The sequence below is a fragment of the Aestuariibius sp. HNIBRBA575 genome (assembly GCF_040932005.1).
Taxonomy (GTDB): Bacteria; Pseudomonadota; Alphaproteobacteria; order Rhodobacterales; family Rhodobacteraceae; genus CANLNM01.
This window is the reverse complement of the sequence record NZ_CP162414.1, coordinates 2,159,706-2,387,529: the sequence shown is the minus strand read 5'-3', so window position 1 is coordinate 2,387,529 and position 227,824 is coordinate 2,159,706. Positions and strand designations below refer to the sequence as shown.

The following is a 227,824-nucleotide window of genomic DNA, read 5'->3' as shown; positions in this document are numbered from 1 at the left end:
CGCCTGTCCAATCGCCAAAATCACAAAACAATGTTGCATCCGTGACGGCGCATCTGTCGTCCAAATCCACCGGTTCTAACCCGGCAGGCCATGTATCCGTCAGCGTGACACCTGTAATCGCCTGATCCTGACTGGAATTGCGCAATCGATAGCGCAGGGTTCCAATGTCGCCCGCTATTTCGGGATTGCCGCGCAAATCTTCGCGCACAATCGGCACAGGGGGACGCAGATCCGCCAATTCGACCGGTTTGAAGCTGATCCAGAAAATTGCCAGCAATGGCAGGATCACAACAAGTGAGACGGCAATCACTGTGGGTGCCAAGAGCCCCCAAGCCAAACGCGCTTCGCGTCGGGCAAGTGGCCCCGTGCCCCGTGGCGGGGTTTGGGCGGTCATGAAACTACTCCGAATGGTCAACCAAAAAGGGCTGAAAAGTCGAGGCGGACGGGAAGGCCGCCCCGACAGGTTTGGCTGCTTAGTCGATCGCAGCCAAGGCTTCGTTCATGGCGGCAACGGTTGCAGACGCGTCGCGCGCGCCATCAACATATTCCCGGACCAGACGGTTGATCACCTGCGAATTGATCATTTTCGATGCCAAGGACAATTGCCCCTCTGACACGCCCCAACGTTGTGCAACGTCCAGACCACCAACGATTTCGTCGATCATCGCTTGGTCATAGAGATCCCCCAGAGGCGCTTTGCGATCGACCCCCACCGGCAATGTTGCCCAAGCTTCGGCAAATTCGGTTGGGTTGTCGGCTGTGCCGCGGCGCACAGGGAATTTGCCTTCAGGTGCGATCGACAAGGTCTGGGTATAGCCTTCGTCCATGGAATATTGCACGAATTCCATCGCTGCATCTGTGGACGCATCCGTGGTCACACCGAAATAGCGGATGTCCCCCCATGCGGCGCCATCTGGGTTGGATGGACCAGAAAAGTTGGTCACGATCCCAGTGCGCGATGCCAATTCAGAGGATGTAGGATCATCGGTGATGGTGGGCGGGGCGCTGTCTCGCAGGCCGGCCAGTTCATCCAAAATGAACGGTGACCAGATGATCATCGCCGCATTGCCCGAGAAATAAAGCGACCGCGACTGATCCCAGTACAGCTCACCCGGAGGCGAAGCTTCGACGATGGCTTTGTAGAAATCCAGAACCTCGATGGTTTTGGCTTCGTCCAGCGCGGTGAAACCGTCGCGCCCAACCGGGGTCACGCCATTGGCCAAAAACACATGTTCCAGCACTTGGCTCATAAAATTTTCGTCAATCTTTGTGGGCGCAACAAAGCCGTACACCTCAGGTGGGTTATGCAGCGCTTCCAGCGCGGCTTGTACATTGGCGTAGGATGTCGGGGGTTGCAGGCCCTTTTCTTCGAACAGATCAGCGCGGTAAACCACCATCTGCGTCCAGCCATCCACCGGCACAGAGGCAAACCCATCCGCCGTGGCGGCCATGGTCAATGCACCGGGGGCAAATGTGTCTTCGCCCAGCATTTCAACCACATCGGTGGCCGCGTCTATGTCCAGAATCCCGGCTTCGGCCCATGGCAGCGCATATTGCAGCGGATGGTAAATCACATCCGGCAAATCCCCTGCCGCATAGGCGGCCGTGGCGCGGGTGCCCAGATCGGTTTCAGACACTGGGATCACTTCGACATTGTGACCGGACGCCGCTGCAAATGCCGCCGCCATTTCCTGCTGTTTTGCCAACCGTTCTGGCTGTTCTTCGGTTGTCCAGAACCGCAGATCGTCTGCGCTCGCGGCAAATGCCGACAACACAAGCGCCATCGCAGCGGTTCCTAAGGTCTGCGCCTTTAGGGTCATCATTTTGGTATCCTCCCGTTGGATATTTGATCGTCCGAATGGTTTCGGATTTTTCTGGCCAGTTCATTTGACGTCAGGGCGGGCGGAGCCGCCGATCCGCGATCCAGAAAATCGGCCAGTGCGGTTTCCTGCGCGGTATCTGGTATGTTTTTGGATGTGTTGCCCCGGATGATTTCGATCAACATGTGACCCAGCCGTTCCCCGGCTTCGCGGTGGCGCACGGAATAGGTGGACAGGGGCGGGGTTTGATAGGCGCCTTCGGGGATGCCATCATAGGCGATCACCGAAAAATCGCGCCCCAATGTCAGCCCCAGTTCCTGCGCGGCGTGATAGGCCCCCAAGGCAGCGCGATCCACGCTGAACACGATGGCGGTCGGCGGGCTGGGACGGCTGAGCAGCGATAGGGTGGCCAGACGGCCTGCATCGGGTGTGACGGCGTTTTCGATGATCAGATCAGGATCGATATCCAAACCTGTGACGTTCAATCCGTGCAAATACCCTTCGCGGCGTAATTTTGCATAAGTGTAATCCAAGCCCCCGTTTACAAAGGCAATTTGGCGATGCCCCATGGCCGACAAACGTACAACAGCCCGTTCCATCGCCCGTTCCCCGAGGATGTCATACCATGCACAATCCTGACTGGTTTCGGTGCGCCCAAACAGCACAAAAGGTGTGTTGGTGGCCTGTAACAGATCCACCCGCGGATCGAGCAACATCGTGCGTGGCAGGATAAATCCATCCGCTTTGCGGTCCCGCTGCAATTCTTGGATTTTTTCCAGCGTATCCTGCATGTCGGTGGATGTGGCGACCGACAATGTCCACCCTTCTGATGATGCAGCAAAAGAAATCCCCGCGAGGAAATCCGCCAAAAATGGGCTGGCTCCGTCGTGATCGCCGGTTTGAACAACAAGTCCCAAGGAACGTGTGCGCCCGGTTTTAATGGCCTGTGCATGGGACAGGGGGCGATAGCCCAATTTGGTTGCCATATTGGCGACGCGCAATCGTGTGGCATCGGCGATGTCTGGGTATCCGTTCAGGGCTCTGGACACGGTGCTTTTGGTTAAGCCAAGCGCGTCGGACACATCCGCAATCGTCACGCGACGCGTGGTGATTTTGTGGTCAGCGCGGTTGCGATGCTCAGACATATTTTCCTCCCTGATGTCAGGTTTTGCTCCGAAACCGGTTTCGGCAACGAATTTCTTTGAAAAGGGCTGAGTTTTTTAGCAATTCGTTGGAAATGCTGTGAAAAAAGTGGCGAAAGCGCGTATTTTTAGGACGAAATATGACACCGAAACGGGTTTCGGATTGGCGCAGGGACGATGAAAACGACTCGGTTCGCTTTGGCCTTGGGTGGTGGTACCATCAATGGTGTGGGCTATTTTGCGCCGCGATCACGGATCAAATGGGACAAGGTCGCACCGGTTTCGTAAAAGGCTTCGCACAGGCCCGAAAAGGCCACTGAGTGATCACGTTCTGGCGGTACAGGCAGGTGCGTTAGGTCCCCTGAAACCAAAGCGGACCCCATTTGGGTACCAAAAAACGTTCCCGGCCCAATACCCCGCCCAGAATAGCCAAAAATTGCAAAGGCATTGGGGCCGAATTGCAGGATTTTTGGGATGTGTTTTGGGGTCATGGCGATCCGTCCAAACCACGAATGGGCCAGGGGGGTATCACGCAACATTGGAAACATTTTTGACAATTTCCGCCTTAGCCAAGCGGAATGCACATTGCCGGCAATATGATCAAGTCGCCCCATCCCTCCAATGATCAACCGGCCTGACACGTCCATCCGCCATGATGACATTATCAAAGCCGTGTCCCAGCAACCCTCTTGGTTTGGCAGGATTTGGGCGCGCTGTTGGTCGTTCAAAGGGGGTGTTGCGGCCTGAAAATAGTGGATTGGAATTGTTTTCATTGGGATTTGCGGGGAAAATAGAGTTTCAAACGGGATTGTATATCCATTGGTCGCAACCAAGATTGACGTTGCGCGGATTTGGCCGTCAGGCGTTTTTATGCGCCAGAATTGCGCTTCTTTTTGCACCGATAATGCGGGGGAATGTTCAAATAACATGGCCCCATTTTTATGTGCCGCGCGCGCCAATCCTTTGGCATAAGCAAGGGGCTGGATCGTCCCGGCACGCGGATCAAAGAGCGCGCCACATAACCCCGACGTACCAACGCGTCGGGCCGTTTCACCTTCTGAGATCATCGCGACAGGGGCATCGCGGGCGCGTAGCTGCGCAAAACGGTTTTGCAGATCGCGCAATCCGCTGGGGGAATGGGCGCAATGCAATGTACCGTTGCGGACTGGGTCACATGCGATACCGTGCTGATTTATCAAATCAAACACCAGATCCGGCGCACGAGCCAAATGTGTGGTCAGCCGCTGCGCAATGTCGGCCCCCAGTTTTGAAGCGATGTCGTCAGGTGGCAACCACAGGCCTGCATTGACCAATCCAACATTGCGGCCAGACCCGCCTTGGCCAATTGTGCCCGCTTCGATCAAACAGACCTTTGCGCCTAGATTTGCGGCCTGTAACGCAGCAGAAAGGCCAGTATAACCCCCGCCGATTATTGCGATATCGCAGGTTATATAATCGCTCAAACTTGGGGCAGAAAACCTATCGCGGCACGTTTCGTACCACAATGTATCAGAGAGTTCAGACGTCATTCCACAATGCCCGCGCCGCCGCAGCAATGGAGCTGCGCGACGGCATGGTGGCCGCATATGCCGGGCCGGTGGCCACAAAGCTGTCCAGGGCTGCGATCCGCGCATGCGCAAGCGAGGTTTGTTCCTGCAGCATCGCCATCAAGGCCTCAGATTGGCTTCCTGTTGTGCGACATTCATCCACGATCAGCACCTTTTTAGCCCCTTGCAATGCCTCAAGAATACCGTTGATCGGCAATGGTGCAAGCCAGCGCATATCAATGACTCGGGCGCTGATCCCGTCGGCGGCCAGATCTGTGACCGCTTGGGTCGATAGATACCGACCATTGCCATAGGTCAAAATCGCCAGTGGTCCATCGCCATCAACCCCGACGTGACCCAGCCCAATACGCTGGTCCGGGGCGGGGTATTGTGCCATCCAACCGCCGTCTTTGTCGGTGATCAAATCGCGCATCGGATAAAGCGCGATAGGTTCCACAAACACCACCACGCGCTGTTCCTCGTGGGCCAAACGGACACATTCGCGCAGCATCATTGCCGCATCATCCCCGCGTGACGGGCAGGCGATGATGATCCCCGGAATGTCACGTAACACAGCCAATGAATTGTCGTTATGAAAATGCCCACCAAAGCCTTTTTGGTATCCAAGCCCGGCAATGCGCAGCACCATCGGATTGCTGAATTGCCCATTTGAAAAGAACGGCAAAGTGGCCGCTTCTCCTCTGAGCTGATCCTCGGCATTGTGCAAATACGCCAGAAACTGGATTTCCGGCATTGGGACAAAACCGTTATGCGCCAGCCCGATTGCCAGCCCGAGGATGCTTTGTTCGTCCAGTAGGGTGTCAATTATGCGATCGGCGCCAAACCGGTCCTGTAATTTCTGCGTGACGCCATAAACGCCCCCTTTGCGTCCGACATCTTCGCCCATCAAAATGATTTCGCGGTGCTGCAACATCAGGTCGGTTAACGCCCAGTTCAGCAATCGCGACATGGGTTGGGGGCTGGCCATCAGTTTGAAATCCGACCCAAACGCGGCTTGGCGAGCGTCGGGGTGAATTGGGTTTATCTCAGCGCAAGCGCGCGTTGGGGGGATCAGCGATGCCATCACCTGTTCGCCGGTTTGCAAATGAGGGCGGGTCACGACCTGTTGGGCGATGGTGGTGCAATGATCCTCGGCGTGTTGATACATCGCCAGAATATCATCCGGGCGAGCCGCCCCATATTCGATCAGCAAACGTGCGGAATGCAGCAATGGATCATCCGCTTCCCAGTCTTCGAACACCTGTTTTTGCAAGTAAGATTGCTGAACATCTGATCCGGCATGACCATAAAGCCGCACCAATGACAGATGCAGGAAAGCGGGCTTTTTCTGGTGGCGTACATAATCTGCCGCCGCCTGCGTTACGCGGAATGTTTCAAATAGATCCAGCCCATTGGCGCTAAAATAGGCCAAGCCGGGTTTATGGGCATAATTGGCGGCAACCCAGCCTTTGGGAGTGCGGGTGGAAATGCCTATGCCGTTGTCTTCGCAAACAAAAAGCAGAGGAAGGGGCGCGGATTGATAGGATGTCCAGCAGGCCGAATTGATTGCGCCCTGAGCGGTCGAATGGTTTGATGACGCATCCCCAAAGGAACACATGACGATGCCATCATTGGCCAGTGTCTGATGCTGCGGGGCATGGCGTTTGGCCAGCCCGATGGAATAGGCCGCCCCCACCGCTTTGGGTAAGTGGGACGCAATGGTCGAGGTTTGGGGCGGTATGTTCAAAGGCTTTGATCCCAGCACTTTGTGCCGTCCGCCTGAGATTGGATCATCCATCGCCGTCGCAAAGCTGAGCAGCATATCGCGAACCGGATCAATGCCAGACACCTGCGCCGACCGCATGGTTTGAAACGCCCCGTCACGGTAATGCAAAAACGCCATATCATCGGGCCGCAGGGCAGCGGCCACGGCGGCCATGCCTTCGTGCCCAGACGACCCGATCGTATAATAGCCTTGGCCGGCGGCCTGCATTTTGCGTGATCTGCGGTCTAAATTGCGGCTCTGGCACTGGGCTTTGAAAATCGCGAGGGCCTGTTTGCTGCTCAGCGGGCCAGAAGGCGCAGCGCCAATTGGGAAATCCCCCCTTGCGACCCGGTTGCGAAACGCCTGATCAACAATATCCGCACGATCCATGATCTAACCCTTTAGAAAAACGCCTGTAATCCAGTTTGTGCACGGCCCAAGATCAGAGCATGCACATCATGGGTGCCCTCATAGGTGTTCACGGTTTCCAGATTGATCATGTGGCGCATGATCTGGAATTCATCCGCGATGCCATTGCCCCCATGCATGTCACGGGAATGGCGGGCGATTTCCAGCGCTTTGCCGCAATTGTTTCGTTTGATCAGACTGATCATTTCGGGGGCGGCGCGGGCATCATCCATCAATCGTCCGACCTGCAACGCGGCCTGCAAACCCAGCGTGATTTCGGTCTGCATATTGGCCAGTTTTAGCTGAAACAGCTGCGTTTGCGCCAAAGGTTTGCCGAATTGTTTGCGATCCAGCCCATATTGACGTGCGCCGTGCCAGCACGCCTCGGCCGCGCCCATAACGCCCCACGCAATGCCGTACCGCGCCCGGTTCAGGCACCCAAACGGTCCTTTCAGGCCGCTTACATTCGGCAATAAGGCGTCTTCGCCGACTTGGACATCATCCATGACAATTTCGCCGGTAATCGATGCACGTAGCGACAATTTTCCGTCGATTTTTGGGGTCGTCAGGCCCGCCATGCCTTTTTCCAGAACAAAGCCTTTGATTTTGCCGTCATGGGCGTCGGATTTGGCCCAAACCACAAACACATCCGCGATTGGACTGTTGGAAATCCACATTTTGCTGCCAGTCAATGTGTACCCGGTGGCGGTTTTTGTGGCGCGGGTTTTCAGGCTGCCGGGATCCGATCCTGCATCTGGTTCCGTGAGGCCAAAACACCCGATCAACGTCCCCGCGGCCAAGCCGGGCAGATATTTCTGGCGCTGCTCTTGGGTGCCATAGGCATAGATCGGGTACATCACCAAAGAGGACTGGACCGACATCATCGACCGATAGCCGGAATCCACACGCTCAATTTCGCGGGCCACCAGACCATAAGACACGTAATTTGTCCCCAATCCGCCATATGTTTCCGGGATCGTTGTGCCAAGCAGGCCCATATCCCCCATTTCCCGAAAAATATCCGGGTCGGTGTGTTCCGTCGCATAGGCCTTGGTGACCCGAGGCTGCAATTTGTCCTGCGCAAATTCCCGCGCCGCATCCCGTAACATGCGTTCTTCTTGGGTTAATTGCGTGTCTAGCAGCAGGGGATCCTCCCAGGAAAAGGATGACAATTCCGGCTGGCTCTGGGCAGAAAGAGTATGGGGCATGAAAGGGTCCTGTCTTGCTATTTATTCATCAATACATCATGCAAAGCCGCCGAAAAACTGTTATTCGGGTATGAGAACATGCTAAATGGGAATGATATGACCGCATCACGCAGCCGCACCCCCGGATTGTCATGCCTGACGGCCTTTGAGGCGGTTGCGCGGCTTGGCTCTGTGACGGATGCTGCGTCTGAGCTGGATTTGACCCAAAGCGCGGTGAGCCGCCAAATCCAGCGACTAGAAACCCAATTGGGCACATCTTTGTTTGAAAGGGATCGCAAACGCCTGCGCCTGACGCAACCGGGGCGGCATTATGCGAGCGAAATTCGCGCAGGGTTGGCCCAGATTTCTGCCGCCACGATTGCCTTGCAGGCCAATCCGGATGGCGGCATTTTGAATTTGGCCATTTTGCCCAGCTTTGGCACCCATTGGCTGGCCCCCCGATTGCCGGATTTTCTGCGCAATCATCCAGGGATCACGTTGCATATGTCTACGCGGACAGTACCGTTTGATTTCACCGCAGCGCCGGGCGAAGCGGCGTTTCATGCGGCCATCCATCGTGGTCAAAACGACTGGCCGGGCACCAACGCGTTGAAATTGTGGGACGAACAAATTCTGGCCGTGGCAAGCGCGCAATTGCTGCAATCCGGCAAGGCCCAGTCGCTCCCACGTTTGCAGCTGGAAACCCGACCGCAGGCTTGGGCGCAATGGTCCACCGATCAGGGCTGGGCTGAGCACCGCCAACCCGTGATGGTGGTGGATCAATTTGGTACCATGTTGCGGGCGGCCCTTGCTGGGTTAGGGGTCGCTTTGATGCCGGATTATCTGGTGGCGCAGGAACTGGAAAACGGAACATTGGTGCAATTGCCAGATACCAAACCCACCAGCACGGGGGCGTATTATCTGGTTTGGCCAGAAAAGGGCGGCGAAAACCCGACATTGGTGGCGTTTCGCGATTGGCTATCCAGCCAGCCCGCGCCAGTTCCGATAGCGATCTCAGCGATGTAACGCGAAATTGTGATCCGCCAATTTGGCCGCTGCTCTGGCAACTGGTCCGGCGCATCCCTAGCTATTGTGCCAACCGCGCGATCACCGCGCATACCGTTTCAAATAGGACCTCTCGATGAAAAAGCCGCTCAGGATTGATGTTGTATCAGATGTGATGTGCCCGTGGTGCATCGTTGGCTATCAGCAACTGACCCGCGCCCTAGAGGCCGAGGGCACAGAGTACGAATTGCACTGGCATCCGTTTGAATTGAACCCAGACATGCCAGCCGAAGGGCAGAACCTGCGCGATCATCTGGTTGAGAAATACAACATCACGGTCGCGCAGTCAGAACAAAACCGCGCGCAGCTGACCGAATTGGGGGCAGGGCTGGGGTTTACGTTTCAGTTCAGTGACGCAACCCGGATGCATAACACGTTTAACACCCATCAATTGTTGCATTGGGCCGAGAGCTTGGATCGCAAGCACGATTTGAAACTGGCGCTGTTTGAGGCGTATTTCACCGATGGGCGCAACCTATCGGATGATTCTGTTTTGGCGGATATTGCGGGTGAAATTGGGTTGGATCGGGACGAAGCATTGGCCGTGTTGGCCGATCAACGGTACGCAAAAGCGGTGCGCGAGGCGCAAAGTTTTTGGGTCAACCAAGGCATCCGCGGCGTTCCGGCCGTGGTGTTTGACCAGAAACATCTGGTGACCGGTGCGCAAGGCGTTGAAAACTATTCCAACATCCTCAATCGGCTAGACAAAGCCCCTGCATAGGTCTGTCGGAATGTATGCGTTGGGCCAGTTTTTGGCCTGACGCGGATTGTCAAATGTATTGGCTGCTGAGTCAGCGATCATCCATGCCCCAACCAGCCCCAAAGGGCATCTGTCAGTATCAAAGCAAAGGAAAAAGTGGCAGCCCGTAGGGGAATCGAACCCCTCTTTCCAGGTTGAAAACCTGGCGTCCTAACCGATAGACGAACGGGCCACGCTTGCTGTGAGGGGGCTTTTAGATTGTGCGATGAAGGTCCGCAAGATGTTTTTTCAAACTTTTTCCAACTTCCTGAAAGAAAGTTAATTTGTCTGTCAAAACTTCATATTTTTAAGGCCTGTCAGGCCTCGGCGGCATCTTCTAATCGCAGCTGCACAGATTGACGCCCTTGCCACGTGTTCACATCCAGACGTCCCGCCAGATGGAATCGCCTGCCTTTGTGGTTCATCAACGCGCGCCCCATGTCGCTGTCCAGCGCGCCAAATGCGATTGCATCCATGCGCGCCGACAATCCATCGCCAAAACTCAGCTTTAGATGACCGCTGCCCACCTCTTTGGTGAACAGGATTTGGCAATCGGGCAGGGCGAATCGCGGCGCAGGAGAGGAGGCCCCGTAAGGCCCTGCCTCTTCGAGCCTGTTCACCAGTTCAACCGACGCGGCGCCGGGCATCAGGATACCGTCCAGTTTCAAATCTGACGGGCCCGCATCGCCGGCCCCCTGTTTGGCGAGCAATTCGCAAATGCGCGCCATGGCGGGTTCCAACTGGTCGCGTGCCACGGTCAGGCCCGCCGCCATTTTGTGCCCACCCCCCTTGAGCAACAGGCCATCGCTGACTGCGCGTTGGATCGACGCGCCCAGATCGACGCCATTGATCGAACGCCCGGATCCTTTGCCCTCATCGCCATCCAGCCCGATGACAATGGCGGGTCGGTTTGTGGCCTCTTTTAATCGGGACGCGACGATGCCAACCACGCCGGGATGCCAGCCTTCGCCTGCGGCCCAGACCAGCGGGCCGTCCAGGCCCCGTTCACGCGCCTGTTCCAATGCAGCGTCGCGTACAAAGGTTTCGATTTCGCGACGTTCGTGGTTCAGTTTGTCCAGCTTTTCGGCCAATGCGGCGGCTTCGTGCGGATCAGTTGTGGCCAACAGACGCGCGCCCAGATCAGCCGCCCCAATCCGTCCACCGGCATTCACACGTGGCCCCAACAGGAACCCAAGGTGATAGGACGTGGGCGTGGTATCCAACCCGGCCACATCCGCCAATGCTGTCAGACCGATGCGACGGCGCTGTGCTATCACCTTGAGCCCTTGGCGCACCAGGGCGCGGTTGACCCCAATCAGGGGTGCCACATCCGCCACAGTCGCCAGTGCCACCAGATCCAACATCGCCATCAGGTCAGGACCTTTGGCATTGTCTGCGCGCATTTGGCGGTTTGCCTCGACCAACATCAAAAACACGACCGCCGCAGCACAGAGATGCCCCAGATCGCCGGTTTCGTCCTGCCGGTTGGGGTTCACAACCGCATGGGCATCAGGCAGGGTTTCGCCGCCCAGATGGTGGTCCAGCACAATCACATCCGCCCCTTGGGCTGCCGCAATAGGATCATGGGACAGGGTCCCGCAATCCACACAAATGATCAGATCGTGCTTTGCGGCCAATTCGGCCATGGCTGGCTCATTTGGCCCGTATCCTTCGTCGATGCGATCCGGGATATACAATGTGGCCTGCAATCCCATCTGGCGCAGCCAATCGATCAACAGCGCGGCTGAGGTGCCGCCATCCACATCATAATCTGCAAATATTGCAATGCGTTGACGGTTTTTCACAGCCAACAGGAACCGCGTCGCCGCCTTTTCCATGTCGCGCAGTGATCGCGGGTCCGGCAGCAAATCCCGCAGGGCAGGGGCCAGATAGGTTTCGGCGTCTTGCGGGGCGATGCCGCGTTTCGCCAACACGCGGGCCAACGGCGCAGGCAGGCCGGTCTGCTGGATCAGCGTTTCGGCTTGGCGGTCTTCTTCGATGTTTGGACCTACCCATTTGCGCCCGGACAAAGACGTGCCAACGCCCAGAAAATCGGTTCCTTTGCCCGCAAGTGTATCATTCATGACTGCCCCCAAACGTTCCGCAAATGCCGTATTGATAGGGCACTTCTATCCGGCGCTGGTCGGGATAGAAAGCGGACACAGGGTTTTGCACTTAGTCGGCAAAAAACGACTGGGTTGGGCGGGCGATGACAAATTCACCATGCAAATGTGACACGGCGGAATTGTGGATGTCCGTGGCTGACATGGCTGGCAAATCGGACCAACCGGTGCTGGCATTGCCGGTGAAGGCTGCGCAGGCGTCGTGGGCCAAAGTGACGTTGAACCCCAGATTGGCGGCCATACGGCTGGTGGTGGACACGCAATGGGGCGTGGTCAATCCACAGATCACCAGATCGGTCACGCCAAGGGCGCGCAAATGAGGTTCCAGATCAGTGCCGATAAAGGCGGAATTGACGGATTTGTCGAAAATGACTTCGTCGGGCAGGGGGGTGACTTCGGGTTTGAAATCGGTGCCGCCTGTTTGTGGTCCAAGCGGCGATCCGGGTTCGACGCTGATATGGCGAATATGAACCACAGGGTGGTTCTGCGCACGCCATGCGGCCAGCAAACGACCGGCATTTTCTTCGGCCAGTGGGTTATTGCGATCGCCCCAGACCGGCGCATCAAAGCCGGTCTGGATGTCGATCAGGATCAGGGCAGGCCCAATCATTAGTCGCGCGGGTTGCGGTAAGACATGCGCCGCACCGACCCGGTTTTGGACCGCATCAACAATGTTTCTGTGGTCAGATAGCCGACTTCGCGTTTGATGCCGGGCAGCAACGAACCGTCTGTCACGCCTGTCGCGGCAAAGATCACGTCGCCTGTGACCATTTCATCGCGTGTATAAATACGGTCCAGATCGGTGATGCCTGCCTTGGCGGCGCGGCCCCGTTCGTCGTCATTGCGGAACAACAGCTGACCAAAGATTTGACCGCCCATACATTTCAATGCGGCTGCGGCCAGCACGCCTTCGGGGGCGCCACCGTCGCCCATATACATGTCGATGCCGGTTTGGTCGGGTTCCGCGCAATGCATAACGCCGGCCACATCCCCATCTGTGATCAGGCGGATCGCACAGCCCGTGGCGCGCAATTCAGCGATCATGTCTTCGTGGCGTGGACGTTCCAGAACGCAAACGGTGATGTTCCACGGCTCACAGCCTTTGGCTTTGGCCAGGGCCTGAACCCGTTCGGTTGGGGACATGGCCAGCGTCACAACGCCGTCCTCATAGCCCGGCCCAATGGCCAGTTTACGCATATAGGTGTCTGGCGCGTGCAGCATGGAACCGCGCGGGCCCATGGCAATCACAGCCAAGGCATTTGGCATGTCTTTGGCGGTCAATGTTGTGCCTTCCAGCGGGTCCAGCGCGATGTCTACCGCTGGGCCTTCGCCGCTGCCCACTTCTTCGCCGATATACAGCATTGGCGCTTCGTCGCGTTCGCCTTCGCCGATCACAACAACACCCTGAATTTCCAGCTGGTTCAGCTGGGTGCGCATCGCATCAACAGCCGCCTGATCCGCGGCTTTTTCGTCGCCACGACCGATCAGTTTGGCAGACGCAATCGCCGCTGCCTCTGATACGCGGGCCAAGCCCAAAGACAACATACGGTCGTGAAATTCGGGTGGCTTGTGCATTTCAAAGGTCCTTTGGGTCATTAGGTTGCCGCCATGTAGCGCAGGCAGAGGGCAATTTACAAGGTTTGGGTGCGTAAATACGCGGTTAAATACGTTGTTTTGCTGGGGTGGCGCGGATCAGCAATTGCAAAAGCAGCCCAACCATCAATCCGTTCAGAATGTGCCACATAAAATGGGTCCCGCCGGGAATCGCTTCGCATAGGGACATATCGACGGTGCGCGCCAACAGGGATGTGAAAAACACGGCCACCGCCCCCAAGGCCCAACCCCGTTGCGGATGCTTACGTCGCCACATCACAAAGGACAAAACCAACAGCGCAATCAAGGCGGGCGCGTATTGGCCAGATCCATTCAGCGGATCAACAGAATGCGTGTAATCATGCGCAAGCGTCGTGGTGTCGCCTTCGCCGATGGCAAAAAACACCGACGTGATAAAGCCACAAATTGCCCCGATCGCGACGATCTTGGCCAGTTTGCCGGGTTGGACACCCCCCAAACGGTTGACGCTGATCAGGACATACGCGGCGACAAATCCCCAGATCGGAATGACATCGGCCATCTCGCTCCAGCGGTTTGCATGGGTGTGAAACAGGTAGGATCCAACGCCGATCAACGCCGCCCAAGGGATCAGAACCCAGATTGCAGGCGACGTGATGCCACGGGATTTGGCGCTGAACCCCGCCCAGATTGCCGCCAAAACAAAGGCAATGTTGGACAGGGCGTTTACCGGCTCTGCCCAATAGGCCGGGCTTAGACGTTCACAATAGATGTCAACCGAGGCAAACCAATTCATCACTCATTACTCAACTAATACACGGCTTTTAAACGTTATTCTACGGTCTCGATCCGGATCACAACGGGCTTGGTCGCCACAACGCCGGTGCGATCAAACCCTTTCAGCGCGTCTTCGACGGCATTGCGAGTGGTTTTGTGGGTTACGATCAAAACAGGTGCCGCGCCGGCATTGTGGCCATATTGGCGCATCCGGTCGATGGAAATACCAGCCTCACCCAATTGGGTGGCGATTTTGGCCAAAGCGCCGGGTTTATCATGCAATTCCATGCGCAGATAATAAGGTGCGGCAATGGCGGCCCGTGCGGCGCGCGCCTTGGTCAGGCCAGCGGCCGGTTGGCCAAAGGTCGAAATGCGGATGCCACGGGCAATATCCATGATGTCGCCCAAAACCGCGCTGGCGGTTGGGCCTTCGCCGGCACCTGCGCCACGCAGCACAATCTGCCCCACATGATCGCCTTCCAGCACCACCATATTGGTGCCCCCTTCGAGCTGACCCAGCGGGGACGTGGCAGGCACAAGGCACGGCGACATGCGTTGTTCCAACCCCCGGCCGGTCATTTGCGCGACGCCTAACAGCTTGATTTTATAGCCCATATCGGCGGCTTGGCGGATATCTTCGATTGTGATCGATCCGATGCCTTCTAGTTCGACGGCGTCGAAATCGGGCTGTGTGCCATAGGCAATTGCCGCCAGCAGCGCCAGTTTGTGGCCCGCATCAATCCCGCCCACATCCAGATTGGGATCCGCTTCCAAATATCCAAGCCCATCTGCTTCGGCAAACGCCTCTTCGTAGGTCAGGCCAGCGTTTTCCATCCGGGTCAGGATGTAGTTGCAGGTGCCGTTCATCACGCCCATGACGCGGGTGATGTCATTGCCAGCCAAGCCTTCGGTCAGGGCTTTGATCACTGGGATACCGCCCGCAACCGCGGCTTCGAACCGGATGACATGGTTTGACGCTTCGGCAATTTCGGCCAGATTTTGGCCGTGATGGGCCAGCAGCGCTTTGTTGGCGGTGACGACATCTTTGCCACTGGCCAGCGCGGCTTCGGTTGCGTCCTTGGCGGGGCCGCTATCGCCGCCCATCAATTCGACAAATACATCAATGTCGTCGCGTTTGGCCAATGCAACTGGATCGTCTTCCCATGCATATCCATCCAGGGATACGCCGCGATCTTTGCCTTTGGACCGTGCAGAAACGGCGACGATTTCAATGGGCCGGCCGGTGCGTTCCGCCAGTAAATTGGCTTTTTGGTGCAGGATTTTAATCACCCCGACACCCACCGTGCCGAGACCTGCAATTCCGAGGCGAAGAGGAGTGGTCATGGCGTGCGTCTTTCGATCAGTTTCGGGTTCGACAGGGGGGATAGCGGGAAAGGCGGCTTACTGCAACGCAGAGGTGTCAATCCCACGTCGCATTCTGTTGCGCGTGGCCGTCGGGATCACGGGACCTTGCAGATTGGCAGCGCGGCTGCGCAATTGCGACAGCCGGGTTTGCAGATCCGCATTGATCGCGTCGAAATCGGTGGTTTGTCCGCCCAACCGATCGGCCTGTGCCAGAATCGGACCCAACGGAACAACACGCGGCGCGATTGCATTTTCAGCCGGCAAAGTGGCGTCAAGTTGCGGAAATTGCGTGCAACTGGCCAATAAAAATACAATCAACGCATACCGCATAACTTCTACCTGTCAGGTCGCCCGATGGTTCGGCGCGACCTTACCTGTGCCCGTCCGGTGATGCGAGGGGTTTTCAATTGAATGATTGTTCAGTTATCAAGGGCTATGGCACGAAAAACTGGATCACATTCCGATATCACTGGCCCCCGGGTGCGCGATGCCGCCTTGCGGCTGATTGCGCAACATGGCTATGCGGCGGTCTCAATGCGCCAGATTGCCAAAGAAGTGGGCGTGCAGGCTGGGGCGCTTTATAATTATACCAAAGACAAACAGGCCTTATTGTTTGATTTGTTGAACGCCCATATGGAATCGTTGTTGGCCGCCCTTGCTGGCGCAGACATCCAAGGTGACGCCGAACAGCAGCTCGAAGCGTTCACACGGTTCCACATTCAGTTCCACATTCCGCGCACGGATGAGGTGTTTTTGTCCTATATGGAGCTGCGCAATCTGACGCCGGACAACTTTGTCATGATCGAACAGATGCGTAAACAATATGAGGATGCCTTAGAAGCGATCCTTGTTCAGGGCGTAAATGAGGGTGTTTTTGCCATCGAGGACACCAAGGTCGCGACTTTGGCGCTGATTGCCCTTCTCACGGGCATGACCAACTGGTATCGGGCCGGGGGGCGCCTTTCGATCGAACGGATCGAAGAGATCTATCTGGATCTCGTGCGCAAATCGGTGGGGATGACCAATGATGATGGGACCAGATGAAAACGGTGTTTACGCAACCTTAAATGCCTCGGCCGGGCGCCGGTTGTTTGCGTTGATGGTTTTATACGCGCTCGGGGCGTTGTTGATTTATCTGGCCTTTACCAATCCCCCCGCTTTGATCTGGCAGGTGTTCCTGATTGCATTTGGGGCTGTGGTTCTGTTTGGGGCCGAACATTTGCGCCGGGCGACATTGTTGGTGTTGACCCTGACCGAAGAGGGATTGTCAGACAGCGCTGGGCGTGTTCTGGCGCGGATCGAAGACATCAAAGACGTTGAACGGGGCGTTTTTGCGTTTAAGCCGTCTAATGGATTTACACTTGTTTTGACCGAAAAACAGCCCCGCGCCTGGGCGCCGGGGCTGTATTGGGCATTGGGGCGCCGGGTTGGCGTTGGCGGGGTTACCTCTGCCGGGGCGTCCAAATTTATGGCCGAACAAATCGCGTTTCGGATTGCGTCCCGCTGATTAGCACACGGCCGCGACCGGATCATAATTGGGATCGTCGTTGAAACAAATCCGTTCGCTGAACCGAGGGCGGTAAAACACCAACGTATCCATTTGATACGGCTTGATATGCGGGCCAAATGTTTCTTGACCTGTTCCAAATGCGTCCCAAGCCAGATTAAAGGGCGGTTCATAGATGGCAAATGTTTCCACCAAGATAAGGCGTTCCGTGTGCAGCATCGTTGTCGGCAGTCGATCCGTGTATTCGGGGCTAATAAGCGCGGTGTTGGTCAACCGACCAACACCGCGCAGACCACCTGTGTCACGCGCCCGTCTGCCACGCCATTCAGACCAAACCCGGTAATACCGGCCCCGATTGGCATTCCAGCTGATAACCGAAATACGCACACCAGTGCGCAGGCGCGAATGGGTCAACAATCCATGCAATTCGTACATGGAATCAATGATTTCGGGGGTCACAACGTCTTCGATTTCGCGGTTGTCGATCCGGCCGATAAAGTCGGCAATGGTGAATGTTGCCTTTTCCGTCGCGGACTTTGCGCGGAATGCGTCAAAATAGACGAACATCCCCAGATAGCACCAAAACAACATCGGGACGACCAGAACCATTTCGATCGAAACAGATCCCCGTTCGTCGCTGCGAAACCGGTCGATCCGATCTCGCAACAAGATGCCGCAGCGGGTGAGAAAGGTAGGGGTGCGCATCATTGTACGAGCCTCAGTTCATTCACCTGACGTGCGATGGATTGGAACGCATCCATGATTTCTGGACCACCCACACGATAGAAGTGGGACGCCGAGGATGCGCAATCTGCCATCACAGCCGCGGATGGATCGTCAACCTCAAAGCCGATCGTGTAGACCACCATATTGTTTGGATCACTTTTGGCGACGTCACAAATGTCATCTAGACGACTGTTTTTGGTCCCTGCATTTACCGTTTCCAGGATGTTGTTGTACTGGGAATTGTAATCAGACGACCAGTCGTGCTGGCGACCATAGTGATAGTCTGCGTTATATTGCATCGTCACTTCGTTCATGAGTTCCGAATAGGGCAGTTGACGCAAGTTGGCAGGCACTTCCCAATCGCGACGCCATTGGTTGCCCCAGCCATACCGTTCCGCCCGCGGATAGAACCAACGTTCGTCGGGGATACCGTCGCCATCCCGGTGGCCTTCTTCGTCGGAATCCACAAAGTAGTGGCCAGAAACCGGATCTTCGTAAACGTCGGACATGGACCCGCGCAGGGTGTCATCCAGCATATATTGCGTGGTGTTTTTCCCATCCGTCATCACAATCACGATTTTCATCGATTGACCGCTGGCCACGGTATAGGGGCGACCAGAGAAGACAGAGTTTACTTCGTTATTGGCGATCAATGCGTTGATGGCAGGCTGTGCGGATGGATCCAACAGTGCCACGCCCCATTTCACCCCAATATCGATGGACGTGTTCCCACCTGGGGTCAACGCGTTGATATGGGCTTTCAGGACATCTGGGTCGCCGCTCATGGGCAGGATCGCAGACGCAGCTTCGGGGCGACATACATAAGACCGGTTATAATGGTCATAGCGCACCGGGCCATATTTCCCCCAAGGGGCAAAATGCTGTGTGTGTTCCAGCGCTTGGTTTGTTGGCAATGACACAGTGTTAAAGTCATCGTAGTCAAAGTTCACACAGCTGGAATAATTGTGCCCACGGGTCACGTTATACTGGTCCAGCAAATTGGGCGGCAAAGCCACCTGTGTGGAATAGGGGATGATGCTGATCGACACTTCGTCGGGATCAGAACGCTGATAAATCATATCCACAAACAGATTTGCGGCCGCTTGCAATTCCTCAAGCTTGGTTGTCGTTCCGGTGTTGGATGCCCACCCCATAGAGCCGGAAATATCCAGCACCAGCGAAATTTCAACTTCTGAAACGCTCTCTATTGCGGTGCCGGTCGAAGGCGCGTCCAATTGGGTGATGCCCATCATGTTCATAAACAAAGTGGGCAATTCAATGGTCGCATCCGCAGTGACGGACCGGTAATTGATGCCTTCGACAACCACGGGGCTGCCGGTTTGCACAAAGTCAGACATGCCACATTTGTCCATATAATCATTGAACACGGTGGCTGGGTCGTTTCCCTGATCCAAATCAGCCGCGGCCAGCAACGCCGTATCGGTGCAGCTTTGCAATTGGGCGCGGGCCGTTTCAAATCGCATCAGATCAACGGCCATACCTCCGATCGCCAGCATCATGACAAACAGATACAGTGAAAAAATGATCATGCCGCCATCTTCGTCTTTGCGAAAGCGCGTCAAAAAGTCTTTGGGATTGGAGTTGATAAACATGGCTTAACCTGGCTCCATGACAAATGCAGAGGTCGTAACGATGGCATATGCCCCGTTGGATTCCTTGGGCATACGGAACCCCAGACCTGTTGTGGGAAAGATGGGATCAAACAGCGCGCAGACGCGCAGGACCATCAGCTCATTCATGCCCCCGGTAGTAAAGCTGCGCGCCGGGGCGGCGGGATCATTCCGATCGACGCAATCCGCATCACGCGGAATATCAACCCATGCTGCTGTATCAATCCGAACCATTTCGATTTTAACGGCGCTCTGGCAATCCGGGATAATCCCGGCGCCATTGCAGACCATATCGCGCAGTTGATCGGCGTTGACCTGATTTGTGGTCCCCAATCGGACGGATCGCACCGCCAGATCCACACCCCGTTCCAGCATCACATTGCGGATCATCATCAGACCCATTTCAAAGGAACAAAGGAAAATAGTCATGATGAACGGAACGACCAACACGAATTCGATGGTGGAATTGCCGTCTTCGTCGCGACGGAATTTGCGAAGCCAAGATAACGTCGGGCGGGCAAACATCATGATTGTCCCCCCATAAATGGGCGGCAAGGAAACGCTGAAGCGCGCTTTGCTGCGATTTGGCCTGCGGTTTTCACAATTCACCTCTAATATTTGCCGTATCAGGATCGGTCCGGCTGGCGTAATACAGACTACACCGCAGCCTTTGTCGCATTCATTCTGGGCCAGAATGAGGCGAGGTTTGGGGCGAATTGGGTCAATTAACCATTTATTAAGACACAATCCCGGCGCAGGCCTGGGCATTGTTGCGCAACGAGAAATCAATCGCGATTATTTCCGTAAAAGTCGTCTGACCTGTGGAAAAGTCCAGATTGGGACAAATCACTGCCTAATATTGTCGCAGTTGTTAACCGAATCACGTCAGGATCATCCAGTGATTTGCCATTAACCGGAGCTCTACCCATGTCTCAGCGCGAACCAAGCTTTCGTGAATCCGTCGATATTATGTTTAACCGTGCCGTGGCCCTGATGGATCTGGCACCCGGTATCGAAGAAAAAATTCGCGTCTGTAACGCGACCTATACGGTGCGCTTTGGGGTGCGTCTGCGTGGTGAAATGAAGACGTTTACCGGCTATCGATCGGTTCATTCTGAACATATGGAACCGGTAAAAGGCGGCATTCGTTTCGCAACCTCGGTTAACCAAAACGAAGTCGAAGCGCTTGCCGCTTTGATGACCTACAAATGCGCCTTGGTCGAAACCCCGTTTGGGGGATCCAAAGGTGGGTTATGTGTTGATCCTCGCGAATGGGATGAACACGAAATGGAACAAATCACCCGGCGTTTTGCCTATGAATTGTGCAAACGTGACCTGATCCATCCCTCTCAGAACGTTCCTGCACCTGATATGGGCACGGGCGAACGGGAAATGGCGTGGATTGCGGATCAATATCGCCGCATGAACACCACCGACATCAACGCCAATGCCTGTGTGACCGGCAAACCGGCCCATGCAGGCGGCATTCAGGGCCGCGTCGAGGCGACAGGGCGCGGTGTCCAATATGCATTACGTGAATTTTTCCGCCATCCTGATGACGTGCGCGCCGCCGGGTTGGATGGCAGCTTGGACGGTAAAAAAGTCATCGTCCAGGGGCTGGGAAATGTGGGTTATCACGCCGCGAAATTCCTAAAAGAAGAAGATGGATCGCTGGTTACAGGCATCATTGAACGCGATGGCGGCGTGTTTGACCCCGATGGGATCGACGTCGAAGCCGTCCATCATTGGATTGTCAAACATGGCGGCGTCAAAGGCTATCCAACGGGCACCTATGTGGAAAACGGCACCTTGTTGCTGGAACAAGATTGCGACATTCTGATCCCCGCGGCCCTTGAGGGGGTGATTAACCTTGAAAATGCGGCACGCATTAAGGCCCCTTTGATCATTGAAGCAGCCAACGGCCCAGTCACCGCCGGAGCGGATGAAATTCTGCGCGAAAAAGGGGTGGTTATCATCCCAGATATGTATGCAAATGCGGGCGGTGTGACCGTTTCCTATTTTGAATGGGTCAAAAACCTGTCGCATATCCGATTTGGTCGGATGCAGCGCCGCCAGGAAGAGGCGCGTCATGAATTGATCGTGCGCGAACTGGAACGGCTGGATGAAAGCATGGGGGATCGCTGGTCTTTGAACGGCAATTTCAAAGAGCGGTATCTACGCGGCGCAGATGAGCTGGAATTGGTGCGGTCAGGTTTGGATGACACGATGCGAACAGCCTATCAGTCCATGAGCAATGTTTGGCATGAACGCAGCGATGTCGAAGATTTGCGCACGGCGGCCTATCTGGTTTCAATCGATCGCGTCGCGCAGAGCTATACAGCCAAAGGCCTATAACGCTTCACTTTTCCTCAAGAAATGGGCGCTACCTGCTCACATCAAATTTATCAGAGCTGCCGGCATCAATGTCGGCAGCTTTTGGGTTGCTGGCCAACGCCTTATCCCACACCAAATTAATTGCTGATAATGGTCGCGAACAGACCAACCCGGGTCGCAAAAGTCTTTTAAATGGGCTGACCAATGCGAATAGGATCAAACAAACACACCTATTCACACTTAACGACTGGCAGGTTTATGCGGTTTTCGGGCCTTAAATTACTGAAAGAGGGCTTAACAGGAAACAAAGGGTGGCGGCCGTTATGGCGCGATCCGACCCCCAAATCTGAATACGATATCATCGTGATCGGCGGCGGCGGCCATGGTTTGGCAACCGCCTATTATCTGGCCAAAGAACACAATCTGAGCAATATCGCCGTCTTAGAAAAAGGATATCTGGGCGGGGGAAATGTTGGGCGCAACACAACAATTGTGCGGGCCAATTATGGGCTTCCGGGTAATTCAGAGTTTTATTCGCATTCCCTGAAACTGTGGGAAGGGATGGAGCAAGAGCTGAATTTCAATATGATGATGTCTCAGCGTGGCGTGTTGAATATCTTTCATTCTGATGGGCAGCGGGATGCCTTTGTGCGTCGTGGAAATGCGATGGTAAATCAAGGGGATGATGCGATTTTACTGGATCGCGAAGCCGTCAGAAAACGCGTGCCGGGGTTGGATTTTGACAATGCGCGTTTTCCGATCATGGGCGGGCTATTGCATCCTCGGGGTGGCACGGCACGCCATGACGCGGTTGCCTGGGGTTATGCGCGCGGGGCAGATAGGCGGGGCGTTGATTTGATCCAAAACTGCGAAGTCACTGGCATCGATGTCGAAAATGGCACTGTGCGCGGTGTTCAAACCAGCCACGGTCAGATCAAAGCCAAAAAAGTGGCCATTGTCGTGGCAGGCAGGTCCAGTCAGGTTGCCGCAATGGCTGGCATGCGGCTCCCAATTGAAAGTCACATCTTACAAGCCTTTGTCACAGAAGGGTTAAAACCGATCTTGGATCAAGTTGTGACCTTTGCCGAAGGGCATCTGTATATTAGTCAATCAGACAAAGGTGGATTGGTGTTTGGGTCCTTTTTGGATTTTTACGCCTCTTATGCGGCGCGGGGGAATTTGCCCATGGCCGAACATACGATGGAATCCTGCATGTCGGTTTTGCCCGGCATCGCCAAGGCACGAGTTTTGCGGTCTTGGGGGGGGATCATGGATATGTCGCCGGACGGATCGCCGATAATCGACAAAACCGAGATTGGCGGGCTCTATCTGAATTGCGGTTGGTGTTACGGCGGTTTCAAAGCCGTGCCGGGATCTGGGTTCAGCTTTGCGCATTTAATCGCCAAAGATGAGCATCACGCACCAGCGGCCAAATTCCGACTGGACCGGTTTCGAACAGGGCAAAATTTGATGGATGAGGAGGCAACAGGTGCACAACACAATTTGCATTGACGATCGCCTACTTGCAGTCGGGGGCCACACATGAGGCTAACCTGTCCTTATTGTGGCGAACGTGACCTCCGGGAATTCACCTATCAAGGTGCGGAATTGGCCTTGGATCGACCCGCTGCGGATGCAGGGCCGGATATGTGGGATGACTATTTGCACAATCGGGATAACCCCGCAGGATCACACAAGGATTTGTGGTATCACGGCCCTTGCGGCACCTGGATTGTTGTGCATCGTAACACCGTCACACATGCAATTAATGCCACGCAAACGGCGACGGATGCCCGATCATGAGAATTCCGGGAAAAGGCATCTATTCGGATCAATCGGACATTCGATTTCAATTTGACGGACGGCAGTTGACAGGCCGGACCGGGGACACGCTGGCATCGGCATTGATGGCGAATGACGTGCATTTGTTGGGGCGATCGTTCAAATATCATCGCCCACGCGGCGTGTTGACGGCGGGCAGCGAAGAGCCAAACGCTTTGATGACAATTGGCCGCGGCGCACAGGCCGACCCAAACACGCGCGCCACAACTCAGGAATTATACGAAGGATTGGAGGCCACAAGCCAAAACCGTTGGCCGTCATTGGGGTTTGATCTGATGTCGATCACCAATTTGGCGGCCTCTTTTTTGGGCGCTGGATTTTATTATAAAACCTTTATGTGGCCCAAATCATTCTGGGAAAAACTCTATGAACCAGTGATCCGTCGGGCGGCAGGATTGGGCGCATTAAGCGGCTTGGCCAACACGGACAGGTACGAAAAAGCCTATGCATTTTGCGATGTTCTGGTCATCGGCGCTGGGCCATCGGGGTTGATGGCGGCATGGTCCGCTGCGCGTTCGGGGGCCGATGTCATTTTGGCTGACGAAGATTTTCAAATGGGCGGGCGGCTTTTGTCTGAGACCCAAGAGGTCGATGGAAAACCATCTGCGATCTGGGCGCAGGACATGATTATCCAATTGTCACATATGGATAATGTGCGGCTGATGCCCCGGACGACCATCACCGGGGTTTACGATCAGGGGACGTTTGGCGCGCTGGAAAAGGTTGGCCATCATCATCCGCGCCAAGCTGATAAATCGCTAGAGTGTTTTTGGCGGATCGCAGCAAAACGCACTGTTTTGGCCGCGGGCGCATTGGAACGGCCCATTGCGTTTGCAAATAATGACCGACCGGGGATTATGACCGCTGGGGCAATGCGGTCGTATTTAAATCGCTGGGGGGTGGTTCCGGGGCAAAGGATCGCGGTTTTTGGCAACAATGATGATGCGCATCAAACGGCGCATGATTTATCGGATGCCGGAATAGACGTGGTTGCATTGATTGATCCACGGCCTGACATTGCGGCGTCCGACGCATTTCCAGTACTGGCAGGTGGCCAGATTTCATCGGCGCAGGGGCGACACAAAATCAATGGTATCCGGGTCTGTCAGGGGGCAAAGGTCACTGATTTGCAGGTGGATGGACTGGCCGTTTCGGGGGGGTGGAACCCTTCGGTACATTTGACCTGTCATCTGAACAATCGACCTGTTTGGAACCCGGATTTGGCGGCGTTTGTTCCTAGGCCAGACACTGTTCCGGGTCTGATCACCTGCGGGGCGGCAAACGGAATAATGTCCACCGCCGCATGTTTAAAGGACGGGGTGAGTGCCGCAGAGGCAATCTGTAACGACCTGAACTTTAAGGTGAAAAACGTCACAATACCTGATGCCCAGGATGATCCCTATCGTATTTCCCCTTTGTGGGAAACCGTCGGTAAGGGGCGGAAATGGCTGGATTTTCAAAACGACGTCACCACCAAAGATGTCCGACAGGCAGCACAGGAAAACATGCGGTCTGTTGAACATATGAAGCGCTACACAACCCAAGGTATGGCCACCGATCAGGGCAAAAATTCAAATGTTGTGGCCTTGGCAATTTTGGCGGATGCAACCGGGCGCGGCATTCCTGAAACTGGAACCACCACATTTCGCCCGCCCTATACGCCCGTCTCAATTGGTGCGATGGGGGCAGGGGCCCAAGGTCAGGGTTTTGCGCCGCATCGGTTGCTGACTTCACACGCAATGTCGAAAAAGCTCGGCGCGCCACAAATCGAGGCCGGGTTGTGGCACCGGGCCAGCTATTATCCAATTCACGGTGAAACCCACTGGCGTCAAAGCTGCGATAGAGAAGTGAAAATGGTTCGCGAACATGTCGGGATTTGCGATGTCTCGACGCTGGGCAAAATTGACGTCCAAGGTCCTGACGCTGCTGCGTTTTTAGACTTTGCCTATGCCAATACGTTTTCAACGCTAAAGCCGGGTCGGGTGCGCTATGGGATTATGCTGCGCGAAGATGGCCATGTCATGGATGACGGAACCACGGCGTGTTTGGCGCCCGATCACTATGTAATGACCACCACCACTGCCGCTGCGGGGCAGGTGATGATGCATCTGGATTTCTTGCGTCAGTCCCATTGCAAACACATGGATGTTCACACGATTTCGGTGACCGAACAATGGGCGCAATTTGCCGTCGCGGGTCCTAAATCACGGGATTTGCTGAATAAAATATTGGATACGCCTTTGGGGCGTGACCAGTTTCCGTTCATGAGTTGTGGGGATGTGTCGATCGCGGGCACATCTGCGCGGCTGTTCCGTATCTCTTTTTCGGGGGAACATGCCTACGAAATCGCGGTTCCTACCCAATATGGGGCGGCGTTGTTTTCAACATTGCTGCACCATACCCAATCGCTTGGCGGTGGGCCCTATGGGATGGAAGCGTTAAATGTGTTGCGGATTGAAAAAGGGTTTTTGACCCATGCAGAAATTCACGGACGCATCACGATGGATGACATCGGCATGGATCGCATGGTGTCACGCAAAAAGGATTGTGTTGGCTTTTCTGCCTCTCGTCGGCCGGGTCTGCTGGGGGCATCTCGTGAACAAATGGTCGGCATTCGCACGATTGCATCGGATCAAATGCTGCATGCCGGGGCGCATTTGTTTGAATCCGACGTTCGGGCGCGCCGCGAAAATGATCTCGGATATCTGACATCGGTTGGATATTCGCCAACGTTATCCAGTTATTTGGGATTGGGATTTTTACGCAATGGGCGCGCGCGCATTGGCGACCATTTGCGCATGGTTGATCATTTGCATGGTGCTGATGTGACCGTTGAAATATGTGATCCCGTTTTCTTTGACCTAAGCGGAGATCGCCTACATGATTGAACTTAAACCAATTTCTGCGCTTTCCGATTGGAGTGCAAAAACAATTGGACAGGTCTCTTTGTCCGAAGTGGTCCCAAAACGCATCACATCACTTGCGCCCTTTCGGGGACAAGATACGGTGATTTCTGAATGGCTGATGGAAAAGATCGGTGTGCCGTTTCCCACCCCTAATACCGCGCCAAATCACGGGCGAGTACGCGCGATGTGGCTGGGGCCGGGGCAGGCGCTGATTTTTGAGGCGAAATTGCCCCCGACGCCGCTTGCCGCGATGACAGATCAGACCGGGGCATGGGCCGTCATCCGATTGCAGGGGGCACAGGTTGAACAGGTCCTCGCGCGGCTAATTCCCGTTGATCTGCGCCAATCGGCGATGCCGATAAACACCACAGCCCGCACATTGATTGGCCATATGACCGGGTCTGTTACGCGCGTCGATGTGGATACATTTGATGTCATGGTGATGCGGTCGATGGCCACAACGCTGTGCAAAGAGCTGGAACATGCGGCAACAGGAATTGCTGGGCGCGGGTAACTGGACTTTCTGGTTGGTTCGCAGATAATACACCCCATGAGCCTGCCCCCCGGATTCCTTGACGAACTACGAACACACCTTAGCCTGTCACAGGTTGTGGGTCGTAAAGTCATGTGGGACAACAAAAAATCCCAACCGGGCAAGGGTGATATGTGGTCGCCTTGTCCCTTTCATCAGGAAAAAACCGCGTCATTTCATGTGGATGACAAAAAGGGATTTTACTATTGTTTTGGCTGTCATGCCAAAGGGGACGCCATTTCATTTGTGCGCGAAACCGAAAATGTAAGCTTTATGGAAGCGGTGGAAATTCTGGCCGGAGAGGCCGGATTGACCATGCCCGCCAAAGATCCTCGCGCGCAGGAAAAGGCAGATCGCCGGACGCTTTTGTCGGATGTCATGGAACAGGCCGTGCAATGGTTCCGGCTGCAATTGAAAACCGGTGCCGCGCGGGATGCGCGGGATTATCTGGCGGGGCGCGGATTGGACGAACAGGCGCGGAACCGCTGGGAAATTGGTTTTGCACCGGACAATTGGCAGGGTCTTTGGGATCATTTGCGCGGTAAAAATATCGATGAAAATCTGATCCTTGGCGCTGGATTGGCCAAACCATCGACCAAAGGCGGCAAACCCTATGATACGTTTCGTGGGCGGATCATGTTCCCGATCCGGGATGCGCGCGGACGCGCCATTGCCTTTGGTGGGCGGGCCATGGACCCCAATGACAACGCCAAATATCTGAATTCGCCCGAAACAGAATTGTTCGACAAAGGCCGCAGTCTTTATAATCACGCCCCCGCCCGCGAAGCTGCCGGCAAAGGCCAGCCATTGATCGTCGCCGAAGGCTATATGGACGTGATCGCGCTGTCGGAATTTGGGTTTCACAGCACCGTCGCCCCGTTGGGTACGGCCATCACCGAAAACCAGCTTCGGCTGATGTGGCGGATGTCTGATGAACCGATCATTGCGCTGGATGGTGACACGGCCGGTCTGCGCGCGGCGATGCGGTTGATCGACAATGCGCTGCCCTTGCTTGAGGCTGGAAAATCCTTGCGATTTGCCATGATGCCCCAAGGCCAAGACCCCGATGATGTGTTGCGCAAAAACGGGGCCGCTGCGGTGCAGACGCTGATCGATCAGGCCCAGCCCATGGTTCGATTATTGTGGTCGCGCGAAACCAGCGGCAAGGTGCTGGATAGCCCTGAACGCAAAGCTGCGTTGGATAAGGTGCTGAGAGAAAAGATAAAAACCATTCAGGACCCATCGATCCGAAGCCATTATGGCGAAGAGATAAAACGCCTGAGATGGGAATTGTTCAATCCCCGCCGATCTGCGCCAAATAAATTTGGTAAAAAATGGCAACCCAAAGCGGCGGCAACCGCTGGGGCCAGGTCGTCTATTTTGGCGCAGGGTGGCGATCAGGACGTGCTGCGCGAAGCGGTGATTTTGGCGACCTTGATCGCCAATCCAGATTGCTTGGCTGAGTTTGAGGCGCAGCTCGAAACTATGGATACATCCACACCGGATCACCGCGATTTGCGGGATGCGTTGCTGGATAATGCGCATCGTGACGACATTCGCGAAGCTCTGTTTGATCAATTGGGTCCAATCCCTCTTGAAAATCTGTTTGGACAGCCCCATGTTTCGATCGTCCCGGCCGTGCGCAGACCCGGAAACCAAGAGGTCGCGCAAATGTGCCTAGGCGAAGAATTCGCTAAATTAACCGCCCGTCGTGGCCATGAACGAGAGATCGAAGAAGCGATCGAAGAAATGCGTTCTGGCCCTGCTGGTGAATATGTGACTGCCCGTCTGGCCCAGTCCAGCGCGGCGCTGAATAATTCTGGGCATGCCGATGACGACGACAAAGCAGAGTTCGAAACCGGGGCCAATGGCGCCAAGATGAACAAAGAGGAACGCACTGCCTTGGATGACCTAATCCGCAGCCTAAAGATGAAGCGATAACAAGATCGTAATAGGTTAACGGCAACATTCGCCGGAAATCCCGCCCATTCCGCTTGCGAATCAGTCAAAGCAACGATTGATTCGTCCAAAGCGAATCACTTGCGAATCACGACCCGGCGTTCACACAACGCCCCACAGTTTAGGAGCCCTGAATGGCCGCCAAAGATAATGACGACCGCAAGGATCAGGATCAGGACGCTGATGTAGGTTTCGACCTGTCTCAGGCCGCGGTCAAAAAGATGATCGCAGAAGCACGTGAAAAAGGCTTCATTACCTATGATCAGTTGAATCAGGTTCTGCCGCCTGATCAAGTGAGTTCGGATCAGATCGAAGACGTCATGTCGATGTTGTCGGAAATGGGCATCCAAGTCACCGAAGAAGACGAAGACGCAGAAGAGGGCGATGCAAAATCGACCGACATCGTTGCGTCTGGTGGCACGCGCGAAGTTACGCTCGGCGGTGCCGAAGCTGAAAAACTGGATCGCACCGATGATCCGGTTCGGATGTATCTGCGTGAAATGGGGTCCGTCGAACTGCTGAGCCGTGAGGGCGAAATTGCCATCGCCAAGCGGATCGAAGCCGGTCGCAACACCATGATTTTGGGCCTGTGTGAAAGCCCGCTGACATTCCAAGCGATCACCATCTGGCGTGACGAATTGCTGTCTGAGGACATTTTGCTGCGCGATGTGATCGATCTGGAGGCCACGTTTGGCAATCAGATGGATGATGACGAGCAAGAGCCGGTCGTGGACACGGCCGCCGCCGCGACCACACCTGGCGAAAAGAAGGACGAAGGTCCAGAGCTTGACGCGGATGGCAACCCAATTGCCGCGGATGATGATGACGATGAGGACGAACAGGCCAACATGTCGCTGGCCGCGATGGAAGCAGCGCTAAAGCCGCAAGTTCTTGAAACGCTTGACCTTATTGCCAACGATTTTGCCAAATTGTCTGAAATGCAAGATGCCCGTATTTCGGCGCATCTGAACGAAGACAGCTCGTTTTCTTCGAAAGAAGAAGACACGTACCAAAAATTGCGGTCCGAGATCGTAGAATTGGTTAATTCGCTTCACCTGCATAACAACCGGATCGAAGCCCTGATCGACCAGCTTTATGGGATCAACCGGCGGATCATGTCGATTGACAGTTCTATGGTGAAATTGGCGGATCAGGCACGGATCAATCGCCGCGAATTCATTGATTCCTATCGCGGTCGCGAGCTTGACCCAACCTGGCTCGAAGAGATGGCGCAGAAAACCGGCCGTGCATGGCAGGGGTTCATCGAACGGTCCTCTGCCAAGGTTGAGGAACTGCGCGCTGATATGGCCCAAGTTGGTCAATATGTGGGTGTGGATATCGGCGAATTCCGTCGCATCGTTCAGCAGGTCCAAAAAGGTGAAAAAGAAGCGCGACAGGCCAAAAAAGAAATGGTCGAAGCCAACCTGCGTTTGGTGATTTCAATCGCGAAAAAATACACGAACCGTGGCCTGCAATTCCTTGATCTTATTCAAGAAGGTAACATTGGCCTGATGAAGGCCGTGGACAAGTTTGAATATCGTCGCGGTTACAAATTCTCGACCTACGCCACATGGTGGATCCGTCAGGCGATCACCCGGTCCATCGCGGATCAGGCGCGGACCATCCGTATTCCGGTGCATATGATCGAAACGATTAACAAACTTGTGCGCACCGGCCGCCAGATGCTGCATGAAATTGGCCGCGAACCAACACCCGAGGAATTGGCAGAAAAGCTGCAGATGCCTTTGGAAAAAGTCCGCAAGGTCATGAAAATCGCCAAAGAGCCAATCTCGCTTGAGACGCCAATTGGGGATGAAGAAGACAGCCAACTTGGTGATTTCATTGAGGATAAAAATGCCGTGCTGCCATTGGACAGCGCCATTCAAGAAAACCTCAAAGAAACCACAACGCGGGTTCTGGCCTCTCTTACGCCGCGCGAGGAACGTGTTCTGCGGATGCGGTTTGGGATCGGCATGAACACCGACCACACCCTAGAAGAGGTGGGGCAACAGTTTAGCGTGACGCGGGAACGTATCCGTCAAATTGAAGCCAAAGCACTGCGGAAACTAAAACATCCAAGCCGGTCGCGGAAGTTGCGTAGTTTCTTGGATCAATAAGACAACCTTTGTGCCGTCCTATACCTATTTGATAGCAGCGCTCCTTTGGGGGGCGCTGTTTTCGTTTTACGCGGTTTTTCTAATGTTTGTGGACAAACGCAGAGCTGTGAAACAGCAATGGCGCATTCCCGAAGCCACAATGCTGTTTGTGTTTTTCATCGGCGGGGCAATTGGTGGACGGTATGCACAGCGTAAGTTCCGTCACAAAACCCGAAAGCAACCGTTTGCGATATTGCTAAAAATCGCCGTTTTTTTGAATTTGGTATGCGTCCTAGGGGTCGTGTATTTGGTTCTGTCGGTTTGATGTGCGCTCACGGCGTTTCACACCTGCGCGAACGCAGATTGTAGCAGCAATTTTTTCACCCCATATGCCAAGTGTCTCCTAGAGGAGGGTGAAATGTTCAAACAAACTATGATCTTAGTGTCGACGCTTTTGTTGAGCGCAGCACAAGCAAGCGCCTATGCTATCGCCGAGGACGTTAACGTGCCATTTGCAACGTTAACCATTTCGGCTGTGGTTGATACTTCCGAGGCAGGTTCGCTGCCCGATGGCATTTCCAGTTGCTTTACTGGGTTGGCGCATCTGGTGGTGCTACCAGTGCCACCTTCGCATGCCCCAGATGCCGCTATGGCCATGGCTTGCGTCGCTAGATAAATCGCTGCAGAGTGTTGGAATGCAAACAGAATTTGTCATTTCAACACGCGGCGTCGGCCTGTATGAATTTACCACCGAGTTGCGTAACTGGGTTACGCAGCAACAGATTCACACTGGTTTGTTGACGCTGTTTGTGTGTCACACATCCTGTTCCCTGTTGATCCAGGAAAATGCAGACCCTGATGTTCAGACCGATTTGCGCCATTTTTTCCACCGGCTGGTCCCGCCCACGACCGATCCGTCTATGTCCTATCTGACCCACACTTATGAGGGGCCAGATGACATGCCAGCCCATATCAAGGCCGCGATGATGCCGGTCAGCTTGTCAATTCCTGTGGTGAATGGCGCAATGGCGCTTGGAACTTGGCAAGGAGTTTACATTTTCGAACATAGAGCTGCGCCGCATGCGCGACGGGTTGTTGCACATTTATCCCCATGATCGGCCGATCAAAGCTGTGTGAATGCCTAGACCCTGTAGGTGAAAATCACCTCTACCCAAAGTGTAGAGGACATCCTATAGTACCTGTGGATAAGTGGGATTAACCCACAGCAGGTGGAATTTAGGAAAGGGGACGCCGATGCGCTGCCCGTTTTGTGGAAATATCGATACCCAAGTTAAGGATTCTCGGCCCGCTGAGGATCATGTTGCCATTCGGCGCCGGCGGTTTTGCCCGGCTTGCGGGGGGCGTTTTACAACATATGAACGTGTTCAATTGCGCGATCTGGTGGTTATTAAAACCAATGGTCGCCGCGAAGAATTTGATCGCGACAAGCTGGAACGATCCATTCGGATTGCGCTGCAGAAACGACCGGTGGAACCTGAACGGATGGACCAGATGATTTCTGGCATCGTTCGCCGATTGGAAAGCATGGGCGAAACCGACATTCCGTCAGGCACCATTGGTGAAATTGTGATGGAAAGCCTCGCGCGTATCGACACGGTTGCATATGTGCGATTTGCCAGTGTTTACAAGAACTTCCAAGCCGCTGACGATTTCGATAAATTCGTAAGCGAACTTCGCCCCGATACAGCGCCGGACGAGTGAGCGCAGATATCGATCGAAGACACATGACCCACGCGCTGGCACTTGGTCGGCGCGGCATGGGGCATGTGTGGCCCAACCCAGCGGTTGGATGTGTGATTGTTCAATCGGGGCGGGTTGTCGGGCGTGGATGGACCGCCAAAGGCGGGCGTCCGCATGCTGAAACGCAGGCCTTGGCGCAGGCAGGGCCAATGGCGCATGGCGCAACGGCATATGTCACGCTGGAACCTTGTGCGCATCACGGGAAAACACCGCCTTGTGCAGAAGCGCTTGTTTCTGCGGGGATTTCTCGTGTTGTTGTTGCGTCGGATGATCCGGATGAACGGGTGGCCGGCCGGGGGATCGCCATCCTAGAGGCCGCCGGGATAGATGTGTGCCGAGGTGTAATGCAGGATCAGTCGGATCTGGATCACGCTGGATTTCTGCTGCGAGTGACGCAAAACAGGCCTTTTGTGACCTTAAAACTGGCCTGCAGTCTGGATGGACGGATCGCAACGGCCAGCGGTGAAAGCAAATGGATCACGGGGGCATTGGCCCGCCGACATGTTCACGCGATGCGCGCAACGCATGACGCGGTGATGGTTGGGGCCGGGACGGTGCGTGCGGATGATCCATCCCTGACGGTGCGCGACATGGGCGTGGCGGATCAGCCGGTTCGGGTCATTGTATCGCGGAAACTGGACCTACCCCGCCAGAGCAAATTGGCCAAAACAGCGCAGGACAGTCCGGTTTGGGTTCTGCATGGGGGCGAAGACAAATCAGGCCGTGCTGAAGACTGGATCAAAGCGGGTGCAACCTGTTTTGAAACACCCGTTTCGAATGGGCGTGTTTCCATGATCGGGGCCCTCAATACATTGGCAAATCAAGGGATTACGCGCGTTTATTGTGAGGGTGGTGGCACCTTGGCTGCGTCGTTATTGCAAGCCGATTTGGTGGACCAATTGGTGGTTTATAACGCCGGTATTATGATCGGGGCCGAAGGCATGCCCGCATTGGCCGCGATGGGGATCGACGCCTTGGCCCAAGCGCCGCGACTGGAATTGTCAGGCGTAACTCGCTTGGGCAATGATATTGAACATATCTGGCGTCGCGCCAATCGCTAGCGCCACAAATGTGCGTAACTGGCAAACAGGCCCTGTAGCTTTGACAAGGATCGGTTTAACCGTCCGGTTTTTGGCAATGTGCCATCGATCAACCGATCCACCACCACTTCGACGGGGCAGGGCCGCTGCGTGATCGGGTCATAATATCGAGGATAGGCAATCAGTACCGCATGCACCAACCCAGCCAAGGTTGGACGCGCACTGCGCCGTGGTAGAGAGGGGGCCTGATCATCGGTCAACCCCCAGCCTGCGTAAAACGGGGTGCCAAAACATGTGACCCGCTTGCCACGCAGTAATGCCTCAAACCCCATCAGGGATGTCATCGTCCATACCTCATCAACGCGATGAAGCGCAGCCATGGCATCGGTTTTGGTCAATATCGCATCGGCAAGTTGATCGGCGTCGTCTATGGCGCCTTTGCGCAGGCCTGCTTCGACATCGGGGTGGGGTTTGAACAGGATGATCGCGGCGGGATTGGCCTGACGTGTGGCCTGTAACAACGCGCGGTTGGTGTATATCTGTGTGGTGCCCAGTTGGATGGATGCATCATCCTCAACTTGGCCGGGCACAAGGATACAGCGCCCCGCAGGCAGCCCTGACGGTAAATCTGCGCCGTCCAGATTGTATTTGCTGAGGCCCGATTTTGTCAGTGTTTTGATCAGGGTTTCCGCGCGATCCAAAGCGTCCTGAGACAGGCCATCCGATTGATTTATCAGCCTTTCAAGACGACTTTCGCGGGTGGGGTCGTAGTAAATCCCCAGATCGTCACATACCAACGACAAAGGGGGCACCAGCTGAGCCCCCAAACCTTTGGAGCGTAAAAATCCATCTTCGACACGTACTGCACCAGATTGAGCAAGCTCAGGCGTTTCTTTGTTTGACCAAACCATCAATCGCCGTGATTGGTCTTGGGCTTTGCCGATGGCGCGGTTGGGGGGATCGACAAATCGCATCTTTTGATATTGCCCAAACACAGCCTGCATTGGCTTGCGTTTCCACATGCGCATTCCCGTGGCCACCCAGCCTTGGTGGTCTTCGCGCCAGGCCCGTGTTTCGGCTTCGAGCGTCGAAATCGCTTGTTCCAAACTGCACAAACGGTCGCAATAAGGATCGTACCACCGTGGATACAGGATCATTGCCGCTGCAAATAACTGGGCGCGACTTAGATTGCGTTGTCGGCGATCCAGAGGCATCCGATCATCTGTTAACCCCCAGCCCATGTAAAACGGCTGGCCAAAAACAACGGGTTTGTGGCCGGCGATTATGGCTTCGAACCCCATTTGCGACGACACCGTGTAAACCGCAATGGCCCCATCAAACAGCGCGTATGGAGACACTGCATCGGATGATAGTGACACGCGGCCTGACGCATCTTCGGGGCGATAATGCCCGGGCCGATGGCCGTTTTCTGATTCTGGATGGGTTTTGATAACAATGCGCGCGCCGGGATGTTCCTCTTGGGCGTAGTACAGCATTTCGTAGAAACTATCGCGGTTGGCCCGGCTGGCCTTAAGCGAAGCATCCCCACGCGTTTGATCGATCACCAACACATAGCCGGGGGCAGGGACGGGGGCCGCTGGGTCAAAGGCGTTGTATTTTGACAAATGTGCAGATTTTAACCGCTCCATCGCGGCGCGGGCGCGGTTGAGCAGGGCCGTGTCATCTAATGGGTCATGGGCGAGGATGTCTTCTAGGTCGCTGGGTTGGGCTGGATCGAAATGCACGCCTTTGCGATCCAAATGCAGCCCAATTGGCGGTTCGCCGGACCGGCCGGGATAAACCGACCGCAAAAAAGCGTCCTCAACACGCAAGATTTTACTACCGGTATGGGCGGCAACGGCTTCGCCACGGGGGGCGGTTGGGCTTTGCCCCCAAACACCGATGAGATCATCATCGCCGGGTTTTCCGAGCCGAATATCATAGCCCGACAGTTCCAATATCCGACGCATACGGCGTTGGGTCAGAAAGCCACCGTTATAAACGAAAAGCCGCTGCGCAGGAGGCTGCGCAGCGGGCATGTTGGCGTCTGGGCCCAACATAAAAGTCTTAGTTTCCGATCGCGGTATTGACGGCGCCAACCGCAGACAAAGATCCGGTCGCGGCGGCAATGACCTTGTTGAACTGGCTAAATGGCGCCTCTGTGACAAACACAGTGTCCTGATCGCGGATCGCAAAATCACGGGCCATAAACATGCCGTTTGGTTGGGTCAGGTCCAACACATAAATCATGCGTTGCGTGCCTGTCAGATCGTCACGGCCCAGCAATTGTTCTGCGATTTCTTCGGGTTCGTTGCGGAACACAAAAACACCCGTTGGATCCGCAAGTGAGGCGTTCAAGCCGCCAACCTGAGCCAAGGCTTCGATCGCGGAAATTGCCTGTGAATCAAATGGGATACGGTTCTGTGCACCGGTCGCGCCGAGGGCGGTAAAGGTGCGTGTGTCCTCTTCTACGATGATGCGGTCCCCACCGCGCAGGGCGATGTCGTGACCGGGATGATCATAGAGATCTTCGAACCAGATGGAGCCGGAATGATTGCCACGAACCACGGTCACCTGAGCAATTTCAGGGCGGATCGCAACGCCACCCGCTGCGGCCAGCATCGCGGCCAAGGTGCGTGTTGGGCGTTGGATCGGATAAACACCCTGACCGTTGACGGCCCCAACGATGGATACGGTTGCCCCATCCCCGGCCAAACGACGGACCTGAACCTGTGGGCCGGGTGTCTGTTCGTTCAGTTTCTCGGTGATGATCCGGCGGATTGCGTCAGGTGTGTTGCCCGCCGCACGGATACGGCCAGCATATGGGACAAAGATGAACCCAGACCCATCAACCTGCACTTCTTCTAGAACGGTGGCTTTTTGGCCCTCGGGGACCAGCAGACCGTCATCAACGTTTTCCCAAATGGTCAGGCCCAGCGTATCGCCGGGATTGATCACATCAGAGCCAAGCGTGTCGGCATTCTGGAAACCGGATGAAAACCCAAGCGCAGGGCTGACGCCCGCGATGGCATTCACGCGATCGGTGACCGTAAAGATAAAGGCGTCGCCCCCTTCGAGGACGGAACCAGCAAAAATTTCGGATTTGTTTGGCCCTGATCGCGGTAATCCGCAGGATGATATCAGACCCAATGCGGCGACAAGCGCCGCGCCCCGTGCAAGGCGCAAGCTGTAACGTTTCACTGCTCGGTCTCCTCGACCTATTATTATTTGCCTCAAGTTTTGCGTCTAACCTACGGGAATCTGTAGGCTAAAGCTAGCCATAGCTGAGTGGCGGGGCGTCACAGATCCAAATCTGTTGCCTTCTGGCACGGTTTGTATCGCTGGGAACTAAACCTAGTGTGGATTACTTTACGACCCGCAATTGCTGGCGTGGGGCGGCGCGGCCGTGACGCAGCGCATCATAGGGATCATCCGTCGCCAGCATCATATCCACGACCTGTCGCATCAATTGTCGGCGGCCACGGGCGGAATAAAAACCGCCCGGCATTTGGCTGGTTTCCAACAAATATCGACGGTAGTCTTTGTAAGCGCGGGAATCCGGACGTGCAGGGATGGCAAAGAAATCGCCCAGCGATTGTTCACTGACAAATTCAGGTTTCGCATAAACCGCTTTGCCAAACACCTTTAGCGGGATGCCGCGCCACAAAACCTGTTGGGCGGCGGTTGAATTCACCGTGACGGCGGTGCGCGTGTGGTTCAAAAGACGCGCCATTTTACCACCACGCACATAATGCACGCGGTTTTCAACGCCATTGCGCCGTGCGAGATCGCAAATGATTTTACGCAAAGGCGAGCGGCCATTTTCCAGCGGATGCGCCTTAAACACCAGATGGTGGTGACGCGGTGCGCCATCGGCGAACCCTTCGACCACCAATTCCAGAAATTCCTGCATGCGGTTGAACGGCGAATGTTTTTGAAACGAACTGTCATGTTCCAGCTGCAGCAGCACCAAATGATAGGGAAAACCGCCATATTTGATCCGCGCAGTCGCCAGCATGCGCCCCAAAGCGATAAACGGCATCAACAACAGGCGTCGAGTGTATAGTGCCGCTTCTTTGAACACGGGCAGTTCGCGGTGACGCTGGAAATTCCGGTAATCGCCGTTTCGAAACAGCACAAACCAATGATAAAGCGCGCCATAAAACATGTGGTGACGCATGTCGCCCCAATGGGCTGGGGGTTCGGGCACATCCAGATCCGACAGATCCAACGCCCGTTTCATATCATCGACATTCATGTCCATCAGGCGGGAATTGCCGTTTGAACCATCCCGTTCATAGGTCACCCAATAGGGACGCAGATAGCCTTCTTCGAAGACATGGACCGTTAGGCCCAGTTCCTTGGCCGCCAAAACCGCCTGAGCATGGATGGGGCGGGTATCGCCGTATAAAACGATGTCGGTGATGTTTTTGGACGCTACAATATCGCGAAACGTGGCGGCCCAGTCATCCTGTGTGCCGCGATAGGGGATATAGGTGGATGGTGTGAACCAAAACGCCCGATCCCCGGCATTAAACCCAACCCGCCAGACATCTGCACCAGCCGCACGTAACATATTGCCCAAACGATGAAAGAAGGGGCCATGCGGTCCTTGGAGGAACAAAAAGGTTCGACTACGTTTCACAATCACTGCTCTTGTTTGACACCGTATTGTTTCGAACGGCTTAACAATGCTCTCTGGCAGAAATATGGCATGGGCGCAAATCCGACGAAAGCGTATGTGTGGTTTCGGGTTAGACTTGCCCCGATGTCATGGGCGCGCTAGCAGGGTTGAAACAGGAGGAATGTGATGTTCACGGGTATTATCACGGATATTGGCACAATTCTGGAAGTCGAAGAGCGCGGCGATTTGCGCGCCCGGATTGGCACGTCTTATGACATCAATGGGATCGATATCGGGGCATCTATTGCCTGTGATGGGGTCTGTTTGACCGTGGTGGCGCTGGGATCAGAGCCGCAGAACTGGTTCGACGTTGATATTTCTGCCGAAAGTGTGAACGCCACCAATATTGGCCGCAACCGCTGGGCGGTCGGGCGCAAGTTGAACCTGGAACGCGCGTTAAAGGTCGGGGACGAATTGGGCGGGCATATCGTGTCGGGCCATGTGGACGGGGTGGCCGAATTGGTCAAATTGACCGACGAAGGCGACAGCACCCGCATGACATTCCGCGCCCCCACCGATCTGGCAAAGTTTATCGCCCCCAAAGGATCGGTAACATTGAACGGCACATCCCTGACGGTGAACGAAGTGAACGGCTGTGAATTTGGCGTCAACGTGATCCCGCATACCAAAGAGGTGACAACGTGGGGCGGCGTGGCCGAGGGCGATCCGATCAACATCGAGATCGACACAATGGCGCGATATGTGGCGCGTTTGCAGGATTGGGCGACCTAAACGCCCAATTATTAGGCAATGTGGCGGGAATTATGGGGCGCTTAGCTGACAACGCTTGCGTCCCACCCCGTGCGGCACGTTCATTCTATGAATGAAACAGACCTCAGACCCTTTTGGAATCGGCCATAACAATGGCCCCGCTCTGGATGCAGGCGTCAGCTGGCGCAAACACAGCTGGACCAAAGCGCGGGCGGATTTGCTGCCCAAACTGCCCATCGAAATTCTGCGCAACCGGGTCAAACGCGCGCGTGAGCTTGGGTTGCCCTACAAAACCTATGCCTCTGTGCGGGCCAGCACAGGGCGGGATGTGATCGGGTTCTTGTTTTCGACAAATGCATTGCGGTTGATCCGACAGGGCGACCGTTTGCCCACATTACATGCGGATAAATTGGCGGGCTTGGTTGATACGGATCGCGTGGCTCTGGTGCAGCATCCTCATTCCACCAAAGATGTCAGGACGTTGGCCAATCTGGACGCCGCCCATTCAGCACCGCGGGCCCATGCCGGTTGGGCGCAGTCACGTGACATGATCGTGGCCGCGCTGCGCGATCGGGGCGCCATTGGGGATGCGTATCTGATGATTGGCGACACGCATTTTGAACGGGAATGGGCCGTTGCGGGCAAAATGGCGGGCTTCTTTACGTCTGATCGTTACTTTGAATTGACCAAATAACATAAGGGTATTCGCGCGAAATCCTGCATCGCCCCCCTTTCCAACAGCGTCGCAAACGTCTATCTGCCAAGAGCCTCGTTGGTCGGGGTGCGATTGGGGCCTCTAGGGGATAGTCATGAACCAACAATACGAAACACCCGGTCCTGTCGAACAGGATTATTCAGATGCGATTTCTGCGATTGAGGATATCATCGAAGATGCGCGCAATGGTCGTATGTTTGTGCTGGTGGATCATGAATCCCGCGAAAACGAAGGCGATCTGGTGATCCCCGCCCAAATGGCGACGCCTGATGCGATCAATTTTATGGCCAAACATGGTCGTGGCCTGATTTGCTTGACGCTACCAAGTGCGCGGATTGATGCGCTGGGCCTGCCTTTGATGTCGACGATGAATTCATCGCGTCACGAAACCGCATTCACCGTATCCATCGAAGCACGCGAAGGCGTGTCCACCGGCATTTCCGCCCATGACCGCGCCCGCACCGTAGCCGTGGCCATTGATGCATCCAAAGATGCCGCTGACATTGCCACGCCCGGCCACGTTTTCCCGCTGCGTGCGCGTGATGGCGGCGTGTTGGTGCGCGCAGGTCATACCGAAGCGGCCACCGATATTTCCCGTCTTGCTGGCCTGAACCCATCCGGCGTGATCTGTGAAATCATGAAAGAAGACGGGTCCATGGCGCGTTTGCCGGACCTGATCAGCTTTGCGCAATTGCATGGGCTGAAAATTGGGACGATTTCTGATCTGATCGCCTATCGTCGTCGGCATGATAATCTGGTGAAAATTCAGTCGACTGAAACCATTCAATCCGAATTTGGTGGCGAATGGAACATGCGGATTTATGCGGATGAAACCCATGGCGACGAACATATCGTCCTGACCAAAGGCGACATTTCCGGCGATGAACCGGTTCTGGTGCGCATGCATTCAATGGACCCGATGCTGGACGTTGTGGGCACTGGCCCACGTGGGCGGGCTGCTGAATTTGGCCATGCGATGCAGGCTGTTGCCGATGCGGGGCGTGGCGTGGTCGTTTTGCTGCGTGACACCGCCATGAAGCTGGATGTCAGCGACGAAGTGTCCCCTAAAACGCTGCGCCAATATGGTCTGGGCGCGCAGATCCTGAGTTCGCTGAACCTGCACCAGATCACGTTGTTGACCAATTCGCCCAAACCCAAAATTGTGGGTCTGGATGCCTATGGGTTGGAAATTGTTGGCACTCAGAAAATTTCGGAGCTTGGATAATGGCTGGCGCATCACATTACATCATTCCCCGCCCAGAATTCGACAAACCGGTCAAAGTGCTGATCGTTGTGTCCCCCTATTACAAAGACATCGCCGACAATATGATCACCGGCGCCAAGGCCGAAATCGAAGCGGCGGGCGGTACCTATGAAGTGGTCGAAGTGCCCGGCGCGTTGGAAATCCCCACCGCCATTGGCATTGCCGAACGTATGTCCAACTTTGATGGCTATGTGGCGCTGGGCTGTGTCATCCGGGGCGAAACCACCCATTATGACACGGTGTGCAACGACAGTTCCCGCGCGATCCAGCTGCTGGGCTTGCAGGGGCTGTGCATCGGCAATGGCATCCTGACGGTTGAAAACCAGACCCAAGCAGAGGTGCGCGCGGACCCTGCTGATCAAAACAAAGGTGGCGGCGCGGCCGCTGCGGCCTTGCACCTGATCGCACTCTCTCGTAAATGGGGCGCTTCGCAAAAACGGGTGGGCTTTAACGCTGACATCCTGCTTGCTGGCAACACAGATGGCAAAACCACCGCATGACCCTATCTAACAACGACAAACGCAAAATGCGCAGCGCCGCCCGGCTTTATTCCGTTCAGGCGCTTTTTCAGATGGAGGCCTCGGGCCAGACCGTCGAACATATTCTGGTAGAATTTGAAAACCACCGTTTCGGCGCCATCTATGAAGGCGACGAAATGATCGAAGGCGATAGCAAACATTTCCGCAAAACCGTGGATGATGCTGTGAATTATCAGGCTGAAATTGACCAAATGACCGACCGTGCTTTGGTTGCGAAATGGCCGATTGCCCGGATTGATCCCACTTTGCGCGCCTTGTTTCGCGCGGCTGGTGCCGAACTGACCCATTCAACCACGCCACCCAAAGTGGTGATCGTTGAGTTTATGGATGTCTGCACGGCCTTTTTCCCCGATGGCAAAGAATCTAAGTTCGTCAATGCGGTGCTGGATCACATGGCCCGCGAAGCCCGCCCAGAAGCGTTTTAATCCGCTAAGGTGGCAGTCACTGCCAACTGCGCCCAAATGGGCAAATGATCTGATGCAATGCGGGCCAACCCGTGTTGCACCACACCCCCCTCTAAAACCTGCCAATCGTTTGAATAGGCGATTTTATCCAGCGCGGCGATGGGCCGGGATGCATGATAGGATCGCCCCGGTGACAGGATATCAAAATCCTGATCCAGAATTTCGAACCCTTTGTGATCTGACCATTCGTTAAAGTCCCCCGCAATCAACGTGGGGCAGGGTGGCAGGGTCGCCAATGCATCTAAAATATGGCGCAATTGTTGATGCCGATAGCGCCGCATCAGGCCCAGATGTGTTGCGACCAGCCTGAAATCCTGCCCATGCAGGTGCAAATCCAATATCGCCGCCCCCCGCGGCTCTAATCCCGGCAGGTCGAGCAATTGCACGTCTTGCATCGTGACAGCGTCTGCCATCAATACCGCGTTGCCATGCCAGCCCAGAGACACATCGTTGGCCGCCACAGACAAGGCGCGCAGCCCGGTTTGGGCTGTGATCCGCCCCATCGGAATGGCCGATGGACGCGCACCAAGCCGACGATCTGCTTCTTGCAAAATAACGATATCGGCGCTCAGGTCTTTGATCACCTCTAACACCCGCATCGGTCGTCTGCGCCGATCGGTGCCGATACATTTTCGAATGTTGTAACTGGCTATTTTCAAAGAAAAAGTCATGCTTTGATTCTAGCAAACCCTTGGGCCTGTGTCATTGTGACGATTGCGCCAGGGGGGCGTAAAACCTATGTTTCGGGCATGTTACGTTCACATCAACCCGTTCTGGTCTGGCTGATTTGGGCCGTGCTTGTCGCTGCGATATTGTTAAGCGTGACCCAGCAACGCTGGAGCGTCGCCTTTGTGTCTTTGGTCACGTTGGGCCTGTCAATTGCACCTTTGATATTGGTGCGGCGTTTGCATGTGCATCTGCCTGCCAGCTTCTTTGCTGCGATTGTTGTGTTCTTGTTCGCGTCGCTTTTTCTGGGCGAAGTCTTTGATTTTTATGAACGGTATCCGTGGTGGGACGTGCTGCTGCATGGTGGATCTGCGATGGGGTTCGGTCTGGCGGGGTTTCTGTTTGCCCTGCTCATTTTCGAAGGCGAAGACTACGCAGCCCCACCGATTGCCATGGGGTTTATCGGGTTTTGCATCGCCGTCAGCATCGGGGCCGTTTGGGAAATCTTTGAATTTTTGATGGATTTGGCGTTTGGCTTGAACATGCAGAAATCGGGCCTGATGGATACAATGTGGGACCTGATTGTCGACGTGATTGGGGCCAGTATCGGCGGCGGGTCGGGCTATTTATATCTAAAAGGCTGGCGATTTGGGACGGTTCTGGACGAAGCCGTGCGTGTAAACCGCCGTTTGATGCGTAAGGTGCGGCGAAAAGACTAGGCTTATCGAAAGATTAACCCTTTTGCTGCTGAATGGCTGAGATATGTTTCATGTCAAATGTATCTCGGAAAGGTTCGATTTCGATGCCAAAACTGATCCAGCTTTATATTCGCCAAGTGCTGACCGGATTTGCAATTTCCGCAGCGTTTGTTGGCGCGTTGATGTATCTGAATGTCGCCAATCTGTGGCATTTGGTCAGTCACACATCTGGCGGAACGATCGCGGTCATAATGTTGTGGGTGTTCAACGGGATTGTGTTTTCTGGGGTGCAATTTGCAATTGCAATTATGGGGATGGCGCAGAAATCGGATGATGATCGGGGCGGACGTGGCAAATCTATTCCAACCCATCTGGGCGCCCCTATCCCGGTGCCCGCGATGGCCAAACAAAATTCAAAGGTTGATCGCCAGCTGGGCAATCGACGCTAAAGGCTGGGGTAAGGTGGCGGGAACCGCAGCAGCCGTTGGTGTTTATATTCCCGAGGACCTGTATGTACAGGTGGGCGCCAGATAATCAGGCCTGGACCAGAACAGAGCCAGCTCCCTCGGATTTGCTTAAGGCCACTGGAACGTACACCATTGATACGAGAAGAGCAGAAGCCCGCCGTCTGTTGAGGTAGCGTTTGTCGCGCGCCGTTACAAGGGGCGACAAAAACTGCTGACGCAGATTTGTTTTGGATGATGTGATCAATTGCTTGAATTTTGTTCACCTTTCGTTCATGTCTTGGATATGGGTGAGCTAGAAACAGACATCAAACAAGACTTAATGCCGGGTCAATTGCTGGCGCGTGGTGTGTGCCGGCATTTGCTGGATCATAATTTTGTATCGGTCGAGGAATTGGTGCCCACATCCGGATTGCGCGTTGATGTTATGGGATTAGGTCCCAAAGGCGAAATTTGGGTGATCGAATGCAAATCCAGCCGCGCGGATTTTCAGTCTGACAATAAATGGCACAATTATTTGGAATGGTGTGACCGGTTTTTCTGGGCCGTGGATCAGGATTTTCCGGTGGAATTGCTGCCCGAAGGCACAGGATTGATCATTGGCGATCAATATGGTGCAGAGATTCTGCGCATGGCGCCAGAGGACAAACTGGCCCCCGCACGCCGTAAGGTCATGGTGCAGAAATTTGCGCGCCACGCCGCCCTTAGGGCCCATGCAGCGCGCGATCCGGGATTTAGCCGTTCTTCTTAGCGACGGCACCGGCGGCCATGGCCGCGGCTTTGATCTCTTCAGCGATTTCATCAGCCTCTTCGGGATCGAAATCCATCGGAATTTCGAGATCACCTGCCTGAATAAAGATTCGCACCATGCCCTGATCGGTCGGTCCGATTTGCATATTCGCTTCGATATCGCGTTCTGTATTGATGCTCATTTTGGCCCTCATGGTCTGATAAGGCGGTTCGATAGCGCGGCCAGGGGCCAATTGGCAAGACTTGTAACAAAGGAATGTCAGATCAGGTCTTGCAATTGGTGGAATCAGACGGTAATTCCGCGCCAGTGCCGCCTTAGCTCAGTTGGTTAGAGCACTGGTTTGTGGAACCAGGGGTCCCCCGTTCAAGCCGGGGAGGCGGTACCATTTCCCACTTGGGGACGGTTACCTGATATTTCGAACTGCGGATGGGGCGCCCTTATTGTGCGGGCGCAACCAAAACGTCTTGGCGCAGTTTACCAGTCAGGCGATCATAGATCAGGATGTGATCATCCGACGTGACCACGGCAAACCAATCCTCGCCCTGGGTGAATGCCACGGGGGAAATCCCGGCGGGCAGGGTGATTTGTTCTGGCAAAGGCAACGGATCGCGATTCAAACGGATGACAAGCGAGACAATCAAGACTAAGAACCCGGTGATCATCACAACCGACATCGCCGTCACAAGCCGCCTGAGATAGGTCAGTTGCGGCGGCAGGTCGATTTCTTCAGGAGCTTCGTTCATGGGCACTACTTTCGTGTCATTTACCATTCAGGCGGACCCGCCCAAACGTCTTGATAAGGCGCTTTCGCGGGATGTGCCAGAACAGGCATCCCTCAGCCGGTCCCGTTTGGCGAAATTGATCGAAGCCGGGGCGGTGACGGTGAATGGCGTTGTTGTGACCGATGCACGGGCCAAGTTGGACGAGGATGACGCGATCCAAGTGCAGGTGGATACCGCCGAAGAAAGCCATATCGGCCCCGAAGACATCCCACTGGATGTGGTGTTTGAGGATGACGATCTGATTGTGATCAATAAGCCGTCCGGCATGGTGGTGCATCCCGCACCCGGCACGCCCGGTGGCACGTTGGTAAACGCGCTGATCCATCATTGCGGTGACAGCCTGTCAGGGGTTGGTGGGTCCAAACGCCCCGGGATCGTGCATCGGATCGACAAAGAAACGACCGGGTTGCTGGTCTCGGCCAAATCGGATCGCGCCCATCATGGGCTGGCGGCCCAATTCGAAGCTCACACTGTGATCCGCCATTACCATGCCGTGTGTTATGGTGTGCCAGACGCCTATGATCCGCGCCTGCGCGGCATCCGAGGGACCAGCTTTGAATCGGCAAATATCCTGAAAATTCAGACCCATCTGGCGCGCCATAAACATGACCGCCAGAAACAGCAGGTTGTTTGGCACAATGGTCGTCACGCTGTCACACGCGCCCGTATCATGGAAGATTTCGGTGTGGCGGCTTTGATCGAATGTTGGCTGGAAACCGGCCGCACCCACCAAATTCGCGTACATATGGCCCATTGTGGGCACAGTTTGATTGGGGATCCGGTTTATGGTGGCAAACGTAAACTGAACGTCAAAGTGGCGGGCGAAGCCGGGGCTGTGGCCGCGCGCAATTTCCCGCGACAGGCTCTGCATGCGGCAACTTTGGGGTTTGAACACCCGGTTTCTGGCGACCATCTCAGCTTTGAGGCCCCCATGCCCCAAGATATGGCCGATCTGGTGGCCGCCCTGCAGGCGCGTCCGCAGGCCAAAACCTAATTCCAACACCGAATTTCTATTTCAAGAGGGGCAACTCTCTTTGTTTCAGCGCGTCGCATGTGCGTGAGCGCACGGAAACGTGGCTTTTCATTTCATCGCCGCGCATTCATAGATAATAAAGAAAAGTAAACTAAACGGTCTTGAAATAGTCGTTAGCGCCACCAAATAGATGTTAACCCGATAAACATAGGGAGGGACATAGAGATGAGTACATATAAGAATTTGCCAGCCCCGTCACCGGAACAGGGACTGAATCGTTATCTTCAGGAAATCCGCCGGTTTCCTATGTTGGAACCAGAACAGGAATACATGCTGGCCAAAGCATGGGTTGATCGCGAAGACAGTGATGCAGCCCACCAATTGGTCACATCGCACCTGCGTTTGGCTGCGAAAATCGCCATGGGCTATCGTGGTTACGGCTTGCCCCAAGCCGAGGTGATTTCTGAGGCGAATGTCGGCCTGATGCAGGCTGTGAAACGGTTCGACCCAGAAAAAGGGTTCCGTTTGGCGACCTATGCCATGTGGTGGATCCGTGCATCCATTCAGGAATATGTGCTGCGGTCCTGGAGCTTGGTGAAATTGGGCACGACATCAGCCCAGAAAAAGCTGTTCTTTAATCTGCGCAAAGCGAAAAACCGCCTTGGCGCCATGGAAGACGGCGATCTGCGCCCTGAAAACGTTGCAAAAATCGCGACAGATCTGGGTGTGACCGAAACCGAAGTTGTGTCGATGAACCGCCGTTTGTCTGGTGGGGATGCGTCACTGAACGCGATGGTTGGTTCGGACGGCGAAAGTGCGACGCAATGGCAGGATTGGCTCGAAGATGAGAGCGCGGATCAGGCCGGTGATTATGAAGCCAAAGACGAATTGGACACGCGCCGCGAATTGCTGGCGGAATCCATGTCGGTTCTGAATGACCGTGAAAAGGATATTCTGGTCCAACGTCGTTTGCAGGACGAAGTTGTGACATTGGAAGAATTGTCCAACCAATACAGCGTCAGCCGCGAACGCATTCGTCAGATCGAAGTGCGTGCATTTGAAAAACTGCAAAAACGCATGACCGAATTGGCACGTGAAAACGGAATGATGGCCAACGCCTAAAATCTGTATGTCCCGACAAGGGCCCCGTTTCCTCCCGACGGGGCTTTTGCTTGTTCTCGCTGAAGTTTGCGCTAACATCCCGCCAAATCAGGGAGAAACCAATGAGTGATACCATCCGCTGGGGCGTGCTTGGCGCATCGAACTTCGCGCGCAAACATATGGCACGCGCGATCCATTTTGCCGAAGGTGCAAGCCTGTCTGCATTGGCAACCTCCAACCCTGAAAAGGCCGAGCCATTTCAGGCATTTGCACCTGATTTACAAGTGTTTTCAGATTACGAAGCCCTGTTGAATTCTGACCAGATCGACGCGGTTTACATCCCTTTGCCCAACCATTTGCATGTGGAATGGACCCAAAAGGCGATGGATGCGGGCAAACATGTTCTTTGTGAAAAACCAATTGCGCTTAGGGCGGATCAAATCGATGCCTTGATCGCCAAACGCGAAGAAACAGGCCTGCAAGCCTGCGAAGCTTACATGATCGTGCATCATCCCCAATGGCAGCGTGTGCAGCAATTGGTGCAGGACGGGGCGATTGGCAAATTGGCGCATGTGGATGGGGCGTTTAGCTTTGATAACTCGGCCGATACGCAGAATATCCGGCACAACGCTGATATGGGGGGTGGCGGCATTCGGGACATCGGGGTGTACACCTACGGCGCGACGCGCTGGGTCACCGGCCAAGAGCCTGAGATCAGCCATGTTGACCTCACTTATGAAAATGGCGTCGACGTGATTGCGCGCGTTTCTGCGAAATTCCCAGATTTTTCAGCGCATTGGGTCAATTCCATGCGGATGCATGCCTATCAGCAAATGACGTTTCATGGCACAAATGGTGTCATCCGATTATCTGCTCCGTTTAATGCAAATGTGTATGGTGAGGCTCGGATTGAATTGCATCAGCCTGATCTTGGGCTGCGGGTCGAACGTTTCCCCGGGGTGGATCACTATGTGTTGCAAGTCGAAGCCTTTGGCCGGGCAATCCGTGGCGAAGCGGCATTTGCGTGGTCACTTGAACAGGCGAAAGGCACGCAGAAGGTGATAGATGCGGTTTTTGCGGCGGCCAGAGACGGGTAAAGTAAGGACAAATGAAAGGAATCACCCATGGCTGATCCAAACGAATTTGATGATGTGATGCCCGAAAATCCGAGCCGCAATACGGACGGTCCACGTGAGATTGAAGAAAACGTTTTTGGACGGGTTCTGCATATGATCGTGATTTGGATCATGATGGGGTTCGCCCAATCCGCGATCGGGGTTTTGGCGTTGCTACAGGTGGTTATCCTGCTGGTGAACAACAAACAGCCTAATGAACGTGTGGCTGATTTGGGGACGGATATCGGTATTTGGGTCGCCAAAGCCGCACGTTATTTAACCGCTGCATCCGATGTGAAACCTTGGCCATGGACGGAACTGGACTAATTCCCCCGTTGAGTTGACTGTGTTGCCACCAGAACGCTGGGTCATCAATTTTGATGGCCCTTTTTTATGGCGCCAGTCGGGCGCGCAGCACGCGCAACATGTTTTCCCCCATGACTTTGCGGATTTGCGCTTCGCTTAGACCTGCGCGCAGCAATGAATCCGTCAGGGCACTGAGTTCGGATGTATCCATTGCGGTTGGAACCGATCCGTCGAAATCCGATCCAAGTGAAATGTGGTCCTCACCTAACACGTCAATCGCGGATTTGATGACGTGTGCGATGCCATCTGGACTGTCATCGCATGTGACATTGGCCCAATACCCTATGCCGATGACGCCGCCCGTTGCGACGATACCTTGCATCAAATCATCTGGAAAATTGCGATGAACACGACAGGCTGAATGCAGGCCCGTATGGCTGACAATCAACGGAATGTCCGTGATTTCAAGCACATCGCGCACGACTTGGGGGCTGGAATGCGCAAGATCCAGGATCATATTTCGCTCCACAATTTGTGCAACGACTTCGCGGCCAAAATCGGTCAGGCCTTGATTGCCGATGCCGTGCAACGACCCACCAACATCATTGTCAAAAAAGTGCTGAAGCCCAATAAGCCGATACCCCGACGCCTCAAGCCGGTCTAGATTTGCGATGTCCCCTTCGAGGGGATGTGCGCCCTCAATTCCAAGAATGCCACCGACAATTTTTTGACCAGCGTCGCGGTCTATCAGCAATTGATCCAGCTCGGACCGGGTTGTGATCACACGCAGCTGTCCATTCGAACGCGCGGCAAAATTATGAAGCTTTTCAGCCTGATACAGCGCACGTTCTGCAAGACTGCTCCAGGTGCGGGGGGGCCACATTTGACCGATCGCAAGCAAGGTTATGTTGTCGCGCGTATCAGCTGAATTTGTTTGATAGTTTTGACCGGCGGGGCTCTTGGTGACGGCGGTGAACACCTGAATGGCGACGTTGCCTTCGATTAGACGTGGGATGTCCACGTGCCCGCGGGTTCCCCGTTCTGTCAGATCGCGTTTCCACAACAAGGGGTCCGCGTGCCAATCGCCGATGACCAATGAATTGTGCAAATCCTGCGCCGTGACCGACACCGTATAAGGGCTATGATCCGCAACGAGATTTCGCGATTTTTCGACGAATCCGGGCGCAAATGTCAAAAAGCCAGCAACCAAAATCGCCATGAAAACAATGAAACGGCCCAACCATTTTCCAAAAACCTGCATTCTGCAACTCCCATTCATTCGGCGATGCTAGGCAAGCTGACCGAACTAAAAAAGGGTGACGTTACGGAGCGGCGCAGTTTAGATGTTTTCGGCGCGTTGCCAGCCACATGTGGGCGCAGCGTCAGAATGCCATGTCAGGACATGCCCGCCGCTGGTTTGGTCGAAACGGCGGTCAATTTGGTTCTGGCTTAGATGGCAATAAAGCAATGTGCCAACCGCGCCATGGCCAACAAACAAGATCGTTTTCGCTTTGGGGAATTGGTCAATTGCATCCGTCACTTGCTGTACGATGCGGGTTTGCGCGTCACATGCGGTTTCCCAGCCTTTAAAACTGGTGTTTGGGTGCGCAAAGAAGGCGTCCGCTGCGGCTTCGAATGCCGGGCCGGGCAGGAAACCGGTACTGGAACGATCGTTTTCGTGCATTTTGGGATGGATGGTGATCGGGCAGTTGATCGACGCGGCCAAAATAGCAGCCGTTTCGATAGCCTTGGTTTCAGCGCTGGACAGGATTTGGTCCACTGCGGAAAACACCCCAGATTGTGTCAGGGCTTGGGCACGTCTGCGACCTGTTTCATTCAACCGCCACAGAGGGACAGGGCGATCTGGATCAATTTCTACATCGAAATGTGAGAGATAGTGAAACCTGCGTTTCATGCAGTATGCCTTTGATCCATGGGTGGAAATAGGGGGCGAAAGCGGTGATCGCCCCCCCGAATTTTTCTGCTATGCTTCCATCGCTTCGAGTTCATCGATCATGTCGGAAATCATCGTCAAACCTTTGTCCCAGAACGATGGGTCCGACGCATCCAGACCAAAGGGCGCGAGCAGCTCTTTGTGATGTTTTGATCCACCGGCACGCAGCATATCAAAATATTTGTCTTGGAAACCGTCGGGATTGTCCTGATAGGTCGCATAAAGCGCATTTACCAGACCGTCACCAAAGGCATAGGCATAGACGTAAAACGGCGAATGCACGAAGTGCGGGATATAGGCCCAGAAGGTTTCATACCCGTCGGTGAAGTCGAAGATCGGCCCCAAGCTTTCGGCTTGAACGGACATCCACAACGCGTTGATGTCGTCCGGGGTCAATTCGCCACCGGCGCGCGCTTCGTGCAATTTGCATTCAAAGTCATAGAATGCGATTTGGCGCACAACGGTGTTGATCATGTCCTCGACTTTGCCAGCCAGCATGATCTTGCGTTCGGCCTTATCTTTGGCACCGTCCAGCATTTTGCGGAAGGTCAGCATTTCGCCAAACACAGACGCCGTTTCGGCGAGTGTCAGGGGGGTCGAGCTGAGCAACTCGCCCTGATCGGCGGCCAGAACCTGATGTACGCCATGGCCCAACTCGTGCGCCAAGGTCATGACATCACGCGGTTTTCCCAGATAGTTCAGCATCACATAAGGGTGCACATCGCTGACGGTTGGATGGGCAAAGGCACCGGGGGCTTTGCCGGGTTTCACACCGGCATCGATCCAGCCTTTGGTGAAAAACGGCTCTGCGATGTCGGACATGCGTGGATCAAAGCTGCCATAGGCGTCCATCACTGTGTCTTTGGCTTCGTCCCATTTGACCAAGCGATCGCTTTCCATCGGAAGGGGGGCGTTGCGATCCCAAACCTGCATACGATCCAGCCCTAACCATTTGGCTTTCAACGCATAATAGCGATGCGACAGACGTGGATAGGCGGCGACAACGGCGTTGCGCAGCGCGTCGACCACTTCGGGTTCAACGTGGTTGGACAAGTGACGACCCAATTGCGGGGTCGGCATGCCGCGCCAGCGATCTTCGATCTCTTTCTCTTTGGTCAATGTGTTGTGCACACGGGCAAAGGTTTTGATGTTGTCGCGAAACACTCGGGTCAGTTCATGGGTCGCCGCCTCGCGTTTGTCGCGGTCCTGATCGGTCAACAGGTTCAGCGTGCCTTCGATGTTCAGCTCTTCGCCATCCACGGTGAATTCCAAACCAGCGATGGTTTCATCGAACAACTTGTTCCAGGCCGATGATCCGACAACGGATTGATCATGCAGGAACTTTTCCAACTCATCGGACAATTGATAGGGCCGCATCGCCCGCATGCGATCGAAAACAGGTTTGTAGCGCGCCAAATCGGCATTTGCCGCCAGCAGGTTTTCAACATGTTCGTCTTCTAGGCGGTTGAATTCCAGGCCGTAAAACACCATCGGTGTGGTGAAGGCCGTGATGCGATCCTGCGCGTCGGACATAAATTTGCCCCGCTCTGCATCCATCGTCATTTGGTAATATTGCAGACCCGCAAAAGACATGATCCGCCCGGCAATCATGTCGATTTTTTCGTATCGCTGCACGGCTTCTAGCAGTTGCGCGGCATCCAAGTCGGCCAATTTGCCTTCGTAATCATGGGCAAATTCACCACAGGCCTTTTCCAGCCAATCCAGATCGCGCTGCATTTCTGGTGCGTCCTGGCTTGTGTACAAATCGCTCAGATCCCATTCGGGCAGCGCGCCAATATCTTTGCCACCAGACAGGTTGGTGTCGAAAACGGGGGACTTGGTCATAAGAGCTCCTCAGGCTGTCTTTCCCCATACATATGGGGGATGTCAGCCCGTGGAAAGCCACCACATATGGGGATCAGTGAAACCGGTCGAAATGTGCCGCTGTTTGATCGAAAACCTGACTGCGGATTGATGGGGTTTCCATCATTACCTCATGGCGTCCTTTGTCGATCAGCACCAGTTCGCCGTTGTTCCAGTTTTGCATTCTGGATTGGATACGTCCGGTTTCGACGATGTCCTCGTCCGAGCCAAGGAACGTAATACAAGGCAGATCCGGGGCAGGGCGGGCGGCCAGATCACGGGTTTCAATCAGGGATTCATTCAGCCAATTCAATGTCGGCCCCCCAAGAGCGAGATCAGGATGCGCGGCCAGTTGCGATTGCATGTAATCATACATTTCACGATCCGATGTCAGAGAATTGGCATCAAATGGGGCGCGCATTACATAGGTTTGTTCGCTTTGCCCCGGGGCAATCGCGTTGGAAAACCCAAGTGGCTTGGACAGGCTGGAAACCGCCCATGCCAGAGGGCGCAGTGACGCGGACAGGCCAATGCCCCACATCGGCGCAGAAAAGGCCGCGGCTTTGACGGGCAAACCTTCCATGACGGCGCGCAAACCGATCGCACCCCCCATGGAATGGGCCAGTAGAAACAGGGGTTCCGGCAGGTTCAACGCACGTACATGGTCCAAAACGGCGGCGACATCATGCTGGTAATCCGTAAACTGCTGCACATGACCAAGCGCGGGGTTGTTATGCATCCGCGCAGCAATGCCTTGACCACGCCAGTCAATCGACACGGTGGCATAGCCGCGATCAGCCAATTCCTTGGCCGCGCGACCGTATTTTTCGACATATTCTGTCCGCCCCGGAAACAGCAGAACCGTTCCCTTGGCGTTGTCGACATGCCAATGGCCCACACGTATCCGCAGGCCATCAGCAGTGGTCAGCCAATGGGCTGCCCCCCCATTGGGTCCGTCAGCGACATCATCAAAAAGAGGTGCAGTTTCCATAGTTTACCCAAGTACGCCCGAAAGTTTCATTGCCAGACCCATGTCGCCATCTACGGTCAACTTTCCGGTCATAAAGGCGGCTGTCGGGTTCAGTTCGCCTTCGAGGATTGATTGAAATGTGTCGGCATCCGCCGTCAGGGTCACGTCCGCATCATCATCAGATGCGCGCACACCGTCGCTGTCAATCATGATCGCGCCTTCGCCGTCGATCACAAATTTCGCGCTTCCATCAAAGCTATCGCCGCCAATTTTGTCGCTTAGGGCCTCAACGGCCTTGGTGATCACGTCGCTCATGCGTATTTCCTTTCACGCTCTCGAGGTTTTGAATCGTATGCTCTGGTCTCTGGCACACAATGCGTTACACTCCGTTATATGGCGACCATTAAACATTCCGGCAAATGTATCGTTGCGGCAGGGCTGATGTCAGTCGGGTTTTCCCTACCTTTGTATGGGGAAAGTGTGGACGATATGTTTGCAGCGCTGCAATCCGCCAATTCTGAGGAGGCGGCGCGCATTCAAGAGCGAATCATAAACGACTGGGCCAAAAGCGGGTCTCCGTCCGTTGATTTGCTGTTGCAACGCGGCGAAGAGGCCATCGACAACGGTAATTTACCCGCAGCCGTTGAGCATTTAACCGCCGCCATTGACCACGCGCCACAATTTGCAGCCGCCTATAATGCACGGGCCACGGCCTATTATTTACAAGGGTATTATGGGCCAGCTCTGGATGATATTCGCCAGACTTTGGTGCTTAATCCACGGCATTTTTACGCCATGGCAGGGTTTGCCGTCATGCTCGAAGAATTTGGTCGCCAAGAAGAGGCGCTTGAACTCTATCGTCAGATTGATTCTATTCATCCGCATCTGCCAGAAGTGGATTCGTCAATTGTCAGGCTGGATCTGCTATTGGGCGGTGAACCTCTTTAGAGGCATCAAATTTGGCCCAGAGGCAGTCCATGAACTCTTCTCGAATCACAGCCGTTTTGGGCCCGACAAACACGGGTAAAACCCATTACGCCATTGAACGAATGCTCAGCTATCGTTCTGGAATCATTGGATTGCCGCTGCGTTTGCTGGCACGCGAAGTCTATGATCGCATCGTTGCGCAACGCGGCGCGCATGTGGTCGCTCTGATCACTGGCGAAGAACGTATTGTTCCCGACCGCGCCCAATATTGGGTCAGTACCGTCGAAGCCATGCCCCAGGGGTTGGCCCCAGAATTTCTGGCGATTGATGAAATCCAGCTTTGTGGCGACGCCGATCGCGGGCACGTGTTTACGGATCGATTGCTGAATGCACGTGGGTCGATGGAAACCCTGTTTATGGGGGCCGAAACCATGCGCAGCGCGATTGCGCAATTGGTGCCTCATGCACAGTTCATGTATCGCGATCGTTTTTCGAAATTAACCTATACAGGTTCGAAAAAGATAAGTCGCATGCCCGGACGCGCGGCAATTGTTGGGTTTTCGGTTGAAAATGTCTATGCGATTGCTGAATTGTTGCGCCGCCAAAAAGGCGGAGCGGCAGTGGTAATGGGCGCGCTTTCGCCGCGAACACGCAATGCGCAGGTTGAACTCTATCAAAATGGTGACGTGGATTATCTGGTGGCCACTGATGCGATTGGAATGGGGCTGAACCTTGATATCGACCATGTGGCGTTTTCAGGCCTGACCAAATTTGATGGCCGTCGGATGCGGGTCCTTTCGCCGCAGGAATTGGGACAGATTGCGGGTCGGGCCGGGCGGTATCTAAACGATGGCACCTTTGGCGTGACGGGCGAAGCGCCGATTTTAGACGACGAAATTGTGGATGCGATCACCGAACATCAATTTGAACCGGTCAAAAAACTGCAATGGCGCAATTCCCGGCTGAATTTCGGGTCGATCAACCGGTTGTTGGCGGATTTACAGCAGCAAACAAATGACCCGCTTCTGACGCGCGTGCGCGATTCAGATGATCTTATGGCGCTGAAAACGCTGGTCAAAGATCCCCTGATCACGGCCCGCGCCAAAGAAGGCCCAGCGATTCGTTTGCTGTGGGATGTGTGCCGAATTCCGGACTTTCGCGGCATTTCACACCATGAACATGCTCGGCTTTTGTCCGAAATCTTTGGTTTCCTTGTCGAAAACGGGCGGATTCCGGACGATTGGCTGGCCAAACACGTCAAACGACTTGACCGGACCGATGGGGATATCGACACATTATCGAAAAGATTGGCATATATCCGCACATGGACATATGTCGCGCAGCGTCGTGGGTGGATTTCAGACGAATTCCATTGGCGCGACGCAACCCGCGCGGTAGAAGACCGCTTGTCAGATGCGCTGCATGGCGCGCTGACCCAAAGATTTGTGGACCGGCGGACATCTGTCTTGCTTCGCCGGCTCAAACAGAAGGAGAGCCTTGTGGCTGACGTGAATGATAAAGGTGAAGTGACGGTTGAGGGCGAATTTGTCGGCCGTCTTGAAGGATTTCGGTTCCGCCAGGATAAATCGGACAGCTCCGATGAGGCAAAGACGCTGCGTACCGCATCGTTGCAAGCCTTGGCGCCGGAATTCCACCTGCGGGCGGATCGGTTTTACAACGCGCCAGATCCCGAAATTGATTTCACCGAACAGGGTGGCCTGATGTGGGGCAGCCAGTCGGTTGGGAAATTGGTTGCCGGGGCCGACCCGATGAAGCCGCTGGTCGAAGCCTTTGTCGATGACGAAGCTGGCGAAGACGTGGCCACCAAAGTGCAGCGCCGTTTGCAGCATTTCATCGATCGTAAAATTGCCGCCGCCTATGAGCCGATGTTCAACATGCTCAAAGACGAAGCGCTGGCGCCTTTAGCGCGTGGCTTTGCGTTCCGGCTGTCAGAAAATTTTGGCATTATTCCACGTCAGGATGTGGCCGATGAGGTCAAAGCGCTGGATCAAGAAACCCGTGGGCAATTGCGCAAACACGGCGTTCGCTTTGGCCAGTTCACCATCTTTATGCCGCTGTTGCTGAAACCCGCGCCGACGCGTCTGCGTCTGGTTTTGTGGTCCATTAACAAGGGTTTGCAAGAGTTCCCCGAAGCCCCACCAGCGGGTTTGGTGACCGTGCCATCCGTGGATGCGGAACCGGGGGTGTTTGCCATGTCCGGCTATCGTCGCGCAGGCGATCGCGCCATTCGCATCGATATGCTGGAACGCCTGGCGGATATGCTGCGCGATCAAAACACGCGTGCTGGTTTCGAAGGTACGGCCGACATGCTGTCGATCACCGGCATGACGCTGGATCAATTTGCAAACCTGATGTCAGGCCTTGGCTATAACGCCGAAAAAGGCGAGCGTGAAAAGGTCAAAGCCGCGGCAAAACCTGCTGAGATTTCCGCCGAAGACATCGCCGCAGAGGTGGAATCCAAGGTCGAAGAAGAAGTGGCCAAAGAAATCATCAAAGAAGATGCTGCCAAGGCGGAGACCGCTGAAGGCCCTGAAATGGAGGTGTTTTACACCTTCACTTGGGGTGGTCAGCGTCGTCAGGAACGCGCCCCGCGCCGTGAAGGGCAAGCAAGCAATCGCAAACCGCGTGACATGAAGGGTGGCCAGCGTCCGCAGGCTGCCAAGGGGGGAAAACGCGGCAAAGGTGGACCAAACAAAGGTGGCAACAAAGCCCAGAAGTTTGAATCCCGCCCACCACGCAAAGAGAAAAAGATCGACCCGGATAATCCGTTTGCAGCAGCCTTGGCTGGCTTCAAGGCGGATTAATCTGCTTTGCCTAAAAAGGGGGCAGATCCCGATCTAAACATCCAGCCGGAGGCCGAAACTGGGCCGCGCCCGGTGATTCGGCTGGATAAATACCTATGGCAGGCCCGGTTTTTCAAAACCCGCAGCCTGTCAGCCAAGCTCATTTCATCCGGAAAAGTGCGCGTCAACGGCGTACATGCGTCCAAACCGGCCCGATCTGTGGGGCCCGGCGATGTTTTGACGTTCCCACAGGCAAAAATCATCCGTGTGATCAAAATTTTAGCCATCGGGGAACGTCGCGGACCTGCCCCCGAAGCGCAGGCGCTATACGAAGATTTGACTCCCAAAGCCGAGCCAAGCGAGAACAGCAAACCTTTGAACCCGAAATTCGAAGGAAAAGGGCGCCCTACAGGCCGGGATCGGCGGAACGCGCGGTCTCAGTTACGTGATATTGATGCATCTGGACTTGCAGGTGCGCGCCGCTTGGACTAGCAAACGAGCGTTACACGAGCCGAAAGTACGCCCATGACCTATGTCGTCACCGAAAACTGCATTGCATGCAAATACACCGATTGCGTTGAAGTCTGTCCGGTGGATTGCTTCTATGAAGGGGAAAACTTCCTCGTGATCCATCCGGATGAATGTATTGATTGCGGTGTGTGCGAACCCGAATGCCCCGCCGATGCGATCCGTCCGGACACAGAACCAGACATGGAGAAATGGGTCGAATTTAATCGGAAATACTCCGAAAAATGGCCTGTTATCATTTCCAAGAAAGACCCAATGCCAACCGCAGAAGAAATGGATGGCAAAGAGGGCAAGATGGAGATGTTCTCAGAAGCGCCCGGCGAAGGCGGCTGAGCCCCCAATTTAGATCGCGGCAAAGTTGAATGAACTCTGCCGTGTAATAGGCCGAAAAACTTAGCGAAAAACGTCTACCATCCCTCGAAAATTTGGGGTGCCCTTTTCGGGGGGGCGTTTTTATGCTATGATTCCCTCAATGCTGCTGGAATATTGATCCCCTTTTTGACGCAACACACTGCCGGAGGCATCGCCCCCGACGGTTTTTTTGTCGTCTAAAGAGATCACGCCATAGGAAGGACTCTGATGAGCAAGAGTAAGAAAAACGAATTTTCGCCCGACGATTTTGTGGTCTATCCGGCCCATGGTGTTGGACAAGTTGTGTCAATTGAAACGCAAGAGGTCGCCGGTTTTGAGCTGGAGATGTTTGTGATTGCGTTCGAAAAAGACAAAATGACCCTGCGGGTTCCGACCCACAAAGCCGAAGAAGTTGGCATGCGTGGTCTGTCGTCGCCGGATGTCGTGGCCCATGCCATGAAAACGCTGAAAGGCAAGGCCAAGGTCAAAAAAGCCATGTGGTCGCGCCGTGCGCAAGAATACGAACAGAAAATTAACTCTGGTGATCTGATCGCGATTGCCGAAGTGGTGCGTGATTTGCACCGTGCAGATGATCAACGCGAGCAGAGCTATTCTGAGCGTCAGTTATACGAAGCCGCGCTGGAACGTCTGACGCGCGAAATTGCAGCGGTATCTGGCAATGACGAAGCCGCCGCGTCGAGTGAAATCACCGATGTTTTGGTCAGCCGGAACGCTGCTGCTGCTTAAGTGGCTTGATCAAATACGATCTTAAATTGGAAAATCCGGGGTTTAGGCCCCGGCTTTTTGCATTATTCGAACATTGACGGCGCGATCAGAGCGCGCGCCAGCCAATGTCGGTGCGGTTGAACCCTTCGGGCCACTCGATCTGATCAACCATTGCATAGGCATTGGCATGTGCCTCGGCCAAAGTTGCGCCACGTGCGGTCACGTTCAAAACCCGCCCACCAATCGCGGTGATATCTCCGTCCACCTCTTTGGTGCCCGCATGAAAACACATCTCAAAGCTGGTTTCGGGCAATGCATCCAGCCCGTTGATCACGCTGCCTTTTTCATATGATCCCGGATAGCCGTCAGCCGCCATCACAACGGTTAGGGCATGATCATCCGCCCAATTGACGGTTTTTTCTGACAGACGCCCATCTGCACAGGCCAGCATCAGATCCAGCGCCTGAGCACCTAGCCGCATCATCAGAACCTGGCATTCAGGATCGCCAAATCGCGCATTATATTCCACCAAACGGGGTTGGCCGTCTTTGATCATCAGGCCAGCATATAGCACACCTTGATAGGGCATGCCCTGCGCGGCCATGACGGCCATGGTCGGTTTGATGATTTCATTCAATGCCTTATCGGCGATTTCATCGGACAATACTGGCGCGGGCGAATAGGCCCCCATGCCGCCAGTATTCGGCCCTTTGTCGCCGTCAAAGGCGCGTTTGTGGTCTTGGGCTGTGCCGATGGGCAGAACGGTTTCCCCGTCGACCAAAAGGAAAAACGATGCTTCTTCGCCTTCCATAAACTCTTCGATCACAACTTCGGCGCCGGCATCGCCATATTCACCGTCAAACATGTCATCGATGGCCGCCAAGGCTGTGTCCATATCCATGGCCACAATCACGCCTTTACCAGCGGCCAGACCGTCCGCTTTGATTACAATCGGCGCGCCTTGGGCGGTGACATAGTCACGCGCGGGGGCGGCATCTGTAAACCGTGCATAGGCCGCGGTTGGGGCGTTTGCCGCATCACAGATTGCTTTGGTAAACGCCTTGGATGCTTCCAGCTGGGCGGCCTTTTGTGAGGGACCAAACACCGCCAGCCCTGCGGCACGCAGCGTATCCGCGACACCCGCGGCCAAGGGCGCTTCTGGTCCGACGATCACAAAATCAATCGCGTTTTCTTCGGCAAAGCTGGCGACAACATCGCCATCCAGAATGTCGATATCAGCCAATTCCGCGATTTGGGCGATCCCAGCATTGCCCGGCGCGACGATCAAACGATCACATTTCGGATTTTGTTTCACTGCCCAAGCGAGGCTATGTTCGCGCCCGCCGCTACCTAAGATCAGAATATTCATGATGTCCCCGCTTGGCCTTGGATTGCTGGCGTTCTAAGGTCTGCAACAGTGCTGCACAAGAGGCGACCAAAATTAGCTATGTCCGATCTGTTTGATGACCCCATTGCGGGGCAAAATACACCTGAATTTACTGTCTCTGAATTGTCCGGCGCGGTGAAACGCACGATTGAGGGCGAATTCAGCTATGTGCGGGTCAAAGCAGAAGTCGGGCGGGTCATGCATGCGCGATCGGGCCATTTGTATTTTGACCTAAAGGATGATCGATCCGTTTTGGCCTGCACCACATGGAAAGGTCAGGTATCCGGCCTGTCCGTCGTCCCCGAAGAGGGGATGGAAGTGGTCGTGTCGGGCAAAATGACGACATTTGGTAACCAATCCAAATATCAGTTGAACGCCGTAGAGGTGACTGTCGCCGGTGTCGGCGCGCTGATGGCGATGTTGGAAAAACGCAAAAAAGCATTGGCCGCTGAGGGATTGTTTGACGAAGATCGTAAGAAAAAACTGCCCTATCTGCCTGAAATTATTGGCGTTGTGACATCGCCCAGCGGTGCGGTGATCCGCGATATCCTGCATCGGTTGCGCGACCGGTTTCCACGCAAAGTGCTGGTTTGGCCCGTGGCTGTGCAGGGGCAGGCCTGTTCGGGCGATGTGGCCAATGCCATCAATGGCTTTAACAAAATGACACCCGGTGGGGCTTTGCCGCGTCCGGATTTGATCATTGTGGCCCGCGGCGGCGGATCGATTGAGGATTTGTGGGGCTTTAACGAAGAGGTGGTCGCTCGCGCCACGGCGGCCTCTGACATTCCGATCATTTCGGCCGTGGGGCATGAAACAGATACAACATTGATCGATTTTGTATCCGATCAACGTGCGCCAACCCCAACGGCGGCGGCGGAATTGGCGGTCCCGGTTCGACGTGAATTGATGGCTTGGGTCGACGAACAAGGCGCGCGACTAACGCGCGGGCTGAACGATGCATTGACCCGCCGGGAACAACGTCTGCGGGATGTGGCGCGGGCATTGCCCAAACCCGAAACATTGTTACAGACATCCCGGCAGAGATTGGATGTGATGGATCACAGGCTTCCTAACGCGTTGATGTCAACTACGGATCGAAAGCGATTGAAGTTGCAGGATAAATCCGGACCCTTGCGGCCCGGTATTCTGATGGCAAAGCTGCAGCAATCCCAGCGGGATTTGGCGGCCCGCGACCAGCGGCTTGCCCCCGCACTGAGCCGGATTGTTGAACGTCGCAATGATCGATTGGATCAATGGGCAAACCGGATGCGCCCCCAATTGGTGACGGATCGAATGACGCGGTTTGATGGGCAGATCAAGGATGTGGCGGGGCGATTGAAACGCCCCATGGATCAAACGTTGTCAGATCTATCAAATCGGCTGATGTCACTGGATCGACTGCGTGAAACATTGGGATATCGGGAAACGATTAAGCGGGGATATGCCGTGGTGCGCGGGGATGGGAACGTCATCACCGATACCAAAACCGCTAAGAAAGCCACCAATATTGAGGTTGAGTTTGCCGATGGCCGAATTGCGCTGGGGTCAACCGAGCCCGCGAAATCGCTGTCTAAAAAGCCAAATCCAAAACCACCCGCAGCGCCTAAACCGGACCAAGGCAGTTTGTTTTAGGCACCAAGTCCGTTGCAAATAAGGGGTTCTTGGTCCTCAGAGATTTGATACGTCGCGGTGGTTTGGGGATCGTTCATAAAAATCGTGCGAATGCCCGTCGCGGTTTCAAACATCTGCCAACATTGTGGTTCGGGTTCAAAGTTGTAGACAAAACAGATGCTTGTATTTTCTTCGTACCAATAACCTTGTTCGCATTGACCGTCCAAAAAGGACCAGATCACGCGGCGGCCGGGCAAATAACGTTCTACACCATAGTTTTCGCCGTCAATGCCAAAGGTTAACGTGCGGCCTTTTGAAAAGGCCTCAAATTCAGAGGCATTCATCGGGGTGTCTGCAATGGCCGGGCAAGCCAGCAGAATGAGAGCAAAACGTAACATGGGCATAAGATGTCACAAGTGCACGGCGGTTGCCTAGTCCACAATATCATGCCCGGCGGGGCGTTGCCGGATTTGCGCGTCTTGCTGGTGTTGAACCAATGGATCCATGACCCGTTTCCAGTGTTTTGGCCACAATGCCAAGGTCGCCATCACTGGCAATGAGCGCGGCAATTGTGGCATTTCCGATGTCAAACGGAGCTGCGGATAGGGACGGGCTGGATGCGCGTGATGGTCAGAATGACGGGGCGCATTCAGCATCAAAGATGAGGTAAACCAATGCCTTGCGTTCCAACTATGGCCATCTGAGACAGGTTCGGGTTTGCCGTTTGCCAGAATGGTTCGGCGCAGCCCGTAATGTTGAACATAGTCAGAGATCAGCAATTGGCTTTGGGCGAAGCCTGCCAACAAAAACAGGGAAATCAGCCCAGGAATGCCATGACCGAGATAGGCCAGTGCCATCATCAATCCGGCACCACTGAGGTATAAAATATAGGGGTGGTGCCATTTGCGCCGCTTGATCCGCGCCAACCGAACGGTTTCGGCCCGATATCCGGCAACAAAGGAACCAATCCAGGCGCGTTTGGCAAAGCGATAATAGGATTCGCCTTTGCGGGCGGAATTGGGGTCCTGGTCCGTGGCCACATGAATGTGATGGACCAAAGGATGCGCCGAGGTGTGATGGCCAAACAGCAACGTGATATAGACCCATTTCCCCAACCGATGCAGGGGGCGGGCACCACGATGAATAAGTTCATGAGCGTTGGAATTGCTCACCTGACCCAGAAACAGCCCCGAGGCTAGGAATAGCGGGATTTTTTCCCATAGAGTCAGGCCAGTATCCCCTGAAAGGGCAGCAATACAGATCGCAAGTATCCAGAAATGCGCGACGGCCAGAAACACTGATAGGGGATCCGCGGCTGGGAATTCCCGGTCGGGGTCTTCGGATAGGGTCAGTGCAACCAGTTCATCCAGCAAAGCCGCCAACGCGGTTTGATAGAAAAACGCCGCCAGCACCCACCATCCGCCCCAAATCGCGGCAATGCTGATGAGAAACACCGGCAGGGATGAAATCACGGCAAAAAGGGTCATGCGCAGGGTCATAAATTGCCCATAGCATAAATTCGTTTCCTCTCAAGCGTGATTTGGCTTCGTGGGGGCACGTAACATTGTCGTTTTTGCATGGTTGTGATCGGTTTGCGCACGCTAACCTGTCCAAAATATATCAAGAGGAGCGCCGCAATGGCCTTGGATAATCGCGAAGGGGTCTGGAAATCTGGCAAGGGAAAGGGTCGTAAAACGCCCAAAGGTCGTCAATTGGATGACCAATCCTGGTCTGAGGTTAAGACGTTGCTGGGCGATTCCCCACGCCGTCGCGACATGCTGATTGAATATTTGCATTTGATTCAGGATGCTTATGGGCATCTGTCGGCCGCGCATTTACGCGCATTGGCCGAAGAAATGCGCATTTCTCAGGCTGAAATTTACGAAGTCGCGACTTTTTATGCGCATTTTGATGTCGTCAAAGAAGACGCGCCTGTGCCACCTGCATTAACCATTCGGGTGTGCGATTCTCTGTCATGTGAACTGGCCGGGGCGCAGGCGTTACAACAGGCGCTTACAGACGGGCTTGATCCAACAGAGGTGCGGGTTTTGCGGGCACCATGCATGGGGCGTTGTGACACGGCGCCAACATTGGAATTGGGTCATAATCACATCGATCACGCCACATTTGACAAAGTTCTAGCGGCAATCCAAGCAGACGATACCCATCCGATTATCCCGGATTATCAGGACTTTGCGGCCTATTCTGCCGATGGGGGTTATCAAAAACTGGTCGATTTCCGTGCAAACGGGGATGTGGATGCGCTGCAGGATACTTTGCTTGAAGCCGGTCTGCGCGGGCTGGGCGGGGCCGGGTTTCCTTCTGGCCGCAAATGGAGCTTTGTGCGCGCAGAAGCCGGGCCTCGCTATTTGGCCGTCAACGGGGACGAAGGCGAACCGGGCACATTCAAAGACCGGTTTCATCTGGAACGCGAGCCTCACATGTTCCTTGAGGGCATGTTGATCGCGGCCCATGCGGTCGAAGCAGAAACATGTTTCATTTATATGCGCGACGAATATCCCGCCGTTCTTGAAATTTTGCGACGTGAAATCAAAGCGTTGGAACAGTCCGGTCTGGTGGAACCCGGATATATCGATCTGCGCCGCGGGGCTGGGGCATATATCTGTGGCGAAGAAAGCGCGATGATCGAATCCATCGAAGGTAAACGTGGATTGCCGCGTCATCGCCCACCTTTTGTCGCGCAAGTTGGGATTTTTAATCGCCCGACATTGGTGCACAATGTCGAGACGCTGTATTGGGTCGCGCAAATCACCCGCTCTGGCCCGCAAGTCTTTAACTCTGTTGAGAAAAACGGTCGCAAAGGTTTGCGCAGTTTCTCTGTTTCAGGGCGTGTCAAACAGCCCGGGATGCATTTGCTGCCGGCGGGATCCACAATCGTCGACATTATAGACGCCGCTGGTGGAATGCTGGATGGGCATCAGTTTAAGGCCTATCAACCCGGGGGGCCTTCGTCGGGATTGCTGCCCGCATCCTTAAACGATGTGCCGCTGGATTTTGACACATTGCAACCCCATGACACGTTTATTGGGTCCGCTGCCGTGGTGGTTTTGTCTGATCAAGACAGCGCCAAAGACGCCGCATTGAACATGCTTCGGTTCTTTGAAGATGAAAGCTGCGGTCAATGTACGCCCTGTCGCGCGGGCTGTGAAAAGGCGGTTAAATTGATGCAAGCTGACCGCTGGGACCAGGAATTGTTGGAAGAATTATGCACAACAATGAGTGACGCCAGCATTTGCGGATTGGGTCAGGCGGCCCCAAATCCGATCCGTCTGACCATGCGTCATTTCCCCGACGAGGTATAAGACATTCAGCGGTGAAAGGTCTAAGCTGTGGACATGGCTCAGATTTTTCACCCTGCAATATTGTTTTCGGTCGGATGCGTGATGGCAATTTTGTATTTGCCACGCACATCGCGAAAAATACGCTGGAACAGATCAATCCGTAAAACGCTGCCATTGGCATTGTTTGCGCTGGCCGCTTGGGCAGAAGGGAGCCCCCCTTTATTGGTTGCTGGTTTGGCTCTGTCAGCAGCTGGGGATTTTGCCTTATCCCGCGCGGGAAAAAACGCCTTTCTTTTGGGGATGCTGGCCTTTGCCGGGGCGCATCTCGCTTATCTCAGCATCATGATCCCGTTCACCGCCGCACCCAATTGGGGGCTGTTTGGCATCTTCATGATGTTGGGCGCCTCGACGGAAATATGGCTGATCCCCAAAACGGACGGGTTAAAATGGCCGGTGCGCATTTATATCGTGATCATTTTAGCGATGGGAATTGCGGCGTTGGGATTGCCGGGATCAATGATGTTGGCAACTTTGGGTGCGGTGATGTTCATTTTGTCCGATCTCATCCTATCAATCGAAATTTTTATCCTTCCTGACGGGCACAAAGTCCGCTGGGTCCTGTCAAAAATGGTTTGGATCACATATATCGCGGCGCAATGTGCACTTTTCTTGGCGCTAGGCGGGGGATAAGCTGTGCCGACTTGCGCCTGCTCTTTCAAATTTGGGTGCGCAGGATTAGGTGTAACAAAACCATATACCCACCCGAAACCGTAGGATTTGGGCATTTTCAGACGGACAGGCTAGATCGCGCATGGCATTTTTTAAGAAACTCAAAGATCGGTTGTTCCGCTCGTCTTCGAAACTCGAAGAGGGGTTGGATGCGATTGTCAGCGAAGGTGGTGAGACAGACCCGGTTTCCGACGTTGAGGTGCCCACACCACACATCGCAGAGAAACCCGCGCCCGAACCCGCGCCTGTTTCGCCTGCTGCTGCCGAGGATGACGTCAAAGACGTAGATACTGATGAGGTTTCCATCGCGCCACAGCCAACCGCGCCCGCTTTGACGCCCCCTTCGTTGGTGCAAGAGGATCCCGTTGAAACGCCCGTGAAACCCGGATTGATGAGCCGCATCATTGGGCGAACTGAACCTCAGGTTATGCGTCGGGTTCTGGACGATGACATGCTGGAACAACTCGAAGAGCTGCTGATCACGTCGGATATGGGCGTGGATACGGCCCTGCGTGTCACCGCCAATATGGCCGAAGGCAGAATGGGAAAACGACTGTCGTCCCAAGAGGTTAAACAATTGATGGCGCAAGAAGTGGCGCGCATCATGGAGCCTGTGGCCCGACCATTACCGATCTACCCGACCAAACCCCAAGTGGTGTTGGTTGTTGGGGTGAATGGATCCGGAAAAACCACGACGATCGGGAAATTGGCCAGTCAATTTAAGGCCGCAGGAAAACATGTGGTCATTGCCGCAGGGGATACGTTCCGGGCTGCGGCTGTCGAACAATTGCAGGTTTGGGGGGATCGCGCTGGCGTGCCGGTTTTGACCGCGCCAGAAGGGTCCGATCCTGCCAGCCTGGCCTTTGATGCATTGACCCAAGCCCAAGCAGATGGGGCCGATTTGTTGATGATCGACACTGCAGGGCGATTGCAAAACCGGGCAGACCTGATGGAAGAATTGTCCAAAATTGTCCGCGTCATTCAGAAAAAGGACCCGGATGCCCCGCATAACACGTTGTTGGTTTTGGATGCCACAACCGGCCAAAATGCGGTGAGCCAGGTCAAAACATTCCAAGAGTTGGCCGATGTGTCAGGGTTGGTCATGACCAAATTGGATGGAACGGCCAAGGGCGGGGTTTTGGTATCATTGGCGGATAAGTTCGGCCTGCCAATCCACGCGATTGGTGTGGGTGAGCAAATAGATGACCTGGCCCCATTTGATCCAGAAGATTTCGCCAAAGCTTTGACCGGATTGGAATAGATCCGCCAATCACAACGAAACGTGAATTGTCATTTTTCAACCTGGTTTGAGGTGAGCGAGTATCCATTGCCGATATTGCTTGCACTTTTGCAATCTCGCACAGGGGATTGTGTTTGTATGGATGGGTTGGGCTGCCACCCAGAAAATAAACGCACCAAACTGCAATAAGGGCTGTTTTCAAGCCGTATCACGGTTACATAAGGCACATGGCTGAAAAACAAATCAATCCCGTCCTCAAGCAAGTTCTTGAACTTGGTCCCACGATTTTGTTCTTTGTGATCTACCTTAAGATCAAAGACGAAAACTTTGTGATTTTGGGGACAGAATATTCCGGTTTCATTGTTGCGGCACTGATACTGGTCCCCATGCTATTGGCGGCAATGGGCGCGCTGTGGTTCCTCACAGGCAAGCTATCCAAAATGCAATTGTTCACCGCATTTATGGTCATTTTCTTTGGTGGATTGACCGCGTATTTTAATGATGAAAAATTCTTTAAGATGAAAACATCCATTGTTTATGGTGTTTTAGCCGCGCTTTTGGGTATCGGACTTTTGCGTGGCCGATCATATATGGAATATGTGATGGGGGAATTTCTGCCGCTGCAACGCGAGGGGTGGATGATCCTTACTCGGCGTTTATGCGCGATGTTCGCAGCGATGGCCGTCGCAAACGAAATCATTTGGCGCACCCAGAGCGATGATGTGTGGGTCACGTTGGAAACCTTTGCGTTTCCTGCGGTGTTGTTTGTATTTCTTTGGGTGCAGATCATGTCGCTGCAACGCTATCTGATCGAACCCGACGACGAACCCAGCTAATGGCGCGTTCCAAAGCTGCGCAAAGGGCGCTGGTTGGTTGATGGCCCGCTACGTTCCTGTCGCAAAAGCGAAACTTGTGACGGGGTGATCATTTTATCAAACCGGATACCCGCCATATTATCGCGTGCCCAGATGACCCAACATGGAAACATGAGGTCGTCCATTTCCATGGTCAATTTTTCCCCTGCTTCAAGCTCAACCCCGTGAACCCGGGCTCCGCCCTGAGAAATATTGCGCAAATCACCCAAAACCACGCCTGTTTCGCGGCGCAAGTTTACAAGAGTCTGAGACGGAAGTCGGTTAGATCGATATCGCATTTCGCACCAAAAAAGACGTTTTACAGAATCACTGTCTTTATTTTGGGGTACCGCGAGTTAACAGTTTCTAACTGCGCTCAAAAAAGGATGAACGTTGCTATCTCTGGCTTCAAAACACCCAGTTCTTTCGATGCTAAGTGCTTTGAATCGTTAAATTAACCCTGCTGCGATTTCTTTGATTGCAATTTTCCTGCCTTGGTACGAGGCAAAACCGGTAGCATGGCCTGATTTGTCAGAAAAACCCCAGTCATATTGGTCTGAAATACACAGGCCACAATTTGCACTCGGTATCAGAGCTGACATCAATTGGTTTTACGTTTGGGCATAAACGGCAGCGGTGCGACGGGAATGCCATCTTCGATCAGTTTTTTGGCCTCTTCGGGTTTGGCCTCTCCGTAAATGGCGCGTTCTGGTGCGTCGCCGTCATGCATTGCCCGTGCCTGTGACACGAATTCACCCCCGACATATTCTGAGTTTTCTTCGACCTTTTTACGCAGATCAGCCAGTTTTGCCTGATCGTGATCTGCCGGTTCAGAAAGTGAGGGTTGTGGGGGGGCAGCCGCACGTTCCTTTGGGGCGACGCGCGGGGTCATGAGGCTTTTCTCGACCTTGGTCGACCCACATACGGCACATGCCAAATGTCCTGCGCGATGCAGGCTGTCATAGGCCGCAGCAGATTGAAACCAGCTGTCAAAGCTGTGGCCATCATCGCATTTCAAGGAATAGCGGATCATGTTTGGTTGCGCGTGTTCATTGGTGCATCATTAAACGGGTTTGACAGGGGCGCAAGGTTATCAACGTAAATGTCGCGGGTCAAAATTACGGATAATGTGACGCAGTTCCGGGTCTGAAATCTTGGACGCGGCTTTGCGCGGGGTAAACCATTTGCGACGTCGTTGATGGGATTCAGGCCATGTCGAATGCGCCTTTTTGACCCGCATCGCATAAACAACCGCAATCACCGGAAGCTGCTCTCCTTCGTGTTCCTTATCATAGGAAAACAACCCCAATGGCTGAGGATGCACACGCCCTTCCAGGCCGGCTTCTTCCCAGGCTTCGGTGGCGGCGGCGTCCTGCGGGGTGATGCCGGGCATCGGCCAGCCTTTGGGCACAATCCAACGCCCCGTTCCGCGACTGGTGATCAGGCAAATTTCGGGTTTGTCTTTGCGGATGCGATACGCAATCGCCGCAAACTGGGTCCGCACGTCGCGCTTTTGAGCGCCAGGAAGCTTAAGAGGGCGTTGCGTCATGTTCACGATGGATCTGCTTTGGTCGTTCGCTCGATGGTCATGTTTGGTTTGTCTTGTTTTTCTAAACTTATCGTGAACCCACATTAATGAACAGAGCGCGCGCCCCGCTAAATATAGGGAAAATCCATACCTTTGCGGCGAAAGTACCAGTTTCATAGGGCAGGAATTGTAAAAATTGGTGTGTTCGCGACCAGATCAGGTCGTGAAAGGGCATTCGATCTGACGCTATTGCAAACAGGCTGAAGTTAAATCTCAAATTTTCGGAGGGCATCATGAATATTGGATTTATCGGCTTGGGGAATGTGGGGGGCAAGCTTGCCGGAAGTTTGCTGCGCAACAAACATCATTTGCGGGTCTTTGATGTGCAGAATGATCTGGTCGAGCGGTTTGTGGCCCTTGGCGCGCAAAACGGTGGGTCAGCCAAGGCGGTGATGCGCGATTGTGATGTGGTGATCACCTGTTTGCCGTCCCCAGAGATCAGCGAGGCGGTCATGGATCAGATGCTGCCGGAAATAACCAAGGGCAAGGTTTGGCTGGAAATGTCCACAACCGACGAAGCCGAGGTCAAACGGTTGGGCGCATTGGTGATGGCGCGCGGTGGTGCGGCGGTGGATTGCCCGGTATCGGGGGGCTGCCACCGGGCGGATACGGGTAACATTTCGATTTTTGCGGGCTGTGATCGTGCGACGTTTGAACGGATATTGCCATTGCTGACCACCATGGGGCGACGGGTGCTGCATACGGGTGATCTGGGATCCGCGTCGATCCTAAAGGTGATGACCAATTATCTGGCAACGGCCAATTTGTTGACCTGTTGCGAGGCATTGGTCACCGCAAAAGCCGCCGGAATGGACCTGAACACCACCTATGAGGCGATTAAAATTTCGTCGGGCACGTCCTTTGTGCATGAAACCGAAAGTCAGGTCATTTTGAATGGGTCACGTGATATTTCGTTTACGATGGATTTGGTGAAAAAGGATATTGGCCTGTTTCAGGATGTTGCCGATCGCGCTGGTGTGCCGCTGGATATCAATCCTCTGCTGATGGGCATCATCGATGATGGGATAGACCGTTTCGGCCGCGGGAATGGTCCCCTAATATTATCAGGCGGTTAGAGGATGCGACGGGGTTGGAGATTCGCGCGCCCGGTTTTCCAGCGCAAATGACAGACCAAGAGCCAGAAGAGCAGGGATACGAGGTTATCCCAAAGGGTTTGAAATAAATTGCGCGGTGGCAATTGAACTATTCAGTTCAGTATCTATGTTGCCCAGACCAGACTGCAAAACTGCGCCAGCTTGTAGTCCATTTGCCAAAAGGTCCTGACATGAAAATACTACCGACCCTCGCCGTTGTGTTCACATTTGTCCATGGGCCGCTATTGGCCCAAGACAGTACAGACCCGGTGATCCGCCCGGTCAAAACGCAAATGCTAGAAGCGAGCGAATTGTCATTTGAACGACAGTTTTTTGGTCAGGTTGTTGCCCGTCAGACGGTTGACTTCGCGTTTCAGGTCGGTGGCCAGATCGTCGATTTCCCGGTTTTAGAGGGTGAAACCGTCCCTAGGGGCGGGCTGATTGCACAGCTGGACCAAGAGACGTTTCAATTGTCGTTGGATCAGGCACGGTTGCAAAAGGAACAGGCGGATCGCACGGTGGCGCGGTTGGGGCAATTGTCAGGAAACTCTGTCAGTCAGGTGGCGCGCGACGATGCGGAAACCCAGGCCGCATTGACCGCGATTGCTGTGCGCAACGCAGAATATGCTATTGATCATGCGTCACTTTATGCTCCGTTTGATGCGTTGGTTGCCACGCGGAACGTTCCAAATTTTGCAACGATCAGCGCGGGAACCCCCGTTGTGCGGCTGCATGACATGTCTGAATTGCGGGTGGATATCGACGTGCCCGAAATCTTGTTTCAGCGGGCAGGGCGCGAACCAAATGTGGAAATCTGGGCGGATTTTCCCGTCACAGATCAGCTTTATCCGTTGGAAATCCGTGAATATAACGCCGAAAGCTCCGCAATCGGCCAAACCTTTCGCATCACATTTGGCATGGAACCCCCCAAAGATCTGGTGGTTTTGCCCGGCTCATCCGTGACCGTGCATGTGCGCATTCAGGGCGGACCCACGGGGATTATCGTTCCCACATCCGCGCTGGCCCCGCAATCGGACGGGACTGTCATGGCGTTTGTCTTTGTCGAGGATGCCAATGACCAAGGCCATGTAGAGGCCCGCAAGGTCACTGTTTCACCCACCCCTGATGGTCAATTTGCCGTTCAGGACGGACTAAATATCGGGGATGAAATCATCATCGCGGGTGTTCAACTGCTCAGCGACGGCGCAATTGTGCGTCGTTTCGCTGGCTTTGCAAATTAAGGCGCACCCAGATGAGCATTGCACGTTTCGCGATTGAGCGACCGCTATACACTTGGATGATCATGCTTTGGGCGCTGTTTGGCGGGCTTTGGGGATTTAACGATCTGGGCCGTCTAGAAGACCCGGCCTTTACGATCAAGGTTGCGGTGGTTTCAACGCAATATCCCGGCGCCACGGCAGAACAAGTCGCGCGCGAAGTGACCGAACCGCTAGAGGCGGCGATCCAGAAAATGGGGGAGGTCGACAAAATCACGTCGCTGAATCAGCCCGGATTTTCCCTGATTACGGTCGAAGTCAAACCCACCTTTGACGGATCCGAATTGCCGGATGTCTGGACGCGTTTGCGTGCCAAGGTGGATAATGCCGCGCGAAACCTACCCGAAGGCGCGCAGGTTCCGTTTGTGAATGATGGGTTTGGGGACGTGTTTGGCCTGTATTACGCGGTGACCGCCCAAGGCTATAGTGACCAGGAACAGCACCAAATGGCGACTTTCCTGCAACGGGAATTGCTGGCCGTTGACGGGGTTGCAGATGTGAATGTGTCCGGTCTGCCCGACGAAGCGATTTTTGTGGAACCTGATCTGTCATTGATGGTGAACCAACAAATCGCCCCCCAGACCATTCAGGCGGCCATTGCGAATTCCAACTCGGTTGTGGGGGCTGGCGCATCTGATACTGGCCGCACCCGCACCATTATCCAAGCTCCGGACGGATCAGAATCCGTGTCGGCCATTTCCGGGCTAAGTGTCGGAATCGGTGGCGAGATTTTGAACGTCGTGGATGTTGCCAATGTCAGCCGGGGGCGGGTGTCCAATCCATCGTTGATGATCCGGTTCGACGGCACAGAAGCCTTTGCCATCGGCATCGCCGGGCTGGGGGATGAAAACATCGTCGAAGTTGGCAATCGCGTGGATGCGCGGCTGGCGGAATTGCAGGCCGACATTCCCGTAGGGGTCGAATTGCACCCGATCTATCAACAGCACCTTGTCGTGGACGAAGCATCAAACGCATTTTTGGTCAATCTGGCCATGTCCGTTGCGATTGTGGTGGCCGTTTTGGCGTTGGCCATGGGCTGGCGTGCGGCGATTGTGGTGGGCGCGACATTGTTGCTGACTGTGGTTGGCACGCTGTTTTTCATGGCGATCTTTTCCATTGAAATGGAACGGATTTCGCTGGGCGCATTGATCATTGCGATGGGCATGTTGGTCGACAACGCCATTGTGGTCGCCGAAGGCATGCAAGTGGGCATGATGCGTGGCAAAACATCCCGCGAAGCCGCGGACGAAGCCACCCAGAAAACCCAAATCCCATTGCTTGGGGCAACGGTGATTGGGATCATGGCTTTTGCCGGGATCGGGCTTAGCCCGGATGCGACAGGTGAATTTTTGTTCTCGCTCTTTGCGGTGATCGGTATCTCGTTGATGCTGTCATGGGTGTTGGGCGTTTCGGTGACGCCTTTGTTGGGCCATTACTTCTTTAAGCAAGCCAAAGAAGGCGGCGGCGATGCCTATGGCGGGCCGTTGTTCCGGGCTTATGGTGCGGTGCTGCGTTTGGCATTGCGTCTGCGCTGGTTGGTGATCGCGGCCTTGCTGGGACTAACCGTGGTGTGTTTCATCGGCTTTGGTCAGGTCAAACAGCAGTTTTTCCCGGACAGCAACACGCCGCTGTTTTTTGCCCATTACAAACTGCCGCAAGGCACGTCGATCCATGCGGTGTCTGAGGATCTATCGCGCGTCGAAGACTGGTTGGCCACCCGAGAAGAAGTGGTGTCTGTGACGTCCTTTATGGGCAATGGCGCGACGCGGTTTATGCTGACATATCAATCCGCTGACGCGAACCAATCCTATGGTCATCTGATCATTCGCACAGAAAATCTGGACCAAATTCCCGCATTGCAGGCCGATTTAGAAGCGTTCAGCGCCCAATATCTGGCAGACGGAGAGTTCCGCACAGAACGTCTGGTCTTTGGTCCCGGTGGGGGCGCGCCCATTCAGGCGCGGTTCTCTGGATCGGACCCGGCGGTGCTGCGATCCTTGGCACGAGAGGCGATGGTTCGGATGCAATCGGCCAGTTCTGATCTGGAACATTTGCGGACCAATTGGCGGGAACAGGAATTGGTGATCAAACCGATTTATGCAACCGAACGGGCGCAAACTGCGGGGATTGATCGCGAAGACATTGCCGCAACGCTGGAATTTGCCACCGAAGGGACACGTGGCGGGACCTACCGCGAAGGGGATCGTCTGATCCCGATCATTTTCCGCCTGCCACAGGAGTCAAACCTGACCTTGCTGGACCAAGTTCTGGTGTCGCCGCAATCCGGTCGGGTGATCCCGATTGAACAGGTGGTCGATGGTCTAAGCGCAGAAGTTCAGAACACTTTGGTACATCGCCGGGACCGTCAATTGACGATTACGGTGAATGCTGGGGTGCGCGCCGGGGTCAATGCAGCCGCCGTGCAGACCCAAATCCAAAGCGCGGTCGAAGCGATGGAATTGCCCATCGGCTATAAGATGGAATGGGGGGGGGAATATGAAAATTCCCGCGAAGCTCAGGCCAGTCTTGGGGGGCAATTGCCAGTTTCGATCCTGATCATGGTGTTGATTTCTATCTTGTTGTTCAATGCGTTAAAGCAACCCATTATCATCTGGCTATTGGTGCCGATGTCGGTCAATGGCGTGGCAATTGGTCTGTTGGGGACCGGTTTGCCGTTCTCCTTTACAGCGCTCTTGGGCCTGCTGAGCCTGTCTGGGATGTTGATCAAAAACGGCATTGTTTTGGTTGAGGAAATCGATCTGGTCCGTGCGACCGGACTTCCTTTGCGCGACGCAATTGTTCAGGCCAGCACATCGCGTCTGCGCCCGGTTGTTTTGGCGGCGGCCACGACAATCCTTGGCATGGCTCCCTTGCTGAGCGATGCGTTTTTTGTGTCGATGTCTGTGACAATCATGGGGGGGCTTGCGTTTGCATCTGTCCTGACATTGGTCGCAGCGCCGGTGTTTTATGACGTGTTCTTTTCACGAGAAGAACGCCGACGTTTGGCCAAAGTTAACCCCGCCTAGGTCGATATAAAATGAACCTGACCGTCGGTGATTACGGCGGCGGTCAGGTGCCCGGTTGCATAGGCCCCGGTGTCGATGCTGATGCGACCCTGACGGATCAGGGGCTGGTCGACAATCGTATGGCCATGCACCACCCAAATGCCGTCTTTTCGAGGGGTCCGGTCAAAATTTGGATGCCCCCAAATCAGCGTCCCCGACGGCTGACTTTCGATGGACAGGGTGGGGTCCGCCCCTGCATGCAGGATACACACGTTTCCTGATTGAACCAAAACCGGTAGATTTGATAGCCAATCGATCATATCTGGACCGGCCCGTTCGCGAAGTTTGAACACAGCCTCGGCGATGTGTTCGGGTTTGGGGTTTGGGGTCAGCGGCACCCCAAAAGATGCAAGCGTTTGCAACCCGCCATGGCGCAGCCACGTCCCATGTCCCCGATCCGGCTCCATCATAAAGTTGAGCAGCATTTCATCGTGATTGCCAACCAAGCAGGTCACGTCTCTGTTGGGATCTGTGGTCAGCTGCATCAGGCGGCGCAGCACGGCTTCGCTTTGATCGCCGCGATCGGTGTAATCGCCGACAAAAATGGTTTTCATCTTGGGGTCGATTTTGCCCAGCAACGCATCCAAAAGATCAAGCCGCCCGTGAATATCCCCAATGACCTGCAATGGTTCATCCGGGGAAATGGTTGGAAAATCGACGTCCTGCCGCTGTGACAGTTTCTTAAGAAATGAAGCAAACATAGGTGTTTATGGCGTTGAGTGGGGCAAGAACACAATGTTCTTTTTGTGCAAATTGAAACCGGGCCATGCAAATTGATCCTGTTTTTCTTGGCCAGCTAGCGTTGGGCGATTGTCGCAGATCAACACAAATCCGTTAACAACCGATATAGTGCAGTAATCTAAGCCACCAAAAGGCAACTCTGTCGGTGACTACCTGCCCGAGGACCAATCAGATCGGGACGCAGGGGACGCTAATGCCCAGTGCGTTGCGCCAGCACCTTAAACGTTTGGAAAACCAGTTTCATATCGGTTCGAAACGACAGATTGCGGTAATATTCATTGTCAAAATCCGCCCGATCCGCAAAGCTGGTTTCGCCGCGCCCACTGACCTGCCATGGACCCGAAATTCCGGGGCGCAATTGGTAATAGCCGGTCCCGTTGGCCTGTCGGTACAGCGCCTCTTGGTTTAGCATAAACGGGCGCGGCCCGATAAAGCTCATCTCACCTTTGAGGATGTTGAAAACCTGTGGCAGCTCATCAAGACTGGTGGCGCGGATGAATTTCCCAAATGCCGTGATCCGTGGGTCGTGGCGTAGTTTCTGATTGATGTGCCACTCAGCGGCGGCGTCAGGGTTTTGGTCTAAATACTGGGTCAGTTTCCGGTCCGCATCATGCACCATGGACCGTATTTTAAGGCATTTAAAGGTTGTGCCGTTTAGCCCAACGCGATCCTGCACAAACAGGCCAGGGCCCCCATCACGCCGCGCCATCATCCACACACCCAAGATGATCGGCGTGATCAGCGGCAAAATGGCCAAAGCCAGCACAATGTCAAAGATACGTTTGCCAAATGATGCATAAAACGTGCGTGGCACTGGCTTGCGTTGTGACGTTGCGATCTGGGGGGGTGCGATCTGAGGCGCTGCAATCTGGAACCGTAATTCCGAGTATTCCGTTGGTTTCATCGCCCCATCCATCCTCATTTGCCGCCCACATGGACATTGACCCAACGTCGCAATCTAAGAGCGCTGAGTCTAGATAATGCCTAACGAAGGGTTAACGACCCATGCTGCACTTGCATAAAATTCAACCATCTTTGTCTGGTTTGCTTATGTTTCGCGTTGTTCAGAATCTCCGCACACCGACTGTGACATCTGAAAAGGCTTGTGACGCCACTGGGGCTGGGGCATATGATTTTGCGGGTTAGATCTGTTTTGCAGCCCGGTTTGATGCCCCGATGATTGACCCAGATGATTGACAAGGAACACTTTATGACCACGCCTGCACCCCAACCTGTTGCTTTTGTCACCGGTGCGGCCGGGTTTATCGGTTTTCACCTATGTACGCGGCTGCTTGCGGATGGGTTCCGCGTTGTTGGGATCGACAGTTTGAACGATTATTATGATGTTGCGCTTAAACAACGTCGCCAATCTATGCTGCTGCAAAACCCTTCTTTTACGGCGATCACGGCTAAAATCGAAGAGCCAAACCGCCTGATGGATCTGTTTGAGGAATATCGGTTTGATGTGGTTGTGCATTTGGCGGCGCAGGCCGGGGTGCGGTATTCGATCGACAATCCGCGCGCCTATGTCGAGGCAAATCTGGTCGGCACATTTGAACTGCTAGAGGCAATCCGTGCCTATCCGCCGCGCCACAGTTTGCTGGCATCCACATCGTCGGTTTACGGGGCCAATACGGACATGCCGTATCGTGAAACCGACAAAGTCGACACCCAAATGTCGTTTTATGCGGCGACCAAGAAATCCAATGAAATGATGGCGCATTCTTATGCGCATTTGTACGATTTGCCGATCACGATGTTCCGTTTCTTTACGGTTTATGGCCCGTGGGGGCGCCCGGATATGGCGCTGTTCAAATTCACCAAGGCGATCCTGAACGGCGACCCGATTGATATCTACAACAATGGTGAAATGCAGCGGGACTTTACCTATGTCACTGATTTGGTTCAGGGTATTCGGCTGTTGATCGACACACCGCCGGTGCGCCCTGATGATGGCGTTTCGCCTGATGGTGACAGTTTGTCGACGGTTGCGCCTTGGCGGGCGGTGAATGTGGGCAATTCCAATTCTGTGCCGTTGTTGGATTTTGTTGATGCCATCGAAAAGGCGCTGGGCCGCAAGGCGATCCGCAATATGATGCCGATGCAGGCGGGCGATGTGCCTGCCACCTGGGCCGATGCAGGGTTGCTAAACGAACTGACCGGATATGTCCCGACAACTGATATTCAGCACGGTGTGCAGGCCTTTGTGGACTGGTATCGCGACTATTACGAGATTTGACAAAGGGTTAGACCATGGCTGTGAAATTCGGAACGAGCGGGCTGCGTGGGTTGGTGGTCGACATGACACCCGATTTGATCGCGGATTATACGCGGGCTTTTTTGCGCAGTTGCGACGTGGGAACCGGGCTGTTTATTGGGCATGATTTGCGGGCATCGTCGCCAGATATGGCCGCAATCGTCGGGCAAACGGCGCGGGCGCTGGGCGTTGACATCTATGGATGCGGGGCATTGCCGACACCCGCATTGGCGTTGGCCGCGGGGGCCGCAGGGGCAGGGGCCATCATGGTGACCGGCAGCCACATTCCGGCGGATCGCAATGGGCTGAAATTCTATTCCACAGCGGGCGAAATCCTAAAGCAGGACGAACAGGCCATTCTCAATCATCTCGGGCAAAATGGCGACGCGCCCAATCCCGGCAAGGCAATTGCGCAATCCGATGCGGGCGCGCAATTTGTTGATCGATATGTGCGGGCCTTTGGTGTGGATGCGCTGATTGGGCGCCGGATCGGGGTTTACACCCATTCAGCGGTCGGGCGCGATCTGTTGATGACGCTGTTGTCATTGCTGGGGGCCGATGTGGTTGAACTGGGACGTTCTGAGGTTTTTATCCCCGTCGATACAGAGGCTTATGACCCAGAAATCGGGGCCATGCTGGCAGGCTGGACGCAGGAACACGGGTTGGATGCAATTGTGTCCACCGACGGGGACAGCGATCGGCCTATGGTGACGGATGAAACAGGTCAGGTGATTGCCGGGGATATTTTGGGGCAAATCACCAGCGTTGTTCTGGGTGCAGACCGGATTGTGACGCCAATATCATCCAATTCGGGTGTTTTGCAAAAGGCTTTCTCAGGCGTTTCGTTAACGAAAATCGGGTCACCTTATGTGATTGCAGGGATGCAGGAATTGGCGGATGCCAAAACCGCCGGCTATGAGGCCAATGGCGGATTTTTGCTCGGATATGAGGCCCAAGGCCCAGCCGGTGCGTTGATGCCGTTGATGACCCGCGACAGTTTTTTGCCAATCGTTTCGGTTTTACACGCGGCCAAGGGGCAGACATTATCCCAGTTGGTGGCGCAGGAACCAGCGGTGTTTACAGCCGCGGACAGATTGCAAAATATCGCGACGCAACGGTCCAACGCGTTGGTTGCGACATTGGTGAATGACGCAGCCGCCCGCGCGGAATTTGTGCGCTTTGCCGGATCAACAGAGGTTAAGCTGGACCTGACTGACGGGATGCGTGTGATCCTGAAAAACGGAGTGACACTGCATCTGCGACCCTCTGGGAATGCCCCGGAACTACGACTTTATGTCGAAGCATCCTCAAAAGAGAAAGCGCAGGATGTATTGCAGTTAGGTCTGGATAAGTTGCTGGAAACGCTGAGTTAAGTGGCGTTTTTCGAATACCATTTCTGCAGGTCATCAACGTTGTCATTCAGGCGATCGGCCATGCCGTCCGCATAGTCCAGAAAAGCCGCAAGGTTGGCGTCATTCACGCCTAAAACCACAGGAATACCGCGCAAAACTGCATCAGAAATAACAGCGCGGAATCCGTGACCTTCGGCTTCGCGTTTGCCAAATTTGTTGATCAACAACAATTGGGCATCATCGCTGAGGGATGCATTGGCGTGGCCCACGGCCTCTTCCAATACAGAGGCGTCCAACCGGCATCCTTTGGACCCAGCACCCAAAGATTGGGAAATACGCAAAACGGGCCCATCCGGCAAAACCCGCACGTCCATGTCACATAAATGGCTGGGCGCGCATTCCGTATTGGTCTGAACCACGCCGGCCAATTTCACGCCTTGCTGTTCGCAGAGCGCTGCAAATTCCCCCAAAACGCGATCCGTGCCACCGCGGCGGCTGCTCATGATATAGGCCAGTTTCATGACGGCTCCTTTGCTGATGCTGTGGTGGCATCAAATCACAACCGCCGCAAGGGGGACTCAGGTCACAGAGGCCCGCTGCGATCACAGATGCAGCGCAAACCCAAGGCGCTGAAATCGATCTTTGCTCAGCTCTTTGGCATGAAGCCAGTCGGCGTGTTTCCGGCACCCAGAAACAGATGCATATAAGGGTCGGGTTCGTGGGTGGATGGAACGTGGTCTTCGGCGATGGCCAGCACAAAATCCATGTTCAACATTTCCGTATAAAATGTGACTGTTTCTTTGGTGTCTTTGCAGCGATAAGCCACGTGGTGGATGTGATCGATTTTCAAATTCGGGGTCATCATTGGGCTTCTCCGGCTTATTGCGTTTGCAATGATTGCCAAATTGGGTGGGGATATGGTTTGATTTAGGTCAATTCGTTGCGCCTGCAACGATGTATTCTGCCTACCAAGTGGAGACGACATGCAGCTTGAGACTTACTTTCCTTACTTATTGGCGGTCACCGCTGAATCGTTTTCGCAAAAATTGGTGGACGTCTATGGGCGCACATATGGTTTATCCCGAGAGGAATGGCGGCTGTTATTTCTGCTGGCCGAAGCCAGAGAGTTAACGTCGTTGGAATTGTCCCGGCGTACGACATTGGACAAAGTCCAGGTCAGCCGGGCCGCGCAAAGGTTGGAAAACAAGGATCTGATCACCCGTTGCATTTCCGGGCAGGATCGTCGTTTGCGGCTTTATACGTGCACCGATGCCGGGCAGGCGCTGTTTGCAAAAGTGTTTCCAGAGGTTCAGGCGCAATCTCAGGACATTTTAGATGCGATCGAGCCTGACGACATGGTGGCGCTGAAACAGGGATTACACGCGTTGCTGGTTGCGGTTAAGGCCCATACGGGGCGCGAACGCGCGGATTAACTTGGGCCACTAGCGTCAGCAGTTTGGGTGCTGCGCATCAAACAATCCAACGCATCCTGAAGCGTTTCGGTCTGATCTCCCAGCGCGGTTTCCAGCTTATCTTGGTATTCTGTGGCGATTGGAATCAGTTTCGACAGCAGGTCGATCCCATCAGATGTTAGCGCCAATTTCAGCAATCTGCGATCCTGGGCGTCCACTTCTTTGGTCAAAAACCCCTTGGCTTCCAGCCGACTTGCGGCGCGGCTCACCTTTGATTTTTCCAGATTTACGCGCTTTTCTATATCGCGGATGGACACAAAACCCGAATATCCCAAATTCAGCAGAACCCGCCATTCTGGAATCGAAATGCCGAATTTCTCTTTATATTCCCGCGCCATATCATTGCTCAGCCGCGCGGCAATAACGGTCATGCGATAAGGTAAATACCGATCCAGATCAAAGTCGGGCAGCGTCTGTGGCATGGATTGTTACCTTCCTGTTGGGATTGGTGCATTTGGACGCAGTTTCGTTGCATATGCAATTAAAAAGTTGACTTCGTTGCGATTGCAACAAAGACTGGAGTCGAGATTTCCGCATGTGGCCTGTTCTGTTCATTTCTAGGGCGCGTTTCGGATAGGGGCCAATTCGGCGAGGACGGAATTGGCCCGGCTCACGGAAGACATCAAAAGGTCTGGGAGGACACTTGATCATGAAAATGACACTGAAAACGGCGGCACGCTCTGCCGCCGGAGCCGTGCTTGGGGCGTCAATGCTGACATCCTCATTTGCATTTGCAGACACAACTTTGGCAATGTCCAGCTGGCTGCCTGCGCGCCATCCGATTGTTGTCAACGCAATCAAACCCTGGGCAGAGCAGGTCGAAGAAGTAACAGAGGGGCGCGTGAATGTGCGGGTCCTGTCCAAATCACTGGGCGCGCCACCTGCGCATTTCGACATGGCCGTAGAAGGCATTGCAGACATCACCTATGGCCTGCATTCGTTTACAACGGATGATCGTTTTACCCGGTCGCGGATCGGCCAGTTTTCGTTCACAGGGGATGATGCCGTCGCTGGGTCGACCGCGTTCTGGAATGTTTATGCGGGTCAACTGGACGCGCAGGCCGAACATGAAGGTGTGAAGCTGCTGGGCCTGTTTGTCCATGGTCCGGGCGTGATGCATAACAATGTCCGCGAAATCCAATCAATGGCCGATATTGCCGGGCTGAAAATGCGTGTTCCCGGCGGCTATATCGCGGATTTGATGGGGGATCTGGGCGCAGAAACCTTGTTTATGTCATCTGGTGAGGTTTTTGAAAAACTGTCGCGCGGCGTCATTGATGGCGCGATGTTCACCTACGAAGCAGTCACCGCGTTCAAATTGACCGATGATCTGCAGTACACGACCCGTGTGCCGGGTGGATTATATAACACCACATGGTTCCTTGTGATGAACGAAGGAGCTTGGGACGGTATTTCGCCCGAGGATCAGGCCGCAATCGAAGCGATTTCCGGCGAAGCCTTTGCCCAATTGGTCGGCGCGGCATGGAACGCCGCGGACGAAGCTGCGTTGGTTGAGCTGGCAGAGGCCGGTATCGAAATCTCCGATGCGCCGGCAGAATTGCTTGAATCGATCAAATCCGCTGCATCTGTGCATGAAAATGCATGGGCCGAAGCGATTGCTGGTGATGGGTTTGATGGTCTGGCGGCCCTAGAGGCGCTGCGCACCCAAACCGGCGTGGAGTACTAAAGCATGGAGCGGCTTCGGCAAAGGTTCACAAAACGATCCTCAGGGGATGGGCCAGATGATGCCAGTTTAGATATTGGCAAGATTTTGCAAAATACCCTTGGGGTCGGGGCCGCTCTGATCCTGTTCAGTTTGATTTTGGTGACCTGTACGGATGTGGTGGGGCGGTATCTCTTTGATCGCCCCCTCAAAGGGGCCTTTGAAATCACCGAAATTCTATTGGCAGCACTGGTTTTCGCCGCGTTGCCCCTGACCACGGAACGCAAAGAACATATCGAAGTGGATTTGCTCAATGTGGTGCTCAGCGCGCGCATGACCCGGTTTATGTCGGCATTTGCAGGGCTGTTTTCCGCGGCATTGCTGGCCACTTTGGCATGGCGATTGGCGTCACATGCCCTAAAGGCCGCCCATGACGGGGCCACAACCAACGCCTTGGAAATCCCGTTGGCCCCGTTTGGTTTTTTGGCGGCATTTTCCTGTCTGATCAGCGCGTTCATTGCGTTTCTACGTGGGCTGCATGCTCCGTTTGATGCGCCATCCCAAACCAGCACCAACTAAGGCATCGACATGATTGAATCACTTATCGGATTTGCGGTCCTTTTGGGGCTGATCCTTGTACGCGTGCCGATCGCATTTGCGATGGCGGCTGTGGGCGGCATTGGGTTTGCGTTGTTGCGAGGCTGGCATCCCGCCTGGGCCATGACGGGGCAGGTCGCGTTTGATTCCGCGTTGTCCTATAGCCTGTCTGTCATTCCATTATTCATCTTTATGGGCAACGTTTTGGCCGCGTCAGGTGTCGCGCATGGCCTGTTTGCCGGTGCCAACCGATTGTTTGGACGCACACGGGGCGGGCTGGCCATGGCATCGGTGTTTTCATGTGGCGGGTTTTCAGCCGTTTGCGGATCATCGCTGGCCACAGCCGCCACAATGTCCAAAGTGGCCATGCCGTCGATGCGTAAATTTGGCTATGATGACCGACTGGCCACCGGGTCCATCGCAGCCGGGGGGACGTTGGGGATTTTGATCCCGCCTTCGGTGATCTTGATCATCTACGGTTTGTTGACGGAAACGGACATTTCCAAATTGTTTATCGCGGGTGTGATCCCGGGAATTCTGGGGGTGGTTCTGTATCTGCTGGCTGTGAAAGTCGCGGTCTGGATCAAACCAGAACTGGCCCCGGATGTCAGCGAAAGCGACCCCATGGATCGGTCTGATGTGATCGGTGTATTCTGCGTGGTCGGTCTGTTTTTGTTTATCATGGTGGGGATTTATGGCGGGTTCTTTACCCCGACTGAGGCGGCGGGAATGGGGGCTGGCGCATCGGTATTGATCGCCGTCACATTGCGGACGATGTCGTTTCGGGATTTCCTGACGGCCACGTTTGATAGCGTGCGGGCCACGGCGATGATTTTCGCGGTTGTGATCGGGGCCGAGCTGTTTTCAAACTTTGTCAATTTTGCCGGATTGCCGGATGGCTTGGCATCCCTCGTGCTGGATCTGGAAATGCCGGTTTGGGCCGTCATTTTGGTGATCGTGTTGATTTACATGATCTTGGGATGTGTGCTGGAAAGTTTGTCGATGGTGCTGCTGACGGTGCCGGTATTTTACCCGCTGATGTACGAACTGCCTTTTGCCAATGAATTGCTGCTGGACCCGGAATATGCGTTGATCTGGTTTGCAATTGTTGTGGTGGTGGTCACCGAAATTAGCCTGATCACACCGCCTGTGGGCATGAATGTTTTTGTATTGAAATCAGTCCTGCGCGATGTGCCATTGTCGACAATTTTTCGCGGGGTATTGCCGTTTTGGATCGCTGATATTGTTCGACTTTTCCTGTTGATCAGCGTTCCGTGGTTGTCCCTGTGGCTGGTCGCCGCGATGTGAATTGGCGCGTGTTTCAATAGGTTTTTAACGCATTTCGACACCGTTTTGCGGATTCAGGACTTGATTGTTGCAAATGCAACGATTAGGGTTTGCCTAAGTTGATGATGGAGAACAAGATGAGCAATTCGACCCCTCAGAGCCGCATGGTTCAAGCGCCGTCTTTGTCTGGCCCACACCAGGGATACATGCCTGGTTTTGGTAACGACTATGAATCAGAAGCGCTGCCAGATGCGTTGCCACAGGGCATGAACAGCCCCCAGAAATGCAATTATGGGCTTTATGGTGAACAGCTATCGGGCACGGCCTTTACGGCGCCCAGCCATCAAAACGAACGGACATGGTGCTATCGCATTCGCCCTTCGGTGAAACATTCGCTTCGCTACGAAAAAAACGACGTTCCGTATTGGAAATCAGCGCCGCATATTCCGCAGGATGTCACATCCTTGGGGCAATATCGCTGGGATCCGATCCCTCAGAATGGTGTGGCGACCAACTGGGTCAACGGCATGCACACCATGACGACGGCCGGGGATGTCAACACTCAGGTCGGCATGGCGACACATGTCTATCTGGTCACCGACAGCATGATCGATGACTACTTTTTCTCAGCCGACAGTGAATTGTTGGTTGTCCCCCAAGAGGGCAAATTACGGTTTTACACCGAACTTGGTATCATTGATCTGGAACCACAGGAAATCGCGATCATCCCGCGTGGCTTGGTTTATCGTGTCGAAGTGATTGACGGGCCTGCGCGCGGGTTTGTCTGTGAAAATTACGGCCAGAAATTTGAACTGCCGGGGCGGGGTCCGATTGGGGCCAATTGCATGGCCAATCCACGTGATTTCAAGGCGCCCGTTGCCGCCTATGAAGACCGTGAAGTGCCGTCCACCATCACCATCAAATGGTGTGGCCAGTTCCACAAAACCGAAATCGGCCATAGCCCCTTGGACGTGGTGGCGTGGCACGGGAATTACGCGCCGGTTAAATATGACCTGCGGACCTATTGCCCCGTGGGTGCGATCCTGTTTGATCACCCTGATCCGTCCATTTTCACCGTGTTAACAGCACCTTCTGGGCAGCCGGGCACGGCCAATATTGACTTTGTGCTGTTCCGTGAACGCTGGATGGTCGCCGAAAATACATTCCGCCCGCCTTGGTATCATAAAAACATCATGTCCGAATTGATGGGCAATATTTACGGGCAATATGACGCCAAACCTGATGGTTTTGCGCCGGGTGGGATTTCACTGCACAATATGATGCTGCCACATGGTCCGGACAAAAATGCCTTTAATGGGGCCTCTAACGCGGACCTAAAGGCCGAAAAACTGGACAACACCATGTCGTTCATGTTCGAAACCCGGTTCCCACAGCACCTGACCCGGTTCGCCGCCCAAGAGGCGCCATTGCAGGACAATTACATCGATTGCTGGAGCGACATCGAAAAGAAATTTGATGGCACGCCTGAGGGAACTTGGGACAAATGAAGCTCTATTCCTATTGGCGTTCGTCATCGGCCTATCGGGTTCGCATTGCGCTCAACATCAAAGAAATAGAGCATGAAATTTGCCCTATCCATCTGGTGCGCAATGGGGGCGAACAGCATTCTGACGCTTACAAGGCGAAAAACCCTCAGCAATTGGTACCCGCCTTAGAACTGCCCGATGGCACGATGTTGACCCAATCGCTTGCCATCATCGATTGGCTTGAAAACAAGTATCCGACGCCATCGCTGATATCAGACGATCCATTGTTGCGTGCACGCATATTGGCGGCGGCGCATTTGATTGCCATGGAAACACAGCCGATCACAAACCTCGGGACGGGGCAGCAGCTCAAACAGCGGTTTGGGGCCACACAAGACGACGTTGTGACATGGATGTGTGACTATATGACCAAGGCGTTTGATGTCTTGGAACCCATGATAGAGGGTGCCCCGTTTGCGTTTGGCGACGGGGTGACGCTCGTGGATCTGTGCATCGTGCCACAGCTTTATAATGCTCATCGTTGGGGACTGAACCTGACCCCTTATCCAAAACTTCGGGCGCTTGAAAACGCCTGTCTGGCCCTGCCTGCATTTGACGCAGCGCATCCGGATAATCAACCTGACGCGGAAGGATAACCATGTCTCGCTTGCTTCGTTCTTGGCTGGAATCGGCCAATGCCCCTGATTGCGAATTCCCGCTCAACAATTTGCCATATGGCGTATTTTCAACCGCTGGGTCGGACCCGCGTTGTGGGGTTGCCATTGGGGACCAAGTGGTTGATCTGCCAGCCCTGCAAGCCGCAGGTTTGATCGATTTTCCCGGCGCATTTGATGCCCCATCCTGGAATGCATTTATGGCGCTGGGCCGAGAGGCATGGGACGCATTGCGCGCCCGGTTGATCGCTTTGTTGGCCGCTGACAGCAATGACCAAGCCGCCGTCGCCGCAACAATGGTTGCAGCATCTGATGTGACGCTGCATATGCCAATGCAAGTGGGCGAATACACCGATTTTTACGCAGGCCGCAATCACGCCGTCAATGTGGGAACAATGTTTCGGGGCGCCGAAAATGCGTTGCCACCCAATTGGTTGCACATTCCGATCGGTTACAATGGCCGGGCGTCTTCGGTTGTCGTTTCGGGGACGGATGTGCGCCGCCCTTGGGGGCAATTAAAGGGGCCAAATGACGATCTGCCACGTTTTGCCCCCTGTGCGCGTTTTGACATCGAATTGGAAATGGGCGCCATTGTCGGCACGCCGTCGAATGGTCCGATCTCGGTTGATGAGGCAGACGCCAACATCTTTGGCTACGTTCTGTTGAACGACTGGTCCGCGCGTGACATCCAAGCGTGGGAATATCAGCCGCTGGGCCCATTTCAGGCCAAAGCGACCGCGACCACAATCAGCCCCTGGATTGTGACCCGTGCCGCGCTTGATCCGTTCCGGGTGGACACACCTGAGCGGGATTTTGAACTGCTCGATCACATCAAAGATACCGGCCCAATGCTGTATGACATTGATTTGTCAGTCACTTTGGCCCCCATGGGCGAGGCTGCCAGCACCATTGCTCGCACGAATTACAAAGAAATGTATTATTCTGCGGCGCAACAACTGGCGCATCACACCACATCCGGCTGCCCTATGCGGGTCGGTGATCTATTGGGGTCAGGGACCATTTCCGGCCCCGAAAAAGACAATCGCGGATCGCTGCTGGAACTCAGCTGGGGGGGCAAGGAACCCTTCACGTTAGACAGCGGTGAAGAGCGAAGCTTTATCCAGGATGGTGACACATTGGCCCTGCATGGCACCGCCCGTGGCGATGGATATTCCATCGGATTTGGCCCCTGCATTGGCACAGTGCTGCCTGCCTTGCCCAACCCTTATTCCCGCTAAACTGTCCGTTAGGAAATCCAATGAGCAAGGCATTTGCGTCCCAAGGGGACATGAGCGAAAAGAAAGTCACCTTTGATGAAATCGGCGAGGGTTTGTATGCCTTTACCGCCGAAGGCGACCCCAATTCGGGTGTGATTATCGGCGATGACAGCGTGATGATCGTTGAGGCCCAGGCCACCCCCCGTTTGGCCAATAAAGTGATCGAAAAAGTGCGGTCTGTAACCGACAAACCGATCAGCCATGTTGTGCTGACCCATTACCACGCGGTGCGGGTTCTGGGGGCATCTGCCTTTGGGGCGTCTCAGATTATCATGTCTGACAAGGCCCGCGCCATGGTCGTGGAACGCGGCCAAGAAGATTGGGACAGCGAATTTCAACGGTTTCCCCGTTTGTTTGAGGGCCACGAAAGCATCCCCGGCCTGACCTATCCCACAACCACATTCAGCGACAGCATGACGGTATATCTGGGCAATCGCCGCGTTGATATCAAACAGATCGGCCGGGCCCATACGGCTGGTGATGCTGTGATCCATGTGCCGGATCAGAACGTGATGTTCACAGGTGATATCGTAGAAGATCACTCTGCATGTTATTGTGGCGATGGACATTTTGCCGATTGGGGCAACACGCTTGATGCGATCAAGTCCTATGATGTGGATGCAATTGCGCCGGGGCGCGGTGGGGCGTTGATCGGCAAAGACGCCGTTGAACGGGCCATTGAATCCACCCGTGACTTTGTTAACAGCACCTATGCGCCCGCCGCCAAAGTGGCCGCACGGGGCGGCTCTTTGAAAGAGGCATGGGACGCCGTGCGCGCCTCTTGTGATCCTAAATTCAAGGATTACGCCATCTACGAACATTGCCTGCCGTTCAACGTGGCCCGCGCCTATGACGAGGCCCGCGGGATCGAACATCCACGCATCTGGACCGACAAACGTGATCTGGACATGTGGGCTCAGCTACAGGGCTGAATGCACAAAAGAGGAGAGCAAAATGGTCGACGTTCGTTACGACATCGCATTTAAGTTGTACCCATATGCAAAACACCCCGACCAAGACAGGCCAGCGATCCGTCACCCAGTGGTGATTGTTGGTGGAGGGCCTATTGGGATGGCTGCGGCATTGGATTTGGGGCGCAAAGGTACCCCTGTTCTGGTGCTGGATGACCACGAAGGCGTCGGCCAAGGCAGTCGCGCGATCTGTTTTGCCAAACGCACTTTGGAAATTGCCGACCGGCTTGGTGCTGGGCAGGCGATGGTGGACAAAGGTGTGGTTTGGAACGTCGGCAAGGTGTTCCATGGGGATGATCAGGTTTTTGAATTTAACCTGCAACCTGAGGCGGGCCATAAAATGCCTGCATTCATCAACCTTCAGCAGCCCTATTTTGAAAAATATCTGGTCGATGAAATTCGCGTCGCCCAAGCGGAAGGCGCGCCCATTGAAATTCGCGGTCAGAACCTTGTGACAGGGCTGACGCAAAAAGACGATCATGTGGTTCTGGACGTCGACACGCCAGATGGTTCCTATCAGATCGAAGCGGATTGGATGATCGCCTGTGACGGCGCACGTTCACCGGTGCGGGACATGATGGGGCTTAGCTTTGATGGGCGGGTGTTTGAGGATAACTTCTTGATCGCCGACGTAAAAATGAAGGCCGATTTCCCCACAGAGCGGTGGTTCTGGTTTGAGCCTTCGTTCAAAAATTCGGGCCAATCTGCATTGCTGCACAAACAGCCTGACGACATCTGGCGCATTGATTTCCAACTGGGTTGGGACATTGACCGTAAGGCGGAATTGGAACCGGCAAAAATCCGTGAACGGGTGGATGCGATGCTGGGCGGTGATGTGGATTATGAACTGGAATGGACCTCTATTTACACGTTCCAATGCCGCCGCATGAAAGAGTTCCGTCATGGCAACGTTCTGTTTGCGGGTGATGCCGCTCACCAAGTGTCGCCCTTTGGGGCACGCGGCGCCAATTCCGGTCTGCAGGATACGGATAACTTGGCGTGGAAACTGGATCTGGTTTTGCGCGGGTTAGCCCCTGAATCCCTGCTGGATACCTATTCTGCTGAACGGGTGCATGGCGCGGATGAAAACATCCTGAATTCAACCCGTGCGACCGATTTTCTGACACCAAAATCAGAGATCAGCAAAGTGTTCCGCAATGCTGTGTTAGATCTGGCACGTGAACATGCATTTGCCCGCCCTATGGTGAATTCAGGGCGCCTATCTGTGCCTTGTGTGTATGACGAACAGCCGCTGAATGGGCCAGATATGCTGGATGGTCCTGATCGCAGCCGGGTTGGCGCATCCTGCGTCGATGCACGTCTGGATAATGGGTTTTTGCTGGACATTTTGCCGGGCAATTTCACAGTTTTGGCCATCAATACACCGGTTCCGACGCTGCCTGAAATCGAAGGTCTCAAATTGGATGTTGTGTCCCTGGAAACGGGGAAAAACGATCCCCATTCAGACCTGAAATCCCGCTATTTGGGCCAACAGGAACGTGCGGTATATTTGATCCGCCCGGATCAACACGTCGCGGCGCGCTGGACTGATTTTGATATGGACGCTGTTGCGGGCGCTGTTGCGACGGCCATCGGAAAAGGAGCCTGAACATGGATTTGAAACTGACCCCAAATCTGGCGGACCCGGACGCGTTTTACGACGAATTGGTGGCCGCACATCAGGGCCTGGAAAAATCGGAAAGCGACGCATTGAATGCGCGGCTGATCTTGGTTTTATGCAATCATATCGGGGATCGATCCGTATTGTCGCAAGCGTTAAACGCGGCACGCCAGTCCAAAAACTAGGGGACCTTGGCAGGGCCACAAGAGTCGCGCACGATCAAATCCCCGTGCAGCTCAATCGCATCAAAGCTGGTATCGGCATTGGCAAGCCGGTCCAGCAAACACGTCATGGCATGTTCGCCAATCTGACTACGCGGTTGGCGGATTGTCGTGAGGGCAGGGGTGACATTGCTGGCAAAAGGAATGTCATCAAAACCCATCACCGACATGTCCTCTGGGACGGAATAGCCCCGGTCCTGCAGGGCGCGGATCACACCAATCGCCGTGTCGTCATTAAAGCAGAAAAACGCGGTCGGCAGCGTATCGCGAATGCACAATCGTTCAACGGCGGCGCGTCCCCCCAAACTGGTGCCATCCCCATCGATTTTCCAGATCGACATCTGTTCGGTTTTCTGGCTCAGCGCATCACAATAGCCGGTCAATCGCCGATCCGACAGAATATTGCCTTTGGGACCAGTGACATAGACGATCTCTTTGTGCCCCATGGACATCAAAAATTCGGTGGCAACCCGCGCGGCGGATTGATCATCCATACAGACGTAACTGACGTCGGAATGGCTGACCGGGGTGGCGGCCGCAACCGTGGGCGGAATGTGGGATTTTGAGTTTTCAGGCCATCCCGCCACCGGCAAATGGCCCGTTAACAGGATCAGTCCGTCGGCGATCCCGGTGGAAAGAAATCGCAGGTATTTTTCCTCCAGCGCGACATCGCCTTCGGTGTTGCCAATCAGAACGCCATAGCCACGTTCATTGGCAACTTTTTCCAACCCGGTCAGGATCCCAGGAAAGTTGGGGTCTGAAATGGATTGGGCCAAAACCAACACCATTTGTGACCGTTGCCGGCGCAAATTTTGGGCCATCGCATTGGCGGTATAGCCGGTGCGGGCAATCGCGGCGGACACTTTTTTGCGTGTGCTTTCGGCGACTTTATCGGGCTTAGAAATTGCGCGGCTGACCGTTGCGATCGACACTCCGGCCAATCGCGCGACATCCTCAATAGTTGCTGGTTTCGCTGGATTTTTCTGCACGTCGCCCGTTCGTCAATTGCCAATCCAAGACGTCTTTCAAACCGTCATCATCCCGGAATTCAGTGTGACATTACCAAATTTGGCCTGCGATGAAAACCTTTACATAGATTGATGTAAAGGTTTACATGGGATTCGCTGCAGGAGGGCAGCCATCCAAATTTGGATGACCTTGGGAGGGGTTCGAAACATGAGCGAAGAGGCCACAGCCGGACAAATTGTGCTAAGTGCGGATTGCGTCAGCAAGTCGTTTGGCGCGGTTCCGGTCCTGTTCAGCGTGAGTTTTGACATTCGATCCGGCGAAGTTCACGCGCTGATCGGCGAAAACGGTGCGGGCAAATCTACGTTGATGAAAATCCTGTCAGGCATCCATGCGCCCACGTCAGGGGGGCTGTATTTGGATGGTGAACGGGTCACATTGCCGCCAAACGGGCAGGCCGAAGACATGGGGATTGTCCTGATCCATCAGGAACTGAACCTGGCCGAGCAAATGACGATCACCGAAAATATTTTTCTGGGCCGCGAGATTGAAACTCGTGGCATCCTTAACCGGTCGGCTATGCATCAGGTGGTCCAGCAATTGTTGACCGAAGTTGGCATGAACGTGTCGCCCGATACCCGCATTTCACAGCTATCGATTGCCCAAAAGCAGATGGTCGAAATTGCCAAAGCGATGAACCGCGACGCGCGCGTTTTGATCATGGATGAACCGACAGCGGTTCTAACCGAGGCCGAAACCGAAATCCTGTTTTCGCAGGTGATGCGATTGCGCGCTCAGGGCGTGGCGATCATGTTTGTCAGTCACAAACTGCAAGAGGTCAAAAAGATCTCGGATCGGGTGACAATCCTGCGCGACGGGCAGTGGATTGCGACCCGTCCAACCCATGAAACCGTGGTCGAAGACATGGCCCGCATGATGGTCGGGCGTGAATTGTCGGACCTCTATCCACCGATGAACGAAGTGGATGTGGACGCTGAAATTGTCATGGATGTCAGGGGGTTGCGTACTCAGAACCTGCATGGTGTGAATTTCAACCTGCGCAAGGGTGAAATACTAGGATTTGCGGGATTGGTGGGGGCCGGCCGCACAGAAGTGTTTGAAACGATCTGTTCGCTGACCCCGGCTTTGGCGGGGAATGTCACCATTTTGGGCCACAAAGGCGTGTTCACTTCGGTGGCGCAGGCCCGCGATGTGGGGGTTGTTTATCTGACCAAAGATCGCAAAGGCAAAGGTCTGTTGCTGGATCAGGGGATGCGGGCAAATCTGACATTGCTGGCTTTGCGAAACTTTGCCAATCGGCTGGTGTTGAACCGCAGCGCCGAAGACGACGCATTGGCCCGCGCTATTCGTCGCTTTGATATTCGTGCGCGGGATCCAGATGTGCGGGCCGGGGACATGTCCGGTGGCAATCAGCAGAAATTGCTATTGGCCAAAGTGATGGAAGCCAACCCCAAGATTGTGATCATCGACGAACCCACCCGTGGCATCGATGTGGGCACAAAACAGCAGATTTATCATTTTATTGCGGCCCTTGCCGCCGAAGGTGTGTCCGTGGTGGTGATATCATCTGAAATGCCCGAAATCATTGGCGTTTCACACCGTGTTATCGTGATGCGGGATGGGCGGATCATGGGCGAATTGACAGGAAATGACATCAACGAAAATGAAATCGTTGGCTATGCCGCAGGGCTAAGAGAGGAAGTAAACCATGCCTGAGACCTCGGTAGAAGCGCCAAACGCTGAGCTGAAACGAAAGATCGACCTAAAGCTGTACGGCCCGGCGATCGCCTTGGTTTTGTTGTGTCTTATTGGGTTTTCACTGAATTCAGCGTTTCTGAGCGAAGGCAATATCACCAATTTGCTGACCCGGTCGGCATTTATCGGGATCATCGCTGTGGGCGCTACGTTTGTGATCACGTCGGGGGGGATCGACCTGTCGGTTGGGTCTATGGCCGCGGTGATCGCCGGGGTGATGATCATCCTGATGAACGCGTTGGTCGACACGCTGGGCACTGGCAGTTTGACAGTGATTGTTGGTGCGGTCTGCGCGATTTTACTGGGGCTGGGGGCTGGGTTCGCCAACGGGTTCCTGACCACCAAAGGTAAAATCGAAGCGTTCATCGTTACGCTGGGCACGATGGGGATTTTCCGGTCTTTGGTGACCTATTTTGCCGATGGCGGCACGTTGTCGCTGAATTTTGACATTCGCAACACCTATCGCCCGGTCTATTACGACACGATCCTTTGGGTTCCGATCCCGGTCTGGGTGTTCATCTTTGTGGCTGCTGGGGGGTGGTTTTTGATGAACCGCACTACGTTTGGGCGTTATTGCACCGCGATTGGATCAAACGAAAATGTCGCGCAATATTCAGCGATCAACGTCGACCGGATCAAGACCTGGACCTACATGATCCAAGGTGTCTGTGTGGCGTTGGCCACCGTGATCTATGTGCCGCGGTTGGGGTCCGCGTCATCGTCAACCGGCGTGTTGTGGGAACTCGAAGCGATCGCTGCGGTGATCATTGGCGGCACAGTCCTTAAGGGCGGTTATGGCCGCATCGGTGGCACCATTATCGGCGCGCTGATCCTGACAACAATCGGCAACATCCTAAACTTTACCGATCTGATTTCGAACTACCTGAACGGCACAATGCAAGGTCTGATCATCATTGTGGCCGTCTGGCTGCAACGGGGGGGCGCGGCCAAAGATTAACCCAAACCAAACAAAGATGTTTGGGCAAAACGTGACCGGAAATCCGGGACGTTAACAGCGCCACCACGTCTGGTGGGGCATTCATCGGCACCATTTCCAGGGAGGAAAACATGGCCTTATCGAAAACATTTATGGCGGGTCTGGTCGGCGGGGCGGTCACGCTGGCTGGCGCAGCGTTTGCTGACGAAACGATCAAAATTGGCGTATCTTATCCAACGCCGACCCATGCATGGGCGGCTGGGATGAACTGGCATGCCGAACAGGCCGAAGCACGGCTAGAGGCGCTGTATCCTGACGTTGATCTTGTCCTGATCAACTCACCCGATCCCGCATCTCAGGCCAGCGCATTGGAGGATCTGGTATCGATCCACAACATCGACGCTTTGGTTGTGCTGCCCTTTGAATCCGAGCCGCTGACCGATCCGGTTTTGAACGTCAAAAACACCGGCGCCTTGATCACGGTTGTAGATCGCGGGCTAAGCCAGCCGGGGATCGAAGACATCTATGTGGCGGGCAACAACCCGGAACTGGGGCGCGTATCTGCGGAATACATGATGGGCCGTCTGAACGAGGGCGACAATATTGTGATCCTGCGGGGCATCCCAACATTGATCGACAACGAACGGTTTGATGCGTTTATGGAAACCATCGAAGGGTCGGGCATTAATGTTCTGGATCATAAACATGCCAATTGGAACCGTGATGACGGGTTTGAGGTCATGCAGGATTTCCTGAGCCGTTTCCCGGATATTGACGCGGTTTGGGCGCAGGATGATGACATCGCGATTGGCGTTGTTGCGGCGCTGGAACAGGCGGATCGTGCAGGCGATGGCATGTTTGTTGTTGGCGGTGCTGGCATGAAAGAAACCATTCGCGGCATAATGGATGGCAACGAACTGGTTCCTGTTGACGTGCTGTATCCGCCGTCGATGATCGCCACGGCGATGGACGTCACGGTTGCGGCGTTTAAATCAAACGGCCCTGTTGCGGGTCGCTATATTCTGGGCGCGACCCTTATCACTCCCGAGAATGCTGCCTCTTTCTACTTCCCGGATTCCCCATTTTAAATCCAGGTTAGCGGCATTCTAAGGCGAGGGGGATTTTCTCAGTCCCCCTCGTTTTTTTGTGACCTGACCACATGTCACATCCCGTTTGGTAAACACCCTATGATAGAATTCCAATCACACAGTTTACCTAAGGGAAGCGTAAACTTTGTTTACGATCCGAAACTTTTCGGATTCGCCTAAAAAAACATCCCAAAGTGAAAACGGCTTCGGTTTATGACTTGGAAAGTGAATCGGACTGCAGTTTTGGTGCAAACTAGTGCAAAATGCGCATCTGGCGTATTGCGTCATTGTGATCTGCTGCTTACGCTCTGCGATAATACGTGCAGAAAACTGCCGAAATACCAGGGAGCGCCACATTGGCCACAACAACCTCCGATGATGCATTCGTCGAATTCGATCGCGTGCAAAAAAGCTATGACGGCGAAAATCTTGTCGTCAAAGATTTGAACCTTTCGCTGCCCAAAGGCGAATTTCTGACAATGCTTGGACCATCGGGGTCTGGCAAAACCACCTGTCTGATGATGCTGGCCGGGTTCGAAACCGCAACCCATGGTGACATTCGTTTGGCGGGCAGGCCCATCAACAATATCCCACCCCATAAACGGGGCATTGGCATGGTGTTTCAGAACTACGCGCTGTTTCCGCATATGACCGTGGCCGAAAACCTGTCTTTCCCATTAGAAGTCCGCAAAATGGGCAAGTCCGAGCGCGAGGCCAAAATCACCCGCGCGTTGGATATGGTCCAGATGGGCGATTTCGGTGGGCGACGTCCGGCGCAATTGTCCGGTGGCCAGCAACAGCGGATCGCCCTTGCGCGGGCATTGGTGTTTGAGCCGGAACTGGTTTTGATGGATGAACCGCTGGGCGCGCTCGACAAACAGCTGCGCGAAACGCTGCAATTTGAAATCACCCGGTTGGCCCATGATCTAGGCATCACCGTGGTTTATGTGACCCATGACCAAACCGAAGCGCTGACCATGTCAGACCGCGTCGCCGTGTTTGAGGATGGCCGCATTCAGCAACTGGCCCCACCCGACACGTTGTACGAAGAGCCTAAAAACAGCTTTGTTGCGCAGTTCATCGGTGAAAATAACACCCTCGCAGGGGTGGTGACCGAAATAAAGGGCGACCAATGTGTGGTGCGTTTGGATGGGGGCGGCGAAATCGATGCCAACCCTGTCAACGTCTCCAAAGTTGGGGAACGCACGCGTGTGTCGATCCGCCCGGAACGTGTTGAATTTAATAAGGAACGCCTGCACCCGGATGCGCATTTGCTCAAGGCTGAGGTGCTGGAATTTATCTATATGGGCGATGTGTTTCGCACACGTCTGCGGGTTGCTGGGAACGATGATTTTGTCATCAAATCCCGCAATGCGCCCGATCAGGTCCGCCTGACGCCCGGCCAACAGATCGAAATCGGTTGGCTGCCAAAGGATTGCCGCGCGCTGGATGCGTGAACGGGAATGTGACGGTGCCTGTCCGGTAGGCATGGTCCAACGAACGAACCGGAACCAAAACGGGAGACTTGGTATGAAACTTCACAATATTCTTATGACCACTTCGCTGCTGACATTTGCAGCAGGCGCGGTATCTGCGGATGGCCATATGGCTGGCGACATGACTGTTGTCAGCTGGGGCGGCGCCTATCAGGCCAGCCAGATCAACGCCTATGCGGATCCCTATTCGGCCGCAAATGACGGCGTATCGATCATCTGGGACGAAAGCTCTGGCGAGGCAGTTGCCAAATTGCGCGCAATGAACGAAGCGGGCAACATCACATGGGATCTGGTCGACGTCGAAGCCGGCGATGCGATCCGTCTGTGTGACGAAGGTCTGGCAATGGAAATCGACCACGACGATATGTTGGCCATGGGCGCCGACGGGTCGTCGGCATCTGACGATTTCGCGGATTCCATCGTTTCTGATTGCTTTATCCCTCAGATCGTTTTCTCAACAACGGTTGGCTATCGTCTTGATATGGTTGGGGATACTGCGCCAACGGATATCTGTGCATTGTTTGACACAGACACATATCCCGGCAAACGCGCGCTGAACCGTCGCCCATTGGCGAACATGGAATGGGCGCTGCTATGTGACGGCGTTGCCAAAGAAGACATCTATGACGTTCTGTCCACGGACGAAGGTCAGGACCAAGCGCTGGCCAAGCTTGACAGCATCAAGGACCAAGTTGTCTGGTGGACCGCTGCGGCTGAAACACCTCAGTTGCTGGCCGATGGCGAAGTTGTCATGGGCTCGACCTATAACGGTCGTCTGTTTGCCGCCATCGCCGAGCAAGATCAGCCAATTGGCATGCTGTGGGATGCACAGATGCTGGACTTTGACGGGTGGATCATTCCTGCCGGTCTGCCAGAGGATCGTCTGGCCCGGGTCATGGATTTCGTAAGCTACGCAACAGACACTCAGCGTCTGGCGGATCAGGCTGCGTATATTTCCTACGGTCCTGCACGTGCATCTTCGGCGCCACTGGTTGGCACACATGCCACGTTGGGCATCGAAATGGCGCCACATATGCCAACGGATCCTGCAAACGCGACCAACGTGTTTGTCACGCAGTACGAATTCTGGGCCGATTATCGTGATGATATCGACGCAAAATTCCAGGCATGGCTTGCTCAATAAGCTGTTGCTTTGACACAATAAATGGATGGGCCCGTTGGGGCCTGTCCACCTCTATCAAAACCGGAGCACGACATGCCCCAAGGCAAGCCTAAGGGCTATATTATCGGCCATATCACCGTCACTGATCCCGAGGCGTACAAAGAATACGTTGAACGGGATACCCCGATTTTGCTGGGGTTGGGCGGGCGATTTATAGTGCGCGGCGGGACGTCTGACACCAAAGAAGGGTCGTTCAAACAGCGCTGTGTCGTGATCGAATTTCCGTCATATGAGGCCGCCCAAGCCGCCTATAATGACCCCGCATACCAAGACGTGATGACCATCCGCCATCGCACCGCCGAAAGCGATATCCTGATCGTGGAAGGGGCCCCTTAAATGAGCGACGCAACCCAAACTGATCCGGGCGCACCTGTTCTGGCTGCAGATGGCACGCCATTGCGCAAATCCCTGCACCGCGCGCTAAGGCGTCAGAAAATTCGCGCATTATTGCTGATTGCACCGCTGCTGATTTTTATCTGTGTGACGTTTATTTATCCGATTGGCGTGATGCTGTTTCGGTCCGTCGAAAATGATCTGGTTTCGGCGACATTCCCACGCACGGTGATTGCGCTGGACGATTGGGACTACGACGCAGGCGACGCCCCGAATGAGGACGTGTTCACCGCCCTGTTGCTGGACATGAACGTCGCGGTTGAGTTGAAAAACCACACGCGTGTTGCCGGTCGGTTGAATTATGAATTGCCCGGTATTTCGTCCCTGTTCCGTCGGTCTGGCCGCAAGGTTGACGATATCGGCGAAGAGTTTACCGATCAGTTTGTCGCTCTTGATGCCGCCTGGGAAGCGCCAGAAACTTGGGTGGCTTTGATGGCGGACCCTGACTGGATTTCGGCGCAGTCAGACTGGTCCGCTGCAGGGGGCGACACGCCGGAACCTGCCTTTGTGATCAACGCAGATGTCGAAGCGCAATTGCCGCAAACCGCGGATGCCTATGCGTCTTTTGCCCGCATTATCCAGTCCGAAGACAACGATAGCCCCACCCAAGAAGAGCCTTGGCATGTGGTTTATCTGTCTCTTTATCAGGATCTTAGTGCGGGTGCGGACCTGACGGGCCTGCCGATGGGCAACCTGATTGGCGCCGCCGCCATTGCCGCCCGCAATTTCGAAGATCCCGGCGTCAGGGATGCGTTTTATGACATCGAAGACGGTTGGTCCGACCCCGAAGTTTGGGGCACAATCAAAGCGTTTTCATCGCCCTATACGGCGGGTTATTTCCTGGCGGCCATCGACTATGAGCTGAACCCAAACGGGGCGCAATCCGTTGATGATGATGAAAAAATCTATCTAAAGCTGTTTAAGCGCACGATGATTATGTCCATGGTCATCACGTTCAGCTGCATCCTGTTGGGCTATCCTGTGGCATGGCTGCTGGCCAATCTGCCAATGCGGACATCGTCCCTGTTGATGATCCTTGTATTGCTGCCGTTTTGGACATCCCTGCTGGTGCGCACCTCTGCTTGGAAGGTGCTGCTGCAAGACCAAGGCGTGATCAACGACATTCTGGTCTGGATTGGGATTGTGGCGGATGACAATCGTCTGGCGCTGATCAACAACGCCACAGGGACCATCATTGCGATGACACATATCCTGCTGCCGTTCATGATCTTGCCGCTCTATTCGGTGATGAAAACCATCCCCATTACCTATCTGCGGGCGGCCAAATCGCTGGGCGCAACCGACTGGACCGCGTTCTGGCGGGTCTATTTCCCGCAATCGGTGCCGGGCATCGGCGCGGGCTCGATCCTCGTGTTTATTCTGGCGATTGGCTATTACATCACGCCAGAAATCGTCGGCGGCACCAAAGGTGTGTTCATTTCCAACCGGATCGCGTTCCACATTTCCACCTCTCTCAACTGGGGGCTGGCAGCCGCACTTGGGGCCATTTTGCTGGCGCTCGTGCTGGCGCTTTACTGGCTCTATGACCGGATGGTGGGCATCGACAACGTAAAGCTAGGAGGCTGATATGTCACAAGGATTACCGCCATATGCCTCAACGCTACAACGGATTTGGTATTATTCATTTCGCTTAATTTGCGGGCTGATCTTCTTCTTTTTGATCGCGCCAATTGCCGTTGTGATCCCGCTCAGCTTTAACGCGGAAAACTTCTTTACGTTTACGCCGGAAATGCTGCGCCTTGACCCGGACGGCTATTCATTGCGCCATTATCAGGCGTTCTTTGCCAGCGAAGATTGGACTCGTGCGTTCGCCAATTCCCTGATCATCGCGCCGTTTGCGACGATCATTTCGGTCAGCTTGGGCACTTTGGCGGCCATCGGCCTTAGCCAGAGCTTTGTGCCGTTTCGCCGTTTGATCATGGCGTTGCTCATCTCTCCGATGATTGTGCCGCTGATCATTTCGGCGACCGGCATGTTCTTTTTCTACACCAAAATGGGCCTCTGGATGGAGGATGTCTTTGGATTTTCCCAAGACGTCACTGGCTATATCAAGGTCATTCTGGCCCATGCCGCATTGGGCATTCCGTTTGTAATCATCACCGTCACCGCCACGTTGGTTGGGTTTGACCAATCCCTGACGCGGGCGGCCGCCAATATGGGCGCGGGGTCTGTGACCACGTTTTTCCGCGTGCAAATGCCGCTGATCCTGCCGGGCGTGATTTCTGGCGGATTGTTCGCCTTTATCACATCCTTTGACGAAGTGGTGGTGGTGCTGTTTGTAGGATCGGCCAAGCAACAAACCCTGCCATGGCAGATGTTTACCGGCCTGCGCGAACAGATCAGCCCGGTCATTCTGGCAGTGGCCACGATCCTAGTGGCGTTCTCGATCCTGATGCTGCTCACGCTTGAATTGCTGCGGCGACGATCCGAACGCCTGCGCGGCATGAGCCCCTCTTAAAACAAAGGCCCCCAAGTGATTTGGGGGCCTTTTTAACATGAAAACGCGCGGCAAAGCCGGTGTTTAGCCGTCGATGCGTTGGGCAGATAATGCGATTGCCTGTTGGTAAACGGTCGCTGCATTCCATTCATTTAATACGCGGAAATTGTGGCTGCCCTCTTGGTAACCTTCGCCGGGCCGCCAGCCTTTTTCGCGCAAATAATTTGCTGTCGACGCAAGGCTATCTGACAAAGAATAAAGATCAACCCGACCGTTATTATCCGCGTCCACCCCATAGCGCAGCGCGTTGCCCGGCAGGAATTGCGTATGGCCCAACTCACCATGGGCTGCGCCGCGTTGATTGGCCGTCAACATGCCACGATCCACCATGGTCAGCGCCGCTAACGCATGGGGCGTAAAGAATTCAGACCGGCGGCAATCATAGGCCACGGTGGTGATGCTATCGATGACCGGCGTGTTGCCCATATTGCGGCCAAATCCGGTTTCCATGCCATGAATGGCCAGCAAAATCCCAGCCGGCACGCCAAAACGTTGCTCTAATCCGGCATAAAAATCCGGGTATTTTGCCTTTTCCCGGCGTGATTGTGCGGCAAAACTGTCCAAACTGCCCAACCGGATGCGGATAAAATCGTTCAATGCATACCGCACGCCCCGTTGGTTGCGATCTGCGTTGATTGTGGATTGCGAATATTGCGCACCCGCCAAGGCCTGAAGCCCGGCATTGCCAACACCCGCGCGCTGCGCTTCGGCGGCAAATTGTTGTTTCCAAGTGTTAAATCCAGAACTGTCATTGCCACAGGTTGCAGCCATTGCCGTGCTCGCCGATAGGGCAAACAAAGCAGCGGAGAAGATGGATTGGCGTGGGGAAAGGCGGGGCATATGTGACCTCAAAATCAGAATGAACCATAAATCGAAGAAAGGTTAACATGGGTTTGCAGAGAGGCCAATTAACGATTGCGCCGCAGATAAACCCCCGGCGCGGCCCCCGTCATCGCCTTAAATCGGTTGGAAAAATGTGCCTGATCCGTGAACCCCAAACGTGCGGCCAAATCTGCCAGATCCACGTTTGCGCCTTCTTCTAATGCGTCCAATGCATCATGCATGCGGAACCGATCGATGACCCATTTTGGCGACAGCCCCAAATGGGTTGCAAACAGCCGCTGTAATTGGCGCTCTGACAGGTCTGAGGCCTGTTCCAGATCGGTCATACGCCATAAATCAGGGCTCATTTGCACCCGTTTAATCAGGGATTGCACGTTTTGCGCAGCTTGTGACAATGGGCGTGCAACGGCATTTAGGACCCTTAGGATTTCAGAAATTGTGGGGATGTCTGGTCTTGTCGTTGCGCTGATTTCAGGCAGTTTTTCAACGGTTTGCGCAGAAAAAACCTGTTCGATGGGAATGGAGCTATCAACCAATTGTCGTGGATCCGTATCCGTAAACGCAGATTGCGCCGCTGGGGGCAGGCGCAGGCCCAGAACCACACCATGCCCACTGACATCATAGTCGAAACGTTTGGACGAACAGCCATGCAATGCCGCGCCACGATTGGTGTCAAAAACGATGTGGCAGGACGGAAAGGGAAGCGTTTGTTGGGGATGGATCACGCCGTCAGGTAGATCCCAACCCACCCGCCAGACATGGTCCAACCATGGGATATCATCGGGATTTTGCGGCCCGAACTGATCAATGGTGATGTGCTGCAAACTATTGGTGCGGTTCATTAATCCGCTAGCGTGCAGCGATTTATGTTCAATCAGCATACCAAACCCCTCGGCAGTCCCGATGGCGGTTTTTTACAAGACCGAGCAACAAAGACGCGGCAGAATATCGGGAATGAACACAGGATTACACGCATGTTAAAACTCTATCATTCTGCGCAAAGTCGTTCGAGCCGAATTGTTTGGCTGATCGATGAACTGGGGGCGGGCGATCACGTCGAAATCGTTCCGGTCACAATTATCCGCAGTCAGGGCCCGTCGGGGATTGATCCGCAAAACCCACATCCAGATGGCAAAGTTCCCGCCCTTGAACATAACGGGGTGGTCATCACAGAAAGCGGCGCGATCACCCAATATCTAACGGATATGTTTCCTGCCAATGGGTTAGCGCCTGTGGCTGGGGATGCAGATCGTGGGACCTATCTGTCATGGCTGCATTATTACGGCGGTGTGATTGAACCAGTTCTGGCAGCTAAAATCGCCGAAATGGATGGCAGCCCGATTTTCCAGAGCTTTTTCCGTGGCTTTGCTGAGATGTCGGAACGATTGGCAATCCCGCTGCGCCGCGGCCCCTATTTGATGGGGGATGATTTCAGCGCGGCGGATATTTTGATCGCATCGCCATTTGTGTGGTTCCGATCGCTGCTGCCTGAGGACCCGTTGATCCATGACTGGGTTGACCGATGCGCCGCACGGCCCGGGTTTGCGCAGATGACGGAATATGACGCCACCCTCATGGATCAACCAAACAAAGCTTAGTCGCGGGTGCCGGCAAATTTGGTTTGCCAGTCTTCGCGCTGTTCATCGGTGATTTTGTCAAACAGATTACCGGGCACGCTAAAGGCGTGGCCGCCGGGCAGGGCCGACAGGGCCGCGGTCACGTCGTCGGGCCAAGCGGTGTCCAACGTGTTCATCGCCGACAACAATTTACCCGTTGAGTCAGGGATGAACGGCGCGGACAGCACGGCATAAAGCCGGATTAGGTTCAGGGCCATGCGGATTTGCACTGCGGCCAAATCTGGGTCGGTTTTAAACGTGGACCAAGGCGCGGCGTTTTGCAGATATTCGTTGCCCGCCACCCAAATTGCGCGCAATTCACCGGCAGATTTGCGGACATCCATGGCATCCATATGGGTTTCATAAGCGCGGATTTTTGTGGTCAAATCGGCGATCAACGCGTTTTCGGCGTCACCATAGTCACCTGCGCTTGGGACTTCTTCGCCGAACTTGGAGCGGCAGAATTTGGTGACGCGGCTGACGAAATTGCCCAGCACGTCGGCCAAATCTTTGTTCACGCCTGCCTGGAAATTTTCCCAAGTGAATTCGCTGTCACTGCTTTCTGGCGCGTGGGATAGCAACCACCAGCGCCAGTAATCGGCAGGCAGGATTTCTAACGCCTGATCCATGAAAACACCGCGCCCGCGCGATGTGCTGAACTGGCCGCCATCATAGTTCAAGTAGTTGAAAGATTTGATATAATCGACCAGTTTCCAATCTTCGTCGGCGCCGAAGATGGTCGCTGGGAATGATAGGGTGTGGAACGGCACGTTATCTTTGCCCATAAACTGGGTATAGGTCACATCATCCGCGCCTTTGTCGGTGCGCCACCAACGTTCCCAATCATCCCCTTTGCCTGAATCGACCCATTCCTGGGCGGCGGCGATATATTCGATGGGGGCGTCAAACCACACATAGAACACTTTGCCTTCCATGCCGGGCCAGTCCGCATCACCGCGTTTGACCGGGATGCCCCAGTCCAGATCACGGGTGATGCCACGATCCTGCAGGCCATCCCCGTCGTTCAGCCATTTTTTGGCGATGGATGTGGTCAGAATCGGCCAGTCAGATTTGCTGTCGATCCATGTGGCCAGCTTGTCCTTTAGTTGGGACTGGCACAGATACAGATGCTTGGTTTCGCGTTCTTCCAGATCTTTGGACCCGGAAATGGTCGAATAAGGTTCGATCAGATCGGTTGGGTCCAACTGCTTGGTGCAATTGTCACATTGATCACCACGCGCAGAGTCAAACCCGCAATTGGGGCAGGTGCCTTCGATATAGCGATCCGGTAGAAACCGGCCATCAGCGGGGGAATACATCTGTGTTTCAGTGACTTCGCGGATCAGACCCTGTTCGAACAGACGTCCGGCAAAATGCTGGGTCAGTTTGTGGTTCTGCGCAGATGAAGACCGGCCAAAGTGATCAAAAGACAGACGAAACCCATCGGCGATTTTGGCCTGAACATCGTGCATTTCGGCGCAATATTCTGCGACGGGTTTGCCTGCCTTGGTGGCCGCCAATTCAGCCGGTGTGCCGTGTTCATCGGTGGCACATAGGAACATCACTTCGTCACCGCGACCCCGGCGATAACGCGCAAACAAATCCGCAGGCAGTTGTGACCCAACCAGATTGCCCAAGTGTTTGATCCCGTTGATATACGGAATTGCCGATGTGATCAGGTGACGTGCCATGATGTGCTTCCTCTTCGCTTGGGTCGCGTTTATCGCAGGAATGGGGCCAAGGCCAGTGGGCAATGTCGCAAAGGGATCAGTCGGATTTTCCGGGTTTCGGATCCCGGAACCGCGCCATCAAACGCCCTACCTGAAATGAGGTGCGCGGCGCATAAACATAGTTGGTTTTGTCCGCAGGTGTATCGCGCACGCGCATCCGCAACAGGCCAAACAGGATCAACACCAAATGCCCCATGGCGATGAATACAAACAGGGCTGAGGGGCCAAATATATCGATCAAGGCCGAGGTCGTATAAGGGGCGGCGATTGCTCCGATGGCGTAGAAAAACATCAACGCGGCTGACAGTTCCACACGTTCTTCGTTGCTGGCAAAATCATTGGCATGGGCGGCGGATATCGAAAAGATCGGAAACGCCGTCAGCCCAAACAATGCCGCCGTCATCATGATGGCCGTTGTGCCACCACCCGACATCATGATCGTGATGCTGCAGGATGCAATCGCGGCTACTGAAAACCAGATCATGACCCAGCGACGGTCATATTTGTCCGCCAGCCATCCAGCGGGCAATTGTGCAAATGCGCCCCCCGCCACAAACGAGGCCAGAAAATACCCGATCTGGTCCGCGCTCAGGCCGACCTCTTGGCCATAGACCGGGCCGACCATGCGAAACGAGGCAGCCGATAGCGCGGCAACCACCACACCCAAGGCCGCCAATGGCGACCGATTCAGCGCAAGCGATGGGCGCAGACGCGGAGCAGAGGGCAATTCGGGTTGTTTGAGTCGGGTTAACGTCAGTGGCAACAAGGCCGCACAAGCCAACAATGTCAGTGTGTTATAGGCCAGATAGGTTTCCAGATCAGCCAAGGCACCGATCATCAACTGCGCCACCATGGATGCGCCCATATCAACGGACCGGTATGTGCCCATGGTGCGTCCGCGGGTTTCATTGCTGATTTTGGCGTTCAGCCAGGCTTCGATAACGGTATAACATCCCGCAACACAAAGCCCTGACGCAATCCGCAAAACCGCCCAAAAATAGGGGTGCTGCGAAAACGTGTGCCCCAACATCCCAATTGCGCCCAAAGCGGTCAAAACTGCAAAGGCGCGCGAATGTCCCACATGGCCCATCAATCGGGGCGCCCACCAGCATCCCACAAAAAAGCCAAGGAAATGCGCGGATCCCAACAGGCCCACCTCCTGGCGGGAAAATCCCGCTGCCAAACCTGTCAACGCATCCAATGGCCCAACGCCGCCCGACGACAGTTGCAATAACGCGACAGACATAAACAGGGCGGCAAAGGAAATCAGGGTACGCATATTTGCAACCTGTGCGGTTTTGCACGGCGCGTCCATTTAAAAATCGTCATGCCCTGTCGCTAAACGTCTCTTGTCCTTGCTGGCACAGAAGTTAAGTTTACCTTAACAGCAAGTTTCCCGAAAGGTTTTGAAATGCACATGATCCCGCTTGGACGGACTGATATTATGGTGTCCGATCAGTGCCTTGGCACAATGACATTCCCGACACACACACCTGAATCTGATGCTCATGCCCAAATGGATATGGCACTGGCGGCGGGGATAAATTTTATTGATACTGCTGAAATGTATCCCGTCATGCCGATTAATGCGGAAACCTGTGGCATGTCTGAACAAGTAATCGGCAATTGGCTCGCGGCAAATGGGCGGCGTCAGGATTGGGTGATTGCCACCAAAATCACCGGGCCCAATGGCGGGTTTATGCGCGATGGCAAAGGCTATACCGGGGCGCTGATCCGCGAGGCCGTGGATGCCTCTTTGGCGCGCCTAAAAACCGATTACATCGATCTTTATCAACTGCATTGGCCTGTGCGCGGGTCCTATATGTTCCGCCAGAACTGGAATTATGACCCGTCTGGCCAAAACAAGGCCGATACCCATGCCCATATGCTGGATGTGCTGGGGGCCATGGATGATCTGATCAAAGAAGGCAAAGTGCGTGCCTTTGGCCTATCCAACGAAAGCTGTTGGGGCACGTCGCAATGGCTGCAATTATCCGAACAGCACAATCTGCCGCGTGTAGCGTCGATACAGAATGAATATTCGCTGATGTGCCGGCTTTATGATACGGATTTGGCGGAATTGGCCGTCAACGAAGACGTGACGCTGTTGTCGTTTTCGCCTCTGGCAACCGGGTTTTTAACCGGCAAATATCGCGACGGCGCGATCCCAGAGGGCAGCCGCATGACCCACGGCCAGGAAATCGGTGGGCGCAACACGCCTCGCGCCCATATCGCGGCGGCGGCTTATGTCGATGTTGCGCTGAAACATGGGTTGGATCCGGTGCATATGGCCATGGCATGGCAACGCACCCGGCCTTTCCCGATCTCGGCGATTTTTGGGGCAACCAAACTGGCACAGCTGGAACATCTACTGGCTGGTGATGATCTGCGCCTTAGCCAAGACGTTCTGGCAGACATCAGCAAAGCCCATCGCGCCAACCCGATGCCATACTAAGGATCCCCTGTGAAGTATCTGGTTTTCATCGGTTTATTGGCGGGTTGCGCGGCAGAGCCTGCTTTGATCTCTGCCCCGATTCCCTACCGCAACCCCACTCAGCCGGTTGCCTCAAAGGCGTTGTTCGACTTTGACCGGGCGCAGGGCGATTGGCATGTGATGGCCGAATTTCCAGATGGGGTGTGTGTCGCAACGCAGGTTCAGATCAGCGCCACATTGTTTACACGGCACTGCGCGGATGGAACCCTGATCGGTGGTGGCATAACCCAGATCGGCCCCGGACGATTGCGGATCGGGGCCCAAGGATCAGAGCAATATTGGGTTTTATGGACCGATGACAGCTATCGCACCATGGTTTTGGCCGACCCAAATGGGCGGTTGGGCTGGATATTAAACCGAGACTCGCAAATTTCAGCCGATCGGATGCAAGCAGCACGTGAAATTCTGGATTTCAACGGGTATGATGTCAGCCGACTCGTGGAGGTAAGCCAATGAAACGTTTGGTATTGTGTTCTGTTTTTGCGCTAAGCGGCTGCTTAGAAGTGCCTGCAGGCGGAGGTGGTTTGGGCGGAAGCTCTGGTGGCGGGGGCGCATCTGGCGGCTTTCGCGAATACCTTGTGCTTGGGTCATCCATGAGCTTTGAATCCTGCCGCGCGCGGGGGGGATTGATCATTCGTGACCAAGGCAGCCCGATGGTGGCTTGTGATCCTCGTGTGTTGGGGACACCAGCTTCGCCGGATGAATTCAACCATCCCGGATCACCCGTCCCCCAAGTGGCCGCAGAACCAACGCCAGAAACCTAACCCTTTCTAACAGGGCAGGTTACCCGATCTGGGCTTTGTATTTCGCCAAGGTTTGACCAAATTCGCGGGGCGACAAATCGGCCTCGCGGACCAATTGGTCAAAATGCCGGGTCATGGCACGTACCCGTTCTGTGTCGCGAAACGCCAGATAATTGGACCCCAGATAGATCACCGCCAACAACGGCCCAAAGATCGTGACGGGCGCAGAATATATGCGGCGCGCATCAAACAGAAACACCCGCAACGACGGATAAAGCTGGGCATGCAGCTGTGCGATGTAATCTAGCTGTTCTTTGCGCATCTGCTGTGGGACCTCGCTATAATAGCCCTCTCCACGTGCAAAAGACTGCAATTCATGTAGCGGCAATGCGATTTCGTAATCCGATGTGGCCTGACGCATCCAATCCAGTTTGTCACGCGACGCCCCAATCGCCTGATCTGCGGTGCGTCCCAAAGAAGGCGCATATTCCCAATGCAACATGGCATTTGTTTTTAGCATATCCGGTAGGCCAGCAGGCACATGGCGGATTTTGTATCCTTCCGCCTCTTGGTGCCAGGCAAAAATCTGTTCATCCACCAAGGCGCGGGGCGCGCGCGTCATCGACATAGACAAGGCGGCGATATCCGCGGCGCGTTCAGGGCGATCTGACAGGCCCAGCAACCAATCCGCCGACACGCCCAAAACACCCGCGCAGGCGCCAACCACTTGGGCATTTGGCAATCGCGCGGTGTCAGCGGCCAGCAATTGCGAAATCGTCGATCGATCCACACCCACTTTGCGGGCCAGTTCTGTGCGATTTTGACCGGACTCAGCGAGGGCAGCGGTCAATCTGTCGCGAAACAGCGCAGCGCGTGCCCGTTTGTCGATTGAATGCGGCATGTGCTGGATTTCCTAAACAATGGGGATTTTCTGTTGCCTACATACAGGATGCCCCAGCCTTCACGCAAATGTTACAACCACCTTGCCCATCAAGTGGCGTCAAGGAACAGTATGAATACGAAAAAAACGCGGGTTGAATGGCCCACGCTATGGCTGATTGTGGCCTGCTATCTGGTTTGGATCATTGGCATTTTTGCGATTCCATTGGTGTCGATCCCACTGGCCATCCTGATCACGGCCACATCGATTGCCCTGCATTCATCCTTGCAACACGAAGTCATCCATGGACATCCATTTGCATCGCAGCGGGTAAATGCAGCCCTGATTTTGTCGCCGCTGACGCTGCTTATTCCCTATGCGCGGTTTCGCGATTCCCATTTGGCGCATCACCGGGATTCCATGCTCACCGATCCCTATGATGATCCGGAATCCAATTACATGGACCCGGCCGTTTGGGCGACATTACCCGGTTTCGTTCAGCTTTTGCTGCGGGTTAACAATACGCTTGCCGGGCGAATGGTGGTTGGCCCTTTGATCGGTCAGATGTGTTTTATGTTGGCCGATTGGCGGGCGATCCGGGCTGGAGATCGTGTGGTTTTACGCGGCTGGCTCTGGCATATTCCTGCGACACTGGTTGTGGTGCTTGTGATCACATCGTCGGCATTGTCGATATGGGCCTATTTTTGTGCGGCTTATCTGGGGTTGTCGCTGCTTAAAATTCGCACATTTTTGGAACACCAAGCCCATGAAAAATCGCGCGCCAGAACGGTGATCATTCAGGATCGTGGACCGTTAGCCTTTCTGTTTTTGAACAATAACTTACACGTCGTTCATCACATGCATCCGCGGATGCCCTGGTATCAGTTGCCCGATGCATTTGATCGCAATCCGAACCGATATTTGCGCATCAACGAACACTATAGCTATGCCACCTACGCCGAAATTTTTAGGCGCCATTTGTTTCGGGCCAAGGACCCGGTGCCACATCCGCTCTGGCCTCGGGGGTAAAACTGGGCGATAGGACAGGATGGATATCTGGATTCCCGTCACTCTGTTGGCCGCTTTTGCGCAAACCCTGCGGTTTATGTTGCAAAAACATTTGAAATCAACCCAGCTGAGCACGGGGGGCGCGACCTTTGCCCGGTTCATCTATTCAGCGCCGTTGGTTGCTATTTTGGTGTTTGGCTATGCGTCGTTTAGCGACCAAACCATGCCTCAGATCCCCGGCGGATTTTGGCCCTATGCCATTGCTGGGGGCATCAGCCAGATTTTGGCGACGATGTGCGTTGTCGCTTTGTTTTCGCATCGTAATTTTGCCGTTGGGATCACCTTCAAAAAGACCGAAGTGCTGCTGTCTGTTCTGGTGAGCATTGTGGTTCTAGGCGAAGGGGTCAGCACGCTGGGATTGGTGGCCATTCTGATCGGGCTGGTCGGGGTGCTGTTGCTGTCAGACCCGCCCAATGCGACCGGTCCATGGCGACATCGCATATTCAACCGGGCCAGCGGTTTGGGCCTGACATCTGGCGTGTTTTTTGGCATTTCCGGGGTAGGATATCGCGGTGCATCGCTGTCATTGGAAACGGGGGATGTGTTTTTGCGCGCCTTGACCACGTTGGCCTGTGTCACGGCGTTTCAGACCTTGATTTTGGGTGCCTACCTGATTTGGCGCGAACGCGGAGAGGTGATCCGCGTGCTCAGGGCATGGCGGGTGGCCGCGCTGGTTGGGATCACGTCCATGGCCGGATCGATCTGCTGGTTCACGGCGTTCACGTTGCAAAAAGTGGGCTATGTAAATGCCGTGGGACAGGTCGAGTTGCTGCTTTCGTTGATGGCTACCGTGCTGTTTTTCAAAGAAAAAGTGTCGATGCGTGAATTGGCAGGCGTCGGATTCCTGACATTGTCCATTCTGGCATTGATCGTGTTTGCCTAAGGGTTATTTCGCCAACGGACTGATCCCATCCAAACGCGAAATGAGATGCGCCTCGTCGTCATTGCGAAAAAAGGGCACGGATTTTGGAGGCGTGTGGTCATGGGCACGCGCGGCAATTTCCGCCAAAACCACCTGCGTGATAAACGGCAAATCCAACGCGCGGGCCTCTGACAACAGCACCCAGTGAAGATGGCTTAGCTCATCTTCGGCCCCTTCAAAATCATCAGGGTCCGTGGCCAGATCGTCTGCATCCGCCAAAAAGAACCGCGCATCAAACCGGCGGGGGCGCCCCGTGGGGGTGACCGCACGAAACACAAATTGCAGGGGGGCTGCATCGGGGCGATAGCCGGCGGCGGCAAATCCGGCCCAATCCTGCGGCGCATCCGACCAATGTGTCGTCTCATCCGTAGGCTGCCCCAGAATTTGACCGGTCTCTTCCCACAATTCGCGAATGGCAGCCACGGCCAGTGTTTCTGCGGATAGATCGCTTTCTTCGTTCAGACGTGCCTGACAAAGATCGGGCAGGGATCGCGCCAGCGGGATCTGTGCATCCCCCGCATCGACCGCCCCGCCGGGAAACACATATTTGTTGGGCATAAAGGCGGCTTTGGCGCCTCGTTGTCCCATTAAAACCTTGGGGGCGGTGGCACGGTCGCGCAACAATAGGATCGTTGCCGCATTCCGGATCGCTGTTTTATCCACCACGGGCCCAGTTTTTGTCGTCATGATTTGTCGCCAAATCCATGCATCCGACGCGACCATTGGATCGCGACAACCACCCCTTTGAGCCGTGGCAACAGGTACAAAGACAGCCCCACACACCCAATAGTAAAGATTGTGGCCATCACCATCGGATCGGGACGAAAATTGTTCCAAACCACATGGATCAAAACCGCCAACAGGTGGCCTACCACCAGAATGGTCAGATAGGCTGGACCGTCATCTGCCCGCTGATGGTGCAACTCTTGGCGGCACACAGTGCATTCATCGGCAACCTTTAGGTAGCCGTCAAACATCGCGCCTTGTCCGCAATTTGGACAACGACGGCGAAATCCGCGCCACATTGCAGGTTTCATAGGGCGATCGTCAACAACCACACCAGCCTGCACATCGTTATTTGTGTCTTGGCTTGTCATTTCAATTCTCTCTCTCATTATTAGGTTCTGACATGTCTGTGCGAACAGTCAAATAAAACCCCCACATTGCCGCCGCGTCGGGATGTCGCGCATGGGTTTTGGGGTTTGGGGCAAACTTTTTTAAAAATCTGCGACGGAACCTTGCCTGGGCTGCGTTCTAGGTATGTCTTCGGCAGTTGAGGGCCGCGGGCAAACTAAATGAACAACAGACTAAACCTTGAGAGGATACCAAATGAAAACTCAGATTTTGATCGCTGCCCTGATTGCAGGTCTTGGTGTGACAGCGGCCGAAGCCCGTCCCGGTGGCATGGGCGGAATGGGTGACCAAAACCGCCCAACATTTGAAGAGTTGGACACAGATGCAAACGGCACCCTGAGCCAAGAAGAGCTGCAAGCCCCTATGTTGGAGCGGTTCTCCGCTGCGGATACAGATGGGGATGGCGCATTGAGCGCAGAAGAAATGTTGGCCGCCGCGCAATCCCAGAACCAGTCCCGCATAGAGCGACGCATTGAACGTATGGTCAGCCGGATGGATGCCAACGAAGATGGCGTGCTGCAGATGGATGAAATGGGACAAAGCGAACGCAGAGGGTCAGGTTTCGCACGTATGGATGCGAACGAAGACGGTGTAATCAGCGCCGAAGAATTTGAATCCGCCAAAGAGGGCCGCCATGGCCGTCACGATGGTGGGCGTCACGATGGCGGGCGTCATGGTGAAGGCCGCGATCGCGGCTAACATCAAAGCCGAAGGAAAGGGACCATTTCGTTCCCAGTCCCTTTCCTTCACTCTTTCGGCTGATTGCTCAAATGTTTGATAGGCGCTACGACACATACATGGCTTCTGGCGGTGATATACAATCTTCAAACGCTGCGGCCGGCACCCCGGATCCGCGCGATGATGGTGCGCTGTTACTGGCCTATGCGGCTGGCGATTTGTCGGCGGCACGGATTTTGACGGCGCGTTTGGCACCCCGTGCATTGGCACAGGCGACGCGGCTGCTCAAAAATTCAACCGCCGCCGAAGATGTGGTGCAAGAGGCCATGATCAGGTTGTGGAAAATCGCCCCTGATTGGCGTCTCAATGAGGCACAAGTGTCGACTTGGCTGTACCGGGTGATTGCAAATCTGTGCACGGATCAATTGCGCAAACGCCGTGGGGTTGGGCTGGATGATATCGCGGAACCCACGGATCCGACGCCATCAGCGCCTGAACAAATCCAGCGTAAAACCCGGTTTGCCGCGTTAAAAACCGCGCTGGGACAATTGCCCGACCGTCAGGCCCAAGCGGTTTCATTGCGTCATTTAGAGGGGCTCGGTAACCCTGAAATTGCCGAAATTATGGACATTTCACCGCGCGCAGTCGAAAGTTTGACCGCACGGGGGAAACGCGCCCTGGCCGGATTACTGGCCGGACGCAAAGCAGAACTGGGGTTCGAAGATGATTGACCCAAAAGATTTTAACCCCGACACAGCGGGCCCAAAAAAGATCGGAGCAAAAATGGCACAGACACATGATGACGATGCTGATCTTGCGATGGTGGACACCCTGTTTGCTGAATTGCGCGGCGACGATCCAGACGTTTCGGATGCATTAATGGCGCGGATTATTTCTGATGCGGCCAATCATATGCCCCGACCGGATGCTGCTGCCCCGCAATTGGGACTGTGGGGGACCATGCTGGCGGCCATTGGTGGCTGGACATCGTTGGGCGGATTGACCACAGCCTGCGCGATTGGCCTGTGGTTTGGCATCGCACCACCAGAATCGGTTGAAACCTGGATGACGGGGATCACCGGGGATGCGACAACAATTTCGCTTTATCCGGAAAGCACATTATTGGGATTGGAGGGCTGAAATGACGTCTGAAAACATGCAGTCAAACACGACTAACCCCAAAAAATCGATCAGCCGCGCCACACGTATTTTGCTGGTTGTATCACTGGCACTGAACCTGTTGGTGGGCGGGGTGATTGTTGGCGCGGTCCTGTCTGGCAAAGCGGGCGGTCCGCCCCGGTTTGACCTGAACCTCGGCCCATATGTGCGTGCCTTAGCGCCTGAACAGCGTCGTCAGATCGGAGAAGCGCTGCGGGGGCGGGATGATTTGCGCCCCTTGGGGCCGCGGGAACGCCGGATCAACAAAACCGCATTCATCGCAGCGCTGAATGCGGATCCATTTGATGCAACCGTGATCGAGGATCAATTGTCAGATCAACGTAATCGAACCACCCGGTTGGTCGATGCGGGGCAGGCGGCTTTGGTCGATATTATTCGCAATATGACCGCAGAAGAACGCAGCGCATTTGCCGATCGTTTGGACCGGGCGTTTCGGGATATTCAGCGCGATAATCGGCACCACAGCCCAGCGGATCGCAGCGATTCCAGATCACAATCAGGCGGCTGAGAGCGAAATATTCACCATATTGCGGCCCGATGATTTCGCCTGATACAGCGCGGCATCGGCCCGATCAAACACCCGCTCGACCTCTCCGTTATCCATGGAATCTGGCCCACCAAGCGCCACACCAATCGACATTGTCACCGGCAGAGTGATCTGACGATCTGGAATATCAAACGCGGTTTGACCGATCAATTCCCGCAAACGTTCCGCGGCTTGACGGGCTTGGCTGGGGCTGGTGTCAGGCATCGCAACCAAGAACTCTTCTCCGCCGATGCGAGCCAAGAGGTCAATCGCCCGCAGATTTTCGGCCAATCGCTGAGCAACCATTGTCAACACATGGTCCCCAGCTGCGTGTCCATATGTGTCATTGATGGATTTGAAATGGTCGATATCCAACACCATCATCGCAAAATTGCGCCCGGTTTCACGGCTGATTTCCGCCATGCGGGTCAGATGTGGAACCGCGTAGCGCCGGTTATACAGACCCGTTAACGGGTCGGTCACCGCAGCCTTTAACCCATCGCGCACAGTGTCACGCAGGCGATCCTGTTGCTGTTTTCGTGCGAGCAGAGTGTGAATTCGCAATACCAATTCGCGAACGGTGACCTGTCCGGCGACCAGATCATTGGCGCCAATATCCAGTACCATTGCCGCTGTACCTTCGGTTTCGTCGGGCAAAATAACCAATTGCGCAGCATGTCGGGTTTCGGTGCGCGTGCGCAGCTCGGACACCAATCGATAGACGTCATTGCCAAACCGGTTCTGTTCCACGCCTACGCCGTCAATGACAAACACGTCGGGTACATTGGTCAACAATTCCCCGCTCAGCACTTTGTCCATAGTGTAAAATTCGCACCGATGACCCAATTCTGCCTCGATCGCGGATAGCCGTTTGCGATTGCCCGTTAATGACGGAGTTACAATCGCAATTTTCCCCGCCGGAACAAAGGTTTCGGCCTGCTCAGCAAAGCCAAGCGCGCGGTGGGTATCTTCGCGCATTTTCAATTCAGCTGCCGCGTCACGGCTGCGCAACAGGCTGCGAATGCGCGCCTGCAACATCACATCATGGACCGGTTTGTTCAAAATGTCGTCTGCGCCAGATTCCAAGGCCGCTAACCGAAACGTTGATGCAGGGAAGGATCCCAAAACAACAATAGGAATCGCCGCCGTTTCCGGACTGGATTTTAACGCGCTGAACCAGACAAATGCCTCATCCTGCTGATCCGCAATATCGATCAGGATCAAATCAGGGCGGTCATCCACCACTTTTTGTTGTGCCTCTTGCAGCGAAGCGCAGGGTACGACTTCATATTGTGCGGCCAAGAGTTTAACCTTGAGCACAATACGGTTCGTTGCAACGCTATCGACAATCAAAATACGCGCCGACATAAGAGTTTCCTTCCATGAGCCGAAACCCGTTCCCAAATCCAATTTGTGGCTTAATGGTTAAAAAACAGTTTCCGTAGGAGTAAGCTTTCCTGATGAATGGTTCACGAGCAGAAGAAATCGCGATTATGGCCTTGGCATGGGTCGCGCAGAACGAAGAATTGTGCCCGGTCTTTCTTGGATCGACGGGGGCCGCCGCAGATGAGATTCGGACAATGGCGGGCGATCCGGCCTTCCTGGGTTCAGTATTAGAGTTTCTGACAATGGATGATGCGTGGATTGTGGCGTTCTGCGATCAGCACAATCTGGACTATGATCAGCCACTGCGCGCGCGTTATGCATTGCCCGGCGCACAGCAGATTCATTGGACCTAAATCGGGCCAGACCCGGTTTGAAGTCCTTGCCAATTGGTTAATTCTGACCGCTATCTGCGCAAACATTCACATAGATGACTGGTTGCCTAACCACTTTTGGCTCAACGGGTTGTGCGGAAAATCCGGTTTCCATTCCCAACAAAGAAAGCGAAGCGATGACATTTAGCGGGATCGTGTTTGACAAAGACGGAACGTTGTTTGATTTCAACGCAACTTGGGGGGCTTGGACCGCTGGGATGCTGGCCGATTTGGGGCAGGGCGACCAAACCCGGATTTCGGCACTGGCTGACGCGCTGGGATATGATCCAGAGCAACAGGTGTTTTTTCCAGACAGCATCGTTGTGGCCCATACGGCGGATGAAATTGCAGATGCCTTGATCGGGGTTCTTGAGGATGTTGATCATGCGGACTTGGTCGCGATCATGGATGAAATGGCCGCAAATGCGCCTCAGGTTGAGGCCACAGATTTGAGAGAATTTGTCGCGCAATTGCAGCGTCGAAATATTAAAATCGGTGTGGCAACCAACGATTCAGAAGCCCCAGCACGGACGCATCTAAAAGAGGCAGGAATTGAGGATGCATTTGATTTCATTGCGGGTTTTGATTCAGGATGGGGCGGAAAGCCAGAGCCGGGCCAGTTATTTGGGTTTTGTGAGACCCTAAAATTAGACCCAAAAACCTGCGCGATGGTAGGGGACAGTTTACATGACCTAAAGGCCGGGCGGGCCGCGGGGATGTTCACGATTGGTGTGCTCACCGGAGTGGCGGATCACGACACATTGGCCCCATGGGCGGATTTAGTTTTGCCATCCATTGCGGACCTGCCGGGTTGGTTGGATCAGCAATCGGGATGATCCGTTTCCGACAAACGATGTCGCAAAAGGTGCGGCAATCCGTTCCGGCGGGGGCCAAGCTATAGGAACAAGGAGATTTCTATGGCTGATATATCCCCCCCGGCCCGTCCTGATGGCGCCCGTTCTGATGGCACACGTCCGGCACGGCGCAGATCTGGCGGCCGTGCTGCAAACACCGCCAAGCGAAGCACAGCGGTGAGCCAGCAAATGCCATGGCGCATCCCCGTGAATTACGATTCACCCACCGAACCGCTGCGACCAGAGGCTGTCGAGGCGGTGCATAATGGGGCCATGCGCATTCTCGAAGAAATCGGGATCGAGTTTCTGCATGACGAAAGCTTGGACTTGTTTCGCAAAGCGGGCTGCAAAGTTGACGGCACAAATGTTAAAATGGACCGCGAATGGGTCGTGGAAATGATCGGTCGCGCGCCGGATCAATTCACCATGACACCGCGCAACCCAGAAAAAGCGATCCCCGTCGGCGGCCACCATATTCTGTTTGGGAACGTGTCGTCACCGCCAAATTATTTCGACCTAGAACTGGGCAAAAAGGTATCTGGCACCCGCGAACATTGTGCCAACCTATTGAAACTAACACAGCATTTTAACTGCATACATTTTGCTGGTGGCTATCCGGTTGAACCCGTGGATATCCATGCCTCGGTGCGGCATCTGGATGTGTTATTTGATAAACTGACGCTCACCGACAAAGTTGTACATGCCTATTCTCTGGGGCAGGAACGTGTCGAAGACGTTATGGAAATGGTTAAAATCGCTGGCGGGCTGAGCGAAGAAGAGTTTCAGGCCAAGCCGCGCATGTACACCAATATCAATTCGACCTCGCCGTTAAAACATGACGCGCCAATGATGGACGGATTGCTACGTCTGGCGCGTCGCGGTCAGGCCGTGATGGTGACTCCGTTCACGTTGGCAGGGGCCATGGCGCCGGTGACCATGACGGGGGCTGTCACGTTGTCGTTGGCGGAATCCCTGTCTGCGCTGGCGTTGGTGCAATGGGTCGCCCCCGGTGTGCCCAGCGTCATCGGGACGTTTACATCAAACGTCGATATGAAATCCGGGGCCCCTGCCTTTGGAACGCCGGAATATATGCGCGCAACGCAAATGACCGGGCAGATGGCGCGTTTTTACGGGTTGCCCATGCGCGGGTCAGGGGTCTGTGCGGCAAATGTACCCGACGGGCAGGCCATGTGGGAAACGTCAAATTCATTGTGGTCGGCGGTGCAGTCACGCACGAACATCGTGTATCACGCGGCCGGTTGGTTAGAAGGCGGGTTGATCGCAAGCCCTGAAAAATTCGTGATGGATTGCGAAGTTATTCAGATGATTCAACGCTATATGGAACCAGTGTTATGGGATGCATCCGATGAGTCAATCGCGTTCGAGGCCATTCAGGAAGTCGGCCCCAATGGGCATTACTTTGGGATCGAACATACCCAACAACGGTATGAAGAGGCGTTTTATCAGCCCATGGTCAGTGACTGGCGCAATTACGAAGCGTTTGAAGCGGCCGGATCGATTTGGACGGCGCAGCGAGCCCATCAGGTCTATCGCGACATCATCGACAACTTTACGCCGCCGCCAATGGACATCGCGATCAAGGATCAATTGGCGGATTTTGTTGCGCGTCGCAAAGCAGAAGGCGGTGCACCCACCGATTTTTAAGCCTTAGATGAACCAACCTCGCCATATCGCACGCGCCCCAAAACCGTATGGAACCAGCGGGGGTAACATGCCTATGGGGGGCGAATGGCCTGACAAGGTATGGATTTCAGGCCTGCCAATTTACCGTCGCCCCCCGTAATACGGGATCAAAGCGAAGGTGCGCGATGAGCTTGGAACTGCGAGAGGGTGATTTTGAAGCGTTTTTCGAAGCGCCTTTTGCCGCCTATGGGCACGCATCCCCCTATGTGTCGCCGTTAAAATCGGATTTGAAACGGTTTTTGGCCCCCTCTAATCCACTGTTTTCTGGGGCCAGCAAACTGACCTATTGGACCGCACATAAAAACGGCAGGGTTCTGGGGCGGATCACGGCGCATATTCATCACGAAAGCAACGAATGCCATCACGAACTGCGTGGGTGTTTTGGCTATTTCGATTGTGTTGATGACAAGGAGGTCGCGCAGGCTTTGCTGCAGCAAGCCGAAGACTGGTGTCGCGCCCAAGGGATGACAAGGATCGCGGGCAATTTTAATCTGACGGCAATGCAACAAATTGGGGTGGTCACCGATTTCTTTCAAAATGAGCCTTATACAGACCAAATCTGGTCCCCGCCGTATTTGCAGACATTGCTGGACAAATGCGGCTATCAGGCGGTTTTTCCGATGACCACGTTTGAGGTTGATCTAACGGCGGTTGCGCCACTGAAACCCGGGCCCAAACATCAAGCGATCATGGATGATCCGGCATTTTCGTTTGTTCCCATCACACGCAAAAACATCGCCGCCCGGATCGAAGACGCCCGCGAGATATTGAATGCCTCGTTTCAAAAAAACCCGATGTTTGTCCCTGTCAGCAAAACAGAATTTGCGTTTCAGGCCAAAGACATGAAGTGGATTTTGGACCCGCGCATATCCACCATGTTGACCTATCAGGACAAACCCGCAGCCTGCGTGATCTGCATTCCGGATGTGAACCCGTTTTTGCGTGCGATCCGGTCCCGGTTGGGGTGGATGCTGCCTTGGCATTTTTTGAAACATCGGTTTTTCAACAAACGCGCTGTGGTGATTTTTGTCGGCGTGATGCCGGACTTGCAAAATTTGGGTGTGGCGCCGGTGATGCTGCGCCACATGATCCGGTCTTTGCAAAAGGCGGGATATGAAAAAATGGCAAATACTTGGATTGCGGATGAAAACCCCGCCAGCCTTGCCCAAGCGCAAAAGGTAGGCGGGGTGCCGCTTCATCGGTTGCATCTGTTTGAAAAGATGCTGTGATAGCGCTTCTCCTAAGAGTTTGACGTCAAGCAGGATTGGAATTGTTGCGCCATTTGGGTCAAAATTGCCGGGTATAAATCGGGGCCAAGCTCGGTTTGCGTGCCACCGCTCAGCGCATCAATTTCAAACAGTTTTGCATCGGTGCCTTCTGCAATCAATGCGGCCCATTCAGGATTGGTTTGCGGATCGGTCATCACACATGTGACCTGATGCTCTGCAAGTTCATCGCGCAGTTCAGACAAATGGGCAGGGCCGGGTGTGGCAGCATCTGACAATGTGATCGCACCAATCGCATGAAGATCAAACCGCTGTTCAAAATACTGATATCCGTCATGTGACACGACAAAATCCGTGGCGGTAAAGGGGGCCAAATCGGCCGTGATCTGGGCAGATAATTCGTTCAACATCTGAGCGGCCTGATCCGCATTTTGCAAATAGGTTTCGGCGTTATCAGGATCAGTTTCCGCCAGAACCTGTGCAATCTGCCCAAGCCATGCAACCGCCACCATTGGGTCGAGCCAAGCATGGGGATCTATTGACCCATGATCGTGATCGTCATGCCCGTGGTCATCGTGGTCATCGTGGTCATCGTGGTCATCGTGGTCATCGTGATGCTCGCCATCTTCTGACTTCCAGAAATGCGACATGTCCCGCAACGGCAAGCTGGGCCAATCACCCAATTCGACCAATTCAACCGTGGCCGCATTGCCCGCCAATGTTTCGATTGGTGCCTCTAGCCAAGGTGTCAGCCCATGACCGACCCAAACCACAACATCCGCATCCGACAACATGTTTGCATCAGACGGGCGCATCGAAAAATCATGCGGTGACGCGCCGGGCGGCAGCAAAAGCTCTGGCGTTCCAACGCCTTGCATGACCATAGCGGTCAACGAATGGATCGGGGCGATGTCGGTGACAACCTGAGGTGCCTCCGCAAATGAGGGCGTCGCAGCAAAGGCGAGAAGGAGGGTTTTTTTGATCATGGTCCGTTACTTTATAACATTGACACCGGTAGCTATGTGATAACATAACGTGCCGTCAATAACAAAAATCACATCACCACAGAGACGGCTTTTGGTTGGGACGAAAAATGCGTGAAACATCCATTGAGTTTAGCGAACATGATCATGGCGATTGTAAAACGTCGGCGTTGATGGCGGCTGAACAGGCCTGTGCCCTGCGTGGTCTTCAATTCACGCCCGTGCGCCGTTGTGCGTTGGAAATTCTACTGGAAAATCACAAAGCTCTGGGGGCCTATGATGTTTTGGCACGTCTGGGCCAAGAAGGGTTTGGCGACAAACCCCCGGTGGCCTATCGCGCGCTCAGTTTTTTGACCGAAAACGGATTTGCCCATCGGATTGAACGGTTGAATGCGTTTGTGGCCTGTGCCCATTCCGGGCAAATGCACCGCCCCGGTTTTCTGATCTGTCGCGTTTGCCGGGACGTGGCCGAGGTCGAAACCGCTGGGGCAGGGACGTTTGACGATCAGGCGCTAAAAACCGGATTCCATCTAGAAGAGGTGATCGTGGAAGCGATTGGAACATGTCCCGCCTGCACACAGGAAACCCAATGCGTCTGATCACAACAAAAAACGTCGGGGTGCGTCATGGATCGCTGGCCGCGCTAGACGATGTGGATTTTCACATCGATGCCGGTGAAATTGTCACCATTGTTGGGCCAAACGGGTCCGGAAAATCGACGTTGATGCGGGTGCTGTTGGGGGCGATCCGGCCCGATTCTGGCAGTGTCACGCGCAAGGCAGGCCTAAAAATCGGGTATGTGCCGCAAAAACTGCATATCGATCAAACGCTTCCGATTTCGGTGCGGCGGTTTTTGGATCTGCCCAAACGAACCAGCACAAAGGCCGCGCAAAAGGCCCTGTCAGAGGCAGGGGCAGACGGGTTGGAAAAACGGCAGATGTCCGCATTGTCGGGCGGGCAGTTTCAGCGCGTATTGCTGGCCCGCGCTATTTTGTCGAAACCCGATATTCTGATTTTGGACGAAGCCACCCAAGGCTTGGACCAACCAGGGTCAGCCGCGTTTTACCAACGTATCGAAGATATGCGAAATCAGCTGGGATGTGCCGTGTTGATGGTCAGTCATGAACTGCACGTCGTCATGAGCGCCAGCGACCGTGTGATTTGCTTGAATGGGCATGTCTGCTGCGCGGGCACCCCCGAAGTCGTTTCTGCAGCGCCCGCTTATCGCGAACTGTTTGGCACTGGGACGGGCGGGGCCCTGGCGCTTTATCGGCATGACCACGACCATTCCCACGGTGGCGACACCCAAAGCCATGTGCATAGCGCAACCTGTGGCCATTCCCATGACGATCCCCAAATCAAAGAGGCGCAGTAATGCTGGACGATTTTTTAGTGCGCGCTGCCTTGGCTGCGCTGGGAACGTCGTTGGCGGCCTCTTTGTTGGGGTGTTTTGTGCTGTGGCGGCGCATGGCGTATTTCGGAGACGCCACCGCCCATGCCGCGATATTGGGTGTCGCGGTGTCATTGGCCTTTTCGATGTCCGTGTTTGTCGGGGTGATCGCGATTGCCCTGTTGATGGGGCTGGCGCTGTTTTTCCTTGAGTTGCAAGGGCGTGAAACCAACACCGTTTTGGGCGTATTGTCCCATTCAGGGTTGGCTGCTGGTTTGGTCGCCGTGGCGCTGATCCCGGGGATGCGCGTGGATCTGGATGCCTATTTATTTGGGGATGTGTTGACCGTTGGACGCGCTGATCTGGTGGTGATTTGGGGGGGGGCCGCGCTGGTTGTTGCGGTGCTGACATGGCAATGGCAGGCTTTGTTGACCTCAACGGTGAACCGGGATTTGGCCATGGCCGCCGGGATCAATCCGCACCGCGAACAGCTGATCCTTACGCTGCTGTTGGCATTGGTCGTTGCGGTCGCCATCAAAGTTGTCGGGGCGTTGTTGATCACCGCCCTGTTGATCATTCCCGCCGCAACCGCGCGTGGCATCACCCGCAGCCCAGAAGCAATGGCGGTTCTGTCTGGCCTCTGCGGTGCGATTGCTGCACTTGGTGGATTACAGATTGCGATTTGGGCGAATACGCCGGTGGGGCCAACCATTGTGTGCACCGCTGCGGGGCTATTTGCGATGTCTTTGATTATGCCGCGTCCATCGTAACGGGGCCGACTGCACATACCGGAGTTTGTGCCTCGTCAACTACAGTTCAATGGACACTGTGACCGGGCCATCATTCAGCAGCCGCACCTGCATATCGGCCCCAAACGCGCTGGTTTCGACAGGGATTTGAAGGCTGCGCATTTCGGTGCAAAATGCCTCATAGGCTTGTTTTCCCACATCCGGTCGGGCGGCTGCGGAAAATCCGGGGCGGTTGCCGCGGGACGTATCAGCGGCCAAAGTGAACTGGCTGACAATCAGCGCGCTGCCCCCGATATCCATCAGAGATTTGTTCATTTTTCCGGACTCATCTTTGAAGATGCGCAACTTACTGATTTTAGCAGCCATTTTCGCCGGTAAATCCGGGCTGTCCCCATCCATGGCGCAGACCAAAATCAACAGACCGGGGCCGATTTCACCAATAATGGTGCCATCCACCGTGACCGAGGCGTTGCTAACGCGTTGGATCAGCGCCCTCATAGTTCGGTGGCCCAAGGCGGGTTTGCCCCGGCGCGGCTCACGGTGATTGCGGCCGCTTTGGCACCATAGGCCAACGCCGTGGTCAATGTGGTTTCTGACAGGGTGGCAATGCCGGATTTGGTCAATGCGCCGCTCTTGTGCAAACTGGCCAATAGGCCGGCGTTAAACGTGTCACCTGCGCCAACTGTGTCGGCCACCTCAACCTTGTTGGCGGGCACAAAAACGTCCATGTCATTGGTCAGGCCGCGCACCCCTTTGGCACCTTCGGTCATGCAAACCAGCTTTATTCCCATATCCAATAACGCGCTTGGATCGGTGTCGCCCGTGATCCATTCCAGATCCTCATCGGATACTTTGACGATGTCCGCCACGCTGAGCATCCGCGTCAACCGGGCACGATAGGCGGGTTCGTCTTTTATGAAACTGGGGCGGATATTTGGGTCCAACATCACCGCGCTTGTCGGGGCAGATCGCAACATCAGGGTTTCATAGGTTGCCCCGCACGGGTCGCCAACTAATGAAATGCCACCAAAAAACAAGGCCTGCGCGTTCACATTTGGCAACTCGTCCGGCGCCACCATGCGCCCGGCGGTGTTTTCGTCATAAAACGCATATGTGGCCTGTCCATCGACCAATTTGACAAAGGCCAATGTCGTGGGGCGGCTGGATGTATGAACCGGGGTTGCATCCACTTGGGACGCCGCCAAGGCATCGCGCAACATATCACCGAACAGATCGTCGCTGAGCCCGGAAAAGAACGAAACCGGCGCGCCCAAACGCCCCAAAGCCACGGATGTGTTGAACACAGCGCCGCCCGGATATGGGGCAAATGCGGCTTCGCCCGCTTGGGTTTGCCGCGGCAACATATCAATCAGCGCCTCACCACAACATAAGATCATGCCACTCTCCCTTTTGAGGTGCTGTTAGCGCAAACATGCCTGTATTTCAAGCTATTGTTGCTGCGCCAATACATAGCCAATGCCCCCAGCCACCAAGAGACCCAACAGAACCGCAAAGGCGATTTTCCAGGCCGACCACGGGCGTTCGCCCTGTACCCGTCCCGTGCGGCCGTTGACCACAAACCGATAGGTTTTTCCGCGGTATTTATAGGCCGCCATCCAGACCGGAAGCAGGATATGTTTGAACGTGATATCCTTGATTTCGGTATCGACGTTGCGAACGCGCTGGGCATCGCCACCAATGTCAAATTTGACGTCCCGGTGGATTTGGCGATCCATGATGTTGCGGGCCTCGGCAAACCCGTCTTCTAGGGTGACTTGGTAGCCTTCAGCGCGAAAACCCGCCAAATATTCCGGTTGATAGGGCTCCAATTCGGTCAGATCCCAAGGTTCCAACCCGTCCGTGTATTTTTTCGGCAGACTGCGCGACGCCAGAACCAGAACATCATCAAAAAACCGCGCAACCCGGCCCGTCACAGACCGCCAGCGGGTTTTGCGCACGCGCACGGTTTGTTTTTTACCATTTCGCGTGACGGTTTTTGTTTCATAATAATGGGTGCCGCGCTGGCCGGAATAGTCCGATTTTGTATCCGCATCAAACGTCCAATACGGCACATAAATCCCAGACAAAGCTCGCCCTTTGCGGGCATATTCCTGCAAACCACCGGGCGCGAACCACAAACGGCCCAACCAGTTGGTCATGGCGTCGCGGGCCTGCTCTTCTGTTAGGCCAAAAGGCAGCAAACCCTTAGGTTTAATCTGACGGTGCGTGCCCGTATCGGTCACAACAGGGGTCGCGCAAAACGGGCATTCCGCCGCGTGAATTGTCTGGTCAAATTCCGTCGATGCCCCACAACTGGGGCAAGTGACAACGCGGGTTTCTTCTATTTCGGTGTCCGGCAGCGCGTTGTTCAGCGCCGTTTTGAAATCCAATTCGCGCAGGCTGCCACCGGTCCATGGGCCGTCCGGGTCCATCGCACCTTGATTGCCGCAATGGTCGCAAATCAGTTGGTTTTTGGCGGGATCAAACCGAAAATCGGAACCGCATTGATCACAGGGAAACCGGTGTTCATCTGTTGGGGCGGGCAGGTCTTCTGGGTAGTCCGACATTGGGTGATCCGGTATTTGATAGGAATTAAAACGGGTTAGGTCAGGGGGTTGTGCAGGTCTTTGAACCGTTCCTCAAGCAAAGGAACCAATTCAAGCAGCCAAGTATCGCGCGCCACCATGCCCGACGACATCCCCCCATTTTCGCGATAAAAAGCCGGGACAGGGATATGGGCGGGCGCGGTTTGTAAATTCATCCCGATGATGTCGTTGATCAGCTGGTGCAATCGCGCCTTAAAATCGCTGATATCAGACGGATCGGGATGGGTGGTGAAATGGTCCTTTAAGGCATCCCATAGCAACGGATCGCCCCGCAGGCCCCATCTAGGGCCTGCCGCGCCGCCCGTTTGGGCGAAAATCCGTTCCATGGCGTCGCCCGGACGCTGCAACGATCAGACCCCCGGAGGTGGCGGGGGGGGCATGATCGTAAACAATTGCGCCAGTTCGATAACGTCTTCGGCTTTTTTCCAACCGTCTTGGCCTTGGGTCCAGACAAACGTTGCGCGGCTCAGGCTGCCATTGCCGACCATTTCTGCCAGTCGGGCCTTGGAAAATGGGCCTTTGGTTTCGCCATTTTCCGCGATGTGCCAGACATGTTCAACGGGCGGAGGCGGAGGTGCCATTGGCGCGACGGCGGCCTGTTGTTGGGGGGCATTTTGCGCGCTGTTCTGGGCCCAAGGGGTCATCGCCTGCGCCATGCCCATCCCCATTGCTGCGCCCATGCCCATGCCCATAGCATCGCCAGCAGCACCGCCATTGCCCATGGATTCTGCGGCTTTCCATTTCATATGATCGTCCAGATTGCCGGCAATCCCACGGGATGTGCGATCATCCAGCGCCTTTTCCACCGCGGGGGGCAGCGAAATGTTTTCGATATATAGCTCGGGGATCGACAGGCCATATTGAGCAATTACCGGGTCAATCGCGGATGCCACCAATTTGCCAACCTCACCGGTATTGGCGGCCATATCCAACACAGGAATACCTGATTTCGCGATCGCACGGGAAAATTCCTGAACGATGATGTTGCGGATCTGATAGCTGATTTCGTCGCGGGTAAATTCACCGTCTGTGCCGACAATCTCGGTCAGGAATTTGGCTGGATCGGTGACCTTGATTGTATAGGTCCCAAAGGCGCGGATCCGCACGGGCCCAAATTCAAGATCCCGCAGCATGATCGGGTTTTTGGTGCCCCATTTCAGATCAGAAAACCGTGTCGTGTTGACGTAATAGATTTCCGATTTAAACGGGCTTTTGAAACCATGATCCCAATGTTGCAGGGTGGTCATGATCGGCATGTTGTTGGTTTCCAACATATAAAGCCCGGGCGTGAACACATCGGCCAGTTGGCCTTCGTGCACAAACACAGCCGCCTGACCTTCGCGGACGGTCAGTTTTGCACCGTATTTGATTTCATGTGCTTCGCGTTCAAACCGCCACACCATCGTGTCCCGGCTGTCGTCCGTCCAATGAATGACGTCGATGAATTCGCCAGAAAGAAAGTCAAAAATGCCCATGGGTCGTCTCCTTCGGGTGGTGTCAATATTCGTTCAGGCGGCTGGTTGCACAGCCTACCGAACGGCATTCAGTAATCCGCGCCTGAAGCCAATCGGCCCGCGCGCGGGTTTGGGACAGCGCGCAATTTACATTCACGGTGGTTGGCCCGGTCATACATGTGCGATCGCGCATTGAAATCCAGTTGCGTTGCGATGTGCGCAGGGTGTTTGTCTGGCTGCTGGACAAATGGCCGCGCAAGGTCTGGTAATTTGCGTTCAACCGGGCATCTTCGCCCAGATAGACTTTGGAAAAACAATAAACACTGTCAAACCCGGTCAGGTTTGGCTGGTCACAATTATCCGCCAGCACAGCGGATGGCAGCATCAGTCCGAGCCCAAAAATCGCAGCTCTGAGATGTGATTTCATTATGTAATTCCTTCAATCAAAACAATAATTACGCAGGCCCACCCAGTAACTCAGATGCAATCTGGCGCACGATCGGGGTGGCTTCTGGTTCTGTCATGCCGGGCGTCAGGCGGGGATCGTATAATATTTTCAAAAGCTGTTCATCATGGGTGGTGAGCAGGCCGAACTCTTCGTCGTCGTTGAAAATGGACGGGCGCGCACGCGGGCTGTCATTGGCCAGACCCAAGCCTTGGGCCATTTCTTCGTGGATACAGGCCAGCCGCATCAGATCGGGATGTTCGCCGCGGATCAGAGCGATGGCGTGGGAATAGGTGTGTTCATCCTGTTTGGCAAAGGCCACAACAATGCAGAAAGTCGAGCGATCCAACGACATGAATGTGCGGATCGTTTCTGGTTTGATTTCGGGGATCAATTCACGCAAGCGGGGTTCAAACCCGGCGCGGTCATCTTCGTTTAGCACCAGAATGTTGAAATTTGGCGCCTCATCCGAGACGGTTATCGGATGACCCGTCACACGCCCCAGACGGGCGGCATAATGGGTCACGTTAGCGGCGTCTTGGCTGCGCTGGTGCAACGGGACGCTGTCGCCAAATTCCACGGAAATGCGGACAGGTTCGGCCCAGCGGCGCAAAGAGCTGGCCGTGGTTTGGGCGCGTAACCCATTGATGTCGGATATGTATTCGTCGAACAATGCAATGCGAACAAAGTTCTCTGTCAGCATGCGGTCATTATAGGGGGTGTCAATGCCACCGCCATCCTGACGCAGCAATCCCTGCACCAACAGGTCATTTTGCACCCGCGCAAAATGAATACGCAATTCTTCGCTTGCTGCGGATGGGGCAGGGGTCGTGGGGCGCAATTGTGGTGCGCGCGTTGGGGTGGCCACGGGCACAATAGGCGGGTCATCCGGGCCAACCGACCCGGTTTCAAAGCCCCCTAATGTGTCACAGGCCACCAGACCCGCCACAACCATGGCGGATCCGCAGCCGCGCAGCACTGCGCCCCACGTTTTATTCAGGCCTGAAATCACGCGCCGGTTGCCGTACCAATTGTGTCGCCCAAACCGGTGGATTTGGCTTTGGCGGCGGACAGCGTGTTTTTCAGCTCTTCTTCCATTTTTTGCAGCTCAAGCTCGGCTTCGGCACGTTTGCGTTTGCCTTCGTCTGCGATTTCCAGACTTTCGTTGATGGTGGCGATCAGGTTGGCATTGGCGGATTTGACCGCTTCGATGTCAAACACACCGCGTTCCATTTCTTCGCGGATGGTTTTGTTGGCCTGACGCAGGTTTTCCGCGTTGGCTTGTAGCAGTTCGTTGGTCAGATCATTGGCGTCGCGCACTGCATGGGCGGCCTCGGCGGACCGTTGGATGGTCACAGCTTGGGCCAACTGTGTTTCCCACAACGGCACGGTGTTGATCAGCGTTGAATTGATCTTGGTCACCAGGGATTTGTCGTTTTCCTGCACCAACCGGATCGAAGGCAGGGATTGCATGGTCACCTGACGGGTCAGTTTCAGATCATGCACCCGGCGTTCCAGATCGTCGCGTGCGGCCCGCAGATCGCGCAGTTCTTGGGCTTTCATCACGCCGTCTTGTTCGGGGGCGGCCTGAACCTCGGCCTCTTTGGCGGGGATGGTTGTGGCGTCCAGTTCGGCCAGTTTGGCTTCGCCTGCGGCGATATACACGGCCAGTTCATCGTAAAAGGCCAGTGTTTTATCATACAGCACATCAAGGCTTTCGATGTCTTTCAACAGCACATGTTCGTGGCGCAACAGATCATCGGTAACCTTGTCGATCTGGCCCTGAACCGTTTCAAAACGGGCGGCAAATTTGGCGGCAGGGGCCATGCGCCCCAGAATTTTTTCCCACCAAGACCGTTTGCGACGCACGTCCAGTTCGGACACGTTGAACCCGCGAATGGTGGTCACGATTTCACGCAGACTGTCGCCCGCAGGACCCACATCTTTGTTGCGCACACCGGCCAGCATGGATTGGGAAATTTCCTGCAATTCCGCCTGCGCACCCGATCCAAAGGAAATGATCGAATTGGTGTCATCCATGTTGATTTCACCCATACGACGGGTGATTTCAGCAGAGGTCGGTTCGTCCGCGGCCTCGATTGTGATCAGTTCATTTTTGGGTTCCGCCAAAACCACTTCGGTGACTTTTTGAACCTCAGCCAGCGCGGCCTGCGCTTTGACCATGTTATCAGCAACTCTGTCAGACATATCAGTCCCCCTAAAATACGACGCGATTACACGCCATCACGCTGCAAACGGTCGCGCAGCACTTTGATTTCGATTTCCATGTCGCTGCGTTCATTCAACAGCAATTTGTCGGTCTTGGCCGCAAAGATATTTTCCAGATCGCTCAGCAATTCTTCGTATTTTGCACGGGCATCGTGATCTTTGTCCCGGTTCCAAATTTCGACGAATTTCACGGTCGCGTCTTCGGCGCCTTGCAAATAAACCCCCAAAAATTTGCGCGCCCCGGTCAGATCGCGCGGGTCCTCTTCGACGGTGCGGATCATGCGGCGGGCTTGTTTTTGGAAATCTTCAACCCGGGCATGCAACGCACGGGCATCCGTAGAAATGATGTGGTTCCAGATCACGCTCAGATGCTCTTCGGCTTGGTCAACGACGCGCGCCACGCGGTCCTGTTGGAATTGATCAATGCCTTCGACGGTTTTGTCCTTTAACGGATCAATGCCAAAGGTCGCCACATGCAGGCCCGCCGCCACCGCACCATAAAGCAGGGACGCAAATCCCGCCTCTTTGGTGATCGCGGCGATGGTGATGCCGATCCCGGTCAGGGCGGTGGCGAGAATCTTGCGCGGCAGGGCCGGACGGCGCGCCATTTTGCGCCAGTGATAATCGGCCTCAGCACGCAGCCCTTCGCGTAACATATGGGCGGCCAGGACCAGAACAGCCGCGCCCGTCAATCCCAGCGCCAGATCCACCGGACCGCCCCGCAAGGATGTAAACGCCAACACGATGGCAGGCACAAACAACACATTCGCCCGCGCCCCGCTGGCATCCACGCGGCGTTCCGACAATTCCTGGCCGGGTTTGCCATCTGATCCGTTGGGGCTGAATTGCCCGCCGAATTTTTTAGCCATTAAAACGACCCCACAAGCCAACCAGTCGTCACGCCGAACATCACGATGATCAATAGGATATAGGTATATTTCCCAAAAGATTTCTGCATCTCAGGCCCCTTTACCGGGTCAATGTTAACGATTTCGCGACGATTTACGAGTGTTCCTGCAGAGCATGGCGTTCCTTGTTCAGCTTGCGGCTATAGCCGGTTTGCAGGATTTCCACCGCAAACAGCACGACAACCGAGAAGTAGAACGTGGTTTTCGACATCGGAATGACTTCGTGGCCAAACAGTTTCAGCGCCAGATGATGCGCCTCTTCGTGTGACATGCCGGTGGCCTCAGCGCCATGCACCGCGGCTTGACCCGCTTCGCCCAACAGGACCACACCGACGATCAACAGGATGAACAGGCCCAGAACTTCGTACATGCGGTTTTTTTCCAAGAACCGCGTGACCCCATCCGCCAACAGCAACATCGCAAGCCCAGAGAGCAGGATCGCGGTCGCTAGAATTGGGAACACATCGGTGATCGCAATGGCGGACAGCACGGAATCAAACGAAAAGATCAGGTTCATCATGACAATCAACAGCACAACACGCACCGCGGATTTGCCTGATTTGCCGCTGACATCGTGATCCAGATGATCAATTGACAGCATATGACCGATCTCTTTCACCGCTGTATACATCAGGAAAAAGCCCCCGATGACGAACACGATGGTGGAAAAGTTCACACCGCCTTCTAGGATGCCTTCCCAGTGGAATTCATAGAACGGCGCGCCCAAGGCGTCGATCAAACGGATCATCGCAAACAGCAGCACCACCCGCAGCAGCACGGCGATGATGATCCCCCAGAACCGAACCGCTTTTTGTTGTGCGACCGGTGCGCGTTGGCTTTCGATCGAAATATAAAGCAGGTTATCAAAACCCAAAACCGCCTGCAAAAAGCAGAGCATGATCAAATTTGTAGCGTTTTCAAGTGTTAGTAGGTCGGCCATTCTCAGTCCCCATCAGACATTTTGCAGCAAGAATGCACATGGAAACAGGCGGGGCAAGGTTCATCCGCGCGTGGATTTCCCCCTTGATGGATTTCCGCCGAATTTTCCGGCTGGCTTTGAGCCGGGCTTGCCGCCTTTTTCACGCCGTGTGCGTTGGGGTTTGGGGCGCGAAACCGCATGACCGTCTTTGCTCATGCCCAGTTGATCGCGTACCACCCGCGCTTTGACTTCTTCGACTTCACCGGCTTTTAGCTGTCCCAATTGAAACGGCCCATAGCTGAGGCGAATCAATCGGTTGACGGTCACGCCCAGCGATTCCATCGCCCGGCGAATTTCACGGTTCTTGCCTTCGCGCAGGGCAATCGTCAGCCAGGCATTGGCCCCTTGCTGGCGATCAAATGTCACATCCATCGGCTGATAGCGCACGCCATCCACTTCGATGCCCTTACGTAAGGTTTCCAATTGCGCTTCGCTGACCGCGCCATGGGTGCGAACGCGATAACGGCGCAACCAACCCGTGGCGGGCAATTCCAGTTTGCGTTTCACACCGCCATCATTGGTCAGCAGCAGCAACCCTTCTGAGTTCAGATCCAACCGGCCAACGGACATCACACGGGGCAATTCCTTGGGCAATGCGTCAAACACGGTTTCGCGGCCCTTTTCATCGCGTTCCGTCGTCACCAGCCCGGTGGGTTTATGATAAAGCCAAATTCTGGGTGGTTCCGGTTCGCCAACGGGTTTGCCGTCCACCACGATTTTATCCGCAGCCGTGATGTTCAACGCCGGGCTATTGATCACCTCGCCGTTCACCGACACGCGGCCCGCTTCGATCATGCGTTCCGCTTCGCGGCGCGACGCAATGCCTGCGCGCGACAGAACTTTGGCGATCCGGTCGCCCTGTTTTGGGGTATCATTCATACCCCCATATCCCCTGCCAGCCGCCAAAGCGCAATCCTGCCATCCCCCAAACCGCGCACCAGATGGGTTTTTGTTGGCAAAAATACCCTGACTGCCCCTTGCCAGTCATTTCCAAACCCCTGATCAAGGGGCATGACGTTTCGCAGCTACATGGATATCGCCCTGACAGAGGCCCGCGCCGCCGCCGATCGTGGTGAGGTGCCGGTGGGCGCTGTGATCATTTCCCCAGAGGGGGCGATCATCGCCAAGGCGGGCAATCGCACCCGCGAATTGAATGACCCAACCGCCCATGCGGAAATTCTGGCCATTCGCGCCGCTTGTGCCCAATTGGGGCAGGAACGGCTGGCCAATCATGATCTGTATGTGACGCTGGAACCGTGCCCTATGTGTGCGGCGGCCATCGGATTTGCACGGATCAACCGGTTATATTACGGCGCGTCCGATCCAAAATCCGGGGGGGTCGGGCAGGGGCCGCGCGTGTTTCAACACAGCCAATGCCATCACAAACCGGACATCTATGATGGGATCGCTGAAAAAGAGGCCGCTGATCTATTGGTAGAATTCTTTGCCGATCGCAGAATGGCTGGGCGTTGAACTGAAACATTCCAATCGCAGGGGGCGGCCATGGCGGATCTGTCGGCCCAAAGGTTTGATGCTAAAAATTGCTTGGGCCGGGATACGGGAAACAGGCCAACAGATCCAAATGCCATGCGGCACTGAAACAAACCTAGCTTTGAACCCCCGTTTTGATCTATCCCCTTTAATAAGGGGGTGCGCAGATGGGATTGCTTGATGTGGCCGGCGCACTAGAGCGTCAGGACAGAGTAGAAGATGTCTGGGACACATTGCGCGCAGGGTTGCGTCGCGAGGGGATCGAATTTGTGATCTACCTGACGGTGGATGCGGATTTTTCATCCCCGATTGCTTTGACCAATATGCCCGAGCTTTATCAAAACACTGAAACTTCGCCGGGGGAAACCTTGGCGGCGGATCCTTTTCTGCGCTGGTGTTGTGACAATTACGATATCAGCCTGACCGGTTTGGAATTTTTGCATCTGCATACGTATCTATCGGATAAATCACGCGCGTTTATCCGTCAGGCCGCCGAACAATCGGGCTTTACCACGGGGCTTGGCATTCCGATGCGGTTGATTGGGTCGGATCGTTTTGGGGGGTTCAATCTGGGAACCCGGCTAAGCCGCCCTGTCTTTGAAGAAAAAATCGCCCCACGTGCCGAAGAATTCAGATTTGTCTGTTTGTTGGCCCACCGCCGTATCGAGGAATTGATGGGCGATGATCCAAACGCGCAAATGTCCGACGATGACCCGTTTCGCCCGCGCATGGTGTCGCCGGATTATGCGCAGGCGATGGATGATCTATCCCCGCGTGAACGCGAAGTTCTGTTTTTGGTCGCGCGTGGGATGTCGCGCAAAGAAGTGGCGCGCGCCTGCCGCATTTCGGTCTATACCGTGTCGGAATATGTGCAGGCGGCCTATCGCAAATTGGGGATTTCCAACAAAGCTGAGGCCGCCCGGTTGGTCACCTCTTTGGAACGTGGGGTCACAGGGCAGGAAAAACCGCCCCACAAAGCGCTGAAATAGGCGATCCAGGTCACAATCCGCGCCGGGATCACGTTCAACCGGCGGACCTCTCTTGCGGCAGCCGTGTGGGCGCGTTAAAGGCTGATCCGTAAATTAGACGGAGTTCGCGCATGTCGATCGACATCGAAACCGCCCGCAAGGTGGCCCATCTGGCCCGGATCAAGGTCGAAGACGAGGCCCTGCCGGCGCTGGCACAGGAATTTAACAACATCCTTGGCTTTATTGAACAGCTCAACGAAGTGGATGTGGACGGTGTTGAACCGATGACATCTGTGACGCCTCAGCGTTTGAAACGCCGCGATGATGTGGTGACGGATGGCGATCAACAGCCCGCCGTTCTGGCCAATGCGCCCGATGCCCGCGAAGGGTTCTTTGCTGTGCCGAAGGTGGTTGAATAATGTCTGAACTAAGCAAACTCAAAATTTCCGAAGCACGCGACGCGCTGCGCAAAGGCGAGGTCACTTCGGTTGAGCTGACCCAAGCCTGCCTGAGCGAAATCGACGCCTCTGGGACGTTGAACGCGTTTGTGCACAACACCCCGGATATGGCGCTGGAACAGGCCAAAGCGGCCGATGCCCGCAATGGGGTGGATGCGCCGGATTTGAACGGTATACCATTGGGGATCAAGGATTTGTTCTGTACCAAAGGTGTCGCAAGCCAAGCTGCATCCGGGATTTTGGACGGGTTCAAACCAGAATATGAATCCACCATCACCAGCCAATTGTTCGACAATGGTGCGGTGATGCTGGGCAAGCTGAACATGGATGAATTCGCCATGGGCAGCTCTAATGAAACATCCGTTTACGGCGATGTTGTGAACCCTTGGAAAGTGGATGATCGCAACCTGACTCCGGGCGGTTCATCCGGCGGCTCTGCCGCTGCGGTTGCGGCGGATTTGTGCCTTGGTGCGACGGGCACCGACACGGGGGGATCGATCCGCCAGCCTGCCGCGTTTACCGGCATCACCGGGATCAAGCCGACCTATGGCCGCTGTTCGCGTTGGGGTGTTGTGGCCTTTGCATCCTCTTTGGATCAGGCGGGCCCGATGACCAAAGACGTACGCGACGCCGCCATCATGCTAGAAGCCATGTGTGGTCACGATCCCAAAGACAGCACCAGCGCCGATTTGGCCGTGCCAAACTTTGAGGCCATGCTGACCGGCGATATCAAAGGCAAAACCATCGGTATTCCCAAAGAATACCACATGGATGGCATGCCCGCCGACATCGAAGCCCTTTGGGCCGAAGGGCGCAAAATGTTGCAGGATGCAGGCGCGAAAATCGTCGACATTTCCCTGCCGCACACCAAATATGCCCTACCGGCCTATTACGTGATTGCCCCCGCCGAAGCGTCGTCCAATCTGGCGCGCTATGACGGCGTGCGCTTTGGTCATCGTGCCAAATTGGCAGCAGGTGACGGCATTACAGAAATGTACGAAAAAACCCGCGCCGAAGGGTTCGGCCCCGAAGTGCAGCGCCGGGTGATGATCGGGACATATGTTCTGTCCGCTGGGTTCTATGACGCCTATTACAACCGCGCCCGCAAAGTGCGCGCCTTGATCAAACGCGACTTTGAAAACGTGTTTGCCGATGGCGTGGATGCGATCCTGACCCCCGCCACGCCGTCTGCGGCCTTTGGTCTGGGTGAAATGAAGGATGCCGATCCGGTTCAGATGTATCTGAACGATGTATTCACAGTGACCGTGAACCTGGCTGGGTTGCCCGGGATCAGCGTTCCGACGGGAATGAACGAACAGGGGCTGCCACTGGGTCTGCAACTGATAGGGCGTCCATGGGAAGAAGGCGATTTGCTGAATACTGCCTATGCACTTGAACAGGCGGCAGGATTTGTAGCCAAACCAACCAAGTGGTGGTAAACATCCCACCCAACGAGTGATGAAAAGGCGAGTTTCGGAATGAAAATGCGTTTGACATTGGGGTCTGTGGCCCTGCTTGCGTTGACGGCCTGCGCACAACCAGTGCCAGATAGTGGCGCTGGCGTTGGGTTCGATGATTTTGAGCAATACGAAATCGAACGGGCACAGCGTGATGCGGCACTGCAAGGAACCAGCACAACCAATATCGTGAATTCCTCCGAAGGGCAGGACCGTGAATCGATTGGTGTACGTACGGATCGCGCGCTGGCTGAGGCTGGCCGCGAAAATGGCGTCGCTGCAAATCCGGACAATGCGTCGCCGATATTGCTGAACAACCCAAACATTTCCGATGAACAGGATTTTGGGGCCGTATCGGGACGTGAAAGCATCCAAAGCGATGCGGACCGCCTGAGAGAGCAAGCCGAAGCCTATCAACTGGCGGATGTCACATCTATTCCAGAACGATCAGGTGCTGCTGGACCAAATATCGTGCAATATGCGTTGCAGACCAGCAATGCCAAAGGTGAAGTTCTCTATAACCGGTCCAGCTTTAGCTCTCAGAACCGGTTTTTGCGTCGCTGTTCGGAATATCAATCCCCGGATGCAGCGCAAATGGATTTTCTGACCCGTGGCGGGCCAGAACGTGACCCACGCGGCATTGATCCTGATGGCGACGGCTTTGCCTGTGGCTGGGACCCGGCGCCCTATCGCGTTGTTGTGGCCCCCAGTGCGCCGGTTGTTGCTACGCCTTTATCTGCAATCGAAAACTAATCAATTTGATGACGCCAATTTGGCATCCATCCCCGAATTTTGGGCCGCGCCGGGATCTGGCGCGGCCTTCTTTGGTTTTGATCCATTATACGGCGATGGACAGCGCAGAGGCGGCGCTGGAACGTCTATGTGATCCCGGACCAGAAGTGTCGGCGCATTACCTGATCGGGGAAAAGGGCACGCTATGGCAGATGGTGCGCGAAGATGACCGCGCATGGCATGCGGGGGCTGGATCGTGGATGGGATGTGACGACATCAATTCACAGTCCATCGGAATTGAGCTGGCCAATCGCGGTGATCATCCGTTTTCAGAGCCACAAATGACCGTGCTGGAAAAATTGCTGGCAGGAATTTTGACACGCTGGTCGATATCCCCACAATCGGTGCTGGGACATTCCGACACGGCGCCGGGGCGCAAGATTGACCCGGGAAAACGGTTTGATTGGAAACGTTTGGCCGATGCCGGGCTGGCCCATTGGCCCGAACCAGTGAACGGCCCTGAAATGGACGGTGACGGCTTTGTCGCGGCGATGCGGAATGCCGGTTATACAGGATCAGCGGATGCCGCGGTCCTGTTGGACGTGTTGCGTCATCGCTATCGCCCGTTTGCGCAGGGGCCGCGCGGTGCCGCTGACGAAGCTGTTGCGCGCGGACTTTGACCTGACTTTGACGTTGACCGGCCCCACATCCTGACATACCCAACCCCTGTGCGGAGGGCTGGATGGCCGCGGGTTTCGATCCGAGGAAAGTCCGGACTCCATCAGGCAATGGTGCCGGGTAACGCCCGGCGGGGGTAACCCTAGGGATAGCGCCACAGAAAACAGACCGCCTTGGATTTCCAAGGTCAGGGTGAAACGGTGGGGTAAGAGCCCACCGCGGTTTTGGCAACAAAACTGGCATGGCAAGCCCCACCAGGAGCAATGCCGAATAGGGATCTCGCGTCCGTGTGATCGGTTTCGGCCGATATCCGGGCAAGGTGTCTGACCCCAGGGATCCGGGTTGGCAGCTAGAGGGGCAGGGGCAATCCTGTCCTTAGATGAATGGTCATCACCCCAGCAATGGGGGACAGAATCCGGCTTACAGGCCCTCCGCGCATATTTCCGTTCTGTTAAGCCTGTTGCGATAGCATTCCTGTGGTTTTGATAGGTGTAAAACTGGGGGCACGATTGGCTGGTTTGCTACGTATTGTGATGTTGCTACTGCCAGCATTGATCCCATCGTGGCGATTTTTCAAAACCGTCGCGCCGTCACCCCGTGTGGAATTTCGGATATTGCCGGCGGATCAATCATCCAGCAATGCGCAATGGTGCGAATTTCGCCCACGACCGGCGACATTGTCGATTTGGCAAATGTTGCGCCGCATGGTCTGGAACCCGGTATGGAATGAACAATTGTTTTTGGTGTCTTGCGCGGAACGTCTGATCGCCAATCCGACCCAGCACAGCATTGACGAAATCAACTCTCGGATATGGGCCGACATCGCAAGTTCGCCCCCCAGAACACCCGCCGGTTCGCGCCTGCAATTTCGATTGGTTTTTGTCTGTCGAGAGGGGGCAGAAATTGTCAAATATGTGGATTACGAAAGCCAGCCGATTGATCCTTACTTGGGGGTCACATGAGTTTTGAACTGGCGCTGCGGGCGACTGAAATCATGTTGGCTTTGGCGATGTTACAACAAAGTCTGGAGCATTTTGTCGGCCCAAAGTCAGAGAAGCTGTTGTTTGGTGTGCGATCTGTTTTGTGTGTTTTGTTGATCATTGGCTGGCAAAATGGGTCAATATTGTGGGTAATATTGATGCTGGCTTTGATTTCCCTGCATCGATTTCAAGGCCCTTATAACGGGGGCAGTGATCGAATGACTTTCTTGATCTTGTTCTGCATTGCCTGCGTGCACGCCGCCCCTTCGCAACCGCTCAAAGAGCTTGTTTTTGCCTATCTGGCGGTGCAATTGGCGCTGTCATACTTTGTGTCGGGCTATATCAAAATCATCAATCCGGAATGGCGCAGCGGAACCGCGCTGTGTGATGTGTTTCGGTTTTCAGCCTATCCCGTTAGTGAAAATTTGCGCAAATGGGCGGATCGTCCCAGAACCTTGTTTTGGATGTCATGGGGCGTGATGGGGTTTGAGGTGGTGTTTCCGTTGACATTATTGCACCCGATGAGCCTGATGATGGGGCTATTTGTGGCTGCGTGTTTTCATTTCAGCAATGCGTGTTTCTTTGGGCTGAACCGGTTTTTCTGGGCGTGGCTTTGCGCCTATCCATCCATTTTGTGGTTTCAGGACCGGGTGTTCGGGCCAGATTTTTTGCACCATATTCTATAAAGGGCGGAGCGCGGATTTCGCCGATTTGATCACTGCGCGTGTCAGCGGTGCCAACACGGATTTCATGTGCCGCGTTGTTTGCCAATAAAGCGGGGTGGGCAGGGTCGTCCCGTCCCCCAAAATCACCAAATCCCCGCGTTTGATGTGGTCCATAACCAATCTCGTTGGGTTCATCCCCCAGCCAATTCCGGCGAGGGAAGCATGCACAAACGCTTGGCTTGATGGGATCAAATGGGTCGGAGGCTGAATGGGACGACCCGCCAGGTGACTGGCCCAATCGCGTTGCAAACGATCCTTGGGACTGAATGTAATCATCGGCGCCGATTGCAGGGCCTGAGGGGTGATCCCGTTCGCAAAATACCGCGCCACAAAGGCGGGGCTGGCAACGGCGAGGTATTCGAGCGTCCCCAGAGGCACCACATCACAGCCCTGAACCGGTTGAGAACGCGATGTGATCGCGGCGCAAACTTCTCCGGTGCGCAGCCAGTCGGCGGAATGATCCTGATCGTCGATTTCCAGCTCATATAATAAATCGGTGGCCGTGAGCGCAGAAATGAACCACGTTGCCAAACTGTCTGCATTCACTGCAATCCGCAGATTGACGGGCCGTCCGGTGATGTTCAATTGGCTGAGAACGCCACTTTGAAGCAGGGCCAAATCGTCCGCATATCGCGCCAATATTTTGCCTTTGTCTGTGGCTTGGCAAGGGGTGGATCGGCGTACCAATGGGGTTCCAACCTGATCTTCGAGCGCCTTAATCCGTTGGGAAATGGCCGGTGGGGTCACGTTTAGCACCCGGGCGGCGGCATCAAACGACCCGTGGCGCAGCACAGCCGCAAGGGCGGATAGTTGGGCGGGGTCCAGATGCATAAGCATTCCTTATGTAGCGTTAATATAATTAACTACAAGAAAGTTACCACACAATCTAGATAGGCCCAAAGAGGAGTTTCCATGCAAAGTCTGTTCTACGGCGCCGCTATATCTGTTTCTTTGATTTTTGCGATCGGGGCGCAAAATGCCTTTGTGTTGCGCCAGGGTTTGCGCCGGGAACATGTGTTGCCGCTGGTGCTGTTCAGCGCGGTGTCTGATGCGCTGTTGATCACGGCTGGCATCGCTGGCATGGGCAGCCTCAGCCAAGCCTTTCCATTGTTTGAAACGGTGATGCGGTGGGGCGGAGCCGCGTTTCTGTTTTGGTATGGGGCCACCAATTTCAAGAGCGCATGGCGGGGTGGGGCAAGTCTGAAATCCGGCCAAGGCGAGGGCATGTCGCGCAAAACCGCTCTGCTCACGTTGGCGGCTCTGACATGGTTGAACCCGCATGTTTATCTGGACACTGTGGTTTTGATTGGCTCACTATCGGCGCAATATGACAGTCAGTTTCATTTTGGGATCGGGGCCGCTTTGGGGTCGCTGGGGTTCTTTTTTTGCTTAGGATATGGCGCGCGGTATCTGTCACCGCTGTTTGCCCAAGAACGGTCGTGGCAGATTTTGGACACGTTGATTGGCCTGATGATGTGGGGCATCGCCATCGGGCTGATTTGGCACTAACAAACCGCTCGACATTCTGGTTGGGTGTCGTCTAGCTGGCCTCATGCGAGAACCTATAACTCAGTCGCCAATTGTTGGTATTTTTTGGATGGTCCTGACCGGCCTGTGCTTTGTCGCGGTGACGGCAATTGTGAAACATGTGGGGGACACGGTTCCCGCCGCCCAAGCGGCGTTTTTACGATATGTGCTGGGACTTGTGTTTTTGGTGCCGATGATGCGGCCGATTTTGGCGGCGCGTTTGACCAAGCGTCAGATGTCGTTTTTTGCAGCGCGCGGCGTGGCGCATACATTGGCCGTCATTTTGTGGTTTTTTGCCATGACCCGCATTCCCATCGCCGAAGTGACGGCGATGAATTATTTGTCGCCGGTTTATGTGACCATCGGCGCGGCGATCCTGTTAAAGGAAAAACTGCCCCCCCGACGCATGGCAGCAGTGATCGCTGCCCTCATCGGTGCGCTGATCATTCTGCGCCCCGGTTTGCGAGAGGTCAGCATCGGCCATATCGCGATGCTGGGGACCGCGTTTGGGTTTGCGGTGGGATATTTGATTGCCAAACAGATGTCCGACGAAGTCAAACCCGCAGTGGTCGTGGGCATGTTGTCGATAACGGTTACCATCGGTTTGGCGCCCTTTGCTTATGCGGTTTGGGTTCCGCCCAGCCTGCCTGATCTGGGGTGGTTTTTCTTGGTCGCCTGCTTTGCCACATTGGGGCATTACACGATGACGTTGGCCTTTTCTGCGGCGCCTTTGACGGTCACCCAACCCGTGACCTTCCTGCAACTGGTCTGGGCAACCCTGCTTGGGGCGGTTGTGTTTGGGGAACATGTGGACGCCTATGTTGTGTTAGGGGGCGCCGTTATTTTAGGGTCTGTTAGCTTCATCACCTGGAGAGAGGCCCGCGCAAAACGGCAGGTTACGCCCACAGATTTGGCGGTTAAAGGGTAGTGAGTACGATGGAAGGTGCGGGGACCAAGTCGGTCGATATCACAACGCAGATAGAAATCAGCGCACCACGCGGCGCGGTGTATGACTATGCCGTGGATCCGGATAACGCCCCGGAATGGTACGATAATATCACCTCGATGGATTGGGTTGGACCGGCCAAAATGTCCAAGTCCGCCCGAATGAAATTCGGGGCCAAATTTCTGGGGCGCGCCCTGAGCTACACTTACGAAGTTGTGGATTTGGTGCCGGGGGATCGGTTGGTGATGCGCAGCTCAGATGGTCCGTTTTCCATGGAAACCAGTTATAAATGGGAAACGATTGGGGCGACAAAAACCCGGATGTCGCTGCGCAATCGTGGTGAACCGACAGGGTTCACACGACTTTTCCGGCCCTTTTTGCAGGGGGCTATGCGTCGCGCAAACCAACGGGATCTGGAAAAACTGAAAACTCTGGTCGAGCGCCGATTTGCCTCTGAGAAGGCATGATCCCAACCGAACTGTGATATTTTGTAACGGTTTTTCTTAAATTTCGTGCCTATGTTAAGGTAATGGAACAGGGCGGCGTTACCTTATCGAAAGGAAATTCCGCAAAGCTGATGTTCCACCTAACGCAATCACCCTTTCGGTGAAGAGCAGAGAAGGAGCAGATGGGTTTGATGCGGTTTCGTGATCGCATATTAGGGTTACTCGGGCTAGGTCCGGAACGCTCTCAGGGTGCGGGACGCAAACGAGGTCCTGCAACACATGTGATTGTGTTGGATGGCACCATGTCCAGTCTGCGACCCGGCTGCGAAACCAATGCTGGCAAAACCTATAAATTGCTCTGCGAGGTTGGCCAAAAAGCCAATCTAACCGTCTATTACGAGGCGGGCGTACAATGGCAAGATTGGAGCAAAACCTGGGATGTGGCGTCAGGGAAAGGCATCAACCGACAGATTGAACGGGCCTACGGGGTCCTCGCGTCGCGCTATCGCCCTGGCGATAAGATTGTTTTAATTGGATATTCCCGCGGGGCCTTTGCTGTGCGATCCTTGGCGGGCGTCATTGATATGGTTGGACTGGTAAAGGCCGAACATGCCACTGCCCGCAATATTCGGTCTGTTTATCGGTATTACCGGTTGGGATCGGCCAATGGCGATGCGACGGTATTCACCAACCGGTTTTGTCATGACGAGGTCGCAATAGAGGCTGTTGCGGCTTGGGATACCGTCAAAGCGCTGGGGCTGAGGCTGCCTGTATTCTGGCGTTGGGCAGAGGCGCGTCATGAATTTCACAATCATCGGTTGGGCCCTTCGGTTCGGCATGGGTTTCATGCACTTGCGTTGGACGAAACTCGGGATGCTTTTACGCCGGTCTTATGGTCATCACCCGAAGGGTGGGCCGGCAAAATGGAACAGGTTTGGTTCAAAGGCACACATGGCGATATCGGCGGGCAATTGACCGGCTACGAACCGGCCCGCCCTTTGGCCAATATTCCGTTGGTCTGGATGTTAGAGCGGCTCGAAGATTGCGGGCTGGAATTGCCTGTGGGATGGCGCGGTCGGTTTCCGTGTGACCCGTCGGCCCCGATGGTCGGCACATGGCAGGGCTGGGGCAAATTGTTTGTGTCACGCCATAAACGCGTGATCGGGCAGGACCCGTCAGAACGTTTGCATGACTCCGTCCCTTCAGATCATCGTTTCGCGAATGCGATGAAAGAACCACAAGCGCCAGTTAAATCTGAATTTGTTGCCAGCGGCACAAATGGACTTAGCTCGGAAGCGTCATAACCAAACAGGTCGTCGATCCAGTTGCGTATAGTTTTCCATCACTTACGCCGCGGATTTCCCCATGGGCCACGCCGGTACTGCGCCCCACATGGTCAACGCGCCCCTCGGCGACGACCTCGGTTTCCAGGGGGATCGCGCGCAGCAAGTTAACCTTGTATTCGAGGGTCGTATAAACGGTTCCCTTTGGAATTTTTGTCATGACCGCGCAGGCCATACAGGAATCCAACACCGTCCCATACCAACCGCCATGAACTGTGCCCATGGGATTAGAATGCTCAAATCTAGGCGTGCCGCGAAAAACGACCCGGCCGTCTTCGACCACATCCAAACCAAAATTCAAAACGTCGGATATGGGCGCGGACGAATATTGGCCCGCCAGAATGCCGCGCATGAATTCATAACCCGACATTGACAAAAGCGTCTCTTTGGTCGGCATTTCAAGTTTTGATTGAGCAATAAACATAGGGCGCCTCATTCTTGATCAGAGGCTGCCCGTTTATGCGACGTTTTGCAATTGAGCTTTGGGGGTGACGCCCAAAGCGTGGCAAATGTCACGGCTCAGTTCGGGTTTGTTGAGGGTATAGAAATGCAGATGATCCACTCCGCCTTGTAGCAAGTCATCACATAATTCTGTGGCAATGGCCGTTGCCAGCAAATCGGCATTTCCATCACGCGTTGCGTTTTCAAAACCGTCGATAATCACCTGTGGGATTTTTGTGCCACAGCTTTCGGCAAAGCGGCGGATACCATTCCAATTTTCAATCGGCAGGATTCCGGGGATAATTGGTGCATCAATTCCGGCCTTTACGCAGGAATCGCGGAAACGGAAAAACGTTTCAACGTCAAAGAAAAACTGCGTAATCGCGCTTTGAGCACCGGCATCAATCTTGCGCTTAAGGAATTCAATATCGGCTTTTTGATCCGTCGCATCTGGGTGCTTTTCAGGATACGCGCCAACCCTAAGGTTGAACTTGCCGGTGTCTGCCAGCGCTTCGATCAATTCAACCGAGCTTTGAAAACCATCGGGATGCGCACAAAAACCACCTTGGCCTTTGGGCGGATCGCCGCGAAGAGCCACAATTTCGCTCACGCCTTGTTCGGCGTAACCTTCTGCAATGGCAAGCGTTTCTGCCCGCGTGGCATCGACACAGGTCAAATGCGCCGCGACACGAAGACCGCTGGTTTTGTGAATTGCGCCGACCGCTTCGTGGGTCAGTTGACGGGTCGTGCCACCGGCACCGTAAGTCACCGACACAAATTCAGGGGCGAGTGGGGCCAGCGTATTGACGCAATCCCACAGACGGAATGACCCTTCCAAATTTTTGGGTGGGAAAAACTCAAAAGAGATGTTCGGGCGTGAAGCTGTCTCTGACATGGGGCGTCCTTTTCTAACTTGCCCCCTTGTCCCAAGTTTTGGTACATGAGGCAAATTCATAAACTTCACCACAATCATGAGTTTGATTTGTATGCATATCGAATTTCGCCATCTTCGAACGATCAAAGCAATTCATGAAACGGGTGGATTGGCCCGTGCTGCTGATCATCTGAACATCACCCAATCTGCGCTAAGCCATCAAATTAAAGGGATCGAAGATCAGGCTGGGGTTGAACTTTTTGTGCGACGATCCAAGCCGCTTAAACTGTCATCCGCCGGTATGAAGCTTTTGGCTGCTGCAGAAACAATTTTGCCGCAAGTCGCTGCTTTGGAAGCGGAATTTGATGGATTGATTGATGGATCAGCGGGGCGTTTGCATATCGCGATTGAATGCCATGCTTGTTTTGAATGGCTGTTCCCGGTCCTCGAACAATTTCGCAAAGCTTGGCCTGAGGTGGATATCGATATCCGACCCGGTTTGGCGTTTGATGCGATGCCCGCGCTGCGCCGGGAAGAGGTGGATTTGATCGTTTCATCTGATCCTGAGGATCTGCCAGAAACCGATTTTACACCTTTGTTTGATTATGAGCCGGTTTTTGTCGCTGCATCGACCAATCCACTGGCGCAAAAAACTTGGGTTGAGCCAGAGGATTTCGCGGATCAGACGCTGATTACCTATCCGGTGGATAAATCCAGGTTGGATGTGTTTTCAGAGTTTTTGACACCTGCCGGTATTGAGCCAGCATTGGTGCGCAAAGTCGAACTCACCACCATGATATTGTTGCTGGTCGCATCAAATCGCGGGGTTGCTGTTCTGCCAGATTGGGTCGTTCGTCAGGTGCGGTACAATTCGGATTATGTCACGCGACCTATGGGGAAGGGCGGGACAACGCGCCGACTTTATGCTGCGACCCGCAGCGAAGACACGCATAAACCGTTTATGGCGCATTTCGTTCGATTGACGCGGCAAGAAGCGGTGAAGTTACAGCGCCTTTAACTTGCTTTGGACCCTTTGAAGTCGATGTGGTCGCGGTTATGGCTGTGCATTGTTTGTGAAACTTTGGTTTGACGCACCATCGGAAATCTGAGTTTTTCCGCCTCGAGCAGAATCCGTGTTTCAGCAAGTGGCATGGCGCGCCCATATAAGAAACCTTGTACATTGGTGCAGCCCATCCCAAGCAATTGCTGTTCCTGCTGCGCGGTTTCAACACCTTCGGCGATCGCATCAACGCCCAATCCTTGTGCGATCGAAAGAAACCCTTCTACCAATACGTCCGCCGCTTCTTCGGTGCCAAGAGCAGCAACAAAACTGGAATCAATTTTAAGTTCATCAAAGTCCAGCTGCCGTAAATGCTGAAAAGAGGCAAACCCTGTGCCAAAATCATCCAGTGAAATCCGCACGCCATTCGCACGAAAGTGACCGATGGATTCCTGAATGGTTTCACTGGCGCGCGCGATAAACACGTCTTCGGTGATTTCAAAAGTGACGTGACCCAGTATGGATGGGTACCGCATTAAAATGTCAGATAATTCCTGGCGGCCATTTGATGTGGCCAATGACACTTCTGGAACATTGATGGAAACTTGGCCAGGATCCAGGCCCGCTTCTAGTAGATACTCCAGATCGCTGAACACAGTTTCTGCAATCAAAGCAAGTAGTTCGCCATGCAAAGACAGCTCTGCGACCTGAGGTAAAAAGGCGCCGGGCATGAGAAGCCCACGTTCCGGGTGTTCCCAGCGCGCCAAAGCTTCGAACCCGCAAATGCGTCCGGTTTTTATGTCAACTTTGGGCTGGTAATAGGGTTTTATGTCTAGGTTTTCCATCGCGATGCGCAATGTGCGACGATCTTCTAAGCTTGGCCGTGGAGAAAACAGGTCTGGATCATACATGACAGCCTGTCCGTCTCGGGCGGATTTGGCTTTGAACATTGCATGATCGGCATTGGCGCTAAGAGAGGCGATACTGTCATCTATTCCGGTGGACATGCTGATGCCAACGCTGGCGGTCAGGCGCAATTCACGACCCTTTACCAAAATTGGTTCGGCGATGGTTTTTGCAACGCGATGGGCCAGTTTTAGCAGCGCATCTTCGCTGTTTTGATCTGAAAGGGCGATGGCAAATTCATCCCCACCCAGTCGGGCAGTGATGCCGGTATTGGCGATAACTTTTTGCAAACGCGTTGAAATCGTTCGTAAAACATGATCGCCCGCCTCGTGGGTGTAGGTGTCATTGATGGGCTTAAATCCATCAAGGTCCAGAATGAAAACCGCGACCCGGGATTCGGTATCTGACCGATAAATCATGTTTTGCAACATTTCTTCAAACGCCCACCTGTTTAACAGGCCCGTCAAACCATCATGCTGCGTCATGTATTCGAGTTTACGCAATTGTGCGTTGGATTCGCGTCGGGCATTGCGCAGTTGTTTGTGCGTGTCCTTTTGTTTTTTCAACGTTTCTAGGGCGTTAAAAACATAAACAATCAGCAAGCCTGCCGTAGCGATCCAGTGATGGGTTGGTGCAACGCCAAAAGTATTGTTTGCCAGTTGAAACAGCACCCCAAAGGCCACAAGCAATGCTGGCGTCATCATTGAGAAGTTAAAGAACGGCAAAAAAGCAAATGTATTTGCGATATGAACCAGTGACCCGCACATCCACAGGAAACCGGCGATAAACAGCGCCAAAGAGGGCTGGCTGGCCAGCAGCAAAGTCGGCAGTAAATACGCAACCGTGGAAAACAGATTGTTGCACCATAAAATGCCGATCAACCAGATGGGGATGTGGTCATCCCGTTTTGGAAATCGTTTTCCGATCCAGATCGACAGCAGTTCGCTAAACCCAATGGCCGAGAATATATAAACCGTTTCAGTGACTTGACCTGACCACAGGCAGATGCCGATCATCATAACCGCCGCCGCCAACCGTTTGGGTTGATCGCGTCGTTCGATGCGGGAAACGAACCTGCTTTCGTATCGGATGTCTTCTAGCGTTAGGTTGATCATGATCCACAGCCTGAGTTACATCGCACATTAGGGGGCTTGATCTGAATGAAGGGTTAATCTGGATATAATTCTTTAGGAACAATTGTCTCTACAGATTTGTGCGGAATTGCCATGCAACGCAGTGTCTAATTCCGCTCAGCCCCTTGCTCTATATGGGTGTTTGCGCCTATAGGCTCACTCTTGATGCAATCCCACATGATGCAATTTTTTCGGAGGCCGTGATGGCGACCAGTGCCAATCTTAACGTAATGATTAAAACCGCCCGGATCGCTGGGCGTGGTCTTCTTAAGGATTTCGGCGAAGTTGAGAATCTGCAGGTCAGTTCTAAGGGGCCGGGCGATTTCGTAAGCAAAGCGGATAAACGCGCCGAAGAAGTGATCCGCGAAGCGCTGATGGAAGCGCGCCCAACCTACGGGTTTCTGGGCGAAGAAGATGGCGAAGTTGAGGGCGAAGACCCGACGCGTCGTTGGATCGTTGATCCGCTGGATGGCACCACCAATTTTTTGCATGGTTTGCCCCATTGGGCCGTGTCGATCGCGCTGGAACACAAAGGGCAGATTGTATCGGGTGTGATCTATGACCCTGTCAAAGATGAGCTGTTTTTTGCGGAAAAAGGCGAAGGCGCGTGGCTGAATGAAAGCCGTCTTCGTGTGTCTGGCCGAAACCGGATGATTGAATCGATCTTTGCGACCGGCCTGCCATTTGCAGGGCGTGCGGACCTGCCTGTCACGCTTAAGGATCTGGCGCGTTTGTTGCCTGCCTGTGCTGGTGTGCGTCGTTTTGGGGCCGCGTCATTGGATTTGGCCTATGTGGCGGCCGGACGTTACGATGGGTTCTGGGAACGGCGTTTGAACGCTTGGGATATGGCCGCTGGCCTGATCATCGTCAAAGAAGCAGGTGGTTTTGTAGAGCCGCTCGATCCGGAGGGGGACATTTTGCAAGACGGCGAAGTGATCTGCGCAAACGAACCGATTTTTGAAAACTTTGCCAAGGTTATTCGCGGCTAATTCCGTCGTTTAACTCTTTGATTTTTGTGACATCCGCCGGAATTTCGGCGGATGTTTTGTTTTGACGGTGGTGATGGCGGCATTCAGAGCGCAGCGAACACATCAATTTTGTAGCCGTCCGGATCTTTGACGATTGCATAGCGTTGCCCCCAGAATGCATCCCATGGTGGGTTTGCCACTTCAAACCCTGCATCTACAACTTTTTGGGCGATGGCATCCACCTCGGCTGGGCTGTCGCATAACAGGGCAAATCCTGAATGATTTGCCGGGCGCGGGGGCTCTGCGATGATGGATTCCATCAATTTTGCCGTGTCGATCATCAACCGGACCTCACCGGGGGCTGTGATCGGTTCCACATGATCCTGACTGGCCGCGTCTGTTGGGAAATCAAACCCAAGACAGCGATAAAAGTCCAAAGTTTTGGCCATGTCGCTGCTGGACACGGCGACGGCGTCGATCTTTATTTTGGGCATGATAACAGTACCTTATACTTTGTTATTTACGTGGAACACGTGGAATATTGGATGTGCGCAGGTGTTTGTATTGTGCCTCTGGATGGGGGGGGTGCCCGTCCGTGTCGCGCCAGAAATCTGATCCACCGCGGCGCATCCAAATCGGAATTGTCAGGATCAAACCGGCGATAAATCCACCCAAATGCGCCATATAGGCGACGCCGCCCCCTGCAACATCCGACCCCAATCCATTGAGCAATTGCAGACCGAACCACACACCCAACACGATCCAAGCTGGGATGGGGAAGATCTTGAAAATGATGATAAATATCACCAGAACGTCGATTTTCGCTTTGGGGAATAACAACAGATATCCCCCCATAACCCCGGCGATTGCCCCAGATGCCCCCACCATGGGAACCGGGGATGTGGGGCTCGCGGCATATTGCGCCAGCCCCGCCCCGATGCCTGCCGTCAGGTAAAACGCCAAAAAACCGAAATGGCCCAGTTCGTCTTCCATATTGTCCCCATAAATCCAGAGGAACAGCATGTTGCCTGCCAGATGCATAAAACCGGCATGTAGGAACATCGACGTGATCAACGCCTGCGGGTTGTCGCCATCATTCAGGCGACGGGGGATCAGCGCATAATCAAAATAGAGCTGGGACAGTGCCCAGTTATCTTGGATTCCGTAGGTAAGCAGGAAAACCGCGATGTTTGCTGCGATCAAGGCGTAACAAACATAAGGGATGCGGTTGGACGGGTTGTGATCACGAATAGGAAACATACCGGCAAAGTCCGCATTTCTGCGTGCAACGTCAAGCGGCATGCGCGGGCAGGGCGGGTTTTCGACATGCGGCGTGCCGCGCAGGGCGGCACGCCTGTTTTTTACATACCGGACACTTCGGCCAACAATGCGGCGTTACCGCCAGCGGCTGTTGTGTCGATACAGACCTGTCGTTCATGCAGCACATGCGCGGCATCTGGCATGGCGGTAACCAAGGCAATGATTGGCCCTAACCGCTGTGATAGCGCCTGTTCATATGCAACACCAGTGTCGCGATCCCCCCACCATATTGCCGCCGCGACATCCGGGTGATCCAACAGCGCCTCTGGCGACATGCCGTCTGCTGATATGGCTGTGCCGCCCAATGCAGACACGGCCTCTAACTGCGCAGCAATGTGATCCGTTGGACCCAGGCACAAAACCGGGCCACGTGCATGGGTTGTCAGGCGATTGCTTTCGCCGGTGGGGCCAGGCAGGTCCATGACGTCGGCGACGGAAATGGGCGTGTCACTTGGGGCTTGGAACCGGGGCACATAGCGTGGACCGCCTGCCTTGGGGCCGGTCCCTGACAGGCCTTCGCCACCGAAGGGTTGGCTGCCGACAATCGCGCCAATTTGGTTGCGGTTCACATATAGGTTTCCTGCGTCAATCTGATCCACGATCTGTTGCACGCGGTCATCAATGCGCGTGTGCAACCCAAATGTCAGCCCAAACCCTGTGGCGTTGATATCCGCGACCACTTGGTCCAGTTCGTGGGATTTGAACCGCACAACATGCAATACCGGGCCAAAGATTTCGCGTTTCAGGTCCAGAATAGACGACAGGCTGATCACGGTGGGGGCGATAAATGTCCCGGTTGTGGGCGCGGGCAATTCGAACAAAACCCGATCCTCTTTGCGCGCAGTGTCGATGTGATCGGTAATGCCCTGCCACGCGGCCTGATCGATCACGGGGCCAACATCGGTGGACAATGCCCATGGCCGTCCCAGGGACAGTTCCTGCATGCCGCCAAACAGCATGGTCAAGATTTTATCCGCAACATCATCCTGCACATAAAGACAGCGCAACGCAGAACAACGCTGACCCGCTGATTGGAACGCGCTGGCCAGAATGTCACGAACCGCATGTTCAGGCAGTGCTGTGCTGTCAACGATCATCGCGTTCAATCCCCCCGTTTCCGCGATCAAAGGCGTGCCCGGCGCGCAGTTTTGCGCCATGGATTTGCGGATCAACATCGCCGTGGCTGTGGACCCGGTAAAGGCAACGCCGGACAGGGTGGCATGGCTGGTTAATGCAGCCCCAACCTGTCCCCCCCCGGGCAGGATTTGCAACGCCGACCGGGGGACCCCCGCTTGGTGCAGCAATTCAACGGCGCGGATCGCGATCAGGCAGGTTTGCTCTGCCGGTTTTGCCAAAACGGCGTTGCCCGCAGCCAAAGCCGCACTTATCTGTCCTGAAAAAATTGCCAGTGGGAAATTCCAAGGCGAAATGCAGGTCCAGGTTCCGCGGGCCGGGCGGTCAGACTTTTCCGCTTCTTTGGCGTAGTACCGCAGAAAATCAACGGCTTCGCGGACTTCGCCCACGGCATCCAGCAGAGTTTTCCCGGCTTCACGGGCCAGCAGTGCAAACAATTCGCCGCTATGTGCCTCGTATAGATCAGCGGCTTTGTTCAGGATTACGGCGCGTTGGGCGACGGGCACATTCCACGTCTCGGCCTGCGCGATCGCGGCGTCACACTCTGCGGCGGTGGCATCAATCACATCGCCCACATGATCGGACGGGTCGGCCGGGTTCATAATCCGACGTTGCGCCCCGGTCGGGGCCGCATCTACGCTGGCCAAAACCGGACCGGCCTGCCAGGTGACCCGTTCAAAAGGGGACCGCTCTGTTTCGATACGCGCCAATGTGGGCCGGTCGGTCAAATCCCATCCTTTGGAATTGATCCGTTCTGGCTGATATAGATCAGGGCCTTTGGGCAGTGCAAATTCCGTTCCCAGCGCGTCAAAGGGGCAGGCGGCCACAATTTCTGCCGGGACTTCTTCGTCAACGATCTGGTTCACAAAAGAAGAGTTGGCCCCGTTTTCCAACAGACGACGCACCAGATAGGCCAGCAAATCTTCGTGCGCACCGACGGGGGCATAAATTCTGCAGTGGGTGTTATTGGCGTTCAGCACCAGATTATGCAGGGTTTCCCCCATCCCGTGCAGACGTTGAAATTCATAGGCAGATTTGGGCATGTCCTGCGCCATATGTAGGATCGCCGCCACTGTATGGGCATTATGTGTGGCGAATTGCGGATAGATCCGGTCTGTCATCGACAGCAATTTGCGCGCATTGGCGATATAGCTGACATCGGTCGCGGCCTTTTGCGTAAAGACGGGAAATCCGTCCATGCCCTCCACTTGGGCGCGCTTGATTTCGGCGTCCCAATAGGCGCCTTTGACCAGACGGATCATGATTTTGCGATCCAGTTTGATGGCCAGGTCGTGCAATGCGTCGATCACAAACGACGCGCGCGGCCCATAGGCCTGCACCACGACGCCAAATCCATCCCAGCCTTTCAGCCCCGGATCAGCCAGCACCGTTTCGATCACATCCAGCGACAGGGATAGGCGATCTGCCTCTTCTGCATCCACATTCAGCCCCATACCCGCCGATTTCGCCACCAGCGCCAGCGACCGCAACCGCGGCACCAGCTCTTCCATGACACGGGCCTCTTGGGCGATTTCATAGCGGGCATGCAGCGCCGACAGTTTCACCGAAATGCCCGGATTTTGGGCGACTGACGCGCTGTGGCAATTTTCGGCAATGGCGGAAATGGCCCGCGAATAAGCTAAATGAAACCCACGTGCATCTGCATCGGTGCGTGCGGCTTCTCCCAGCATATCATAGGAATAGGTATAGCCTTTTTCCTCCATGCCTTTACCGCGTTTCATGGCTTTGACGATGGTTTCACCCAAAACAAACTGTTTGCCCATTTCCTTCATGGCGCGCGCAACTGCGGATCGGATCACAGGTTCCCCAACCCGTTTGATCGCCCCGCGCAACACGCCGGACAATCCCGGCTTTTCGCCATCCAAAACCCGGCCCGTCAACATCAGGGCCCAGGTGGACGCGTTCACCAATGACGAAGAAGAATGCCCCAAATGCTGCCCCCAATTGGACGGCGCAATTTTGTCTTCGATCAGCGCATCAATTGTATCGGCATCCGGCACCCGTAGCAGCGCTTCGGCCAGGCACATCAATGCGACGCCTTCTTCGGTGGATAGCCCGTATTCTGCCAGGAAAACCTCCATCAAACCGGGGTCAGAAGCCCCGCGAATGTCCCGCACCAACTGGGCCGCATTCGCGGAAATTGTTGCGCGATCCGTTTTCGTCAAACATGCTTGTTCCACCAGACGCGCCACTGCGGTTGTTTCATCGGCATAAGTTTGTGTGTCGACCAAGCTGCGAGGGGAGGGTGATGTGTTCATGTCTAAGCTCCTATCCGTTATGGCTAGGATAGCTGAAAAAAACGGGTCGTTTTGACTTCACTTTAGGTGTATCGTAGGAAAACCGCATATAAGATTGGGAAAAATGTGACCGAACGAACTTCTGAGCTGGATCGATTTGATCGAAAGATTCTGGATATTCTGGCGGTCGAAGGCCGCATCAGTGTCACCGAATTGGCCCGTCGTATTGGGTTGTCTAAATCCCCGACGCAGGCGCGTTTGCGTCGTCTTGAAGAAACCGGAGTGATCCGCGGTTATCGCGCACTGTTTGATCCGATACGGTTGGGGCGGGATCATGTGGCCTTTGTCGAAGTGAAGCTGAGCGACACCCGTGAAAAGGCGCTGGGTGAGTTCAATCAAGCGATCACACAAATCCCAGAAATCGAGCAATGTCATATGATTGCCAGCAATTTCGACTACTTGCTCAAGGTGCGCACATCCTCAATGACTGGCTATCGTTTGTTATTGGCGGAAAAGATTTCGACCCTGCCGCATGTCGCCAGCACATCCACCTATGTGGCCATGCAAGCCATCAAAGAAGAGCAAGCAAGCCCAGAGGCACAAGCTGGCGGCGATTGATTGCATGTGAGGGTTTTGACCTTTGTAATGACAGAGCCTTGATTTGACCTGAGGCGATTTAGGCCGATGATGCCATTATGCGTTTTTCCATCATTTTACCTCTGCTGATCGGCATGGCGGCAGGCGCTGCCTATGCTCAGACTTGTCCAAATGGGCCGAATCACTCGACGCGGCTTGAGCTGTTGCATGAGGTTTTACGCACGGCCCCTGATCCGATAGCGGCGCGTCGCATCAGCAATGATTTGTGGGCGATCTGGTTGCAGGCCCCGGATGAGGTCGCGCAGGAACTGCTGGATCATGGCATGGAACGGATGCGGTTGGGGGACCATCTGGGCGCGCAAACGGCGTTTGATCGATTGGTGGATTATTGTCCGGATTTTGCCGAAGCCTATAATCAGCGGGCATTCAGCAACTTTTTACAACAACGATTCGACATCGCCCTGCTGGATTTGGACCGGGCTTTGGAATTAAACCCTCGACATTTAGGCGCGTTAACCGGGCGCGCACTCACTTTGATCGAATTGGGCCAAAACGAAGCCGCACAAACGGATTTAAAGGCGGCGGTTGCGCTTAACCCATGGCTGAATGAGCGAAGTTTGATCATTCAGCCCCCCGGAGAGGACATCTGAGGGTTTACCTCCGTCACGGAATGCCTATTGTCGCGCCAACATACTGAATTGCGAATGCGTTTGAGTATGAAGATCGGTTGCGGGCGTGATGGAATGGTAGACATACCAGACTTAAAATCTGTTGGGGCCTAGCCCCGTGTGGGTTCGAGTCCCACCGCCCGCACCATACCTCCAAAACCTGTCTTGCTTCCTCAGCCCGATGCGCGATGACAATCAGGCATGCGCATCAGAAATAGCCACGGGTGAACAAACCCGAAGAGCGTTTCGATTAGCGAAGTTGCGCCTGATCCATCGCAATCATGCATCGTTTGACAACCGCGGCGGAATCCAGGACCAGCACTGAAACGTCAGCCTTTGTTGTGGATTTTCGGTGCAGACACCCTTCGACATCATCAACGATCCGTTTTCCGTTTCCTTGGTGATCCAACGGTTGCAGTTCTGCAATGTTATCAACGTTCGTCATGATGATTTCGTCGACGGAATCCACAAGAATGCCGTACTTGTTACCTTCGTTTCTAAAAATTAGAACCTTTTGCCCGTCTATACGTTTAGGGGGCATCCCATAGAGCAAACGGGGATTGAAAAGGGTAATCAACTCGCCTCGTAAGTTGATAATTCCTTCGACAAAATCGAGTGAATAAGGCGGTTCCAGCAAATGGTCAGGACGGTTGATCACTTCGCTGACGCAGGCCGTGTCGAGCGCAAACATTTTTTCAAAGGTGAACAGGATATATGTGCGTCGCGTCGTACTAACCTGAGTTGTTTCCCCATCGCAATTTTGTCCATCGGATGGATAAATTTCCTGGCAGGCCTTTGCAATTTCGACCAATTCAGGATCCGTACGCAGCTTTTTCTGGTCCAGCATCATGACAATTTTGTCTTGTTCGCTGATGAGACAACCATTGACATAATCCCCGCGTGGCAGGGCCAGTTTGGCGAATGGCAGCACGTCATCGCGGTAATAGGGCAGGATACTATCAATCGAAAACACCATCAGGCCGACCATGCCTTCTGCGGTTTCCAAAACCACCATTTTGCGTTCACTGGGAATGGTTTTTCCAAGATGAAAGACCGCGCCATCCCCCAAAAATGCTCGGAAATCAACCACAGGTAGGATGACTCCACGCAAATTTGTGGTTCCGATGACATTGCCGCGGGCAAACAATGACTGATCCACCTTGGGCATTTTCAGGATTTCTTTGACGTAGCGCAAATCAATGGCACAGGTTGTGTGCCCGGTTTGAAACGAGATGCAATTGCGACGTTTCCCTTTGGCCGATTTGACCTCAACTTGATCCGAGGATTTGGTGGCACGTGGCACTTGGTCGAGGTTCAGCAATTCGTAGGGGTCAAGCAGTTGTACCAGTCGATTGCCTTGTTCAAATTTCAACACCCCATTGATAACCACATCTCGCGGGCCGTCTTCTTTGGCTTGAAAATTTACTCGCGTGGCTTGATTCCCATTGAGCACTTCACCGGTCAGATCAAAAAGCAGGCCGATGCAATGTTCCCCATATTCAATAATGGCAACCCTGCGTAACGCGACCTGCCTCTGGTCCGAAAACCCTAACAAAATTCGTAGATCAACAATGGGTATGATCTGACCACGCAGGTTAAACAAACCCAGCATATAAGGCGGGGCAAGTGGCATTGGGGAAATGTCGGTGGGTTCGTTCACGACCTCTTGCACTGCGGATACGGGGATCGCAAATTCGCTATCTCCGATCAAAAACGACCCATAGATTTCTCCGCTAGCCCCCCGTTTTTGAGCGGTTTGTATCCGCTGCGAAACGGTTTTTACATAGCCAGTATCAGATTGATCCTCTGGCTGTGTGCCATCTGTATGATCCAACATCATCGTTGTGTCTCCAATCTTGGAATGGCGGAGACGGTGAATTCACCGCTGGTGCAATCAATGGTTATCTGCCGGCCCAACATACCGCCGACATCTTCGTGAATGCGGCGCATTCCGGCCTCACGTAGGGATTTGTAGGCAAATTTGGAATTGATTTGGCCAACCATTCGGCTTGGGTCGGCATCCTCAGGCAAGGTCATATTTGCCCCGCCAACGACGATACCTTGAAGTTTGCGCATCTCACTGGGTTTTAGGTCCATGAGCTGCATTAATGAATAAATCGCCTGATCGACATGTCGTCCCCCAAGTTTTTCGATCGGGGTGTCAGATTTTGACAGCAGGCAATGGGCCAGACCGTACACGCCATTCTTTGGATCCAAAATGCCCAACCCGATGCATGATCCTAGAATGGCATGCAAACTTTGCCCGGCTTGCCCGGTTTTAACCTGACCAATCGTGACATGTAATTTTTCGCATGCGCCGACTTGCATCAACTCTTGGCCTTTGCTTTGGGGCGATAAATAATAGGAGCAATCTGTTCGAACGGTGTGTTCAACTTGGTCAGCGTTTCGCTTTCACCAATGAACAAGACCCCATCCGGCCGCATTTGGTCATGCACTTGATCTAGGATCTTCACCTGATCGTCATCCGTAAAGTAAATCAGCACATTTCGCAGGAAAACGGCGTCAAATGGTCCTGCCTTTGACAGGCGGTCAAACAGATTGTGTAATTTGAATTTGATCCGAGACCGAATTTGGGGATTGGCGCTAAACCCATCCGTGTCATTTCCGGTCATATGCGCTTTAAAAACTTCGGGTTTTGCTTGCCGAAACCGCGCGATGGACCGGCCTTTGTAGACACCTTTTGTTGCGACATCCAAAACCCGAGACGAAACATCCGTACCTAGTATCGAATAATCGAAGTTCTGATTTTTCAATCGCACGTCTTCCAACAGGGTGCCAATAGTGTGCGCCTCTTCTCCGGTGGATGCGGCCCCTGACCACACCCGTAGCGATCGATTTTGCCCTTTGGTCAAAAACTGAGGCAGAAATTCATCCTGAAAATAGTCCCAGACCCGCGGTGTGCGATAAAAATAGGTTTCGTTTGTTGTGACCCGGTTGGTCAGCTCTTGCATCTCTTCCGGGTCTTTTGACAGATGCGAAATGTACGCCGCAAAATCAGGTGCAGCGACCTCGCGTAATCGGCTTCTCAGTCGGCTGACCAACATTGATTTGCGGGTTTCACCGATCGTGATCCCAGTGTTTTTATGCACAATGGCCCGCAATTTTGAAAAATCACCGTCACTCATGGTGACGTCTACTTTAGCAATATCCATATTGCAGCCTTTTCTTGATTAGACATTTCATCCGAATTAGCAGCCCAGTTTGGCGACTTCTGATGTCAGTTCTTGGGCACCAGAGTTTAGGTCATCCGTTGCCGCCGCGATGGCATCTGATGCAATGACAGCCTGTTCGGATGCATCCACGATGCTTTGGATGGCCTCGGACACGTCGCGGGCAGCGGTTTGTTGTTCATTGGCCGCAACCGAGATTTGGGCGATGGAATCCGTGGTATCAGAGATGCCTGACAAGATTTTTTTGAACGCGGCGCCAGCCTCTCGGGAAATTTCGCTGCCTTGGGTGACGCGTTTGACCGTGTCATTGATAAGTTTGCTGATTTCCTTCGTAGATTGCGACGATCGTTCGGCCAGTTTGCGCACTTCATCTGCAACAACCGAAAAGCCAAGCCCATGTTCACCGGCACGCGCGGCTTCGATTGCGGCGTTAAACGCCAACAGGTTGGTTTGGCTGGCGATTTCGCTGATGGTTTTGACGATTTCACTGATTTCTTCGGACGAAGCATTGATCAAATCCATTGCCTCGATGGACCGGTCAATCGCCTTGGCGCCTTGATCGGCTTCTTCTTTGGTTTTCTGCGCGATTTCGTCAGAATGGTTGCTGTTTTGCGCGATTGAATCGATCGACGCGCTTAGTTCTTCGACAGAAGCGCTGATTTCTTCAGTGGTGCAGCCAAGTGTCTGCGCACCGCTGGCCACCGTATGGGATTGCTGTGAAATCGACTTAGATTGCGCAACAAAGCCTTCGGCGATGCGCGTCACTTCTTTGGCGACGTTTTTCTCAGCAGTGATGTTTGAGGCAAATTTAACAACTTTGTAGGGCTTACCCTCTGCATCAAAGATTGGGTTATAGCTGGCATTGATCCAGACCTCTGACCCTCCTTTGCCAAAGCGTTTGAACTCACCGGCGCAAAACTCGCCTTTGGCCAAATCCGCCCAGAATTTTCTGTATTCGGGTGACATGGAATAGGTTGGATCACAGAAAATGCGGTGATGCTGGCCTTGGATTTCATCAAGGTTATAGCCCACCGTCGCCGTAAAGTTTTCGTTGGCGGTGATGATGGTCCCGTCTAGCTCAAACTCAATCATCGCCTGCGCGCGGTTGATTGCAGCCATTTTGCCGTCTTGTTCGGCGGTGCGCAGTTTCTCATCTGTGATATTTGTGGCGAATTTCACGACCTTATAAGGTTTGCCATCCGCATCAAAAATTGGGTTGTAATTGGCGTTGATCCACACCTCTGACCCATCTTTGGCCAGACGCTTGAACTCTCCTGCGCAAAACTCACCCTTGGCCAGATCCGCCCAGAAGGCGGTATATTCGGGGGATCCAGTATAAGCTGAATCGCAGAAAATGCGATGATGCTGACCCTGAATTTCACTCAAAGAATAGCCAACCGTGGCGGTAAAGTTTTCATTGGCGGTGATGATGGTCCCATCCAGTTCAAACTCAATCACCGCCTGTGCGCGGTTGATCGCAGCCATTTTGCCGTCTTGTTCGGCGGTGCGCAGTTTCTCATCAGTGATGTTTGAAGCGAATTTAATAACCTTATAAGGTTTGCCATCCGCATCAAAAACCGGGTTGTAGCTCGCGTGGATCCAAACCTCTGACCCGTCTTTTGCAAAGCGTTTGAAATCACCTGCGCTGAACTCACCCATAGCAAGTTTCATCCAGAAATCTTGGTAATCGTCAGATTTCGCAAATTGCGGATCGCAAAACATCCGGTGATGATTTCCAACGATTTCGTCCAGTTTATAGCCAACCGTCGACAGAAAGTTTTCGTTGGCGGTGATAATTGTGCCGTCCAGTTCAAATTCGATGACAGCTTGTACACGGTTGATCGCCGCTATGATGCCATTTTGATCCAAATCTTCACGATCGTCTGACGCCTGTGCTGCTGTTTCCATTGCACCCATAATATTTGCCTCACATAGATATTTACCCCATGTGCAGCATGCAGCCTGAGTCTTAACACTAGATTTCCATGGCTTGGAGGAATGAACTCTTGTGCATAAAATTTAAGGAAAACATGATCGCAATCGCAATTTAGGTCATGAGAAAGAACAGTGAAATGGCGTCGGAATGTTGGCGCCAAAACACCAACGATCACGGTCAATAATCGCGATTTGAGCGAAGAGAAAACAATGGTTTTTGCAGGTATTACGCGGGTTTACCACCGACACGACCGCGACGCGGCTGATCGATCAGGAACTGCGTGACCTGTTCTACTGGCATTGGTCGGGCAATGTGGAACCCTTGCAGGCGATCACACCCGACTTTGGTCAGTAGATCCGCTTGTTTTTGTGTTTCGACGCCTTCTGCAGTGACGCCAATGTTTAGGGCATGACCAATGTCCACAATCGATTTTAACAACCGTAGCCCGCTTTGTGTTTGAGTGATGGGGGCAACAAGTCGACGATCAATTTTAAGCCGATCCGGATTGATACGTTGAAGCGCGACAACAGACGCTCGGCCGCTTCCGAAATCGTCGACCTCAATCGTAAACCCCATTTCGCGATATTGATCGACCTTAAACAAAAACGCCTCGTCTTCTTCTTCTAAGAAGATCGTTTCCAAAAGTTCAAAACCTATATTTCCGGGATACATTTGTTGCATCAGGCGAAGTTCGGTTGGGTCGTGATCATGCACCCGCGATGCGCTGACATTAAAGGAAAGCGTCGGATAAGCCCCGATATGCGCAAAACGGGCCGTACAATCGACAACAGCGCGTTCAAAGATCATCTTGTCGATATCCGCAATCACATCGAGATCCATCGCAACCTGTAAAAACGCATCTGGGGCCAAGGTTCCGCGTTCTGGATGTTGCCACCGCGCCAGCGCCTCAAGCCCGATCACCACGCCCGTTTTTGCATCAATCTGGGGCTGAAAATATGGAATAAACTCTTGGTTTTCGATGCCGCGCAACACCTCGTCTGCCAGTGTTTTTTGGTTACGCGCCATTTCAAAATCGGATTGGTCAAATATCCCCAAACGCCCGCGACCCATGTTTTTGGCCCGGTACAAAGCAAGGTCGGAATTCGCGAGCAAATCGTCGATGCCGGTGACCGGGGTGGTTGCCAACCCGATAGAGGCCCCAAAACGGCATTCCTTGCCTTCAAAATGAGCGGGCCGTGTGAAATCAGCCAGCAATTGTTTGGATAAATCTTTGGGTCTGTCCTGATCATCGCCCACCAGGATCAGAACGACAAATTCGTCCCCCCCGATGCGAGTGACCACTTCTTCTGAGGTTGCACGGCTTCTGATACGGGATGCGACATCCAGTAGAACCTGATCGCCAGCTGCATGACCCATCGTGTCATTGATCAGTTTGAAACGGTCCAGATCGATGTGCAAAACGGCGATTTCACCGCCTGAAACCTGACGTTTGGCGGCGAATTCTTGCAATTTGCGTTTAAACAATCTGCGATTGCCCAGCCCGGTTAAATCGTCGTGTTCCGCTTGGTGTGAGATTTCCAAATTCGCGCGTTCAAGTTGCGCGGCATGTTGTTCAACCGACCGGCGTTGGCGCACCAGTTCCGTTGTATCGAGCCGAACAATCACCAAGTCACCATTTTCCGCCCGTGACCGAAGCAACCTGTGATGAATATCACCCGTCAATTCAATGTCCTGAATGGGTGTTTCTACGGTTTTTTGCTGATGTTCGTCAGACATCCATTCTTCTTCGCGCCCGATGGCGTCGGCAAATTTACCGGCCCGTATTGCGATCCGCGCCACTTCGGTCCGGTGCATCCCAACCATGATGGGGTCGTTTTCACCAGACATGGACGCACGATAGGCATCATTCCATGCCACCAGACAATCGGCGGAATCATAAATCACAAAGGGGGATGGATAGGCGTTGAGGGCGGAAATGAGCCTAAGCTTGGCCTCTTCTGCGGTGCGTTTCTGTCGAACCAATTCGGTTGAATTCAACCGGATCACCACATAATCCCCATTTTCGGTGCGATACCGAAACAGGCGGTGATGAATGTCATCCCAAAGCTCAATATCCAGAGTTTTGTTGCTCATTGCATCGGGCGACGCGGTTTCTTCGATCCACTCTTGTTCACGGCCCACCGCTTCGGGGATGCGCCCGTTTGCGACCCCAATCGCCAGCACGTCGCGAATGGGCATGCCTTTTTGCAAATCCGTGGGACAATCTGTCATCGACAACGCATAGGCGGCATTCCAGCTGACCAGATTTAGATTCACATCATAGATCACGAACGGGTCTGGAAATGCGTCCATCGCAGCCTCAAAGCGGGACGGCGCAGTGATCGGGGGGGCCGTGTGGTGGCAATTATCGGGTTTAGCCGCGGAACTTGATGTTTCGGTCTGTAAATCCCAAGTCAGCGTCACCAAATGCCCGGCGGTTGACACATGTCCGGTGACGTTCATTGCTGCGCCACGCATTTGTGCGGTGCCATCCCCCCCCAAGATCACGAGATTGTTGAGAACCCGATCCTGTTCACATTGGTTCGGCGCATGACTGATCTGGCGAAGCTGAGCGAAACTATCAGCATCTAAAAACGTTTCAAATGACAGCCCTGTTGCATTTTCCGCTGTTGTACCAATGACATCGAGGAATGCAAAATTGCAGTAAACAACACAAATATCGCCCGTTTTAATGGACACGTCACCAACCACCACAGGGGCTGGGCTTCGATCCAATAGGTCAGATTTCAACGTTTCAATCGACTTCGACATAGTGTGCTCGGGTGCCATGGCGGTGCGTATTCTCCAGCGCGACACGGACTTTGTCACGACACCGTATTAGAAATTCAAAAACATCCGTCAATTGGGAAAAAGCGGACGTTGTTTTTGGTTGTAGCACGAGGTTCTTAACAGGGTCCTATATGTATTTCGGGTCGCGATTGCGAATGGCATGGATTTCTTGGACCGGAAAACGCGCCAATATAAGATATGAGAGCTAGACGTTTTGTTGACCGCTCTTAATCCGGACGCTTTATTGCTCTAAATCGCTGCATTTCAACGGTGTTGGCACTCATAAACCGAATGTCACTGTGAGCCGGCTTGGGTTTGACAATGTTGAAATCATTAGAAATAGTTTGGTGCTGAACAAAGGGACAAAGGTGGTTGGTATGAGTGTTATTGGTTATTACTCGATGGACGCTTCGCAGGGCGAAGCGTTTCAGATTGATGAAATTATGGACAACGGTCACACCGCGCAAAGTGTGACGTCACTTACAGCAGCAGAGCTGAGCCAGATTGACATTCTTTATGTTGTTAATTCCAACAATGGCAGTTTTGGGTCCGAATATCTGACAAATCTGGCGAATATTCAGGCCGCCGTAAATGCGGGGATGAGCCTGGTGATTTTTGACCGGCATGTCACGGATGCTCAGACGATATTGCCGGGTGGCGATACGGTGACCTTTGTGCGTGAGACCGGCACCGAAATCGACATCGCAGCAGGGGCCCCATCGGATTTTGTAAACGGATCAGCAGGCACAATCACAGACGTCGACTATGATGATGCAAACTTTTCAGTGCATGGTTATGCAAATTTGGCGGATCTGCCAGTCGGGGCGACGCCGCTACTCACAACCGGAAGTGCAACAGAAATTGCTGCTTTTTCATATCAGTACGGTGCTGGCACGGTTTTTTACTCATCGATTCCATTGGATTTTTACTCTGATCGTAGTTTGCCAACGATCACCCCAGACGAAGTTACGCGGTTAGCGGGGAATGTGTTTGAACATGTAACAGGTGGCGGGGCCCCGCAATTCACCAGCACCGCTGACGTGTTTGATGAATTTGGGCAAATGGGTTTGTTTTCAAACCTTTCATTGGCCGCATATGAGTTACAGCCGCATGAAACAACAGGCACGTTCAACGCCCAAGCGACCCCGGCGACAGATCGGTTAGACGGGATGCTCTATTTTCTGCAAACCTCCGATTTGCCAAGCCTGAGCCCCGTTGCCACAGGCGATCCGGAATACCCGCAAGACGGACTGGTTGACGGGTTTTACACATCTGGAAATGCAGCGGCGCTGGTGGCGCGATCCGATGACGCGATGTTCGTGTCGTTTCGTGGGACAAACAGTGCTGGCGACGCCGCGCCTGATTGGCTGGCGCAATACAATCACCTACAAGATTTGACCGAACTGATGGATGCAATCAGGGATTACCTCACGGTCAATCCAGAAATAACACAGGTCTATTTGACAGGTCATAGCCTTGGATCCAGCATGGCAGATTACTGGACCAGCATTTTAAACAATTGGGGGCTATCTGCATCTATCGAAAACATTTCGTTTGCTGCGCCGGGCGTGTTCACCAATCTACCTGAATTTGACAACGCGGCCTCGTTTCGGATGGATGGGGATGTCATTGGGATTCCTGCGTTTTTCTCTGACAACTTTGGGGATTTGAACGAGTTTCACAACAATTTGCTGTCGCAGATTGGCCCGGTCGATACCCATTCAATGCATGTATATAACCAATATGTCGAATTTGCGCAGTCGCAGGGCATTACATTGACCAACATGACTGAACTGTTCCACGGCGTCGATTATGACGTGCTGATCGCCCATTCGCAGATCGCAAATGAGGCGGCTCTGAACCTGAATGTCGGGGCCGGTGTGGATTACATCTATGGCGGCGGCGGGCATGAGATCATTCTAGGTGGCGCTGGGTTTGATGGGTTGTTTGGCAATGGTGGCGTGGACCATTTGGACGGCGGCACGGGGAATGATCTGATCTATGGTGGCTCGGGGGGCGACCATATGTATGGGGATATCGGTCTGGATACAATGCGCGGTGGAACCGGTCATGATGTGATCGAAGGCGAAGGCGGCAGCGACACCATTTGGGGCCAAAATGGGAATGACACATTAAATGGCGGTGGTGGGCATGATGAACTCTTCGGGGGGGCAAATGCCGATGAACTTTATGGTGGGGCTGGCAGTGATACCTTACAGGGGGGTGCGCAGGCTGATCTGCTCGATGGTGGGGCAGGGGCGGATACCCTCCAAGGCGGGACTGGTCGTGATACCCTAACTGGTGGCACCGGCAATGATGTGTTTGTGTTCAATAGCATAGGCGAAACCAATTCGATTGCGCGGAATGATGGGCATGCTTTGACATGGTCCGCAGATGTGATTACGGACTTTAATGCAGCACAGGACGTTATCGATCTGAGTGGCATTGACGGCCAGCGCTTCCGGGCCGAAGACGCTTTCCACTTTAGCGGCGAGGCTGACTTGATCGTTTTTGAACGTGGCCAACTGAGCTATTACCATAGCGGCAGCAATACGATCGTCCATGGCAGCAATGATGGTGATATCTATTCCGACTTTGCGATTGTTTTGTTGGGCACCCATGACCTGACTGCGGATAACTTTTATCTATAGCGACGATCCAAGCATTACAGTCCCGGTTTGATTTCTCCAAAACGGGACTGTTGTTCCTCTGCTGGGATCATCGGCCGAACCTAGGCTTGTTGTCACCACACACTAGATGATTTCATCAATCATTTTAACAAGTTGTCTGACCTGATCCTGTCGCAACTTGTAAAAAACCCAGTTCTTGATCTTCTTGCTATCGACCAATCCCGCTTCCTGCAGCACTTTCATGTGGTTGGTCACGGTGGGCTGCTTTAACCCGATTTTATAGGTGATAAAGCTGACACAAACGCCATCCTTCACCAAATCCCCATCCACCTGAGGCGGAAAGAAACGTTCAGGATCAGACAGCCAATGTACAATCCGCAGCCGGTTTTCATGCGCCAGCGCTGACAGGCCGCGCGCGCTTGACACAAAGGCGTCACCTGAATAGTCATTCATCTATATAGATTCTCCGCTATGCAGGTTGTTATGTCATCTCCTCAAAAAACTTTCAACTTTATCCATTGTGATGTGTTTGCCGCGCGCCCTTATTCGGGCAATAGCCTTGCGGTGATATTCGACTCAGCCGACCTGAGCGATGATCAAATGCTCGCGATCACCCAAGAATTACGGCATTTTGAATCGATATTCCTGACTGGGAATGGGGGCAAAATATCAGCAAAAGTGTTTGATCTGTTTGAGGAACTGCCCTTTGCCGGCCATCCAATCATCGGGGCCGCCTGCGCGTTACATCGACAATCGGGTAACAGCGCAGATCAGCATTGGACCATTCATTTGCAGGGCGGGCGCCAGGTTGAGGTTTCGACGCTACATCAAAATGGACGATATTGGGGGGCGTTGGATCAGGGTCGCCCAGACATGATCGCTCAGCTTGAAAACGCGGCCAGTTTTGCCCCGTTGTTCAATCTTTCTAAAACGTCTGACCTACCGGCCGAAATCATTTCAACCGGATTAAAATATTTGGTGATCCCGGTTGAGGGCGGGTTGAAAGAGGCGCGTATCACCGTGCCGGATTTAGAAGAAAGGCTGCATCATTTGGGCGCAGAATTTGCCTATCTTTTTGACGTGCACAGCTTTGAGGGACGCCACTGGAACAATGATGGGGTCATGGAAGACGTCGCCACCGGCAGCGCGGCGGGCGTGGTCGGGGCCTATGCGTTGAAACATGGATTGGTGCCAGCAAATAAAAGCTTTGTTCTAAAACAGGGGCATTTCATCGGCCGCCCAAGTGAAATCATCGTAACCCCTTATGGGGATTGCGATAATGTCGAACGCGTCACCGTCACAGGCGAGGTTAGCTTTGTCGGGAAAGGCGAGGTTTTTGAACCATGATCCCTGTTCTTAGCTCTGCGGACATTCGCCCTTTTTTAGACATTCAAAACCTGATCCCAACAGCAAAAACCGCGTTTCAGGCCATTTCAAACGGGGACGTTCAAACCCCGGTTCACGTTTTGCATCTAAATGAGCGCGCGGACATGCATATCAAATCGGCGACATTGCCCGATTGTCCGATTTTTACCGTGAAAATGGCCGGTTGGTCCGGTGTTTTGGCAGATCAAGGTCTGCCAACCTCTAGTGGGATGATCGCCGTTTTCGACAGCGCGACCTGCAAACCGTTGGCGATCCTCTGTGATGATCATCTGATATCAGACTACCGAACCGCAGCCGCAGGCGCCTATGTTGCGCAGATACTGGCCCCCAAATCGGCGTCATCTGCGGTGGTCATCGGAACCGGCATTCAGGCGGGTTTACAAATCGAAGCCCTGTTACATGTGCGCGCCATCAAACAGGTGCATATTTGGGGGCGATCTGCGGCCAAGGCATTGGCGTTAAAGACAAACCTGCAACGAAAATTTCCAGATGTGGATTTCTACGTTGCGACAGATTTGGCCAATGTGGTTCCACAGACCGATGTCATCATCGCCGCAACGGGGGCGAAAAAACCGATTTTGCGCAGCGAATGGGTGCGTCCGGGGCAGCACATCACGTCGGTTGGGTCAGACGATGCGACCAAATGTGAAATCGACCCCGTCATCCTGAAATCCGCAAATGTCTATGTGGACGCAATCAGCTCAGCCCAAAGGTTCGGAGCCCCGCACCATGCGATCGCGGCCGGGTTTATCACCGCGTCGGAGCTGATTGAAATTGGCGAGGTCGGCATTTCATGCGCGGCGAACCCGGATGGCCCGACGCTGGCTTGTTTGTCGGGGCTTGGAATTCAGGACCTAACAGCGGTGGCCAGTTTTTGGGACAAATTGCGGCACAACCTCACTGCTTAGCGGCGATCAGCAACCAATGGGTCAGCGAAACCCATCCGTTTGGGCCAATAGCGCGGCTTGAGTGCGATTTTTGACGTCTAATTTGCGCAGAATGTTTTTAACATGCAGTTTGATTGTCACCTCTTGCAAGTCGAGGTCGCGACCGATTTCTTTGTTGGATTTACCATCACAAAGCCCGCGCAATGTTTGCGCCTCTCTGGGGGAAAGCCCATAAAAATCAGTGCCTTTGGATTCGTTTTCAGGCACCAAGGCCAAATCAAACGGGAAATACTTTTCACCTGATAACAAAAACCGGATCGCGTTCACCATCGTATCGGCTGTCAGCGATTTGGGGAAAAATCCCATCGCCCCAATGGTCATCGCTTCTCTTGCGACTTCGGCTTTGGCCACGCCTGACATCAGCGCAAATTTGGTGACAGGAAATTCTGCGATGGCCTGTTCTAGCCCCGCTAACCCGTCCATTCCGGGCATGTTATAGTCCAAAATAGCAAGGTCAAAGGACGTCATCCCGCGTAAAATCCCAACCGCTTCGGGAAGGGTTGAGGCTGTTTGAATGGAGAAATCATCCGATTTCCCCAAATAGGCGGCAATTGTGTCCCTGACCAAATCATGGTCGTCGGCGATCAATATCGTTGGCATAAGATGTACCTATTTCGGTCCCAATTACAATTTACGAACAGATTTTGCATGCTCACAAGATCGGACTATACTTTGGTATAGTAAACTATCCGCATGCATTATCCAAAAAAACATTCAAAGGCTTTAGACACCTTTGAGAACAAACCGTCAGGGGTCAGATTAGAATGAAAACTTGGATCGGAGCACTTTTCGTTTGGATAATGTCTGTTGTCGGCGTTTTCGCTGAACCGGGAACGCTGATTGTTGAGTTCGGTGATCAACAGGTTTCGCTGGGCTTGACTGAGTTGGATGCCATGCCGCAATCCAGTTTTGTGACCGAAACGATTTGGACGGATGGGCCCGTCGAATTTTCAGGGGTGACGTTGTTTAGCATTTTGAATCTAGGGGATGTAGAGGGGCAAACACTGAACATGGTCGCGTTGAATGATTATGCCGTTCAAATGCCCATTTCGGACATCACCGAGGATCACCCGATCATCGCCACCCGTATCAATGGTGCGGAAATGCAGGTCAGGGATAAGGGCCCATATTGGATTGTGTATCCATATGATAGGGCACCAGAATATCAAACCGAAACCATCTATGCGCGTTCGATCTGGCAATTGGTAAAGCTGTCGGTCATGAATTAACGAACACAAAGGACGACTGGCTGAATTGGGACCACGTCTCATCATATTTGGTTTGATTGCAGGGCTGATTGCCCTGCTTTCTGTCTTGATCGCGCAACTGCCCAAAGATTTGCGCGCATTGTCCACGGCTGAGACGGACAATACACAATGGTCGGTGTTTCAAGTTGAAACTGAGTTCGCCAATCTGAGCGCAACCCTTGCACAGCAGGCTTTGGCCGCAGCACCGGACACGGATTGGGTGAAATTGCGTGCGGATATTGCGCTTAGTCGCGCGAATATTGTGACCAGTGGGCGAAATCGGATCCTATGGGTTGGCAACGAAGAAGCCGAAGCCCTGCTCGAACAACTGCGTGATTTTCAAGCTTCAGTGGCTCAAATTCTGGACCAGAACGATGTTTTGGGACGTCCTGAAATTGCTGATTTGCGAAAACTGACGCAGGATATTCGCCCCAATGTGCGTCGCCTTGCATTGGTCGGGCTCCAGCAAGGGGCACAGCTTTCGGAAAACAGGCGCGACGTCTTTATTGAAAAACTGCGGTGGCTGGGATTGGTCGCGATTGTTTTGATCGCGGCCTTTGCCTTGGCTTTGCTCTATTTGGCGTGGCTACTGGCCGCAGCGCGGCGCAAAGACGAAGATTTGCGATCCACGTCTCAACGATTGGCAGTCACAGTATCGGCGTCGCTAGACGGGATTGTGATTGCCAATGCCCATGGAGAAATCATCGAATTCAACGGCGCCGCGTCCAACATTTTTGGCTGGTCCAAGGCAGAAATCCTGGGCCAGAAAATGGACCAAACCATCGTTCCCATGCATCACCGCGCTGGCCATGCGGCTGGAATGAAACGATATTTATCAACCGGAACACCGCATGTTGTTGGCGCTGGGCGGATTGAACTCTCAGCGCTTCGAAAAACCGGCGAGGAATTCCCGATAGAGCTGAATATCACGTCGGCAATGCAAAATGGCGAAGAGATATTTATCGCCTACATTCGTGACATCAGCAAACAGAAGATCAGCGAACAAAAGTTGATCGATGCCCGAGATCAGGCCAAACGCACGGATCTGGCTAAATCCCATTTCCTAGCGGTGATGAGCCATGAAATGCGCACGCCACTCAATGGCATTTTGGGTGTTTTGGATCTGTTGAAAACCACCAAACTGGACAAACAGCAGGACCGCTATGTTCAGGTGGCCGCCGCATCTGGCGAGATATTGCTGGAACATATCAACGAAGCGCTGGACATTACGCGGATCGAAACCGGGGTGATGTCGCTGTCGCCGGAACGGTTTTCACTGCGTCAAACCGTGAACCGTGTGGCGGATGTTTTGCGGACCTTGGCCACTGAAAAGGGCCTGACATTGCAGGTCGATTTTGACCCTGGGATGGATCGGGATTTTAAGGCAGACCCGGTGCGGGTGAACCAAATTCTGACCAATCTGATTGGCAACGCGATTAAATTCACCAAAACCGGCGGGATAACCTTAAAGGTCGCCGGCATTCACGGCCCGGAAACCACCGAAGCCACCATTGTTGTCACGGATACGGGGCCGGGTATTGCTGACGAAAACATCGAAGATATCTTTCAGGATTTTGTCGCTCTTGCCCGGCCCAGTGGTCGTCAATCGCGCGGCGATGGGCTTGGGCTGTCGATTTCTCGTAAAGTTGCGCGATTGATGGGGGGCGATCTGACCGCGCATAGCGTGGTGGGGCAGGGCAGTGCGTTCACGCTCACGCTGCCATTGACGCGGTGTTGTGATGATTTGCCTGAAATATCGGCGCAGACGACCATCGCCAATCCCAAAGTTGGATCGGTTCTGATCGTCGAAGACAACGCCATCAATCGGTCCGTTCTAGGCGATATGTTGATCGGATTTGGCAGCAATGTCACCGAAGCCAAAGATGGATTGGAAGGGTTGAAAACAGCCGAGGAGACCAAGTTTGATCTGATTGTGATGGATATCAGCATGCCGTTTATGGACGGGATCGAAGTGACCCGCCGCATTCGCCAAGGGGACGGTCCCAATAAATCCACCTATATTCTGGGGCTGACAGCGCATGGTCGTCAGGAATACCGCGACAAAGCCAAAGCCGCCGGGATGGAAGGGTTTTGTACCAAACCGATCCGATTGTCAGATTTGCGCGCCACATTGGACGGCATCCCGTTGCAGGGCGGTGCTGACCCACAACAGACGGGCCTGTTTGCCCATGATGTTTTGTCAGAATTGCGTGACGCATTGGGGGATCAAAAAACCCACAAAACCGCGCAGGCCTTTTTCGTTGAGTTGACCGAAGGGGTGACAAAGCTACGCGAAAAAAGCGACCTTCAGCAAGAGTCTGCCATCACAGATATTCTGCATAAATTGCGGGGTGCGGCGGCATTGTTGGGGTTGAACGCGCTGTCAGTGTCCCTGTCCAAAGTGAGCGACGCCCAGCACAGCCAGAATCAAACTGCGTATGAAAAGGGGCTGCATCAGGTTGAGCATGACGCGAGTGTAACCGCTAAGGCGCTGAATTTGCTGTTAGATACAACTAACGATTAGGGTGATCTATCCCGAAGGATAGCCAGCCTGTTCCAATTCACCTGAAACTATCCTTTCTCGGGCAGGCCCCGACGACAGCCATAGGTTAATTCTTTGTTACCAACACCGGCGCAGGTCGGTCAGATCACAAAGGATATAAAAATGGCTATCAAGAAAAATATCATCGTCATCGGTGGGGACGGGTTTTGCGGCTGGCCAACGGCGCTTCATCTGTCAAAACAAGGGCACAATATCACGATTGTTGATAACCTGTCCCGGCGCTGGATTGATCAAAAAATGGGTGCCGACAGCCTGACCCCGATTGCCTCGGTTGAGGATCGGCTCGCGGCCTGGACTGAAACAACAAGGCTGGAAATCGAATTTGCCAGCATTGATGTCGCACGCGAATTTAACCGGTTCACGGCCCTTTTGGCCTCCGTCAAACCGGATGTTGTGATCCATTTCGGTGAACAACGCGCCGCGCCCTATTCGATGAAGGGCATCGATGAAAAACGCTATACTGTCGATAATAATATCTCAGCCACGCACAATTTGTTGGCGGCCGTCACCGAACTTGGGATTGATCCGCATATCATCCATTTGGGAACAATGGGCGTCTATGGCTACGATGACGACGGTATCCAAATCCCAGAAGGCTATCTAAGCGTTTACATTCCTGGTGATGACAAACGGATTTTCCAGCGGGATATCCTGTATCCGACCAATCCCGGCAGCGTGTATCACATGACAAAATCCATGGATCAACTGCTGTTCCAATTCTACGCCAAAAACGATTTGCTGCGCATCACGGACCTGCACCAGGGCATCGTTTGGGGCACGCAAACCCACGAAACCAAGCTCGATGAGCGGCTGATCAATCGGTTTGATTATGACGGGGATTACGGGACGGTGTTGAACCGTTTCCTGATGCAAGCCGTGGTTGGCCATCCGTTGACTGTGCATGGCACGGGGGGGCAGACGCGCGCGTTCATTCACATTCAGGACACCGTGCAATGTATTGCTTTGGCGGTGAATAATCCCCCCCAACGAAACGGCAAAGTTGCGATCATGAACCAAATGACCGAATGCCACACCGTGCGCGTTTTGGCCGAAATGGTGGCGGCTCATTCCGATACCAAAGTTGCCTATGTGGATAATCCACGCAATGAGGCCGCTGAAAATGACCTGAGGGTTTCGAACAAATCATTCATTGATTTGGGGCTGAACCCGATCACTTTGGCCGAAGGGCTGATGGATGAAACGCAAAACATTGCTGTGAAATATGCGGATCGCTGCATTCGTAAAATGATCCCTTGTGTTTCAACGTGGACCGACAAACAGCGTCCGGGCGTGGTTAAATCTGCTGCCTAAAAGGGGTGGGATCACCTGCCGTTTCGGGGGTGTTTGCATGGCATTTGATCCCATCCGCAACTTCAATATTGGTGATATTCATGCGTTTACTCGGTTTTGGACTTTTGGCATTTTTGCTGGCTGGCATTGCAATTTTCCTATCACATTCTGAACGTTTGCGTGTTGGCGCGCGCAGCCTAACCGAATTGGCCCTCGGCCCGCGTTTATCCTTTGAGACATCAATCCAATCAGAGGATGAAATGGGACTGAACACAGTCATCGTGCGCCGGGCCAATGTCGCAACCCCTCTCATCCTTTCGGGCCTGCCGGCCTATCAAAGCGCAGCGTTTTATCTGCCCATAGAAGCAAACCCCGTCGCAGGATATTTGCAGGTGGACGCAACCCTGCAATCGCTGTCCGGTGTCGAAGGTGTTTTGCGGGTTTCAATCGACAATGTGAAACGCGCAGAATTGCTGTTGGCCCCGGGTGAAATGCGCCGTTCCTTTCAGGTTCAACTAACCCCAGAGGACATCGCGCAAGAACGCCTGAACGTGTCCTTTAGCTTGCAAGGGACGGGGCCGCATGGTCCGTGTGATACCGCAGAAGGTATTGAAACAAGTGTTGAAATTGAACCCAGCAGCGCATTGTACCTAACGCTGGATCGCCCAATGACCACGCCCTATGATGCGGTGTTGGTACAGGGGCGCAGCCTAAATATCGCATGGGATTATCAGGGACAAGCCGCGCGGATTTTGGCCGCACGTGATGCGCAATTGGCCGGGCTGGCGCCATCCTTTGATGAAACGGGTTTATCCCCAGAACAAACGTCCGAAATTGCCCGGCATTTTAGCCAAAACAAAGCCCAGCCGCGGTTCGCATGGAGCCGCAGCCTCGCCCCATGGTCCCCGATTTACGACGCGCGTAGTTTTCGTCAAAGTCAGAGCTGGCGGATCAAATACGACATGATGCAGGGGCAGGACATGCGTCTGCCGGAACGGCTGGAATTGTCGATGATGCTGGATCGTCAAACCGGGGCAGGGCCGTGGCAGGTTTACGTTTTGCTAAATGGCGTGCTGGTGGATCAAATCGAAACAGCAGGGGGCGCGGTGACCCGTTCCGTAACATTACCTGCGCAGCAACATCAGCGTGAAAATGTGCTGGAATTGATTGCAACGTCGATGAATGACACGACACATTCCTGCACCCAACAGCGCGAAGTTTTTGCGCAGGTGGACACTGCAACTGACCTGATCCCGGGGCCGCATGTTTACTCTGATGGCCTGATTACCGTCCGCGCTGCCTTGGCAAATGGATGGGCGTTTTCCACGACACATCTATCTGCCTCAGAGGCGTCCATCGCTGCGGATTTATTGACCAATTTGCCACGCCATAGCCAAATGCCAAGTGCTGACATCCATGTGCAGGCATTGGCTCGCGGTGTCCGACTGCATGATGATTATAATGGTCATATCTGGCTGATATTTATGAATGATCAAGGGGTGCCCGTCGCGGTTCCATTGCAGGATTATCAGGCCATCCAGACCCATTCTGTGGCATTGCTGGTGCGGTTGGGGCAAGCCGCGTCATGAATGTCGACGCCAAAGACAACCGCGATCAGATCAGCTTCAACTCAGTTGACAGCGCCCCCAAAAAATTTGCTGGCATGATCTCTGTTTGGCGCGCCCCGGCAACTTTGGTGACGTTTACCGCAATCGCAGTGGGGCTGATGGCTGCAATTAATTCCGCCCCCGGCGCGCGCATATTCCCCAACCGCGACATCGTTTTTTCACCCTACGAAGGAAACCACTCTATCGCCATTCGGATTTTTCTGGTGGCATTCTTTGTTGCGTTTGGGGCGTTTAGCTCTGGGAACTGGCGCAATCGTATCGCCTTTGCGGCGGACATGACGATCACATATCTTGCTATTTGCGTCTGTCTGGATTTGGCCAATGTCACTTTTCATCGGTGGTTTGAATTTTCCTATTCCCTGCATTTTAGCGCGATCACCTCTGGTTTATTGGGGTTCGCGGTATATTCGTTCAAACTATTGCAACGTGGTTTTATGCCCGCACGCATCCCGATTGAACACCGTCCGGTTAAAATGACGCGCGCTGTGGTGCGGTTAGTCGTTGTGGTGACAATTGCCGGCACCGTGTCAATTTGGGTTGGCAACCTGAAACTGGAAATTGTTCAAACATTGCGGATGTGGACGCTGCTTGGTGGGATTGGACCCGGTGTTTTCCTCTTTTTGCCTGTCCTGTTTGGTCAATTATACCTGCTGGCGATCTGGGATGTTTTGACGACAAAATTGCCTGACTTTCGACCTGCGATATCGATCATCGTGCCTGCGCATAACGAACAATACATCATTCAGGACACGATCAAAGCGATGGACAAAGCCGCGCTGCACTATCGCGGGGACGTGCATATCTTGATCATGAACAACAATTCGACCGACCAAACAGAGGAGATCGCCAAAGAAACTTTGGCCAAATGTCGCGCAGCAACTGGTCGGGTGATCAACGTGCCCAAACCGGGGAAATCGAATGCCCTGAACGCAGGATTGGATGCCGTCGAAACCGAATTTTTTGTGCGTGTTGATGCGGATACGTTGATCGGAGAGGATAATTTGTCCCGCGCGATGCCGTTTTTTAGCGATCCGCAGGTTGGGGTGGTTGGCGGCGTTCCGGTGCCCCCGGGCGGGGCGCTCTTTGATCGGGCTCGGTTGTTAGAGGTGCTGGTCAAACACGGGTTTTATTCCGTAGCCATGGGGGCGGTTAACGGCGTCGTTGGCATTCCGGGGATGTTTGTCGTCATGCGAACGGAACATCCCAGGTATCTGGGCGGATTTGTCGAAGGTATGAACGGAGAAGATACGGATTTATCTCTGAGGATTGGCGAGCTGGGGTTTCATTCGGTGGTGGATCCTAAGTTGCGATACGTATCAGAAGTGCCTGCATCTTATTCGCATATGCGGGAACAACGCATGCGGTGGTTTCGGTCCGTTTATCACATATCTTCGCGTTGCAGGGACCTGATTTATTCCGGTAACCGTTCACTAAGAGGCAAAGTGATTTTGCCTTATATGTTGGTCAATTCGGCGCGTCGCGCAATGTTGGTGCCTCTGATCATATTTGGTGGGTTGGAATGTGCGTTTGGGTTCAATCCAAATAGCCCAATCATCTGGCAATCCGTCGTCGCCGTCACCACAGGTGCGCCTGCAATCATGGCGGTTCTGGCGGCGCTGCTGAATAATGTGCCCTATGGAATTGTTGCGCTGCCAGAATATTTGCTGTTTCGCGTGGTTCGGGCCTATTTCACCTTGGAATCCATGCTCAGCATTCTGGTTGATAACCGGGCAGAGAATTTGGAACTGGCGACGTTAATGGACCTGAGAAAAGGTGGGCCCATACGCGTGGCTTAACGGGTGATGTGCCTAGATCGCCCTTAATGTGTTCGTTCCGGGTAATGAATGTTGGTTTTGATGGCTTATAAATTCTGCAATTTCAGATGCAGAAACAGGCCGGCTGTAATAATACCCTTGCACCAGTTCCGCCCCCATTTGCTTCAATAAATCAAGTTGTTGCTGGGTTTCCACACCTTCCATAACCAGATTGAAATCCATGGAATTCCCTAGCGCGAGCATTGCGGAAATGATCGAGCGGTCATCTTGGTTTTTGATCACATCATCGACAAAGGATTTGTCGATTTTAATAGAGGTTACGGGCAGTTCTTTTAATTGCGTGATGGAGGAGAACCCAGTGCCAAAATCATCCAAGGCGATCGCACATCCTGCATTGCGCAGGCATTCCAAATGGTCGATAAATTTGTGCTTTTCCGGGCCAAACAGGCAATTTTCGGTGACTTCGATAGTCAAATTCGAAGGTTTCAACCCGTGACTCTCAAGCCCGTCTACAATTGATGCGGCAAACGTGCTCTGCTTTAGGTCCCCATCCGTGATGTTGATGCCCACATGCCGAAACGGAATTCCTAAACGTTGCCATTCAGCCATGTCAGTCACGATTTTTTCAAACATGACCTGCCCAAGTTTCGCGCTGAGGTCGCTGTCCTGAAGCGCTTCCAGAAAGGAAAAGGGCGTTAACAAACCTTTTTCAGGATGGTTCCAGCGTGCCAAGGCTTCGACACCTTCGACGGTGCCTGAATGCATGTTCACAATCGGCTGATAATAAGGCTCAATTTGGGATTGGTTCAGCGCCTCTCGAAACTCTTCTCTTGTTTTAAGGCGATGAAAGAAATCGGCCTTCATGTCCGGGGAAAATTCCCGCAACTCACCAGAAGGGGTTGATTTTGCAGCATAAAGAGCAAGGTCCGCCAATTGAAGAAGTTCCTTGGCTGTTTCAGCATCTTGCGGAAACCGAACAATGCCACCCGAAATTCCTAACTTTAATCGTTGGTTCCCCTCATGAATATTAACGCTGAGAGACGGCGCAAGCTGGAAATAGTCCTGATAATTAAAGTCGGCTTTGGGAATGTCGCTGACGACCACAACAAATTCATCGCCCCCCAATCGCGCAATATAGCTGTCAGTCGGAACATTCTGTTTTAGAAAGTGGGCAAATTGCCTTAGCACTTGGTCTCCCACGGGATGGCCGTGGTAATCATTGATCCCCTTAAATCCGTTTAAATCCAATGCGATCAGCAGAGCAGAATGGTTGTTTTCCTTACAGTGATGCAAAAGATCGGGGATCGTATCTTGAAAACTGTTACGGTTGTGAACACCGGTCAGAATGTCATAATTGGCTAAGTATTCGACCCGCTTGTCAGCGGTTTGTTTATGCCGTGCAGCAACGACATACCGATGGGTTGGATAACCAATCGCGGCGGCTAATGTCAGCAGGCTCAGGGCGATCGCAATCCAAAAAAACTGTCGATAAAACAGGGCTTGGTTTTCCAAATTGACCAGAATGCGCATCATATAGGTCAGCTCAGCCCCATCAAAGACCGGGTGATACACCTCTGCAAATGTTGAAGGCAGGAATGTTGACACGTTTTGCCGCAAAATAATGCCGTGCGATTGTTCGGTAATGATGCGGGTCACGGTCGCGCGATTAACGGGGTATTGGTACGGATCGGCCTCTTCCATTGGTGGGGGGGGATGTTGAGCGGTGTTGGTAAAAACATGCCGCCACATCTGAGTTGTTGTTGTACCGCGTACCTGACCGTTGGCCGTGTCACGTTCGAAAGACGAAGTCGTCGCGGGGTTGTCGCCGTTCCCATGGTTATGACCCGCATGAGGATCAGCCGCTGCGTCCGTTGGAGGAACCGTGTTCAGGCTAATATGACAATGACAGTTCACGTTGATGTAATCGAACTGGTACATATGCCCAATTTCAAAAACGTCGTCGATCAGACTATATAACAGACTGATATCAGGCACTGAATTAGGGTTCGAGGGATCGTCTCGATGGGTGATTTCAGTGAGATTGGCCAGTTGCCTTTCGATATGATGGGCCCAATCCATCCCGATCAGTCTGGCCTCACGTTCCAGGGCCCAGGACAGCAGAGATTGGGCGCCAAAAAGCGATAAGCCAATTGCAGTGGCTCCGGCAATCAGCACAATGGCCCAGGTTCTTAGTTTTTTGCGCAAGGAACCTCTCTCCTGACAAGGTACCGCGAGTCTAACGTGCAAAGATTAATGACTTCTTCACTGCACCTAAACATGAGCATGCATTCTTTCTTTGGGCTTGTGAATATGGTCAGTCATAGCGGTGGCCATAAAATGTTGTGATCAGCGCGCAGGATCACTTGGATTTGCTAGGATCATTTGCACACGGTCATCAATATCAACCAGCAAATCCTGCGCCGTAGAGCCAGCACGTGTGCGAAACACATAGCCCTGCCGCATGTCATACATCAACGCACCACGCGCCTTTGATGGGAAATCGGGGGGCAGATTGCCCAGCTGTTTTTCCCGTTCAAATCGCGCCGCAAGCCGATCATCCGTTGAGGCAATCGTCTTTTCCATACGTTCCGATACGCCGTCCACTTCACCGACACTGGTCGACACACATGAGGCTAAGAAACAGCCCTTGGCCCCGCCATCTTGGGCGGTCGAATACAAAATCACGGATTCCAAAAAATCGCGCACCGCTTTGACGATGTTTGTTTCGGATTCAAACGCTACGATGGGCGCGCAATTGTCCACATCGGCATAATGGTCGATCGTTTTAAGGTATAATTCCCGTTTGTCCCCAAAGGCCGCATAAAGGCTGGGCCCGCTGATCCCCATCGCTGAGGTCAGATCCTTCATGGATGTGCCGTCATAGCCTTTGGTCCAAAACGCATTCTTACCACATTTGCAGCGCTGTTGATGATGGCGACATCCGCATTTGCACTGCAGGATCATTCCGCGCTCAAAGCTGAATTACATGCGTTCAACGATCAGTTTAACGCCTATGCAGCGGCCCATGATATCGAAGGTATTGTTGGGCTTTATGAGGAAACATCCCAGTGGACTGCACCTGACGCGCGGCCCGCCCCGGGACAGGTTCTGGCGCGCAATACCTTTGGGTTTTTGGTCGCCAACGAAGGCAGCCTGGTCCACACCGTTGATACCCTCATTCTGTCCCTGGATGGGTCTCAGGCGGCCCTGACCACCCCGCTTTTGATTGTGCGCGCTTGCTTGCTGTGATCGGGCCTGCGATAGAGTGAACCGAATGATTGATGTCAGTTTCAAAGGTGATCTATGAAAATCCTCCCGTTGTTTTTGGCGCTGGCATTGGTGGCATGTACCGACCGACGGGACCCACCTCGCGGTGCGCTTCATGTGATCCAGAATGACCCCGGCGGGCAGATTATTTCGGCGATTGCAGATCGAAAACGACTGGAACGGTGGGGGGGACCGATTGAAATCCGGGGATTTTGCAATTCAGCCTGTACGATTTTCACAACTTTGCCAAATGCATGTTTGGCCCCTGACGCACGTATCGGGTTTCATTCGTCAAACGTGAATGTGGAATGGGTCGGCAATCCGCAGATTGCTGAATTTTTGCGGGGCGGGATCCTGAACAAATTCCTGACCGAATGGCAATTTGTGCCGTTTACGGACATGCATCGCATTTCCGCGCAGGACTATGTGCGGCTTGACCCGCAGACCCGGATTTGTGCGCGTTAAGGCAGAATAGCCAGCCACATCCACGCCGTTAACATCGTCAACGCGGTGCCAAATAACACAACCGACGCCGCAACCCGTTTGGCAACGCCGTACATATTGGCAAAGACATAGGTGTTCACGCCCGGGGCCATGGCCGCTGTGACGATCACTGATCGAAAGGCTTCGTCGGACAGATCAAACGACCGGCCCAGCCCCCATGCGATGGCCGGATGGATGATGAGCGAAATCAGACAGACATAAAGGATGGTGCGTAAATCGCCTTCTGGACGGTACCGATAAAGAACACCCCCAAGGCCAAACAGCGCCGCCGGTAATGCCGCGCGGGTCAGCAAATCCAACGCATCTGTCAGCACCGACGGCATGGGAATGCTGCCCAGATTAACGATAAAGCCCAGCGTAATGCCCACGATTAACGCATTGGAAAACATCGCCTTTAACACCTTTTGCGGCAATTGACGTGCCGGGGCGCCGCGGGCGCGCACGATTTCCATCGTGGTGATGCCGATGCCGTAACAAAATGGCGAATGGATCGCGATGATCGCGTAGTTCGGCCCCAAGGCGTCGGTGCCATAGGCCCGTTCCATGATGGGGACGCCCAGCAATAGCGAATTGGAAAACAACCCTGCAAACCCGATGGCGACGCTGTCTTCCCATGGGCGGTTAAACAAAATCCGCGCGCCAAACAGCGCCAGAACAAAGCCGGTCAAAGCCCCTGTGTAAAACGTGCCCAACAGCGCAAAATCAAATCCGGCGCGCAGGTCCAGCGTGGAAATCGCGCGAAACAGCAGGGCAGGGATCGCAAAGGTCTGGGTGAACCGCATCAGCGCATCCACGCCCTCATTGCTAAACAGCCCGCGCCAAACGGCCAGATACCCAAATCCAATGACCAGAAAGACCGGAAGGATCACACTGGTCAATTCGCCCATGAATCAGACCTCAAAACTGCGGGTTAACCCATCATAGGCGGCGCTGATATGATCGGGTGTCTCGGCCTCAATCGTGGCGTAATCCAGATCGATATGCATATTGGTCAGGATTGCCGTTTTGGGAGCCATTTTTTCGATCCAGCCCAGCGTTTTCGCCAAATGGGCATGGGTCGGGTGCGGATCACGCCGCAGCGCATCCACAATCCACAGGTCCAGATTTTCCAGAACGGGCCAGGTTTCGTCGTCAATGTCCGCCACATCCGGCAGATAGGCCACATCGCCGATGCGAAATCCCAGCGCGTCGATGGCACCGTGATTGACCTGAAACGGCGTCAGGGTAATCGGGCCACCGGGGCCATCAATGGTCACATCGCCGTCAATCAGGTTCAATTCGCAAATCGGGGGGTAGGTTGACCCTTTGGGTTGCGAAAACGCATAGCCAAACCGCCCCAACAGGGATTCAGATGTATCGCCATCGGCCCAGACCTGAATGCGGTTGCGCATGTTAAAAACAATTTGCCGGATATCATCCAGCCCATGCACATGGTCTGCGTGGGAATGGGTGTAAACCACGCCATCCAGCCGATCGATGTCAGCATCCAGCAGCTGGTTGCGCATATCAGGCGAGGTATCGATCAAAACGCGCGTGGTGCCATTGTCATCCGTGCGGCTGATCAACAGCGAACAGCGACTGCGGCGGTTTTTGGGATTTGTGGGATCGCAATCCCCCCAATGACCGCCAATCCGTGGCACCCCACCAGAGGAGCCACAGCCCAATATGCGAAAACTGATCTGTGCCATCAGGTCGGCACCCATTGCGCTGCTTTGGCAAACAGACGATCAAAATTGGCGGTGGTTTGCGCGGCAAAATCCGCGTAGCTGAGTTTGAATATATCCGCACCAACCTGTGCAGTGTGCGCCGAATAGGCCGGTTCGTTGCGTTTGCCGCGATGGGGTTTGGGCGCCAGATAGGGACTGTCGGTTTCAACCAAAATCCGATCCACAGGGGCGGTCGCAAAAATGTCGCGCAATTCCTGCGATTTTGGGAATGTAGCGATGCCAGACATCGACAAATAGAACCCTAAATCCAGCGCCGCCCGGCCCAGTTCAGCCGAGCTGGAAAAACAATGCATCACACAATCATAGGCGCCGTTGGCATAGCCTTCGCGCAGGATTTGCGCCATGTCGTCATCTGCTGCGCGGGCGTGAATGATCAAGGGCAGCTTGGCCTCGCGGGCGGCATCTATATGAATACGCAGGCTTTCTTTCTGTGCCTCGGCGCTTTCGGCGGTATAGTGATAATCCAGCCCGGTTTCGCCGATCCCCACAAATTTAGGATGTTTGGACAGGCTGACCAATTCATCAACCGATGTCATGGGTTCTTCTGCGACGGACATGGGATGGGTGCCAGCGGCAAAGAAAACCGGATCATGCGTTTCAGCAATGGCCTGAACCTGCGGCAGGTTGCGCAGACGTGTGCAGATCGACACCATACGTGTCACACCAGCCTCAGCCGCGCGCGCGATCACATCGTCCAACTGCCCGTCAAAATCCGGGAAATCCAGATGGCAATGACTGTCAACAATCGGAAATTGGCTGTTTGGGGAAATCTGGGTATTCGTCATTGCGCCGCCTCAGGATGCGGCGAATTTCTGCGCCGTCTCTTCTATCTTAAAGAACATATCAAGGATCAGGCTGGCAGGGTCAAGGTTGACAGCACGGCCATGGCGGCTTCTGTCGGTCAATTCCTGTGCCAATGCCGCCCAAGCCCGCGCGGCCACGTCATGAGGCGATAACCGCACCAGCAGCAATGCCTCATGGGGGGCGGCCTGTTGATGGGGTTCACCTATGATCCCAGCGCGGGCCGTGCGCGACAAAAACAGATCGATCAGATCCAGCATCAGCCCAAATCGCGCGGCGTTTTTCACCCCAACGCAGGATTCCGCCAGCGCCAACGCTATGGTGCGATCCATGCGCGGCATGCCGGAAAACAGTTTGATCAGATCAGAATAAAGCGCCAGCCCATCCATATTGTGCAGCAGGATTGCTTCGCCCACGGACCCACCCGACAGGGCCGCCAGCGCGGGCGCTTCGGCATCAACAATCCCGGCGGACTGCATGGCCTGTTGCATGTCGTCTGGTGTCAGCATCCCCAGCCGTAATTCACGGCACCGCGATTTGATCGTCGCCAACAACCCAGCGGGCTGGTGCGAAATCAGCAGGATGGTGGTGTTGGCGGGGGGCTCTTCCAATTCTTTGAGCAGGGAATTGGCGGCGGTGACGTTCATTTCATCGGCGCAATCGACGATCACAACCCGGCGGCCGCCATCGGTGGCAGAGAGGTGAAAGAACCCTTTCAGGGCGCGCACGGGATCAGCGGTGATTTCGGTTTTTAGCTTGCCGGATTTTTCGTCAAACGGTCGACGCACCACATAAAGACGGGGATGTGCGCCCGATTGCACAAGATGCGCGTCGGGATGATCGGGATCGACATTCAGTGATGTTGGCGGGGGCGGGGCGCCAAATAGCCCACCGTCCTGTGGGGGCTCTGCCAATAAAAAAGTGGCGATTTTCCACGCCAATGTGGCCTTGCCCACGCCGCGCGGCCCGGTGATCAGCCAGCCAGAATGCAAACGCCCGGAATTATACGCCTCAAGGAATTCAGCCTGTGCCGCATCCTGCCCAATCAGCGTTTGGGTTTCGCGTGGATGGGGGGCGCCGGCAATGCGATCTGGTTCTGGGCGATCCTCAGGCGCGATGCTCATGCATGCCTCGACGACAATTCTGCGATGCGAGCTGTGTATTGAACATAGATTTCTGCGGCGACTTCGTCAGGGGTGCGGTTGCCTTCGATGACGATGCAGCGTTCGGGGAATTGATGCGCGATGTTTAGGAACCCGTGTCGGGCGGTTTCCTGTAGATCGACGCCAAAATCTTCGAACCGTTGTTCGGCGCCCACACGGGCCAAGCCCCGTTTCAGGCCCAGTTCCGGGTCCATATCGATGATAAAGGTCACGTCCGGTTCACGTCCGATCATCAGATCATGCAGCGCGTCCACTTTGGCGCGCAAATCGCCCCGCGTTGTGCCTTGATAGATGCGGGAACTGTCCACAAAACGGTCACAGATCACCACTTTGCCGTCGGCCAATGCCGGATCAACGGTTTTTTCGATGTGATCGCGCCGGGCTGCGTTGAACAGCAACATTTCGGTTTCCACGCTCCAGCGATCCGGTTCACCGGTTAAAACCAGCTGACGGATTTCTTCTGCGCCGGGGGATCCGCCGGGTTCTCGGGTCAAAAGGGTGTCTTGCCCGTCGGCCTTTAGACGGTCCGCCAACATCCGCGCTTGCGTGGATTTCCCGGACCCGTCAATGCCTTCAAATGTGATAAATAAGCTCGCCATGGCGGGCTTATGCCTCTTCTGCCTCGGCGGGTCGAATCTTTTCCAACAAAACCATCGCGGCCATGCGCAATCGTTGGCTAAACCCGCCTGCAGCCACGTCATTTTCGGCCAGCAGCGGCACACGTGTTTCCGGCAGACCATCCAGCGTAATGACCAGTTCCCCCAGTTGATCGCCCGCTGCAATAGGTGCCTCAATTGGGCCAGTATAAACAACTTCGCCGGTCAGGTCGTTTTGACGAATGGTCGGGACAAGCATGGACAGATCGTCGGCTAGAACCATGCCAACGCTGGGCACTTCTCCGCCCCAGACATCCGCCATGGCGATTTGGGTGCCGGCAGGGTGAATGTCACGTTCGGCAAATTGGCGGAACGCCCAGTTCACGATACGCTCTGCCTCTTCTGCGCGGGCCGCTTCGGATTGTAGGCCAGTGATGACAAACACGATGCGCCGGTCACCCTGTTTGGCGGACCCAACCAAGCCATATCCGGCTTCGCTTGTGTGGCCGGTTTTTAATCCATCCGCGCCAATTCCGAGGTTTAACAACGGGTTGCGGTTGCGCACATTGCCCGGCGCGCGGCCATCAAAGGCAAATTCGGTTTCGGAAAACAGCGGGTAGTAGGTGGGGAAATCCAGAATGATCCGGTTCGCCAGAATGCCCAGATCACGCATGGACATGCGTTGACCCGCGGCAGGCCAGCCGTTGGAATTGGCGAATGACGAATGGGTCATACCCAATTCGCGCGCCCGTTCGGTCATCATGCGGGCAAATCCGGCCTCGGTTCCGTTTAATGACAGCGCTTCGGCGATCACCGCACAGGCATCATTGCCGGACAGAACGATAATGCCGCGCAGCAAATCTTCGACGACGACGCGGTCGGTGGTGTCCAGAAACATGGTCGACCCGGTATAGGACATCGCATGTTGCGACACAGGCAGACGTTCATCGATGCGCAAACGGCCATCAGCGATGGCTTCGAAAGCCATATAAAGCGTCATCAATTTGGACATCGATGCCGGTGGCAGCGGATCATCCGCGTTTTTTTCCAACAACACGATGCCCGTTGTCTGATCATAGACATAGGCCGCCGTGGCACGGGTATCAAAGGTTTGGGCGAATGCGACAGCGCTGGCGCAGGTCAGCGCCAAGGCAAGTGTCAGCATCATGTATACGTGACGCAGCATTACGGACACTTCTCCGATTGGGACGGGGGACCCGTCAGATGGGGTATTTCAGACGGGAACCCCGTCAGTTGGTAACAAAATACGCGTCTTCAAAGCCGAGACCTTTGACCTTTTCCAGCAGGTCCGCGCGTTCAGTTGAACTGGACGCAGGGCCGACAATGACACGCCAGAACACACGGCCCTGGCTTTCTTGGCGCAGGACGGTTGGCACGATTCCAATGGATCGCAGTCGGTCAGACGTGCGGTTGGCATTGTCTTCGACGCTGAAAATCCCGATCTGAATGAACGGTTTGGTCAGGCTGGATGTCGGTGTCGGCGCAACTGAGGGCGTCGGAACTGGTGCAGGTGTGACAGAGGCCGTGGTGGCTTCGGCGGCGTCAATCGCTGCGGCGGCCCCGGCAATCGGATCCAGCGATGTGGCTTCGATTTCGGCGGGGGCGGCCAGATCGGACGTCGCCGCGGTGTCCAAATCCACAACAGGCGGGGTATCGGCCACTTCTTCGCGGCGCAATGCTGTGACGTTCAATTCGACGGGTGCGCCGGCCAACATGCCCAACGCTTCGGCGGCGTCAGACGACACCTGAAGCCGTGGACCGGGATTGTCGCGTTCGCGGCGGAACAAAGCCCCAATCACAAAGTTGCCATTGGCGCGGTTGCGGATGATCACACGTTCGGGATCGCCCACATCAGGATGTGCGACCCAGACGCCACCCAAGGAAGGACGCCCGTCCCACAGACCGTTTTCGGTTACCTGAAACACCTCTGGTGCTTCAACATCCCGTTCGACCAATTGCACTGATGTGCTGTTGGCGGGGCCGGTTGTGGCCGCGTCACCATTGGGCGCCAAGGCCCCAAAGTTGAATTCACCGTTTTCGTCACATGCGCTGAGGGCCAAAACGGCGCCCGTCAATAAGGCAATAGTGATGGGAGTTTGTTTGCGTGGCTTAGGGGTGGAAATCCCTGATGCGCCTGAATGCATATTCGCGGAAATAATTCTGCCCGTCATGATCGCGACCTGTCCTGTCTGCTGGCGCTCACCGAATATGATTGGCCCTTTATCTGGCCTTTTCAATCATATGGCCCTGAAACCAGAGCCCTGAGCGCGAAAATCCTTCTGCTTAGGTGGGACAATAGACGTGCAAATCCGTTAAGGAAAGTCTGGCCTTGCCCGGATCGGCGGATTTCCACGCCACTTTGTCGCGATTGGATCGCGTTTTGCGCCGATTTCTGCTTTACGTCGGTCGCAGACGGCCCTAAATAACCCTGGACGGAGAGGTGGCAGAGTGGTCGAATGCGGCGGTCTTGAAAACCGTTGACCGTGAGAGCGGTCCCAGGGTTCGAATCCCTGTCTCTCCGCCACAGATCTCAAAACGACATCCCCAAAATTGAACCCGTCCCACAGGTTTGGCGTGGTGTCGCGGGCGATCGGCGATGTTTTGCGTGCTTTGTCGGGCAGGGGAATTATTGCATGGCCATTTGTTACTTTATAAAATAACAAATAGAAAACCGGGCATCAGCCGACCCAGAGGTGACATGCGAAAACAAGCTGCAACACGACAATCGGATGTTTTGAACGTCCTCAAAGGGCAAGAAAAGCCCATGACGGCTTATGCCATTTTGTCAGAGTTGAAATCCGGTGAACCTGATTTGGCCGCTCCGACCATTTACCGCGCCCTTAGCGCCCTGACCGAACAGGGCCGCGCGCATAAACTTGAATCGATCAGTGCATTTGTGGCGTGTCGCTGCCAGCATCATAAATCGGTTCCCGTTCTCGAAATTTGCAGCAAATGCGGCACTGCCCAAGAACATGACGGCGCAAGCTTGCTGCCCGAACTTACGGCGATATCCGCAAAATCCAATTTTCAGACCACACGGCATATCGTGGAAATTCACGGGTTTTGCCATGGCTGTTCTCACTCATAACCCCCTCTGATCTATAGGACATTATTGTGAAACGACTTCCTTTTCTTGCGTTATCTGTCTCCTGCGCCACACCGATCTGGGCCGAAGAAACCCGCCAGCTGGATGCGCATGAGCATGGCGTGGGCCAACTGTTGATCGCGGTCGAAGGCACGCAAATTGCGATGGAATTGCACGCGCCCGGGGCAGATATTGTTGGCTTTGAATATGCCGCGCAAAGTGACGAAGATCACCATAAGATTGAGACCGCTATTTCGGCCTTGTCTGACCCACTGGCTTTGATTGGAGTGCCCGACGCCGCTGGTTGCGCCGCTGATCATATCGATGCGGGGCTCGTTGGCGATGGTCATGACGATCACGATGACCATGACGAACACGCGGATCATGACGACCACGATGATCATGAAGATCATGACGACCATGATGATCATGACGAACACGCTGAACATGACGATCACGACGACCACAAAGAGCACAGCGAAGAAACCGGTCATACAGAGTTCCACGCAGAATATGTGCTGGAATGTGCGGATGTTGCCCAGATTTCTGAGCTCACTTTCCCTTACTTCGAAGCCTTTCCAAACTCAAAAGAGCTGGAAATTCAGATCCTTTCGGATAAAGGTGCCACATCCTTTGAGGTGATGCGAGACGCGCCAACTCTGGATGTAAGCTCTCTGTTTTAAGTGGCGAAACACATATGACATTCTCTGCCCCGATCCTTCAGCTCACCGATCTGCGCTATCGATGGCCGGGGCAGCGTTCCTTTGGGCTACATGTCCCGGAATTGACATTGGCTCCGGCCGAAACCGTTTTGCTACTGGGCGAAAGTGGGTCGGGAAAGTCCACTTTGTTATCCCTGATTTGTGGGACCATTTTGGCCCAGTCCGGCCAAGTTGTTGTCGCGGGAACTGACATTGCATCCCTGTCTTCTGGCAAGCGGGATCAATTTCGCGCCGAACATATCGGGCTGATTTTTCAGCAGTTTAACCTGCTGCCTTTCGCCAGTGTTCTGGATAATATTCTGTTGCCGCTTCAATTTGCGCCGCTGCGCCGCAAACGGGTTTCGCCGCCCCAAGAAAAAGCAAAACAACTATGTCAGGCATTGGGATTGCCGCAGGACGTGATCCACGCCAAAGCCGGTTCGATCAGCGTCGGTCAGCAGCAACGGGTGGCCGCCGCGCGCGCCCTGATTGGCACGCCGCCGTTGATTATCGCGGATGAGCCCACGTCGTCCTTGGATGCCGCAACGCAGGCCACGTTTCTGCAATTGCTGTTTGCCCAAAGTTCTGCCCATGACACTGCGTTATTGATGGTCAGCCATGATGCGCGGCTGGCGGATCAGTTTGATCGGGTCATTCACATGTCCGATATCGCCACATCAGAAAGAGACGGGCATGATACTTAGACTTGCTTGGGGATCGCTGAGTGCGCGCGCATTGACGGTGTTCATGACCATTTTGGCCATCGCCCTGTCTGTTGCATTGTTTTTAGGAGTGGAAAAAATCCGCACCGGCGCCAAAGCCAGCTTCGCAGATACAATTTCGGGGACCGATTTGATCGTTGGGGCGCGGTCCGGGTCGGTTCAATTGCTGCTTTATTCGGTTTTTCGGATTGGCAATGCGACCAACAACATGACCTGGCAAAGCTATCAAGACATCGCAGCGCGCCCCGATGTTGATTGGATCGTTCCGATTTCGTTAGGCGACAGCCACCGGAAATTTCGCGTCATGGGGACAACAACAGCGTTTTTTGACCGGTATAAATACCGTTCAGGCCAATCTTTGGTCGTGGCTGATGGCGCGGTCATGTCGGACCTGTTTGACACGGTGATCGGGGCAGATGTCGCCACTGCGCTGGGCTATAATGTCGGTGATCCCATTGTTGTGGCACATGGGCTGGCCTCGTTTACGCAGCACAAAGATCAGCCATTTCGCGTCTCTGGCATTCTGGAAAAAACCGGCACACCAGTGGATCGCACCGTGATCGTCAGTTTGCGCGCCATCGAAGCCATCCATGTGGATTGGCAAAACGGGGCGCAAATTCCGGGGCAATCCACATCACCAGATGTTATCCGACAAATGGACCTGCATCCTCAGGCGGTAACCGCCGCGTTGGTCGGCGTCAAAAGCAGGCTGCGTGTGTTCAGCCTGCAGCGGGCCATCAATGAATACCCCCAAGAGCCGCTTTTGGCGATTTTACCCGGCGTCGCCCTACAAGAGTTGTGGCAGATCGTTGGGATCGCTGAAACGGCGTTGATTGGGGTATCGGCGATGGTGGTTGTCACCGCCCTGATAGGCATGATGGCGACGATTTTTTCCAGTTTGAACGAACGTCGTCGGGAAATGGCGATTTTTCGCGCAATGGGCGCGCGGCCAATTGTGGTGCTGACCCTACTGGTCCTAGAGGCGGTTCTGATGGCAGCACTTGGCGCGGTTTTAGGGCTGTTTTTGCTGTATGTGGGGTTATTTGTTGGCCAACCAATGATCGACAATGCCTTTGGTTTGTATTTACCGATCGAGCCGCCAACATGGCGAGAGGCATGGGTTTTGCTGGGGGTTGTTGTCGCTGGCGCAATTGTGAGCATGATCCCGGCGTTGCGTGCCTACCGGATGTCGTTGGCCGATGGTATGATGGTTCGGATTTAGACTTTCAGAGGTGCGAAATGGATTTGTCACGGCGCAATCTCCTGCTTTCTGTGGCGGCGGCCACGGCGCTGCCAAAGGTGGCGATGGCGGATATTCCCATCGAAATCACCTGGGATGATCTGATCCCACCGGGGGTGCCCTATTCAGAAATCATTTCCGAAGGCGTCATGGATGAACGCAATGACATCTGGCAGCCGGTTTTTGATAGCAATGCGACGAAATTGAACCCCACCTTGGATGGGGCCTATATCAAAATGCCGGGGTTCATCATTCCGATTGATATATCGACCAGTGGTGTCACGTCGTTTGTGCTGGTGCCCTATGTCGGGGCCTGTCTGCATGTTCCGCCCCCGCCGCCCAATCAATTGGTGTTTGTGACCACACAGACGCCTTGGCCCAGCGATAACCTATGGGATGCTGTGTGGGTCACCGGGCTGATGCAACACGAATTGCAATCCACCGAGGTTGCCGAAACCGGGTATACGCTGCGCGCCGACGACATGGAGGTCTATGTCTGGTGAAACAGGATTTGGACCGGCGCGCATTACTGGCAGGGTTGGGGGCGTTTGCAACGCTGCCTTCGCTGGCCCAAGCAGAAGACTTTGTCGATCTGGAATGGACCGATTTAATACCGGACGGGCAGGTGGCTATGCCGCCAATGCTGCAGGATTTGATTGATCATGATCAGCCGCCCATGTCGTCCCAACAGCCGCAATCCAACGGGGTGCGCACCGATTGGAACGGGCAGGTCGTGCGGCTGCCGGGGTTTATCGTGCCAATCGATTATTCGGGCACCGGGGTCACCGCCTTTATTCTGGTGCCTTTTGTTGGGGCATGTGTGCATGTGCCACCCCCACCTGCCAATCAACTGGTTTTTGTCACCACGCAGGACCCATACCAGACCGCCGGGCTATATGAGCCGGTGAATGTGATCGGAATGTTTGGAACATCATCCATTTCGACGCAGCTTGCGGATATTGCCTATGCCATCTCTGCAGACCGCATCGTTCCGTATTGATTGCGCGCTGGTCCTCGCGCATGTGACAGTTTGAAGTCACGCGATCAAACCCCGTGACATTCAGATCCGCCCCGGTCTAAGATTTCTCTATGAAACATGTACAAAAAGAATCCACAGATGACGCGCTTATTCAGGAATATCTGAACAAGGGTGGCAAAGTCAGCGTTGGTAAAACCAAACCCGCCAAAGCCGAGCTAGGGCTGAGCAACAACGTTTGGAACAACAAGCTGACCAAAGAAGAAAAAGCGGCGCGTGACAATAAAAAGTGAGTGCCGCTCCGGGCCTAGGCACTAGGTGAAAGCGACAGACCGCCTTGGGTTTTCAAAAAGGTAACGACGTCGTCGATGCCGTTATTGTCGCGCACAGCCCCTAGAATATAGGGGCGCGTGGAACGTGCGGTTTGCGTGTCGTGATCCAGTTGGGTCAAATCCACACCAACATAGGGTGCCAGGTCGGTTTTGTTGACAAATAGCAGGTCCGATTTCGTCAATCCCGGCCCACGTTTGCGTGGAATATCCTGTCCCGCCGCTGTGTCGATCACATAGATCGTCAGATCCGCCAGTTCCGGGCTAAAGGTGGCTGCTAGATTATCGCCGCCACTTTCGATCAGGATCAAATCCAGATCTGGAAAGGCGGTGTTCAATTCATCAATGGCCGCCAGATTGATAGAGGCATCTTCTCGAATGGCGGTATGGGGGCATCCGCCAGTTTCCACGCCCCGGATACGGTCGGCTGGCAGAACCTGTGCGCGCACCAATGCTTCTGCGTCCTCGCTTGTGTAGATGTCATTGGTGATCACGGCCATGGAACAGCGTGCTGCCAGGGCGCGGGCCAAGGCTTCGGTGAGGGATGTTTTCCCGGCCCCGACCGGCCCACCAATTCCAACGCGCAAGGGGCCGTTATGTATCTGTTTGGTCATGTAAGAGCCTGTAATAACAAGAGGGAATAGCCCGCCCCAATCAGCAGGCAGAGCGGTGAAAAATAGTGCCGATCCAACCGGCGAAATGGCTGTTCAGGGGTGATGTCGGCCCATTTTTGGGTGAACCCGATAGATCCGCGTCCCAAAAACACCGCGGCAAACCCAAACATCCCCAAATTGCGCAGAAAACCATCCTCCAGATGTGGCCAGCGCGCCGCAGCAAGAAGGGCAACCGCAACAATGGCGCAGGGAATGGCGCCGGGCATCCTGTCGATGCCTTTGAACCCGGCAATGGTCCGCGCGAGCGCAGCTTCGTCGCGATTGGGCCACCAAATGCCCAATCCCCACATGATATGAAGCCCGGCCAAGATCAGCAAAACACCCGATAAAATCCAGATCATGATTTGAACAACCTTACATCCAACGTTTCCTGAGCCATGGCCGCCATATCAGCGCCGATCGCTGCACCGCCCAGATCCTCTAAATCCGACATTGCCGCCTTTAGGGCGATATCGGCAATGATTGGGTGTAATTTGTCCAGCACCTGTTGGCCTTGGGTTTGGCCCAATGGCACAAAACGCACCCCCACGGATGTCAGGTTAGAGGCAAAGCTGTGCAGGTAAAGCGCGATGATCTGCTGGTTAGACACCGCAAACGTGGCGGCGGCTTGGCCCAGAACAACCGGCAAAGGGGCCGGGGCAATGGTCTGTCCGGTGATATGTGACACCGTGCGCGCCAAAGCGGTGCCTTGATTTAGGGTTTCGTTTCGTCGCCCAGCCGAGGATTGCAATGCGGTCGCGTAATCGGCCAGCAATGCGTAATCTGCATCCGCAGCAAGGGCCTGTGCCAAAATCACTGCATCCTGCCAGCCTGCGCCATAGGTCAGGATATCGGACAGCCATTCAAATAGTGTGTCCGCATTCGAAATCTGGCCCTGCGCCATCGCCGCCTCTAACCCATGAGAATAGGCAAAGGCCCCGGTTGGAAAGGCAGGGGACAACCATTGGGTTAAGGTCAAAAGATCGCGCATAGGGCCATTATCCTAGTGTGAATGGCCCATGGTGCGCCCATGGCCATAAGCCCCGCCTTCCGGGGTAAAAGGGGCCGTTATGCGGTGGATATGCGCCCCCAACAGATGCAACATTTCCTCAAGCACGTGGTCTTGGCGAATGATCAGCCGATCCGGTTCGATCTGACAGGGCGTGTGGCGATTGCCGATATGCCAGGCCAGCCGGGACAGCGCGCCGGGATCAGTGGCGGTGATTTCCAGCACAGGTTCATCAGCGGCCACCACCTTGATTAGGCCCGTTTCGGTGGACAGGCAATCGCCGGCATTCAGGTTGGTGGTTTTGGGCAAATCCACCAGAAAATGTGTGCCACTGTCACAGGTTAGCCGTTTGCGACGCAGGATGCGCGCGTCGTAGTCCAGCACCACCTGATCCATCGGCGATTGGGTCACATCCGGGGCCAGAACAATGGCATATGCGGTTGGATAATCAGACATGTGTCCCCCTAAAACATGAAGTAACGCTGCGCGAGCGGCAGGACAGTTGCCGGTTCGCAGGTCAGCAATTCCCCATCCGCGCGCACTTCGTAGGTTTCTGGATCAACCTCGATCTGCGGCTTGGCATGGTTCAGTTTCATCTGCGATTTGCCGATATTGCGCGTGCCGATCACCGGCAGGGTTTGTTTGGCCAACCCCAGTGTGTCGCCGATATTATTGGCCTGCGCAGCGCCTGACACAAACACAACGGCATTGCGTTCCACCGACCGGCCATAGGCCCCAAACATCGGGCGGGTATAGACGGGCTGTGGGGTGGGGATCGACGCATTTGGATCGCCCATTTGCGCCACAACGATGGTGCCACCCAACAGAACCATTTCCGGTTTGGCCCCGAAAAACGCAGGTGACCACAGGACCAGATCGGCGCGTTTGCCGATCTCAATCGATCCGATATGCGGCGACAGGCCGTGCGCGATGGCGGGGTTGATGGTGTATTTCGCAATATAGCGCTTGGCGCGGGCATTATCGTTGTCGCCAACTTCATCGATCAGCGCGCCGCGCTGAACCTTCATTTTATGGGCGGTTTGCCATGTGCGTGTGATGACTTCGCCCACACGGCCCATGGCCTGACTGTCCGAGGAAATCACGCTGAACGCGCCCATGTCATGCAGGATATCCTCTGCGGCAATGGTTTCGCGCCGGATGCGGCTTTCGGCGAATGCGACATCCTCTGGCACCTTATTATCCAGATGATGACAGACCATGAGCATGTCCAGATGCTCTTCTATTGTGTTGATTGTGTAGGGCATTGTGGGGTTGGTCGAGGACGGAATGACGTTCTCTTCGGACACCACTTTGATGATGTCGGGGGCATGGCCGCCGCCCGCGCCTTCGGTGTGAAAGGCGTGGATGGTGCGGCCTTTGATGGCGGCCAATGTGTTTTCGACAAAGCCGCTTTCGTTCAGGGTGTCAGTGTGGATCATCACCTGCACATCCATGTCATCGGCCACCGATAGGCAGCAATCAATTGCGCCGGGCGTGGTGCCCCAATCTTCGTGCAATTTCAACGCACAAGCCCCGGCATTGATCTGTTCGATTAACCCCGCAGGTTGTGATGCGTTTCCTTTGCCCGCAAAGGCCAGATTCATCGGAAATGCGTCCGCCGCCTGCATCATCCGACCGATATGCCACGGCCCCGGCGTACAGGTGGTGGCCAGCGTGCCATGGGCCGGACCTGTGCCGCCGCCCAACATCGTGGTGATGCCTGAATGCAGCGCATCGTCGATCTGTTGGGGGCAGATGAAATGGATATGCGCATCCATCCCACCGGCGGTTAAAATGCGGCCTTCGCCTGCGATGATTTCGGTACCGGGGCCGATGATCACATCCACATTGGGCTGTGTATCCGGGTTTCCAGCCTTGCCAATCGCGGCGATATTTCCATCCCGCAGGCCAATGTCGGCTTTGTAAATCCCAGTATAATCCAGCACCAACGCATTGGTGATCACGGTATCCATCGCCCCCTCAACGCGGGTGATCTGGCTTTGGCCCATGCCATCGCGGATCACTTTGCCGCCGCCAAATTTCACCTCATCGCCGTAGGTGGTGAAGTCCCGTTCCACTTCGATAATGATGTCGGTATCACCCAGCCGGACTTTGTCGCCTGTGGTTGGGCCAAACATCGCAGCATATTCAGCGCGGTTCATGGATGTGGGCATTATAGGTCTCCCATGATGGCTTGGTTAAATCCGAACACGCGACGGGTGCCAGACAGGGGGATCAGCCGGACCTCACGCGATTGGCCGGGCTCAAACCGAACGGCGGTGCCGGCGGGAATGTCCAGGCGTGTTCCACGCGCTGCGGCCCGGTCAAATTCCAACCCGGCATTGGTTTCTGCAAAATGGTAATGGCTGCCGACCTGAATAGGGCGATCACCGGTATTGGCGACGATTATCGTGACCATTTCGGCATTTTCATTGAGCGTCACAGCGCCCTGAGCGGGGAAAATCTGACCCGGTATGAATGTGTCTGACATGATACGGACCTAACGAATGGGGTGGTGAACGGTGACCAATTTGGTTCCGTCCGGAAAGGTGGCTTCGACTTGAACGGAATGGATCATTTCAGGAATGCCGGGCATACATTGATCAGCTGTTATGACATGGGCCCCCGCAGACATCAGATCCGCAACAGACCGCCCATCCCTTGCGCCTTCGACGACGAAATCTGTAATGATTGCAATGCTTTCGGGGTGGTTTAGTTTGACGCCGCGGTTCAACCGATCGCGGGCCACCATGGCGGCGAGGCTGATCAACAGCTTGTCTTTTTCTCGGGGGGTCAGGTTCATGTGGTCCTCTTAGATTTGCCAAACGCGGGGCAGGGCCCCGGGGCGTAGGATGTCCAGAATTCGGATCAGCTGACGACGCAGCGGCATCCCGTCCAATGCGGTGATGCGGATGGTCAATTTCCCGTCAAAGGCCGAGGCAAACGCGCTGCAATCAGGATCGGTCAATTCGGCGCGCAACGCGGCCAGAATATCGCCCGCATCTGGGGTGATCATCGCGACGCTGGCCATGGCACGGGCGGCTCCAAGCGCCGCAGGTCCAGCGGTTAATGTCGCCCCAGTGATCCGCAACGGGTCCAGTAAAATGGGGCGATTGTCCCGCCATATTTCCCGCTGATCCAGTAGGGACAGATGAGTCAGGCTTTCCCCCATGGCAAAGCGGCCAAGTATGATGGTTTCAACGCAAAGGCAGGTGGCGGTCCCAAACAGATCAATCCGGGTTTTGCGTTTTAGATTTGCATGGTTAAACAGAATGGTTTCCTGCGGCAGCCAATCCAAATGCCCGCCGTCATCCACCCGCAAAGAAACGTCCATTTGCGCCGCCCCGTGAAGGCTGCGATAGGCGCGTTCTGCGGTCTGGGTGGTGGCGGTCACCCGCACATCTGCGCCGGTCTTTAACGCATATGTCAGATGATCCCCCCCGGTTAATCCGCCTGAAGTGTTTAAAAACACGACCTCTGGACCTGTGGGGGGGGGCTTATGTTGATGGGGTAAAATCGCCTTGGCGGACCCTGATTGATGCAGATCGCGCAGCCGTGCCTGACCGTTGACCCGCCCCATTTGCACAGATGCATTCCCAATACTGCGTTGTGGCGCAGCGGGGGGTGGGGCCGATTGCGGCAAATTATTAAGCGGGGCGTTCATCTGTAAACCTTTCGCCACAAACGTTCCCGGCGCTGGAAAATTGGGCAACGTTTCGACAGCGGGAACAGATGAATTGGGGGGCATATTGGGATGATTTGCCCGTTTTTTGTGCGTAACGCCTGCTTTTTGCGCGTGATGGCGTCTTTTTCAGCGCTTGGTGGCGTGTCCAATACGTTGACAGACCGGCGCGACCATGATTAATTTCACAAACTGAAATAAAGATCAGCATCGCAGATGCACAAGGGAGTGGCATTATGTTTCTGGGGTTAGACCTTGGCACGTCCGGATTGCGGGCGCTTTTGGTGGATTCAGGCGGCGCTGTGATCGGCTGGTCAGAGGCGTCCTGTTCCGTGTCCCATCCCCATTCCGGTTGGAGCGAACAGGACCCGGCGGATTGGATCGCGGCCTGCGAAACATGTTTGGCGGCGTTGCAGGGCAGCTATCCAACGGAATTGGCTGCACTTTCTGGGATCGGCCTCAGCGGGCATATGCATGGCGCCACGTTGCTGGATGCTGATTTCAACGTTTTGCGGCCATGTATGTTGTGGAACGATACGCGATCCACACCCCAAGCAGCAGAGCTGGATGCGGCTGAACATGTCCGGGAACTCTCTGGAAATATTGTGTTCCCCGGATTTACCGCCCCCAAGGTGGCCTGGGTTGCCAAACACGAACCAGACATCTTTGCCCAAATCGCCAAAGTATTGCTGCCCAAAGATTATCTGCGGTTCTGGCTCACGGGGGGGGATGTGTCGGACATGTCTGATGCAGCAGGCACCGCGTGGTTGGATGTGGGCGCGCGTGATTGGTCGCCTGAATTGTTGAACGCCAGTGACATGCGCGCAGATCAAATGCCCACTCTGGTCGAAGGCACAGCCCCAGCTGGGCATTTGCGCAGAGAATTGCAGGAAAAATGGGGAATTTCTAACACCGTTATCGTGGCTGGGGGCGCGGGGGACAATGCTGCGGCGGCATGTGGTGTTGGCTGTTTTCAGGATGGCGATGGCTTTGTTTCGTTGGGCACGTCTGGGGTGCTATTGGCCGCCAAGGATCGGTTCGCCCCTGATCCGGCAACGGCTGTTCACACGTTTTGTCATGCGGTTCCGGATACTTGGTATCAGATGGGCGTGATTTTGGCCGCGACCGATTGTTTGAATTGGTTGGCGGAGGTTTTGAACGCTAGGCCGGCAGACTTAGCGAACGCGTTGCCTGACACCATTTCAGGACCGTCGCGATTGCTGTTTTTGCCCTATTTATCGGGGGAACGGACCCCGCATAATGACAGCGCAATTCGCGGGTCATTCATTGGTCTGGATGTGACAACCACGCCGCTGGACATGACCCAAGCCGTCATGGAAGGCGTCGCATTTGCGCTGGCCGATTGCCATGATGCGTTAAAGGCGACCGGCACAAAGTTTGAACGGCTCTTGGCGATCGGGGGCGGGACGAAATCCGATTTTTGGGTTCAGACGTTGGCGTCGGTTCTTAATATCCAAATCGACATTCCTGCGCAGGGCGAATTTGGCGCGGCTTTGGGGGCGGCAAGATTGGCCATGGCGGCGCAGCCCGGGGCGGATTTGGCGGCCATCATGACCAAACCAGAAATTGCGCGGACGGTGGCGCCGCGTGCTGACTTGGTTGCGGATTATGCCCGGGCGCATGACACATATCGCGCCCTTTATCCAAACCTAAAGGCGGCGCTGGGCCAATGATTTGGTTGACGCATGGCCCTTTGGTGCGGCATCCCAAACGTTCCCAAGCTTTTTTGCCGTTCGAAAGACCCTGATATGCCACAGTTAATTCAGCACCCCATTGCCAATCGTCCAAACATCCAAGAGGCGGTTTTGCGGGATGGCGATCACATGCTGAGCGTGCTGAATTACGGTGCGGTGACGCGAAACTGGGTTGTGCCTGTGGACGGAAAACCCGTTTCTGTGATCCTTGGGTTTCAGAACCCGGCGGATTATCTGACCTCGCCTTATTTTTTGGGCACCATTGCTGGGCGGGTTTCTAACCGGATTGGGGGCGCGCGGTTTTCACTGAATGGGCAGGACCATGTTTTGGCCGCCAACGAAGGCACCAATCAATTGCATGGCGGCCCTGATGCCTTGAACACAAAATTCTGGGACATTGAGCAGGTTGATGACCAAACGGTTCAGCTTGGGCTTCAATCCGCACATGGCGAAAATGGCTATCCGGGGAATGTGACCTTTCATGTCAAAATCCATCTGAATGGGGCCATAGTGACCTACGAATTGCAGGCGCAGGTGGATCGACCGACACCGATTTCTTTGGCGCAACACAATTATTATAACCTGATGGGGCACGGGGGTATCTGGGGCCATCAGATGACCTGTGTGGCCGACCATGTTCTGGCCAAGGGGCCGGATAATGTCAGCACTGGGCAAATCGATCCTGTGGCGCAGACCGCGTTTGATTTCCGCCAAGCCCGTCGTTTTGATCAGGCCCATCCGGATCAGCCCAGCCCAGACAGGGGCGTGCTGGATGGGCATTTGGTGTTTCCCAAGGATCGTGATCCTGATGCGCCTGTTGCCTGTTTTCGCGCTGATAACGGGGTTACAATGCGGGTCTGGTCAGATCAGTCGGGGGCGCAGATCTATAATGCCGCGGGCATGCCAGAGTTGAGCGGGGGCCTGAATGGTCAGACTTATCCAGCTGCGGCTGGGTTTTGTTTTGAACCGCAGGGGCATCCAAATGCGGTGAATATCCCGTCATTCCCCAGCGTGATCGCCACGCCTGAACATCCTTATCGGCAGGTTCTGGAAGTAGAGATAAAGCAGATATCACAATGAAATATGCGGCGATCTTAATGTGTTTGGCGGGGTCTGCACATGCGCAGGACCTGGGCGTGCGGCCAGAATTTGAAGCCGCTTCTGAGGCGCAGATCGCATTGGGGCAATTGCTGTTTTATGATCCCATTCTATCGGGCAATCGCAGCGTGTCATGTGCGACATGCCATCACCCTCGCTTGGGCACCAGCGATGGCATGTCGCTGTCGATTGGGGATGGCGGCATTGGGTTGGGGCCAGATCGACATATGGACCCCGACAATCCCCCCGAGCAACGGATCGGGCGCAATGCGCCGGCTTTGTTTAACCTTGGCGCGGATGAATTTCAGGTCATGTTTCACGATGGCCGACTTGAGGCTGATCCGTCACAGCCCGGTGGAATGCGCACGCCTTTGGGGGCCGAGATGATCGCTGGGTTTGATAGCGTACTATCCGCACAGGCGATGTTCCCGGTTTTATCCAGCGATGAAATGGCCGGGCATTATTCGGAAAACGAAATCGCCCAAGCGGTTCGGTTGGGGCATTTGTCGCTGCAAGACGGCGCATGGGATCTGATTGCCCTGCGGGTGGCGCAGATCCCTGCATATCGCGATGCCTTTGCCGACATAAACGGCGCGCAAAATCCGGTCACATTTACCGATATTTCCAATGTCGTCGCAGATTTCATCGCGGCGGAATGGCGCGCGGATGATGCCCCGTTTGATCGATATATGATCAGCGGCACGCCGATGGGTGCGGCTGCAATGCGCGGGATGGACCTGTTTTACGGTCAGGCGCAATGCGCAGATTGTCATTCCGGGTGGCTTCAGACGGATCATGATTTTCATGCGATCGCGATGCCTCAGATCGGGCCGGGCAAAGCGGCGCGGTTTGAAAATCACAACCGGGATGTGGGGCGGATGCGGGTCACGGGGGACGCGGCAGATGCCTATCGGTTCCGCACACCGTCGCTGCGCAATGTGACATTGACCGGACCCTATGGGCATGACGGGGCCTATGCGACATTGGATGCGGTTGTGCGGCATCATTTGGATCCGGTTGCGTCACTGATGGCCTATGACCGCAATCAGGCGGTTCTGCATGATTTTTCCGGTGCGCAGGATTGGAATGTTTTGGATGATCCGCAGGAAATGGCCGCGATTGCAGCGGCCAATGAACTGGCCCCCATAGATCTGAGCGCGTCCGAGATCGCCGATCTGTTGGCGTTTTTGGCGGCGTTGACCGATCCGGTTGAACGTATGGGCGTGCCCGAAACGGTGCCCAGCGGTTTGCCCGTGGATCGTTAGGGGCATCCTGCGGGCGGGTTGATGATTTGATCCGCGGCAAAGTCAGTCCAGTCTGGATCAACACAGCCCAGACGGCTGGACAGCACCCGCATTTGGATATCGTCGCCACTTTGCAGACCAAAATGCAGCATGCCGTAATGGCCACTGGCATGGCCGCCACCGATGGTGATTTCCTGCACTTGGGTTTGATCGCCTTGGCGCAGTTCAACAAAACTGCCGACGGGCAGGGGGGTAACATCCACCATAACCCAATGGCCGGGCGCGGTGTCATTTTCATAAAGTTCAAGCGCCGCGCGACGGTTCACAACCGCCAAATCCAGTTTTCCGTCCAGATTCATATCCACCAAGGCCGCGCCACGGGAACGATCCATAGTGGCAATCCCGGCAATGACCGACAGGTCCTGATAGGTCCCGTCGGTTTGCCCCATCAGCAGGGAATTTGGGTCTTGCATTGCGGCGTCGGGCATTTGTTCGACATTGCCTTTGGCCACAAAAATGTCATTGATCCCATCGTTGTTCACATCTCCAAACGCAGCATGCCAGCCGGTCGAGGGTCGTCCATCGGGGCCGGTATGGGGGCGATGGGCGGTGGTGCCAAATTCATAGGTCGCATCCCGCCAGGTTGGGCCGCCTGTTTGTTGATCAAAGGTTTGAAATTTCTGATCACCCATCGATGTCAGATACATGTCGGCAAACCCGTCGCCTGTGACGTCTCGTGATGCGATCCCCATGCCCCATAGGCTGTAAGGCAGCCAGTTATCGGCTTGGGTGTAAAGACGGGGTTGTGCATCCATCGCCCACATCTGTTCCTGCCCGTCGCGCACATAATAGTGCCGGTCATTGCTGATCCGCAGATCGGCATGTCCGTCGCGGTTCCAATCCGAAAACAGCATCGACAAGGCGCAATAACCGGGCGTCAGATGTGTCGGTTCGCCGTATTTTCCCCCATCGGGGCGATACAGTAATGTGTCGTCACAGGCTTCAAACGGGCCGTCGGGATCGCTGCGATCCACATAGGTGCCAAAGGCCAGCGTCGGCAAAGTATTGTCACCTTCCCATGTGGCGGAAAACGCGGTGGTCCAGTGATCACCGCTGGCAAAGCCCAGCGTGTCAAACAGGGCAAACTGGCAATCGCCAAGCCCCCGCATCAGCACATCTGGCCCCACCCGAAGGATCGCCAGATCCAGCACAGCGTCTCCATCGACGTCCAGCGGATAGGCGCCTATGACGCCCGTTAATGACAGCGTTTCTGGTGTGTCCTGTGTAAACGTCAGCGCCGCGCCGGGGCCGGTGGTGGTGTTGACCATCAACTGGGCCGGGTTGGACCCGCCCGCAGCGTAGAGTTCGGGCAAATGATCACCGTTGCAATCAAACGCTGCCACGCCTCCGCCAACGAAATGTTCCCATCCCCCGGCGTAAATGTGTTGGGGCACGTCCCGCGCAACAAAGCTGGGGGTGGAAAACGGCTCTGCTACGGCGGCATTGGCGATACAGATGGTCACGCATATTCTACCCAGCATTGGCGGCCAGTTCCTTGATCTTTAGGGCGCTGACCTGTTCCATCGCATAGGCGGCTGCGCCTTTGGCCCACATCAGATCCCCCCATTTGTGAATGCGTACTTCTGGCAGGGGGGCATCAGTTTGCACCACGGATCGGCGCATTTCTTCGATCACTTTGTCCGCATAAAGATAATCAAACGACATGCGAGCACCGGCCAGAATGACCAGTTTGGGATCAAAAATATTGATGACATTGGCCAGCCCCATCGCAAACATCCGGCCCGCCCGATCAAAGATTGACGCGGCCATCTGATTGCCCGATTGCGCCGCGCCAAACAGCGCTGCCAGCTCTTGTTTCGGCTGGCCGGTTGAAATGATGTTGGCTTCGCGCAGCAGGGCGTAATCCCCGACATATGCCTCTAGGCAGCCGCGTTGCCCGCATTGACACAGCGCCCCTTCCAGCTGGACCTTGGTGTGGCCAAATTCTGCGCCGCAACCACGCGTTCCGCGATAAATGTCATTGTTGATCACAATCCCCATCCCAACCCCATGTTCGATGGTGATCACGATGAAATCACTGACATTGCGCCCCAACCCAAAGGATTGTTCCGCCATGGCCACCAGATTGGCGTCGTTATCGATGTAAACATGGCAGGGCAGAACCGCATCCATATAAGCGCCGAGATTGACGTTGCGTTTGGTCAGGGATGACGACCAATGCACAGATCGGTTGGGCGCATCGACCAGCCCCGCAATCCCAATGCCGACACCGGCGATATCGGCGACCTCAAATCCACCTTTGGCACAGGTTTCTTCCAAGGCTTTGACGATGGCTTGGGCCAATTGTTCTGGTTCCATGCGGCCTTCGGTCAGGGCCATTTCGTGATCGACAATGGAATTGCCTTCGAAATCGACGACCATGGCGGATATCGCGTGGAACGACACTTTGATACCGGCGATTTTCAACGCCGAGCCTTTGACCTTTAACGCCACACGCGGACGGCCGCGTTTGGCGGCGGTGGGGGGCGTGTCTGGGCGGATTTCTTCGATCAGGTTGGCATCGATCAGTTCAGATGTGATCGCCGTGACAGTGGCCGGACTGACACCGGTTGCGCGCGCAATATCAATCCGCGCGATATTGCCCGCATTTCGGATTGCATCGAACACATGTTGGCGTCCGGTTTCGCGTTGTTCCCCTGAATGAGACAGCCGAATATTTTCGGTCATCGCAATAACTCCCCCTAGAATTTGCCTATTTATCTAGGAAAACCAGTGATTAGGCAAGGTTTGGTTCCGATTAAGCATTATTTAATTTGCGAACCAAAAAAATAGTGCTAAATATTTAGGACGTGCTGCGAATCCCAAAAGGGTTCGGTCTGGTGCGAAACGGGAGGAATACAATGAGAACTTTGAGTGCAATTTCGGTTGCGGCTGTTGTCGCGTTTGCGGGAACATCTGTTTTTGCGGACGGCCTGACAGTTGGCGTGAGCTGGTCCAACTTCCAAGAAGAGCGCTGGAAAACCGATGAGGCAGCGATCGTTGCCGCATTGGAAGCAGGCGGCGCAACCTACCTGTCCGCGGATGCGCAATCATCTTCGTCCAAGCAGCTATCAGATGTTGAGAGCCTGATCGCACAAGGCGTCGATGCGTTGATCATTCTGGCGCAAGACACCCAAGCCATCGGCCCCGCAGTACAAGCGGCCGCTGACGAAGGCATTCCTGTGGTGGCGTATGACCGTCTGATCGAAGACAGCCGCGCGTTTTACCTGACCTTTGACAATGTCGAAGTTGGCCGCATGCAGGCCCGCGCCGTATTTGAGGCGCAGCCATCCGGCAATTACGTGATGATCAAAGGGTCGCCAACCGATCCAAACGCAGATTTCCTGCGCGGTGGTCAGCAGGAAATCCTGCAAGCTGCGATCGATAGCGGTGACATCACCATCGTCGGCGAAGCCTACACAGATGGCTGGCTGCCTGCCAACGCACAGCGCAACATGGAACAGATCCTGACTGCGCAAGACAACAATGTTGATGCGGTTGTGGCGTCCAATGACGGCACGGCTGGTGGTGTTGTTGCCGCGCTGACGGCTCAAGGCATGGAAGGCATTGCCGTGTCCGGTCAGGATGGCGATCACGCAGCGCTGAATCGCGTCGCACTGGGCACGCAGACCGTATCTGTCTGGAAAGACGCCCGTGAATTGGGCGCGGCTGCTGGTGAAATCGCCGTGGCCTTGGCCGGTGGTGCGATGATGGCTGACGTCGAGGGCGCTGGCGCATGGACATCCCCAGGCGGCACAGACATGACATCTGTTTTCCTGGCCCCGGTTCCGGTGACTGCTGACAACCTGTCGGTTGTTGTAGACGCTGGCTGGATCACCCAAGAGGCCCTGTGCCAAGGTGTGACCAACGGTCCTGCGCCCTGTAACTAAGATGTTGTAATCAATCGGTGAAACCACCGATTTGGTGCATCGGTGCGCCCCTGTTATGATGATGGGGCGCGCCTGACACTTCTTGACACTTTCTGCTGATTTCTGGAGTTCGGACATGACCGAAACCACGTCTCAGCCAATCCCGTCCCAAAGTAAGCGCAACCTGTTTCAGCAACTGGAACTGGACATGCGGCTATTGGGAATGATTGGTGCCTTTGTTGTTCTTTGCATCGGATTCGATCTGATGACGGATGGGCGTTTCCTGACGCCGCGCAACATATTCAACCTAACCATTCAGACCGTTTCCGTCGCTATCATGGCCACGGGCATGGTGTTTGTGATTGTCACCCGCCACATTGATCTGTCCGTGGGGGCGCTGCTGGCGACCTGTTCGGCGATCATGGCGATGACCCAAACCGATATCCTGCCCAATATGTTAGGGCTGGGGTTAAACCATCCGGCCACGTGGCTGATCACATTGGTGGTCGGGCTGACGGCTGGGACGCTGATCGGGGCGTTTCACGGCTGGATGATCGGCTATCTGACCATTCCGGCCTTTATCGTGACGCTGGGCGGGTTTCTGGTCTGGCGCAACGTGGCTTGGTATCTGACCAGCGGTCAGACAATTGGGCCATTGGACAGCACATTCATGATCTTTGGCGGCACCAACGGCACGCTGGGCACGTCGGTCAGTTGGGCGATTGGCTTGATTGCGGCGGCGCTGGCGGTCTGGGCGTTGCTGAACGGACGCCGGTCCAAAATGGCGCATGGCTTTCCGGTCAAACCGATCTGGGCCGAAGCCACAATGGCGACCATTGTTGTCGGGGCGATCCTTGGATTTGTGGCGATCCTGAACGCCTATAACATCCCCGAACGCCGCCTTGCCCGCATGTTTGAGGCACGCGGAGAAGTGATGCCCGAAGGCTTGGTTGTGGGCTATGGCTTGCCGATTTCGGTGTTGATCCTGATCTCGGTCGCGATTGTGATGACCATCATCGCCAAACGCACCCGGTTTGGGCGCTATATCTTTGCCACCGGTGGCAACCCGGATGCGGCGGAATTGTCGGGCATCAACACGCGGTTATTGACGGTCAAAATCTTTGCGCTGATGGGGTTTCTATGTGCCTTGTCTGCGGTGGTGGCATCGGCGCGATTGGCCAACCATTCCAACGACATCGGTACGTTGGATGAACTGCGGGTCATCGCGGCTGCGGTGATTGGCGGCACGGCCCTGTCGGGTGGGTTTGGCACCATTTATGGGGCAATCCTGGGCGCGTTGATTATGCAAAGCCTGCAATCCGGTATGGCAATGGTGGGCGTGGATGCACCGTTTCAAAACATCGTTGTTGGGTCCGTTCTGGTGGCGGCTGTGTTCATCGACATCCAGTACCGCAAACGTTTGGGGGCAAAGTGATGGCGCGTAACAAACATCGTGCAGCGGGTGAAACGCCGCTGGTTGAAATGAACGACATCTCAATTTCTTTTGGGGGTGTCAAAGCGGTGGATCACGTCAGCGTCGATCTGCATCCCGGCGAAGTTGTGGGCCTGCTGGGCCATAACGGGGCTGGGAAATCGACGCTGATCAAAATCCTGTCGGGCGCCTATGCCATGGATAGCGGCGAAATTCGCATCAATGGCGAACGGGCCGAAATCCACAATCCGCGGGATGCAAGGTCTTATAATGTTGAAACAATTTATCAGACCTTAGCGCTGGCCGATAACCTGGATGCGGCATCAAACCTGTTTTTGGGGCGTGAATTGGTCACCCCATTTGGGTTGGTTAATGACGCCGCAATGGAGGCAGAATGCCGCCAGATCATGGGGCGATTAAACCCGAATTTTCAGAAATTCTCTGAGCCGGTTTCCGCCCTGTCAGGTGGGCAACGCCAATCAGTGGCCATCGCCCGTGCGGTCTATTTCAACGCGCGTATCCTGATCATGGATGAACCCACAGCGGCGTTGGGCCCTCACGAAACCCAGATGGTTGCCGAACTGATCCAACAACTAAAAGCCGAAGGGATCGGGATTTTCCTGATCGATCACGATGTGCATTCGGTGATGCAGCTATGTGATCGGGCCAGCGTGATGAAAAACGGGCAATTGGTTGGCACTGTCGACATTGATGATGTCACGGACGATGATCTGCTGAGCATGATCATTTTGGGCAAAAAGCCGGGCGAAGCGGCGGCGTAACACCGCCACTACATGATACAAAAAGAAACGCCCTCCCCGCCATTGGGTGGGCGTTTTTCCTTTGAATTCAATCTTGTGGATCAGGTTGTTGAAACGGGGCAGCCACCTTCGAACTGTAAAATTCGTTCCAACCCGGTATTGCCCTCGACCAATTCCGACAATGTGACCTGATCCAGCTCTGCATAAAACGCGTTCAGCGCCCGCGATAATGCGCCGCGCAGCCGGCAGGCCGGGGTGATCGGGCAATGATTGTCGCGTCCCGCAAAACATTCCGTAAACGGCGTGTCTGCCTCAAACACCCGAAACACACGGCCCACAGTTATGTCAGCTGGTGGGCAGGCCAACCGGATACCGCCGCCTCGTCCGCGCATCGTTTCAATAAAGCCCGTCTGGCTTAGTTGATTGATAATCATGCCTAAATGAGCTTCTGAGGCGTTGCAGCTCTCGGCGATCTGGCGTTTTCGCACCTTTACCCCTGGATGAACTGCGCAAAACATCAAAACCCGCATCGCCAGATTTGTTCGAACCGTCAGCCGCATATTGCCCCCCTAAAGTTAGGTGAATTATGCAGCTATTTGCCGATGCTGAGGTTGATCTAAGTCAATATGACGCAGGGTTTGCGTGCAAAAAGCTATTTTTTCGATAGATCAATGGGCTGTCCGGGCACGGGCATGGTTGTTTGCTCACTTTAACGTGTCTGTAGGTTTTGCATGTTGTGACTGGATGGTGAAATGACATATGTCACTTTGCAAATGTATATTGCACCCCGTGCGAAGACGTAGATGGTCCCATTTGTGGGATTGCGACGATCAAAAGGACCGTGAAGATGACTTCTGACCCAATCAACCGCCTCAAAAACGCACCGGTTCCTCTATTTGCAATTGTGATGGGGATGACCGGGTTGGCTCTTGCTTTGCAGGCGGCGGCGTCTGCGGTTGGTGTGCCAATCTGGGTTGGGTTGACTGCCTATCTGATAGCATTTTCTTTGTTTGGTTTGATTTCGATCACCTATACCACAAAGGCAATATTACACCCAGATGCTGTGCGATCCGAATGGCACCACCCAGTGAAGCTTGCGTTTTTTCCGGCCATTTCCATATCGCTTTTGTTGTTGTCCACAGCCAGTTTGACGCATGCGCCTGTACTGGCATTGCCGTTGTGGATCATCGGGATGATCGGGCAGGGGGGGCTGACCATTGCCGTGGTATCAGGTTGGATAGGCATGCGCAGTTTTCAAACCGGTGCATTATCCCCGGCATGGTTCATTCCGGCCGTGGGCAATGTGATTGTACCGTTGGCGGGGGTGCCGTTGGGGTATATTGAAACGTCTTGGTATTTTATGTCCGTTGGGCTGATTTTCTGGGTGATCTTGATGACATTGGTGGTGAACCGGCTGATTTTCCACGATCCAATGCCCGGGCGTTTGCAGCCCACTTTGGTTATTCTGATTGCGCCGCCTGCGGTGGCTTTTGTCGCTTGGATGCAGCTGAATGGCGGAGTGGTTGATGGCTTTGCGCGGATTTTGCTGAATGGGGCCTATTTGTTTACGCTGATTGTCGCCGTGCAATTGCCACGCATGGTGTCGCTGCCGTTTTCGCTGTCGTTTTGGGCGCTGTCCTTTCCCATTGCCGCCGCATCAATTGCCAGTTTCCGATTTGCTGAGGCCACCGGATCAACCCCACATGTGGCCATTGGCGCAGTGTTGCTGGTGGCCCTGATCATTGGGGTCGCTGTGTTGTTAACAAAGACCGGCGCCGGGGTGATTTCGGGCGCCATTTTCAAGGAAGAGGCCGCCCCGAAACCGGCTCCTGCCGCCTAATGCGGGCCAATCCCATCTAAGCGGGCTGAACCGATTGATGGGGCGGGGCAGATTCGATCAGACCGCCAGATTTATTGATATAACAGACAGGTCAAGGTGTCGCAGGCGGGGCCTGATCTGTCTGTTCTACCCAGTATTGCGGATAAAAATTGACAAGCTGAGCCATGGATCACGGCGAAATTTCTGCAAATTCAAAGGGGTTTGCAGGGGTTGATTATGTCTCGTTTACTGATTTAACGAAAAAGCTGTAAAATTATTTACTCAATAAGATCGAAATAAGAGCCACTTATATACAATCTCCCCCAAAACGCGTTTATTGCAACCAGAGGGAGGGTTCTACCGAGTAGGAGCGGAAGAACCCATTTCAGGAGACATAAGGGGAAGCCATGACCACCGAAACAGTTCAGAAGTCTGTTTATCCGCCAAGCGCGGATTTCGCAGCCAACGCCCATGTTGATGAGGCGAAATATAATGAAATGTATGCGGCTTCGATCAAGGACCCGGACGGGTTCTGGGGCGAACATGGCAAACGGATTGACTGGATCAAACCGTTCACCAAGGTCAAGAATACAAACTACAATTTCGGCGAAGTGGCCATCAATTGGTTCGAAGACGGCACATTGAACGTGTCTGCCAATTGCATCGACCGCCATGTCGCCACACGCGGCAATCAAACGGCGATCATTTTTGAGCCGGATGATCCAGCAGAATCCGCGCAGCATATCAGCTATATTCAGCTATTGGAAAATGTCAGCCGCATGGCCAATGTCCTAAAAGGTCTGGGCGTGGGCAAAGGCGACCGGGTTGTGATCTATCTGCCGATGATTCCCGAAGCCGCCTATGCCATGCTAGCCTGTGCGCGCATTGGTGCGATCCATTCCATCGTCTTTGCGGGCTTTAGCCCCGATGCGTTGGGGGCCCGGATCAATGGCTGTGACGCCAAGGTGGTGATCACTGCTGACACTGCCCCCCGCGGTGGCCGCAAAACCGGGCTGAAATCCAACACCGACGCGGCTTTGCTGCATTGCAAAGACAGTGTTCAGGTTCTGGTGGTGAAACGCACCGGCGATCAAACCACTTGGATTCAGGACCGCGATCACGATTATAACGCATTGGCCGCCGAAGCGTCCTCTTATTGTACGCCCGCGGAAATGAACGCCGAAGATCCGCTCTTTGTGCTATATACATCTGGCTCTACCGGTCAGCCCAAAGGCGTGGTGCACACATCTGGTGGCTATCTGGTTTTTGCGTCCATGACACAGGAAATCACGTTTGATTATCACGATGGCGATGTGTTCTGGTGTACGGCCGATGTGGGCTGGGTCACGGGGCACAGCTATATCGTCTATGGGCCGCTGGCCAATGGGGCGACCACCGTGATGTTCGAGGGCGTGCCAACCTATCCTGATGCAGGCCGGTTCTGGCAGGTTTGTGAAAAACACAAAGTGAACCAATTCTACACCGCCCCCACCGCATTGCGCGCCCTGATGGGGCAAGGCAATAGTTTCGTCGAAGGCTATGACCTGAGCGACCTAAAGGTGCTGGGCACCGTGGGCGAACCGATCAACCCCGAGGCGTGGAACTGGTACAACGAAGTGGTCGGCAAAGGGAAATGCCCTATCGTTGACACATGGTGGCAGACCGAAACGGGGGGGCACATGATGACGCCACTGCCCGGTGCGCATGCGATGAAACCGGGTTCCGCGATGAAGCCGTTTTTTGGGGTGCAACCCGTGGTTCTGGAACCCACATCGGGCGAGGAAATCCACGATTATCCAACCGAAGGCGTGCTGTGTATCAAAGACAGCTGGCCCGGTCAGATGCGCACCGTGTGGGGCGATCACGAACGGTTCCAGAAAACCTATTTCAGCGACTACAAAGGCTACTACTTTGCCGGTGACGGCTGTAAGCGCGACGAAGATGGCGATTACTGGATCACGGGCCGTGTGGATGACGTGATCAACGTGTCCGGTCACCGGATGGGCACGGCTGAGGTTGAAAGCGCGCTGGTCGCCCATGCCAAAGTCGCCGAAGCCGCCGTGGTCGGCTATCCGCATGATATCAAAGGGCAGGGCATCTATTGCTATGTCACCTTGATGAATGATCAGGAACCCAGCGAAGAGCTGCGCAAAGAGCTGCGCACTTGGGTTCGTACTGAAATCGGGCCGATTGCGGCGCCGGATCTGATCCAGTGGGCGCCCGGCCTGCCAAAAACCCGGTCCGGTAAAATCATGCGTCGCATCCTGCGTAAAATCGCGGAAAACGATTATGGCGCATTGGGCGATACATCGACGCTGGCCGATCCTTCTGTGGTCGACGAGCTGATCGAAAACCGCATGAACAAGGGGTAAGGATGATGGACGGAGCAACGCCCAACACACAAAGCCCTGTTCTGATCCTGCTGGGGCCTCCGGGGGCTGGCAAAGGCACACAGGCGCGGATGTTGCAGGACCAATTTGGTCTGGTGCAATTGTCCACCGGTGATCTGTTGCGGGCTGCGGTGGCGGCTGGCACCGACGCTGGCAAAGCCGCGCAATCTGTCATGGCAGCAGGCGGTCTGGTCAGCGATGACATCGTCATCAACATCCTGCGGGATCGACTGGGTGATGACGATGTGGCCGCGGGGATCATTCTGGACGGGTTCCCCCGTACCGCAGCCCAAGCCGAAGCGCTGGACACATTGCTGGCCGAACAAGGCCAGTCGATCAGCGCGGTGGTGTCATTGGAAGTGGACGATGCCGCCATGGTTGACCGGATTTCCGGGCGCTACACCTGCGCCAATTGCGGTGAGGGGTTCCATGACACGTTCAAACAACCCGTCGAGGCCGGAAAATGTGACAGCTGCGGCAGCGAAGAATTCAAACGTCGCGCTGATGACAACGCCGCCACGGTTGCCTCTCGTCTAGAGGCATACCACGCCGAAACCGCGCCGCTGATCGCCTATTACGGCGCGCAGGGCAATCTGCAATCCGTGCCCGCCATGGGCGCAATTGACGATATTGCACAGGCTTTGCAGCAGATCGTGCGATCCGCCTAAAGCCGAATACTTGTCTGCGGATCTGATCCGCAGGCCCCAAAAACCGAAACGATGTTTCATACCATCCGCACCCCATGCCGGGCGCGGGAACAGAGGAGGACTCCGCATGTCGGACCAATCTAGTCGTGATGCAGCCTATTGGGCAGCCAATGTGCGCATCATTTTGATATCACTTGTCATCTGGGCCGTCGTGTCCTTTGGGTTCGGCATTTTGCTGCGCCCGATGTTGTCGGGAATTTCCGTGGGCGGCACCGATCTGGGCTTCTGGTTTGCTCAGCAAGGATCGATCCTGGTCTTTCTTGGTCTGATCTTTTTCTATGCCTGGCGCATGAACAAGCTCGACCGTGAATTCGGCGTCGAGGAGTAATTTCCATGGATCAGTTTACACTCAACCTCCTGTTTGTGGGCGCGTCTTTTGCGCTTTATATCGGGATCGCGATTTGGGCCCGTGCCGGGTCTACATCTGAATTTTACGCCGCTGGCCGGGGTGTGCATCCTGTGGTCAATGGCATGGCAACAGCAGCGGACTGGATGTCTGCGGCGTCGTTCATTTCGATGGCCGGCCTGATTGCTTTTACCGGTTATGACAATTCTTCCTTCCTGATGGGTTGGACCGGTGGCTACGTGCTTCTTGCTCTCCTCCTTGCGCCTTATCTGCGTAAGTTCGGCAAGTTCACGGTGCCAGAATTTATCGGCGACCGTTTCTATTCGCCAACCGCACGTCTGGTGGCTGTGATCTGTCTGATCACCGCGTCGATCACATATGTGATTGGTCAGATGACCGGTGTGGGCGTGGCCTTTGGTCGTTTCCTGGAAGTGGACACAGATACCGGCCTGTTCATCGGCGCGGCTGTTGTGTTTGCCTATGCGGTGTTTGGCGGCATGAAGGGTGTGACCTATACCCAAGTGGCCCAATACTGCGTGCTGATCCTGGCCTATACAATCCCTGCGATCTTTATTTCGCTGCAACTGACCGGCAATCCAATCCCAGCTTTGGGTCTGTTTGGCGATCACGTGGCATCAGGCGAGCCGCTCTTGGCGAAGCTGGATGCGATTGTTACCGATCTGGGGTTTAACGAATATACCGCCCATCACGCCGACACGCTGAACATGGTGTTGTTCACCTTGTCCCTGATGATTGGTACGGCGGGTCTGCCCCACGTTATCATGCGGTTCTTTACGGTGCCCAAAGTGTCGGACGCACGTTGGTCTGCCGGTTGGGCGCTGGTGTTCATCGCGTTGCTTTATCTGACGGCTCCGGCTGTGGGGGCGATGGCGCGTCTGAACATTTCTGAACTGATGTGGCCAAATGGCACGGATGGTCAGGCTGTTACGGTTGAAATGATCGAAAACGATGATGCCTATGCATGGATGGCCACATGGCAGAAAACCGGTCTGTTGGACTGGGAAGACAAAAACGGCGACGGCCAAATTCAGTATTACAACGATAGCAATGCTGAGCTGCAGGAACGTGCGGCGGCCAATGGCTGGTCCGGCAATGAATTGGTTAAATTCAACCGCGACATCCTTGTGCTGGCGAACCCAGAAATTGCCAACCTGCCGGGTTGGGTGATCGGCCTTGTGGCTGCGGGTGGTCTGGCGGCGGCATTGTCCACCGCGGCGGGTCTGTTGCTGGCGATTTCGTCTGCTGTGTCCCACGATCTGTTCAAAGGTCAACTGACCCCGAACATGTCTGAGCGCAACGAATTGCTGACAGCCCGGATTTCCATGGCAGTCGCGATTGGTGTGGCCACTTGGTTGGGTCTGAACCCTCCGGGCTTTGCGGCGCAAACGGTTGCTCTGGCCTTTGGTCTGGCGGCGGCGTCGATCTTCCCGGCATTGATGATGGGGATCTTTAGCAAACGTATCAACAATACAGGCGCTGTTGCCGGTATGCTGGTTGGTCTGGTTGTCACCCTGATCTACATCTTCCTGCACAAAGGCTGGTTCTTTGTTCCGGGCACCAATTCCTTTACGGATGCGGACCCTCTGTTGGGCACAATCAAATCCACATCCTTCGGGGCCGTGGGTGCGATGCTGAACTTTGCCACGGCGTTCATTGTGACCAATATGACCAAAGAAACCCCCAAAGAGATCCAAGATCTGGTCGAAAGCGTGCGTGTGCCCCGTGGCGCAGGTGCGGCTCAGGATCACTAAACCAATGCTGGCCTTGCGCTAGATCATTGAACAAACGCATCCTGCGGCGGATAACCCGGCGCAGGATTTTCTTTTGAGAGAGACCCATGACCAAACCCGAAACGGATCACATGTTAGGCCGAATTCAGACGTTTCTGTCACGCCAGCATCCCTATGATCATCTGTCACAAACGATGCGCGCGCAGATCGCGGACCGGATCGACGTGCTGGATTTGCCCGCTGATCACGATGTCTATTCCGTCGGGAACAAACTGCGTGGGCTGTATGTGATCGAACATGGCACTGTGATTGTGTTTGACGATACGGGGCAGGAATTGTCGCATCTGTCGGGGGGCAATTCATTTGGCGAACGCGGATTGCTAAAGGATGGGCGCGCCGTCACATCCGCGCGCACCTTAGAGCCGACAAAGCTGTTTTTGATCCCCGCCGATTTGTTTGCGACCTTGATGGCGGATCATGATCCGGTGCGCCGGTTCTTTGATCGGGGGGACATTGCGCGGGATCGCAGCACCACGCGCGCGGGCGAATTGACCACCACCCGTGTTGACGATTTGATGGTGCGTGATCCCAAAACCTGCCCGTCTGACACAACATTGCAGGCGGCGGCGCAGATCATGCGTGATACGCGCATTTCCAGCCTGTTTGTCGCGGATGGGGATGACCTAAAAGGCATCGTGACCGTGCGCGACATGTCCAACCGCGCCATTGCGGGTGGGCTGCCGATTGATACCACCGTGGATCAAATCATGACACGCGATCTGATCACGTTGCCCAGTTCGGCCATCGGATCGGATGTGCTGCATCTGATGATGGAACGGCATATGGGGCATTTGCCCGTGGTGGATGGGACCAAGCTGATCGGGGTGGTTACGCAGACCGATCTGATGCGGTTCATGGCCAGCACATCTGCGGGCATGATGGCCGATATGCGCCGCGCCAAGACCCCAGCTGATCTGGCAAAAATCACCGCTAATATCCCCGATCTGTTGGTGCAATTGGTCGGGGCCGGGAACCGCCACGAAGTGGTCACCCGTCTGATTACAGATGTGGCCGATGGGGTGACCCGCCGGTTGATCGCATTGGCGCAGGACCAGTTTGGGCCCGCGCCTGTGCCGTTTTGCTGGGCGGCCTGTGGATCGCAGGGGCGTCAGGAACAAACCGGGGTCAGCGATCAGGACAATTGCCTGATCATCGACAATGCGGCCAGCCCGCGTGACATGGACTATTTCGCCAAATTCGCCCAGTTCGTTTGTGATGGTCTGAACGTGGCGGGATATGTCTATTGCCCCGGCGATATGATGGCGACCAACCTGCGTTGGTGCGCACGTCAATCCACGTGGCAGGGCTATTTCGACGATTGGATCGCCCGCCCCAGCAAAGAGGCGCAGATGCTGGCATCGGTGATGTTTGATCTGCGGGTCATTGACGGGGACGAAACCCTGTTCACGCCGTTGCAAACGGATGTGTTGAAAGCCACGTCGCGCAATTCGTTTTTCACCGCCCATATGGCCACCAATGCGGTGGGCCATGTGCCACCTTTGGGGCTGATCCGAAGCTTTGCCACGGTGCGATCAGGTGAACATCGCAATCACATTGATATGAAATCCAACGGCGTCGTGCCGATTGTTGATCTGGGGCGGATGTATGCGCTGCAGGGCAAAATCACCGTCGCCAATACCCGCGCGCGTATTCAGGCCGCCCCTGACAGGGGGGCCGTGTCGCCCAGCGGTGCGCGGGATTTGCTGGATGCCTATGATATGATTGCCCAAACCCGTCTGGAAAATCAGGCGGCACAAATCAAAGCCGGGGAAAAGCCGGATAATTACATGGCCCCGTCAGGGCTGTCCGATTTTGAACGCAGCCATCTAAGGGATGCGTTTGTGGTGGTAAAAACCATGCAATCGGCCTTGATGCAGGGGCGTGGCGTTCTGGGATAATCCATTCGCCGATGAGGGAGGAAAACTATGTTTCTGGAATTGATTGGCATCGTGTTTGCAGGGGCGCTGGCGGGGTTGGTGGTCTATGCACTGAACCGATTGCTGGGCGGTCGATTGGCGAAATGGGTCATGCCGGTGGCGGCGGGCTGTGCGATGATCGCGGCAACGATTTCACTGGAATATGGCTGGTTTGAACGCACAGAACGCGCATTGGCGGACGGTCTGACCGTTGCATCCACCGCATCCGACGCCGCGCTGTTTCGGCCTTGGACATTTTTCTATCCGATGACGTCCAGCTTTGTGGCGGTGGATGTGGACAGCGTGTTGCGCAACCAGGAACAGCCCGATTTTGCCATCGCGCAAACCTATCTTTACCGGCGCTGGGCGGCGTTGCAGGTTGTGCCCGCGCTGGTTGATTGCGCCCAAGGCCGCCTGTCACCACTGGCCAATGTGCAGGCGTTTTTGGCGGATGGAAGCATGGACAATATGACATGGGCCGCGCTGGGCACGGATGATCCGGTTGTGTCCACAATCTGCACCGGGGGGACCTGAGATGCACCGCCTGTCGCTCAGATTTCGGATCCTGCTGTTTTTTGCACTGATCGGAGTGGGCGGCGGCGTTGTGATGGGGCTGGGCCTGTGGATGGGATACCGGCAATTGGCCACCCCCAAAGCGCTGTCCGCGTTTGTCACCGCCGGGGCCGTGTCGGTGTTTGGATTGTTGGGATTGGCGGCTGGGATTTGGCTGCTGTTTGATGAAAACGTGGCACGTCCATTGGAACGGCTGGCTGCCCAAATGCGGGCCCGCGCGCATGGGGGTGTGGGGCAGGAAATCGATGTCGGGCAGGCAAAATATCTGGGGGATCTGGCCCCGGCCATGGCGGCGGTGACCCATCAATTGACATCATCCACGATGGACACAGCCCAGATGATCGCCCAACAAACCGCATCACTGGCGGCGGAAAAGGAAAAGTTGGCCGAAATCCTGACTGGCATTCCCACAGCCGTCATGATCATCAGTCCGGCGCATTTATTGGTACTTTATGATGGGCAGGCGGCGGAAATGTTGGCCGCCGAAGCCCCCGCGCGGCTGAATGCATCCCTGTTTGAATATCTGGATCAAGAAAGCGTCGCATTTGCGCTCGAAGAATTGGAAAACGGTGATATGGCGCGCCATGCGGTGTCAATTTCAACCGTGTCGGGCAAGGTTTACACTGGATATATCCGATCCATGGGGCAGGGCGCGGATGGGGCAAATGCCGGTTATATGCTGATGCTTGATCCGCTGGATCCCAATGCCGAACGCCCGTTGACCTATGATTTTGATCTGCTGTTTCATGGTCAGGGGGCTGATCTGGCGACCACTGATCTGCGCGCGCTCAGCTATGTGGTGTTTGATACGGAAACCACCGGGTTAGACCCAAAACATGACGACATCGTTCAGATCGGCGCTGTGCGGGTGGTCAATGGAAAAATCGTTGCAGGCGAAGTGTTTGACATGTTGGTTGATCCCGGCCGCCCGATCCCGGCGGCCAGCACCAAGGTGCATAAAATCACCGATGACATGGTGCAGGGCGCACTTGATCCGGTGGCAGCGGTGGCGGAATTTGCCCGCTTTGCCGAAGGTGCGGTTTTGGTGGCACATAATGCGCCGTTTGATGTCAGTTTTCTGAAACGATACGGCGCAAAAATGGGATTGGCGTTTGAACATCCGGTCCTGGACACGGTCCTGCTGTCGGCGGTGGTTTTTGGGGCGCATGACGTGCATACGCTGGACGCTTTGTCGGATCGGTTATCGGTGACGATCCCGCCTGACATGCGCCACACCGCATTGGGCGACGCGGTGGCAACTGCACAGGTTCTGTCCCATCTGCTGCCCATACTGGCGGCGCAGAATGTGACCCGTTTTGGGGAATGCCTGACCGAAATGCGCAAACATCAAAACCTGGTTGAGGATTTGAACGCCTAAATCTGCCCCGACATCCTATTCCGCAGCCATGCTGTTTATCGTTTGGCCGCTGACAAACCGATAGGCAGCTTCGCCAAATAGATGGGACAAACGCCCGTTCGAAATCGTGGCCTCAACCCTGCGGGTGGTTTTGTTTACGATCGCCAGATCCGCGCGTTTTCCGATGTCGATGATGCCGCGATCCGTCAGGCGCAGAATAGATGCTGGGGTTTGCGAAATCATCCTCCATGCGGCGGGCAGGGATTTTAGGTTCTGATCCACCAGGGCAAAGGCCGCCTGACTGAGAGCAGGATAAAAGGACTGCGAAACAAGCGCGTCGCATTTGCTGGCCTTGATCAGAGACATGGCTGAAACGTGGCCCGTTTGCGTTGCTTTGCGCAGGACATCGGGTGCACCCATCAGCACCGGGTCCCCGACCGCGCGCGCCACGGATGCTGCGGAAAATGTCGTGGGAATTTCGCAAATGCGCGCGCCTAACATGGCGTACATTTCGCGGGTTTCACCATCTGGATCATTATGTGACCCGTAAATTGTTTTCATTAGATCAAAGGCTTCGGCCATTTTACACAATCGGCGCGGCACTTCTTGGTCACGTTTGCGCGCCTCATTGACGATTTGCCCGTATTCGATTGGGGGCCATCCCAATGCGCGCGCCTTTGTGGCGAACCCGTCAGGGTCGATATCCTTCATCAATAGGGCTTTGTCCAAACTGTTTTGGAACATCACATAATCCACGCGATGCTGGCGCACAGCCCGCAGCAATCGATCAGTGCTGTCAAATGTGTGAGTTTCAAAGCGCAATTGCACCCGCAAATCGGTCATGGCGTCTGTGGCATAGGCATCGCGCGCTTGCAGCATGGCCTCGGCGGTATCCGGGCCGTGCCTGCCGCCCTGCCAGGACCAATGTTGCGCCACCCATGCGGTGGTGACGCCATTGGCGGCGGCGTCCCGGTCCACGCCCGCCAATCCAGCCATCATAGATTGTGGGGATGTTGCATCGGGCGCCATATGTCGATCGATCACATCCCCATGCAGGTCAATGATCCCCGGTAGGATGTAATACCCCGACAAATCCACCGCCCGATAGCTGCCCTTGGTGATCCGCCCATCTGCAATTGCAAGTGAACGATCCTGCAATTCATTGTCCCGAAGGATCGTCGCGCCTGTCAGACGCAATGGGGGTAGCCGGTATTTCATGTGACTGCTCGTGGGGTGGTTTGTGTTTTGTCGACCCTACAAAGCGGATGTTTCGTCTATGTGACGGCTGGATGTTATTCCTGAAACAAAGCCAATGAATGCCATCCCTTTTGATCGCTGGGCTGTACAGGTTTCGGCCCTAAAATCTGGGCCGGAACTGGGCTTTGTCGGATATTACCCGGTCAGATCATAGCGTTGGATCAGTTGAAACCGTCCATCTGGCCGTTCCCCGACCAGCGCAATCTGATCCAGACAGAACGGACGCGGCAGGAATTCGTCTAGGTAGGTGGCAAGGATATACCGCAAATCCTGCGCACGTGCCGGGTCCATTTGCCCGGTCAACGTGATGTGAAACCTGAAATCGTCAAAGACATAAGGATACCCCCACAATAACAGGTTGGCATCCTGCACCGGCGTCAAAGGTGTTTTGCGTCGGCGTTCCAGCTCTTCTTCGGTGCTGGGCGCGCGAAAGGGATCTAGTTTTTCGACACAGCGCTGCGCAATGGCATTTAGACCTGTTGTGTCGCCAACGGGTGTCAGGGCCAGAAAACCGTTTATCCGATCCAATTTTAACGCGGTCATTTCCGTGGCCTGCAAGGTCTGTGCAACCTGTCGGACCGCCGCATCCAACCCGGTCAAATCACAGCCATTGGCCAGCCTAAAGGGAGGTTTCAGAGTGCCATGAAACCCGTATTTTCGCGGCGTTTGGGTCAATTTATGAATGTGGTTGGCGGAAAGGCCCGGAAATTCGGGGGCTGCGACCTTTTCCGCTTTGACCAAATCCCAGCCCAACCAGGATGCGCCAAAATCGGCCAAAGCACCGGGTTCTGGTACGTAATATAGTGCAAATCGCGTGAAATCAGACATGGGTGCCCCTTTCAATGCTGGAATGAACCCAGAAAATGATATGCAGATGACAAACGAAACATTTCTTCAAAATATAAGCGTATTTTGTCAGAGGATATGTCGTTTGGCTACATCTGTTGCTGCGGGCCATTGTCAGTTGGCCCATGCTCATATCCGTGACCTAAAGAACGATATCAGCAGGCAATTCGCGTGCACTGACCCGTTCGGCATTGGGGATATCGTTTTGTTCTGCACGCCGCGTGGCCGCTGCCCGGCTTAGGCCTTGGTCGAGCCAGCGTTGGATCAACCTTGCGCGTAAATCGGGCAGGGGCAAGTGCAACGACACGGTTAAATCCCAAAGCGGCGCAAGATCAGACCATGGCGCTTCGTCCAGCAACACATAATTGCCCTCGACGATGACCACCTGACATTCAGCGGGGACATGCCCGGCACCTGCGATGGCAATGTCTTTGGCCCGATCAAAAATCGGAAACACAACACCGGCGGGGGTTTTTAAACGCCGCACCAGATGCAGAAAACCAGCGGAATCAAAGCTGGCGGGGCTGCCTTTTCGTTGTAACAGATTGCGATGTTCCAGCAGCCGATTGTCCAGATGGAACCCATCCTGCGGAACAACAATCGCGGAACATTTCTGGACGTTTAGACGTTTGGCAACCTCTGCGGCGAGGGTGGATTTCCCTACACCCGGCGCGCCGGACAAGGCCACAACCAACCGGGCCTGTCCCACACGTGCCTCATGAATAGCATCGGCCATTTCACCGACTTGATCGATCAAGGTGCTCACTGCTTGCTCCTGCCTTTTTGGGACAGGCTAACCCAAGGTTGCAGCAGGCGCGAGGGATGCTTTGCCCGACGTACAATTTTCCGCCTGTTGCGCTGGTCGCAAGAATGGCATGAAGGACACAAAGGAATTTGAGGCCCAAATGCAGATATTGAAGTCCTATCCTGTCGCATTGGCGCGCGAAACCTATGTGATTACGTCAGAGTGCAACCTGTCCCTGATTTCTGCGGGCGTTGCCTTTTTTGCGATCCTGTCGATTTTTCCGGGATTGGCAGCGATTGTGGCCCTGTTTGGGTTGGTTGCGGATCCGGCGCTGGTTTTGGCGCAGGTTGAGCTGATGCAAGACATCATGCCAGCCTCTGCCTATGTGATCGTGGTGGACCAGTTGACCCGGTTGTTACAGGCGCGGCCTGATACATTGGGATTGGCATCTATATTGTCGGTGTTGGTGGCGCTCTGGTCGGCGCGGGCCGGGGTTGCATCGCTGATCCGCGGATTAAACGCCGTATTTGGGCATCCAAACCGTCACGGATTATGGCATACGTTGGTGGCGCTGTTGATGACACTATGCCTGATCGGGCTGGCCCTCACGGCGATGAGCGTGGTGATCATTGCCCCCATCGTGTTGGCGTTTTTACCAGCCACAATGGAAAGCCTGCCAATGATCGATGCTTTGCGCTGGGTGGCGGCTTTGGTGGCATTGGTGATGGCGCTAGGGATGTTGTATCGATTTGGCCCCAACCGAACCAAAGCACGCCTGCATTGGATAACACCGGGGGCAGGTGTTGCAGTTGTGTTGTGGTTGGGCGCGTCGGTGGGGTTTTCGGAATATTTGGCGAATTTTGGCAGCTACAACGAAGTCTACGGATCATTGGGCGCTGTGGTTGCGCTTTTGATGTGGCTCTATATTAGTGCATACCTGATTTTATTGGGGGCTGCGCTGAATGTTGCGCGTGAAAAGTTGCGCACCTCAAGAGATCGTGTTGCCGCATAAGGCGAAACTGTGGCGAAAATGTAGCGAAAATCGGGCATCGGTCCGATATTTTGGAAAATTCCCCCTAGAAATACCGATTCGTTCCGTCTAGGTTGGGTGTCAATAAATTGTACAAAAAATGCGGCCGAGCAGTTCTGAGCCGCAGTATGAGGCGGAGCGAGTACCATGTCAGCGATTAATTTCGTTGTCCGCACGAGTGCGGGCACTATTCAACGCGGCGTTGTTGCCGGAGACGGCGCACCCGATTCAATTGTAGTTGGGGCCGATGCTGATGTATCGCTCAACCTGCATGCCAGTCAGGTAACGTCGTATTCACGTCAGGGTCAGGCACTAGAAGTGACGCTGATCGATGGGCGTGTTGTCACAGTCGAAGGTTTCTTTGCCACAGACGGAATTGCCGAAAACCGGTTGTTCCTGTCATCTGGCGGGGCCTTGGCCGAGGTGGATCTGGTCGCAGATGGCACCGGAATGTATTACGCGCAATATTCCGAAGCAGAGATTGCTGGGAAATGGGGCGCGGACGAGTCGCTTTACTTTATGCGCGAACCTGATGTGATGCTGGCTGACGCTTATGTTGGTGGCGATCCAGAGGTTGGCATGTTGGCCACGCCTTTGATGGCGCTTGGAGGATTTGGTGGCGCTGGTGCGGCGGCTGCGGCGGCCGGTGTTGGTGCCGTGATCATCGGTGGTGGCGGTGGTGGCGGTGGATCCAATCCATCAGCCCCGGTTGTTGCGATCACCCATGGTACAGAATCCGTGGGTCACGTGGTTAATGACGAAGATCATTCAGACGGCGTCGAAATCGGTGGGACTGGTGATGCGGGTGCAACTGTTGTTGTCACCATCGGCGACGCCACCCAAGAGGTGATCGTCGGTGAAGACGGGACCTGGGATGTTGTGTTTGATTCCACCCAAGTGATTGGCGGCGAATATGAAACACCGGTTTCTGTCACCATCACCAATGATAACGGTTCATCGACCATCACGGATGTTTTGGTTGTCGACACAATCGCCGGTCTGGAATTTGACGCCTCAACCGTTGAAATTGACGGCACCGTTAATGCGGTCGAAAATTCTGACGGTGTGACACTGAACGGCACGGTCGAAGCCGGGTCAACCGTATCGGTTCTGATCGACGGTCAGACATATGACGCCGTCGTCGAAGGGTCCAGCTGGTCGCTGGCACTGGGTGCGGGCGTGATCGCAGGCGGAGAATACGATCTGGACGTCACCGTGACGTCGACAGATGCGCATGGCAACATGAACTCCATCACCGATACCCTTGTTATTGATACAGAAACTTCGGTTACTGTTTCGTCTGCGACCATCGGTGGCGACGGCATGGTGAACGGTGTGGAACATGCCGCTGGCATGGAAGTGACCGGCACAGCCCAAGCGGGCGCAACTGTTGTTGTGACCTTTGGCGATGCAACGCATACCGTGACCGCTGGTGCGGATGGATCATGGTCATCGACCTTTACTGCGGCCGAAGTGGCGGCAGGCACATATGAGGCTACCGTGACTGCGGTTGCAACAGATGCTGCGGGCAACAGCGCAACTGCATCCGGCACGGTTCAGATCGATACCGAAGCCACCGTAACCCTGAACACATCCGGGATCGAAGGCGACGGCGTGGTCAACATGGTTGAGGCCAGCGATGGCGTGACCTTGACCGGGACAGCGCAGGCTGGATCTGCTGTGTCCGTCGTCATGAACGGGTTCACACATACAACAACAGCCGGTGCTGACGGGTCTTGGTCCGTTGATTTCGCATCCTATGAATTGCCAAGCGGCGAATTGGATGCGGGCGTTGACGTGACCGCAACAGACAGCTTTGGCAACGTGGCGATGACATCGGGCACAGTGACCTTTGACACGCTGGTTGATCCGCTGACACATGGCAGCGATCCTACCAATGGCGATGGCTACATCAATGCCGCCGAAGTAGGGCAGCCCATCACATTGACCGGCACCGTCGAAGCTGGGTCCACCGTGATGGTAACCATGGGTGGCTCTACTCAGGCAGCGTCTGTGGATGCCAATGGCAACTGGACCGTGAATTTCGCGGCCAACACATTGGCTGAGGGCGAATATCAGAGCGATATCGTGATTTCCGCAACAGATGCGGCGGGCAACACATCGACCCTGACCGAAACGGTCAATGTCGACACCGTTGCAGGCGATGTGGCATTGTCCAGCCAACCGATTGAAATTGATGACGTTGTCAACGGTGTCGAAGCCGCAGACGGTGTGATTATTTCCGGGACAGCAACACCGGGTCTGATCGTAACGGTCACTTTGGGTGGCGTATCCCATCAGGTGATGGCCGGTGCAAACGGCGCATGGTCCACAACCTATTCCGCATCAGAAGTGCCCACCGGCACCTATGACGCGGCGATCACAGCGTCGATCACGGATGCGGCTGGTAACTTCAAAGAAGTGGCCGACACCGTTCATATCGACACGCAGGTTGATAACTTTACCATGAATGGCCCAATCGAAGGCGATGACATCATCAGCGGTGCAGAAGCCACCGATGGTGTGACCGTTTCCGGCACTGTGGAGCCTCATTCTGTTGTGGTTGTGGAACTGGGCGGGGCAACCCAAACGGTTCTGGCAACGGCCAGCGGCACATGGACCGCCAATTTTGCGGCATCCGACATTCCAGCAGGCGAAAGCGTGCAAACGGTCACCGCGACAGCAACTGACCGGGCTGGCAATGTTGAAACCATCACCGACAGCGTTGAGGTCGACACAATCGTCAACACATTGTCGGCAACGGATCCTGTTGAGGGCGACAACATCGTCAACTTCGTTGAGGCCAGCGATGGTCTGACATTGACCGGTATGGTCGAAGTCGGGTCCAGCGTGAACGTCACATTCGAAGGCGTCACACGCGCAGCGACGGTTGATGGCGCTGGCAACTGGAGCGTGGATTTCACCGCAGCCGAAGTGCCCGCCGGGGATTACACCGCAAACGTCACCATCGATGCGACAGATGCTGTGGGTAACACCGCATCCATCACGGATACGTTCCGCGTTGATACAACCGTGCCCGAAACACCGATGATCGACTCGATCAACGAAAGCGGCAGCGGCATCGGCGGCGTGTTTGTGGATGACAATGGCGAAACCCTGTCTGTGTCCGAACTGGACAATGCGGGTAACGTTTCTGACCTGTCCAGCAGCCAGTTTGATCTGGGCGATCGGATCTTCTTTGACTTCAACACAGATACACCCGACGGGTCGCATCTGATTGTCAGCGCAGAAGATACGTCCGGCAATTCCAGCTCGACCTTGTTTGTGGCCAACGAAAGCGGCACCAACGCGGTTGATCTGTCGGGTTCAGGTCTGAACGATGTCAACCTGGATGCGATTGATCTGCAAGTGGCCGATGACAGCGAACTGGTTCTGACGGCTGATATGCTGAACAACCTGTCTGACAACGGCAACGCGCTGACGGTGCATGGTGGTTCGGACGATACGGTCACAATGTCGGGTGCATTGGCAACCGGTCAAAGTGCAACAATCGACGGCAGCACCTACGATATCTACAGCCTCGGAGACGAAGGCGGGACGGTGATTATCGACGACGATATCAACGTCATTATCTGATCTTGATGGGGCCGCTTTCGGGCGGCCTCGTCCCATTTGTCACATAATAATAACGGCGGAGTTCGACGTGACGCAGGGGGTAACGAAAGCAGGCAAAACACCAACCAAGATCGCAACAGGCTTGGTTCTGGCCACAATGCTTTCGGCATGTATGAGTGAGCAAGGCGGCGGGGCCGGTTTTGCAGAGAATTTAACAACGCGGGGCCTGTTTGGGGCTGAAACTGCGCCGGTTGATCCGGGCGCGCCGGCGTTGTCATCCGAAATGGAAAATGGGGAGCGATCCGCCATTATCGACGGGCTTTTGGCGCGTCGTTCTGTGTTGCAGGGCGGATCATTGGCGCGGGTGGCGGATTCGGTTCTGGATGCCAATAGCCGCGCCGCAGAGGCTGAACTTCGGGCCGCAACCTTGCGCGCTGAGGCGGCCAGCACCAATTGGCTGCCCACATTGGGGCCGGGCCTATCGCTGAATTCACTGGGCAATGTTGTCACGCAATTGGTTGTTGATCAGGTGTTGTTTGACAATGGGGGCAAACGCGCTGAACGCGATTTTGCCGCCGCGGACGTCGAAGTGGCCGCCATCGCGCTGGCGCAGGACACCAATGAACGGGTTTTATCAGCGCTAGAGCTATATCTGGATGCGGAATCTGCCACGGCGCGGGCCAATGTGAACGCGGCTGCCATGGCCCGGATGGAACATTTTGAATATATCATGACCGAACGGGTCAATGCAGGCGTTAGCGACCGCGCAGATCTGGCGATTGTCACCCAACGTCTGAACCAAATGCGCAGCGATTTGGCCACCGACCGCGAAGCGGCTGGCGCAGCAATGGGCGAATTGTCGGCCATGTCCGCCGGGTCATTGACCGGGCTCAGCGGTGTGTCCGCAATTGGCACCACCAGCAACGCTATTGATCCTTTGGCCGTGCTTAAGGCGCGCGCAGAAAGCAACCGCGCCGTGGCGCATGCCACCGCACAACGCGCCGGATATCTGCCGGGCGTGTCGTTGGGCGGGGATGTGGGCAATGGCGTATCCGGTCTGGGCCTGAATGTGGGCGCGGCCAATGGGATCGGATTTGGCACGGGCGCCAGCCTGCGCGCCATCGAAGCGACCCGTGAAGGCGCCGAAGCCCGGATCGGTCAGGCCCAAGAAGATGCCAATCGCAGCCTTTTGGCCCTGCAGGCCGAATTGGATTCCACCCAGCGACAAGCCAGCCAAGCCCAAGGTTTAGCGCGCCAAGCCGCCGAAAACTACGATATCTTTGCACAACAACTTGAAGCTGGACGCAGAACAGTGCCAGATGCAGTTGGTGTATTTGAAACAAAGGTACGAACGGAACGCGAGGCAGTGGTGTTGGGGTTCGAAGTGGCCCGGCTTAAATTGCAGATCGCAGCGATCCGTGGGTCCCTGGTCGATGGAGATCAGATTTGAGCGGTCCAGTTTTGGCATTTGATATTAACGCAACCCGGGGCGGCAAGCTGACCCGGGTTGAAGAATTGCCAGCAGAAGTTGACACATCGCCCGACATTCCGTCATCCAATGGCGACAGTCGGTTCAGCGAAAAAACCCGTCATCGCGCCGATTTGGCCGCGACTTATGCCGGGTTGTTGGGGGTGGATATTATCCGCGCCGACCTGTTGGAACATATCACAATTCAATCCGGTGCTGACATCACGCCACTGGATATTGCCAAAGCATTGGGTGCGACCGGTCTGGCGACCACGCTGAACCCGGCCGGGCATTTGACCCGCGATCAGTGGCCTGCCTTGGTTGAAATGACCAGTGGTCAGATGTTGCTGGTGCTGGATCAGCTGGATGACGTTCTGGTGGTGTTTGACACGACCTGTAAAGACAACAAAGCCGAGGTGGCCCTGTCGGATTTCACGCCCTATTTTAGCGGCCTGATCCTGCGCGCCGATCTAA

221 protein-coding genes, 4 tRNA genes, 1 other RNA gene and 3 pseudogenes (2 of these 229 only partly in view) are annotated in these 227,824 nt (G+C 54.6%); 133 read left to right on the top strand and 96 right to left on the bottom strand.

Annotation, left to right across the window (positions count from 1 at the left end):
- The 6 genes from AB1F12_RS12050 to AB1F12_RS12025 all read right to left on the bottom strand — a co-directional run.
- Positions 1–394, bottom strand: the start of a protein-coding gene (locus tag AB1F12_RS12050) for an ABC transporter permease subunit (protein WP_368184618.1). Its footprint begins 851 nt before the window's first position; only the first 394 of its 1,245 coding nucleotides appear in the window; it begins with the start codon at positions 392–394; its stop codon lies beyond the left edge, outside the window.
- 79 nt (positions 395–473) lie between these two features.
- On the bottom strand, positions 474–1,823 hold the full coding sequence (locus AB1F12_RS12045; RefSeq protein WP_368184617.1) for an ABC transporter substrate-binding protein: 1,350 nt from the start codon (positions 1,821–1,823) through the stop codon (positions 474–476).
- A complete protein-coding gene (locus AB1F12_RS12040; RefSeq protein ID WP_368184616.1) occupies positions 1,820–2,965 on the bottom strand; it encodes a LacI family DNA-binding transcriptional regulator in 1,146 nt (381 codons plus the stop codon). The genes AB1F12_RS12045 and AB1F12_RS12040 overlap by 4 nt, the downstream gene beginning before the upstream one ends.
- A gap of 230 nt (positions 2,966–3,195) precedes the next feature.
- The gene (locus AB1F12_RS12035; RefSeq protein WP_368184615.1) at positions 3,196–4,491 is read right to left on the bottom strand and encodes an NAD(P)/FAD-dependent oxidoreductase; all 1,296 of its coding nucleotides are present in this window, start codon (positions 4,489–4,491) and stop codon (positions 3,196–3,198) included.
- Positions 4,481–6,664 carry a thiamine pyrophosphate-dependent enzyme gene (locus AB1F12_RS12030; RefSeq protein ID WP_368184614.1) on the bottom strand — a complete coding sequence of 728 codons (2,184 nt, stop codon included), beginning with the start codon at positions 6,662–6,664 and terminating at the stop codon, positions 4,481–4,483. Before AB1F12_RS12030 ends, AB1F12_RS12035 begins: the two co-directional genes overlap by 11 nt.
- Before the next feature lie 11 nt (positions 6,665–6,675).
- Positions 6,676–7,890 (bottom strand): acyl-CoA dehydrogenase, encoded by a 1,215-nt coding sequence (locus AB1F12_RS12025; RefSeq protein WP_368184613.1) that lies wholly within the window; start codon positions 7,888–7,890, stop codon positions 6,676–6,678.
- A 96-nt stretch (positions 7,891–7,986) separates the two neighbouring features.
- Here AB1F12_RS12025 and AB1F12_RS12020 point away from each other — a divergent pair, with 96 nt between their 5' ends.
- Positions 7,987–8,895 (top strand): LysR family transcriptional regulator, encoded by a 909-nt coding sequence (locus tag AB1F12_RS12020; protein WP_368184612.1) that lies wholly within the window; start codon positions 7,987–7,989, stop codon positions 8,893–8,895.
- Positions 8,896–9,010: 115 nt separating this feature from the next.
- Complete coding sequence (locus AB1F12_RS12015) at positions 9,011–9,655, top strand: DsbA family protein (RefSeq protein ID WP_368184611.1); 645 nt, start codon at positions 9,011–9,013, stop codon at positions 9,653–9,655.
- A 136-nt stretch (positions 9,656–9,791) separates the two neighbouring features.
- On the opposite strand, the gene AB1F12_RS12010 is transcribed toward AB1F12_RS12015, so the two are convergent.
- From AB1F12_RS12010 to AB1F12_RS11980, 7 genes are all read right to left on the bottom strand, one after another.
- Positions 9,792–9,866 (bottom strand) — tRNA-Glu (locus AB1F12_RS12010).
- Positions 9,867–9,990: 124 nt separating this feature from the next.
- Complete coding sequence (recJ, locus tag AB1F12_RS12005; protein WP_368184610.1) at positions 9,991–11,757, bottom strand: single-stranded-DNA-specific exonuclease RecJ; 1,767 nt, start codon at positions 11,755–11,757, stop codon at positions 9,991–9,993.
- A 91-nt stretch (positions 11,758–11,848) separates the two neighbouring features.
- Positions 11,849–12,406 carry a cysteine hydrolase family protein gene (locus tag AB1F12_RS12000; RefSeq protein WP_368184609.1) on the bottom strand — a complete coding sequence of 186 codons (558 nt, stop codon included), beginning with the start codon at positions 12,404–12,406 and terminating at the stop codon, positions 11,849–11,851.
- Positions 12,406–13,371 (bottom strand): class II fructose-bisphosphatase, encoded by a 966-nt coding sequence (glpX, locus tag AB1F12_RS11995; protein ID WP_368184608.1) that lies wholly within the window; start codon positions 13,369–13,371, stop codon positions 12,406–12,408. Before glpX ends, AB1F12_RS12000 begins: the two co-directional genes overlap by 1 nt.
- A gap of 85 nt (positions 13,372–13,456) precedes the next feature.
- The gene (locus tag AB1F12_RS11990) at positions 13,457–14,164 is read right to left on the bottom strand and encodes a ceramidase domain-containing protein (protein WP_368184607.1); all 708 of its coding nucleotides are present in this window, start codon (positions 14,162–14,164) and stop codon (positions 13,457–13,459) included.
- Positions 14,165–14,199: 35 nt separating this feature from the next.
- Complete coding sequence (locus tag AB1F12_RS11985) at positions 14,200–15,489, bottom strand: homoserine dehydrogenase (RefSeq protein WP_368184606.1); 1,290 nt, start codon at positions 15,487–15,489, stop codon at positions 14,200–14,202.
- Positions 15,490–15,546: 57 nt separating this feature from the next.
- A complete protein-coding gene (locus AB1F12_RS11980) occupies positions 15,547–15,840 on the bottom strand; it encodes a hypothetical protein (RefSeq protein WP_368184605.1) in 294 nt (97 codons plus the stop codon).
- 105 nt (positions 15,841–15,945) lie between these two features.
- On the opposite strand from AB1F12_RS11980, the gene AB1F12_RS11975 reads away from it, so the two are divergent.
- The gene (locus tag AB1F12_RS11975; RefSeq protein WP_368184604.1) at positions 15,946–16,554 is read left to right on the top strand and encodes a TetR/AcrR family transcriptional regulator; all 609 of its coding nucleotides are present in this window, start codon (positions 15,946–15,948) and stop codon (positions 16,552–16,554) included.
- The gene (locus AB1F12_RS11970; protein WP_368184603.1) at positions 16,535–17,017 is read left to right on the top strand and encodes a hypothetical protein; all 483 of its coding nucleotides are present in this window, start codon (positions 16,535–16,537) and stop codon (positions 17,015–17,017) included. Before AB1F12_RS11975 ends, AB1F12_RS11970 begins: the two co-directional genes overlap by 20 nt.
- Here the strand turns inward: AB1F12_RS11970 and AB1F12_RS11965 are convergent, their stop codons facing one another.
- From AB1F12_RS11965 to AB1F12_RS11955, 3 genes are read right to left on the bottom strand one after another with little or no spacing between them, the layout of a single operon-like run.
- Positions 17,018–17,725 carry a TadE/TadG family type IV pilus assembly protein gene (locus AB1F12_RS11965; protein ID WP_368184602.1) on the bottom strand — a complete coding sequence of 236 codons (708 nt, stop codon included), beginning with the start codon at positions 17,723–17,725 and terminating at the stop codon, positions 17,018–17,020. It abuts the gene before it with no gap.
- Complete coding sequence (locus tag AB1F12_RS11960) at positions 17,722–19,356, bottom strand: pilus assembly protein TadG-related protein (RefSeq protein WP_368184601.1); 1,635 nt, start codon at positions 19,354–19,356, stop codon at positions 17,722–17,724. The genes AB1F12_RS11965 and AB1F12_RS11960 overlap by 4 nt, the downstream gene beginning before the upstream one ends.
- 3 nt (positions 19,357–19,359) lie before the next feature.
- Entirely contained in the window at positions 19,360–19,902 is a 543-nt protein-coding gene (locus AB1F12_RS11955) for a TadE/TadG family type IV pilus assembly protein (protein WP_368184600.1), read from the bottom strand.
- 399 nt (positions 19,903–20,301) lie between these two features.
- Between AB1F12_RS11955 and AB1F12_RS11950 the strand changes: the two genes are divergently transcribed.
- The 12 genes from AB1F12_RS11950 (at position 20,302) to ribD (ending at position 33,865) form a co-directional block, all read left to right on the top strand.
- Complete coding sequence (locus AB1F12_RS11950) at positions 20,302–21,729, top strand: Glu/Leu/Phe/Val dehydrogenase (protein WP_368184599.1); 1,428 nt, start codon at positions 20,302–20,304, stop codon at positions 21,727–21,729.
- 237 nt (positions 21,730–21,966) lie between these two features.
- On the top strand, positions 21,967–23,220 hold the full coding sequence (locus AB1F12_RS11945; RefSeq protein ID WP_368184598.1) for a sarcosine oxidase subunit beta family protein: 1,254 nt from the start codon (positions 21,967–21,969) through the stop codon (positions 23,218–23,220).
- A 30-nt stretch (positions 23,221–23,250) separates the two neighbouring features.
- Positions 23,251–23,511: a sarcosine oxidase subunit delta gene (locus AB1F12_RS11940; protein WP_368184597.1), complete on the top strand. Its 261-nt coding sequence runs from the start codon at positions 23,251–23,253 to the stop codon at positions 23,509–23,511.
- On the top strand, positions 23,508–26,438 hold the full coding sequence (locus AB1F12_RS11935; RefSeq protein ID WP_368184596.1) for a sarcosine oxidase subunit alpha family protein: 2,931 nt from the start codon (positions 23,508–23,510) through the stop codon (positions 26,436–26,438). The genes AB1F12_RS11940 and AB1F12_RS11935 overlap by 4 nt, the downstream gene beginning before the upstream one ends.
- Positions 26,431–26,970 carry a sarcosine oxidase subunit gamma gene (locus tag AB1F12_RS11930; RefSeq protein ID WP_368184595.1) on the top strand — a complete coding sequence of 180 codons (540 nt, stop codon included), beginning with the start codon at positions 26,431–26,433 and terminating at the stop codon, positions 26,968–26,970. Before AB1F12_RS11935 ends, AB1F12_RS11930 begins: the two co-directional genes overlap by 8 nt.
- A gap of 36 nt (positions 26,971–27,006) precedes the next feature.
- Positions 27,007–28,929 carry a DNA primase gene (dnaG, locus tag AB1F12_RS11925; protein WP_368184594.1) on the top strand — a complete coding sequence of 641 codons (1,923 nt, stop codon included), beginning with the start codon at positions 27,007–27,009 and terminating at the stop codon, positions 28,927–28,929.
- 152 nt (positions 28,930–29,081) lie between these two features.
- Positions 29,082–31,064: an RNA polymerase sigma factor RpoD gene (rpoD, locus tag AB1F12_RS11920; protein ID WP_368184593.1), complete on the top strand. Its 1,983-nt coding sequence runs from the start codon at positions 29,082–29,084 to the stop codon at positions 31,062–31,064.
- A gap of 10 nt (positions 31,065–31,074) precedes the next feature.
- Positions 31,075–31,368, top strand: a complete 294-nt coding sequence (locus tag AB1F12_RS11915; protein ID WP_368184592.1) for a DUF1294 domain-containing protein — start codon at positions 31,075–31,077, stop codon at positions 31,366–31,368.
- Between the two features lie 93 nt (positions 31,369–31,461).
- Positions 31,462–31,719, top strand: coding sequence for a hypothetical protein (locus tag AB1F12_RS11910; RefSeq protein WP_368184591.1), 258 nt, complete (start codon positions 31,462–31,464; stop codon positions 31,717–31,719).
- A 19-nt stretch (positions 31,720–31,738) separates the two neighbouring features.
- On the top strand, positions 31,739–32,158 hold the full coding sequence (locus AB1F12_RS11905; protein WP_368184590.1) for a secondary thiamine-phosphate synthase enzyme YjbQ: 420 nt from the start codon (positions 31,739–31,741) through the stop codon (positions 32,156–32,158).
- A gap of 139 nt (positions 32,159–32,297) precedes the next feature.
- Positions 32,298–32,765 (top strand): transcriptional regulator NrdR, encoded by a 468-nt coding sequence (gene nrdR, locus AB1F12_RS11900; RefSeq protein WP_368184589.1) that lies wholly within the window; start codon positions 32,298–32,300, stop codon positions 32,763–32,765.
- A 23-nt stretch (positions 32,766–32,788) separates the two neighbouring features.
- Positions 32,789–33,865 (top strand): bifunctional diaminohydroxyphosphoribosylaminopyrimidine deaminase/5-amino-6-(5-phosphoribosylamino)uracil reductase RibD, encoded by a 1,077-nt coding sequence (gene ribD / locus AB1F12_RS11895; protein WP_368184588.1) that lies wholly within the window; start codon positions 32,789–32,791, stop codon positions 33,863–33,865.
- Here the strand turns inward: ribD and AB1F12_RS11890 are convergent.
- The 3 genes from AB1F12_RS11890 to AB1F12_RS11880 form a co-directional block, all read right to left on the bottom strand.
- Positions 33,862–35,883, bottom strand: a complete 2,022-nt coding sequence (locus AB1F12_RS11890; protein ID WP_368184587.1) for a capsular polysaccharide biosynthesis protein — start codon at positions 35,881–35,883, stop codon at positions 33,862–33,864. The two genes, ribD and AB1F12_RS11890, sit on opposite strands and share 4 nt — an antisense overlap.
- Before the next feature lie 28 nt (positions 35,884–35,911).
- Positions 35,912–37,045, bottom strand: coding sequence for a polysaccharide biosynthesis/export family protein (locus AB1F12_RS11885; RefSeq protein ID WP_368184586.1), 1,134 nt, complete (start codon positions 37,043–37,045; stop codon positions 35,912–35,914).
- A 163-nt stretch (positions 37,046–37,208) separates the two neighbouring features.
- Positions 37,209–38,489: a capsule biosynthesis protein gene (locus AB1F12_RS11880; RefSeq protein WP_368184585.1), complete on the bottom strand. Its 1,281-nt coding sequence runs from the start codon at positions 38,487–38,489 to the stop codon at positions 37,209–37,211.
- Positions 38,490–38,654: 165 nt separating this feature from the next.
- On the opposite strand from AB1F12_RS11880, the gene AB1F12_RS11875 reads away from it, so the two are divergent.
- The 5 genes from AB1F12_RS11875 to nusB all read left to right on the top strand — a co-directional run bounded on the left by AB1F12_RS11875 (position 38,655) and on the right by nusB (position 42,182).
- Positions 38,655–39,260, top strand: coding sequence for a riboflavin synthase (locus AB1F12_RS11875; protein ID WP_368184584.1), 606 nt, complete (start codon positions 38,655–38,657; stop codon positions 39,258–39,260).
- A gap of 91 nt (positions 39,261–39,351) precedes the next feature.
- Positions 39,352–39,933 (top strand): hypothetical protein, encoded by a 582-nt coding sequence (locus AB1F12_RS11870; protein ID WP_368184583.1) that lies wholly within the window; start codon positions 39,352–39,354, stop codon positions 39,931–39,933.
- 115 nt (positions 39,934–40,048) lie between these two features.
- Positions 40,049–41,179, top strand: coding sequence for a 3,4-dihydroxy-2-butanone-4-phosphate synthase (gene ribB, locus AB1F12_RS11865; RefSeq protein WP_368184582.1), 1,131 nt, complete (start codon positions 40,049–40,051; stop codon positions 41,177–41,179).
- Positions 41,179–41,718: a 6,7-dimethyl-8-ribityllumazine synthase gene (locus AB1F12_RS11860; RefSeq protein ID WP_368184580.1), complete on the top strand. Its 540-nt coding sequence runs from the start codon at positions 41,179–41,181 to the stop codon at positions 41,716–41,718. The genes ribB and AB1F12_RS11860 overlap by 1 nt, the downstream gene beginning before the upstream one ends.
- Positions 41,715–42,182, top strand: a complete 468-nt coding sequence (nusB, locus tag AB1F12_RS11855; RefSeq protein WP_368184578.1) for a transcription antitermination factor NusB — start codon at positions 41,715–41,717, stop codon at positions 42,180–42,182. Before AB1F12_RS11860 ends, nusB begins: the two co-directional genes overlap by 4 nt.
- On the opposite strand, the gene AB1F12_RS11850 is transcribed toward nusB, so the two are convergent.
- Positions 42,179–42,892, bottom strand: a complete 714-nt coding sequence (locus tag AB1F12_RS11850; RefSeq protein WP_368184577.1) for an endonuclease/exonuclease/phosphatase family protein — start codon at positions 42,890–42,892, stop codon at positions 42,179–42,181. The genes nusB and AB1F12_RS11850 overlap by 4 nt on opposite strands.
- A 78-nt stretch (positions 42,893–42,970) precedes the next feature.
- On the opposite strand from AB1F12_RS11850, the gene AB1F12_RS11845 reads away from it, so the two are divergent.
- The 3 genes from AB1F12_RS11845 (at position 42,971) to AB1F12_RS11835 (ending at position 44,800) form a co-directional block, all read left to right on the top strand.
- Positions 42,971–43,606: a hypothetical protein gene (locus AB1F12_RS11845; RefSeq protein WP_368184575.1), complete on the top strand. Its 636-nt coding sequence runs from the start codon at positions 42,971–42,973 to the stop codon at positions 43,604–43,606.
- Between the two features lie 83 nt (positions 43,607–43,689).
- Complete coding sequence (locus AB1F12_RS11840; RefSeq protein WP_368184574.1) at positions 43,690–44,034, top strand: hypothetical protein; 345 nt, start codon at positions 43,690–43,692, stop codon at positions 44,032–44,034.
- A gap of 301 nt (positions 44,035–44,335) precedes the next feature.
- Positions 44,336–44,800 carry an MmcB family DNA repair protein gene (locus AB1F12_RS11835; RefSeq protein WP_368184572.1) on the top strand — a complete coding sequence of 155 codons (465 nt, stop codon included), beginning with the start codon at positions 44,336–44,338 and terminating at the stop codon, positions 44,798–44,800.
- On the opposite strand, the gene AB1F12_RS11830 is transcribed toward AB1F12_RS11835, so the two are convergent.
- Positions 44,784–44,981 (bottom strand): DUF6324 family protein, encoded by a 198-nt coding sequence (locus AB1F12_RS11830; protein WP_368184570.1) that lies wholly within the window; start codon positions 44,979–44,981, stop codon positions 44,784–44,786. The genes AB1F12_RS11835 and AB1F12_RS11830 overlap by 17 nt on opposite strands.
- A gap of 127 nt (positions 44,982–45,108) precedes the next feature.
- On the opposite strand from AB1F12_RS11830, the gene AB1F12_RS11825 reads away from it, so the two are divergent.
- Positions 45,109–45,185, top strand: a tRNA-His gene (locus AB1F12_RS11825).
- A 52-nt stretch (positions 45,186–45,237) separates the two neighbouring features.
- Here AB1F12_RS11825 and AB1F12_RS11820 read toward each other — a convergent pair.
- On the bottom strand, positions 45,238–45,543 hold the full coding sequence (locus tag AB1F12_RS11820; RefSeq protein WP_368184568.1) for a DUF6476 family protein: 306 nt from the start codon (positions 45,541–45,543) through the stop codon (positions 45,238–45,240).
- Here AB1F12_RS11820 and AB1F12_RS11815 point away from each other — a divergent pair.
- The 4 genes from AB1F12_RS11815 to AB1F12_RS11800 all read left to right on the top strand — a co-directional run bounded on the left by AB1F12_RS11815 (position 45,542) and on the right by AB1F12_RS11800 (position 49,098).
- Positions 45,542–46,576: an RluA family pseudouridine synthase gene (locus AB1F12_RS11815; protein WP_368184566.1), complete on the top strand. Its 1,035-nt coding sequence runs from the start codon at positions 45,542–45,544 to the stop codon at positions 46,574–46,576. The genes AB1F12_RS11820 and AB1F12_RS11815 overlap by 2 nt on opposite strands.
- 204 nt (positions 46,577–46,780) lie before the next feature.
- Complete coding sequence (rpoH, locus tag AB1F12_RS11810) at positions 46,781–47,677, top strand: RNA polymerase sigma factor RpoH (protein ID WP_368184564.1); 897 nt, start codon at positions 46,781–46,783, stop codon at positions 47,675–47,677.
- Positions 47,678–47,778: 101 nt separating this feature from the next.
- Entirely contained in the window at positions 47,779–48,753 is a 975-nt protein-coding gene (locus AB1F12_RS11805; protein ID WP_368184563.1) for a Gfo/Idh/MocA family protein, read from the top strand.
- Positions 48,754–48,780: 27 nt separating this feature from the next.
- On the top strand, positions 48,781–49,098 hold the full coding sequence (locus AB1F12_RS11800; protein WP_368184562.1) for a DUF4389 domain-containing protein: 318 nt from the start codon (positions 48,781–48,783) through the stop codon (positions 49,096–49,098).
- Positions 49,099–49,162: 64 nt separating this feature from the next.
- Here AB1F12_RS11800 and AB1F12_RS11795 read toward each other — a convergent pair whose 3' ends face one another.
- The 5 genes from AB1F12_RS11795 to AB1F12_RS11775 form a co-directional block, all read right to left on the bottom strand.
- Entirely contained in the window at positions 49,163–50,338 is a 1,176-nt protein-coding gene (locus AB1F12_RS11795) for a dipeptidase (RefSeq protein WP_368184561.1), read from the bottom strand.
- 78 nt (positions 50,339–50,416) lie between these two features.
- The gene (locus tag AB1F12_RS11790) at positions 50,417–50,992 is read right to left on the bottom strand and encodes a histidine phosphatase family protein (protein WP_368184559.1); all 576 of its coding nucleotides are present in this window, start codon (positions 50,990–50,992) and stop codon (positions 50,417–50,419) included.
- A 69-nt stretch (positions 50,993–51,061) separates the two neighbouring features.
- A complete protein-coding gene (locus AB1F12_RS11785; RefSeq protein ID WP_368184558.1) occupies positions 51,062–52,876 on the bottom strand; it encodes a M3 family oligoendopeptidase in 1,815 nt (604 codons plus the stop codon).
- Between the two features lie 73 nt (positions 52,877–52,949).
- Complete coding sequence (locus AB1F12_RS11780; RefSeq protein ID WP_368184556.1) at positions 52,950–53,885, bottom strand: alpha/beta fold hydrolase; 936 nt, start codon at positions 53,883–53,885, stop codon at positions 52,950–52,952.
- A 3-nt stretch (positions 53,886–53,888) separates the two neighbouring features.
- Positions 53,889–54,179 (bottom strand): SCP2 sterol-binding domain-containing protein, encoded by a 291-nt coding sequence (locus AB1F12_RS11775; RefSeq protein WP_368184555.1) that lies wholly within the window; start codon positions 54,177–54,179, stop codon positions 53,889–53,891.
- A gap of 78 nt (positions 54,180–54,257) precedes the next feature.
- On the opposite strand from AB1F12_RS11775, the gene AB1F12_RS11770 reads away from it, so the two are divergent.
- The 5 genes from AB1F12_RS11770 to AB1F12_RS11750 all read left to right on the top strand — a co-directional run bounded on the left by AB1F12_RS11770 (position 54,258) and on the right by AB1F12_RS11750 (position 59,221).
- The gene (locus AB1F12_RS11770; RefSeq protein WP_368184553.1) at positions 54,258–54,812 is read left to right on the top strand and encodes a tetratricopeptide repeat protein; all 555 of its coding nucleotides are present in this window, start codon (positions 54,258–54,260) and stop codon (positions 54,810–54,812) included.
- A gap of 29 nt (positions 54,813–54,841) precedes the next feature.
- Positions 54,842–57,616, top strand: coding sequence for a helicase-related protein (locus AB1F12_RS11765; protein ID WP_368184552.1), 2,775 nt, complete (start codon positions 54,842–54,844; stop codon positions 57,614–57,616).
- A gap of 72 nt (positions 57,617–57,688) precedes the next feature.
- On the top strand, positions 57,689–58,087 hold the full coding sequence (locus AB1F12_RS11760; protein WP_368188361.1) for an RNA-binding S4 domain-containing protein: 399 nt from the start codon (positions 57,689–57,691) through the stop codon (positions 58,085–58,087).
- Between the two features lie 33 nt (positions 58,088–58,120).
- Entirely contained in the window at positions 58,121–58,456 is a 336-nt protein-coding gene (gene fdxA, locus AB1F12_RS11755; protein WP_368184551.1) for a ferredoxin FdxA, read from the top strand.
- 246 nt (positions 58,457–58,702) lie between these two features.
- The gene (locus AB1F12_RS11750) at positions 58,703–59,221 is read left to right on the top strand and encodes a CarD family transcriptional regulator (RefSeq protein ID WP_368184550.1); all 519 of its coding nucleotides are present in this window, start codon (positions 58,703–58,705) and stop codon (positions 59,219–59,221) included.
- 85 nt (positions 59,222–59,306) lie between these two features.
- Here AB1F12_RS11750 and purD read toward each other — a convergent pair whose 3' ends face one another.
- The gene (gene purD / locus AB1F12_RS11745) at positions 59,307–60,569 is read right to left on the bottom strand and encodes a phosphoribosylamine--glycine ligase (protein WP_368184548.1); all 1,263 of its coding nucleotides are present in this window, start codon (positions 60,567–60,569) and stop codon (positions 59,307–59,309) included.
- Positions 60,570–60,647: 78 nt separating this feature from the next.
- On the opposite strand from purD, the gene xseA reads away from it, so the two are divergent.
- Positions 60,648–62,219: an exodeoxyribonuclease VII large subunit gene (gene xseA / locus AB1F12_RS11740; protein WP_368184546.1), complete on the top strand. Its 1,572-nt coding sequence runs from the start codon at positions 60,648–60,650 to the stop codon at positions 62,217–62,219.
- Here the strand turns inward: xseA and AB1F12_RS11735 are convergent.
- On the bottom strand, positions 62,216–62,596 hold the full coding sequence (locus AB1F12_RS11735; RefSeq protein WP_368184545.1) for a hypothetical protein: 381 nt from the start codon (positions 62,594–62,596) through the stop codon (positions 62,216–62,218). The two genes, xseA and AB1F12_RS11735, sit on opposite strands and share 4 nt — an antisense overlap.
- A 33-nt stretch (positions 62,597–62,629) precedes the next feature.
- Positions 62,630–63,685, bottom strand: a complete 1,056-nt coding sequence (locus AB1F12_RS11730; RefSeq protein WP_368184543.1) for an alkane 1-monooxygenase — start codon at positions 63,683–63,685, stop codon at positions 62,630–62,632.
- Positions 63,686–63,835: 150 nt separating this feature from the next.
- On the opposite strand from AB1F12_RS11730, the gene AB1F12_RS11725 reads away from it, so the two are divergent.
- The 4 genes from AB1F12_RS11725 (at position 63,836) to AB1F12_RS11710 (ending at position 68,305) form a co-directional block, all read left to right on the top strand.
- A complete protein-coding gene (locus AB1F12_RS11725; protein WP_368184542.1) occupies positions 63,836–65,521 on the top strand; it encodes an NAD(P)H-dependent oxidoreductase subunit E in 1,686 nt (561 codons plus the stop codon).
- A gap of 81 nt (positions 65,522–65,602) precedes the next feature.
- Positions 65,603–66,190, top strand: a complete 588-nt coding sequence (locus tag AB1F12_RS11720) for a lysoplasmalogenase (RefSeq protein ID WP_368184541.1) — start codon at positions 65,603–65,605, stop codon at positions 66,188–66,190.
- Between the two features lie 121 nt (positions 66,191–66,311).
- On the top strand, positions 66,312–67,490 hold the full coding sequence (gene ftsY, locus AB1F12_RS11715; RefSeq protein WP_368184539.1) for a signal recognition particle-docking protein FtsY: 1,179 nt from the start codon (positions 66,312–66,314) through the stop codon (positions 67,488–67,490).
- Between the two features lie 206 nt (positions 67,491–67,696).
- Positions 67,697–68,305 carry an inner membrane-spanning protein YciB gene (locus AB1F12_RS11710; protein ID WP_368184538.1) on the top strand — a complete coding sequence of 203 codons (609 nt, stop codon included), beginning with the start codon at positions 67,697–67,699 and terminating at the stop codon, positions 68,303–68,305.
- Here AB1F12_RS11710 and AB1F12_RS11705 read toward each other — a convergent pair.
- The 3 genes from AB1F12_RS11705 to AB1F12_RS11695 all read right to left on the bottom strand — a co-directional run bounded on the left by AB1F12_RS11705 (position 68,302) and on the right by AB1F12_RS11695 (position 69,827).
- A complete protein-coding gene (locus tag AB1F12_RS11705) occupies positions 68,302–68,622 on the bottom strand; it encodes a PilZ domain-containing protein (RefSeq protein WP_368184536.1) in 321 nt (106 codons plus the stop codon). The two genes, AB1F12_RS11710 and AB1F12_RS11705, sit on opposite strands and share 4 nt — an antisense overlap.
- Positions 68,623–68,924: 302 nt before the next feature.
- The gene (locus AB1F12_RS11700) at positions 68,925–69,356 is read right to left on the bottom strand and encodes a DUF1178 family protein (protein ID WP_368184534.1); all 432 of its coding nucleotides are present in this window, start codon (positions 69,354–69,356) and stop codon (positions 68,925–68,927) included.
- 60 nt (positions 69,357–69,416) lie between these two features.
- Positions 69,417–69,827 (bottom strand): NUDIX hydrolase, encoded by a 411-nt coding sequence (locus AB1F12_RS11695; protein ID WP_368184533.1) that lies wholly within the window; start codon positions 69,825–69,827, stop codon positions 69,417–69,419.
- Positions 69,828–70,144: 317 nt separating this feature from the next.
- On the opposite strand from AB1F12_RS11695, the pseudogene AB1F12_RS11690 reads away from it, so the two are divergent.
- The 3 genes and pseudogenes from AB1F12_RS11690 to AB1F12_RS11680 all read left to right on the top strand — a co-directional run bounded on the left by AB1F12_RS11690 (position 70,145) and on the right by AB1F12_RS11680 (position 75,308).
- Positions 70,145–71,094 (top strand): annotated as a pseudogene (locus tag AB1F12_RS11690) (NAD(P)-dependent oxidoreductase).
- A gap of 102 nt (positions 71,095–71,196) precedes the next feature.
- On the top strand, positions 71,197–72,246 hold the full coding sequence (locus tag AB1F12_RS11685) for an efflux RND transporter periplasmic adaptor subunit (protein ID WP_368184531.1): 1,050 nt from the start codon (positions 71,197–71,199) through the stop codon (positions 72,244–72,246).
- Positions 72,247–72,257: 11 nt separating this feature from the next.
- Complete coding sequence (locus tag AB1F12_RS11680) at positions 72,258–75,308, top strand: efflux RND transporter permease subunit (RefSeq protein WP_368184530.1); 3,051 nt, start codon at positions 72,258–72,260, stop codon at positions 75,306–75,308.
- On the opposite strand, the gene AB1F12_RS11675 is transcribed toward AB1F12_RS11680, so the two are convergent.
- Positions 75,305–76,048 (bottom strand): metallophosphoesterase, encoded by a 744-nt coding sequence (locus AB1F12_RS11675; protein ID WP_368184528.1) that lies wholly within the window; start codon positions 76,046–76,048, stop codon positions 75,305–75,307. The two genes, AB1F12_RS11680 and AB1F12_RS11675, sit on opposite strands and share 4 nt — an antisense overlap.
- A 230-nt stretch (positions 76,049–76,278) precedes the next feature.
- On the bottom strand, positions 76,279–76,992 hold the full coding sequence (locus AB1F12_RS11670; protein WP_368184527.1) for a sugar transferase: 714 nt from the start codon (positions 76,990–76,992) through the stop codon (positions 76,279–76,281).
- Positions 76,993–77,298: 306 nt separating this feature from the next.
- Between AB1F12_RS11670 and AB1F12_RS11665 the strand changes: the two genes are divergently transcribed.
- Together AB1F12_RS11665 and AB1F12_RS11660 are read left to right on the top strand one after the other, a co-directional pair.
- Positions 77,299–78,327 (top strand): SDR family NAD(P)-dependent oxidoreductase, encoded by a 1,029-nt coding sequence (locus AB1F12_RS11665; protein WP_368184526.1) that lies wholly within the window; start codon positions 77,299–77,301, stop codon positions 78,325–78,327.
- A 14-nt stretch (positions 78,328–78,341) separates the two neighbouring features.
- Entirely contained in the window at positions 78,342–79,718 is a 1,377-nt protein-coding gene (locus AB1F12_RS11660; protein ID WP_368184524.1) for a phosphomannomutase, read from the top strand.
- Here the strand turns inward: AB1F12_RS11660 and AB1F12_RS11655 are convergent.
- Both AB1F12_RS11655 and AB1F12_RS11650 read right to left on the bottom strand, forming a co-directional pair.
- Positions 79,715–80,218, bottom strand: coding sequence for a DUF2478 domain-containing protein (locus tag AB1F12_RS11655; protein ID WP_368184522.1), 504 nt, complete (start codon positions 80,216–80,218; stop codon positions 79,715–79,717). The genes AB1F12_RS11660 and AB1F12_RS11655 overlap by 4 nt on opposite strands.
- A 155-nt stretch (positions 80,219–80,373) precedes the next feature.
- Positions 80,374–80,547, bottom strand: a pseudogene (locus AB1F12_RS11650) (VOC family protein); the annotation flags it as partial.
- A gap of 133 nt (positions 80,548–80,680) precedes the next feature.
- Between AB1F12_RS11650 and AB1F12_RS11645 the strand changes: the two are divergent.
- Positions 80,681–81,130: a MarR family winged helix-turn-helix transcriptional regulator gene (locus AB1F12_RS11645; protein ID WP_368184521.1), complete on the top strand. Its 450-nt coding sequence runs from the start codon at positions 80,681–80,683 to the stop codon at positions 81,128–81,130.
- Here the strand turns inward: AB1F12_RS11645 and AB1F12_RS11640 are convergent.
- On the bottom strand, positions 81,127–81,591 hold the full coding sequence (locus AB1F12_RS11640; RefSeq protein ID WP_368184519.1) for a MarR family winged helix-turn-helix transcriptional regulator: 465 nt from the start codon (positions 81,589–81,591) through the stop codon (positions 81,127–81,129). The genes AB1F12_RS11645 and AB1F12_RS11640 overlap by 4 nt on opposite strands.
- A 227-nt stretch (positions 81,592–81,818) precedes the next feature.
- On the opposite strand from AB1F12_RS11640, the gene AB1F12_RS11635 reads away from it, so the two are divergent.
- The 9 genes from AB1F12_RS11635 to AB1F12_RS11595 all read left to right on the top strand — a co-directional run bounded on the left by AB1F12_RS11635 (position 81,819) and on the right by AB1F12_RS11595 (position 90,931).
- On the top strand, positions 81,819–82,856 hold the full coding sequence (locus AB1F12_RS11635; protein ID WP_368184518.1) for a TRAP transporter substrate-binding protein: 1,038 nt from the start codon (positions 81,819–81,821) through the stop codon (positions 82,854–82,856).
- Positions 82,857–82,859: 3 nt separating this feature from the next.
- Positions 82,860–83,411 carry a TRAP transporter small permease gene (locus tag AB1F12_RS11630; RefSeq protein WP_368184516.1) on the top strand — a complete coding sequence of 184 codons (552 nt, stop codon included), beginning with the start codon at positions 82,860–82,862 and terminating at the stop codon, positions 83,409–83,411.
- Positions 83,412–83,420: 9 nt separating this feature from the next.
- Entirely contained in the window at positions 83,421–84,737 is a 1,317-nt protein-coding gene (locus tag AB1F12_RS11625) for a TRAP transporter large permease (RefSeq protein WP_368184515.1), read from the top strand.
- A 116-nt stretch (positions 84,738–84,853) separates the two neighbouring features.
- The gene (gene hmgA, locus AB1F12_RS11620; RefSeq protein ID WP_368184513.1) at positions 84,854–86,224 is read left to right on the top strand and encodes a homogentisate 1,2-dioxygenase; all 1,371 of its coding nucleotides are present in this window, start codon (positions 84,854–84,856) and stop codon (positions 86,222–86,224) included.
- Positions 86,221–86,859, top strand: a complete 639-nt coding sequence (gene maiA / locus AB1F12_RS11615) for a maleylacetoacetate isomerase (RefSeq protein ID WP_368184511.1) — start codon at positions 86,221–86,223, stop codon at positions 86,857–86,859. The genes hmgA and maiA overlap by 4 nt, the downstream gene beginning before the upstream one ends.
- Positions 86,860–86,861: 2 nt before the next feature.
- Positions 86,862–88,115, top strand: coding sequence for a fumarylacetoacetase (gene fahA, locus AB1F12_RS11610; protein ID WP_368184510.1), 1,254 nt, complete (start codon positions 86,862–86,864; stop codon positions 88,113–88,115).
- Positions 88,116–88,135: 20 nt separating this feature from the next.
- Positions 88,136–89,086, top strand: a complete 951-nt coding sequence (locus AB1F12_RS11605) for an MBL fold metallo-hydrolase (RefSeq protein ID WP_368184508.1) — start codon at positions 88,136–88,138, stop codon at positions 89,084–89,086.
- A 22-nt stretch (positions 89,087–89,108) separates the two neighbouring features.
- The gene (locus AB1F12_RS11600; protein WP_368184507.1) at positions 89,109–90,734 is read left to right on the top strand and encodes an FAD-dependent oxidoreductase; all 1,626 of its coding nucleotides are present in this window, start codon (positions 89,109–89,111) and stop codon (positions 90,732–90,734) included.
- Positions 90,735–90,736: 2 nt separating this feature from the next.
- Complete coding sequence (locus tag AB1F12_RS11595; protein WP_368184505.1) at positions 90,737–90,931, top strand: DUF2783 domain-containing protein; 195 nt, start codon at positions 90,737–90,739, stop codon at positions 90,929–90,931.
- Here the strand turns inward: AB1F12_RS11595 and AB1F12_RS11590 are convergent.
- Entirely contained in the window at positions 90,928–91,956 is a 1,029-nt protein-coding gene (locus AB1F12_RS11590) for a LacI family DNA-binding transcriptional regulator (RefSeq protein ID WP_368184504.1), read from the bottom strand. The genes AB1F12_RS11595 and AB1F12_RS11590 overlap by 4 nt on opposite strands.
- A 187-nt stretch (positions 91,957–92,143) precedes the next feature.
- Here AB1F12_RS11590 and AB1F12_RS11585 point away from each other — a divergent pair, with 187 nt between their 5' ends.
- The 8 genes and pseudogenes from AB1F12_RS11585 to AB1F12_RS11550 form a co-directional block, all read left to right on the top strand.
- Entirely contained in the window at positions 92,144–93,670 is a 1,527-nt protein-coding gene (locus tag AB1F12_RS11585; RefSeq protein ID WP_368184503.1) for a sugar ABC transporter ATP-binding protein, read from the top strand.
- The gene (locus AB1F12_RS11580; protein WP_368184501.1) at positions 93,663–94,667 is read left to right on the top strand and encodes an ABC transporter permease; all 1,005 of its coding nucleotides are present in this window, start codon (positions 93,663–93,665) and stop codon (positions 94,665–94,667) included. Before AB1F12_RS11585 ends, AB1F12_RS11580 begins: the two co-directional genes overlap by 8 nt.
- Before the next feature lie 110 nt (positions 94,668–94,777).
- Positions 94,778–95,734 (top strand): substrate-binding domain-containing protein, encoded by a 957-nt coding sequence (locus AB1F12_RS11575; RefSeq protein ID WP_368184499.1) that lies wholly within the window; start codon positions 94,778–94,780, stop codon positions 95,732–95,734.
- Between the two features lie 356 nt (positions 95,735–96,090).
- Positions 96,091–97,191, top strand: coding sequence for an ABC transporter ATP-binding protein (locus tag AB1F12_RS11570; protein WP_368184498.1), 1,101 nt, complete (start codon positions 96,091–96,093; stop codon positions 97,189–97,191).
- 73 nt (positions 97,192–97,264) lie between these two features.
- Complete coding sequence (locus tag AB1F12_RS11565) at positions 97,265–98,374, top strand: extracellular solute-binding protein (protein ID WP_368184497.1); 1,110 nt, start codon at positions 97,265–97,267, stop codon at positions 98,372–98,374.
- Between the two features lie 72 nt (positions 98,375–98,446).
- Entirely contained in the window at positions 98,447–98,749 is a 303-nt protein-coding gene (locus AB1F12_RS11560; RefSeq protein WP_368184495.1) for a DUF1330 domain-containing protein, read from the top strand.
- Positions 98,750–100,393: an ABC transporter permease gene (locus AB1F12_RS11555; RefSeq protein WP_368184494.1), complete on the top strand. Its 1,644-nt coding sequence runs from the start codon at positions 98,750–98,752 to the stop codon at positions 100,391–100,393.
- Between the two features lie 43 nt (positions 100,394–100,436).
- Positions 100,437–101,285 (top strand): annotated as a pseudogene (locus tag AB1F12_RS11550) (ABC transporter permease); the annotation flags it as partial.
- Positions 101,286–101,348: 63 nt separating this feature from the next.
- Here the strand turns inward: AB1F12_RS11550 and AB1F12_RS11545 are convergent.
- Positions 101,349–102,164 (bottom strand): lytic transglycosylase domain-containing protein, encoded by an 816-nt coding sequence (locus AB1F12_RS11545; protein ID WP_368184493.1) that lies wholly within the window; start codon positions 102,162–102,164, stop codon positions 101,349–101,351.
- Positions 102,165–102,232: 68 nt separating this feature from the next.
- Positions 102,233–103,048, bottom strand: a complete 816-nt coding sequence (locus tag AB1F12_RS11540) for a helix-turn-helix domain-containing protein (RefSeq protein WP_368184491.1) — start codon at positions 103,046–103,048, stop codon at positions 102,233–102,235.
- 93 nt (positions 103,049–103,141) lie between these two features.
- Here AB1F12_RS11540 and AB1F12_RS11535 point away from each other — a divergent pair, with 93 nt between their 5' ends.
- Positions 103,142–103,765 carry a glutathione S-transferase family protein gene (locus tag AB1F12_RS11535; protein WP_368184489.1) on the top strand — a complete coding sequence of 208 codons (624 nt, stop codon included), beginning with the start codon at positions 103,142–103,144 and terminating at the stop codon, positions 103,763–103,765.
- On the opposite strand, the gene metG is transcribed toward AB1F12_RS11535, so the two are convergent.
- Both metG and AB1F12_RS11525 read right to left on the bottom strand, forming a co-directional pair.
- Positions 103,762–105,474, bottom strand: a complete 1,713-nt coding sequence (gene metG / locus AB1F12_RS11530; RefSeq protein WP_368184487.1) for a methionine--tRNA ligase — start codon at positions 105,472–105,474, stop codon at positions 103,762–103,764. The two genes, AB1F12_RS11535 and metG, sit on opposite strands and share 4 nt — an antisense overlap.
- A gap of 76 nt (positions 105,475–105,550) precedes the next feature.
- Positions 105,551–106,792 carry an MFS transporter gene (locus AB1F12_RS11525; protein WP_368184486.1) on the bottom strand — a complete coding sequence of 414 codons (1,242 nt, stop codon included), beginning with the start codon at positions 106,790–106,792 and terminating at the stop codon, positions 105,551–105,553.
- A gap of 132 nt (positions 106,793–106,924) precedes the next feature.
- Here AB1F12_RS11525 and AB1F12_RS11520 point away from each other — a divergent pair, with 132 nt between their 5' ends.
- The 3 genes from AB1F12_RS11520 to AB1F12_RS11510 are packed head-to-tail and all read left to right on the top strand — an operon-like array spanning position 106,925 to position 108,771.
- Complete coding sequence (locus tag AB1F12_RS11520; protein WP_368184485.1) at positions 106,925–107,968, top strand: aldo/keto reductase; 1,044 nt, start codon at positions 106,925–106,927, stop codon at positions 107,966–107,968.
- A gap of 9 nt (positions 107,969–107,977) precedes the next feature.
- On the top strand, positions 107,978–108,463 hold the full coding sequence (locus tag AB1F12_RS11515) for a lipocalin family protein (protein ID WP_368184483.1): 486 nt from the start codon (positions 107,978–107,980) through the stop codon (positions 108,461–108,463).
- The gene (locus AB1F12_RS11510; RefSeq protein WP_368184482.1) at positions 108,460–108,771 is read left to right on the top strand and encodes a hypothetical protein; all 312 of its coding nucleotides are present in this window, start codon (positions 108,460–108,462) and stop codon (positions 108,769–108,771) included. The genes AB1F12_RS11515 and AB1F12_RS11510 overlap by 4 nt, the downstream gene beginning before the upstream one ends.
- 19 nt (positions 108,772–108,790) lie before the next feature.
- Here AB1F12_RS11510 and AB1F12_RS11505 read toward each other — a convergent pair whose 3' ends face one another.
- Complete coding sequence (locus AB1F12_RS11505) at positions 108,791–109,651, bottom strand: helix-turn-helix domain-containing protein (protein ID WP_368184481.1); 861 nt, start codon at positions 109,649–109,651, stop codon at positions 108,791–108,793.
- Between the two features lie 111 nt (positions 109,652–109,762).
- Between AB1F12_RS11505 and AB1F12_RS11500 the strand changes: the two genes are divergently transcribed.
- Positions 109,763–110,659, top strand: a complete 897-nt coding sequence (locus AB1F12_RS11500) for a fatty acid desaturase (RefSeq protein WP_368184479.1) — start codon at positions 109,763–109,765, stop codon at positions 110,657–110,659.
- A 19-nt stretch (positions 110,660–110,678) separates the two neighbouring features.
- Positions 110,679–111,581 (top strand): EamA family transporter, encoded by a 903-nt coding sequence (locus AB1F12_RS11495; protein WP_368184477.1) that lies wholly within the window; start codon positions 110,679–110,681, stop codon positions 111,579–111,581.
- 3 nt (positions 111,582–111,584) lie between these two features.
- On the opposite strand, the gene AB1F12_RS11490 is transcribed toward AB1F12_RS11495, so the two are convergent.
- Positions 111,585–112,307 carry an NUDIX domain-containing protein gene (locus tag AB1F12_RS11490; protein ID WP_368184476.1) on the bottom strand — a complete coding sequence of 241 codons (723 nt, stop codon included), beginning with the start codon at positions 112,305–112,307 and terminating at the stop codon, positions 111,585–111,587.
- Complete coding sequence (locus AB1F12_RS11485; RefSeq protein ID WP_368184474.1) at positions 112,304–112,717, bottom strand: DUF983 domain-containing protein; 414 nt, start codon at positions 112,715–112,717, stop codon at positions 112,304–112,306. The genes AB1F12_RS11490 and AB1F12_RS11485 overlap by 4 nt, the downstream gene beginning before the upstream one ends.
- 232 nt (positions 112,718–112,949) lie before the next feature.
- Between AB1F12_RS11485 and AB1F12_RS11480 the strand changes: the two genes are divergently transcribed.
- The 4 genes from AB1F12_RS11480 to AB1F12_RS11465 all read left to right on the top strand — a co-directional run bounded on the left by AB1F12_RS11480 (position 112,950) and on the right by AB1F12_RS11465 (position 115,119).
- Complete coding sequence (locus AB1F12_RS11480) at positions 112,950–113,453, top strand: EF-hand domain-containing protein (protein WP_368184473.1); 504 nt, start codon at positions 112,950–112,952, stop codon at positions 113,451–113,453.
- Between the two features lie 98 nt (positions 113,454–113,551).
- Positions 113,552–114,163 carry an RNA polymerase sigma factor gene (locus tag AB1F12_RS11475; protein ID WP_368184471.1) on the top strand — a complete coding sequence of 204 codons (612 nt, stop codon included), beginning with the start codon at positions 113,552–113,554 and terminating at the stop codon, positions 114,161–114,163.
- A 52-nt stretch (positions 114,164–114,215) separates the two neighbouring features.
- Positions 114,216–114,572, top strand: a complete 357-nt coding sequence (locus tag AB1F12_RS11470) for a hypothetical protein (RefSeq protein WP_368184470.1) — start codon at positions 114,216–114,218, stop codon at positions 114,570–114,572.
- 1 nt (position 114,573) lies between these two features.
- Entirely contained in the window at positions 114,574–115,119 is a 546-nt protein-coding gene (locus AB1F12_RS11465; protein ID WP_368184469.1) for a periplasmic heavy metal sensor, read from the top strand.
- On the opposite strand, the gene AB1F12_RS11460 is transcribed toward AB1F12_RS11465, so the two are convergent.
- Positions 115,108–116,505 (bottom strand): diguanylate cyclase, encoded by a 1,398-nt coding sequence (locus AB1F12_RS11460; RefSeq protein WP_368184468.1) that lies wholly within the window; start codon positions 116,503–116,505, stop codon positions 115,108–115,110. The two genes, AB1F12_RS11465 and AB1F12_RS11460, sit on opposite strands and share 12 nt — an antisense overlap.
- Before the next feature lie 92 nt (positions 116,506–116,597).
- On the opposite strand from AB1F12_RS11460, the gene AB1F12_RS11455 reads away from it, so the two are divergent.
- From AB1F12_RS11455 to AB1F12_RS11440, 4 genes are all read left to right on the top strand, one after another.
- The gene (locus tag AB1F12_RS11455) at positions 116,598–116,876 is read left to right on the top strand and encodes a DUF3572 domain-containing protein (protein ID WP_368184467.1); all 279 of its coding nucleotides are present in this window, start codon (positions 116,598–116,600) and stop codon (positions 116,874–116,876) included.
- A 74-nt stretch (positions 116,877–116,950) separates the two neighbouring features.
- Positions 116,951–117,730 carry an HAD family hydrolase gene (locus tag AB1F12_RS11450; RefSeq protein ID WP_368184465.1) on the top strand — a complete coding sequence of 260 codons (780 nt, stop codon included), beginning with the start codon at positions 116,951–116,953 and terminating at the stop codon, positions 117,728–117,730.
- 81 nt (positions 117,731–117,811) lie between these two features.
- Positions 117,812–119,413, top strand: a complete 1,602-nt coding sequence (locus tag AB1F12_RS11445; RefSeq protein ID WP_368184464.1) for a trimethylamine methyltransferase family protein — start codon at positions 117,812–117,814, stop codon at positions 119,411–119,413.
- 164 nt (positions 119,414–119,577) lie between these two features.
- Positions 119,578–120,681, top strand: a complete 1,104-nt coding sequence (locus AB1F12_RS11440; protein WP_368184462.1) for a GNAT family N-acetyltransferase — start codon at positions 119,578–119,580, stop codon at positions 120,679–120,681.
- An 11-nt stretch (positions 120,682–120,692) separates the two neighbouring features.
- Here the strand turns inward: AB1F12_RS11440 and AB1F12_RS11435 are convergent, their stop codons facing one another.
- Positions 120,693–121,664 (bottom strand): zinc ABC transporter substrate-binding protein, encoded by a 972-nt coding sequence (locus AB1F12_RS11435; protein WP_368184461.1) that lies wholly within the window; start codon positions 121,662–121,664, stop codon positions 120,693–120,695.
- Positions 121,665–121,771: 107 nt separating this feature from the next.
- Here AB1F12_RS11435 and AB1F12_RS11430 point away from each other — a divergent pair, with 107 nt between their 5' ends.
- Genes AB1F12_RS11430 through AB1F12_RS11420 form a run of 3 tightly spaced genes read left to right on the top strand, consistent with a single transcriptional unit; the run spans position 121,772 to position 123,821 of the window.
- Positions 121,772–122,260, top strand: coding sequence for a transcriptional repressor (locus AB1F12_RS11430; protein WP_368184459.1), 489 nt, complete (start codon positions 121,772–121,774; stop codon positions 122,258–122,260).
- Positions 122,251–123,036: an ATP-binding cassette domain-containing protein gene (locus tag AB1F12_RS11425; RefSeq protein ID WP_368184458.1), complete on the top strand. Its 786-nt coding sequence runs from the start codon at positions 122,251–122,253 to the stop codon at positions 123,034–123,036. The genes AB1F12_RS11430 and AB1F12_RS11425 overlap by 10 nt, the downstream gene beginning before the upstream one ends.
- Positions 123,036–123,821 carry a metal ABC transporter permease gene (locus AB1F12_RS11420; RefSeq protein ID WP_368184456.1) on the top strand — a complete coding sequence of 262 codons (786 nt, stop codon included), beginning with the start codon at positions 123,036–123,038 and terminating at the stop codon, positions 123,819–123,821. The genes AB1F12_RS11425 and AB1F12_RS11420 overlap by 1 nt, the downstream gene beginning before the upstream one ends.
- Positions 123,822–123,860: 39 nt before the next feature.
- Here the strand turns inward: AB1F12_RS11420 and dtd are convergent, their stop codons facing one another.
- From dtd to AB1F12_RS11365, 11 genes are all read right to left on the bottom strand, one after another.
- The gene (gene dtd / locus AB1F12_RS11415; protein ID WP_368184454.1) at positions 123,861–124,298 is read right to left on the bottom strand and encodes a D-aminoacyl-tRNA deacylase; all 438 of its coding nucleotides are present in this window, start codon (positions 124,296–124,298) and stop codon (positions 123,861–123,863) included.
- Positions 124,295–125,197 carry a carbohydrate kinase gene (locus AB1F12_RS11410; RefSeq protein ID WP_368184452.1) on the bottom strand — a complete coding sequence of 301 codons (903 nt, stop codon included), beginning with the start codon at positions 125,195–125,197 and terminating at the stop codon, positions 124,295–124,297. The genes dtd and AB1F12_RS11410 overlap by 4 nt, the downstream gene beginning before the upstream one ends.
- Positions 125,198–125,248: 51 nt before the next feature.
- Positions 125,249–126,367: a primosomal protein N' (replication factor Y) - superfamily II helicase gene (locus AB1F12_RS11405; RefSeq protein ID WP_368184451.1), complete on the bottom strand. Its 1,119-nt coding sequence runs from the start codon at positions 126,365–126,367 to the stop codon at positions 125,249–125,251.
- Positions 126,368–126,402: 35 nt separating this feature from the next.
- Positions 126,403–126,732 carry a hypothetical protein gene (locus AB1F12_RS11400; RefSeq protein WP_368184450.1) on the bottom strand — a complete coding sequence of 110 codons (330 nt, stop codon included), beginning with the start codon at positions 126,730–126,732 and terminating at the stop codon, positions 126,403–126,405.
- Positions 126,733–126,756: 24 nt separating this feature from the next.
- Positions 126,757–127,881 (bottom strand): SPFH domain-containing protein, encoded by a 1,125-nt coding sequence (locus tag AB1F12_RS11395; RefSeq protein ID WP_368184448.1) that lies wholly within the window; start codon positions 127,879–127,881, stop codon positions 126,757–126,759.
- 22 nt (positions 127,882–127,903) lie between these two features.
- Positions 127,904–128,287: a lysozyme inhibitor LprI family protein gene (locus AB1F12_RS11390; protein ID WP_368184447.1), complete on the bottom strand. Its 384-nt coding sequence runs from the start codon at positions 128,285–128,287 to the stop codon at positions 127,904–127,906.
- A 28-nt stretch (positions 128,288–128,315) separates the two neighbouring features.
- Entirely contained in the window at positions 128,316–129,317 is a 1,002-nt protein-coding gene (locus AB1F12_RS11385; RefSeq protein ID WP_368184445.1) for a DUF2927 domain-containing protein, read from the bottom strand.
- Positions 129,314–130,513 (bottom strand): toxic anion resistance protein, encoded by a 1,200-nt coding sequence (locus AB1F12_RS11380; RefSeq protein ID WP_368184442.1) that lies wholly within the window; start codon positions 130,511–130,513, stop codon positions 129,314–129,316. Before AB1F12_RS11380 ends, AB1F12_RS11385 begins: the two co-directional genes overlap by 4 nt.
- A gap of 26 nt (positions 130,514–130,539) precedes the next feature.
- Positions 130,540–131,403, bottom strand: coding sequence for a 5-bromo-4-chloroindolyl phosphate hydrolysis family protein (locus tag AB1F12_RS11375; protein WP_368184440.1), 864 nt, complete (start codon positions 131,401–131,403; stop codon positions 130,540–130,542).
- Between the two features lie 133 nt (positions 131,404–131,536).
- A complete protein-coding gene (locus AB1F12_RS11370; RefSeq protein WP_368184438.1) occupies positions 131,537–132,382 on the bottom strand; it encodes a TerC family protein in 846 nt (281 codons plus the stop codon).
- A 60-nt stretch (positions 132,383–132,442) separates the two neighbouring features.
- A complete protein-coding gene (locus tag AB1F12_RS11365) occupies positions 132,443–133,300 on the bottom strand; it encodes a pseudouridine synthase (protein WP_368184436.1) in 858 nt (285 codons plus the stop codon).
- A 132-nt stretch (positions 133,301–133,432) separates the two neighbouring features.
- Between AB1F12_RS11365 and AB1F12_RS11360 the strand changes: the two genes are divergently transcribed.
- The 9 genes from AB1F12_RS11360 (at position 133,433) to AB1F12_RS11320 (ending at position 139,871) form a co-directional block, all read left to right on the top strand.
- On the top strand, positions 133,433–133,894 hold the full coding sequence (locus AB1F12_RS11360) for a nucleoside deaminase (RefSeq protein WP_368184434.1): 462 nt from the start codon (positions 133,433–133,435) through the stop codon (positions 133,892–133,894).
- A gap of 185 nt (positions 133,895–134,079) precedes the next feature.
- The gene (locus AB1F12_RS11355; protein ID WP_368184431.1) at positions 134,080–134,901 is read left to right on the top strand and encodes a LuxR C-terminal-related transcriptional regulator; all 822 of its coding nucleotides are present in this window, start codon (positions 134,080–134,082) and stop codon (positions 134,899–134,901) included.
- 110 nt (positions 134,902–135,011) lie between these two features.
- A complete protein-coding gene (gene gatC, locus AB1F12_RS11350) occupies positions 135,012–135,299 on the top strand; it encodes an Asp-tRNA(Asn)/Glu-tRNA(Gln) amidotransferase subunit GatC (RefSeq protein WP_368184429.1) in 288 nt (95 codons plus the stop codon).
- On the top strand, positions 135,299–136,777 hold the full coding sequence (gene gatA, locus AB1F12_RS11345) for an Asp-tRNA(Asn)/Glu-tRNA(Gln) amidotransferase subunit GatA (RefSeq protein WP_368184427.1): 1,479 nt from the start codon (positions 135,299–135,301) through the stop codon (positions 136,775–136,777). The genes gatC and gatA overlap by 1 nt, the downstream gene beginning before the upstream one ends.
- 39 nt (positions 136,778–136,816) lie before the next feature.
- Positions 136,817–137,548 carry a hypothetical protein gene (locus tag AB1F12_RS11340; protein ID WP_368184425.1) on the top strand — a complete coding sequence of 244 codons (732 nt, stop codon included), beginning with the start codon at positions 136,817–136,819 and terminating at the stop codon, positions 137,546–137,548.
- Between the two features lie 8 nt (positions 137,549–137,556).
- Positions 137,557–138,207 (top strand): N-acetylmuramoyl-L-alanine amidase, encoded by a 651-nt coding sequence (locus tag AB1F12_RS11335; RefSeq protein WP_368184423.1) that lies wholly within the window; start codon positions 137,557–137,559, stop codon positions 138,205–138,207.
- Positions 138,208–138,257: 50 nt separating this feature from the next.
- Positions 138,258–138,644, top strand: an RNA gene (gene rnpB / locus AB1F12_RS11330) — RNase P RNA component class A.
- 70 nt (positions 138,645–138,714) lie between these two features.
- Complete coding sequence (locus tag AB1F12_RS11325) at positions 138,715–139,167, top strand: hypothetical protein (RefSeq protein WP_368184420.1); 453 nt, start codon at positions 138,715–138,717, stop codon at positions 139,165–139,167.
- On the top strand, positions 139,164–139,871 hold the full coding sequence (locus tag AB1F12_RS11320; RefSeq protein WP_368184418.1) for an HTTM domain-containing protein: 708 nt from the start codon (positions 139,164–139,166) through the stop codon (positions 139,869–139,871). Before AB1F12_RS11325 ends, AB1F12_RS11320 begins: the two co-directional genes overlap by 4 nt.
- On the opposite strand, the gene AB1F12_RS11315 is transcribed toward AB1F12_RS11320, so the two are convergent.
- Entirely contained in the window at positions 139,866–140,741 is an 876-nt protein-coding gene (locus AB1F12_RS11315) for a LysR family transcriptional regulator ArgP (protein WP_368184416.1), read from the bottom strand. The two genes, AB1F12_RS11320 and AB1F12_RS11315, sit on opposite strands and share 6 nt — an antisense overlap.
- 81 nt (positions 140,742–140,822) lie before the next feature.
- On the opposite strand from AB1F12_RS11315, the gene AB1F12_RS11310 reads away from it, so the two are divergent.
- The 4 genes from AB1F12_RS11310 (at position 140,823) to AB1F12_RS11295 (ending at position 144,133) form a co-directional block, all read left to right on the top strand.
- Complete coding sequence (locus tag AB1F12_RS11310; protein WP_368184413.1) at positions 140,823–141,419, top strand: LysE/ArgO family amino acid transporter; 597 nt, start codon at positions 140,823–140,825, stop codon at positions 141,417–141,419.
- Between the two features lie 43 nt (positions 141,420–141,462).
- Positions 141,463–142,365 (top strand): DMT family transporter, encoded by a 903-nt coding sequence (locus AB1F12_RS11305; RefSeq protein ID WP_368184412.1) that lies wholly within the window; start codon positions 141,463–141,465, stop codon positions 142,363–142,365.
- Between the two features lie 8 nt (positions 142,366–142,373).
- A complete protein-coding gene (locus AB1F12_RS11300) occupies positions 142,374–142,850 on the top strand; it encodes an SRPBCC family protein (RefSeq protein ID WP_368188360.1) in 477 nt (158 codons plus the stop codon).
- A gap of 170 nt (positions 142,851–143,020) precedes the next feature.
- Entirely contained in the window at positions 143,021–144,133 is a 1,113-nt protein-coding gene (locus AB1F12_RS11295) for a DUF2235 domain-containing protein (protein ID WP_368184410.1), read from the top strand.
- Here the strand turns inward: AB1F12_RS11295 and AB1F12_RS11290 are convergent.
- Both AB1F12_RS11290 and metF read right to left on the bottom strand, forming a co-directional pair.
- On the bottom strand, positions 144,114–144,596 hold the full coding sequence (locus tag AB1F12_RS11290) for a PaaI family thioesterase (RefSeq protein ID WP_368184408.1): 483 nt from the start codon (positions 144,594–144,596) through the stop codon (positions 144,114–144,116). The two genes, AB1F12_RS11295 and AB1F12_RS11290, sit on opposite strands and share 20 nt — an antisense overlap.
- A 33-nt stretch (positions 144,597–144,629) precedes the next feature.
- Positions 144,630–145,508 carry a methylenetetrahydrofolate reductase [NAD(P)H] gene (metF, locus tag AB1F12_RS11285; RefSeq protein ID WP_368184406.1) on the bottom strand — a complete coding sequence of 293 codons (879 nt, stop codon included), beginning with the start codon at positions 145,506–145,508 and terminating at the stop codon, positions 144,630–144,632.
- Positions 145,509–145,599: 91 nt separating this feature from the next.
- Between metF and AB1F12_RS11280 the strand changes: the two genes are divergently transcribed.
- Positions 145,600–146,505: a LysR family transcriptional regulator gene (locus AB1F12_RS11280; protein WP_368184404.1), complete on the top strand. Its 906-nt coding sequence runs from the start codon at positions 145,600–145,602 to the stop codon at positions 146,503–146,505.
- Here the strand turns inward: AB1F12_RS11280 and AB1F12_RS11275 are convergent.
- Complete coding sequence (locus AB1F12_RS11275; protein WP_368184402.1) at positions 146,502–148,508, bottom strand: EAL domain-containing protein; 2,007 nt, start codon at positions 148,506–148,508, stop codon at positions 146,502–146,504. The genes AB1F12_RS11280 and AB1F12_RS11275 overlap by 4 nt on opposite strands.
- A 221-nt stretch (positions 148,509–148,729) precedes the next feature.
- Between AB1F12_RS11275 and AB1F12_RS11270 the strand changes: the two genes are divergently transcribed.
- Positions 148,730–149,515, top strand: a complete 786-nt coding sequence (locus AB1F12_RS11270; protein WP_368184401.1) for an inositol monophosphatase family protein — start codon at positions 148,730–148,732, stop codon at positions 149,513–149,515.
- A gap of 83 nt (positions 149,516–149,598) precedes the next feature.
- On the opposite strand, the gene AB1F12_RS11265 is transcribed toward AB1F12_RS11270, so the two are convergent.
- The 3 genes from AB1F12_RS11265 to putA form a co-directional block, all read right to left on the bottom strand.
- Positions 149,599–149,988 carry a VOC family protein gene (locus tag AB1F12_RS11265; RefSeq protein WP_368184399.1) on the bottom strand — a complete coding sequence of 130 codons (390 nt, stop codon included), beginning with the start codon at positions 149,986–149,988 and terminating at the stop codon, positions 149,599–149,601.
- A gap of 22 nt (positions 149,989–150,010) precedes the next feature.
- Positions 150,011–150,754: a rhomboid family intramembrane serine protease gene (locus AB1F12_RS11260; RefSeq protein ID WP_368188359.1), complete on the bottom strand. Its 744-nt coding sequence runs from the start codon at positions 150,752–150,754 to the stop codon at positions 150,011–150,013.
- Positions 150,755–150,855: 101 nt separating this feature from the next.
- Positions 150,856–154,227: a bifunctional proline dehydrogenase/L-glutamate gamma-semialdehyde dehydrogenase PutA gene (gene putA, locus AB1F12_RS11255; RefSeq protein WP_368184398.1), complete on the bottom strand. Its 3,372-nt coding sequence runs from the start codon at positions 154,225–154,227 to the stop codon at positions 150,856–150,858.
- Positions 154,228–154,332: 105 nt separating this feature from the next.
- Here putA and AB1F12_RS11250 point away from each other — a divergent pair, with 105 nt between their 5' ends.
- The 3 genes from AB1F12_RS11250 (at position 154,333) to AB1F12_RS11240 (ending at position 155,619) form a co-directional block, all read left to right on the top strand.
- Positions 154,333–154,824 (top strand): Lrp/AsnC family transcriptional regulator, encoded by a 492-nt coding sequence (locus tag AB1F12_RS11250; protein ID WP_368184396.1) that lies wholly within the window; start codon positions 154,333–154,335, stop codon positions 154,822–154,824.
- Positions 154,825–154,901: 77 nt separating this feature from the next.
- Complete coding sequence (locus tag AB1F12_RS11245) at positions 154,902–155,453, top strand: tetratricopeptide repeat protein (protein ID WP_368184394.1); 552 nt, start codon at positions 154,902–154,904, stop codon at positions 155,451–155,453.
- A 79-nt stretch (positions 155,454–155,532) separates the two neighbouring features.
- A tRNA-Leu gene (locus AB1F12_RS11240) sits at positions 155,533–155,619 on the top strand.
- A 102-nt stretch (positions 155,620–155,721) separates the two neighbouring features.
- Here AB1F12_RS11240 and AB1F12_RS11235 read toward each other — a convergent pair.
- From AB1F12_RS11235 to AB1F12_RS11215, 5 genes are all read right to left on the bottom strand, one after another.
- Complete coding sequence (locus AB1F12_RS11235; protein WP_368184392.1) at positions 155,722–157,311, bottom strand: chemotaxis protein CheW; 1,590 nt, start codon at positions 157,309–157,311, stop codon at positions 155,722–155,724.
- The gene (locus AB1F12_RS11230) at positions 157,308–157,799 is read right to left on the bottom strand and encodes a chemotaxis protein CheD (RefSeq protein ID WP_368184390.1); all 492 of its coding nucleotides are present in this window, start codon (positions 157,797–157,799) and stop codon (positions 157,308–157,310) included. The genes AB1F12_RS11235 and AB1F12_RS11230 overlap by 4 nt, the downstream gene beginning before the upstream one ends.
- A complete protein-coding gene (locus AB1F12_RS11225; RefSeq protein ID WP_368184388.1) occupies positions 157,799–158,644 on the bottom strand; it encodes a protein-glutamate O-methyltransferase CheR in 846 nt (281 codons plus the stop codon). The genes AB1F12_RS11230 and AB1F12_RS11225 overlap by 1 nt, the downstream gene beginning before the upstream one ends.
- A 36-nt stretch (positions 158,645–158,680) precedes the next feature.
- Positions 158,681–160,579: a PAS domain-containing protein gene (locus AB1F12_RS11220; protein WP_368184386.1), complete on the bottom strand. Its 1,899-nt coding sequence runs from the start codon at positions 160,577–160,579 to the stop codon at positions 158,681–158,683.
- A gap of 244 nt (positions 160,580–160,823) precedes the next feature.
- Positions 160,824–163,370, bottom strand: coding sequence for a putative bifunctional diguanylate cyclase/phosphodiesterase (locus AB1F12_RS11215; RefSeq protein WP_368184383.1), 2,547 nt, complete (start codon positions 163,368–163,370; stop codon positions 160,824–160,826).
- Between the two features lie 395 nt (positions 163,371–163,765).
- On the opposite strand from AB1F12_RS11215, the gene AB1F12_RS11210 reads away from it, so the two are divergent.
- Positions 163,766–166,039: a hypothetical protein gene (locus tag AB1F12_RS11210; protein WP_368184382.1), complete on the top strand. Its 2,274-nt coding sequence runs from the start codon at positions 163,766–163,768 to the stop codon at positions 166,037–166,039.
- A gap of 102 nt (positions 166,040–166,141) precedes the next feature.
- Here the strand turns inward: AB1F12_RS11210 and AB1F12_RS11205 are convergent, their stop codons facing one another.
- Complete coding sequence (locus tag AB1F12_RS11205) at positions 166,142–166,471, bottom strand: ArsR/SmtB family transcription factor (protein ID WP_368184381.1); 330 nt, start codon at positions 166,469–166,471, stop codon at positions 166,142–166,144.
- Positions 166,472–166,501: 30 nt separating this feature from the next.
- Here AB1F12_RS11205 and AB1F12_RS11200 point away from each other — a divergent pair, with 30 nt between their 5' ends.
- Together AB1F12_RS11200 and AB1F12_RS11195 are read left to right on the top strand one after the other, a co-directional pair.
- On the top strand, positions 166,502–167,365 hold the full coding sequence (locus tag AB1F12_RS11200) for a PhzF family phenazine biosynthesis protein (RefSeq protein ID WP_368184379.1): 864 nt from the start codon (positions 166,502–166,504) through the stop codon (positions 167,363–167,365).
- Positions 167,362–168,312 (top strand): ornithine cyclodeaminase family protein, encoded by a 951-nt coding sequence (locus AB1F12_RS11195; RefSeq protein WP_368184377.1) that lies wholly within the window; start codon positions 167,362–167,364, stop codon positions 168,310–168,312. The genes AB1F12_RS11200 and AB1F12_RS11195 overlap by 4 nt, the downstream gene beginning before the upstream one ends.
- A gap of 21 nt (positions 168,313–168,333) precedes the next feature.
- On the opposite strand, the gene AB1F12_RS11190 is transcribed toward AB1F12_RS11195, so the two are convergent.
- Positions 168,334–168,951: a response regulator gene (locus AB1F12_RS11190; protein ID WP_368184375.1), complete on the bottom strand. Its 618-nt coding sequence runs from the start codon at positions 168,949–168,951 to the stop codon at positions 168,334–168,336.
- Between the two features lie 164 nt (positions 168,952–169,115).
- Here AB1F12_RS11190 and AB1F12_RS11185 point away from each other — a divergent pair, with 164 nt between their 5' ends.
- The 5 genes from AB1F12_RS11185 (at position 169,116) to AB1F12_RS11165 (ending at position 176,875) form a co-directional block, all read left to right on the top strand.
- Positions 169,116–169,580, top strand: a complete 465-nt coding sequence (locus AB1F12_RS11185; RefSeq protein WP_368184373.1) for an oxidoreductase — start codon at positions 169,116–169,118, stop codon at positions 169,578–169,580.
- A 25-nt stretch (positions 169,581–169,605) separates the two neighbouring features.
- Complete coding sequence (locus AB1F12_RS11180) at positions 169,606–172,122, top strand: ATP-binding protein (protein WP_368184372.1); 2,517 nt, start codon at positions 169,606–169,608, stop codon at positions 172,120–172,122.
- 141 nt (positions 172,123–172,263) lie between these two features.
- Entirely contained in the window at positions 172,264–173,472 is a 1,209-nt protein-coding gene (locus AB1F12_RS11175; RefSeq protein WP_368184370.1) for an NAD-dependent epimerase/dehydratase family protein, read from the top strand.
- Between the two features lie 80 nt (positions 173,473–173,552).
- Positions 173,553–175,040 carry a hypothetical protein gene (locus AB1F12_RS11170; RefSeq protein ID WP_368184368.1) on the top strand — a complete coding sequence of 496 codons (1,488 nt, stop codon included), beginning with the start codon at positions 173,553–173,555 and terminating at the stop codon, positions 175,038–175,040.
- Positions 175,037–176,875, top strand: coding sequence for a glycosyltransferase family 2 protein (locus AB1F12_RS11165; RefSeq protein WP_368184367.1), 1,839 nt, complete (start codon positions 175,037–175,039; stop codon positions 176,873–176,875). Before AB1F12_RS11170 ends, AB1F12_RS11165 begins: the two co-directional genes overlap by 4 nt.
- 12 nt (positions 176,876–176,887) lie before the next feature.
- Here AB1F12_RS11165 and AB1F12_RS11160 read toward each other — a convergent pair whose 3' ends face one another.
- Together AB1F12_RS11160 and AB1F12_RS11155 are read right to left on the bottom strand one after the other, a co-directional pair.
- Positions 176,888–179,059, bottom strand: a complete 2,172-nt coding sequence (locus AB1F12_RS11160) for a putative bifunctional diguanylate cyclase/phosphodiesterase (RefSeq protein WP_368184365.1) — start codon at positions 179,057–179,059, stop codon at positions 176,888–176,890.
- Between the two features lie 141 nt (positions 179,060–179,200).
- Complete coding sequence (locus tag AB1F12_RS11155; protein WP_368184364.1) at positions 179,201–179,722, bottom strand: TetR/AcrR family transcriptional regulator; 522 nt, start codon at positions 179,720–179,722, stop codon at positions 179,201–179,203.
- A gap of 60 nt (positions 179,723–179,782) precedes the next feature.
- Between AB1F12_RS11155 and AB1F12_RS11150 the strand changes: the two genes are divergently transcribed.
- Both AB1F12_RS11150 and AB1F12_RS11145 read left to right on the top strand, forming a co-directional pair.
- A complete protein-coding gene (locus AB1F12_RS11150; protein ID WP_368184361.1) occupies positions 179,783–180,103 on the top strand; it encodes a hypothetical protein in 321 nt (106 codons plus the stop codon).
- 54 nt (positions 180,104–180,157) lie between these two features.
- Positions 180,158–180,586: a hypothetical protein gene (locus AB1F12_RS11145; RefSeq protein ID WP_368184359.1), complete on the top strand. Its 429-nt coding sequence runs from the start codon at positions 180,158–180,160 to the stop codon at positions 180,584–180,586.
- Here AB1F12_RS11145 and AB1F12_RS11140 read toward each other — a convergent pair.
- From AB1F12_RS11140 to AB1F12_RS11110, 7 genes are all read right to left on the bottom strand, one after another.
- On the bottom strand, positions 180,583–181,512 hold the full coding sequence (locus AB1F12_RS11140; RefSeq protein WP_368184357.1) for an AEC family transporter: 930 nt from the start codon (positions 181,510–181,512) through the stop codon (positions 180,583–180,585). The genes AB1F12_RS11145 and AB1F12_RS11140 overlap by 4 nt on opposite strands.
- A 3-nt stretch (positions 181,513–181,515) precedes the next feature.
- Entirely contained in the window at positions 181,516–182,313 is a 798-nt protein-coding gene (locus tag AB1F12_RS11135; RefSeq protein WP_368184355.1) for an MBL fold metallo-hydrolase, read from the bottom strand.
- Positions 182,313–183,137 carry a TatD family hydrolase gene (locus AB1F12_RS11130; RefSeq protein ID WP_368184353.1) on the bottom strand — a complete coding sequence of 275 codons (825 nt, stop codon included), beginning with the start codon at positions 183,135–183,137 and terminating at the stop codon, positions 182,313–182,315. The genes AB1F12_RS11135 and AB1F12_RS11130 overlap by 1 nt, the downstream gene beginning before the upstream one ends.
- Before the next feature lie 9 nt (positions 183,138–183,146).
- On the bottom strand, positions 183,147–184,271 hold the full coding sequence (locus tag AB1F12_RS11125) for a DNA polymerase III subunit delta' (protein ID WP_368188358.1): 1,125 nt from the start codon (positions 184,269–184,271) through the stop codon (positions 183,147–183,149).
- Between the two features lie 2 nt (positions 184,272–184,273).
- A complete protein-coding gene (gene tmk, locus AB1F12_RS11120; RefSeq protein ID WP_368184351.1) occupies positions 184,274–184,915 on the bottom strand; it encodes a dTMP kinase in 642 nt (213 codons plus the stop codon).
- Between the two features lie 7 nt (positions 184,916–184,922).
- On the bottom strand, positions 184,923–186,080 hold the full coding sequence (locus AB1F12_RS11115; protein ID WP_368188357.1) for a D-alanyl-D-alanine carboxypeptidase family protein: 1,158 nt from the start codon (positions 186,078–186,080) through the stop codon (positions 184,923–184,925).
- Positions 186,081–186,162: 82 nt separating this feature from the next.
- Positions 186,163–187,104: an SPOR domain-containing protein gene (locus AB1F12_RS11110; protein ID WP_368184349.1), complete on the bottom strand. Its 942-nt coding sequence runs from the start codon at positions 187,102–187,104 to the stop codon at positions 186,163–186,165.
- A gap of 263 nt (positions 187,105–187,367) precedes the next feature.
- Between AB1F12_RS11110 and AB1F12_RS11105 the strand changes: the two genes are divergently transcribed.
- The 8 genes from AB1F12_RS11105 to AB1F12_RS11070 all read left to right on the top strand — a co-directional run bounded on the left by AB1F12_RS11105 (position 187,368) and on the right by AB1F12_RS11070 (position 191,950).
- A tRNA-Ser gene (locus AB1F12_RS11105) sits at positions 187,368–187,457 on the top strand.
- Between the two features lie 240 nt (positions 187,458–187,697).
- Positions 187,698–188,021 (top strand): Fur family transcriptional regulator, encoded by a 324-nt coding sequence (locus AB1F12_RS11100; protein ID WP_368184348.1) that lies wholly within the window; start codon positions 187,698–187,700, stop codon positions 188,019–188,021.
- Between the two features lie 26 nt (positions 188,022–188,047).
- Entirely contained in the window at positions 188,048–188,701 is a 654-nt protein-coding gene (locus AB1F12_RS11095) for a DUF2796 domain-containing protein (RefSeq protein WP_368184346.1), read from the top strand.
- A gap of 14 nt (positions 188,702–188,715) precedes the next feature.
- Complete coding sequence (locus AB1F12_RS11090) at positions 188,716–189,423, top strand: ABC transporter ATP-binding protein (protein WP_368184343.1); 708 nt, start codon at positions 188,716–188,718, stop codon at positions 189,421–189,423.
- A complete protein-coding gene (locus tag AB1F12_RS11085; RefSeq protein ID WP_368184341.1) occupies positions 189,413–190,663 on the top strand; it encodes an ABC transporter permease in 1,251 nt (416 codons plus the stop codon). Before AB1F12_RS11090 ends, AB1F12_RS11085 begins: the two co-directional genes overlap by 11 nt.
- A gap of 17 nt (positions 190,664–190,680) precedes the next feature.
- Positions 190,681–191,184, top strand: a complete 504-nt coding sequence (locus AB1F12_RS11080) for a DUF3299 domain-containing protein (RefSeq protein WP_368184339.1) — start codon at positions 190,681–190,683, stop codon at positions 191,182–191,184.
- The gene (locus tag AB1F12_RS11075; protein WP_368184337.1) at positions 191,181–191,681 is read left to right on the top strand and encodes a DUF3299 domain-containing protein; all 501 of its coding nucleotides are present in this window, start codon (positions 191,181–191,183) and stop codon (positions 191,679–191,681) included. Before AB1F12_RS11080 ends, AB1F12_RS11075 begins: the two co-directional genes overlap by 4 nt.
- An 89-nt stretch (positions 191,682–191,770) precedes the next feature.
- Positions 191,771–191,950, top strand: coding sequence for a hypothetical protein (locus AB1F12_RS11070; RefSeq protein ID WP_368184335.1), 180 nt, complete (start codon positions 191,771–191,773; stop codon positions 191,948–191,950).
- Positions 191,951–191,964: 14 nt separating this feature from the next.
- Here AB1F12_RS11070 and ureG read toward each other — a convergent pair whose 3' ends face one another.
- From ureG to AB1F12_RS11030, 8 genes are read right to left on the bottom strand one after another with little or no spacing between them, the layout of a single operon-like run.
- Positions 191,965–192,588, bottom strand: coding sequence for an urease accessory protein UreG (ureG, locus tag AB1F12_RS11065; protein ID WP_368188356.1), 624 nt, complete (start codon positions 192,586–192,588; stop codon positions 191,965–191,967).
- Between the two features lie 8 nt (positions 192,589–192,596).
- A complete protein-coding gene (locus AB1F12_RS11060) occupies positions 192,597–193,001 on the bottom strand; it encodes a DUF3995 domain-containing protein (RefSeq protein ID WP_368184333.1) in 405 nt (134 codons plus the stop codon).
- Positions 192,998–193,630: an urease accessory protein UreF gene (locus AB1F12_RS11055; protein WP_368184332.1), complete on the bottom strand. Its 633-nt coding sequence runs from the start codon at positions 193,628–193,630 to the stop codon at positions 192,998–193,000. The genes AB1F12_RS11060 and AB1F12_RS11055 overlap by 4 nt, the downstream gene beginning before the upstream one ends.
- A 12-nt stretch (positions 193,631–193,642) precedes the next feature.
- Entirely contained in the window at positions 193,643–194,104 is a 462-nt protein-coding gene (locus AB1F12_RS11050; RefSeq protein ID WP_368184330.1) for an urease accessory protein UreE, read from the bottom strand.
- An 8-nt stretch (positions 194,105–194,112) separates the two neighbouring features.
- Positions 194,113–195,822: an urease subunit alpha gene (gene ureC, locus AB1F12_RS11045; protein WP_368184328.1), complete on the bottom strand. Its 1,710-nt coding sequence runs from the start codon at positions 195,820–195,822 to the stop codon at positions 194,113–194,115.
- Entirely contained in the window at positions 195,822–196,139 is a 318-nt protein-coding gene (locus AB1F12_RS11040) for an urease subunit beta (RefSeq protein WP_368184326.1), read from the bottom strand. The genes ureC and AB1F12_RS11040 overlap by 1 nt, the downstream gene beginning before the upstream one ends.
- A gap of 9 nt (positions 196,140–196,148) precedes the next feature.
- Positions 196,149–196,451, bottom strand: a complete 303-nt coding sequence (locus AB1F12_RS11035) for an urease subunit gamma (RefSeq protein WP_368184324.1) — start codon at positions 196,449–196,451, stop codon at positions 196,149–196,151.
- A 9-nt stretch (positions 196,452–196,460) separates the two neighbouring features.
- Entirely contained in the window at positions 196,461–197,312 is an 852-nt protein-coding gene (locus AB1F12_RS11030) for an urease accessory protein UreD (protein WP_368184322.1), read from the bottom strand.
- A 254-nt stretch (positions 197,313–197,566) separates the two neighbouring features.
- Between AB1F12_RS11030 and xylB the strand changes: the two genes are divergently transcribed.
- The 3 genes from xylB to AB1F12_RS11015 all read left to right on the top strand — a co-directional run bounded on the left by xylB (position 197,567) and on the right by AB1F12_RS11015 (position 201,408).
- Entirely contained in the window at positions 197,567–199,024 is a 1,458-nt protein-coding gene (gene xylB, locus AB1F12_RS11025; protein WP_368184321.1) for a xylulokinase, read from the top strand.
- A gap of 75 nt (positions 199,025–199,099) precedes the next feature.
- On the top strand, positions 199,100–200,125 hold the full coding sequence (locus AB1F12_RS11020; RefSeq protein ID WP_368184319.1) for an aldose epimerase family protein: 1,026 nt from the start codon (positions 199,100–199,102) through the stop codon (positions 200,123–200,125).
- Positions 200,122–201,408, top strand: coding sequence for a cytochrome-c peroxidase (locus AB1F12_RS11015; protein WP_368184317.1), 1,287 nt, complete (start codon positions 200,122–200,124; stop codon positions 201,406–201,408). Before AB1F12_RS11020 ends, AB1F12_RS11015 begins: the two co-directional genes overlap by 4 nt.
- On the opposite strand, the gene AB1F12_RS11010 is transcribed toward AB1F12_RS11015, so the two are convergent.
- Together AB1F12_RS11010 and AB1F12_RS11005 are read right to left on the bottom strand one after the other, a co-directional pair.
- Positions 201,405–202,928 carry a CRTAC1 family protein gene (locus AB1F12_RS11010; RefSeq protein ID WP_368184315.1) on the bottom strand — a complete coding sequence of 508 codons (1,524 nt, stop codon included), beginning with the start codon at positions 202,926–202,928 and terminating at the stop codon, positions 201,405–201,407. The two genes, AB1F12_RS11015 and AB1F12_RS11010, sit on opposite strands and share 4 nt — an antisense overlap.
- Complete coding sequence (locus tag AB1F12_RS11005) at positions 202,918–204,135, bottom strand: ROK family protein (protein ID WP_368184313.1); 1,218 nt, start codon at positions 204,133–204,135, stop codon at positions 202,918–202,920. Before AB1F12_RS11005 ends, AB1F12_RS11010 begins: the two co-directional genes overlap by 11 nt.
- A 173-nt stretch (positions 204,136–204,308) precedes the next feature.
- On the opposite strand from AB1F12_RS11005, the gene xylF reads away from it, so the two are divergent.
- The 3 genes from xylF to AB1F12_RS10990 all read left to right on the top strand — a co-directional run bounded on the left by xylF (position 204,309) and on the right by AB1F12_RS10990 (position 207,530).
- Positions 204,309–205,337: a D-xylose ABC transporter substrate-binding protein gene (gene xylF / locus AB1F12_RS11000; RefSeq protein WP_368184310.1), complete on the top strand. Its 1,029-nt coding sequence runs from the start codon at positions 204,309–204,311 to the stop codon at positions 205,335–205,337.
- Positions 205,338–205,452: 115 nt separating this feature from the next.
- Positions 205,453–206,751, top strand: a complete 1,299-nt coding sequence (locus tag AB1F12_RS10995; protein WP_368184308.1) for a sugar ABC transporter permease — start codon at positions 205,453–205,455, stop codon at positions 206,749–206,751.
- A complete protein-coding gene (locus AB1F12_RS10990) occupies positions 206,751–207,530 on the top strand; it encodes an ATP-binding cassette domain-containing protein (protein ID WP_368184306.1) in 780 nt (259 codons plus the stop codon). Before AB1F12_RS10995 ends, AB1F12_RS10990 begins: the two co-directional genes overlap by 1 nt.
- A gap of 80 nt (positions 207,531–207,610) precedes the next feature.
- Here the strand turns inward: AB1F12_RS10990 and AB1F12_RS10985 are convergent, their stop codons facing one another.
- Positions 207,611–208,069, bottom strand: coding sequence for an Rrf2 family transcriptional regulator (locus AB1F12_RS10985; protein ID WP_368184304.1), 459 nt, complete (start codon positions 208,067–208,069; stop codon positions 207,611–207,613).
- Between the two features lie 287 nt (positions 208,070–208,356).
- On the opposite strand from AB1F12_RS10985, the gene AB1F12_RS10980 reads away from it, so the two are divergent.
- The 8 genes from AB1F12_RS10980 to AB1F12_RS10945 all read left to right on the top strand — a co-directional run bounded on the left by AB1F12_RS10980 (position 208,357) and on the right by AB1F12_RS10945 (position 218,449).
- Complete coding sequence (locus AB1F12_RS10980; RefSeq protein ID WP_368184302.1) at positions 208,357–209,349, top strand: SLAC1 anion channel family protein; 993 nt, start codon at positions 208,357–208,359, stop codon at positions 209,347–209,349.
- Positions 209,350–209,735: 386 nt separating this feature from the next.
- Positions 209,736–211,700, top strand: coding sequence for an acetate--CoA ligase (gene acs, locus AB1F12_RS10975; protein WP_368184299.1), 1,965 nt, complete (start codon positions 209,736–209,738; stop codon positions 211,698–211,700).
- Positions 211,701–211,705: 5 nt separating this feature from the next.
- Positions 211,706–212,386, top strand: a complete 681-nt coding sequence (locus AB1F12_RS10970; RefSeq protein ID WP_368188355.1) for an adenylate kinase — start codon at positions 211,706–211,708, stop codon at positions 212,384–212,386.
- A gap of 106 nt (positions 212,387–212,492) precedes the next feature.
- Entirely contained in the window at positions 212,493–212,753 is a 261-nt protein-coding gene (locus tag AB1F12_RS10965) for a DUF4212 domain-containing protein (protein ID WP_368184296.1), read from the top strand.
- Between the two features lie 5 nt (positions 212,754–212,758).
- Positions 212,759–214,543, top strand: a complete 1,785-nt coding sequence (locus tag AB1F12_RS10960; RefSeq protein ID WP_368184293.1) for a sodium:solute symporter family protein — start codon at positions 212,759–212,761, stop codon at positions 214,541–214,543.
- 86 nt (positions 214,544–214,629) lie between these two features.
- Positions 214,630–216,480, top strand: coding sequence for a DUF294 nucleotidyltransferase-like domain-containing protein (locus AB1F12_RS10955; protein WP_368184292.1), 1,851 nt, complete (start codon positions 214,630–214,632; stop codon positions 216,478–216,480).
- Positions 216,481–216,507: 27 nt separating this feature from the next.
- Positions 216,508–217,032, top strand: coding sequence for a hypothetical protein (locus AB1F12_RS10950; protein ID WP_368184289.1), 525 nt, complete (start codon positions 216,508–216,510; stop codon positions 217,030–217,032).
- A gap of 1 nt (position 217,033) precedes the next feature.
- Positions 217,034–218,449 carry an exonuclease domain-containing protein gene (locus tag AB1F12_RS10945; protein WP_368184288.1) on the top strand — a complete coding sequence of 472 codons (1,416 nt, stop codon included), beginning with the start codon at positions 217,034–217,036 and terminating at the stop codon, positions 218,447–218,449.
- 15 nt (positions 218,450–218,464) lie between these two features.
- Here the strand turns inward: AB1F12_RS10945 and AB1F12_RS10940 are convergent, their stop codons facing one another.
- The 3 genes from AB1F12_RS10940 to AB1F12_RS10930 all read right to left on the bottom strand — a co-directional run bounded on the left by AB1F12_RS10940 (position 218,465) and on the right by AB1F12_RS10930 (position 221,297).
- Positions 218,465–219,646: an alpha-D-ribose 1-methylphosphonate 5-triphosphate diphosphatase gene (locus tag AB1F12_RS10940; RefSeq protein ID WP_368184285.1), complete on the bottom strand. Its 1,182-nt coding sequence runs from the start codon at positions 219,644–219,646 to the stop codon at positions 218,465–218,467.
- 174 nt (positions 219,647–219,820) lie between these two features.
- On the bottom strand, positions 219,821–220,513 hold the full coding sequence (locus tag AB1F12_RS10935) for a DUF1045 domain-containing protein (protein WP_368184282.1): 693 nt from the start codon (positions 220,511–220,513) through the stop codon (positions 219,821–219,823).
- A 160-nt stretch (positions 220,514–220,673) separates the two neighbouring features.
- Complete coding sequence (locus AB1F12_RS10930) at positions 220,674–221,297, bottom strand: sugar transporter (RefSeq protein ID WP_368184281.1); 624 nt, start codon at positions 221,295–221,297, stop codon at positions 220,674–220,676.
- A gap of 139 nt (positions 221,298–221,436) precedes the next feature.
- Between AB1F12_RS10930 and AB1F12_RS10925 the strand changes: the two genes are divergently transcribed.
- The 4 genes from AB1F12_RS10925 to AB1F12_RS10910 form a co-directional block, all read left to right on the top strand.
- Complete coding sequence (locus AB1F12_RS10925; RefSeq protein ID WP_368184279.1) at positions 221,437–222,288, top strand: YihY/virulence factor BrkB family protein; 852 nt, start codon at positions 221,437–221,439, stop codon at positions 222,286–222,288.
- Between the two features lie 165 nt (positions 222,289–222,453).
- A complete protein-coding gene (locus AB1F12_RS10920; RefSeq protein ID WP_368184276.1) occupies positions 222,454–225,903 on the top strand; it encodes an Ig-like domain-containing protein in 3,450 nt (1,149 codons plus the stop codon).
- A 67-nt stretch (positions 225,904–225,970) separates the two neighbouring features.
- Positions 225,971–227,332, top strand: coding sequence for a TolC family protein (locus AB1F12_RS10915; protein WP_368184274.1), 1,362 nt, complete (start codon positions 225,971–225,973; stop codon positions 227,330–227,332).
- On the top strand, positions 227,329–227,824 hold the beginning of the coding sequence (locus AB1F12_RS10910; RefSeq protein WP_368184272.1) for an ATP-binding cassette domain-containing protein. It continues 1,730 nt past the right edge of the window; 496 of the gene's 2,226 nt are visible here — the first part of the coding sequence; the start codon lies at positions 227,329–227,331; its stop codon lies off the right edge, out of view. The genes AB1F12_RS10915 and AB1F12_RS10910 overlap by 4 nt, the downstream gene beginning before the upstream one ends.

What these genes read in the sequence shown, in the direction of transcription:
- AB1F12_RS11335 (WP_368184423.1), top strand. Translation starts at nt 137,557, where the DNA reads ATGACGCCAATTTGGCATCCATCCCCGAATTTTGGGCCGCGCCGGGAT.
- AB1F12_RS11680 (WP_368184530.1), top strand. Translation starts at nt 72,258, where the DNA reads ATGAGCATTGCACGTTTCGCGATTGAGCGACCGCTATACACTTGGATG.
- AB1F12_RS11305 (WP_368184412.1), top strand. Translation starts at nt 141,463, where the DNA reads ATGCGAGAACCTATAACTCAGTCGCCAATTGTTGGTATTTTTTGGATG.
- AB1F12_RS12035 (WP_368184615.1), bottom strand. Translation starts at nt 4,491, where the DNA reads ATGACGTCTGAACTCTCTGATACATTGTGGTACGAAACGTGCCGCGAT.
- AB1F12_RS11185 (WP_368184373.1), top strand. Translation starts at nt 169,116, where the DNA reads ATGAAAACTTGGATCGGAGCACTTTTCGTTTGGATAATGTCTGTTGTC.
- AB1F12_RS11205 (WP_368184381.1), bottom strand. Translation starts at nt 166,471, where the DNA reads ATGAATGACTATTCAGGTGACGCCTTTGTGTCAAGCGCGCGCGGCCTG.
- AB1F12_RS11850 (WP_368184577.1), bottom strand. Translation starts at nt 42,892, where the DNA reads ATGACTTTTTCTTTGAAAATAGCCAGTTACAACATTCGAAAATGTATC.
- AB1F12_RS11320 (WP_368184418.1), top strand. Translation starts at nt 139,164, where the DNA reads ATGAGTTTTGAACTGGCGCTGCGGGCGACTGAAATCATGTTGGCTTTG.
- AB1F12_RS11625 (WP_368184515.1), top strand. Translation starts at nt 83,421, where the DNA reads ATGATTGAATCACTTATCGGATTTGCGGTCCTTTTGGGGCTGATCCTT.
- purD (WP_368184548.1), bottom strand. Translation starts at nt 60,569, where the DNA reads ATGAATATTCTGATCTTAGGTAGCGGCGGGCGCGAACATAGCCTCGCT.
- AB1F12_RS11470 (WP_368184470.1), top strand. Translation starts at nt 114,216, where the DNA reads ATGGCACAGACACATGATGACGATGCTGATCTTGCGATGGTGGACACC.
- AB1F12_RS11845 (WP_368184575.1), top strand. Translation starts at nt 42,971, where the DNA reads ATGTTACGTTCACATCAACCCGTTCTGGTCTGGCTGATTTGGGCCGTG.
- AB1F12_RS10950 (WP_368184289.1), top strand. Translation starts at nt 216,508, where the DNA reads ATGTTTCTGGAATTGATTGGCATCGTGTTTGCAGGGGCGCTGGCGGGG.
- AB1F12_RS11860 (WP_368184580.1), top strand. Translation starts at nt 41,179, where the DNA reads ATGGCTGGCGCATCACATTACATCATTCCCCGCCCAGAATTCGACAAA.
- AB1F12_RS11215 (WP_368184383.1), bottom strand. Translation starts at nt 163,370, where the DNA reads ATGTCGAAGTCGATTGAAACGTTGAAATCTGACCTATTGGATCGAAGC.
- xylB (WP_368184321.1), top strand. Translation starts at nt 197,567, where the DNA reads ATGTTTCTGGGGTTAGACCTTGGCACGTCCGGATTGCGGGCGCTTTTG.
- AB1F12_RS11520 (WP_368184485.1), top strand. Translation starts at nt 106,925, where the DNA reads ATGCACATGATCCCGCTTGGACGGACTGATATTATGGTGTCCGATCAG.
- AB1F12_RS11980 (WP_368184605.1), bottom strand. Translation starts at nt 15,840, where the DNA reads ATGCGGTATGCGTTGATTGTATTTTTATTGGCCAGTTGCACGCAATTT.
- AB1F12_RS10980 (WP_368184302.1), top strand. Translation starts at nt 208,357, where the DNA reads ATGACTTCTGACCCAATCAACCGCCTCAAAAACGCACCGGTTCCTCTA.
- AB1F12_RS11380 (WP_368184442.1), bottom strand. Translation starts at nt 130,513, where the DNA reads ATGTCTGACAGAGTTGCTGATAACATGGTCAAAGCGCAGGCCGCGCTG.
- AB1F12_RS11300 (WP_368188360.1), top strand. Translation starts at nt 142,374, where the DNA reads ATGGAAGGTGCGGGGACCAAGTCGGTCGATATCACAACGCAGATAGAA.
- AB1F12_RS11775 (WP_368184555.1), bottom strand. Translation starts at nt 54,179, where the DNA reads ATGAGCGACGTGATCACCAAGGCCGTTGAGGCCCTAAGCGACAAAATT.
- AB1F12_RS11400 (WP_368184450.1), bottom strand. Translation starts at nt 126,732, where the DNA reads ATGGAACGGATTTTCGCCCAAACGGGCGGCGCGGCAGGCCCTAGATGG.
- AB1F12_RS11275 (WP_368184402.1), bottom strand. Translation starts at nt 148,508, where the DNA reads ATGATCAACCTAACGCTAGAAGACATCCGATACGAAAGCAGGTTCGTT.
- AB1F12_RS10970 (WP_368188355.1), top strand. Translation starts at nt 211,706, where the DNA reads ATGGACGGAGCAACGCCCAACACACAAAGCCCTGTTCTGATCCTGCTG.
- AB1F12_RS11440 (WP_368184462.1), top strand. Translation starts at nt 119,578, where the DNA reads ATGAGCTTGGAACTGCGAGAGGGTGATTTTGAAGCGTTTTTCGAAGCG.
- AB1F12_RS11195 (WP_368184377.1), top strand. Translation starts at nt 167,362, where the DNA reads ATGATCCCTGTTCTTAGCTCTGCGGACATTCGCCCTTTTTTAGACATT.
- AB1F12_RS11540 (WP_368184491.1), bottom strand. Translation starts at nt 103,048, where the DNA reads ATGCTGATTGAACATAAATCGCTGCACGCTAGCGGATTAATGAACCGC.
- AB1F12_RS11150 (WP_368184361.1), top strand. Translation starts at nt 179,783, where the DNA reads ATGATGGCGACATCCGCATTTGCACTGCAGGATCATTCCGCGCTCAAA.
- AB1F12_RS11535 (WP_368184489.1), top strand. Translation starts at nt 103,142, where the DNA reads ATGTTAAAACTCTATCATTCTGCGCAAAGTCGTTCGAGCCGAATTGTT.
- AB1F12_RS11155 (WP_368184364.1), bottom strand. Translation starts at nt 179,722, where the DNA reads ATGAAGGATCTGACCTCAGCGATGGGGATCAGCGGGCCCAGCCTTTAT.
- AB1F12_RS12025 (WP_368184613.1), bottom strand. Translation starts at nt 7,890, where the DNA reads ATGCCCCATACTCTTTCTGCCCAGAGCCAGCCGGAATTGTCATCCTTT.
- tmk (WP_368184351.1), bottom strand. Translation starts at nt 184,915, where the DNA reads ATGGCGAGCTTATTTATCACATTTGAAGGCATTGACGGGTCCGGGAAA.
- AB1F12_RS11955 (WP_368184600.1), bottom strand. Translation starts at nt 19,902, where the DNA reads ATGATGTTTGCCCGCCCGACGTTATCTTGGCTTCGCAAATTCCGTCGC.
- AB1F12_RS11435 (WP_368184461.1), bottom strand. Translation starts at nt 121,664, where the DNA reads ATGATCAAAAAAACCCTCCTTCTCGCCTTTGCTGCGACGCCCTCATTT.
- AB1F12_RS11450 (WP_368184465.1), top strand. Translation starts at nt 116,951, where the DNA reads ATGACTGGTTGCCTAACCACTTTTGGCTCAACGGGTTGTGCGGAAAAT.
- AB1F12_RS11080 (WP_368184339.1), top strand. Translation starts at nt 190,681, where the DNA reads ATGGATTTGTCACGGCGCAATCTCCTGCTTTCTGTGGCGGCGGCCACG.
- nusB (WP_368184578.1), top strand. Translation starts at nt 41,715, where the DNA reads ATGACCCTATCTAACAACGACAAACGCAAAATGCGCAGCGCCGCCCGG.
- AB1F12_RS11935 (WP_368184596.1), top strand. Translation starts at nt 23,508, where the DNA reads ATGAGAATTCCGGGAAAAGGCATCTATTCGGATCAATCGGACATTCGA.
- AB1F12_RS11425 (WP_368184458.1), top strand. Translation starts at nt 122,251, where the DNA reads ATGCGTCTGATCACAACAAAAAACGTCGGGGTGCGTCATGGATCGCTG.
- AB1F12_RS11360 (WP_368184434.1), top strand. Translation starts at nt 133,433, where the DNA reads ATGACGTTTCGCAGCTACATGGATATCGCCCTGACAGAGGCCCGCGCC.
- dnaG (WP_368184594.1), top strand. Translation starts at nt 27,007, where the DNA reads ATGAGCCTGCCCCCCGGATTCCTTGACGAACTACGAACACACCTTAGC.
- AB1F12_RS11710 (WP_368184538.1), top strand. Translation starts at nt 67,697, where the DNA reads ATGGCTGAAAAACAAATCAATCCCGTCCTCAAGCAAGTTCTTGAACTT.
- AB1F12_RS11750 (WP_368184550.1), top strand. Translation starts at nt 58,703, where the DNA reads ATGAGCAAGAGTAAGAAAAACGAATTTTCGCCCGACGATTTTGTGGTC.
- AB1F12_RS11960 (WP_368184601.1), bottom strand. Translation starts at nt 19,356, where the DNA reads ATGTTTATCAACTCCAATCCCAAAGACTTTTTGACGCGCTTTCGCAAA.
- recJ (WP_368184610.1), bottom strand. Translation starts at nt 11,757, where the DNA reads ATGAATGATACACTTGCGGGCAAAGGAACCGATTTTCTGGGCGTTGGC.
- AB1F12_RS11780 (WP_368184556.1), bottom strand. Translation starts at nt 53,885, where the DNA reads ATGGAAACTGCACCTCTTTTTGATGATGTCGCTGACGGACCCAATGGG.
- hmgA (WP_368184513.1), top strand. Translation starts at nt 84,854, where the DNA reads ATGAGCAATTCGACCCCTCAGAGCCGCATGGTTCAAGCGCCGTCTTTG.
- AB1F12_RS11055 (WP_368184332.1), bottom strand. Translation starts at nt 193,630, where the DNA reads ATGCGCGATCTTTTGACCTTAACCCAATGGTTGTCCCCTGCCTTTCCA.
- AB1F12_RS11705 (WP_368184536.1), bottom strand. Translation starts at nt 68,622, where the DNA reads ATGCGATATCGATCTAACCGACTTCCGTCTCAGACTCTTGTAAACTTG.
- AB1F12_RS11175 (WP_368184370.1), top strand. Translation starts at nt 172,264, where the DNA reads ATGGCTATCAAGAAAAATATCATCGTCATCGGTGGGGACGGGTTTTGC.
- AB1F12_RS11245 (WP_368184394.1), top strand. Translation starts at nt 154,902, where the DNA reads ATGCGTTTTTCCATCATTTTACCTCTGCTGATCGGCATGGCGGCAGGC.
- AB1F12_RS10960 (WP_368184293.1), top strand. Translation starts at nt 212,759, where the DNA reads ATGGATCAGTTTACACTCAACCTCCTGTTTGTGGGCGCGTCTTTTGCG.
- AB1F12_RS11525 (WP_368184486.1), bottom strand. Translation starts at nt 106,792, where the DNA reads ATGCGTACCCTGATTTCCTTTGCCGCCCTGTTTATGTCTGTCGCGTTA.
- AB1F12_RS11990 (WP_368184607.1), bottom strand. Translation starts at nt 14,164, where the DNA reads ATGAATTGGTTTGCCTCGGTTGACATCTATTGTGAACGTCTAAGCCCG.
- AB1F12_RS10995 (WP_368184308.1), top strand. Translation starts at nt 205,453, where the DNA reads ATGACCGAAACCACGTCTCAGCCAATCCCGTCCCAAAGTAAGCGCAAC.
- AB1F12_RS11370 (WP_368184438.1), bottom strand. Translation starts at nt 132,382, where the DNA reads ATGGCCGACCTACTAACACTTGAAAACGCTACAAATTTGATCATGCTC.
- AB1F12_RS11640 (WP_368184519.1), bottom strand. Translation starts at nt 81,591, where the DNA reads ATGCCACAGACGCTGCCCGACTTTGATCTGGATCGGTATTTACCTTAT.
- AB1F12_RS11270 (WP_368184401.1), top strand. Translation starts at nt 148,730, where the DNA reads ATGGCGACCAGTGCCAATCTTAACGTAATGATTAAAACCGCCCGGATC.
- AB1F12_RS11970 (WP_368184603.1), top strand. Translation starts at nt 16,535, where the DNA reads ATGATGATGGGACCAGATGAAAACGGTGTTTACGCAACCTTAAATGCC.
- AB1F12_RS11050 (WP_368184330.1), bottom strand. Translation starts at nt 194,104, where the DNA reads ATGTCTGATTATCCAACCGCATATGCCATTGTTCTGGCCCCGGATGTG.
- ftsY (WP_368184539.1), top strand. Translation starts at nt 66,312, where the DNA reads ATGGCATTTTTTAAGAAACTCAAAGATCGGTTGTTCCGCTCGTCTTCG.
- AB1F12_RS11795 (WP_368184561.1), bottom strand. Translation starts at nt 50,338, where the DNA reads ATGCAGGTTTTTGGAAAATGGTTGGGCCGTTTCATTGTTTTCATGGCG.
- AB1F12_RS10925 (WP_368184279.1), top strand. Translation starts at nt 221,437, where the DNA reads ATGCAGATATTGAAGTCCTATCCTGTCGCATTGGCGCGCGAAACCTAT.
- AB1F12_RS11720 (WP_368184541.1), top strand. Translation starts at nt 65,603, where the DNA reads ATGGCAATTTTGTATTTGCCACGCACATCGCGAAAAATACGCTGGAAC.
- metF (WP_368184406.1), bottom strand. Translation starts at nt 145,508, where the DNA reads ATGTCAGAGACAGCTTCACGCCCGAACATCTCTTTTGAGTTTTTCCCA.
- AB1F12_RS11840 (WP_368184574.1), top strand. Translation starts at nt 43,690, where the DNA reads ATGCCAAAACTGATCCAGCTTTATATTCGCCAAGTGCTGACCGGATTT.
- AB1F12_RS11235 (WP_368184392.1), bottom strand. Translation starts at nt 157,311, where the DNA reads ATGATGTTGGATCATACAGATGGCACACAGCCAGAGGATCAATCTGAT.
- AB1F12_RS11505 (WP_368184481.1), bottom strand. Translation starts at nt 109,651, where the DNA reads ATGCCGCATTCAATCGACAAACGGGCACGCGCTGCGCTGTTTCGCGAC.
- AB1F12_RS11725 (WP_368184542.1), top strand. Translation starts at nt 63,836, where the DNA reads ATGGCCTTGGATAATCGCGAAGGGGTCTGGAAATCTGGCAAGGGAAAG.
- AB1F12_RS11830 (WP_368184570.1), bottom strand. Translation starts at nt 44,981, where the DNA reads ATGAGCATCAATACAGAACGCGATATCGAAGCGAATATGCAAATCGGA.
- AB1F12_RS11445 (WP_368184464.1), top strand. Translation starts at nt 117,812, where the DNA reads ATGGCTGATATATCCCCCCCGGCCCGTCCTGATGGCGCCCGTTCTGAT.
- AB1F12_RS11730 (WP_368184543.1), bottom strand. Translation starts at nt 63,685, where the DNA reads ATGACCCTTTTTGCCGTGATTTCATCCCTGCCGGTGTTTCTCATCAGC.
- AB1F12_RS11020 (WP_368184319.1), top strand. Translation starts at nt 199,100, where the DNA reads ATGCCACAGTTAATTCAGCACCCCATTGCCAATCGTCCAAACATCCAA.
- AB1F12_RS10990 (WP_368184306.1), top strand. Translation starts at nt 206,751, where the DNA reads ATGGCGCGTAACAAACATCGTGCAGCGGGTGAAACGCCGCTGGTTGAA.
- AB1F12_RS11500 (WP_368184479.1), top strand. Translation starts at nt 109,763, where the DNA reads ATGAATACGAAAAAAACGCGGGTTGAATGGCCCACGCTATGGCTGATT.
- AB1F12_RS11595 (WP_368184505.1), top strand. Translation starts at nt 90,737, where the DNA reads ATGGATTTGAAACTGACCCCAAATCTGGCGGACCCGGACGCGTTTTAC.
- AB1F12_RS11485 (WP_368184474.1), bottom strand. Translation starts at nt 112,717, where the DNA reads ATGACAAGCCAAGACACAAATAACGATGTGCAGGCTGGTGTGGTTGTT.
- AB1F12_RS12030 (WP_368184614.1), bottom strand. Translation starts at nt 6,664, where the DNA reads ATGGATCGTGCGGATATTGTTGATCAGGCGTTTCGCAACCGGGTCGCA.
- AB1F12_RS11070 (WP_368184335.1), top strand. Translation starts at nt 191,771, where the DNA reads ATGAAACATGTACAAAAAGAATCCACAGATGACGCGCTTATTCAGGAA.
- fahA (WP_368184510.1), top strand. Translation starts at nt 86,862, where the DNA reads ATGTCTCGCTTGCTTCGTTCTTGGCTGGAATCGGCCAATGCCCCTGAT.
- AB1F12_RS11090 (WP_368184343.1), top strand. Translation starts at nt 188,716, where the DNA reads ATGACATTCTCTGCCCCGATCCTTCAGCTCACCGATCTGCGCTATCGA.
- AB1F12_RS12040 (WP_368184616.1), bottom strand. Translation starts at nt 2,965, where the DNA reads ATGTCTGAGCATCGCAACCGCGCTGACCACAAAATCACCACGCGTCGC.
- AB1F12_RS11010 (WP_368184315.1), bottom strand. Translation starts at nt 202,928, where the DNA reads ATGCTGGGTAGAATATGCGTGACCATCTGTATCGCCAATGCCGCCGTA.
- AB1F12_RS11190 (WP_368184375.1), bottom strand. Translation starts at nt 168,951, where the DNA reads ATGCCAACGATATTGATCGCCGACGACCATGATTTGGTCAGGGACACA.
- xylF (WP_368184310.1), top strand. Translation starts at nt 204,309, where the DNA reads ATGAGAACTTTGAGTGCAATTTCGGTTGCGGCTGTTGTCGCGTTTGCG.
- AB1F12_RS11490 (WP_368184476.1), bottom strand. Translation starts at nt 112,307, where the DNA reads ATGACGACAAAAACTGGGCCCGTGGTGGATAAAACAGCGATCCGGAAT.
- ribB (WP_368184582.1), top strand. Translation starts at nt 40,049, where the DNA reads ATGAACCAACAATACGAAACACCCGGTCCTGTCGAACAGGATTATTCA.
- AB1F12_RS11460 (WP_368184468.1), bottom strand. Translation starts at nt 116,505, where the DNA reads ATGTCGGCGCGTATTTTGATTGTCGATAGCGTTGCAACGAACCGTATT.
- AB1F12_RS10920 (WP_368184276.1), top strand. Translation starts at nt 222,454, where the DNA reads ATGTCAGCGATTAATTTCGTTGTCCGCACGAGTGCGGGCACTATTCAA.
- AB1F12_RS11430 (WP_368184459.1), top strand. Translation starts at nt 121,772, where the DNA reads ATGCGTGAAACATCCATTGAGTTTAGCGAACATGATCATGGCGATTGT.
- AB1F12_RS11560 (WP_368184495.1), top strand. Translation starts at nt 98,447, where the DNA reads ATGCCCCAAGGCAAGCCTAAGGGCTATATTATCGGCCATATCACCGTC.
- AB1F12_RS11135 (WP_368184355.1), bottom strand. Translation starts at nt 182,313, where the DNA reads ATGGCACAGATCAGTTTTCGCATATTGGGCTGTGGCTCCTCTGGTGGG.
- AB1F12_RS11930 (WP_368184595.1), top strand. Translation starts at nt 26,431, where the DNA reads ATGATTGAACTTAAACCAATTTCTGCGCTTTCCGATTGGAGTGCAAAA.
- AB1F12_RS11295 (WP_368184410.1), top strand. Translation starts at nt 143,021, where the DNA reads ATGCGGTTTCGTGATCGCATATTAGGGTTACTCGGGCTAGGTCCGGAA.
- AB1F12_RS11365 (WP_368184436.1), bottom strand. Translation starts at nt 133,300, where the DNA reads ATGAATGATACCCCAAAACAGGGCGACCGGATCGCCAAAGTTCTGTCG.
- AB1F12_RS11790 (WP_368184559.1), bottom strand. Translation starts at nt 50,992, where the DNA reads ATGAAACGCAGGTTTCACTATCTCTCACATTTCGATGTAGAAATTGAT.
- AB1F12_RS11820 (WP_368184568.1), bottom strand. Translation starts at nt 45,543, where the DNA reads ATGAACGAAGCTCCTGAAGAAATCGACCTGCCGCCGCAACTGACCTAT.
- AB1F12_RS11315 (WP_368184416.1), bottom strand. Translation starts at nt 140,741, where the DNA reads ATGCATCTGGACCCCGCCCAACTATCCGCCCTTGCGGCTGTGCTGCGC.
- AB1F12_RS11165 (WP_368184367.1), top strand. Translation starts at nt 175,037, where the DNA reads ATGAATGTCGACGCCAAAGACAACCGCGATCAGATCAGCTTCAACTCA.
- AB1F12_RS10945 (WP_368184288.1), top strand. Translation starts at nt 217,034, where the DNA reads ATGCACCGCCTGTCGCTCAGATTTCGGATCCTGCTGTTTTTTGCACTG.
- AB1F12_RS10985 (WP_368184304.1), bottom strand. Translation starts at nt 208,069, where the DNA reads ATGCGGCTGACGGTTCGAACAAATCTGGCGATGCGGGTTTTGATGTTT.
- AB1F12_RS11280 (WP_368184404.1), top strand. Translation starts at nt 145,600, where the DNA reads ATGCATATCGAATTTCGCCATCTTCGAACGATCAAAGCAATTCATGAA.
- AB1F12_RS11605 (WP_368184508.1), top strand. Translation starts at nt 88,136, where the DNA reads ATGAGCAAGGCATTTGCGTCCCAAGGGGACATGAGCGAAAAGAAAGTC.
- AB1F12_RS11475 (WP_368184471.1), top strand. Translation starts at nt 113,552, where the DNA reads ATGGCTTCTGGCGGTGATATACAATCTTCAAACGCTGCGGCCGGCACC.
- AB1F12_RS11085 (WP_368184341.1), top strand. Translation starts at nt 189,413, where the DNA reads ATGATACTTAGACTTGCTTGGGGATCGCTGAGTGCGCGCGCATTGACG.
- AB1F12_RS11665 (WP_368184526.1), top strand. Translation starts at nt 77,299, where the DNA reads ATGACCACGCCTGCACCCCAACCTGTTGCTTTTGTCACCGGTGCGGCC.
- AB1F12_RS11395 (WP_368184448.1), bottom strand. Translation starts at nt 127,881, where the DNA reads ATGGGCATTTTTGACTTTCTTTCTGGCGAATTCATCGACGTCATTCAT.
- AB1F12_RS11800 (WP_368184562.1), top strand. Translation starts at nt 48,781, where the DNA reads ATGGCTGATCCAAACGAATTTGATGATGTGATGCCCGAAAATCCGAGC.
- AB1F12_RS11130 (WP_368184353.1), bottom strand. Translation starts at nt 183,137, where the DNA reads ATGACGAATACCCAGATTTCCCCAAACAGCCAATTTCCGATTGTTGAC.
- AB1F12_RS11200 (WP_368184379.1), top strand. Translation starts at nt 166,502, where the DNA reads ATGTCATCTCCTCAAAAAACTTTCAACTTTATCCATTGTGATGTGTTT.
- AB1F12_RS11685 (WP_368184531.1), top strand. Translation starts at nt 71,197, where the DNA reads ATGAAAATACTACCGACCCTCGCCGTTGTGTTCACATTTGTCCATGGG.
- AB1F12_RS11015 (WP_368184317.1), top strand. Translation starts at nt 200,122, where the DNA reads ATGAAATATGCGGCGATCTTAATGTGTTTGGCGGGGTCTGCACATGCG.
- AB1F12_RS11635 (WP_368184518.1), top strand. Translation starts at nt 81,819, where the DNA reads ATGAAAATGACACTGAAAACGGCGGCACGCTCTGCCGCCGGAGCCGTG.
- AB1F12_RS11770 (WP_368184553.1), top strand. Translation starts at nt 54,258, where the DNA reads ATGGCGACCATTAAACATTCCGGCAAATGTATCGTTGCGGCAGGGCTG.
- AB1F12_RS11110 (WP_368184349.1), bottom strand. Translation starts at nt 187,104, where the DNA reads ATGACGGGCAGAATTATTTCCGCGAATATGCATTCAGGCGCATCAGGG.
- AB1F12_RS11910 (WP_368184591.1), top strand. Translation starts at nt 31,462, where the DNA reads ATGTTCAAACAAACTATGATCTTAGTGTCGACGCTTTTGTTGAGCGCA.
- rpoD (WP_368184593.1), top strand. Translation starts at nt 29,082, where the DNA reads ATGGCCGCCAAAGATAATGACGACCGCAAGGATCAGGATCAGGACGCT.
- ribD (WP_368184588.1), top strand. Translation starts at nt 32,789, where the DNA reads ATGACCCACGCGCTGGCACTTGGTCGGCGCGGCATGGGGCATGTGTGG.
- AB1F12_RS11115 (WP_368188357.1), bottom strand. Translation starts at nt 186,080, where the DNA reads ATGATGCTGACACTTGCCTTGGCGCTGACCTGCGCCAGCGCTGTCGCA.
- rpoH (WP_368184564.1), top strand. Translation starts at nt 46,781, where the DNA reads ATGAGTACATATAAGAATTTGCCAGCCCCGTCACCGGAACAGGGACTG.
- AB1F12_RS11870 (WP_368184583.1), top strand. Translation starts at nt 39,352, where the DNA reads ATGAAACAGACCTCAGACCCTTTTGGAATCGGCCATAACAATGGCCCC.
- AB1F12_RS11940 (WP_368184597.1), top strand. Translation starts at nt 23,251, where the DNA reads ATGAGGCTAACCTGTCCTTATTGTGGCGAACGTGACCTCCGGGAATTC.
- AB1F12_RS11310 (WP_368184413.1), top strand. Translation starts at nt 140,823, where the DNA reads ATGCAAAGTCTGTTCTACGGCGCCGCTATATCTGTTTCTTTGATTTTT.
- AB1F12_RS11265 (WP_368184399.1), bottom strand. Translation starts at nt 149,988, where the DNA reads ATGCCCAAAATAAAGATCGACGCCGTCGCCGTGTCCAGCAGCGACATG.
- AB1F12_RS11455 (WP_368184467.1), top strand. Translation starts at nt 116,598, where the DNA reads ATGAATGGTTCACGAGCAGAAGAAATCGCGATTATGGCCTTGGCATGG.
- AB1F12_RS11210 (WP_368184382.1), top strand. Translation starts at nt 163,766, where the DNA reads ATGAGTGTTATTGGTTATTACTCGATGGACGCTTCGCAGGGCGAAGCG.
- AB1F12_RS11735 (WP_368184545.1), bottom strand. Translation starts at nt 62,596, where the DNA reads ATGTTACGTTTTGCTCTCATTCTGCTGGCTTGCCCGGCCATTGCAGAC.
- ureC (WP_368184328.1), bottom strand. Translation starts at nt 195,822, where the DNA reads ATGCCCACATCCATGAACCGCGCTGAATATGCTGCGATGTTTGGCCCA.
- AB1F12_RS11700 (WP_368184534.1), bottom strand. Translation starts at nt 69,356, where the DNA reads ATGATCCGCTATTCCTTGAAATGCGATGATGGCCACAGCTTTGACAGC.
- acs (WP_368184299.1), top strand. Translation starts at nt 209,736, where the DNA reads ATGACCACCGAAACAGTTCAGAAGTCTGTTTATCCGCCAAGCGCGGAT.
- AB1F12_RS11945 (WP_368184598.1), top strand. Translation starts at nt 21,967, where the DNA reads ATGCGGTTTTCGGGCCTTAAATTACTGAAAGAGGGCTTAACAGGAAAC.
- AB1F12_RS11575 (WP_368184499.1), top strand. Translation starts at nt 94,778, where the DNA reads ATGGCCTTATCGAAAACATTTATGGCGGGTCTGGTCGGCGGGGCGGTC.
- AB1F12_RS11765 (WP_368184552.1), top strand. Translation starts at nt 54,842, where the DNA reads ATGAACTCTTCTCGAATCACAGCCGTTTTGGGCCCGACAAACACGGGT.
- AB1F12_RS11555 (WP_368184494.1), top strand. Translation starts at nt 98,750, where the DNA reads ATGAGCGACGCAACCCAAACTGATCCGGGCGCACCTGTTCTGGCTGCA.
- AB1F12_RS11655 (WP_368184522.1), bottom strand. Translation starts at nt 80,218, where the DNA reads ATGAAACTGGCCTATATCATGAGCAGCCGCCGCGGTGGCACGGATCGC.
- AB1F12_RS11785 (WP_368184558.1), bottom strand. Translation starts at nt 52,876, where the DNA reads ATGACCAAGTCCCCCGTTTTCGACACCAACCTGTCTGGTGGCAAAGAT.
- AB1F12_RS11670 (WP_368184527.1), bottom strand. Translation starts at nt 76,992, where the DNA reads ATGAAACCAACGGAATACTCGGAATTACGGTTCCAGATTGCAGCGCCT.
- AB1F12_RS11390 (WP_368184447.1), bottom strand. Translation starts at nt 128,287, where the DNA reads ATGAAATCACATCTCAGAGCTGCGATTTTTGGGCTCGGACTGATGCTG.
- AB1F12_RS11630 (WP_368184516.1), top strand. Translation starts at nt 82,860, where the DNA reads ATGGAGCGGCTTCGGCAAAGGTTCACAAAACGATCCTCAGGGGATGGG.
- AB1F12_RS11230 (WP_368184390.1), bottom strand. Translation starts at nt 157,799, where the DNA reads ATGCAAGTCGGCGCATGCGAAAAATTACATGTCACGATTGGTCAGGTT.
- AB1F12_RS12000 (WP_368184609.1), bottom strand. Translation starts at nt 12,406, where the DNA reads ATGATTGGGCCTGCCCTGATCCTGATCGACATCCAGACCGGCTTTGAT.
- AB1F12_RS11510 (WP_368184482.1), top strand. Translation starts at nt 108,460, where the DNA reads ATGAAACGTTTGGTATTGTGTTCTGTTTTTGCGCTAAGCGGCTGCTTA.
- AB1F12_RS11675 (WP_368184528.1), bottom strand. Translation starts at nt 76,048, where the DNA reads ATGTTTGCTTCATTTCTTAAGAAACTGTCACAGCGGCAGGACGTCGAT.
- AB1F12_RS11495 (WP_368184477.1), top strand. Translation starts at nt 110,679, where the DNA reads ATGGATATCTGGATTCCCGTCACTCTGTTGGCCGCTTTTGCGCAAACC.
- AB1F12_RS11340 (WP_368184425.1), top strand. Translation starts at nt 136,817, where the DNA reads ATGAAAATGCGTTTGACATTGGGGTCTGTGGCCCTGCTTGCGTTGACG.
- AB1F12_RS11005 (WP_368184313.1), bottom strand. Translation starts at nt 204,135, where the DNA reads ATGACCGAAAATATTCGGCTGTCTCATTCAGGGGAACAACGCGAAACC.
- AB1F12_RS11375 (WP_368184440.1), bottom strand. Translation starts at nt 131,403, where the DNA reads ATGGCTAAAAAATTCGGCGGGCAATTCAGCCCCAACGGATCAGATGGC.
- AB1F12_RS11600 (WP_368184507.1), top strand. Translation starts at nt 89,109, where the DNA reads ATGGTCGACGTTCGTTACGACATCGCATTTAAGTTGTACCCATATGCA.
- glpX (WP_368184608.1), bottom strand. Translation starts at nt 13,371, where the DNA reads ATGCACAAGCCACCCGAATTTCACGACCGTATGTTGTCTTTGGGCTTG.
- AB1F12_RS11100 (WP_368184348.1), top strand. Translation starts at nt 187,698, where the DNA reads ATGACGGCTTATGCCATTTTGTCAGAGTTGAAATCCGGTGAACCTGAT.
- AB1F12_RS11145 (WP_368184359.1), top strand. Translation starts at nt 180,158, where the DNA reads ATGAAAATCCTCCCGTTGTTTTTGGCGCTGGCATTGGTGGCATGTACC.
- AB1F12_RS11405 (WP_368184451.1), bottom strand. Translation starts at nt 126,367, where the DNA reads ATGTCGGACTACCCAGAAGACCTGCCCGCCCCAACAGATGAACACCGG.
- AB1F12_RS11815 (WP_368184566.1), top strand. Translation starts at nt 45,542, where the DNA reads ATGGGCACTACTTTCGTGTCATTTACCATTCAGGCGGACCCGCCCAAA.
- gatC (WP_368184429.1), top strand. Translation starts at nt 135,012, where the DNA reads ATGTCGATCGACATCGAAACCGCCCGCAAGGTGGCCCATCTGGCCCGG.
- putA (WP_368184398.1), bottom strand. Translation starts at nt 154,227, where the DNA reads ATGAACACATCACCCTCCCCTCGCAGCTTGGTCGACACACAAACTTAT.
- dtd (WP_368184454.1), bottom strand. Translation starts at nt 124,298, where the DNA reads ATGAGGGCGCTGATCCAACGCGTTAGCAACGCCTCGGTCACGGTGGAT.
- AB1F12_RS11480 (WP_368184473.1), top strand. Translation starts at nt 112,950, where the DNA reads ATGAAAACTCAGATTTTGATCGCTGCCCTGATTGCAGGTCTTGGTGTG.
- fdxA (WP_368184551.1), top strand. Translation starts at nt 58,121, where the DNA reads ATGACCTATGTCGTCACCGAAAACTGCATTGCATGCAAATACACCGAT.
- AB1F12_RS11565 (WP_368184497.1), top strand. Translation starts at nt 97,265, where the DNA reads ATGAAACTTCACAATATTCTTATGACCACTTCGCTGCTGACATTTGCA.
- AB1F12_RS11420 (WP_368184456.1), top strand. Translation starts at nt 123,036, where the DNA reads ATGCTGGACGATTTTTTAGTGCGCGCTGCCTTGGCTGCGCTGGGAACG.
- xseA (WP_368184546.1), top strand. Translation starts at nt 60,648, where the DNA reads ATGTCCGATCTGTTTGATGACCCCATTGCGGGGCAAAATACACCTGAA.
- AB1F12_RS11465 (WP_368184469.1), top strand. Translation starts at nt 114,574, where the DNA reads ATGACGTCTGAAAACATGCAGTCAAACACGACTAACCCCAAAAAATCG.
- AB1F12_RS11985 (WP_368184606.1), bottom strand. Translation starts at nt 15,489, where the DNA reads ATGACCACTCCTCTTCGCCTCGGAATTGCAGGTCTCGGCACGGTGGGT.
- AB1F12_RS11225 (WP_368184388.1), bottom strand. Translation starts at nt 158,644, where the DNA reads ATGGATATTGCTAAAGTAGACGTCACCATGAGTGACGGTGATTTTTCA.
- AB1F12_RS11875 (WP_368184584.1), top strand. Translation starts at nt 38,655, where the DNA reads ATGTTCACGGGTATTATCACGGATATTGGCACAATTCTGGAAGTCGAA.
- gatA (WP_368184427.1), top strand. Translation starts at nt 135,299, where the DNA reads ATGTCTGAACTAAGCAAACTCAAAATTTCCGAAGCACGCGACGCGCTG.
- AB1F12_RS11140 (WP_368184357.1), bottom strand. Translation starts at nt 181,512, where the DNA reads ATGGGCGAATTGACCAGTGTGATCCTTCCGGTCTTTCTGGTCATTGGA.
- AB1F12_RS11645 (WP_368184521.1), top strand. Translation starts at nt 80,681, where the DNA reads ATGCAGCTTGAGACTTACTTTCCTTACTTATTGGCGGTCACCGCTGAA.
- AB1F12_RS11660 (WP_368184524.1), top strand. Translation starts at nt 78,342, where the DNA reads ATGGCTGTGAAATTCGGAACGAGCGGGCTGCGTGGGTTGGTGGTCGAC.
- AB1F12_RS12045 (WP_368184617.1), bottom strand. Translation starts at nt 1,823, where the DNA reads ATGATGACCCTAAAGGCGCAGACCTTAGGAACCGCTGCGATGGCGCTT.
- AB1F12_RS11355 (WP_368184431.1), top strand. Translation starts at nt 134,080, where the DNA reads ATGGGATTGCTTGATGTGGCCGGCGCACTAGAGCGTCAGGACAGAGTA.
- metG (WP_368184487.1), bottom strand. Translation starts at nt 105,474, where the DNA reads ATGGCACGTCACCTGATCACATCGGCAATTCCGTATATCAACGGGATC.
- AB1F12_RS12015 (WP_368184611.1), top strand. Translation starts at nt 9,011, where the DNA reads ATGAAAAAGCCGCTCAGGATTGATGTTGTATCAGATGTGATGTGCCCG.
- AB1F12_RS11220 (WP_368184386.1), bottom strand. Translation starts at nt 160,579, where the DNA reads ATGGGTGCAATGGAAACAGCAGCACAGGCGTCAGACGATCGTGAAGAT.
- AB1F12_RS10935 (WP_368184282.1), bottom strand. Translation starts at nt 220,513, where the DNA reads ATGTCTGATTTCACGCGATTTGCACTATATTACGTACCAGAACCCGGT.
- AB1F12_RS11950 (WP_368184599.1), top strand. Translation starts at nt 20,302, where the DNA reads ATGTCTCAGCGCGAACCAAGCTTTCGTGAATCCGTCGATATTATGTTT.
- AB1F12_RS11890 (WP_368184587.1), bottom strand. Translation starts at nt 35,883, where the DNA reads ATGCCCGCTGCGCAGCCTCCTGCGCAGCGGCTTTTCGTTTATAACGGT.
- AB1F12_RS11040 (WP_368184326.1), bottom strand. Translation starts at nt 196,139, where the DNA reads ATGTCAGACACATTCATACCGGGTCAGATTTTCCCCGCTCAGGGCGCT.
- AB1F12_RS11975 (WP_368184604.1), top strand. Translation starts at nt 15,946, where the DNA reads ATGGCACGAAAAACTGGATCACATTCCGATATCACTGGCCCCCGGGTG.
- AB1F12_RS11060 (WP_368184333.1), bottom strand. Translation starts at nt 193,001, where the DNA reads ATGATCTGGATTTTATCGGGTGTTTTGCTGATCTTGGCCGGGCTTCAT.
- AB1F12_RS11410 (WP_368184452.1), bottom strand. Translation starts at nt 125,197, where the DNA reads ATGATCTTATGTTGTGGTGAGGCGCTGATTGATATGTTGCCGCGGCAA.
- AB1F12_RS10965 (WP_368184296.1), top strand. Translation starts at nt 212,493, where the DNA reads ATGTCGGACCAATCTAGTCGTGATGCAGCCTATTGGGCAGCCAATGTG.
- AB1F12_RS11035 (WP_368184324.1), bottom strand. Translation starts at nt 196,451, where the DNA reads ATGAACCTGACCCCCCGAGAAAAAGACAAGCTGTTGATCAGCCTCGCC.
- AB1F12_RS11585 (WP_368184503.1), top strand. Translation starts at nt 92,144, where the DNA reads ATGAGCGAAGAGGCCACAGCCGGACAAATTGTGCTAAGTGCGGATTGC.
- AB1F12_RS11805 (WP_368184563.1), top strand. Translation starts at nt 47,779, where the DNA reads ATGAGTGATACCATCCGCTGGGGCGTGCTTGGCGCATCGAACTTCGCG.
- nrdR (WP_368184589.1), top strand. Translation starts at nt 32,298, where the DNA reads ATGCGCTGCCCGTTTTGTGGAAATATCGATACCCAAGTTAAGGATTCT.
- AB1F12_RS11290 (WP_368184408.1), bottom strand. Translation starts at nt 144,596, where the DNA reads ATGTTTATTGCTCAATCAAAACTTGAAATGCCGACCAAAGAGACGCTT.
- AB1F12_RS11905 (WP_368184590.1), top strand. Translation starts at nt 31,739, where the DNA reads ATGCAAACAGAATTTGTCATTTCAACACGCGGCGTCGGCCTGTATGAA.
- AB1F12_RS10940 (WP_368184285.1), bottom strand. Translation starts at nt 219,646, where the DNA reads ATGAAATACCGGCTACCCCCATTGCGTCTGACAGGCGCGACGATCCTT.
- AB1F12_RS12020 (WP_368184612.1), top strand. Translation starts at nt 7,987, where the DNA reads ATGACCGCATCACGCAGCCGCACCCCCGGATTGTCATGCCTGACGGCC.
- AB1F12_RS11170 (WP_368184368.1), top strand. Translation starts at nt 173,553, where the DNA reads ATGCGTTTACTCGGTTTTGGACTTTTGGCATTTTTGCTGGCTGGCATT.
- AB1F12_RS11965 (WP_368184602.1), bottom strand. Translation starts at nt 17,725, where the DNA reads ATGATGCGCACCCCTACCTTTCTCACCCGCTGCGGCATCTTGTTGCGA.
- maiA (WP_368184511.1), top strand. Translation starts at nt 86,221, where the DNA reads ATGAAGCTCTATTCCTATTGGCGTTCGTCATCGGCCTATCGGGTTCGC.
- AB1F12_RS11260 (WP_368188359.1), bottom strand. Translation starts at nt 150,754, where the DNA reads ATGTTTCCTATTCGTGATCACAACCCGTCCAACCGCATCCCTTATGTT.
- AB1F12_RS11835 (WP_368184572.1), top strand. Translation starts at nt 44,336, where the DNA reads ATGGGTGAGCTAGAAACAGACATCAAACAAGACTTAATGCCGGGTCAA.
- AB1F12_RS11580 (WP_368184501.1), top strand. Translation starts at nt 93,663, where the DNA reads ATGCCTGAGACCTCGGTAGAAGCGCCAAACGCTGAGCTGAAACGAAAG.
- AB1F12_RS11030 (WP_368184322.1), bottom strand. Translation starts at nt 197,312, where the DNA reads ATGAACGCCCCGCTTAATAATTTGCCGCAATCGGCCCCACCCCCCGCT.
- AB1F12_RS11545 (WP_368184493.1), bottom strand. Translation starts at nt 102,164, where the DNA reads ATGCCCCGCCTTTCCCCACGCCAATCCATCTTCTCCGCTGCTTTGTTT.
- AB1F12_RS10955 (WP_368184292.1), top strand. Translation starts at nt 214,630, where the DNA reads ATGACCAAACCCGAAACGGATCACATGTTAGGCCGAATTCAGACGTTT.